Raw genomic sequence first — 230,686 nt, 5'->3', positions numbered from 1 at the left:
ACAAATTCAATGTCATGCAAGAACAGGATGTCGATATAATCGGTATGCAGTCGATCTAGACTCTCTTGTACACTCTCATGTATCCGCTTACGTGAAAAATCAAATGCATTCTCCCCATAACGTCCAGCCTTGGTCGACAACGTAAACGAGCTGCGTGGCAAACTACGGATGGCTTCTCCAAGCACCATTTCAGCTTTTGTTAATCCATAATAGGGCGAAACATCTATATAGTTCATCCCTGCATCTACAGCGGCGTGAACCGTACGAACACCCTCACCTCGGTCAATATCACGAAATACGGAACCTAGAGAGGATGCTCCAAAGCTCAGTACAGGTACTTCCAGTTCCGTCTTCCCAAGTCTTCTTGTTTTCATCGGCCTGCCCCTTCCCAGCATGTCTGGTTACTCCCGTGTCCTTTCATTGTAACAGTTGAATTTCAATATAAAATATCGTCAAATGCGTAATATGTACTGTTTGATGATCTGTGAATAATCGCTTGGTGTGAAGTGAAATTAAAAAGTCCGCCGATTCCCCTTATAAAGAGTAATCAACGGACTTCTTATCCAAACTGACTGAATGAACTTAACCATTCAATTCATCAGCTTAATGTACTTTAAAATATATATTAGTTCTGCATTACAAAATCTTGTTGAATGGCATTATTCTCATCAAACGTCCGCAGGATGTCATATCTTGTGTTACGCTGTGCTGGAATATAACCGGACTCCCGAATCAGTTGCGTAATGGAACCAATGTTGACTTTGTATGTTGCGCCTGCAGCAGATACCACGTTCTCTTCAATCATGGTGCTACCGAAGTCGTTGCAGCCAAATTCAAGTGATTTTTTGCCGACTTCAGGTCCCATCGTTACCCACGAGGATTGAATGTTTTTGATGTTGTCCAATACCAGTCGACTGATCGCTACCGTCTTCAGGTACTCTTCTGGCGTCTGACGCTCCAGCTTCAGGTTTGTATTATCCGGTTGGAATGTCCAAGGAATGAACGCCAAGAATCCTTCGGAATCATACTTGTTCGCAATGCACTCATCCTGAGCTTCACGTACCCGAAGCAGATGCAGTGCGCGCTCTTCCATCGTTTCACCAAGGCCAATAACCATCGTTGCCGTTGTGTTCATACCGATACGGTGAGCTGTCTGCATAACGTCCATCCAGTCGCGCCATGAACCTTTCAAACGGCTGATTTTGCGGCGTGTACGGTCATCCAGGATTTCGGCACCACCACCAGGCAGGGAATCGAGTCCCGCTTCGTGAATTGCACGTACAACCTCTTCCAAAGTAAGACCGTCGGACACCTCAACCATTTTCATAATTTCGGCTGGTGAGAAGGAGTGCATCGTAATATTAGGGAAACGCTCCTTGATCGCTTTGAGCAGATCGGTGTAATAACTAAACGGCAGATTTGGATTCGTTCCGCCTTGCATCAGAATCTCGGTACCATTCACGTCTTCGGTTTCTTGGATCTTCTGGAAGATGACTTCATCGGGAAGTACATATCCTTCGTCAGAGCCAGGTCTGCGGTAGAAAGCACAAAAACGGCAGTACACATCACACACGTTCGTGTAGTTGACGTTACGCCCAATTACAAATGTTCTGTATGGTTCGGGGTGCATGCGTTTTACAATCACATTGGCGGCTGCCCCGATTTTGTCTACTTCATTTGATTCAAACAGCTGAATCGTGTCTTCCAAGTCCAAACGTTCGCCCCGAAGGGCTTTATCTAAGATACGGTCTACCGTACTCATCGTAAAAAAGCCTCCCTCATGAAGAGAAAATATAATCACGATCCGTCCCAACTTGCTCATATAGATGAAAGTTTTGGTGGCAACATCGCATTTCTGTACTCCACATATCGTAACACAGGTTACATGTGAAAAAAAGCACCTTATGAGAAGGTGCTTTAAAAATTAATAAAAATGTTTACATATGCCATCTATTTCAATTCTTTTTCAGCAGACTCTAACACCCATGTTTCAATACTATTGACTCTACGAGTCCTGAAGTGCCTGATCCAAATCTGCAATCAGGTCATCGATGTCTTCCAGACCAACCGAGAAGCGCAATAATCCGTCAGTTATACCTCGATCACGGCGAACCTCAGCCGGCATAGCCGCATGAGACATCATCGCAGGATAAGACAGGATACTTTCAACCGCACCCAAACTCACAGCAACAATTGGCAATTTCACACGGTTGAGTACAGCCTTGGCCCGATCTCCCGAACCTACGTCAAACGACACGACAGCGCCGTATCCGCTTGACTGACGTTCATGAGCTTCACGCCCAGGATGATCCAGCAGCCCCGGATAAAATACAGCCGTAATATCACTGCGTCCACTAAGCCAAGCAGCCAGCTTCGCTGTGCTTTGTTCACTATGTGCCATGCGCGCACCCAAGGTTTTCATACCACGCATCAGCAGCCAGGATTCCTGGGCACCAAGGACGGTTCCAAGTCCATTCTGCAATTGTTTTAGCTGTCTGCCCAATGAATCCGTACGAGCAACGGCTAAACCTGCCAGCACATCACTGTGTCCGCCAAGAAACTTGGTCGCACTATGTACGACAATATCCACCCCGAGCTCAATCGGACGCTGGTAATAAGGCGTCATGAAGGTGTTATCAAGAATGGAGATTAACTCATGTTCCTGTGCCCAGGAGGTGACTGCAGCAATATCCGTTATTCGAAGTGTCGGGTTGGATGGTGTTTCCATATAAACTGCCTTCGTATTCGGTTTGAGCGCTGCCTTTACTTCCTCAATATTGGTCATATCCACAAAGGTAGTCTCAATTTGCATCCGGCTCAGAATGGAAGTAAGCAGTCGATACGTTCCTCCATATACATCTTCCGTCACAATCATGTGATCGCCTGCCGAGAACATCATGAACACACTGGAGATGGCAGCCATGCCTGAGGAGTAGGCAAATCCGCGTGCTCCGCCTTCCAATAATGTAATGTAATCCTCCAATGCCTGACGAGTCGGGTTACCGGAACGACTATAATCATGTTGAGGTGGATTAAAAATATCAAAATGATGGAATGTGGATGCCTGGTAAATTGGCACACTGGAAGCCCCGGTGGTTTTATCAATTTCGTCACCGAAATGCAGCAGCTTGGTGTCGAACTTCAGGTCGGAATGAACATTCCGTTCATGATTGTTGGCATTATGGTTTTGCTCACTCACGATGCGTTCCCCCTTCTATCTCCTGCTGTGCAGCTGTAAGTGCATTGCCCAGATCGGCAATCAGATCTTCGGCGTGCTCGATCCCTACAGAGAAGCGCAACAGACGGTCATCTACACCTACAGCGTCACGAATTTCAATCGGAATATCCGCATGGGTCTGTACCGCAGGGTAAGTCATCAACGACTCTACACCCCCGAGGCTTTCCGCAAAAGCAATCAGTTTGATATGACGCAGCAATGGTTCAACATAACGAGCATCCTTTACTTTGAAAGAGAAGATGCCCGTATTCCCACTGGATTGTTTATTCTGTATTTCAAATCCGGGATGATCCGACAAACCAGGATGATACACTTCATTAACGGCTGGGTGCTCCAAAAGGTACTTGGCAATCGTCAAAGCATTATACTCATGCCGCTCCATGCGAAGAGCGAGTGTCTTCATGCCTTTCATCAGCTGATAGGAGTCGCTTGGGGACAACACGGCTCCTATGGAATTGTGCAGAAATGCCATTTCGGCTGACAGTTCTTCCCCTTTGGTAATAATTAATCCCGCAAGTACATCATTATGACCACCCAGATACTTCGTGGCACTATGGATGATGATATCAGCACCGAGTTCAATTGGACGCTGGAAGAACGGAGTCAGTAGTGTATTATCCACAATGGTCAGCAAGTTGTGGCTCTTGGCCCAGGAGCATACCGCTTCCACATCCGTAATCATCATTAGTGGATTGGTTGGTGTCTCAATAAATACCGCTTTTGTATTCGGTTGACGAATACTTTCCAGAGCTGCCAAGTCATTGGTATCGACGTAACTTGCTGTCACACCAAATCGAGACAGGATACGTTCAAGCAAACGATACGTTCCGCCGTACAGATCCAGCGATACAATCAGATGATCCCCTTGTCCGAATAAAGCGAAAATCGTTTGCAAAGCGGCCATGCCGGAGCTACAGGCAAAACCTGCATCACCGGATTCCAACGCTGCCGCTGCTTCTTCCAACACTTTACGGGTTGGATTGGTCGTACGAATATAATCAAATCCCGTGCTTTGTCCAAGCTTTGGGTGGCGAAACGCAGTGGATTGATAGATCGGAAAATTAATGGCACCCGTTACCGGTTCATTGATAGACCCAATTTGGGCCAATCGACTTTCGATTTTCAACTTGTTGTCTTCCATTGCAGCATCCTCCTGTAATGTCGATTAAATTTGTGGACCAATATCGTAAGGTGTCTCTTGATACACATAGTAATTGAGCCAATTAGAGAATAATAAGTTTGCATGTGCCCGCCAAGTGGCTGGGGGAACACGGGAAGGATCGTCATTCGGGAAATAATGTCTAGGCAGCGCAATGTCCATGCCTTTAGCTGCATCACGGTCATATTCCCATTTCAATGAAAGCGGGTCATACTCGGCATGTCCGGTTGCAAAAATCTGTTTGCCGTCTTTGGTAGCAACGAGGAAAATACCCGCTTCCTCGGATTCAGCCAATATTTCAAGGTTATCATTTTTTTCAATATCTTCACGTCGCACTTCCGTATGACGAGAATGCGGGACGTTGAATACTTCATCGAATCCGCGCAGCAGCTGCACATTGGATCTGTTGATCGTATGTGAGAATACGCCAAAACATTTTTCATCCAGCGGAACTTTGGGAACTCCGAAATGGTGGTATAAACCTGCTTGGGAAGCCCAACATATATGCATGGTCGAAGTTACATTCGTTTTGGTCCATTCGAAGATCTCCTGGATTTCTTTCCAATAGTTCACGTCTTCAAAGTCCATTTGCTCTACAGGAGCGCCTGTAATGATCATGCCGTCAAAACGGCGGTGTTCGATCTCATCAAAGGTTTTGTAGAATAAGTCCAAATATTCCTGGGAAGTGTTCTTGGACGTATGAGACTTTGGATGAACCAGAACGATATCTACCTGAATGGGTGTGTTACCCACCAAACGAAGCAATTGAGTTTCTGTCGTTTCCTTTGTGGGCATCAGGTTTAATATAGCGATACGCAGTGGACGAATGTCCTGCTGGTAAGCAGATGTCTCGTCCATGACAAAGATGTTCTCTCCTGCAAGTACTTCTTTGGCAGGCAGTGTGTCTGGAATTTTGATTGGCATGGTGGTTCTAACTCCTCCTTGTGCATAAATAGATGCAGCCACTGCGGACTCGATACGATTCGCATCCGTACAGTTATAGGCTGCCATGAGCTTGCCTGCAGGCGCTGAATTGCAACCACATTGCTGGCGGCAAGCTCAAGTTCCTTAGCGAAAATCACTGCTGAGAAGTCGGTGCATATAACAAAGACCTTCCTCGGATTCCGAGAAAGGTCATATGTAAATAGATATGCGCCTCTCTCATCTCTCAGTTACAACAGTGTCACTTGGACACTTGGTCGCTGCAAGAATTAGCACCGTGCGGTATACCGCCGGTTGCCGGGTTTCATCGGGCCAGTCCCTCCACCTACTCTTGATAAGATTTCGCTTTATTCAATTGTAATAACTAGTGTGGTTCACCTTTTACTTTAAGACATTAATCCCCTCACGTCAAGATGTAGTTCAATGTCTGTTCCTCAGGATCGGAACCGTTCATCATCCGTTGTCATACACTGCTCCAGGGCGCGAAATCGACACATTTTTGCGCTTGAAAGGACCCTGTACCAGCGGTATACTAGACAAGTGTTATAAACCCTTATGTGAGAGGTGACATATTCAATGGATGGCGACCCGAGGCCTGACTGGCAGCCGAATTCCGACAAACTGCATAGAGAATTGATATCAGCATGCCGGCAGCGGGACGTTACTTCCGTTTGACTATAGAGCGAACGCAGTCCTGACTTCCAGGCTCCGCTGCCGACCGGCTGATCTGTTCTTTTTGCGCCCATATTGATGAAATCCGCCCATTTGGCGGGTGCAGAAGGAGTAGATGAATAATGAAAATCCGGTTGGTAAATAACGGTGTATTTATTCCGGTGGACGACATTCAGCAGGCGCTGACTCCACCAGCGGAGGGGTTTTACTGGATTGATGCAGACGTAGACGATTTGGCGGTACTTCAACCGCTGTTCATGATGCATGATCTGGCCGTGGAAGACTGTTTGAGTGACGAAGAACAACGTCCGAAGATTGAAATTTATGAGAGCCATTATTTTATTGTTATTAATAGCATTCGTTTTGATGATGAAGAGATTTTTTTACGTGCGGTCAACTTGTTCCTTGGCAGACACTTTATTATCAGTGTAACCAAACAGAAAGTCAGCGAATTGCGGACATTGAAACCGATCCTGTGGGAACAGGAAATCAGTACGCCGGATAAGCTGCTGTATCTGCTGGTTGACTTGATTGTTGATAATTATTTCACCGTTGGTGACCGAATCGAAGCGCGCATTGAGAAGCTTGAAGAAGACATCCTGATGCATACCAAGAAATCTCATCTGAATGAGATTATCGGGCTTCGCAGTGAGATTTTATGGCTGAAGAAAGTGCTGGGACCTCAGAAAGAGGTCATTAACACACTCAATAAAAAAGATTTGCGTCTTATTGATGATCAACTGCAAAAGTATTTCAGCGACATTTATGAGAATGCTGTGAAAATATCTGAAACCTTTGAGACTTATCGGGACTTGATGGGGAACTTGCGAGAAGCTTACCAATCCAGTATCGCCAACCGGGCGAATGAAATCATGCGTGTGTTCACCGCCATTACCACGGTGTTCATGCCGCTGACCGTTATCACGGGCATCTATGGGATGAACTTTACGAACATGCCTGAGCTGGACTGGAAGTATGGTTATTTTGTGGTTATTGGCCTGATGGTTACACTGGGCCTGAGCATGTTCTTTATTTTCCGCAAAAAAGATTGGGTTTGAAATAGCAAAAAGACGAAGTGCTCCACATTTGGAGACGCTTCGTCTTTTTTTATTATCCGCTTATAAGTATGACAACTAACGTCCTATTTCCAATCTAGCCTGCATTCTGCTCCGTCTCTGTGTGACGACGAAACCGGATGCGAATCATGCGCAGTCTTTCGTAGACCTGCTCCAGGTTGCTACCGCCAGGCTTTTCTTCTCCATACACCTTATGTAATACAGGCTTCAGAAACGTATCTCCCAGCTCCTCGTAGGCACTCCATACCGCCTCTTGCTCCTCTTCGGGCATGACAGCAAGCTCCGCATCAAGCAGACAATCTGTGTCATATCCCTCCAAATCCAGTGTCTCCAATAACTCAATCAGCTCCCTACGGGACAATCCGGAACGATTTACGATTTCCTCCAACGTATATCCTTCCTTCATACCTTCAAGTACCTGCTTACGTGTGGTGAATCTGTCAAGTTCCTGCTTGTACTTCTGCTCTCTCTGTTTGTACAGCCAGCTCTCATATTCTTGTTCCTTCAGATCCGAGTACACCCAATCTAGCGGGAAAGATGTGGAACGTTCCAGTCCATTCGTAATCTCCAGCCATTCCTCTCCATACTCGGAAGCCTTGCTCTCCCCTACGCCAGGTAATTGCATCAATTCATCGATGGTTTGTGGAACAAATGCACTGATCAAACGCAACAACCGGTTCGTTGCAATAAAATAAGGGGCCTTCCGGTCAGACGCTGCTCTCTTCCTGCGCCATATGCACAGATCCATATACAGCCCCTCATTGCCGTATAATTCACTGTAACAATGAAGACGCTGACCGCCATAACTGCGCGACTTCAAATCATCATTTTCGTGAAACAAACCCTGCAGCAACGGACGATATCCTTCGCTCATCTGTATGGCTAACTGATGACGATACACATGTAACAGCTCGTCCCACGAACTGCCAGCATACCAGTTGTCATCCGTTCGATCTCCTTCCTCATATCGGCTCCACCCCAGATGCCACGCTCCTTCTTCTTCACCGATCCACAGCTGTGCATGCTCTTCATTCTGATCTAACATTCTGGATAATCTGTTCATGAAAATGACTTCCATATCTTGTCCCTCCTTCAATAGTTCAGCTCGACACAGCCTGTATGTGCTAAATTAAGCAGCACAAAAAAACACCTCTCCTGCAAAATCCATGCAAGAGAGGTGCTTCCTCATTTAACCGTGCTATGCTGTTGCTCATATATTACCACAATGGAAAAATTCGTCAACTACTTGTTTGTAAAGCTATTACTTGTTCAAAGCCAATTTCGCCAGTGCAAGCGAACCACACAGTCCCGCATTATCGCCAAGTCCCGGTGAAACGACATACTGGTCAATTTCGGATTGAAGTGCAGGGTGCTGAACGTATCCAGCGAGCAATTCCTGCAATTTGCTGCGAACCATTGGGAACAGATGCTCCTGCTTCATCACACCGCCACCCATTACAATTTTCTGAGGTGTGAGGATCAATACATAATTCATCAGGGCATGCGCCAGGTAATGTGCTTCAATCTCCCAGGCCTTGTGATCGGCTGGCAGTTCGTAAGCCGGTTGATTCCAACGTTTATTGATGGCAGGACCTGCGGCAAGGCCTTCCAGACAGTCCCCATGATACGGACAGAACCCTTCATATGTATCTTCGGGATGTCTGCGGACAATGATGTGTCCCATCTCTGGATGCGACAATCCATGGACCATTTTGCCACCTACAACTGCGCCTGCACCAATTCCCGTTCCGACAGTAATATACAGACAGCTATCCAGGCCTTGTGCAGCCCCCCAGGTTGCTTCCCCAAGTGCAGCACCGTTTACATCCGTGTCGAACGTCATCGGTACATCAAAGTGCTCTTTGAGCTTACCAATCAGGTTGTACTGCCCCCAATGCGGTTTTGGTGTTGTTGTGATGTAACCATAAGTTGGGCTTCCTTCAATCGGATCAATTGGACCAAATGAACCTACACCCAAAGCTTCAATACCTTTACCTTCAAAAAAAGCGATTACTTGAGCCATCGTCTCTTCCGGTGTCGTCGTTGGAAAGCTTACGCGTTCAAGAACTTCTCCTTCTTCCGTACCGATACCACATACAAATTTGGTTCCTCCAGCTTCAATTGCGCCTAAAATCGTCATGTTAGTCACACTCCCAAGTAGTTTAAAATTAAATGGATCTTCGAATCTGTTTTCTAAAAGACGGAACAACAGCATGATTAGTCCTGTTCAGCAGTTTCGAGCTTGGCCAATCGCTTCAATAAGGTCTGTTTCCAGCTGTCGGATAACGTTGGAATGGCCAGCAGAGCACGCATAGCAACGGCATCCTGCTTCCCCTGATGGATAATTCGATTGGCTTCCAGAATGGTCATTGATGCAGGATCTGTGCTTATACGTCTGAATATTGCAGAAGGAGTTACCTCTCCCTCTTGCAAGACCCGAAAATAAAATCCGGTATGCCCGCTATCCTGAAAATAAACAGGCAGCTCTTTGTAATCATACCGTGCACCAAGCTTGAAGCAAGGCTGTCTTGGCTGGCTGACCTGTACCGTGGCTTCCCCCAATTGATACACATCACCAATGCGGACTTCTTCCTCCATACAGCCTTCAACTGTCAGATTTTCTCCACAAGCTCCCCAGTCCAGCTTGCGATCCATCAGTTGTTCAAGCGCCGGATAACGACTGTAATCGTATACACAAACCGCCTTGTCAGGTCCACCATGATGCTCCAGATCAGCCTGGGCATCCCCTGTCATTCCGGTGAATGACAGGAAGACCGGGCTGGATATGGGATGTTTCACAATGCCGCTCATCACTTCGCGCTTCTGGCCAGGCAAGGCCTGAAGTTGCCCTACGTTTACAGCTAATACCGCCGTTTTGTTTTCATCTGGCTTCCGGTTATGAGTGAGTGTCATCTGATCCTACCTCCCATATTAGCTTTCTTTTAACGAACAGAGCCACCAAAAACAAGTGTATTACTTAACAAGCGGCCCGGGGAAGTAAGCATTTTGCCGCCAGCATACATGCCAGAAGATGCACCTCCATCCAGGTTCATTGCCTGCTTGGCACCAAGCTTCTGCATGACAGCAGCCCATTCCTTAATCGTCGCTCCTGACACGGTAGCCAACATCACCGATCCGTCGGCCATAATGGCAATACCACTTCTTGCGCCGGAGGCATTGAGAATTTTGGTATCCTTGAAGCCCTCACTCGCTGGATTTACGGCAATTTTGCCGTCTTTCACCAGACGTGGACCTGCGCCCACAGCGGTGACTACATCTTGCCAAGGGATCTCTTTGCCTGCTGCATTGGTGTATTTATAATTCATCTCTACAGTTGATCCAACGGTAAAGCGGTCCGACGAAGATTTCTGATTACCCGTGAAGACCAGTACCGATCCATTCTTCGGAATGGCTACATTGGTATTCGGTACTTTCTTGGTGACAATCCCTTTCTCCATCACAACCGCCGTACCTCCTTTGAACCCGACTGTAGATCCCCGCTCTGGCGTGTATAACATCGTAATACTCGCATTCGCGGAAGGTGTTCGGTTAATAAAGGTCGCATACCAACTGCGTGACTTTCCTTCTGTATCTGTTACTTTACCCGTCAGACTCACTTGAAGCGAATCCATGATGGCTGAGCCATCTTCCTTAAACCCAATCGTTGTTCCGTATCTTCCAATATGTATAACTTTGCCGTTTGCTATTAACATGCCGTATGGATCTGGAGCTCCGTTATATGCTTCAAAAAATGCTCCGTTAATGGCCGCTTGCGCGCCATATGCCTTAACAATTGAAGGTAATGTTGCCGTCTGACCGACCTGCTTCTTCGCTAATCCTACGGTAACTGGTGTACCCTTGGGAATACTAACCGTCTGCACGGTAAAACTGCGTCCTGCTGCTTTTACTTTCTGTACTTTGGTGCTAATTGCCGCTTTGGCATCTACTGTCTGTGGAGCACTCACCGCTCCTGAAAGGATTACAGGCAAAGCAAGGACGAGGGCCATAGCCCCTGTCCACCACTTTTTGCCCGTCCGTTTTGTCTGCATGCTACTCACCCTATTGCCACTCCCATCCAAGAGCCCAGGCTCTTCATCTCAAGTTGTTCGAACTTGTCCATCACCATATCCGGATCAAGACGCAATTCACATACATCCAGTGCACAAGCTACCGGAACTGCACAGTGAATCTCTGCCAGTTTGCGGGACAGATGAAGCATGTCGAGATCATTCTCAATCTTGTTGCGTACCGAAGGGGTAAGTTTATCCATATTGTCCAAAATACCTTCAATGGAGCCAAACTCCTGCACAAGTTTCAAAGCCGTCTTCTCCCCAATGCCCCGTACTCCAGGATAATTGTCACTGGCATCGCCCATCAGACCTTTCATGTCAATCACTTGACGAGGTGTCAGTTGTTTCTCCGTCATTAGGGATTCAGGCGTATACACCATATAATTGCCATGACCTTTTTTCATAATAATAATGCTTGTACGATCATCAATCAGTTGCAGCATATCATGGTCACCCGTAAGTACCATCACGTTCATATCCGTCTGCTCGGTGTAATACTTGGCAAGTGTACCGATGCAATCATCAGCCTCATATCCTTGAGCGCCAATATTCGGAATGTTTAAACTATCCATCACTTCACGAATCAGAGCAAACTGAGGAATCAGATCATCCGGAGCTTCCGGACGGTTCCCCTTATACGCTGCATACTCTTCACCGCGAAACGTCTTGCCTCCCATATCCCAACAGCATACGACATGACTTGGCCCAAAGGTCTGAACCGCATCCCAGAAATAACGGATAAATCCGTATACTGCGTTGGTTGGCACGCCTGCCTTTGTACGTCTGATATATCCGCTTGCAGATGTTGCATAGAACGCACGGAACAACACCGCCATACCATCTACCAGCAACAAAGTAGGTTCATTACGTTGATTCACTTGAATTTGTTCTCTCCTGTCCTGATTCCATAGAAAATTGAACTAAAAATAATTACACTTGCCACTCCGATGACAGAACAACCTTCTGATCGCTGTTATCCCCAGATTTTTTTGATTCCCTTCTTCAAAAGGGAAAATCCGGTGGTAAAGGCGAAGTGTATGCTTCCGATGGAGCTTTCTTTTAGAAAGCTTTTAGCTCCGCTTCTTCAGGTTATTTCTGTCCTCTCCATTCTCGTGTAAATCTTTAGCTAAGTTCCTATAGCAAATAAAATATCGAACTAATTCTATCATTATAGCATAGTTCCGCCAAGGATCGACCAGCCAAAAAAGCCCTGAAATTTGAACATTCAGAGCCTTTTTTACCTTGGTTCATTTAACAATCAATGAAATCATTAATCAATAAATTACGCGTTGTTCCATTCCTGTTCATACGTATCTTCCTTGAATCCTACGGTCACTTTGTGACCATCCGTAACGATTGGGCGTTTAATCAGGCGCCCATTGGAAGCCAGCAAACGAATCTGCTCTTCTGTGGACAGCCCCGGCAGCTTGTCCTTCAATTGCTGCTCCTTGTACACTTCCCCACTCGTATTGAAAAACTTTTTCACTTCAAGTCCGCTCTTCTGAATCAACTCCGTTAATTCTTCTTCGGTTGGGGGGGTGTCGAAAATAGGAAATAATTCCAGCTCATGCCCCTGAGCTTCCAGCCATTTTACCGCTTTACGGCACGTGCCACATTTAGCGTATTGATATACTTTTAGATTACTCATCGTTACTTGTCCTCCTATGTGTGCTCCGGTTTCGATTTCTCGCTTCCCTTGGTTTGCTTCGCAAATCCAAAAGTCGCTCCAAACCGATACCATCGCACTGTATTTTTAAACCTCTTCTCGAATGAGAAAATGTCCATTCGGCTTTAGGATCAAAAGCCTAAAACATAAAACCTTACAACCTTACAACCTTACAACCTTACAACCTTACAACCTTAGCCTGCGGCATTTTGTTCGGGTGCAGTTGCATCCCTCACACGGGTTAAGCTAACTAACATTGATTGACAGCAGGGCACCGTGCATTGAGATTCTTCACCAGCGCGAATCAAAGGCCGTTTAACAGGCTTTACAACAATTCTCTCGGGGATGCCTCAGCATCCAGGCGAGCCTCCAGGGCTGCCATATCTGCGGGTAAAGGTGCTTGGAACGTCATCCTTTTTTGCAAAATGGGATGTTCAAACGCCAGCTCACATGCGTGCAATGCCTGACGGGCAATCCAAGTGTCTCGTTCCTCCCGAACAGCCAGGGTCTGCTCATCGAACTCATGCATAGGAAGGGTCTTGTACATCCGATCCCCAATTAAAGGGCAGCCAATCGATGTCATGTGTACCCTAATTTGATGGGTTCTGCCGCTCTCCAGCTTCAGGCTCACCGCACTAGCGCTTCCGCCCGCCCACCTTGCAACGGTCGTGTATAACGTTCTTGCCGCATACCCGTCAGGTGTAACGATTCGACGATGCGGCTCTTCGGGATCACGATCAATCGGGCCATCGATGGCCCCCTCTTCTTGGGCAGGACTACCGTGCACAAAGGTAATATATTTTTTATCTACCGTTCCTGCGATCATCTGCTCAGACACATGCTGGTGCACATATGGATTTTTCGCGATTGCCAGCACACCAGATGTTTCCTGATCCAATCGATGAATCGGTCTGAAACGGAAACGATCGCCTTTAGTCTTCCAATAATGGACAACCCCGTTTGCCAATGTACCTGTGTAATGCCCATGTGTTGGATGTACGATGACACCGGAATCCTTGTTCACAATAAGCAAGTGCTCATCTTCATACAGTATCGTAAAGGGAATCGGCTCAGGTAAAATATCATCCGACTCTTCCTGTTCCATCCGGACTTCCAGGACGTCACCTGTGCTAACTTTGACGCTGATGTATACCCGCTCGCCATTCAACATAATTCCCCGCTCTGTAAGTTTGATTCTCGACAGGAGCTTACGCGAAACCTGTAGACGCCGCTGAAGCACAGTCTTCAGCAACCAGCCATCTTCATTTTCGGAAACCGTGTAAGTAAGTGGTGAATAATAATCGCTCATTCTTTGTCTTTGCGGCGGAATACTTTTTTGCTCCGCACATACTCAATGTCAGCTACCTGTTGTCTCGCATTGGCAGTCCGAGCTACAACGAAGAAATAATCAGACAGACGGTTCAAATAACGTCGTACAGAAGGGTTGATATCGGTATGCTGTCCGAGCGTCACGGCGCGACGTTCAGCGCGGCGACATACTGTGCGACAGACATGTAATGTGGAAGAGAGTAGACTGCCCCCAGGCAAAATAAACCGCTCCACCTTCGGATTCTCCGCATCATACTGATCAATCCATTGCTCAAGCCGGGTGACCATCTCATCCCGCACTTTATATTTGGTTTCGCTAATTTTTACAAAGGCGAGATCGGATCCGCAATCAAACAATTCTTGCTGAATTTCGAGCAAGTGTTCACGCAAATCCTCAAATTTTCCGTTTGCTTGATCAATAAAACTGATGGCCTGCCCAACAAAACAATTCAGCTCATCAATTGTCCCGTAAGCTTCAACTCGGTCATCGTCCTTGATGACCCGTCCACCAATGACTGAGGTCTGTCCCTCGTCACCTGTTCGTGTATATATGCCCATTGTAATCCCTCCTATTGTTAATATCATTCGCATGGTAGAACGCTGGGGTTAAATATAAATGCATGCCCTTTTAGAGTGTAACTTAATTAGTATACTTGACCTACTATGAATACGGGAATGCTATTATTTTCAGAAACCAGTGAGATCCTTCACACGTATATATGAGTTGGTGTACTCTGCCGAGTATACGCCAAATCCTTGCAAACCAAAAGTAGAGGAGACGATTATGCAAAACTGGATAACCGATTTCATGGAACAATACGGCTACATAGGCATTGCACTCATTATTGCGCTCGAAAACGTATTTCCCCCCATCCCCTCGGAAATCATATTACCTTTTGGCGGTTTCATGACCACCTACACCAGCCTGACCCTTCCCGGTGTCATTATTGCGGCTACCATTGGTTCTGTGCTTGGGGCTGTCATTCTTTATGGGATCGGACTGCTGATTGATGTCAATCGGCTGGAGAAGATTGTAGAACGTTGGGGTCATATTCTGCGGATCAAAAAAGAAGATATACACCGTGTCGATGCATGGTTTGACAAATATGGAATGTGGACCGTACTATTCTGTCGCATGGTACCCCTTGTTCGCAGCCTGATCTCGATTCCTGCCGGCATGTCCAACATGAAATTTGGTTTATTCCTGCTCTTCACAACCATTGGAACACTGGCCTGGAATATTATTCTCGTCTCGGTTGGTGCGGCCCTCGGTGCGTCATGGGACAGTATCCTGCACTTTATGGACGTGTACTCCCTGGTCGTATATGTACTTCTGGCGATTATTGTTGTGGGCTGTATAATCTGGTGGATCAGACGAAATAAAACTCGGAAATAAAGAAATATACACGCATCACTTGTCAAAAAATAAAGCCTCCGCACCACCATTTGTGGTGACGGAGGCTTCTTTACGCTCGTCCATCGTTTAACAAAATGAAATGCTAATCTTCATATCGCAACCCTCGATCTTTGAGATCAACGGGCAATCCAGATATTAAGAGATACATCTGTTCCGAATGCGCCTGCAACGCCCGGTTAACTGACGCCATTCTTGCTGCAAAAATTCGTTCTTCCTCTGAAGGATACAAAGAGCCGTGCATTTCATTGGTAATCACGAGCAGCTTTCCCTGGTAAGACAGAAGGGCGTCCAACAGCAGCTGTGTCTCTGAACGCTGCTGATCCAGATCATCACTTGCCCTGAAACCGGCTGCCATCCATGCGGTCAGACTATCCACAATGACAATCCGCTGATCTGCCAGGAAGAGATTGGATTCCCGATTAATCTGGTGAAGCACCTCCGTCAGGTGCTGGCCGTTCCCAGCCTGGATGGCACGATAATGAGCGGATGGCAATTCGGGAATCACGGGATCATGATCACCAGTGGATAAATAGATGCCCTCCCGGCTAATCCGGGCTGCGTATCCAAGCGCAAATCGGGTTTTACCACTGCCTATGCCGCCTGTGACCGTAATTAGCAATCCGCTCCCCTCCTTCAGTAGCCATACTAGATTGCATTTACTCTGTCAGCGCCTTCAGCACTTTCTTGGATTCTTCGACATTAGAAGCCGACACCGGAATGGTAGCAAACAGATTTTGCGCAGCATAATCTACATCTTTGAACATTTGCATATCTTCCAGCGGAATGCCATAGAGATGTGATTCTGTCTTGATATCTGAACCGTCATCTCCTTCGCCCCTCTCAACCAAGACACCGCCTTCAAATACACCGCGCTTATACTTCTCCGCATCAAATGTATCATCCAGCGGGATATTGGAGCCGTTACTTCCGTACTGCTTCATATCAGCTTCAGGCAAAATGAAAATATCATGACCACCCGCCGCATACTCTACCATAATTTTCTGAACATCATACATCGCACTTGTGATAACTTCCACTTTGGGCTCCTCACCCAGCTTTTGCTGCAAATTAGCTTGCAACTGCTCCGAGATCACGGATGGATTTCCTTGGTTATCAATGATAAAAATCGTAAAACCGTCCTTACCGCCACAGCCAGCAAGCAGAAAAATCATAGAAATAATTGCGGTAAGCCCCCAAAATCTTTTCATTCCAGTTCCCCCTTTAGTCTCCTATGTACAATATATCACAATTGTTCCACGCAAAAAAATACCCCTGCCAATCCGAAGCAATCTGATCATATATCAAAAAAAAGACCCCCCCGGGGTCTTCGTTTAACTGCATATGCGTAACGTTTCGATACAACGAAAAATTACTTTCCCTTAATCGGATTAGCCTTCATGTATTCATTAATCTTCAAATCTAGCAAACTGCTAATTTCAATTACAATATCGGATGTGAATGATTTCTCTTCAAGGAATATCTGTTCCATCTTGCGGCGTAGCATATGGATCTCATCTTCCAAGGAAACGTTATGCAAAGATGCGTGATCCGGTTTCACCGACCATCGGTCGCCATGATCGCCTTCTGCCAAATAATGCCCACGATTAGTCGGTAAATCATATTCAACACAAAACAAAGCCAACCCCTCCTTGGAAAAATTAGTTTCCAAATACAAGAAAAACATATTTCAAATTGAAATTATATCACAATATTTTGTAAAAGAAAGTTATTTTTTTCTAGTTTGAAAAATGTTCATATCTTTCAAAGGCTTCTAATCCCTATTAAACCTCTTTTTGCAGTTTGTAAACAAAGTTTCCGATTCGTTCCAACGCTTCATTCAATTGGGTCACCGATGTTGCATAGGAACAACGAAGAAATCCTTCACCTTGTGGACCAAATACATTACCCGGAACAGCTGCCACTTTATTTTCCGTTAGCAAACGCTCAGCAAAAAGATCCGAACTCAGCCCCGTCTTCTGGATACTTGGAAATGCATAAAATGCTCCCTGGGGTTCATGACAGTCCAGCCCGATATCTCTAAAACCCTGCACAATAAGGCGTCTGCGCTGATTATAGGATTCAACCATTCTATCCTTCTCACCCAAACCATTTGTCAATGCCTCAAGCGCGGCCACCTGTCCCATGGCAGGTGCACACATCACCGTATATTGATGAATTTTGAGCATGGCTGCAATTAGTTCAGGATGTCCGCACATATACCCGATCCGCCAGCCTGTCATTGCAAAAGCCTTGGAAAACCCACTAACCAAAATCGTTCGTTCCTTCATATCCGGAATCGAAGCGAAACTAACATGTTTTTGCGTATATGTCAGCTCAGCATAAATCTCATCCGCAATGACGATCAGATCATGCTTTTTGATCACTTCAGCAATAGGCAGCCATTCTTCATAAGTCATGATGGCACCTGTAGGATTGCTAGGATAACATAGAATAAGAACCTTGGACTTCGGAGTAATTCCCGCTTCCAGCGCCTCGGCTGTCAGTTTAAACTGATCCTTCGCATACGTTTCTACACCAACCGGTATGCCTCCACCAATCGAAGCGATCGGTGAATATGCCACATACGAAGGTTCTGGAATCAGAATTTCGTCACCGGGTACGATCAATGCACGCAACGCCAGATCAATGGCTTCACTCCCACCAACGGTAACGATAATTTCGTCCTTTGGATCATACTTGGTATCAAACTGAGTATCCAGATACTCACTAATGGCTTCCCTCAGTTTCGGCATACCTGCATTGGAAGTGTAACTGGTCATTCCTCTTTCGAGTGAGTACACACAAGCTTCACGCATATGCCATGGTGTTACAAAGTCCGGTTCTCCTACACCCAGTGTGATGATATCTTTGTTATCGCCAACCAGATCAAAAAATTTGCGTATGCCTGATGGCGGTATCTGTTGAACCAATGGTGCCAGGTACGAAGTCATTTTCTTGTTGTTTCCTGTTGTCTGTTCATTCACTATCATGACGCATCTTCCTTTACGGCGAGATCATGAGACGGTTGTCTTCCTGATGGTCTTCAAAAATAATCCCGTCCTGTTTATATTTTTTTAGAATAAAATTCGTTTTGGTTGAAAGTACAGAGTCAATCGGAGACAATTTCTCCGATACAAAATTAGCGACTTCACGCAGGTTGCCACCTTCTACTTCCACGAGCAGATCATATGCACCTGACATGAGATATACCGATTTCACTTGCGGATACAGATAAATGCGTTCAGCGATTCCTTCGAAGCCACGACCACGCTCAGGCGTAATCTGTACTTCAATCAAGGCTGTTACTTTCTCATCATCAATCTTGCTCCAGTTCACAACGGTTGCGTATTTCACAATCACGTGGTCCTGTTCAAGCTGGGCCACGGCGTTCTTGATCTTATCTTCCGACTCCCCCAGCAGCGTCGACAGCAGTGCGGGAGTCCTTCTCGCGTCTTCCTTCAACAAATCCAGAACTTTTAATTGCAGATCGTTCAGATCCTTCATGTCTTTCCCTCCAGCGTCATCCAGGTTCCTGAAAATGAATTAATACTTATATTACATGAATTCAACGATCATGCAAAGACAAAAACCGCCCGCCCTGAATTCGGGCAAGCGGTGGTATGGTCTGCAACAGTACCTGCTTCAAACCATAATGACAAAGGTTACATGTAATAAGGGTTACCGTAATTCGGTTGATGCTGGGGTACATTAGGCGCTTGGCTATAAGCACTCGTCTGTGTATTCTTTTCCTGAATGAACTGTTGACATTTCTGTTGGGTCTGGTGGGCCGATTGAATCTGCTTGTCCACATCCTGGCGCAGAGCCTTCGAACCTACCGAATACATGTTGTTCTGCTGCATCACATTGAACAGCTCACCTTGTAAACGGAGTGTATCATTGGTCAAGTCTGTAAACATCCGACGTGTAATAGGACAGGAAGCTTCGGTAGTTGCTGTCGTATATTCGCGCGCGGTTCGTCTTAAATCCGCAAGAATCGACTTCAACAAATCCTGCTCCTGCATAAATGATCCATTAGATGATAAAGATTGAGAATACACAAAGTTTCCTCCTATACGGTTAGATTCGGGTTCAATTACTGTGCTTGTGTTGGAGCAATAGATTGATGTTGTTGCAAAGCATTGACAAGCGTGTTCAGATGCTGTTCATGGGAACGAACATAGTGATTTAATGCCTGCTGAATTTGCGGATTATGTGAGATGGAAGCTGTGGCAGCACACTGTTTGATCAGCAGTTCTTCATTGGTTATTGAATCCGCAATATAATTCAATTCCTTGGGACTCAGCGCTTGCATGGATTGATTCTGCATGTTTCGTTGACCTCCTTGGCATAAAGTTTATGCGCAATTATTGTTAACCCGGTCACTCAAAAGTATACAAACGTAATCACGAAGGAGATGTTTCTAATGGATCTGGTCTATGGTACACCTTTCTGGCCTTCCACTTTTAATCCAAAATCCACCTATCCCTCGCTACAAACCGACATTTTCTGTGACTGCTTGATCATAGGCGGAGGTATGGGGGGCGCACTGACTTCCGAATTGCTTACGGAGCGTGGAGTTAATACGGTTGTTATAGATAAGAGAAAGATCGCGCACGGTAGCAGTTCAGCCAACACAGGTCTTTTACAGTACACAAATGACAAAACTTTGACCTCCTGTATCCATACCTTTGGCGAAAAGACAGGCGTGCGTTTCTATGAACTATGTCGTGAAGCCATGCAGAAGCTCACACAAATTGCGGACAGGCTGGATACCGATCCCTGGTTTATTCCTCGGACCAGTCTCTGTTTTGCCAGTAGCATTGATGATGTAGCCATGCTGGAGGAAGAATATCAAACGTTGAAGCATTATGGCTTTGAAGCTGAACTGTGGAATTCCAATCAAATCGGAAGCCATTTCCCCTTCAACAAACCTGGCGCACTATACACGTTGGGGGATGCTGAAGTGAACCCGTATCGCTTTGTTCATGCCTTATTTGAATCAGCAAGTAAACGAGGAGCACGAATCTATGGACAAACTGAGATGATACATTGTGAATTCGATGATGATGGTGTACTCTGTCATACTTCAGGTGGAAAAATCCGGGCCAGCAAGGTTATTTTTGCTGCCGGTTATGAGACGCAGACCATCAAAAAGGATAAAGGAGCCTACCTGCAAACCACGTATGCTATTGCTACTAAGCCGTTGCCGGACCTAAAGGAATGGTATGAGCACAGCCTAATCTGGGAGACAGCACGCCCTTACCTGTATATGAGAACCACACCAGACGGAAGGATCATTGCTGGGGGTCTGGATGAAGAGACACCACGGGAAGATCAGCGTGAGATTCGGGTAAAGCACCGCGGAGATACACTCCTTGAAGAAGTACGATCTTATTTCCCACTGGAGAATCTTGAAGTTGATTATGCCTGGGGTGCCGTGTTTGGAAATACAAATGACGGTCTTCCGTTTATCGGACCACATCCTGAATACCCGCATTCTTATTTTCTCGAGGGTTATGGCGGTAACGGGACAGTGTACAGCATGTTCGCTGCTTCTATTCTGGCCGATGCTGTTACAGGAGTTGAGAATGGCGATATGGAACTTTTTTCATTAACGAGAACGAGTAAACCGTCTCCTGTGTAAGCAACATTTCAAATAAATAAGGGTACAGCTCAGGATTCAGATCCTGGACTGTACCCTTTTCCCTATACAGAGGATTCTTGCTGATCCGGATGCACTAGCAATTTGCGCATAAATATCCATCCGATGAGCGGGAAAGCTCCAAGCGTCACAATAAGCCAGGTTAACATTTGTAACGAAGGACCGTTCATGACCGTGAGAATAAATACGGCAAGGCCAAATAAACGACCGACCATTAAACAAAGCTCCCTTAATACGACAAGTTCAACTCTTTTCTCTACATTTTCGCCGCTCGTACCCATCAGGTCGAATCCTGCCGAAATCATCGGCAAAATATACAACGGCATCGACAAGGCAGACCCAATCCCCATAATTAAAAGCGTACCATAGCTGACCTTCCATAATAGCGGAATCAACACGATGAATAACAATATCGCTCCGGCTAACATTCCCTTGGACCTGTATTGCGGCTTAAACCATTTTCCTGCGGCCCAGTAACTCACCAGTGCTACGGCAGAAGTAATTAGTGAGAACTGCCCTAGCTTATATTCCTGCTTAGTTGCCACATAGACGAGCAATGCAATGAGAAAGGCAAATACCCCTTCCCGCACGCCTTGTGCAAACAGTCCCATACCAAGCGGCCTCCATGCGCTATCTTTAGCAGATAGCTGTCGCCAAGGTTCAGACCAGCGGTATGTGCCGCTGACCTCCCTTTTTTTCAGAAAAAAACTGAACACAACGGCAATCACATATATGACCAATGACACTGTGAAAATAAGGCGATAACCCGAATTATCAACCATTCGTGAAATAATCAGACCTGAGAACCAAGGGCCGATAATACCTGTCATCGAACCCAGTAAACCCACCCAACCATTGAACAGGTCCCGATTCTCCCGGTCAGTCACCTCAAAATAAACCACATTGAACGCAATCCAGAACAATCCCAGTGCACACCCAAACAAAATCCCCAGAGGCCATATCCAGTCAACCGCTTTTGGCCCGGCCCATAACACAAGCATGTAAAAAATACCTGACAAGGCCGTTCCCAATCGCAACGCACTCATTTTGTTATGTTCCTTGACCCACTTTCCCGCTAGCCAAAATGTGAGTCCCAGTGCAATTTGCTGGCTTATCGTGAACCATCCAAGCATGGCGTAGTCCGGACGGCTTTTCCATAGATACACATTCAGAAACGTCCCCGACAAAGCTCCGGCTAACACAAACAATCCATTCACGCCTAGTAGCAGAATGGATTGTCGGCCCAGAGAAATCTTCATCTGCTCCCTCCTTATTCCACCTGAAGTCAGCACTTCACAGGCAAGGTCTCAGGGTTAACGTACCCCAAGCAGAAGGAAAACATGATGAATTTCCGGAATATTATATTTTCAGAGCGATATGCTCCCTTATTTCCGCGCACTCAAATTCTGGATCAGACGCAGACGATCATCCTCGGACAGGTTATATTGAACCTGGAAGCAGCCTGAGCATACATACATTTGTACAGAGAACGGTGCATCAAGCAACGAATCCGTACCAGTAACGGCATTAGCAACTGGATTGAACGTATCCTTGCTTGCCTTCTGTGTACCCGTGAGGATCATGAATTCACGGCAGTGTGGGCATTCCGGAACCTCTTCCTGCAAATCAAGCTGCTTCTCCACGCCTTCTTCGTATTGAATCAGATCATTGCCCTCATCCGCATACTTCGTCAATGTACGAAGCTCCGGCAATTTCAGCTCTACTTCATCTCCCCATAGATTGGCCAGATCCGTAGTTTGTTCATCGTCCTCAACATCATCCATATCATAGATGTCTTCCTCGGCTTCATTGTTCTCTTCATCACCGATATTGATGTTTAGTGTACGATATCCCTTTAACTCATTGTGACAGTAAGGGCATTCTTCTTCAGGACCTAGCTCCTCATCCCATACAATCTCGGTGTGGCACCATGGACATACTGTTGGTTCCATATTGAATCAACCTTTCTCTTTCAAATAATCATGTATTTAACACATAAATGACGCCGATGGCAAAAAATACAATCGATGCAGCAAACAGAATCCGTATCAATATTTTCATGAAAGGTCCCCCTACATGATGCTCGCGCCAATAACAAATGACAACGAGACGGAAATAATCATGGATATCAATCCAACGGCCCGGTTATCCGCTTCAATCTCCTTGTCAATGGAGAAAACCGGTGTCAGAAACTCGAATAGAAAATAGGCAATGAGCAGAAGGACAAACCCTACAAATGACCATGTCATAGCTTCATACACCGATGATTTGGCCTGAATGCAAAAATGAAGCACGTTGCAGATTCCAAAGATTTTTCCTCCTGTAGCCATCGCAACCGCCACATTGCCCTTCTTGATTTCATGCCAGCATTTGTACTTGGTCACCAGTTCAAAGCAAGCCAGAAATACAAGCAGCTCCATAATCGCTACGGAGAAAAATCCGAGCACCATCCCCAAGGGATGAGACAGCAATTCGTCAATCGTCCCTTTCACTCACCGTTCCCCTTCCCCATTCTGCTGCCTGAACTCAGTCAGGCGGCAGAACTTCTTTGATTCCTGGTCGGGCTATTCCAATTCTGCGACGGTCACACCGTTTCCGCCTTCTCCGTAATTGCCCAGCCGGTAACTTTTTATATGTCTATGCTTACGCAGGTAATCCTGAATACCGGAACGCAAAATTCCTGTTCCTTTTCCGTGGATAATATAAACCTGACCCAGATTAGCAAGGAAAGCTTCATCAATAAAACGATCTGTCTCCATCAGGGCTTCTTCCAGATTCGTCCCCCGCAGATCCAGTTCACTTTTCACATTGTCATCGCGAGTTCGTTTCACACCAGTTACCGGTTTCTGCTTCGGTTTGGATTCTGATGGGGCAGACTGCTGTAATTCAAGGTCATTCAGGGATACTTTCATTTTCATGATTCCCAATTGAACCATGGCATCCTTGGTGCCTGACATCTCCACCACATGACCTTTTTGATTCAAACTGTAGACAAGAACTTCATCGCCCGGTCCGATGGCCCGAGACTTCGTTGCCGTTGGAGTACGTTTAACTGTCTTCTTGCGTTTCTCAGGTTCAGCTTCATCCAGTTGTTTGCGAGCAGCAATAAGTTTGTGCTCCTTCACGGATGCGCCTTCTTCCATGGCGAGCTGGCGAAGATCGGCTATAATCTTCTCAGCTTCCGCTCTTGCCTTGTCTACAATGTTGCGGGCATCTTCTTCCGCTTTTTCAATGCGTCGGTCACGCTGCTGTTCCAACTTCTCCAGTTCGGCTTGATGACGGCTGCGCAATTTCTCCATATCTTGGCGCAAACGCTCTGCACTCTCACGTTCTTGCTCCGCAGTAAGCCGGTTTTCTTCCAGGGAAGCAATCATATGCTCTACGCGCTGATCTTCCTCTTTCACTTCGCCACGGGCGTAATCCAGAATGTATCCTGGCAGGCCCAGCCGCTCCGCAATTGCGAACGCGTTACTCCGTCCCGGCACACCAACGAGCAGTCGGTAGGTAGGGCTCAGTGTGTTAACGTCGAATTCCATGCTGGCATTAATAACACCTTTGCGCTCATAAGCGTAAGCTTTCAGCTCACTGTAATGCGTTGTTGCTACCATGCGGCATCCGGTCTGATGCATATGCTCCAGAATGGAGATCGCCAGCGCAGAACCTTCTGCAGGGTCGGTACCTGCCCCAAGTTCGTCGAGCAGCACCAGACTTTTGGTCGTCATGTTCTTCAATATCCGAATGATATTCGTCATATGACTGGAGAACGTACTCAAGTTTTGTTCAATACTTTGTTCGTCACCGATATCCGCATAAATCGCATCAAATACGCATAGCTGGCTGCCGTCTTCGGCCGGAACGAACAAACCTGACATCGCCATAAGGCTGAGTAACCCAATCGTTTTGAGCGTTACTGTCTTACCACCTGTGTTTGGACCCGTTACGATAATGGACGTATAATCGTTGCCGAGTTCAATGTCAGTTGGCACCACATTTTCAATCGAGATCAGCGGATGGCGTCCCTTTTTGAGCTTGATGAATCCGCGATCGTTCATACGTGGCAATGTGGCTTTCAATTCACGGGCAAGACGTGCTTTGGCAAATATGAAATCGAGCGATCCCAGCAGGTCAACATCATACAATAACCACTCTGCCTGTTCACTGACAAGTGCCGTTAATTTCTGCAAAATCACTTCAATTTCGCGTTCTTCCCGGATTCGGGTCTCGCGCAATTTGTTATTCATCGCAACGATGGACTCTGGCTCAATAAACAGCGTTGCCCCCGAACCGGATTGATCATGTACAATCCCACCAAAGTACGAGCGATATTCCGATTTCACGGGAATCACGAAACGGTCCCCCCGAATTGTAATCAGCTGGTCCTGCAGCATTTTGGATACCGTAGAAGAACGGATCATTGAATCCAGTTTTTCACGGATGCGTGCTTCACCGCCGCGCAGCTCACGACGAATCTGCGCCAGTGTTACACTCGCGCTGTCTGAAACTTCAGCATTGTCGTCAATACAGATACGAATCGCATCTTCAAGCGTTTTTTGCTCAGATAACTGATCACTGATATAGAAAATGGATTCCACTTTTTCATCATCGTGGAGTGCAGCGATCTGACGTTTCAATCGACGGGCTGCCAAAGTGGTGTTCGAAATTCCCAGTAATTCATGCGGGTTCAACGTGCCCCCTATTTCGGCACGTTTGATCGAAGCGGTAATATCCACAATGCCCCCAAAAGATGGAGAGCCTTTCAGACGATCAAACGTAAAAGCTTCATCGGTTTGCTGGAGCAGTCTCTTCACTTCTTCCAGTTCACTGATCGGTTCCAATTGTTCCGCTTTCTTTTTTCCCATCGTAGTCTGGGCAAAGCTTTGCAATGTATTTAAAATTTTGCGATATTCCAATGTTTGTAAAATTTTCGTGTCCAAGTGTACAACTCCTTCCAAACTATAACTGTATTATAACGAAAGAAACTTTCTAGCGCTATTTAACGAATCCTTCCACACATAACTTGGGACATAGCGCCGCAAACTACAGGTGTCAGGATTGTGCAACCTCACCATTGAACAGGATGTACAATACTCAATCTGCTCTGAATAAAGGAGGTATAACACCATGAATTTTCTGGGACATGTCGTGCGATTTATTATCGCCGCAATTGTATTGATGGTCGTCAGCTGGATCGTACCCGGATTCGCCGTAGGTGGTTTCTGGAGCGCACTGATGCTTGCTCTAGTTATCGCTCTGCTTGGCTGGGTTGTTGAAGGCATCTTCGGTAAAAGGGTTAATCCTTTTGGCCGCGGTATAGTCGGCTTCATCGTCAGCGCACTGGTGATCTGGATTGGTCAATATGTCGTAGATCATGTGCACGTAAGTCTGCTTGGTGCCGTTCTGGCTGCATTGGTCATTGGGATCATCGATCTGTTCATCCCGGTTTCCACCCCTTTTGATGCCGGAAGAAGATCCAAAGATCACGCATAGGCTCCAACGTAACGTACCTACTCCCCATAGGTCTCCCCTAAACCTCTGATGGCTTAACGCCTGAAGAGGTTTATTTTTTAGGTTTTAAGCATGCTGATGTTCAAAAAAACGACATAGGCAGCATGTACAGGCATCGCTGATTTGCGGTATGATGACTTGAGAAATCATTCAAATTTTATCCATATCACGCTGATTAAGGAGGCATATGATGAAGAAAGGCATTGCATGGCTTGTAGCCTGTATGTTGATTCTGGTCCTTGCTGCCTGTGGTGGAACCGGACAATCCGCAGAATCAAACGGCGAGTCCGATTCGAGTGCAACTGCAAGCGAAGAACTGGTAATCAAAGCAAGCAACTATGAATTTGATCAACCTGAATACCATTTGAAAAAAGGTGTCCCTGTTAAGATTGTTTATGAAAATACAAACGGAAACCATGGCGTTCTCGTGCCCGAGCTGAACCTTCGGCTGGATACCCAGAACAATTCCAAAGTGATCACTCCTGACAAAGCAGGGGAATTCGAAATGTCCTGTTCTGTGTTTTGCGGAAGCGGTCACAGCAGCATGATCTCCAAAATTATTGTTGAAGAATAGTGTTCAAGACAAGGAGCCCCCGTAGCGACGGGAGCTCCTTCTTCATTATAACAAATTGTACAAGAGTGCGCTGTCCAGGATTCCAGTTATGACGTAATCATCTGCTAGGTCTGATCCTGTTCAATCAATTCAATCCATTCGTTATATTCCGTCTGCAATTTCGTATATTCATCCCGCAATTGGCGGTAATCTGTATTCAGCTGCTCCGCCTTTTCCTGCTCCATCTCACGTTCAACCTGCAGTAAACGCAACTGATTGGCCGCAAGTTCATACCGCTCACCGATATCCAGCAGTTCATTTTCCATCGTTTGCTTTTCTTCAATTGCTTCTGCACGCTGCTGGGCAAGCTGCTGCCGCTCGTGTTCCAGCTCTTCTACCTTCTCCACACTGGCAGCACTTTCTTTCTGCCAGAGATTCAATTCATTCTCCAGCGCAGTCCATCGATCTTGCCAGGACTGTTCCTGAGCCGCCCATTCATCTGCACGACGTTGCCAAACCTGATCTTGTTGTTCCGCTTGTTGCTCTGCTTGTTCTACTCGTGAGCTTAGCTCAACTTCCCGATCAGTCAGTTCTTTCAGGCGAGAGGAGAGCTCTTCCTGTTTGGCAGACAATTCTTCATGCTTAATCTGCCACTCAAGCGCTTCTTCTTCTGTCTGAGTCAGTAAGCTGCCTTGTTCATCGATCCGCGCAGATAGCTGATTGGCATGCTGCCTGGATTCTTCAAGCGCACGCACGATTTCTTTCTTCTCTTCGCTCATCTCATTCAGCTTGCGAGTATAGTCTTCTTCGCGCTGCAATGCATCACCATAATCCTTGCGGATTTGTTTATAATTTTCCTGCAGCTTGTTCAATTCTTCACGTGCTTCATTCAATTCACCATCAAGCTCTTTATGTTGTAGCTCCAGACGACCAGCTTGTGCAATGTAACGTTCTGCTTCTTCGCTGGCGTGACGAGCTTCTTCTTTAACAACGGATAATTCATCATGAAGGGACTGTACACCTGACTCCAACGTTTCATTCTGTTCTGCAGCTTCAAGTACCTGTGTCTCCAATTCGCCGATCTCGATCAGACGTTGTTCAGCCTGCTCTTTCCAGGACTGCTCGCTCTGCGTCAGTGCACCAAGTTCATGTTGCAATGTGCGTACTGCCGCATGGGCCTGTTCGAGCACTTTTTGCAGCCTGCGCTGCTCATCCTCGGATTTCACTTCGGCTTCACGGAGTTTCTTAATTTCCTGTTCAAGTTGACCGTGCTGATCCTGTACTTTTCGCAGCTGTGCTGTCAGAGAAGATTCACGTTCAACGGTCTCGTTATACTGCTGTTTCCATTGCTGTTCCGCTTCCCGGAAATGTTCTGCCTCAGCTTCTGTGCTGCGGAGTTGTTCAGTCATCTGAGCACTATCAACTTTTAATTGTTCCAGCTGCTGCTCCAATTCCGTAATTCGACGAAGCTGAACATCCTGCTCCTGTTTGTACACGGCTTGTTCATCGCGCAGCGTTTCAGTTTGATTACGCTCGTGTTGGAGCTGTTGCTCCTGATCCACGACAACTTCTTGAGCATTCTTGAGCTGCTTACGCACCTCGGCCAATTGGCCTTCAACACCGGCGAAGCGCGATTTAGCCTGTTTACGTTCTTCTTCCAACTGCTGATTCAGCTTGCCTTGTTCTTCTTGCAGCAAAGCTTCAGCAGTTGCCGCAGCTTCGTTCGCCTGAGTCTGGGCTGCTTCATGGATTTGCTTAAGCTGTTCTTCATAAGCCGCTTCTTTTTCCATCCATTCCAATTCCGCCAGTTCAGACGACTCCTTGAACGTTGCATTCAGCTGTTCAATCTCAGCCAGTCGCTTCTGCTCTGCTCGTTGCTGCAGTGCGGCTTGTTCCTCTTTTGCCTTTTCAGTCAGTTCTTGAGCTTGATTGATGGCAGCTTGCTCTGCCTCCTGTATACGCTGCTCCATCTCAGACTGGAGTTCACGGTATTCACGCTGGGCTTCTGCCTGAACCTTTTGCAACTGAGACTCGGCTTGTTCCAATTCAGACAAAATTGCTGCTTCAGCTTGTTCCTTCGCCGATTGTACTTGCTGTGCAGCCTGAACCTCGATTTTTTGACGTTCTGCCACGGCCCGAGCTTCCGCTTCTTTCAGTTGAGCTGCCGTCTTATCCTGCAGCTCCTTGTATTGTGCAGCCGCTTTGGCCTGGGCTTGCTGCAACTCATTTGCTGAACGTGTCTGTGCTTCCTTCAGCTGAGCTGCCGCCTGAGTCTGTGCATTCCTGAGTTGATTCGCTGCTTTTTCTTCCGCTTCTTTAAGACGAGCCTGTGCCTTCTCCTCAGCTGCTTTCAGTTGCGCCACAGTTTGAGCCTGAAGCTTTTGCTCTCGACCTGCTGCCTGAGCGCGTTCCTGTTCCAGTAATGTATTCAGCTTGGCTACTTCTGCCTGCTGATCCTTCTGGAGTTTTACGATGGCCTGTTCCGCCTCAGCCTTAAGTTTCATTGCTTCAGCGAGTTCTTGGTCCCTGCGTTCCAGTTCCTGCTGATGTTCATTTTGTATGGCATTCAGCCGATTGAGTTCATTTCTCATTTCGGTACGTTCACCGGTCAGCATTTTCAGCTCATTCCGAATTTCCTGAGTCTGAAGAGACTGCTCAGCCATATGTACAGCTGCCAGAACTGCAATACGCGGGGTATCCAGTCGGGAATTATGTTTGGAGATGGCGCTCATTCGCTCATCCACCAGGTTAGCTACTTGTTTCATATAGTCGGCACTGCTGCCAACCAGTTTATAGGAAGTCCCGTAGATCTCTACGGTGACGCGTGTACGATCAGGTATAGTCACAGTTGTGCCCTCCTTAAAGTCTGTATGTTGATTCTAAGCTGTAAAACAAAAAAAGTCACATCGATCCTCTAATGCTAAGGATTCGATGTGACTTCAAGCAATTCCTGCTAATCATTGTTCAAAAAATTGACTTATGTTCTATTTACGCAATTCGGCTCCAAATTGCTCCTCCAGACGAGCAACAACACGAGCATGAACCTCGGTAATTTCCTCATCCGTCAATGTGCGTTCACGGTTGCGATAAACGAGAGCCATCGCTACGCTCTTCTTGTCTTCACCCAACTTGCTGCCTGTGAATACGTCGAATACCTGTACGGTTTGCAACAGTTCGCCAGCAGATTCACGAATCGAACGCAGCATATCCCCAGCTTCGATATCTTTACTCACAACAACCGCGATATCCCGTTCAACTGCTGGGAATCGTGGAAGCTCACGATAACGGATATCCGCATCCGCTTCACTATAGATCGCTTCAAGCCCGATCTCGGCAAGATATACATCGTTCAAATCATATTGCTGCTGCAGTTCAGGATGCAATTGACCCATCGTACCAATCAGTTTGTCCTCTCCGCCATCTTTTGCTTCAAGGTATACCGATGCGGAACGACCAGGGTGGAAGCCTTCTGGACTGTTTGCTACCAGGCGAATGCGCTGCTCCAGACCCACATAGGCGAACAGGTTCTCAAGTGCACCTTTCAAGTCGAAGAAGTCCACTTTCTCTGCTCCCACATTCCACTGCTGGGATGCACGATTTCCGGTGAGCAACAAGCTCAGGACCGGAATTTCATGCGGTTGCTTCGTCAGTTTTTCTTCTTCAGTGAAGAACACACTACCTACTTCAAATACAGCCAGTGAATCATGCTTGCGGTTCATGTTATACACCGTTGCATCCAGCATTTGTGGCAAGATGCTCTTACGAAGCACGCTGCGGTCCTCACTCATTGGCATAGCCAACTTCACGGCTTTACTACCTTCTGTTAGAGCAGGGAACAATGATACTTTATCTGGATGTACGAATGAATAGCTGATCATTTCCTGCCAGCCACTACCTGCAAACAGGCCACGAATAGTGCGGCGCATTGCTTGCGAACGCGTATAAGCACCTGGTGTTGTTGGTCCTTCAATCAATGTGGTTGGAATATTGTCGTATCCGTACAGACGGGCAATCTCTTCAAACAGATCCACATCAAGTGTAATATCCCCTCTGCGGCTAGGCACTTCAACATCAAGCAGACCCTGCTGCGCATCACCACATGCAAAGTGCAAACGAGCGAAAATGGTTTTCACTTCAAGCAGGGACAATTCAGTTCCCAGATAACGATTCAGTTTATCCAGCGACAGCTGCACAACATGTTTATCCGCTGCGGCTGTTCCCGCTTCCACGATCCCCTGATGAACTTCGCCTTCCGCATAACGCTGGATCAATTCAGCCGCACGGTTCAATGCCGTAATGACAGCAGCCGGATCGACTTCTTTCTCAAAACGCATGCTTGCTTCGGAACGCAGCCCCAGTTGGCGTGACGTTTTTCGAACGGTTCCGCCGTCGAACTTGGCGGATTCCAGCAACAGATTCACTGTGGTTTCCGTTACCTCGGAATTCTCTCCACCCATAACACCCGCGATGGCTACCGGTTTCACGCCATCCGTAATGAGTAGCATATGCGGCTCAAGCTTGCGCTCTTGACTATCCAACGTCACGATCGTTTCGCCTTCTTTGGCCATCCGCACTTCAATGTGGCCCTTTTCCAGCTTATCTGCATCAAAAGCATGCAGCGGCTGTCCGTATTCCAGCATGACATAATTCGTGATGTCAACGATATTATTGATCGGACGGATGCCAGCGGCCATCAAACGGTTTTGCATCCACTGCGGGGAAGCTCCCAGCTTGATCCCCGTTATATAGCGTGCTGCATAATGACTGCATTGTTCACCAGCCGTAATCTCAACCGAGATATGATTCGCAGCCGCATCACCGATTTCCACCAAATTTTGAGTTGGATCAGGCAGTTTCACTTCACGACCGAGAATTGCACCAACTTCATAGGCTGCACCCAGCATGCTCAGACAGTCAGAGCGGTTCGGTGTCAGGTCCAGTTCAAGAACATGATCGTCGAGACCAAGCACTTGGCTGATTGGTGTACCAATCTCCGTTTGTGAAGGCAATACGAGAATACCCTCCTGTTGGTCTTTCGGCAGCAACTTGTCGTTCATGCCCAGTTCTTTCGCAGAGCAGATCATGCCAAGGGATACTACACCGCGCAGCTTGGCTTTTTTGATATCGAGTCCGCCAGGGAGCTTCGCTCCTACCAGGGCAACGACTACCTTTTGACCGGCATCCACATTTTTCGCACCACATACGATCTGCAGATCTTCTTCCTGTCCGGCATCAATCACACATACATTCAGCTTATCAGCGTCAGGGTGCTTCTCCTTGCTCTTCACGTAACCGACAACCACGTTGTTCACGCCCTGGTTCCGGTTCTCCACTACATCAATCTCAACGCCCGCACGGGTGAATTTCTCTGCCAACTCCTGCGGTGCCACGCCTTCCAGCGCGATATAATCAGACAGCCAATCTGTCGATACTCTCATGGACGTTCACTTCCTAATCTATGAATTGGTGTTGCAAATGAAGGGCGTTCGCCCTGTATGCTATTTCAGTAATTACAGTCGTCCGAATTGTTTCAGGAACGCCATATCACTGTTGTAGAAATGACGAATATCATCAATGCCGTATTTCAGCATGGCGATACGCTCTACACCCATTCCGAATGCAAACCCACTATATTTCTCCGGATCATAACCGCCCATCTCGAGCACTTTCGGGTGAACCATACCGCCGCCCAAAATCTCAAGCCAACCTGTCTGTTTACATACACGGCAGCCACTGCCACCACATTGCACACAAGTGACATCCACTTCAGCACTTGGCTCTGTGAACGGGAAGAAACTTGGACGGAGACGAATTTCGGTGTGTGAACCGAACATTTCGCGCACGAATTGCAGCAAGGTACCTTTCAGGTCACTCATGCGAATGTTCTCGCTAATAACCAAACCTTCAACCTGATTGAACTGGAACGAATGCGTCGCATCGTCATCGTCACGACGGTATACTTTACCCGGACAGATAACTTTAACAGGCACTTCACCTTTCATGCTTTGCATCGTGCGAACCTGAACCGGGGAGGTATGCGTACGCATCAACAGATCTTCCGTTACATAGAAAGAATCCTGCATATCACGCGCCGGGTGGTTCTTCGGCAAGTTCAGTGCTTCGAAGTTGTAATAATCCATTTCAACCTCAGGACCTTCTGCTACGCGATATCCCATACCGATGAAAATATCTTCGATTTCCTGTACCACTTTGGTCAGTGGATGCAGTCCGCCCTGACGTCCGCGACGCCCTGGCAGGGTCACATCAATTTTCTCGGATTGCAGACGTTTCGCCGTCTCTTCCTTCTGGAACTGCTCCTGCTTGCTGTCAATGACTTCTTCAATCGCGCCGCGAACATCATTGGCAACCTGACCAATCACCGGACGTTCCTCTGCACTAAGCGCACCCATACCTCGCAAAATCTCGGTCAATGCACCCTTTTTACCCAAATACTTTACACGCAGATCACTCAGCGTCTGTGGATCGTTCACGCCAGACAGTTGCTCCAGCGCTTCAATCTTTAATGCCTCCAAACGTTCTTTCATGTGTAAATGCCCCCTTTATGTGGTTTAATGCAACAAAAAAAGGCCTTCTCTCCCCTGAAGGGACGAAAAGACCGTGGTACCACCCTTGTTAGACATTCAGTGCTGCCCGGCCCTTCCGGCCTGCAACATGTTTGCCTCACTCTATACGGAATAACGACCGTTAACCGTTACCCCCTACTGAATCCTGCGATGAGTCGCAAGATATGGTTCAGGGAACCGCTCCGGAGTGAATTTCAGCAGCCTTGTTCTACAGAAACGCTCTCAATCTACGGCGCTTCCTCCCTGTCCAGAGGCACTGCTTACTTGTCTCCATCATCACGTTTGCATGTCAGATAAACCTTCAAATTTACTGATGATCGTCCATTATTATATGCAAAATCGCTCGAAATAGCAAGCCGTAACGCCATATGTTCAAACGTTAAGACAAAAAGTAAATCGGCATAAGCTTCGTCAATCCATTACTTCTGTTTTCGCAGCTCGTGCAACTGTTTCAAACGACGCTGAATTTCGCGAACCTCGGCAACTTCTGCCGCCCGTTCAATTACATCATCAGGCCTAGTCAACACATCATTGCCCGCACTGTTCATGGGAGATAACAACTCGGACAACCGCATTTCAAGCCGCAGCCGTTCATCATCTGACTCGCGTATCTCAAGCGCGGACTCTCGCAATTTGATGGATTGCTCCCAGTCCTCCACGCCACCTTCGAACAGTGTAGCCTTTCCATCGGGCTTCAGATCAAGCAAGCGGCTGGCGAGTACTTTGGTCAGCATACGGTCATGGGATACGAGCACAAGTGCTCCGGATGCCTGCTTCAATATATTCTCCATCACTTCCTGTGTGTCAATATCCAGATAATTGGTCGGTTCATCCAGCACCAACACGTTGGCTCCGCCGAAATACAACCGCAGGAATGCAACTCTGCACTTCTCCCCCATACTCAAATCCCCAATACGCTTGAACACATCATCTCTTGAGAATAAAAAGCATCCCAGAATGGTACGTGCAGCACTTTGTGTCATGGATGGAAGACTGAGCAAACTATCCAGAAGTGTCTCACTTTCAGGTAACCCCTCAAGCTCTTGCGAAAAATAACCGATTTTCAGTTGTGGATGACGTGTCACTTTGCCCCGGGAAGGTTCCAGCTCTCCAATCATCAGTTTGAGCAGTGTCGTCTTGCCTGTGCCATTCGGTCCACGTACAGCAAGACGATCTCCACGTTCGACCGCAATCCGGATATGGTGAAGCAATGTCGGGCTTCCCGGATAAGCAAAACTAACGTCTTCCAACGAAAGGAGCTGGCGGGCAGCCAGCGTGTTCACTTGCAGCTCCATGTTCAATTTTGCAGCTTCGCGGGGTTTATCCACCCGTTCTTTCTCCAGGCGCTCCAGTTGTTTTTGCTTGGCATGGTAGCGGGAAATGTTCTTGTTGGCTTTCGCTTTGTAGAAGCTCTGAGTTATTTTCACTTCCACATCGCCTGCTGAATTATGAGCCTGATGAAACCACTGCTGATAATTGCGGATTGTCTCTTCTAGCGCTTTCCGTTCCAGCTCCTGCTTGCGATACGTTGCTTCCTGCTCACGTAATTCGCGTTCCTTATGGCCTTTATAATCCGTGTAGCCTCCTTTATATTTGGTCAGTGCATCCGGGCTAAACTCAATGACACCCGTTGCGACCTGATCAATAAAGGTCCGGTCGTGAGAAACAAACAACAATGTTCCAGCATAGGCCGAAAGCCATTCTTCAAGCCAGCGCATGCTCTCTTCATCCAGATGATTCGTCGGTTCATCCAGAATCAGAAATTTGGGTTTACTGACCAGCAATCCTGCGAGACGGGCCTTCGTTTTTTGCCCACCACTCAAAGAATGATACGGCCGATTCCAATGTTCCGACGATAACCCCAGACGAGTCAGTACCTTCTCTACCTCAGTCTCCCACATATACCCGTTCAATTGCTCATAATGCTCCATCGCTATCGTATAAGCTTCGAGCAGCCGCTGCTCATCTGCCGCTCCACTGTTGCTCATCCGTTGTTCCAGTAATTCCAGGTCACGCTTCACCTCGTAGATCCGCCCACTTTCCTGTCGGACAGCATCAAGCACATTTATCTCAGGCTTGATCAATGAGCGCTGGCGCATGAAACCCCACTCCTGCTGCGGAATGTGACGTTCGATGCGTCCACCGCCCTCTTCTTCTCCAAGAATGATGCTTAATAAGGTGGTCTTGCCACAGCCGTTGCGACCTAGAATGGCGAGCCGCTCACCTTCATTTATTTCGAGATTTAATCCTGCAAACAACTCATTTCCGTTCCACTCTTTCGATACTTCATGTAGGCGTACCATTGTCATCATGAGGCCTCATCCTTCCTGCAATTCAAAATAAAAAAACCGCTAGCATCAGCCGGCGGTCTGGCAATTCAGGATTGGATAAAGCGTCAAAAAACAAGCATAAGATACCCCACGGTATGAACAAAGAACCCTTAAAAGGGTATACACAAGCTAAGCCAGTACAGCCTGCCTGTTTCCATACCTGATCCCATAGCTGAATTTGGACACACGAATCCCCTCATTGCTCAGCCGCTTTTTGGCTGACTGCGTCATAAACTCTCTGCAGTTACTGGGGTTGAATTCATGTGTTTTACTTCATGGGATGTATGGTTACCTCTCATTCATGTGTAGTATCGATTTCTTCGTTATTGTACCAGATGATGGGGAAAAATCAAAGGTTTTGAATTAAGCTCAATGACATTCTCCATTTAAACATGACTTAAAATATATTAACTTCGAAAAATAAGAAAAAACCCTTGTTTTCACAAGGGTTTCAGGTTTTGCATTAGTTAAGCGGGTGATGGGAATCGAACCCACGCTATTAGCTTGGAAGGCTAAAGTTCTACCATTGAACTACACCCGCACGAATGACGATCGGGACGACACGATTTGAACATGCGACCCCCTGGTCCCAAACCAGGTGCTCTACCAAGCTGAGCTACGTCCCGTCAAGTTCCGAGGAACATTAACATGAATTTCACAAAATTAATATACCATGATCATCCAACGCTTGCAACTTCTTTTTACCATTTCCCCTCTGACCTTTCGAAACAAAACAAGACAGAAGCGTGTCCACGCCCCTGTCTTTCCTTACCCCGTGGGTTTATCCACATCTCTCAAAAACTTTTTTTCAAAATCAGCTGCCAGAATGGGTTTGCTGAAAAAGAACCCTTGAGCCTCATGACAATGCTGATCACGAAGAAACGAAAGCTGGTCCTCATTTTCAACGCCCTCCGCCGTCACTTTCAACTGCAGGTGATGAGCCATTGACGTAATAGTCGACACAATTGCCGCATTATTGCTGTCCTCCATCACTTCATTGACAAAGGAACGGTCAATCTTGAGGCGGTCAATCGGCAGATCTTTCAAATAATGCAGTGAACTGTACCCTGTACCAAAATCATCAATACTGATGTGCACACCAATTTCCTTAATTTTGCGCAACTGCTCAAACGCACGATCCTTGTCAAAAGTCATGCTCTCCGTAATTTCGAGTTCAAGCCACACAGGTTCCAAGCCTGTCTCCTTGAGAATGCCGCTGATGTTGTCCAGCAGATGAGAATGCCTGAATTGTCTCATGGAAAGGTTAACCGAGACACATAGCTTGCGGTAACCCGCTTCTTGCCAGCGCTTGTTCTGTGCACACGCCTCACGCAATACCCATTCTCCAAGCGGTACGATCAGCCCGCTCTCCTCAGCAAGAGGAATGAATTCCCCAGGGGATACTGAGCCTCTCAGCGGATGCTGCCAACGCACCAAAGCCTCCATACCGACAATCAACCCACTTGCCAGATTAACCTGCGGCTGATACACAAGATAGAACTGCCCACGATCCAACGCTTTGCGCAAATCATTCTCAAGCTGCAAACGTTCCTGGGCTTTCATCTGCATCGCATGGGCATATCGGTTTAGCTCTATTCCCTGCTCTTTGGCATTATGCAGCGCCGTATCCGCATTCTGGATGATCTCTTCCGGTGAGTCACCGTCATGCGGGAATATCGCCATACCAATGCCCAACGTGAGATGATACTCGTTCCCATCCACCGTTACAGGTTTTTCAAACAGTTGCAGGATCGATCTTGTCCGCCGCAACGCCGTATCTGTTGTGCAGAAGTCTGTCATTGTCAATACGAACTCATCTCTTCCCAGTCCGAACACTTCCTCTCCCGGGAGCGAAGAATGTTTCAGACGCTGTCCTACCTGACGAAGTACACGGTTAGCCGCTTGTTGGCCTAACGAATCATTAATCGTTTTGAATCGGTTGATATTTAATACCAAGACACCGACAAGCTGCTCCTCTACCATAGCTGCATTCATCATCACTTTTAGTCGCTGAGAAAGACGACGGCGATTCGGCAGTCCTGTCACATCATCGTGGTGAGCAATGAAGTTCATTTTTGCTTCCGCCACCTGTTGTTTCAGGAAAGGTGTATCTACCACAGACGAATACAGACCCTTCTGGATAAAGAAATAGCCCAAACAATCGCTTAACAGACCTAGCAGCAGATTGAGATCATTAATTTTCGTAGCAGAGACAAAGTAACATTCCCCAAAGAAAAAACAGAGGATTGCACAAAGAATGGTAGGCAGATCGCCATCTTTGCCTTTTTTCCATTGAACGAATAACACGACCGCAGTCACGCCATACAGGATTCCGATCAGAAAATGAATTCGGGTAAACATGCCGCCAAGCACATTCCCCTCCAGCAAGTTCGGCAGTATAGCCCATTCCTGAATTGCCACTGTATACAAAACAACAAAAATACCGAGTGTTCCACTGAAAATTAGAAATTTGCGTGGTAACGCAATTTCCCTCTCGTTGACTGCATATATGAACAGCAAACCTGCCGCACAAACAAGAGATCCAAGCGAAATCATCTTCAGCGAGAATTCCGACTCCACCATCGCGCCATTTGGCATTTCTTCGGCAAAGGAAACGATGTGAACCAACTCAAACAAACCAATCAATAAAAATAGCGTAGTCATAAGGACCCTACGGAGGGTCAGTCTTTGAGTCTGAAATAACCAGCTTTGATTATAAATGCCGATACAGGCCGCTGCCGCAGCGAAGCCACCCAAGAGCGTCAAAACCGGGTAACCCGATATGATCAGATCAGAGCTTGCGGAGGAACGAAACCATTGACTTGCGAGGAAACACAATAAGCCGCCTATCGCGACCCAACCTATTTTTCTCTGATCTTGCTGATTAGCCTTCATGCCGTGTTTTTTCCTTCCCGGGATCGCCTATCCTGAAATAACCTTAACGATATAAATCTAATTTGTTACAATATTCGACATTTTTATATCTATCAACGTTCAATTCACATGTGAAAACATGCTATCTGGTACATAATAACATTTATTTCCGCAGACGTGAACAAAAAAAATGAGCATTTCTAGGAATATTTATTCATAGATATGTAGAAAAACAAGGCAATAAGAACTAAAAAAACATGAACTCCCCCTTGGAGTCCATGTTTTTTTAATTTACAACTGCATTTTAGACTAATTTTCGCCACATGTGCACTATTCGACTTAAAACGCTAATGCGCTAAAGTTATAGACGTATTAGATCCCTTCTCTTGTTGACTTGAAGTCAATTTTCAAGAATTATGCAATAAGCTTATTTATCAAAATTCACTTCTGGTGTTGTCAATTTATCATAGAAATCAACAACCTTATCTTTGTCTTCCGACGAACGCAGTGCCATCGCCGAACGAGGATGCTCGTCCAATGTACCTGTAATCATATAAGGCAAAATGTAACCCCACTCTTCTTTTTCACGGAGAGGGACCATCAATTGCTCCAATACACCAAGTACTGGACGCAGGTTGTATTTTGTTCCTTTCAAATGAGCAACGAGCAGTTCAGTGGGACAGTTTCCTGCCGCACGTCCCATACCGTATACGGAAGCATCCAGTAGTTCAACACCAAGCTCAGCTGCTACCAATGAGTTCGAGAACGCCAGTTGCATGTTATTGTGTGTGTGAACGCCAAGACGTTTGTTCGGCAAATGAGTCTTGAACTTCTCCACCAGATATTTCACATCGTTATGATCCAGGCTTCCATAGGAGTCTACTATGTATACAACATCCACAGAACTTTCCTTGATCAGTTCAAATGCTTCCAGCAGTTCATTTTCCATAACATTAGACAATGCCATAATGTTCAGCGTTGTTTCATATCCGCGATCGTGGAATGTTTGGACCAGAGCAAGTGCCTTGTCTACATCTTTGCTGTAACAAGCTACACGGATCAGATCCAGCATGCTTTCGCTGCGTGGCAGAATGTCATTCTCGTCCACACGTCCAACGTCAACAAGTGCAGACAATTTGGTATTTCCTTTTTGCGGAATTACTTTGCGCAGGAAATCATCATTCAGAAAACGCCATGGTCCTGCTTCTTCTGCACCTTTTAAGAGCTTAGGTGAGTTTTTGTATCCAATTTCCATATAATCAACGCCAGCTTCATTCAATCCAGCATAGAGCTGTTGAACAAAGTCCACGCTAAAGTCCCAGTTATTTACCAATCCACCATCACGGATTGTACAATCTACTATTTTGCAATGATTTGTCTTCATTAATGTCTGCTCCTTTTCTGACCAACTTGTGTATTCCTCTCATGATACTTGAACGTAACAAGAAAAGTAAAGGGATTCCCGACTTATTTACTTCGATAAGATTTCCATATCCGATCAATCTCACTCATCTCGGAATCGTCTGGAGATTTCTTCCCATAGCGCACAGCGTTATAGGTATCTGGTAGCATTGCAGAGAGCTTCTGATCATCTTCTCTGGCTCCATGCTGAACAATTGTCTCCGCAGCCTCCAGTGGCGTGTGTGCACCCTGTATATGTACGCCCCGGTGTGCAGCTCTGTCGATCCACTTCCGATAATAAAACCGAACACGTTCAGCTTCCTGTGAGGGGAGCGACTCCTTCTTGCGGAACCAGGATTTGCGCGTTTTTGCAGGCGCCTCTAGTGTTTCGCTAATGTCCACATACTCCGTCCGGGGTTCTACCTTCTTCTGACCGGGCTGCAGCAGCCCTTTGAAACGCTCCATAAGTTTGTTTATCGCCTTCTGCCCCAAACGTAAGATTAGCCACAAGATCACAACTGCGACAGCCCCCATGACGACCCAACCCAGGATATCCCAGAAAACAGAGGGCTCCCCAGTTGATTCCATCCCTTCAGGTATCATAGGCGGTTCATTTGGAGCTGTAGGCGTAATAGGTGGCTCCTGATTGGAACTCGAGCCTATTAAACCTCTGATCCAAGCAAGCAGACGGTCACGCAGTGGTCCTAGCCAAGCAACAAGACTGGGAAAAGCACCAATTCCAGCGATCACAATCAGCATCCATAACAGACGCTGGTGATTCGCCCGGGCAAACTCACGTAATACGATCCTTCTTGAGCCATCATTTAATATCGCACGATCCAGCTGCACACTGTACTGGCCTACCAACCAGCCAACAAAACTGATTACCCCCGCTGCATATATGGTTCCGGTGTAAGCCCGAAGAGGTTGCATAAATTCAATTCCATTGGCAGCCCCACTAAGCACAATTGCACTAACTACACCCCAAATCTGCAAGCGCCAAATCAAAATGGAACGGAAGACAGGTTGAAAATTCAACCCAATATAGGCTGATATAACTCCCCATACCACTGCCGTCAGCAACTCAGGTAAAGGAAATGCCCATATAAGTGCGATAACCAATGAGACCAACAGCCCCATAAGCAACGTTGCACCCCATCGAATAACCGTGTTCTTTTCGCTGATGGTTGGTAACCTATGCTGTACCCATTGACCTAACCAGCCAGCAACAACAAAGATAGCCATTAATGTGTATGGAAAATGTCCCGTTGCATAGAGGGAAGTAAGCGTTAATAGCGGATAAAAATATACCCCAATCAACAGAACGGCCGACATGGATAGAAGTACTTTTTCCTTGGTATTGTTGCTGTTGGATTCATTCATGCACTCACCGCCTTGGAATTGCTTTTCCCACCCTCTACGGGGAGTATGGTCACACGGTGACCTTGCTCATGCAAACGCGCAATTTCATGTTCCATAGCTGGAGATACATAGGACGTAATTAAGAGATAACTGCGAACCTGCTGAGCCTCTTCATTCCGTTCTACTTCGTCACTCAGGAACTGCTCCATGGGAACCATGCATTTCAGCTCCGTCTCTGCCATAGCTTCCAGTAACATTTCCAGATGAGGACTGCCGTAATCCGGCTCAATACGCAATGGATCACGTCCTCCGCTCACACGGTACCCATTATGAGCAAATCCCGCGGGCAACCCTCTTCCAATCGCATCTACCGCTGCCGTTGCCGCATAACGTAGTGCCCGTTCGATCATCTCCGGGCGGGTAACGACACTCCACATGTCCGCCGACTCCTGAATGTTAACCACAATCCAGGATTGAGGGTCCGCAGTCCATCCCTGCTTATAAACCTGCAATTCTCCAGTGCGTGCACTCGCTTTCCAATGAATACGGTTCATCGGATCACCCGCACCATACGGTCGTACCCCGAGAATCAGAAAGGGATCTTCAACAATCCAACGGGATACCTCAACCTCACCCTGCCATACCTGATAGATCGCAGGTAGATCCTCCGCATGAACAAGTGAAGGATATACGACCATGGACAGATGGACGGGGATAGGTTTCGAGGTACGCCAGAGGCCGAACAGGTCCCCTCCGGTCATGGTTACAGTGTTTAACGTGTAGATCCCGCGTCTGCTGCATACAAAAGGATGCTTGCGCGTAATACGAGTAAACGGTTTCAAAGTAAAGATACTTTTATGATTCTGATAAATATCTCCTTGACTGATATCCATGCCCGAGCCAGAACGGAATATAAATGAAACTGGCATCATAGCTTCAAGTCTGAGCCATGGAACCGATATCCGTTTTTCGTTCGCAATCGTCTCAACCATCTCCAGCTCATCCCCGGCGTAACAACGCATTTTGCTGAACTGTCTGGTGTACTTCAGCTTGCGTAAAGCCGGACGGCCGAACCATATGCCGTGTACTCCAATAACAATGCCTCCAACAACGACAAGCCATAGTAATGCCATACGTTATCGCCCGCTGCCTGTAGCAAGATTCTCCGTCGGCACTTCAGTCTGGCTCAGAAGTTCCTGAATAATACGCTCCGCCAAGCCCTCTTGTTGTCTCACCCGGTTGCGGAATACAAGCCGATGGGCTAACACGGGCTCCGCCAATACTTTTATATCATCAGGGAGAACGAAGTCTCTGCCATGTAGAGCAGCCCAGGCCTGACTTGCCTTGAGCAACGCCTGAGCTCCTCGTGGACTTACGCCTAGTGAAAGCTCAGGATGCTGCCTAGTCGCTTCTGTCAGACGGATAATATATCGCAATAGATCTTCGTCGATTTGGACTGATGTATAAGTGCTCTGTGCCTCAAGCAGCTGCTCGCGACTAATGATAGAGGACAGATCGGCAACAGATCGGCTCGCTACCGTACGTCTCAGAATTTCTACACTTTCTTCACTGCTCGGATAGCCCATTCGGATCTTCATCATGAAACGATCCATCTGTGCCTCGGGTAACGGAAAAGTTCCCTGGTTATCTACCGGGTTTTGTGTGGCAATGACGATAAATGGTCGTTCCAGCTGTCTGGTTGAACCATCAATACTGATCTGCCGTTCCTCCATACACTCCAGCAAACTGGACTGGGTACGCGGTGTAGCCCGATTAATCTCATCCGCCAGCACCAGGTTGGCAAACAGGGGGCCAGGTCTGAATTCAAAGTCACCTTCTTTTTGGTTGAAAAAATGAATACCCGTCAAATCAGATGGCAACAGATCCGGTGTGAACTGAATACGCTGGAAGGTACAATCCAGTGAAGAGGCTACTGATTTGGCCAACATGGTTTTCCCCGTACCAGGTACGTCCTCCAGAAGGACATGCCCCGAGGCAATGATTGCTGTCATCACAAGCTCAATCGTATGGTCTTTGCCCACAATGATCTTCCCTACATGGTCCATTAGCAGTTTGTTCATTTGTTCCATTCCCTGGATATTCATAATTGGTTCTTCCTCCCGTATATTGAGCTATGTATTCGCATTCATTCTAACTATAACCCTAATCGTCCCAACAAAAAACAACAGGAATCGGCGGGTTGGCCAATTCCTGTTCGCATAACTCTTGTCTTTACACCAAAGGAAGCATAATGATGAACCGGGTGCCTTCCCCTTTTTTGCTATCCACAGAGATGTTGCCTCCGTGATTTTTGATAATGCGATAACTCACGGATAGCCCCAATCCTGTTCCGCTCTCTTTGGTGGTGAAAAACGGGTCAAACAGGCGCACAAGAGTGTTGTGGTCCATCCCCTGTCCATTATCAGCAATGGAGATCTGCACATACTTGTTCTCGGTTCCCGTAGAGATCTGAATCAAGCCAGTATGCTCTTCTCCCACATCCTCGATGGCATCCATTGCGTTTTTAACCATATTCAAAATGACCTGCTTAATCTGTTTGACATCAATGGACACATTTAACGGGACTTCTGCTTCATCCAGGGTAATCTCGCACCCCTTCATTAATCCTTCGCTTTCTGTCAGCAAGACCACCTCTTTGAGCAAAGAGTTAACAGACATAATGGTCTTCTGAGGAGCTGACGGTTTCGAGGAATTTAGAAATTCGTAGATAATGTCGTTCGCTCTGTCAATCTCCGTTAGAATGATTCGAGCGTACTCGTCTTTCCCCAATTGTAGCAAATGAGGACGAAGCAACTGGATAAATCCGCGGATAGCCGTCAAAGGATTGCGAATTTCATGGGCAATCGATGCCGAAATCCGCCCCAACATTGCAAGTTTGTCATTTTGATAAGCGGTCTGCTCAATCTGTTTATAATCGGAAACATCCTTCACACTGAAGAGGAAGTCCCCATCCATCTGATCCCCATACGTTACTGTAACCAGCCAATGCCTGCCATACTCGTCAATCAGTTCATGATAGCGCTTACGATGAAAGATAGTTTCCCGATAGATGCGTAAAATTTTCTTTTTCTTGAATCGGCTCATCTGTGGATGATGCAGCATTTGCATCAGGGTGCAGCCGCTCAATAGACTCCTAGGAAGCTCCAACAATTTTGCCATCTGAACGTTAATAAACGTCAATACACCATTACTGTCAAACAACATTATTCCGCTATCCAGATGCTCCAGGACATTCTCATATTTGTTGTTATCCAGATGTACAGGCGGGAATCCATCCGTTGGTCGAGGCACTGTATCCTGAAATTCACTAATCATGTCAGGTTCCTCCTTTTCACGTAAATGATAAACTTGCCATTCGGACATCATATCATCACAGAAACAGGAAGGGCCGATTTTATTTTTCATTACCGGTGCCCTTTCATTAGGGGGCTGAGCCGAAAATATGGATGGCATGTCCGGAACCCAAGCTGGTCTATTCCGGGTAACCAAGAGTCGATCCGGAAAACAATATACGTCTGTTCCATTCTAACCTTCTCCTATTCCCAAACACGAACATTTTTTGCTCCGCCTCTTTTGCAAGTCTGTTTTTATCATAGACAAGTTTATAGAAGGGAGTCAATCGGAGAAAGTGTCGAATGGAAATTATTTTAAGAAAAACCGTGAATTAGTTTCTATATACAACAAAAACGGAGCTTTTTCGCTCGATTAGCGAGTAAGCTCCGTTTGTATAGTTTAAATTTTAAATAATTAAATTCAATCTATAGTCCACTCTTATTATGCTGAATTTTGAGTCTGCGCTGACTCATGACGGCTAAGCGACGCTTGAGTTCACTCTCCCATTTCTCATCCTTCATTTCCTTGGCAAGACGAAGCAGATCCAGAGACATGTCGATCTGACGCTGCACAATGACCATAGCATCCTCGCTTTCACGATTCACGCAATTTTCAAAAATCGCATCTTCATCTTCTGTCACGTAATCTTGAAAATCAATCTCCGACGCACCATCTCCATGCGCATATTCAGCCAAAATTTCATATTCATTTTCCACTTTATAATGCACTTCTACCCGGTGACACACCGGACAAAACAGCAGGGGAACATTATGAACCTGGGTGCGGTAATGCTTCAGCGTGCCCTTTGTTCCCACCATACTTGCCCCACAACAGTAACTCATTTTTGTTCACCCTCCTTATAACGTGCCGAGACTTTTTGTTGGATAGCAGTCCCGTACACTTCAAGCACTTCCGAAAAAGGAATAGTTCCATCAGTGTATCACATTCATGTACAAATTATAAATGCAGAGCACCGGAATATTTACCGGGTTTCCATACCCTATTCGCCTTGAGGCCCTTCGATTCCTCTTTCCAGAGATAAAATGAAGGCTTTCTTCTATTACATCATTACCACGTTTACGTCTTTGTTTAAACACTTTTCTTCTTTTAGGACCTAGATTCTCGCAAAAGGGTGCAAAAAGCCCTCAATCCCATAAGGGATGAGGGCTTGAACAATAAACGTTCAAGTTCAGTCAGGCTTACAGATTGCTGTCGCCTGGCTTCCAGTTCATTGCACACAATCCACCGGATTGCAGAGCTTGCAGTACACGAAGTGTTTCTTCAACACTACGGCCTACATCATTGTGGTTAACGACTTGGTATTTCAATTCGCCTTCTGGATCGATGATGAACAAGCCGCGCAGTGCAACGCCTTCTTCTTCGATCAGAATGCCATAATCTTTAGCAACTTGTTTCGTGATATCGGAAGCAAGTGGGAAGTTCAATTGACCAAGACCATTGCTGTCTTTAGGTGTGTTGATCCAAGCTTTGTGGCTGTGTACGGAGTCAACGCTCACGCCAAGAACTTCAGTATCCAAAGCTTTGAATTGCTCAGCAGCATCACTCAAAGCTGTAATTTCAGTTGGGCACACAAAAGTGAAATCCAAAGGATAAAAGAAAAATACGAGCCATTTGCCACGATAATCGGACAGTTTTACGGAACCAAAGTCTTGTCCATCTCCCGATACTGTTTCCATTGCAAAATCCGGTGCGGGTCTACCAACCAAACGTTCTGCCATAACTAACAATTCCTCCTTTGGGATTATGTAAGCACTCAAGTTGAATGCTCATCATCAAGAAAAACGAGAACGCTTTTCCTGTAATTAAAATGGGTTTGTTACTTGATAACAAGTACAAGTAAAATGTTATCATCCGGACTTCTCAAAGTCAAGATTATAATCGTTGTTTTATTATAATAATTATAAATAAGGATTTTTCGTGGCAAAAATCATAAAGGAACAGCCCTCTGCAATTCCGGAACGGAGCAAAGGGCTGTACTGTTCTTACTATTATTAAGCCTGTTTCTGAATTGCCGCGACGATCAGATCGCCCATTTCTGTCGTACTGATCGCTTTGCTCTTGTCTACAGCGATGTCGCTTGTACGATGCCCCGCATTCAGCACATCAGACACGGCTGCTTCAATTGCGTCAGCACCTTCTGCATAACCAAAGGTTGTACGGAACATCAATGCCAGAGAAAGGATCGTTGCGATCGGGTTCGCCAGTCCTTGACCTGCGATATCCGGTGCTGAACCGTGTACTGGCTCATAGAGTCCGAAGCTGCCTTCTCCCAGTGATGCAGATGCAAGCATACCGATGGACCCAGTCAGCATCGCTGCTTCATCACTCAAGATATCTCCGAACATGTTTTCCGTTACAATAACATCGAAGCTGGCTGGACGACGCAGCAATTGCATCGCGCAGTTGTCTACAAGCACATGCTCCAGTTCAACATCCGGATAATCGGGTGCTACCCGATTCACGACTTCACGCCAGAGACGGGAAGTTTCCAATACGTTGGCTTTGTCTACAGAAGCCAGCTTTTTGCGACGTCCTTGCGCAATTTCGAATGCCTGACGAACGATCCGCTCCACTTCCGTTACATTATATGCACATGTATCCACAGCCTCTTCGCCCTGTGCACTTTCACGTCTGAACTTCTCACCGAAGTAGATACCACCTGTCAACTCACGTACCACCATCAGATCTGTACCTTCAAGTACTTCCGGCTTCAGAGTAGAAGCATCCTTCAGACAATCAAATACGACAGCCGGACGCAGGTTGGAGAACAATCCGAGTGCTTTGCGAATACCCAGCAGGCCTGTTTCCGGGCGAAGCTCCTTGCTGTTGTTATCCCATTTTGGACCGCCAACCGCTCCAAGCAGGACTGCATCTGCACTCTTACATACTGTCAGTGTTTCTTCAGGAAGAGGTGTACCCTTTTCATCAATCGCGATTCCACCAAACAGCGCATGCTCTGTCTCAAAACGGTATCCGAACACTTCCTCCGTACGTTTGAGAACTTTCTCTGCCTCCGCTACAACTTCAGGACCAATTCCGTCACCTGCGATAACTGCAATTTTTTTCACGTCTGCCATGGGTTGTCCACTCCTTATATCCATTCATTCGGTTATTCACTTCAACGATTAACGTGTCATTTTTAACTCTCTCCTTTGTATCATATTCAGAGGTCATTTGACCAAGATATACAATCTATGACTTTAATAGTTTTTACCTATAAGCAGTTTAAGATTGGTTGTTCTGTACCTCTGACTGAGTTAAAATAAATCCTGAAGACAAAATCAGGTAACTCAGGAGGGATTGCAATCATGCAATACACGTACTTGGGAAAATCAGGTCTTAAAGTCAGCCGGATCTGCCTCGGCACGATGAACTTTGGTCCTGCTACAGACGAAAAAGAGGCATTCCGTATCATGGATGCGGCACTCGATGCGGGTGTGAACTTTTTTGATACCGCTAACATTTACGGCTGGGGCGAAAATTCGGGTCTCACCGAGGAGATCATTGGACGCTGGTTTAAACAGGGGGGCGGCAGACGTGAAAAAGTCGTTCTTGCAACCAAAGTTTATGGCTCTATGCATGATGATACAGACGGTCCAAACAACGATGCAGGTCTCTCCGCCTACAAAATCAGACGGCATCTGGAGGGGTCCCTCCGTCGCTTGCAAACCGATCATGTTGAACTGTACCAGATGCACCATGTTGATCCCGCCATCTCGTGGGACGAGCTTTGGGGCGCGTTTGAAAACGCTGTTCATCAAGGCAAAATTGGTTATGTAGGTTCAAGTAACTTTGCTGGTTGGCAGATTGCCGTTGCCCAAAGCGAAGCCAAAAATCGCCATTTCCTCGGTCTTGTATCCGAGCAGCATAAATACAGTCTTAACTGCCGTTTGCCTGAGCTCGAAGTGCTGCCTGCAGCGAAAGAACTGGGCCTTGGCGTTATTCCATGGAGTCCTCTTGACGGTGGGTTACTTGGACGCAATGCGCTCCAGAAGCTGGAAGGTACACGCAGTGGTAGCATTGCTGAACGAATTGAGTCCCATCAAACTCAGTTGGAACAATTCGCAGCACTCTGCCGCGAACTCGGCGAACCGCAGGATACCATCGCTTTGGCTTGGGTTGCCGCCAATCCGGCAGTTACCGCACCCATTATTGGGCCGCGTACACTGGAGCAGTTTGAAACTGCGCTCAAATGTTTGGATGTACCTTTGGATGAAACGGTCCTCAAACGTTTGGATGAAATCTTCCCAGGTCCGGGAGGGCAAGCTCCGAACGCATACGCTTGGTAAAAGTTTATCGGCTTAACTGAGTACGTCTTTTCAATGGAAATACTCTAATAAAATGCAATTATCCTATACGTAACAACAAAAAAGTCTGACCCTCAAATCTTGAGGGTCAGACTTTTTATGTACCTCACTGAACTACAATACATAGGGCTGGGAACTACATCCCAGCTTCCCCAGCCAGGCGAATTCCAGTCCAATGAAGAGCTTTGCTTGCTGCAAATGATGTGTTATAGGTTCACGTTAACGCGATCCGTATAGGTCTTGCGTTTCTCAATCAATTTGTTCAATCCATCGACATAAGCACGTGCACTGGCACCCAGAATATCAGTACTTACACCGCGTCCTTGTACAGATATTTGGTTTTGAGTAAGTACGACGTGTACCTCTCCCAATGCGTCCTTACCATGCGTAACAGATTTGATTGAGTAGTCGGATAACGTTACTTCTTCTCCGCTCACTTGATCAATCGCATTATATATGGCATCTACCGATCCATTTCCTTCTGCTTGTTGTTCCACCGTATCACCATCAAGTGTAGCAATACGAACTTTAGCCGTTGGAGTGGATTCATCACCATACGTCACAAAGATCGATTCCAGTTTAAACACCTCAGGTGCATCCTGCAATTTCTCTTCAATGACCGCCAGCAAATCCTCATCAGTTACTTCTTTTTTCTTATCAGCCAGATCTTTGAATTGGGCAAAAGCACGGTTCAATGCTTCATCTTCCAGTTCATAACCCAACTCAATCAGGCGCTCACGGAATGCATGACGCCCCGAGTGTTTACCCAATACGAGCTTGCTTTCCTTCAGACCAATAGTCTCTGGCGTCATAATTTCGTAGGTTGTTTTCTCCTTCAGCATGCCATCCTGGTGAATTCCGGATTCGTGTGCAAATGCATTCGCACCAACAATCGCTTTATTTCCAGGCACAACCATACCCGTCAAACGACTCACTAGACGACTGGTCCGAGCAATTTCAGAAAGTTGCAGCGAAGTTTTCGCCTGGAAAAATTCCTGACGTGTCTCGAGTGCCATGGCGATCTCTTCAATCGCAGTATTACCTGCACGTTCACCAATTCCGTTAATGGTGCCCTCAATTTGATCGGCTCCATTCAGAATGGCTGCAAGCGTGTTGGCAGTTGCCATCCCCAGATCGTTATGACAGTGTGCACTCAGCTGCACTTTATCAATGTTGTGTACATTCTCCTTGAGATGTTTGAAAATATTACCGTACTCATATGGGCTCAGATATCCCACCGTATCCGGGATGTTTACAACAGCTGCTCCTTCTTCCACAGCCATATTCACCATCTCAACGAGGAAATCATACTCAGTACGACCTGCATCCTCCAACGAGAATTCGAGCTTCGAAAAAGTTTTTTTCGCATAACGAATTGCGGAACGAGCTGTATCAAGAACCTGGGCTCGATCCATGCGCAATTTGTGCTGACGATGAATGGGGGAAGTTGCCAAAAAGATATGAATACACGGGTCTTGAGCGCCCTTCAACGCTTCTTTCACCGCATCGATATCCTGCTCTCTGGATCGGGACAAGCCAATGACGGTAACATTTTTGACCGCTTTGGCTACTGCATTAACTGCCGCCAAATCGCCTGGAGAGGCTGCGGGGAAACCGGCTTCCATCCGGTCAATACCAAGCCGCTCGAGCTGGTGCGCAATTTCCACCTTTTCACGAGTATTCAGATTGACCCCCGGGGATTGTTCTCCATCACGCAGCGTTGTGTCAAATACATAGATTTTACGCACGCCTCGCACCTCCTAGACTTGTATTTTATGTTCCTCTAAACCAGTAATAGCGGCACACGCATATGCACGGCCGCTATTCCCGGTTAAAGCTGTAAGTTTACTAGATTACCTTAAAAGTGCATGCTTACTTCTTGATCCAGTGCATCATCTCACGCAATTGTCCGCCAACCACTTCGATTGGGTGTTCAGCTTCGTTGCGACGAGTTGCTGTCAGGAACGCACGGCCGGATTGGTTTTCCAGGATGAAGTCACGTGCAAATTTACCTTGTTGGATATCTGTCAGGACTGCTTTCATTGCTTTCTTCGTATCTTCAGTTACTACGCGTGGTCCAGTTACATAGTCACCGTACTCCGCAGTGTTACTGATGGAATCACGCATGCTAGCAAGTCCACCTTCATACATCAGGTCAACGATCAATTTCAATTCGTGCAGACACTCAAAGTATGCCATTTCAGGAGCGTAACCCGCTTCTGTCAATGTTTCGAATCCTGCTTTTACCAGGGCACTTACACCGCCACACAGAACAGCTTGCTCACCGAACAGGTCTGTTTCTGTTTCTTCACGGAAGGAAGTTTCGATAACCCCTGCACGAGTGCAACCGATACCTTTGGCATAAGCCAAACCGATATCTTTTGCTTTACCTGTTGCATCTTGCTCAATTGCGATTAGGCCCGGTACACCGAATCCTTCCACGTAGGTACGACGTACCATGTGACCAGGGGACTTAGGAGCTACCAGCAATACATCGCTGTCTTTTGGAGCAACGATTTGACCGAAATGAACGTTGAAACCGTGGGAGAAGAGCAATGCAGCGCCTTTTTTCAGGTTTGGTTCGATTTCGTTTTTGTATACAGAAGCTTGTGTTTCGTCAGGCAGCAAAATTTGAACTACGTCTGCACGGCTAGTTGCTTCAGCCGGGGACAGAACTTCAAATCCGTCATTTTTTGCAGTGTCAAAAGATTTACCTTCACGAAGTCCGATGACTACGTTCAATCCACTGTCACGCAGGTTTTGAGCTTGGGCATGGCCCTGGCTACCGTAACCGATGACCGCAATCGTTTTTCCTTTCAATACGCTAAGCTCTGCATCCTGTTCATAATAAGTAGTTACTGGCATGTTTATAAGTCCTCCTTTGTATTGTAAAGAACCCTTCATTAATGAGCGGGTGTCTCAAGGGACCGGCACGCTTTTCCTGCTTTAGCGTCTCTGGTCTGATCCGATCCGTTCAGACACCCGCCCGTTAATGCGGGTGTGTGGCTATATTGTCAAGCGTTACATCACTAAAATGTTAAATTGCAACTTGTATGGGACTGGCACTCATCTAAGATTAACGGTATTTCTCAGCTTAATGCTGCTAACACACCTTTGTCGTTCCGTTGATAGCATCAGACCATGTTTTTTTCAATAGATTGTTTAAACGTTCCCTCGTACCAATGCAGTTACACCTGTGCGTGACAGTTCGCGAATGCCGTATGGCTTAAGCAATTCAATCATCGCATCAATTTTATCCGTATCTCCGACCACCTGTACAATCAAGCTGCCTGGACCAACATCTACAACAGATGCGCGGAATGTCTCCACCACACCCAGAATTTCTGGACGTTCGGATGGCTCTGCCTTCACCTTAATCAAAGCAAGTTCACGGGCAACCATCGGTTTCAGACTGAAATCAACCACTTTGATGACATCGATGATTTTGTAGAGTTGCTTTTCAATCTGTTCCAACGTCTTGTCATCACCGATCGTCACAATGACCATCCGGGACAAACCCGGTTCCTCGGATTGACCTACCGTGATACTCTCAATGTTGAATCCCCGTCGACCGAATAACCCTGATACCCGCTGCAGGACGCCTGGCTGATCGTTGACCAATATCGAAATTGTATGTCTTATCATTCCTCAGCATCCCCCATCAGCATTTGATCGATTGTTGCTCCTTGCGGAACCATTGGATATACGTTTTCTTCCTTGCGTACTACGAATTCAACAACGACTGGTCCTGGTGTATCCAGGGCTTCTTGCCAAGCACGCTCGGCTTCTTCCTTGTTGGTTGCACGCAATCCTTTTACACCATAAGCTTCAGCAAGTTTTACAAAATCAGGGCTTCCTGCCAGATCGATATGACTATATCGGTTCTCATAGATGATCTCTTGCCACTGACGTACCATTCCAAGTACCTGATTGTTGATAATAACAATTTTCACCGGGATGTTGTTAATGGCACAAATCGCGAGTTCTTGAGAACACATCTGCATGCCACCGTCACCGTTGATGGAAATAACGAGTCTGTCCGGGTTGGCCATTTGAGCACCAATTGCAGAAGGGAATCCAAAACCCATCGTTCCCAGTCCACCCGAGGTTACCCATGAACGCGGTTGGTTGAATTTGTAATACTGAGCTGCCCACATTTGATGCTGTCCAACGTCCGTAGTGACGATTGCCTCACCTTTGGTTGTATCATTCAGCATTTCCACAACCCACTGTGGTTTCAATACTTCGTCTGAATCTGTGTAACTGTAAGGTTTCTCTTGTTTCCATTGTTTGATCTGATCTCTCCATGCATCCGCACGTTCAGCACGTTGAACCTCTTTGTTCGCTATTTCGAGAACCGTCTTCACATCACCAACGATTGGAATGTCGGTTGCGATGTTTTTGCCAATTTCAGCCGGATCAATATCAATGTGCACAATTTTGGCATGTGGAGCAAATCCGTCCAGCTTGCCTGTTACCCTGTCATCGAAGCGAGCGCCGATATTAATCAGCAAATCCGATTGTTGAATCGCCTGATTGGAGGTGTATGTTCCGTGCATCCCCGGCATCCCGGTCCACAATTCGTGGCCACTTGGGAATGCTCCAAGTCCGAGAAGTGTTGTGGTAATTGGAATGCCTGTCTTCTCCACAAATTCGAACAGCGCTTCGTGTCCACCGGAGTAAACTACACCGCCACCTGCCAGAATCATCGGACGTTCAGCTTCCTGAATCGCCTGAGCCAGACGATCAACCTGAAGTTTGTTCGGCACTGTCCGTGGATTGTACCCTCTCAATATAACAGGTTCAGTCATCGGTTCAAACAACGTTTTGTTTGCTGATACATCCTTCGGAATGTCGATCAATACGGGACCTTTACGACCTGTATTCGCAATATGGAATGCCTCATGAATGACACGTGGCAGATCTTCTACGTCTTTTACCAGGTAACTGTGTTTGGTGATTGGCATTGTGATTCCGGTAATGTCCGCTTCCTGGAAAGCATCTGAGCCGATCAGGCTGGAAATTACATTCCCTGTAATGACTACGAGTGGTACGGAATCCATATACGCTGTTGCAATACCCGTAACCAGATTCGTTGCTCCAGGTCCGGAGGTAGCGATACAGACACCCACTTTTCCGCTCGCCCGTGCATATCCGTCAGCTGCATGAATGGCGCCTTGTTCGTGACGGGTTAACACGTGCTTGAAATCCTCGAAACCATACATCGCATCGTAAATGTACAACACTGCGCCGCCCGGGTAACCAAAAACGCACTCTACACCTTCCAGCAACAAGCTTCTCAGCAGAATTTCGGAACCGCTAATGACCTCCGGCTTCATCCATTTTTCACGTAATTCATCTGTCGATCGTACTTCTGGAATTTGAGCTCCCATCAGTCATCCTCCTCTCGGAATTTACATCATTCTGACATTTAAAGTTACAAAAAAAACCTTCCATCCCTGCAAACAAGTTTATGCTTGCGAGGGACGAAAGGTTGTTGCTTCCGTGGTACCACCCAACTTTGTCCGAAATTTCGCAATAACGGACCTTACCAGGTACAAAAAACGATAGATCAAACGGACATACCCGTTCTCCATACCTGTTGTCTGTAACGCAGACATACGATTTTCCCTAATACGCGAGTGGAGTGACATCCAATGCTTTTCAGGAAAACAGCTCCGAGGTGAGCTCGTATATAAGGGGTAATGGTGGTGGTTTCAGCAATTCCAGCCACTCTCTGAGCAAAAGAGCCCTTAAAACTTCGTCCTCTTCATAGCCGATGAAATATTCTCGTTAAATGTTAGGAACATTATATGATTCCTCCAACCGATAAGTCAATACCCCTTTTGTATAAAAATTCAGAACGCCCCTAATCCTTCATTCTCCATCTTTAACGTTACCCCAATCCCAATGCTTCATTCAGTCACCTTTCAACTTCCCTCAGGCATAGGATATACGAGCAGCACGACTGGTCCTGAAAGGAGGCTTCCGATGGTGATTCGGCAACGCAAATCCAAGCTGGATGATGCCGCCATAATGAGGCTGATTGACTCTCAACTTGTTCCTCTATCTCATATGAGTGAAAGTGAAATCAATAAAATACGCAAAGAAATACCCCTGCGAATGAACAGGGGCATGACCTTTGTTGTCTCATCGAATCCTGACAACGAAGCCGTCGCATTCATCCATTTTCTCATGCACGGTGAACTGCTGTATGTGGATATGATGGCTGTTGCCACAAAAGAACAGCGAAAGAAATACGGTCAGACCTTGCTGCTCAAAGCGGAAAATTTTGCGGCATCTCGTGGTTGCAAAAGATCCAAAGTGATGGTGGACGAAGGCAATACCAAAGGTCTTCGATTTTACCAGAAAAATGGATACAGCACCATTCGATACATTATGTTAAGCCGCTGTTACGAATTGGAAAAAACGCTATAAATCGGTCTAGAAAATGCCCGGTGGTCTTGGTCCATAGGGGCCAAATCCAGGACCTGGTCCATATCCGGGACCAAATCCCGGGCCATACCCTGGGCCTGGTTTTGGTCCCGGGCCATATCCCGGGCCAACACCTGGACCAAAACCGAATCCAGGGCCAGGGCCGTAAGCATAAGGAAGCGTAGCGATGGCAAGTAAATCAAATAATACCAATGGCAAAATGGCTTTGGTGTGTACTTTTTTGCCAACTGCACGTTTCAGCACCAATTTATTACCCGATACTTTCAACAATCTTCCGGTTACCCGAGTACCGTCTTTTTTGATCGCGACAATATTTTTGCCTATTAGTTTCATCGCTTCATCACGCGTAACATGTTGTTTCATACTTTCCCCTCCTCCTCGGATCGTTCAAAACAGTGTATTCGTCCAGAGCTGGCTTCGCCTGTTTCTTTGTCCCTAAATGAAAATATGGGTGTCTTCTCTATGACAGTTAAGAAAGCTAGTAATCTGATATTTTTCTTGTGAAACAAAAAAAAAGATTCGCACGAGGCGAACCTTTTTAGGTAAAACATTATGTGGGAAAACATAATTCTGTCGTTATCTTTTCCCCGGATCATACGGTTCCCCGAGTGCGGACGGAGCAGAAGAACGTCCAACAGCCGCAACGAGCACGATGATGGTGAGCAGGTAAGGCAGCATATAAATAATTTCCTGGGGAATACTTTGAGACCATTCGAACAGCTGCACATAGTTTCGGATAGCTTGTGAGAAACCAAAGAACACAGCCGCACCAAAGGCACCAATCGGATTCCACTTACCAAAGATCATCGCAGCGATCGCAATGTAACCTTGACCGGAAACGGTATTATGAGAGAATGTGCCTGTCGTAGTCAGCGTGATTGCAGCTCCACCAATAGCAGCCAGCGCACCACTAATCATCACCCCAACATAACGGTAACGACGCACTTTAACACCTACGGTATCCGCAGCACTTGGATGTTCACCAACCGAGCGAAGACGAAGACCGAACGGGGTTTTGTACATAATGTAATACGTCAGAAAGACGAATAGAATAGCCAGATATGTTGTCGGGTACACATTCTTGAAGAAAGCTTCCCCAAGCAAAGGAATATCCTTTAACAGTGGCACATCAAACTTGCTGAATCCTTGTACCAATGGTGAATCGCCTGATCCTTCAAACAGTAACTTTACCAGATAGAGTGTGCTTCCTGCTGCCAGAAAGTTAATGACGATACCACTAATAATTTGGTCAGCCTTAAACGTAATGGAGGCAACCGCGTGGATCAGTGAAACCACTACACCCAGCACAACCGCGAACAAAATCCCCATCCAGGCAGACGTCGTCCCGCCCATGCCAGCTTCTTGTGCATAATGCGCAGCAATTCCCGCTGCAAACGCACCAAATACCATGAAACCTTCAAGTCCAAGGTTGGTCACACCGGATTTTTCCGAGAAAATCCCGCCCAGGGATGCAAAAATCAATGCCGTGGCAAAGACAAGCGTCGTATTGATAATTTGCCCAATTGTCAACAAGTCCATCTACAACACCTTCTCTTTCTTGCGCTTGGAATAGAACGGTTTAAGTACCCAGCGCACGATGCCTTGTGCCGCAATGAAGAAGATAATCGAACCGATAACAATCCGAATAATCTCGGGCGGTACATCCGCAGCAAAGCTCATTCCCGCAGATCCATAAGTGAGCGTACCGAATAACAAAGCACCCAGCAACACACCAAACGGATGATTCAAACCAATCAGTGCAACCGCGATGCCGTCAAAACCTGTTCCCGGCGAGCCCGACATAACGGTCTGATATTGGAACACCCCGAGTACCTGGAATGCACCACCAAGACCTGCAAGCATACCGCTGATAAACATTGCTTTAACGATATTGCGATTGACATGCATACCCGCATACTCTGCCGCATTCGGGTTATATCCTACAGCACGAATCTCGTACCCTTGTTTGGTTTTCCACATGTAAATATAAAAGAGCACAGCCATGACAAGAGCAATCAATGTTCCCATGTGAACACGAGAGTTACCCATCAGCTCCGAAAGCCATGTCAGACTAATCGAAGCGGTATCACTGATATCCACCGAACGATTTTCACCTTTTAACAGCAGGAATTGGCGCACGATCAGGTTGGCCAGATACAGACCAATCCAGTTCAGCATGATACTACTGATAACTTCGTTAACCCCACGTGCTGCTTTCAGGTAACCGGCAATCGCTGCCCACAGACCACCAAATACCGCACCGGCAATCAAAGCCAGCGGAGCATGAATATAGATTGGCAGACCTGTAAACTTTACGCCTACAAAAGTCGCCGCAGTCATACCGACGAGAAATTGTCCTTCTCCCCCGATATTAAACAGTCCTGCGCGTGCTGCAAATGCAAATGCAAGTCCTGTCATAATCAATGGTGTCATTTCCCGGACTGCTTCACCAAAGTTGTACATGTCTCCGAAAACCTTCGTAAACAATGCACTGTATGCTTCGATCGGGTTGTATCCGCCGATCAGCATGACAATACCACCGAGGATCAGACCCATAATGATGGCTACAATAGGTAATATAAATGAATCACGGGTAAACCATTTTAATACGTTATTCATGCACAGTACCTCTCTTTTGGGTGCTGCCCGCCATCATCAAGCCGAGCTCCCTGTCATTGGTTTCTTCCGGCAGCACCTCGCCCACGATCTGTCCTTCATAGATGACAGCAATTCGGTCGGATACGTTGATAATTTCATCCAGCTCGAATGAGATCAGCAATACCGCTTTGCCCTGATCACGTTGTGCAATCAATTGTTTTTGAACAAACTCAATAGCACCTACATCCAGACCACGAGTTGGCTGCGCAGCAATAAGCAACTCAGGGTTCTTATCAACTTCACGTGCGATAATGGCCTTTTGTTGGTTCCCTCCCGATAAGGAGCGGGCCTTCGTTTCAATGCTTGGTGTACGCACATCAAATGCCTCGACAAGACGCTTCGCTTGCTTCTTGATCGCATCGAAGTTAAGGAACCCTTTACGTGTATAAGGAGCTTTATAATATGATTCCAGGACGATATTTTCACTCACAGAAAAATCTAGGACAAGTCCATGTTTGTGCCTGTCTTCCGGAATATGCGCTACACCTGACTCCGAAATATGGCGCGGAGAATGATTAGACAGTTCTTTACCCTCGAGGCGAATCGAACCGCTATCTACTTTACGCAGTCCGGTAAGAGCCTCAATCAGTTCGCTCTGTCCATTACCATCAACACCTGCGATTCCTACAATCTCTCCTGCACGTACATTCAGGTTGAGTTCGTTCAGAACCGAGATACCTTCTTTATTTTTGGCGGTCAATTTGCTAACTTCAAGCACATTGTTTCCTGGAGTAGCTGGCTTTTTGTCCACTTTAAACGTGACATTGCGGCCAACCATTTTTTCTGCCAACTCATTCGGATTCGTTTCTGATGTTATAACTGAATCAATCACTTTACCACGACGAATAATCGTCACCGTATCGGAGATTTCCATGATTTCTTTCAGTTTGTGTGTAATCAGAATAATGGACTTGCCTTCGGCCACCAATTTTTTCATGATTACCATCAGTTCTTTGATTTCCTGAGGTGTTAATACAGCAGTAGGCTCGTCAAAAATAAGAATGTCTGCACCACGATACAACGTTTTTACAATTTCAACACGTTGCTGCATTCCGACGGAAATGTCATGAATTTTGGCATGCGGATTTACTTTGAGTCCATACTGTTCAGACAGACGCTGCACTTCAGCAGCAGCTTTTTTATAATTAATGTTGAGACCTTTCCTTGGTTCAGATCCCAAAATAATGTTCTCTGTTACCGTGAACGGCTGTACTAGCTTAAAGTGCTGATGCACCATGCCGATGCCAAGATCGATTGCTTTGTTAGGGCTGTCGATGATGACAGGCTTGCCATTCACTTCAATGGAACCTTCATCCGGCTGATAGAGACCAAAGACAATATTCATCAACGTTGATTTACCAGCGCCGTTTTCGCCCAGTAGAGCATGGATCTCGCCTTTACGAAGCTGAAGGCTGATGGCGTCGTTGGCAACAATGCCTGGGAAACGCTTCGTGATTTGTTTCAACTCAACGACGGGGGTTGCTGCACCCATGTAATCACCCTTATACCTGATATAGTGTGGTTCCGCAAACGTAAGAAAAACGTCTATCGACGTTTATTCAAGGAAGATGACCGCATTTTAGCGGTACTTTTTTCTTAGGATCATCGAATCCTTCAGTTTCACCGAAACTTCTGCATTCCATAATCTTAAGAAAAACTCCTACCGGAGCGTTGATACGAAGTCTTCTCGCTTTTACCATGGGCTAATGCCCAAGCACATAATGCAAAGCTTGTACAATTGTTATGATGACCTGAGCAAATTTTCCTGCTCTGACAATCATAAGGCCGGTCAAGACCGGCCTCGATGATTATTCATTTTTACAGCAGAATCAGATTACTCTGTAGGAACTTTGATTTCGCCGTTGATGATTTTTTCTTTGTATTCGTCCACTTTTGCAAGGATATCAGCAGAAACATTTTTCGTAGAAGTATCAGCGACACCTACACCGTTTTCTTTCAAAGTCAGGTTCTCAGCTCCGCCTTTGAATGTACCATCGATGATTTCTTGGTTTACGCGCTTAACAGCTTCGTCTACTTTTTTGATCATGGAAGTCAGTGTTACATCATCACCAAACTCCAAGGATTGGTCTTTATCTACACCGATAACCCAAACGTCTTGACCTTGTTTCTTACGAGCGATTGCTTCGTTGAACACACCATTACCAGTAGCACCGGAAGCGTGGAAAATGATATCTACGCCTTTGTTGTAAAGTGTAGCTGCTGCTGCTTTACCAAGGTCAGGCTTATCAAATGCACCTGTGTAGTTGGAGATGAACTCAGCATTAGGATTAACAGCTTTAACGCCTTCTCTGAAACCTACTTCAAACTTTTTGATCAGTGGGCTTTCCATACCGCCAACAAAACCAATTTTGTTTGATTTAGTTGTCAGACCAGCTACAACACCTACCAAGTAAGAACCTTCTTCTTCAGCAAATGTTACCGATTTAACGTTAGGAGCATCAACAACACTGTCGATGATCGCGAGTTTGGAATCAGGATTTTGTTCAGCTACAGTCTTGATCGCATCAGCCAATTGGAAGCCGATACCCCAAGTCAGATCATATCCACCTTTAACGAACTCGTTCAGGTTTGGAATGTACTCTTCATCGGATTTACTTTGCAGGTATTTAACAGCTACACCTGTTTCAGTTTCAGTTGCTTGCAGAGCTTCCCAAGCGGATTGGTTAAACGATTTGTCGTTAACTCCACCTACGTCAGTAACCATACCGATTTTCAAATCGGATTTAGCTTCAGTGTTTTCGCCACCTGTAGTTCCTCCGGCATTTGTTTCCTCTTTCGGTTTGCTACCGCAACCTGCGAGCATAACCGATACTGCCAGCAACATGACCAAAGACAAGCTGAGCATCTTCTTCATTTCTCTTGTTCCCCCTTAATGATATATACCTAATTCCTGTCCAGGCCAAAATGGATCGGATCAACAGATCGATAATATGGCTTTTATGCAGAATGTATGGTTTATTCGACATTATAAGCGCATTCTTACCCTTAATGATTGTGTCACCTGTCGAAAAACCGAACATTATGACTTGAAGAGAAATTTTAGGACTAGCCTACTAGAGGTGATTATACATTCAACCCGTGGTAAAATCCAGATGTTTCATCACCAAATCTCACTTATTTTTGCTCTTTTTTTATTGAAAGCGCTTAATAATTTAACGATTTAACACGCTAACGTTACAACGATGTGATGTTATATAACAAAAACATATCACACTTCCTAGAAAGATGTGGAATTCATCTGTTTTCATTTGCATTATTTCAACGTTCGTATTTTATGTATTATCACAGCCTGTTATTCACCCGTTACATGCTTTCATTGTGTCCCTATAGGCTGCAGCATATTCGCCTCGCACAACCTGACTCTTTGGAGTAGAACACTCTTTAAGCCGTAAAAAAAGCCGCCATAGGTACGGCGGCTTGCATAAACCATTTTAAGCGTTGATTTTGCCTTTAGCTACAGTAGCCAAAGAGTTGAACGCATTGATGTCGTTAACGGCCAGATCAGCCAACATTTTGCGGTTCATGTCTACTCCAGCAAGTTTCAATCCATGGATCAGTTTGTTGTAAGACAAACCATTCATACGTGCTGCAGCATTGATACGAACGATCCACAGTCTGCGGAAGTTACGTTTTGTGTTGCGACGGTCACGGTATGCGTAAACCAGGGATTTCATTACTTGCTCGTTAGCTGTTTTAAAAATACGGTGTTTGGAACCGAAATAACCTCTTGCCAGTTTCAAAACCTTTTTATGACGACGACGTACTACAAAACCGCCTTTTACTCTTGCCATATTAAAGAACCTCCCAAATAAATATAAATGTATCCGTGGTATGTGTACGGCCGTAGCCGATCCCCCATACGGAATGTACTAATTAGAATTAGCCTTTCAAGTTAGCCAAACCTTGTTTCAAACGTCTAACATCCCCGGCAGCCATAACTGGGTTACCGTTCAGAACGCGCTTAGCACGTTTGGATTTGTGGGAAAGCAAGTGGTTTTTGTGAGCTTTGTAACGCAGGACTTTACCGGAACCGGTAATTTTGAAGCGTCCTTTCAAACTGCTGTGTGTTTTCATTTTAGGCATTTTGTGTTTCCTCCTCCAATGTTATCAGGCTTTAGGAGCCAGAATCATGATCATACTGCGGCCTTCCAATTTTGGCTGACGTTCGATGGTGCAGAGTTCTGCAACTTCCACCTTAACGCGTTCCAAAATCCGTTGACCAATGGCGGCATGCGCAATTTCACGTCCGCGGTAACGAACGGAACATTTTACCTTGTCGCCTTCTTTCAAGAACTTAACTACATTACGAAGCTTCGTTTGATAATCATGCTCCTCAATATTGGAACGGAACCATACTTCTTTAATGTCAACAATTTTCTGGTTCTTACGGGCTTCTTTGTCTTTCTTTTGTTGCTCATAGCGGAATTTGCCATAGTCCATGATGCGGCATACCGGCGGTTTAGCCTGTGGTGCCACATTGACCAGGTCCAAGTTCAGGTCAATCGCCATTTGCAGTGCTTCCCGAATCGGCGTGATCCCAATTTGTTCTCCTTCAGCTCCGACAAGGCGTACTTCCTTCGCCCGAATCTCATCATTAATCATGTGATCTTTACTAATAACCGTCCACCTCCAGGTCATTTTGAATATCCTGTTACACAAAAATAAAAGGGATGCCGGTTAAGCTACCGACATCCCTGTAATCAACACAATTCTTCATGAGTAAACACTTCATAAATTATTGGGATCGTTGACCAGCCAACATGTTTGTTGATCAGGTGAGAAGTCGGACTTCTACTTGTGATTCCATAGCTATTCATTTAACGCACTTGAATACTATAACATCCCGCAAAATCATTGTCAACGTTTCTACAATGTTTTTTTCAAAAATGCTTTTATCCAAGTCAATCATTCATTATCCCTGCTTACTCTGCACCTCATCCAAACGTACAACACGTGTATGTTGGGTATGGCTCCATTGTTTGTTGTTCTGCGTAAAGAACGCGTAGAACGTAATTGGATACCATGAAAGAAGGTAAATCGGGAACAAGATTAGGTACAGATACACTTTGGCAAAAGTAACCTTTTCTAGCGCCATCGACAACAAGAATGTCAGGACATTCAGACCAATCGCTACGAATCCTACCCAAAGCGGGAAGTACCCGTATATGTTTGCGATATGTGGACCACTGAATATCGCAGTATCCACCCACAGGACAGCAGTCATCAGGAACGTAAGCAAAACAACGTACACGTTTGCTCCATACACAGCAAGGTCAAATTTCACCAAGCTTCTTTCCTTGATACTCTGCCACAGCAGCGGGAAGAAATATCTACGTGCAACTGTAAAGTGACCTTGCATCCAGCGAAGACGTTGTCTTGCTGAAGCTTTAAAGGTTAACGGCTTTTCATCAAACACTTTGGCATCATAGTTAAAGACAGGATATACATTACGCTGAACACTGCGCATCGTAAACTCCAAATCCTCAACAAGACTTGTAGCGCCCCAACCAATTTCCTTCAGCAGGTTGGTCTCGAAGCACATTCCAGTACCTCCCAGGAAATTCGCCATATTCAAATTATGACGAGACAACTGCCACAGACGGTTGATGTACCAGTAAGATACGCCATAAGCTGCAGTGATCCAGGAATCCTCAGGATTTTTCGTATCGATGTATCCTTGAATTACACGCGAACCATTGCACAAATCATCATTCATCTCGAGCAAGAAGTTACGGTCAACCAAGTTATCCGCGTCAAACATGACAACTGCGTCATACTGGCGTGGCAATTTCCACAGGTATTTAAGCATCCATTCGATGGCATACCCTTTACCTCTGAGATCAGCATTTGTACGTACACAAGCATTCAATCCATGCTGTCTTACAATTTGAGCCGTTCCATCCGTACAGTTGTCACAAATGACAAACACATCATACAGATCTTCCGGGTAATCCAGCTGTTTCAAGTTCTCCATCAAAGCACCAATAACTTGTTCCTCATTGTGCGCTGCGACGAGTACAGCGAAAGACTTTGTCGCCGGATAGTGTTTCTTTTTCTTTTTCTTAATCAGACCGAACAGCGAAAACGTGAATTGGTACACGGCTAGCAGTGCCAGAATGACCTGCATCGTGACGAATATAGCGTCCAACATCGTTCTCTGTTACCCCCTTTTTTTCAAAACCAGATTACTTTAAGTCGTTTCTCTTCCTGGATTCTGCACTTTTTATTTTTTTGTGATGCGCAGAATATGACCCTGTTCTTTTGTTTACTACGCAAATATTTCAGACAATGTTTCAAGCATGGTTGATGCCAGTTGGCTGCTTTATCGATTTTGTATTCTTTTCAGCCATTTGTCAAAACCGCAATTCCACTTCCTGAAGCAGAAATGTGAACTTTAAACGCTGAATAGGCACCTCGTGATACTCCAACCTCGCATTCATGCCTGTTATATCTTATTTTCAGCCGTTTACTTGATTTTTATTTCTAAAGTCCCTGCTTTTTTCATCAGGCTGATACATATCGACAGAGGCTCTATATCAAATAACGTAAACAGACCTCAAAAAGTTCAGTCTTAAACTCACATTTTTTTAACCACATTTCAGCCATGTTGAATCATTGTATCTTTTTTAGATCGTCCGAGTCAAAAAGTTAAGTTGGGTGCATATCCACTCTTTAACATGAATTTTACCTTCTTCACATGTGTTCTTCTTGAAAAGGACAACATTTAAAAATATGATAAACATATACCTGAAATAACCTCAAGTTCACGAAAAAACGGTTATATACTAATCAGGACGAAACCGGACACAGAAATTTACCGGAAATACTGCCGCCAACATGGGGCCTGACTGGCAGGAGGCCAATATGAGCCGTTTATTCGTAAAGTTCCAAGAGTATGATCGAAATGTATTTATGTGGATTAATGGTCGACTTCATAATCGATTTATGAACTTTTGGCTGTATTATTTCACCCATCTGGGAGGAGCAACTTCTTCTATTGCAGTATCCTTACTAATTTGGCTGCTGGCTCCCGCTCCTTGGAGTACAACAGGACTTCAGGCATGCATCGCTCTAGCGGTTAGCCACATTCCCGTAGCAATCGCCAAAAAACTGTATCCGCGCATTCGGCCTTATTTGGCCCTACCGGATACGATTACGTTTCGCAATCCCCTGACGGACCATTCGTTCCCTTCAGGGCATACTACTGCCGTATTCTCAGTTACTGTTCCTTTTATGACGATGGAGCCGTTCCTGTTGCTGTTGTTACTCCCTGTTGCATTAATTGTCGGATTTTCACGAATTTACCTGGGATTACACTATCCCTCAGATGTGCTCGCAGGTGCTACGATCGGTACTTTAGTCGCACTTGCAACAGTTGCTTTATGGACATAATGTGAATATGTTAGACTAAGGAAAACCTAGCAGGAACAGGTGAAGCAAGCGTGGAGAAAAAAAGAGTATTACTATTATCTGAAGGCTTTGGCGCTGGTCATACTCAAGCGGCATATGCGCTGTCCAGCAGTTTGCGAAAACTTTCGCCGAATGTGCAAACCAAAGTGCTTGAGTTGGGGAGTTTTCTGAACCCCAGAGTAGCACCACTCATCATTACAGCGTACAAAAAAACGGTCATTAACCAGCCCAAGCTCATCGGGTATGTATACAAGCACCAATATAAAAAATCCTTGAACCGGCTGACTACACTCGCGTTGCACAAACTGTTTTATACCCATACACGCAGTATTGTCCGTCAGCTTCGTCCGAATGTCATTGTATGCACCCACCCTATTCCCAGTGCCGTCATATCCAGATTGAAACGTCTGGGTGTGCAGGTTCCACTTTGTACAGTCATCACCGATTATGACGCGCACGGGACATGGATTAGCCCAGAAGTGGATTTGTATCTTGTTTCTACAGATGAGGTAAAGTCCAAATTAATGCTGCGGGGTGTATCTTTAGACAAAATTCGGGTTACCGGCATTCCGATCCACCCCAACTTTTGGGAACATCCAGGGCGGGATGAGATCCGAGGCAAATTCAATTTGAAGAACATGCCTACTGTGCTTGTCATGGGCGGTGGTTGGGGAATGCTTAGTGATGAAGTGGTTAACCAATTATTGACACGCTGGCATGAGGATGTTCAGATTATTTTCTGTCTTGGCCGCAATGACAAAAGCCGTATCAGCATGGAACAGAATCCGTTGTATCAAAAAGATAATATTCATATCATCGGTTACACCAATGAAGTGGACAAATTAATGGAAGTATCTGATCTCCTGATCACCAAGCCTGGCGGAATGACATGCAGTGAGGGATTGGCAAAAGGAATCCCCATGCTGTTCCATAATCCGATACCGGGTCAGGAAGAAGAAAATGTTCAGTATTTCACCGCACGAGGTTTGGGGGAGGCCATTACTTCCCTTGACGTTGTTGTAAAATGGATGAATAAACTGCTTCATAACTACCCTGACATTGTTCGCAAACGCAAACGCCACATGGCGCAGATTGCCAAGTATCACCCCATGCAGAGCGCACAAAGTATTATCGACCTACTGGACCTGCGTCCCTACTCGGCAGACCAAGCCGGACTGTAACGACTTCAAACAAGCCTGCATATACACAGTAAAGGTGCCTTCGAATCGAAGGCACCTTTTTTTAATATGAAGAAAAGTACAAACTATTGAATACCAGCTGACTTCAAGTAATCCTGCCACTGCTTGGTGTACTCAGTCTGGATCTTCTCAAGGCCTGCCTGTTTGGCTTTTTCCATAAATGTATTCAGACCCGCTTCTACATCATCCACCAATCCCACATTCAACGGATAGAGATACTGCTTTTCAACCTGCTCCAGTGCAGCTTTCTCAGCTTGGTATGGCGTCCAATCCTCAGCAAAACCAGTAAAGATATCCGGCTTTTTCATTTTGTCCAGCTCTTTGAAAATAGCCAGCACATCATCAAAGCTCTTATCATAGAGCATGAATTCCGGGTTACGCCAAGCCCAACCATTCATGCCTTCGCGCGGGAATCCATTGGTCTGGGCATCGCCCACCATTTTATAATAACCGTCTTGAACTTCAAAGTTCTTGCCTTCCACACCATATTCGGTAAGCCAGTTATAACGTTTGTCGGTAACTAGTTTCTCGTAGAATGCGAGTGCTTTCTCCGGGTTTTTGCTGCTGCGCGGAATTGCAAAACCATTGTGGATCGGGTGAACTGGTTGCGCAAACCCTTTGGCATTCGGGTAAGGGAAATAACCGAGTTTCCAATCCGGGTGAGTAGACTGAACCTTGATCACATCCGCATTAAATTTGTTCGGGTTCTCACCCGACAGTACAACAGCCGATTTCCCATTTTGCAGCAATGAGTTGGACGTATCTTTTACATTCAGCACGTTTTTCGGGAAAAAGCCTTTGTCCATCCAGCGTTTGTACGTTTTCAGGTCTTCCAGATGCTGTGCAGACCCCCAATAGGAAGTGATATTGGATGGTGTGTCATACATGATATCCAAACCATAAGGCAGCTGACCTGCCGTATTCACCAGCTTGGATGTCAATTGTCGAATGCCATGGGTATGGTTCGCATTGCTATCTGCAATTGGAATCATATTGGGTTCATTCTCTTTGATTCCCTCCAGATAGGCTTCGAGTGTCTCCAGAGATTCCGGTTTGGGCAGATTGTACTTCTCACGCAAATCCTCACGGTACGCAATACCCTCAGTAACATATTCAGTCCATGTCGATGGTACAGTGTAAATCTTGTCGTTGACTTTTACCGCGTTCCACATGTCATCAGGTACATAAGCTTTGAGTGCAGGTGCTGCCTTAGGCAATAGTTCATCTAGAGGCAGGAATGCTCCTTTTTTCGCATAGGACTGATAGAACGTCCAGTCCGCGGTAAATATCAAATCAATCGGTTGACCGGAGGATAGCAGCAATTTGTATTTTTGATCCCAGTCTGTCCACGAGGTATAGTTGAATTTTACATTGACGTTCAGGTCGGCCTCAGCCAGTTTGTTGATTTCCGACTCAATCACTGGCAGATCCTTCGGTGCATCTCCAAGCATGTAGAATTGCAGTGTAACCTTCTCCCCTTTGTTTTCAGAAGAACCTCCCTGCTCACTTCCTTGCGCAGATCCCCCCGAACCGTTATTACATGCGGCAAGCACCCCGGCAAACAACATCAGGGCAAGTACCATAGACAGGTGCCGAATTGTTTTGTTACGCATACGCATCCTCCCTTTTTGTGGTCAACCTTATATGTTAGCGCAGACTCGCCATGGTTCAGACGCAGACGGACAGACAGCTATCCCACATCTGCACCCACAGCGCGTGCCACGTTCTAACCTTTCACCGCACCAATCGTAAGACCCTTGACAAAGTAACGCTGTACAAATGGATACAGGAACAAGATCGGGCCAGTAACTACAATAGCCATCGCCATTTTGGTTGATTCGGTAGGTACATCCTGGCTAAGTGTTATGCCGGTACCAATCGCCATCTGGTCAATGAAGGTAATCGTGTTCATGGTGTTATATAGATAGAACTGCAGTTGGTACATATCAGGGTTGTTAATGAACAAGGATGAGGTGAACCAGTCATTCCAGTACCCCAGTGCCAGAAATAACCCTACAGTGGCAATGCCGGGCATCGCCAGTTTCAGTACTACGCTAAAATAAATACGGAAGTCATTCGCTCCATCGATTTTGGCGGACTCAATCAGCTCATCCGGAACGGCTGAACGAATGAAGTTTTTCATCAGGATAATAAGAAATGGCGTCATCAGTCCCGGAAAAATCAATACCGTATACGTGTCCGTAAGATTGAAATAATTTGCCAACATGATGTACCAAGGAACCAATCCCCCGCCAAAGAGGGTTGTAAAGTAGATGAAAAATGAGAAAGCGTTCCGATACTTGAAATCTTTGCGTTGCAGTACAAATCCCGCCATCGTAATAAGAAATAGTCCAAGGGCCGTACCTACAACGGTTGTAAATACCGTCACGCCGTAAGCTTTGAGCACCTGGGTCGGAAATTTGAACACCATCTTATAACCTTCCACAGAAAAATCGGTGGGAAAGAGGTGATACCCATCTCTTACAATAGATTCGTTACTGCTAAATGAGCCTGATAAAATCAAAAGAAAAGGAATGATACAGATTAAGGAAAGAATCAGGATCATGCTGTAAGCGATGATTTGAAACAACAAGGTGAATTCCGTATCTCGGGCACGAGTATGCATAGTAGGTCTCCCTTCTGCCTATAGGCGTTTTAGAACAATGCGTAATCCTCATTCACTTTACGGATGATATAATTGACGGTCATGATCAGGATAAAACCGAACAGCGATTGATACAGACCAGCCGCAGTAGCCATTCCGATATCAAACGTCACTTTCAGAGAACGATACACATACGTATCGATAATATCTGTAGCGTTATATAAGACACCGTTGTTTCCAATGAGTTGGTAAAAGAGATCAAACTGTCCCTTCATAATGCTCCCGAGCGAGAATAACAACAGGATGACAAAAGTCGGTTTTAGCATCGGGACGGTGATGTACCAAATACGCTGAAAGATATTGGCCCCGTCAATCCGGGCGGCCTCGTAGTACTCATCGCTGATCCCTGTAATGGCTGCAAGGTAGATGACCATGCTGTACCCGAGATTTTTCCACAGATAAAAAATAATGATCAGGAACACCCATATCCAGGGTGTGTTGTAAATATCGATTGGACCTGCCTCAAAACGTTTGAGTACGGTGTTCACAAAACCTGATTCATAGTTGAACATGTTGTAAGCGATTACACTTAATAGAACAAACGAGATGAAATACGGTAAAAACATAACGGACTGCGTAATTTTCTTAAACATTTTCCCCCGAATTTCACTGAGCAAAATCGCACAGAAGATCGCTAGCCCGTTTCCTAATATAATGAAGGCCAGATTGTACCCCACCGTGTTGGTTGTCAGCTTCAGCAGCATTCCGGATTGCCACAGGAACTTGAAGTTCTCCAGTCCAACAAATGGGCTGCCGAACAAACCACCTTCAAAATCATAACGGGTAAACGCATAATAAATGCCGACCATCGGAAAATACGAGTTAATCAGAAAAAAGATCAGTGTAGGCAGCAGCATCAGAAACATGATTTTGTTTTTGTTCAATTCTTTGAGCATGGCTCGATCCCTCCCGAATTTCTTACGGCGCGGCGCGCAGTGGAGCTCTGTTTTTATTGTAGATGCCCTAAGCGCTACCGGATACTGAATCATTCGGCCAGATCATGAACGATTATGCGAAACGGAATATGAACAATATGAACGAACACTGAAATGATGCCTGAGCGTTCACAAAAGTTGATATCGTGCATAGGTTGAACGGAGTGAACAATAAAGCGAAAGTTGAACTTTAGCTAAGGAAATCGGGCATAGCATGCCGTTCTCCGTTGATGTAAACGCATACATAATATATAATTCAAGATACATCCGTGATTCACTACGCCCATATATGAAGTCTTATTCTTCGCTATGAAGTGTAACTTTGTTCATCCAAAACAGGAGGTCCACGGGAGGAAAGGTCATGCGCAAACGTTCAGAGGACAGCCAGAAGGTGTTTGCACGGATTCTCATCGGCATTATTGTTAGCACCGTTGCCACCTTGCTTGTGGCTTCTACCATTTTGTACGTCAACTATAATCGTATTGCCCTTCGCCAGGTCTACCGAACAGATATGAATGGTCTTACCCAGACCAGTCGGGAAGTCTCCAAGATGACCGAGACCGCCAAATCACTGTCTTATCAGATTTATCAGGATTACACTATCTCTGCCTTGCTGCTCTATTCGAATCCGAGTATCTATGAAATTACGTCTGCGATGGAACAACTCGACAACTATCGCATGTCCCTCCCTTTTATCGAATCCATCTATGTATATAACTCCAAAAATGATGAGTTCTTTATCAGTTCAAATGAAGTTCGCAATGGACAACAGTCCATCTCGGAAATTGACGATCAGGGGATTACAAGCATCCTCGACCGATTCCATGACTACAAACCTTTTGTCCCCATTCCGCGTACATACCAGGTTGGCTCCACCGAAGAAACCCAGGTCAGCAGTTATACGTACCTCTGTTACGACACGATCAATGACAATGCTACACTGAATTATGCTGTTGTCGTAAATATTAAGGACGACTGGCTCAGTCCCAATATGAACTCAGCCGATCAGCCAGGGAAAACGTTTATTATCAATGAACAGGGACAGTTATTGTCCGATTTCAGCAATCGAGCGTTGATGAAAGATTTGTCCAATGAAACGTTTATGCAGCCAATTCTGGAAAACAAGGAGCAGTCCGCCTACTTTACCGCAGAGGTTGATGAAAAAAAGTCACTGATTACCTACACCGCTCCTGATAACCTCGGGTGGCGCTATGTACGAATCACGCCTTATGACCTAATCACCTCAGATATTCGTAATATGCGGACACACACCGTTCTGTTTTGTCTTGGGCTGTTAATTGCGGGAGTGCTCTTATCCTACCTCGTTTCCCGGAAGCTATATCATCCCATTGATAAAGTGCTTGTCCGTATGCGTGTGATGGAAGCAGAGCGTCGTGGCAGTCTGCACCTTTTGCGACAGGATTTTCTGCGTGGGGCTTTGCAAGGACGGGAAACGGTAACAGGAGGTATGCTGGAGGACCGAATGAAGTTTTATGGCTCTTCTGTTAATGTTCATTGTCTAACCAGGCTCGTACTGCTTCGTATTGATCATTTTACCGATTTCAGTGATACCTACCGGGATGAAGTCCAACTTATAAAATACGCGATGATGAACATTTGTACGGAGACGGCTGATCTCTACTACCACACCGAAGCTGTGGATATGGGCGGCGATCTGATCACACTTATCTTTAATGATAAAGTTCAGGATGAAGCTGATTATGAGCATAGCTCCATTGAGGACCTGCTGCGCATGATGCAGGCTGCCGTGATGACACATCTAAAATGTTCCATTTCATTTACTATCGGACCAGCGGAAGATTCACTGGAAAACAGCATTGCTTCTTATACCCGATCAGCAGAAGCTTCTCTTCATCGTTTGTTCATGGGCTCTGGATGCCTAATTTATACCTCGGATATCATGGCGTACCATGCAAAAGAATATGCTTTCCCTGTTGGAAAAGAGAGACAGTTGATTGATTGCCTGATGACAGGCAAGACAGGCGAAGCCAAACAGGTCTATGCAGACATCGTGAGTGAAACGGCAACCTATCCATTTACCGTATTTCAACTGGCTCTGTCCCATCTGACCATGACTCTGAATCATGTAAGAAACACACTCAAAAAGAACAACCAGCTTACACTTGAATCCATCTCCGATCGTTCAATGCTCCCGATCCATGATGCCGAGGATCTCAGTGAAGTTCACGCTCACTTCTATCGCATGTTCGACGAGCTTGGATCCAAAGTTGAGGAAAAAAGAACGCTTAAACATGAAGAACTCATTCGCAAAATTAACTGCATTATTGAACGAGATTATGCAAACACCAATCTTTGTCTGACCTCAATTGCAGATGAACTAGCCATGTCACCCATCTATGTCAGCAGACTCTATAAACAACTAACGTTAAAAGGTCTAACTGATGTTATTAACGAGACTCGCATAGCCAAAGCGCAATTTCTGCTCATTGAGACGGAAAACTCTGTAGCTGATATTGCTGAGCAAACCGGATTCACCAACAGTTCTTATTTCTATCGAATGTTTAAGAAATTTAACGGGGTTACTCCCAACGATTATCGACGTAAGGAGCTTCATTCGGAACTTTAGCAGAAATAAAACGGTCATCCACAAGTAACTGCATGAGGTTTAGTTCATCCAAAATAGCAAAAAAAGCGTGATATGAGCGTCTGGTAGCCAGATGCATATCACGCTTTTTTATAATATTACTCTTGATCTTCGCCAGACTCGTCCGCAGCTTCCCGAACTTTATACTTGTCCAAGCGGATCTGTTGATACTCGCGCAAGGCCTCTTCACCAACGATGACTTCAACCCGGTGAATGTTCATGCCTTTGCCCATGAATTTCTGCTCATACTCTGTCATGACATGCTCTTCATTCAATCCATCACGGTGCAGGTTCAGGGACAAATTAGTCATTTGCAGACCAAAGTCGGCAATCGCATTGAGAGAGAAATCAAACAATGTTTCCGAATCTGTTTTGAAATGAATCTGTCCTTTAGTGTTAAGCAATTCCGTATATTTCTTCAGGAAACGTGGATGTGTCAAACGACGACGTGCATGCTTGGCTTTCGGCCAAGGATCACTGAAGTTCAGATAAATCCGTTCCAGTTCTTCCGGTTCAAATACATCTTCAATCTGTTCGATATTAGCTAGCGCCAGTTTCAAGTTGGGCGGTGTCTCCACTTCTGCCTGACTCCATGCTTTCCGGGCCTTCTCGCTGGCACGACGTACCAATTCATCATACATATCAATACCGATAAAATTAAATTCCGGATATTTATAACTCATTTGGCTGATAAATTGACCTTTACCCATGCCAAATTCCACAAAGATCGGATGGTCATTGCCAAACAGTTCAGACCATTTTCCTTTGTACTGTTTGGGATCAAGAACAACGAGGTCAACTTGTTGCTCCAGATTTTCACGAATCCCTTTTCTGCCACGTAAACGCATCTTATTCCTCCGTTTATCCATACTTGTCTCAGAATCATTTTGCCGAAGAACTGGCTAATTGTAAAGAGCAATGAAAAAGGAATCTTCGGATCTGCCACTTTGGGGCAAATCTCAAAGATTCCCTCTTCGATTTATTTGGAATTGGGGTCCAACTACTTTAATAGTTCATAGTCTACCTTATCTTGGTGTGAAAAATCAAATGTCTTTTCGAAAGCATCACGAACTTTTTGTCTTGCAGCCGCTTTCACTTTCGGATTGCCATTGAAACGAACACCTGTCAAAGCCAGAGCTTCTTCTGCCGTCAGTTCTACAGAAACATGATGAAGATCATTATTTTTAACTTGGGAATTCATTCATATCACCTCACGGTATAGTATGGTCCATGACGTCAACATTGATTCAAATGCTATGATGAATAGTACCCATTAGATGGTGTCTGACGCTGGTTTAAATATAACATAATGTGTAAACTATAGCAAGGATAAAACCTCGTTTCTACGGCCTATTTTTGCGACTAGATTCCCCTTTTTTTGAGTTTTTTGATACAATGGTAAAAGTTCAAAAAGAGTCGAATTCGGTAATATAATTAGCAAGCCATTAGGTAAGCCAAAGGAGTACCCTGAAGATGAATGCACCTTCAATACAATCTCCTCTTCTGTGGGGAGATAAACGATTCCATACCTGGAATTACGAAATGAGAGACGAATTTAACAATAAGGTTTTCAAAGTGATGCTGGATGCGGGTTTCACCTGCCCGAACCGAGATGGCTCTATTGCCAAAGGGGGCTGTACATTTTGCAGCGCTCGTGGATCGGGTGATTTTGCCGGTAGCAGACGCGATGATTTGGTCACCCAATTTAATACCATTCGGGATAAACAGCATCTGAAATGGCCTACAGCTCACTACATTGGCTATTTCCAAGCCTATACCAACACATACGCACCCGTTGAAGAACTGCGTGAATACTTTGAAGAAATCTTGAAGCAGCCCGGTGTCGTGGGTCTGTCCATCGCCACTCGGCCTGACTGTTTACCGGATGACGTCGTTGATTACTTGGCTGAATTGAATGAACGCACTTACCTATGGGTTGAAATGGGTCTGCAAACCATTCACGAATCCACGTCAACCCTAATTAACCGTGCGCATGATACGCAGTGTTATGAGGAAGCCGTTGCGAAGCTGCGCAAACGGAATATTCGCGTGTGTACACATATTATTTACGGACTGCCGCAGGAAACCCATGAAATGATGCTGGATACCGGACGGGCTGTTGCCAACATGGATGTGCAGGGAATCAAAATTCACCTACTTCATCTGATGCGCAAAACGCCAATGGTGAAGCAGTATGAGGCCGGACTTCTTCGTTTCCTGGAACAAGACGAGTACATTAAACTGATCGTCGATACGCTGGAGATGCTTCCACCCGAAATGATCGTACACCGTCTTACAGGTGATGCACCGCGTGATTTGCTGATTGGGCCGATGTGGTCCATGAACAAATGGGAAGTGTTGAATTCCATTGATCGTGAGCTGCGTGAGCGGGATTCCTGGCAAGGTAAATACTGGAGGGGTGCTTAAGATGGGTTTTCTTTCGGTTTTAAGCTGTGCCCATCAGTGGATTTCTTCCCGTCTACAGCCTGGAGATCTAGCTATTGATGCAACGGTAGGCACGGGGGCGGATACTCTGTTTCTGGCACAAAAAGTTGGTAAACGCGGGCAAGTCATTGGTTTCGATATTCAAAGCGAGGCACTTACCTTGGCACAAGCCCGTATTCGCAAACAAGAGGACACCGCCAAATTGGGCTCCATCTCCATGCTTCAATTAAGCCATGATCGAATGGCTGAGGCCGTTCCTGAAACATGGCAGGGTCATGTCGGTGCTGTAATGTTCAACTTGGGATACCTGCCTTCGGAAGATGCAGACTCCAGCATTATCACAGAAATGGACAGTACCATTGCTGCACTTCAAGCTGCACTGACATTACTCAAACCGCGGGGCATTATTACCGTTGTGCTGTATCCAGGTCATGATGGAGGATCACAGGAAGCGGATGCGGTATTGAAGTGGTCCTCTGCTCTGCCTGTAGAGCAGGCACAAGTGGTGATCTATCGCCAATTGCAGCGCGAGACCTCCCCTTTTCTGATTGGCATCGAGAAAAAATAATTTCCTTTGTCCCACAAATGCAATAAACTAGACACAATCGCAACAAAGCACTCTTTGGGTTCAATTTATGCGATTTGTGTACTACATAAAGACGTGCAACCGTATTCACTGTATCATTCATGCCAATACTACGCGGTCATGATTGATTAAAGCGATCCACCATTTCATATACTAGAGGAGAGATTAGAAATGCCTACGCCATACCCACTGCAATTTCAACCAGAGTTCAAAGAACGTGTATGGGGAGGTCGCGCGCTGGAACAATTCGGCCTGACGCCACCTGAAGGACATATAGGAGAAGGCTGGATGATCGCAGATCATCCCAATGGTACAACTAAGGTATTAAATGGAGCACTTGCTGGAAAAGGCCTGGACGAAGTTCGCGAACAGCTGGGCACAGCATGGCTTGGAACCAAAGGAGTTTCGGAAAAGGGCGGACGATTCCCCCTTCTGATCAAACTGCTTGACTGTAACGATGATCTGTCGGTACAAGTTCATCCAACAGATGATTACGAAGCGCTCCCTCCCGGCGAGCTTGGCAAAACGGAAATGTGGTATGTGCTGGATGCCAAACCAGGAGCGCATATCATCTACGGCTTGAATGAAGGCGTTGATCGTGAAGTACTGAAGGAAGCGCTGGAAAATGGTACAGTCATGGATACCCTTCGTCAAGTACCTGTAGAGGCTGGAGATACGTTCTTTATTCCTGCAGGAACGGTACACGCTTTATGTGCAGGTGTCGTTGTTGCCGAGATCCAGCAAAACTCGGATACAACATACCGGATTTACGATTATAATCGTCCGGGCCTGGATGGTAAACCACGTGAGCTGCATGTTGAGGATTCATTGAATGTAACGGCTTATGAGGGCGCTGGCGCCACGACGATGAAAACCAACAACGCAACTCCAGGTGAGTGGCTGAAGCTTGCGGAATGCCCTTATTTTGTAGTGGAAAAAGGGATTGTTACAGGACGTTGGGAGCTCTCTACAAGTGCTGAAAGCTTCACTATTCTTGTGGTCTGTGAAGGTAGCGGAACGCTGGAGTGGGATAATGCGGAATCGGATAACATTGAATTGAAAGCTGGGCAATGTTACTTACTTCCTGCCAACCTGGGCTCCTATACGCTGGATGGTAACACTACTGTTCTTCGCTCTTATTTGCCTTAATCCAATAAATAATGATCTATGCAAGTAATTTACCTTAGCTTATTTGGCTCTAATGTGACCTGTGAAGGAGGATTTACACGAGATGCAGGAATCTACCTTTAGCCTGGTTGGCAATGAAGGTACCCGTATTCATGTGTACCGCTGGCTTCCCGATCCGGAGTGCAACATCAAAGGTTTGGTCCAGATTGCACATGGCATGAGCGAAACCGCTGCCCGATATGCTGAATTTGCTCAACTTCTCACCACGCATGGCTATGCGGTCTACGCGAATGACCATCGTGGTCATGGCAAAACAGTAGAAAACTCGAATTTGTTGGGCAATGCCGGCGTCGATGCTTTCCGCTGGATGGCGAGTGACATGATGAATCTGGGCGAAGTTGCCGCCAAAGAAAACCCTAATGTGCCCCTCTTTCTGATGGGGCATAGCATGGGGTCGTTTTTGGTGCAGCATCTGATGTATGCTGGCCACGAGCGTTACCATGCATTTATTTTGTCCGGCACCAATGGCAAACGTGGTCTTCTTCGGATTGGAGAGAAACTGGCTTTCTTGCAGTGTGGCATTCAGGGGACGGGTCATCCAAGTATGCTGCTCAATGCGCTCGTATTTGGCGGATTCAACCGTTCTTTCCGTCCGGCGTCAACGCCGTTTGATTGGTTGTCTCGGGACCCCGAAGAGGTCAAGCGATTTATCGATGACCCTTTGTGTGGAGCCGTCTGCTCCGCAGGTTTTTTCCGTGACTTTTTCAAACTTTTGTTGGACATTCACTTGCCACGCAACATGAAACGTATTCCCAAGGATAAATCGGTATATCTCTTCTCGGGTGAACAAGATCCGGTGGGACTTCATGGCAAAGGAGTGCTGAACCTGGTCTCCCAATATCGGGAGCTTCAGCTTGAGGATATTGAATACCGTCTCTATCCGGGGGGACGTCACGAAATGTTGCATGAGATAAATCGGACTGAGGTTGCTCGGCATGTCATGGAGTGGCTGGAGAGGCATACCCCCGACAACAGTGCCCATCATTCCACAGCACATGCAGAAACAGCCGAATCCATATAATGCGGCATAAATCACTTATACAATCACGAAAGCCCCTGAACGGGAGCCAGCATACACTATGCTCTCCGCGTTCAGGGGCTTTCTTTTTTTATTTGTAAAATGGCAATTTAATGTTAATTGTTACGGATTACCCTTCGATCAGCAAAGACTCTGGATCTTCAAGCAATTCTTTTACCGTCACGAGGAAACGTACAGCTTCGCTACCATCAATAATACGGTGATCGTACGACAGGGCGATATACATCATCGGACGGTTCTCCATCCGCTCTGCATCAATCGCTACTGGACGAAGCTGGATTTTGTGCATACCCAGAATACCTACTTGAGGTGTATTCAAAATTGGTGTGGACAACAGGGAGCCAAACGTTCCGCCATTGGTAATGGTGAAGGTTCCTCCTTGCAGATCAGACAACGCCAGCGTGTTGGAACGCGCTTTGGATGCAAGGTCAGCAATGCTTTTCTCGATCTCAGCGAAGCCAAGACGATCTGCATCACGTACAACTGGTACAACTAGACCTTCTTTGGCAGATACCGCAATACCGATATCATAGTACTTTTTGAGTACTACATCTTCACCATCAATTTCCGCATTAATGGTTGGGAACTTTTTCAGAGCGCCTACAACCGCTTTGGTAAAGAAGGACATGAAGCCGAGATTGATTTCATGTTTCTCTTTGAACTTGTCCTTACGACGTTTACGAACATCCATGATTGCCGTCATATCCACTTCGTTAAACGTAGTCAACATCGCTGCAGTCTGCTGTGCTTCTACCAGGCGTTTCGCAATGGTAGCACGACGGCGGGACATACGTTGACGCTCTACTGGTTTGGTATATGTGGAACCACCTGCTGCCGGCGCACTAGGTGCTGCAGTGGGAGCTTTAGCAGGAGGCGCTGTAGGAGCGGCAGCCTGCGTGTTGTGAGTTTTCACATCTTCCTGATACACACGGCCAATCGGATCTTTGCTCTGTACCTGATCCAGCTCAATACCACGTTCACGTGCAAGTTTACGAGCAGATGGTGAAGCTGTCTTCGAGCTGCTATCTGAAGATTCCGGTGCTGCAGCAACAGGTGCTGGTGGCGGAGTTGGAGCTTCCGGTGCAGGAGCTGATTGTTTCTGTTCCGTCGCTACTGGTTGGGAAGCGGATGCGCCGCTTCCTCCTCCAGTTCCAGCTGAAAGTGTTCCAATCGTTTCACCAATTTCTACAGTCTCGCCTTCCTGGCGAACAATTTTCTCAAGAACACCGCTCTCTTCAGCACTGATCTCAATATTTACTTTATCCGTTTCCAGTTCCAGAAGAACATCACCCTGATTAACGGTTTCGCCTTCTTTGACCAGCCATCTGGATACAGTTCCTTCCGTTATCGACTCACCCATTGCAGGTACTTTAATTTCACTCACAGCTGTTACCTCCCCAGTGGAATATTATTCTTCGTCGTTTGCTTCAATGCGGATGTAATGATCTGTTGCTGTTCCATGCCATGCACAAGTTGATAACCGCTGGAAGGACTGGCATGTTCCGGACGGCCTTCGTATTTAACGGTTGTTCCTTCTGGTGCGATTTCACGAAGACGAGGCTCCATGTATGTCCAGGCACCCATGTTTTTGTTTTCTTCCTGTACCCACACCAGCTCTTTCAACTTGCTGAAACGTGCAAGCACACGCTTGATTTCTTCCGCCGGGAACGGATACAGCTGTTCGACACGAATAATGTGAAGCCAAGACCAATCTGCTTTATCCTTTTCAAAAGCATCTTCCAGATCGATGGCGATTTTACCACTGCACAGAATGATGCGCTCTACGCGATCCGGTTTGGTGCCCAACCCTGCTTGCTCCAGCACAGGCTCAAACTTGCCCTCGCTGAACTCTGTTGCAGGTGAAGCGACACGCGGATTACGAATGAGACTTTTCGGCGACATCATAACCAGCGGACGAGCATCTTCCGTTTCAGTCAACGAAGCTTGACGACGCAACAGATGGAAATATTGCGATGCACTTGTCAAATTCGCAACGGTCATATTGTCTTCAGCACAAAGCTGCAAGAAACGTTCCAAACGAGCACTTGTATGCTCAGGTCCCTGACCTTCGTTCGCATGCGGAAGCAGCATGACCAGACTGGATTTTTGTGACCATTTGGCACGACCGGCAGATACGAATTGGTCAAAAATAACCTGTGCACAGTTGGCAAAATCTCCGAATTGCGCTTCCCAGATTACAAGCGTATCTGGTGAATAGACGTTATATCCGTATTCGAAACCAACAACGGACTCTTCAGACAACGGACTGTTGTAGATAGCAAAGGATGCTCTCGCCTGTGGCAGATGATGCAGTGGGCAGAATTTCGCACCGTTCTCGGAGTCATGCAACACCAAGTTCCGATGGGCAAACGTTGCACGTTCTGCATCCTGTCCACTGATCCGGATCGGTTTGCCATCCGCAAGAATGGTAGCAAAAGCAAGCGTCTCTGCAAGGCTCCAGTCTACTTTCTCACCTTCGTTCAGAGATGTGCTTCTGCGCTGCAAAATGCGCTGCAACTTCGGATATACGTTAAAGTTCTCTGGCCATTTCAGCAAATCTGCATTGATTGCGCGCAGATTTTCCAATGGTACGGCAGTTGGAATAATCGAAACGGCTTCTGGCTCGCTAATTTGACGTTGGTAATATTCATGTACTTCATTGTTCTTCATCTGCTCGTAAGCTTCTTTTAAGCGATTCGTTACAGCTTCACGAATACTGTTGATGGAAGCATCGTCGATTACCGATTCCTCTTTCAGATGATCCTGGTACAAGTGACTAACCGTTGGATGAGCTTTTACTTTGTCATACACTGTCGGCTGTGTTGTTTCCGGATCATCCGTTTCGTTATGACCATAACGACGATAACCAATCAGGTCAATCAGGAAGTCCTTTTTGAACAGGTTACGGTATTCTGCTGCCATTCGAATAGCTGCGATACATGCATCCGGATTGTCTGCATTGACATGCACAATCGGAATTTCATATCCTTTGGCAAGGTCACTCGCATAGTACGTTGAGCGTGAATCACCGCTGTCTGTTGTGAAACCAAGACGGTTGTTCACGATAATATGAATTGTTCCGCCATTTTGGTAACCAGGCAATGCTTTGAAATTGAGCGTTTCTGCTACAATACCTTCCCCAGGGAAAGCCGCATCGCCATGCATCAGAATAGTTGCCGCTTTGGTTACATCCTGCTTCGGATATCCCGGATCACGGCGGTCATCCTGTGCTGCACGTGCAAAACCCTGTACAACCGGATTTACATATTCCAAGTGACTCGGGTTATTGGCAAGCGTAAGACGCGCTTGTACTGTCTCGCCGTCTTTTACATAACGGTTTGCGCCCAGATGGTATTTGACATCCCCCGTCCAACCGTAATTGATTCCTGTTGACCCTTCGGAAGGAACCAAATCTTTGTTCGGAGAATGATGGAATTCAGAGAAAATTTTGCTATACGGCTTGCCCAGTACATGAGCAAGTACGTTCAATCGACCACGGTGAGCCATCCCCATCAGAATATGGCTTGAACCTGCGTGTGCCATAATTCGGACTGCTTCATCCAGCATAGGGACTAACACATCGTTTCCTTCAATGGAAAAACGTTTTTGCCCAACAAATGTTTTGTGGAGGAAATCTTCAAATTGCTCCACTTCAACCAAACGTTCCAGCAAAGCTTTACGCTCCTCTGGATTAAGCGGTGCCGGCGAAGTACGAGATTCTGCACGGCGGTTCAGCCACTCCCGCTCATGAACTTCATGCACATGGCTGAATTCATAAGCGATAGGACCTGTATATATTTGCCGCAGGCGCTGGATGGCATCCAGTCCTGTTACCGTCTGTCCATCTGCACCTTCCCAGATCAGGGAAGCTGGCAGAGCTTTCAAATCTTCTTCATTCAATTCAAAATGCTTCGGTTCAAGCAAAGAAGTATCTGAATCTTCACTGATTCCAAGAGGATCAATATCGGCCGCAAGGTGACCATAGGTACGAATATTCATTACCAGTTTCCCTGCTGTAACCGCTTTCTGTAATAGTTGAATATCCACGCTTCCGGAAGCCTTTTGGGCGTTGCCAGAATACGAGGCTGTATGTGCATCCCTGCCAGACATCGGCGGTGCACCCCATTGTTCAAATAATTCCCGATAAGCCGGTGTAACTGCACCCGGGTCTTGGGAGTATAATTCATATTGTTCCTGTACGTATCCCATATTCGGGCCATAGTAACTTTCCCAGGGTTTCTTGTTGCCTTCCTCGATCGTCATCGACGTTCCCTCCGTCTTGATTTAGTCATAAGTTTTTGACGGAAATCATTGACTAAGCCGTAATTTGCGTTCGTTCAACATTTTAAGCTAAATTTTTCATGAAGTCCAATAATCGTGCTGTTGGTGGTAGTAACGTTGTTCCGACGCTCCCGTCAAGGTTTGTCTGCGTTTTCAAAATCATAGTAAACTGATGATTGTATATACCGTCGCACAGATGTCGAATACTGTCCTGATCCGTTCGAGGGTTACACCTTCCTCAACTTTTGCAAGTGAAGTCCGTGTTCTAATATCTATTCTATAAACTTTTACGCTCAGGAGCATTTCCTATTTTTAGTTCAATTGATGCATAAATTAGATGAATCGAATAATTGGAACATTTCCGACCCACAAATGTGCTCTGATTGTATGGCGTTTTGTTGTTAATCGCTTATCCTGCGATGGTTTCTACGCATTTTCAGATTTCGCCCGATTCGTAGCCTCCTTATTTAGAATTGTGGTCCATAATGTTCAAAAGCAAACCGTCAAGATAAATATTAACCATTTGGCTTGGTATTCAACAAAAAAATGGGTGTTTCTTGCAATACAGTGTTATAAACCAAAAGCCGCCTGTAATGCGTAAAAGCATCCTGGCGGCTTCTTTTGACTTGATTTATTTAGGCTGAGGGACTTTTTATTTTCTAATGTGGCACCTGAGACTGAAAATCGCCCCGGCTGGACTGATCTGCATGGTAAAAGACCACATCGCCATCCTTCAGGGGCCAAGTTCTACCTTGACTGTCTGCTGGGCGATTATTGAAACCTTCCATCTGCCACTGATTCATCAGTGGAGCATAAATGTATTGCAGGTGTGGAGCTTCTGTATCACCATCTCGAAGTGTCTCGATATTGAAGTTGACTACGATATACCCATCCTTCAGAAATACAGAAGCCTTTTCATCCAGTTGATTTTGTCTAGCGAGCGTTTCGAGATTGGTTCCCTTTGGTACGGCGTATACATCCGCAGGCAGGCTGTATTCACCGTACCAACGCTGGACCGCCGCATTCGCTCTGTCTACACTAACACCCGAAGGAATGTCTGTCTTTGGTCCAATCAGTGTACGAATGGAAGCGGGCAAGATCATCCAATCATAGCGGCCTACCCACGTTTTCTGGTGAGAGATTTGATCTACAAGCTTGACCATATAATCAGCGAGTGAACTCTGATTGCGTTCATCGGCAGTCAGTTCATACGTATACTGATAACGCGCCGTATCCCCCAATTCCGTACCGGGTACGTTACGCAACCTCGAGTTCAGAACAACAAACCGTTTCTCCAAATCCTGCGCCGAACCTATCCGAATAAGTCGCTCTTGACCGCGGTGGTAGTATAGATCGACTTCTTGTCTGGAAGAGCCGTCTTTGCTGACAAAGTAGAATGTTGGAGTAATTCGAACAGCATCCTGTTTGCCAAACATATTGCCTTTCGTTTTCAGGTCGAATTTGATATGATAACCCGTTTTCACCGCAACATTACCGAAACCCTGCACAGGGTGACTTCCTGGGCGAACAGGTAACACGAATGGTGCCAGATTCCCTCGCGGATCACCATCAATACTGTTAAGTCCTGTCCAGTAGCTCATCCCTGTGGGCTCTGAACTCCCGAGCTGCTTGCGGAACACGTTCTCCCAATTATAATCGGCGATATCCGTAACGTGAAAATCATACAATCGCCCAATAACCTCCACCGGAACCGTATCTGCCGCAACATGATGGGTTAGATTCGTGTTGGCATCCTGCTGTTCGGAGAAAGTCGAAGGAGCATTTTCGGCAATATTGCGAAATTCAATTCGGTAATGTCCCTCATCCACCCACACTGGAAGATAGAAAACCGTATCCAGTTGGTTGACCGGGATGTCCACCCAGGTCTTGGCCGGAATGAACTGACTTCTATCGACGTTATAGACATCAAAGGGGAAACGAACCTGCTTGATGCGAAAATATTTGGCATAGTCCCTGTTGCCATAACCCGGGTAACTGGTTACGTCCAGATGCTGCCCCGAGGTCGGGATGCGTACAATAAACGGTCGTTCCAGAATAAGTGCCGAACTGGTCGGATCAGGCACTGTTTTCTGGTTATGCGGCTGATCATCAGATACCCATGCGTAGTTAACGACAGGCGTGTGCACTGTGACAGAATTGATCCCTTGAATAGGAAACTTCTGATCCTGCCCCCCTTTAATGTTGCCAGGAATCAAGCCATATGCGATCTCGCCCGTTGTCGGTTGGTCCTCCTTGTTGACCAGTGTATTCTGAATAGTTAAACGATTTTGGTACAGCACGTTGTCATCGATCATACTAGGCTGAGGGATTGTTCCAGGTCGCGGAGCAGTCTTATCCATCGGAGCAGGATCCATCACAGTGGCACCATTAAACACCACCTTGTCATTATTTACAGAGTTCTCTTTAACCTCGGCCTCTGCTTTGGATTGAAATAATGACGTCTCATCAGGTGTAGACGGCTCGCTGTCACCGCCTGACTTTGTTTCAGTGCCCAGGTCGATTTCCTTGCAAGGTGCAGGTTTCACATGTGCGGTAACGGCGTCATCATTAGCCGATTGCAAGGTCGGCGGTGTATATCCGTTTGGAGTCAACGTTACTGTACCACCGTAGCCACCAAGCGCATAATTGGATACCGTAGCTTGATTTAGCTGATAGACTTCCAAATTATCAATCTGCCAATAACTATATTGCCGGATGACCTGCATTGATTTTTCCACAGGAACATCTAGTTCCTTAGGTTGTGGAGGTGTGCCTGGATCATTCGGTCCTGTCGAGGCTCTGCCCGGAATCGTCCAAGTTTTGTGATACTTCTTTTTTACGTTAACCGTATAAGTCACTGTTCCCGTCATGTTCACCCAACGGTGCTGGAACAAGTATCCTCTAGCCATGACATTTGCATAAAGATCTTCAGAAGTCGGGATGCCACGGGTGACATCAAACTTTTCAGATCCCCGATCATCAGCTTTCAACACGCCCCGGACGGATGGGTCCATGACAGCCGATTCGATTAACGCTCCTTTATTAGGTGGACTGATGGTCACGGGGCAACCCACAACACCGCCGTTACCTGGATCAGTTCCCCCATCTCCTCCGTTACCTGTGCAATCCTTTACATCTAAAACCTGAGTTCCTTCCTCATCCAACTGCTGGGCTGTATCCAAGAATCGCGCAGTGATGGTGGTGCTGCCGACGATACCTTTGATCGTCATCTTTCCATCTGCACCTATGGTCGCTACTGCTGGATTGGAGCTTTGCCAGGTCAATTTGGGATGAGCGGTAAGCTCATGAACAGAGAGATCTGACTTGGTCAGGATAGCTTTAGCTTGCAGCGGTGTAGCTGTGTCTGCTTTACAAGCGTTTGGCAGGTTCACAATAAGTCCTGGTTCGGACGTTACCGTAATATCAGCCGTATCCGAGATGAGGTATGTACCGTTGTTCCAGATTGCACGTACAAAAGCAGTTCCCGGCTTTTCAGCCTTCACCATTCCGGTTTTGGGTTCAATACTCACAATACTCGGATCGGATGACCACCAGGTGGTCTCAGCCTCGCGCCGACTTACGTCGATGCCTTCACTAAATTGGGTAGCTCCGTAGTTTTTCGTTTTAACTTTGGCTACCATCTGTTTGGTTTCTCCAACCGTTAGGGTGGAATCTGGGGTTACGTCAATTTCCTTTTCTTCATGGATTTTCCCTTCCCAGAAAATACTAACTGGAGTATGATATACCATCTTGAATTTTGGTTTATCACCAGGTCTGGTCCCATAACGTTCTCTTTCAAAGAAATCAAAACCTTTTCCCGTGTATGTTCTTAAGTCAGCATTTTTTTCACTTGTAACTCTCGGAGTCCCTATTCCTTCATAACTGTTAACCTGCTTATATTTTACACCTTCAGGGTTATCTTTTAGTTTGATATCAGTAACAACTGAATTATTAACTGCTGTCCCTTTGTATGGTTTCCAGCTTAGTGGCGGCCACCTACTCATATCAACATTATCCGGTATTTCCGTTTTTACTGGATATGCGTCATCATCGGAACCTCCATTATCTACAATTTTGTAGGTTCCTTGAAAGTCGGCTCTAAATTCTCCTGAATCAAGTTGGTACCAGTATACTCCGGGAGTTCCTTCCGTTGCATTAGCATCTACAGTCACTGAAGGTCCTTTCATAGATTTAGGCCCATAAGGCTGTTCTACAGCACTAACTGTAGAAAGGGCATGAGGGGTAATGTTATAGATTATTGTGACTATTAATAAAACCATTACCGCTCTGAATGAAGTTCGGAAATAACCACGTCCAACAAATTTAATATTGAAATTAAACACCACCAAAAATTCTATTGATAGATCTGAATCTCTTTTCCAGCATCATTTTTCAACATATAACCCCCTTTTACAGGGTCCAAAGTATGTGATGTCCAAAACTTTACTTGCCTTTCCTTTTTAAGCATTCCATTTGAATCGTCTGGTAAAGTAATAAACCCTTTAGCCTTCAAATAATCTACGTTAAATAGTCGTTGAATTGGAATAGCAATGTTATCATTCGCTCTAGCAAAAGTTAAGAGATTTGACTTTTCAAGCTTTGATGTGAACGTAATCTCAGCATAGGTAGAAAATTGTCCCTTTTGCGCACGGGTTAAGTTGTTTTCATCTATAAACAACGAGGCGTAAAGACCCTTCGGCTCACTTCCTCTTGTATCCACCACAATAAATCTATGGTACTTTACAACACCAACATTATTTTTCAATGTGTAGTCGGTGTTAACGATATCTGCAAAGCTACCTTTGATATACTTATAATTACTAATCGTCGTTAAATTCGTTCCCGTTGTACCTACCTCGCGCATTTCATTCAGATCACTGTACTTCCCTGCTTCCGTACCCTCGACATCCATATAACGCAGCAAAATGGCAGACACTTCGGCTCGCGTTGTTGGATCAGCAGGCTTCAATGAACCATCCTCAAATCCACCGACAATGCCTGTCCCGCGAACAAGTGCAAGATAAGGAATTTGCTCTGCACGAATCGTCCCCCGATTCACTTCAGGGGTAGGTAGAAGTGTATTTTTGGTATCGTCAAAAGCATCCTGGAAACTGGTTCCGGACTTGATCAGTCCGTTCGCAATCCATTTCATCATCTCATAGCGTGTCAGCTCGGCATTGGGATTAAATCCTTTGGGATAATCATTAGCGTTAATGAAGCCTTGGCCCACCAACTGTGTCACAGCTGATTCAGACCAATGTCCCTTGAGATCAGCAAAAGGATTCTCTCCTTGTACCTTTTCCAAGCTGGTTGCACGGCTGAGAAGTGTGGCATACTCACCACGGGTGATTTTGGCATTGGGGCGGAACGTACCATCCTGGTAGCCGGAAATTAGATTTTTATCATAGGCTTTGACAATGGTAACTTGTGCCCAGTGCCCTTTGATATCTTTGAACTTCGTAAGCGCAGAAGCCGTTGTGCCCGCTCCATTCGTGCTTGTAGCAGCATCCGCAGTAGACACCAGACCCACAGATCCATTAGTCAGCAGCGTTCCCGCCAGCAAAGCCGACGTCAACAATCCGACTATCAACACATTCCTTTTTGACTTACTACCCGCTAATCTCATCTGTTTCTTCAATCTACTCACTCTCCTATGTACCTTAGTATGGGGCAAACTTCCTGCTTCTTCAGCACTCGTACTACTCTTCAATCAAAAACCTAAATTTGTCATAATCATCAATATTCTACCATGCATTTTTAGGCTATTGGTATTATTTTTCAGCGATCCCCATCACCACAAGGCATGCAACCTCCCCTTCCAAAGACCCAATTCACCCCTAAAAACACAAAAAAAGGCCACGAATCCGCAGATTCATAGCCTTATGCTTTAAGGTGTCAGTCCTATTCAGTTAAAAAAATTGTAATCTATCTATCACAGAATAAACGATTCTGTTCCATTTGACCAGTCCTAAAATTCAAATCCAAGTAGGTTTCTATTAAAATTGCTAATCATATGCTCTGCAAATGGCGTCAACGATAACGCTCTGACCTCTTCCATAGTAAACCATTTTGCGCCCAGTGAATCCTCGCCATCCGGTTCCCTTTTGATCTCATAAGGCCGACTTTCGCTTGTCAAATATACATCGTATAGAATTCCAATATGGTGTAGCTCTTCCGGCTCGCCTTTGTACACCCACTCCAAAACATTCGATTCCGCAGAACGAATCACCAATTGTAGATCGGAAAGTCCCGTCTCCTCTTCAATCTCACGATGAAGGGCGGTCTCCGGTTGCTCACCAAATTCCAACCTTCCTCCAGGCAAATCCCATCTCCCCATATAGGCTCCTCTTGCTTTATGAACTAACAGGAATTTTTGCTCCCAAGTGACTAAACCGTATACTCCCATGTGTGTGTACCGATCCACTTAAAGGTTCTTCCTCTCGTCTGAAAGATGCCTAACTTGCTCTTCCAATCTACGAATACGCTTATTCATCTGATAGAACGATGGAGTAAATATCACTCCAACTATAATAATAATGACCCAGACACTCAAATCATCAGCCCCTATCTAAGAATCTCCTGACTCTAGCGATAACCGCACAATCAGTTCTTCACCCTCAATCAACAATGCGGTTAGTCCTTTGTTCGATCCAGATTGGTGATTCTCTCCGTTGGTCCAATATGCGGCTTCTCCCGCTCGCACAGCTACCCGTTCGCCTGTCTCACCTTCCACCCAACCTTCCCCTTCAAGCACCAGAAACACCTGCTCACCCACTGCTGGATGCAAACCTACACTTCCTCCTGCAGACAGTTTCAGTTGTGCTACGTGGCAATCTGTTGTGCTGCGGAGTATCGGTGTAATCTCTGCTCCCTCACTGCCATAAGCGGTGATGCCGCGACGGTCCTCTGGTTTGAGCCGATATATTTTCACTTCTTGTTCTCCTCTGCCACGGTATCCAGATCCAGAGCCAGACGGATCATATCGACGCAGCGAATACCATCTTCTATAATCTCTTCTTCATAATGTTTCACAAAGAAATCCCGATCGACCCCGATAATGCGAAAACCACAGCGTTGATATAGCTTCAATTGATGAAAACTTGAGTTGCCTGTCCCAATTTCTACCGTTCGACCACCGAGCCTGCGTGCTGCCTCTATTGCTTCTTTGATCATGTGTTTGCCAACACCCTGTCCCTGTAATTCTTCCTGAACGGCAATATTAACAATCTCAACCGTTTCTGGACGCGTCTTCAGCAAAACAAACTCTCCTACCATTTCTCCTTCATATTCAGCGATAAAGCAAACACCGCGACTTAAATATTCGTCAACTATAGCTTTGGACGGATCAGCCATTAATAAAAGTTCATAAGGTTTTTCTTCTTCCCAGTCCAAAATCCGGAACGACAATTTCACACCAATCTCCACCTTTTCCTCGTACATATTCATTTACGTCCCGTTTGCAGAAGCCTATGTATGGCTAGTCACCAAATATATAACAACCTTCCGTATATAAATGTTTTAGTCTGAATTCATATTTTTCTCTTTTTATATCTTCGGGTTACGCCGGAACGATTTTTATATTTTATTTCAACCATCTAGTTCACCAAATCTATTAGCTATTTACCGCTCCAGCCTGATTTTGATAATGACGAATCACCATGCCAGATGCTTTGTTCATGCCCTGTTTTTCATAGAACTCCTGGAGTTCGTTATCGCACAAAAGATCAATCATATAGAGATCACCCAGACGATTAAACATACGCTTGATGAGATCTGTTCCGATCCCGTTACCCTGATACTCTGGAAGCACTTCCAATAAGGGAATATATGCACTAAGAACTCCATCTGAAATCGCTTGAATAAAGCCCACCACATTTCCGGTTTCTTCATCAATAGCCAGTTCGACAGCATAGGATTTTTCCAGCAATTTCAGGAAAGTAGCCGTAGATGGAGGGTTTGGCCAACCTTCAAAAAAATTCCCGCTAAGTTGGTCGATACCTATTCCCTCAAGCGATTCACGAAATGTAATATCCATAATAGCAAGTCCACTCCTTTTAAAAAGTAAACTTCATTATATCATTAGCTTCATTCAAGTAGACTGTTATAAAAAAGCAACGTTCTATTCCTCACGTTATTCACCCGCACTTAAATGTTCATGGATTAATTTCCATTCTCCGTTGATGCCTGCAACAAATACATTGGTAGCCCGACCTTTTCCGGAAGCTGGTTCCCCTTGATACATTCCTTTCCAGTGATAGGTGTAAATACAGACCGCCTGCTCTTCGCCAGTCGTAATCCACATGACATCCTCTGCACGATATACCTCATCCTTGACTGTATCCCAAGCGTTTTCGAAATAAGCCCGAATTGCGTTAAGGGTAGTACAAGACGTTCCGGTAAACCAATATACGGCATCCGGTGATAACCATTTGCTTACCTCATCAAAATCATGTGTATTGGTCGCTGCAATGTATCCTTCAAGCGCATGCTGGTATCCCATCATTTCTTCCTCCTCATGAGCGTCTTAAATTATTTAACTTCACTCTGTTCAAGAACCGAATCGCTATACAACATAAACGTCTCTTTCAGTGTACGTCCAGTTGACTTCTCCCAGATCACACTACGCTCAAATGTACCTGCTTGAAAAAATCTCGGAAAACGTTCCGCAAACCAATCCTGCATAGGCAGTTCAAGCGCTTGACCTAAAGACACCCACAACAGTTCACCTTCAGGCGGCTCGCTCAAAAGCTTCCCCTCATAAGAAGTAGCCACATAGTTGAAAACCATATAACGCAATCCTTGCTCCGGATCACAAAATTCATCAAGACCTTTATATGTAATTTCTTTCACCACAAGTCCTGTTTCCTCTTTAACTTCTCGCATGGCACCATCCACAATACTTTCCGGAAAATCAACTTTCCCTCCAGGAGCAATATATCCGGGAAATCCTTTTTGATTGGGTCGATTCATTAATAGTACCTGGTCATTTTGTTTGTCCCATACCATACACATCGTTAAAATCTCAGTTCTAGTGTCCATGTTTTTCCTCCTAGTTGCCTTATACAAAACCTAATTCCTTGCAATTCACACATAGAATTATGCTTATATACTTCGTTGTACACTAACACTTCTGGTACATAGATAGATTCTCCTGCTTCAATCTCTATTCCGAATCTCTCTAAACTTTCCTGATTATCTGTAATGTCAATTTTGATATAAACGCATACGAAAGACGGACACCGGAAATTTCGGGGGCCCGCCTCTTTATGATGAATGCAATACTTTGCTTTTGAACTGAGTATCGAGTATGCGACAGTCAGCTCATGCCTGTAATTAACACCCGGCGCTCTTTCCACTCGGCACGGCGATAAGCCTGCAACAGACCAAATTTGCGAATACTTGCTTTCGGCACCGATTTGTAAGGCATAACAACTGTAAAGTCCTCATCAAACGGCACAAAAGACAATCCTACTTTCTCATTGGAAAGCCACTCGGCCATAATGGGCTGCCTTGAACAGGCATCGAAGGTAGAGCCCAGTCCATCCGCAAAAAAATCATAACGTGCAGCAGGTGTTCCGGGTTCCTCCATACAAAGAAAAAGGCTGAGCTGATCACAAAAAAGCATAATTTCCAAATCATGTTTCAGCCTAAGCTTCAACGCTTCACCACCACCAAGCTGCTGTTCCCAGTGTAACTGATGCTCCCGTTCATCGTTCAGATATTCCCTAATATCTTCATCATCATTTGCGTTAGCACCCAGGTTGTTTTGAAACAAATCTGTATACATCATACTGCACAACAACCCGGCGTACAGGTTTTTCTCCCGAACTTCTTCAATACCTTTACGGTAAAATACAAATCGTGGACGCAATGGAAAATCACGAAACGAATACGGTATCTGACTATAATCATTCCAGAATGGAGCAGAATCCAACTCAATCCATCCCCGATCATGCTCTTTTGCGGCAAAAATCAGATCTTCTCGATGCGCTTCATCAGTTAACAATTCCGTTTTCCAATGGGAAGCCATTTCTCCGGCTACTAGTCCATGCTCATGCTGTGCGGTCAAAACAAAATCATGCTCTCTCTCATATACGATCATTTGCTGTCACCCTTCCGCATGGTATACGTTGACTTTAACATAATTTGGTTTACAATTTCCTATAAGTTGCTTTTCATTCAACTTTCAGGGAATATACTAAGGAGTCAACAATGTAAAGGTGTTGTCAGTTCCCTGAAATTTGGTACACTATTGATTGTGCCAACATAACATTACATACAGAAAGCGGGATCTCATGAATTTATACTCTCCTTACACCGAGTTTAACCGCAAGGAATGGGCTGACTTAAAGAAATATCAGACCACTCTTCCACTAACGAAAGCAGAATTTGAACAGCTAAAGGGATTAAATGAAGAGGTATCCATTCAAGAAGTTGAGGATATTTATTTACCTCTTACCCACTTTATTGACTTATATGCAGGAGCTTCACGAGAACTGAATCGCTTAACGGCATCTTTTCTAAAAAAAGAAGCACATCACGCTCCCTACATTATCGGTATTGGGGGCAGTGTTGCCGTAGGCAAAAGTACAACTGCCCGCCTGCTTCAGGCTATGCTTGCAAGAGGGAAAGGAAATCCCAAGGTGGATCTGGTCACGACGGATGGTTTCCTGTATCCCAATGCCGTGCTGCAAGAGAAAGGCATCATGAACCGGAAGGGATTCCCGGAAAGCTACGATATCAAGTCACTGATTCAGTTCATGGGTGATGTCAAATCAGGCAAACCCGAAGTGATGGCTCCCGTATACTCCCATCTTGCCTACGACGTCATTGCAGGTGAAGAGAATGCCATATGTCAGCCGGATATCCTCATTATTGAAGGAATTAACGTGCTTCAGGTTAAAAAGGAAACCCCTCTGTTGGTCAGTGATTTTTTTGACTTCTCCATCTATATCGATGCGGAAGAGGAGCATATCCGTCACTGGTACATTGAGCGTTTCAAGCTGCTACGCAATACAGCGTTTCAGAATGAGAATTCCTTTTTCCACAGTCGTTTTGCCAATCTGGAAGAAGATGAAGCTGTTCATACAGCAAGTCAGATCTGGAAAGATATCAATGCCAAAAATCTGCACGAAAACATCCTTCCAACCAAAGGACGAGCCAGACTGATTCTGAAAAAGGAAGCGGACCATTCGATTCAGCGCATTCAATTGCGTAAGCTATAAGCGTCATAATGAGCAGAAACATTCTGCTTTATACTCATTAGAAAAGGAGACAAGATTACATGCAGACCTTGATTATACTTGGAAGTATCATGATGTTTCTTGCCGTTGCCCTTGGAGCATTCGGTGCACATGCGCTCAAACGCAGGTTGTCTGCTGACATGATCAAAATATACGAGACTGGCGTTCAGTATCACCTTGTTCACGGAATCGGAATCATCCTGCTCGGACTTCTCGCTGATCGACTGGAGCAGCCTTCTCTTGTGTTGCTCGCTGGATGGCTGCTATTCGCCGGCATCCTCTTGTTCTCGGGCAGTCTATATGCCCTAAGCGTAACTGGCGTTCGGAAACTGGGGGCAATCACACCCCTAGGCGGAGTAGCATTTTTGGTCGGTTGGATAATGTTATTAGTTGCCGCTTTGTAAAACCAATATCGTAAACTGAAAAGAGTGTTCTAGCTGATCTTAAAAATCGCTGGAGCACTCTCTTTATGTTTAACTTCGCCATATACGGCGAATGCTGTGTGTGACTTCAACCCCCTGCTGTTTTTCCAGGATATATACATCAGGATTAGATAGATTTTTCCACTCCTCGAATCCAAAGGATGCATCATGGCTACGAATGAGCAGTGATAACAGATTACCATGTGTAATCACTGCTCCGCTATGTTCAGGCCGGCTCCACAGCTCGTCCAACACCTCAAGGCCCCTGGCTGTCGCGAAACGAGAAGATTCACCACCTTCTTCCGTCCAGTCTTCGTCCGTGTATGTACGTTCAAGCACATCCATCCAGTTATCCAGATGAAGGGAACTTAGCACCCTTTCTTGAAGACGTTCATCCGTATGTATATGTTGCAGGACGGTTTTGCCCAGTGGCGCTGCGGTTTGAAGTGCCCTTTTCCACGGACTCGACACAATGTATTGTATAGGGTGCTCCGCCAACATCTCAGCGAGTTCTTCCGCCTGACGTAGTCCTTCATCCGTAAGCTGGGCATCCGGTTCTTGCCCTGTTGCTCTGGCATGACGAATGAGATAAATAGACTGCATCGCCCCTCACCTCCTGTTGATTCAACTTTCATTCAATGCTTCTCCAGATATTTAAGTGCAATTCGCATATTCTCCTGGTCTTCCGAACGACCAGATGAACTAAGAAAAGTAACTTTATCCTCTGTCCACAAGCCCTTTTGGTCTGCTAACCCAAGAAGCTGCTTCAAGCGTTTAACCGTTCCCGCACTGCCATCAATAATCTGAATATGATCAGGCAGAACCGTACGAAGAATGGATGTGTAGAACGGATAATGCGTGCAGCCAAGTACAACTGTACCGTATAAATCCAGATCAAGATCAGCCAGTTTGAGGCGGAAATACGCCGCAATCTTCTGTGGATCAAAGTCCAACTGCTCACACCACTCCACAAGTTCAGGCAATGGAATAGAATCGACACTGTGATGGTCATCCACTCGGGATACCAATTCATGATATTTCGTTTGGCTCAAGGTCAGGGCTGTAGCAAATACAAGCACTCTTTTGCCGCTTCTTCGATTCATTTCCACAGCGGGTTTCACAGCAGGCTCCATTCCGATAACGGGAATATCATACTTGGCACGCAAATCCTTCACGGTCAGACTGGTCGCTGTGTTGCAGGCAATCACAATCGCTTGCACATTTTCCTGAAAAATAGCCTCCACACAATTGAAGATATGTCCTCTAACCTCATCGGCTGACTTGGTCCCATAAGGAACATGCAGTGTATCAGCATAATACAGAAACGCTTCTTCAGGGAATTGACGCAAAGCCTTATGCAAGACGGTTAAACCACCGATTCCCGAGTCAAAAAATGCAATTTTCTTCTTCAAGGGTTTCACCTCTATAACGTATTCTTTCAGGTTCCTGGAACCTCTCATTCCTGCTCATGATGACTGGGAGGTGAGTTATGTTATTCTGGGTCATCACAGACGTTAACGTTTGACGACCTGCGGTGATCGTTTCGGTTACGGATCGTTCTTTCGATCGCTGTTGTCTCCAAATTGTCTTGATATATTTTATAAATGTGCAAATTCGGAGACAAAGGCGAATGCTACCGCTTCTTCAGAATCGATTCCGTTCCCTCCACAACCTTCGCTGTAAGTCATGCTCTAATGATGATGAGCCATTATTCTACCTTTATTTTATACTGCCTGATCCAGTCTTTTCCACTTTGCCAGTGTTCCACCGGATTACGCTCTCCGAGCAGCTCCGTACTTGCCTGAGCCATAAGCCATTCCTTAAGGCCATTATCTGCACTGGAATCCAGATGCTGAATCAGGACGTTCAGTCCCTCTTCACCCGTATCCAGAATCTGAGCATACGCCTCTGTATTAGCAGCAATATAGTCACCTGGATTACTTCTGGTCAGAATCTCAGTTTCATTCACGATTTGCTGAAGATTGCTATCAATCTTCCAGCTCACGTCATGAATTTCCGCCTGATTCGAGCATGCTACCAACATCCACACCGCAGACAGCATCACCGTGCCGCTTGCAATCCGTTTGCGAATCATGGAATCACTCCTGTCCTGTTCCAGAATCATCTCCCATTTTTCTTCCTGCTGTATGCTCATCCAGTTGAGTTAGACCAATGCAGCCAGCCTCGGTCTGAATCACTACGACAAATCTATGATCATAATTATACTCATCCCGATAGATATGGATATGCGCTACAATGACATATTACAAGTCCTTTTGTACAAAAGTCCTAATCACTGCTGCAACCCAACTTTACATTCCGGATTTCAACGCAGCGAATTGACACCCTTGATTTAATATGGTTAAAATCATCCTTTTATGATGTGGTCGTGATACTGAGATCCACACCAAACTGGATCAGTCCCAGCTTTCGGGCAACAGTCTGCGAAGCCATATTATCCCATGATGCACTATAGATTGGAATGCGCCCGCTCTCTTTAACATGATACTGCCAGCACTTTACAGCCTCTGCTGCATAACCCTGTCCTCTGAAATTAGGCGATGTATACAGACTCGCCTCAGCACCCTGTTTGGATATACGGGCTGAACAACATACAGCGATAGCCGATTCCTCAATAACATAAGCGGTAACGGGCATTTTTTCATGCACACGCTCTATTAAATCAGGAAAATGCTCTTCCAGCAAAAAAGAACGATGACTCTCTATAAGCTGAACATTTGGATGCCATTCGCCGCACTTCTCGGGAAATGCATAAGCCGGGCCCATCCATACACTCTTCACTGGCTTAAACGTCTCCACTCTCCGAATCAACTTCGCAATATCGAGCGAAAGATTAGCATCACAGCCTAGTTCCTCAATCAGAGTGAACGGCAACAGCTCATGATAGTAGGAACATTGCCCAACAGAAGTTATTCCAATAAATAAGGCTGGAGCCTGACCACCATCCGGTTCGTTAATACTTAACAGACGCTTCTGATTGTCCATCGTATACAATGTATTTGCCTGAATTTTCATCATATCCATGGGTGAAAGGTTTGAATTGGGATCCATAACTACGGTATGAACCTCTGTAATAATGGTTCGCCTACACTTCTTTTTCGAGTGTCATGCTGCTTTGGAAAAACAGTTATTGATCCTGACATCGTATACTTCCACATTGGCTATACCCCCTCATTAATTTCCATTATACGGTATATTTCGTGCAGATACGAATCCAATGTGCACAATTGCGTATGTGTAAATATACGAGAGGATTTTAAGATCCAGACAATGATACAATATCGCTTATTTATCCTGCAGCACGGCTTTTTTCCATGCATCTCCCAAATCAGCAACTGAAGCATAGCGACTCTCCCGCTCAGGGTCTACTGCTCGAATAACCACCTGGTACAACGCTTCTCCCGCATCCCATCTGGCATATGAACGATCCAACTCTCCACCCAGCAGCGAGAAAGCCATCGCTCCCATGTTGAACACATTCGTGACTCCATCAATTGGCGCACCCAACTCAAATTCCTCAGGAGACATAAACCGGGATGATCCCCACATCCGTCCCATCGTATTCGTGAAAGAGCCCTTTCGATACAAATCAATATCGCATATTTTCATCGTTTGTTTGTCAAAATCATAGATCAGACTGCCATCGTAAAAATCAACAGCCACATACCCTCTCCGCTGCACTTCGATGTGAAAATCCAAAATACGCTCCATCGCCTGAATGCGCATCTTTACCGGAAGCTGTCTGAATCGATAATAAGGGGAACGAGGGTCCTCATACTTGGCTGGTGGTGGAAAATCCCAATGGGCATGCAGACATTCTCCCTCCACCCAATCGAATACACAGGCGTAGCCATGTTCCGTTGCAAAATGGTCTTTTAAATGAATCAATGTGTCATGTGCCAAATCTTCGTATATGGAAACGGATGATTTCAAATAATGAATCGCTTCGTCAGGTGCACTTAAACTGTTCGCATGTATCGTGCGTGCTCCAGCATATTTCACGAATTTCCGCTTTCCGTCCTGACCCAGAACACCAAAGGACAAATTGCCGGAATCCTGCTGATCAAACACACGGAATACAGTACCCAGGCGCGCGATCCACTCGAATGAATGAGGTTCTTTTAACTCAAAAGAAATGCCGTCAAGTTCAAGCTGAACCGTGTCCGTCATAAGTAACCACCTTTATCAACATCCACAACGCTCTCATTCAAAAAATCAGTATAAAAGTAAGTCATATGCGCTTCATCGTAGCCTTTTCCCTGAACGACCAGCGCATTACGCTCAATGCCATAGGTTTCAAATCCATACTGCTCATACAATCGCCTTGCTGACTCGTTTGTGGTAACCACACTGAGATTGATTTGCTCTATGCCTTCCAATTCCCTGCCCCGATCCAACACTTCGCGGAGCAATCGGGAAGCAAGTCCACATCCACGATAAGACGGTGAAACATAGACTCCCCAGATGTAACCTTTGTGCCTCAGCTTTAGTCCATGTTCTCTTTTGAACCCCATTGTTCCTGTGAGAATGCCTTCTTCTGTATATGCACCCAGAATGTAATCATCGGGTTCGGTATGTATGCGTTCCTGCACTTCACTCATGGGAAGCTGAATCGACATTTCAAATGAAGCCCCGAAGGCTTCCGGATGATTTTTCAGCGCTTCCAGCCGCAAAGGCCAATACTGCTCTGCCTCATCTCTGCGTATATTGCGAAGGATGAACACGTTCTCCTTCCGACCTTCATTCATGCTTCCACCACTCCCTGCAAGTCATAAGGATAATCGATCTGGAGCTTCACATTATCTGCGGCTTCCTGGCCTGCAAGCAAACCTACAACATATACCCCAAGATCAATGGACGTCGCTACCCCGCCGGCTGTAATCACATTTCCGTCTTTCACAATCCGGGTTTGAATCACCTCGGCAACGTATGGCTCAAGCAGTTCATAGACATTGGGATGCGTCGTTGCTTTTTTACCTGTTAAAAACCCAGCTGCCCCCATCAGCAGAGAGCCTGTGCACACAGATACCTTCAGTGGAACATTCTCGGCCTGTCTCAGCCAGCCCACAAAAGCCTCATCGAATCGAAGCTTGCGCGTTCCCATGCCACCAGGCACAAAAACGAGATCATATTCCGCCAAATCAGGCTTCACCCGGTCCACCTTCAACGTTAGGCCTGATTCGTCCGTAACCTGATCTGTCATCGCACATGTTTCCCACGTCGTGCCTTTGGTTTGTTCAAAGAAATTCAACCGATTGATCACATCATAAAATCCTGCAAAATCAAGGAAAGTCAAACCATCAAACAAAACAAAAGCGATTTTCATATAAAAGCCCTCCATTATTTTTTATTTCGACGTATCCCGCTCCATGGCTTCTTTCACCCAATCACGTTCCGGTAGTTTACTATTGCCCTATTTCAGTCCACGCGCAATAATCCACTCCAGCCATTTCCAGGGAAGCAGCAGCTTACCGATGATAAGCAAACGCGAACCTTTACCCAGCGCATAACGGAGCCTTGGTGCACGCATCCGTGCAATGCGAGCAATCAGATCGGCCACTTCCTGCGGATCAGGTGCAGTATTCCCAGCATGCTGGGAATATCGAAGAACCGCGTCCAGCTTATCTTTATATGGAGAATGTTCGCTCCTGTGAATTTCACCCAAACCTTTACTCCATATGGGTGTACGATAAGCACCCGGCTCTACGAGCACAACCCGGACGCCGAACGAAGACATCTCATGACGCAAACTTTCCGTGAAACCTTCCACGGCGAATTTGGATGCAGCATACGGCGCATAACCTGGAAAACCGGACAATCCACTGACGCTGGACAAGTTGATGATCAATCCCTGCTTTTGCTCACGCATGACTGGCAGGACCGCACGTGTAACGGCAATCAAGCCGAACAGATTCGTTTCCATTTGCCGACGCCAATCATCCATGGATACTTCCTCAATAAATCCGCCAAGTGCAAATCCTGCATTGTTCACCAGCATATCGATCCGCCCATAGTTTTGAAGTACCGTCTGAACAGCCTCCTGCACCGAATCAGCATCCGTCACATCCAGCCGAATAACCTGTAACCGATCCGAGATGCCCGCCTGCTCCGCCAGCCTTACCAATTCCGCATTCCGACTCAAATCTCGCATCGTTGCAATAACACGATATCCTTGTTTAGCCAGCGTAACCGCCGTAAGCATACCGAACCCACTCGATGTACCCGTAATTAACGCAATAGGGACGCTTGAGTCGAACTCTTTCGATTTCCCCACGGTTAAACCTGTTTCGCCCTGTATAGGATCGTCCTCTGTCTGTATCTTCTGTTCTGTCATCTGCTTCACCTCTTCCCTCGATGGATTTAATGGATTTATCTTCGTTACCACTAACATCTCTACGCTTCACTCAAGTGTATTGTCTCTCCACTCGGCGCAGCTTCGTTATTCCCGGTTCAAACGTATAAGGAACGAATCGGATATCAGGTATTCTGCATTCCATCCGCTCTCCCAGCTTCGTCAGCTCCCGCTTCACACCAACTTCCACCTGCTGCATCCCTTCCCCTTCTCCAAGCCGAAGTGATACTTCCAACACCCCGTTACCTCGCTGTACGACCCGATAATGCTCAATAGCGGGAGAGGATGCAATCACCGCACGCGTAACAAAATCCGGAAATACAGGTACGGCTTTGCCCGATTGCCGATGTGGAAAATAAAGCGTGTCATCACAGCGGCCTTCGATCCGCTCTATGGCAGTGAATGGAGACCCACAGGCACAAGGAACGGCTGCCTCCGTCAGAATGTCGTTCAACCGATACCGGATAATAGGCTGTGTAGTTCTGGAGAAATCCGTGATTACAGGCACGAACCTCCGGGTCGCGGGATCAATGAACTCTTTTTCAATATGAACGATATCTTCATTCAAATGCAACGTGCCGAAGCGGCAGGTTGCGCCCAGAAATCCTTCCGTACACTGGTACACCTGATGAATCGTTTGCCCAAAAACACTCTCCAGCACCTTGCGATCCAGCGGGTCAAGTACTTCGGCAACCGAAATGATTTTGTCCGGTACAGTGGTCAATGCGCCTGACGTATAAGCGTCAGCCAACATTCTCAGCATGGAAGGCGGCGCTACCCATACGGTGGGTCGGTATGTTTCCATACGTTCAACCAAGGTATCGACACGCTCCAGCAGATCAAAATATTGAAATTGCAGATTACCCCGCTGCACCGATTCATACAAATTGCTGTTGGCCCGCAGGAAAAAGGCGATCTTGGCAGGCTTCCACAGTCCGCCAGGCAGGAGCTTAGCCAGCACCGTCCCTGTCCACGCATCTTGCTCCTGATCACTCACCAGAAACAGCCCCCGGTTGCCCGATGTGCCTGAGGACAAGCCTACCGTCACACCCTGAACGGATGGCTTGAAATCACGCGTTTCCTCGCTCTCCCCGGCGAGAGCCATCGCTTCGCCCTTGGAAATGCCCACCGTGTTGAGCCGATCGAAATGCTGCATCATGATCGTTTTGTCAATTAGGGGAAAGCTTCTCCAGTTGGATGCATCAACATCACCCCACCACTCCCGGTAAAAAGGCGACTTTTTACGAACCCGCTCCACTTGCCGAATGATCTGGCGTTCCTGCCAGCGTTCAAGCTGCGCTCGTGTTTTCCATTTTCTGAATCCCCGTGCAAGTGCATAATGATAGACAATACGCAGTGTGTTGCTCATATGTCCTCACCCACTGTACCCCAAGCATTCAGCGCTTCACGGCAATGACTGGGCACAATCCGAATCGCCGGAAACTGCTGATGCAACTGAACCAGTCTGTCAAAGTTTCTTCGATACGCCTGACGATCCGACATAATGATTCCAGCGAGTACATGAGGTCTGCGTTGTTCCTGAAAAGCACGACTCGACCACACTACGTCCGCACACAGAAAATAGTCATACAACTCCGTACTGAGCAAAATTCCCATCATGCCTTCCGCATGACCCGATACGTCAACACCCAGCAGACTGCCATCACCGAAAATATCGTATACCTCGGGAAAAGGAAAATCTTCACCCGCTCTCACCCATCGCTCTGGCTGCTTCGTAACAGGCATTGATCGCGCATCAAAGTCCTCTGGCAGCAGCCCGGACAGAAATCCTGCCTTTACAGCCGCAATGGGTCCAAGCGAACGCACAGCGTCATAGGCTCTTGGCAGATAGATCAATTGCGCCTGTGGAAAATCCCGCACACCTGCAATATGATCCCCATGAAAGTGTGAGAGGATGATGTACCGAATATCTGAAGCTTTCAGCCCTATACGAGCCAGAAAATGTACTGCACTGTCTTCTTCACGATATACCACAGGTGTAATATGACGATACAGCGCGTTTGGCAAGTGAGCGGTTTCCTTGAAAAAACGGGAGCTATATCCCGTGTCCAGCAGAATCGGACCATGTATAGGATGAATGATACACGCAAAGCCGGCTGGAAAGGCCACCGAACGCACACTTCCACCACGCAGCGTCAGAAACTCCGGATGTGTGCAGTAACCCGCTGCGCCCAGATGAAGTTTTACTGAAGTTGTTGTCAGCATGATTCAGCCCTCCACCAGTCTGCAAATTGTTGTAACCCCTCATCAATGGACAATCGAGGCACATACCCCAGCTTCTCACGGGCATCCGTAATATCCAGCGTCTGCGGGATAGATAACGAACCAACCGTATACCGCGTCAATTGAGGTTCACCTAACGCAGGAATCAAGCGATGTACACGTTCCAGCACTGCGGCTGCTCCGTATGCTGCTCGGTAGGGAATATTTCGACGGCGTAAAGGCATCTCCAGCTTTCCAAACAACGTGCTCACCAAATCCCGGAACGGTCTCGGATCTCCATTGGAAATATTGTAGGCACGACCCAGCACTTCTTTCTTGGCATCCCTGCATAACAACAGCGCATCCACCACGTTATCCACACAAGTCAGGTCAATGAGTGCCTGTCCGCCTCCGATCATAGGTACACCCGATTTGGCATTTGCTGCTACGATTCTGGGAAAAAGGGTCTGGTCATACGGACCAAAAATAGCTCTTGGACGAATCATGATCGATGGAAGACCCTTGGCATGAGCCTGTAAAACCACCTGCTCAGCGAGCCGTTTGGTCGCTGCATAATGATTAGCTGGTTTGGATGGCAAGGGGTCGTTCTCATGTATGTCATATCGCGGACTGTAGTTAAAATATATGCTCGGGGTTGATACGTGAATGAAGCGCTGTACGCCACCTTTCATACTACGGTCCACCAAATGCTGTGTCCCCTCCACATTGCTGCTGTAAAAATCCCGATATTTGCCCCATGGCGACGATAACGCTGCACAGTGAAACACAACATCCTGACCCGAACAGACCTCATTCACCGCAGCCTGATCCCGTATATCTCCGTTATAAAATCGAATGCCTTCTGCCTCAAGCTGTGCCCCGTGCTTTGGCTGGCGTCCCATACCCGTAACTTCCCAGCCTTGCTCCGCAAGCCGTATCGCCAGATGTCTGCCCAGACATCCGGTTGCTCCTGTAACCAAAGCTCTATTCATCGTTGTTCACCGTTCCATTCTATGTCGTGAGTCAAAGCTTCAGTCAGCGAAAACTTATGTTTCCTTGCCAGCCGCCAGGCGGAGAGTACAACCGCAAATTGCTCAAACAAAGGTTTTACATCGTGTCTCATATACACCACATCCCTCGTTCCTCGCCAGGCTGTCATCCATGTCCGCAGGCTGCCCTTCCCAAAGAGCTGCTGCAATCCACTTCCCAGCATCGGAAGCATCAACATCGCTTTACTTCCTTGCTGGGGGATGATCACTTTTGCCGCTTCCACCAGTTCATCAGGTGCAATTAAAGCACGTACCAAGCCATCACCAGGGTAAAACAAATGGATGCCACTGGTCGCCCTCGGATTACACTCAATGGCATACACTTGTCCGTCCTCTGTTTCGATAAAATCAAACCCAACCTGCCCGCTAAACCCTGTCGCCTGTACAAATTGCCTTACCCACTCGTAAATCTCTTCATGCTCCACATGTTCAAAAAAAACACTCGCTCCTACGCTGCCCGTTCGATAGCGACTGTCGTAGGTCGTATGTGCAACGATTGTCCCTTCATAAGCTACGCTGTATGTACATAACATTTGCCCGGCAACATAAGCCTGTGCAACCCAAGGGGAAGCTGAGGATATTTCCGTGTCACCAGGAGGATCATTCTGTAAACGGTGCTGCTTCATTTTACCTTCGTATATCTTCTGATCAGGTTCAAGTGCGCCTTCATCCAAATTTGCTGTAGAGGATATCGGCATACGAACTCTGGCAGCAAAGCGGGAGTATACGGGCTTCCATACCCATTTCCCCTCTATTTCCAGAACAGCCTGCGCTTTCATCCATTCCTGCCGACTGTTGATCAGACAGGTATCCGGAACCGAAAGACCAAGCGAATTTGCAAGCTGGATAAAATGATATTTATGATGCAATTCATGCAGCTGCTCTATAGGCGAAACAAGTACACGGCAGTGATTACGCAGCCTCTCTGCTCCTTGAGCGATATAAAAAACTTCTTCACACATTGGAATCAACAAGTCGATCTGCCAGGTTTGAACCAGACTCTCCATCTCTAACAAGTAATTCTCTGTTTCATGACGTGGAGATGGAACCATGAAGCACTGCTCCACCGCACTGGACAATCTGCATAAATGACTCCTCACGCTCTCCGCGACGTAAACCCGGTGACCCGCATGATGAAACATACGCGCCAGCTCGAGGGTTACCGGGGCCCGACCGCCTGTGAGTAACACATTTAAGGATTCTGATGTTTGATGTCCATTCTTCGTGAATCTAGTAGTCAAAAATGAGTCCTCCCAGTGACAATCCGGCGGCTGTTCCGATCATCAGCACCCGATCTCCCCGCTGAATACGCTGCTGCTTGATCGCTTCATGCAGCCCCATCGGAATGGAAGCGGCAATGGTATTGCCGTGATTTCGTGTAATGTCCATAAAACGTTCCTCTTCGATTCCCAGCTTTTTGCGGATCAGCCTCATCGCCATGGCACTTCCCTGATGTGGAATCACCAATTGGAAATCCTTCATCTGATCACCGGTGGCCTGCAACATATCGTCAATAAATGCTGGCAACAATCTGGATGCCATACGGAAGATAGCCTGTCCATCCATTTGAAAAAGATAGGGTTCAGGCTGCTCTGCCACATAATTCGAGGCATGCAGACGAGTGCCCCCACCGGCAATTTCCGAAAACCGCGCGCCTCGGCTATACGTTTTTAGTGAGGCATGTACAATCTGCGAAGATTCTCCTTCAGCGGAGCGTTCAATAATGACAGCAGCAGCTCCATCACCGAACAGGGCAGCACTTTCCTTGTTTGACCAATTCAATCCCTTCGAAGCGATCTCCGTAGCTACAAGCAGCACCCTTTTATAACGCCCGGCATCCACCATATAGGAGATAACATCCAACCCGTTCAGAAAACTCAAGCAGGTCGCATCCATGTCAAAGGCCGGCACACCCGAATCCTGCTGCCCCATCGCCTGTTGAATGAATACCGCCGTACTGGGTAAAGGTTGTTCCTTCGTACCGCTTGTACACACCAGACAGTCTATATCTGCGAACGTCAATCCCGCATCCGCAAGTGCGGCTTCGGCAGCCCTCGCCCCCATGAAGGAAGAGGTCTCTACACCCGTAGCGTAATGACGCACACCTACACCTGTTGCTTTGCTGACCCATCCCGCAGGCACCTGCAAACGGCGATCCAACTCTTCGTCGGTTACTTCCTGTTCAGGCAAATACTTGCCTGTCCCAACAATTCTCACTCTTCTAAGCTGCATATGACCTACCTCTTTCTCTTCTTCTGACTGAATATAAGTTCAACTAATAAATAATTACACTAACACTCGGATGACAGAACAACCTTTCGCTCGCTGTTATCGTGTAGATGTTTAGTCGATATATCTAATTGAAATTACACTTCACCCCGCCTGGCTAAACGCATGACGAAGTGAAGAAAATACAGCAGAAGGGCAGATATCTCTGCCCCTCCCGTTGTGCTATCTTTTTTATTCAGTCATGTTGATTCATTTCCTTACTTCAAAATCTCGGCCAGTGCAAGATCAAGCGTATCATATCTGAATGTAAATCCTTCTCTCTCCAGCCTTTCGGGAATAACCCAGCGACTTTTGAGAACCAGTTCTGTTTCGGTCCGGATGAATCGTGCTCCCAGTTCCAGCATCCAGCGAGGTGAAGGAAGTCCAATCCGAACTCCCATCTGCCGCCGTAGACTCTCCATAAGCTGGCGGTTCGTGACAGGATGCGGAGAGGAAGCATTAAATACCCCTTCCAGATGCGGGTGCCGCTGAACATAGATCACCATGCGGAACAAATCTTCTATATGAATCCAGCTAAACTGCTGGCTTCCAGGTCCTTGTGATCCACCCAGCCCAAAGCGGACCAGATTGGTCAGTGGCTCCATGACGCCACCTTCTCCCAGCACAATAGCAATCCGTAATGCAATCTGACGTGTAGACGGCAGACTGAATTCAAAAAAAGCCTTTTCCCACGCCTTGGCGACATCCACCGAGAACCCGGAGCCAATCTCGCCCTCTTTCTCCGTCATGGGGCGATCTTCTGCATGTCTATATATCGTGGCCGTGCTCGAATTAATCCATAATTCGGGAGGAATGCTACAAGCCAGAACAGACTCGCCCAAAATGCGGGTTGTGCGTGTTCTGGATTCCAGAATGACTTTGCGGTTCTCGTCCGTGTAACGGCAGTTTACGGATTTTCCGGCCAGGTTAATCAGCAATTCTGCACCTTCAAGTGCCTGTATAATTCCAGCCTGGTTATCCCAGGCAATATGACCGGGCTGGCGTGAGATAATGATCACCTCATAACCAAGTTCCTTGAATCTGTGGGCAAAATCCTGACCAACAAACCCTGTTCCACCCGCCAACACAACCTTTTTCACGGTATCCCCTCATTTCCCCATACTGGGTAAAGCAAGTACGCTATATATGAACTAACACCGTCTGTGACCGTTTTGTTTAATTTTAATTTACGCCCAATGCTGCGTATAAGCGATTGCGTTCTTCGATCGCCCATGCGTTCGTTGAATTTTGCTCCAACTGATACATGAGCTCATCATGGAAATCATGAATCATGAACCCTTCAGGCAAATTCCCCAGCATGGCTGTAAAATTGTATTCAGGCAGTTTTCTTTGTCCTTTACCGATCTGCTTCAACCATTCCATCCATTCGGCAAGCGTCAGCACTTCTGCCTGCCATAGTTCGGCCTGTAATCCAAGTGCATCCTGAAGCTGCTCATAAGCAGATGAATCGGTGAAGGGGCGACAAGCTTGCACAGCCAGTTCATACAACTCGATCACTGCGCGCCGCACTTCATGCTCAAGCTCAATCTCCAACCCTTCCATGAAATCCTGGACTTGAATTGTCAGCCCGTCATCGTATAGTAATGGTGCGTGTGCCAACAGACGCACAATCTCTTCCATGTCATGCGCTGAAACTTTCTTTTGCTCATAAAGAGCAGGTAACATATATGCTGTAATGATCATTCACTCCTACATCGTTCTTCTATTATTGACGTATATTATATCATGATTTGGCGTTGAAATATTTGAACACTTGAATCGTCTCTTCCAGATCTTCAGGACCTGAATAGATATTCATAACTTTACCAATTTCGATTCCAAAATCCACATAAGCACTCGCCTTAGCTGTAATGATATATCCATCAACAACAACACCTTCATTTACATATTCCCCTTGAGCTGTGACTGCTCTCATCTCGGATTCAGCATTAGTCGTAAATGATCTGCTCTCCAATATTTGTGCCTGACCGAACAACAATGTTCCTGCACAGATGGCTGCAATGGGCGTCTTGCGCTCATTAAGTGCTTTGATGAAGTACATCAAGTCTGGCCGTTGCAGCATTCCCGTAACATCTCCTCCGGGAATTATGAAAAGGTCCACTTCGGACGGATCAATCTCATTTAATAGAACAGAGGGATTAACTGAAAATTCCTCATATGACTGTAACGGTCCTTTTTCCAACGCCACCGTTATGATGTCTCCTTGCGTTTTCATAAAATAGCTGGCTAACATAATCTCAAATGATACGTATCCTTCAAATAATAATATGTATGTTTTCAAATCAGCTGTCCCCTTCTTTTTATCCTTCTACCCTCGATACATATCAGTCCGCAAAAGTTTTATAGCAACTGATGATTATTTCTGATCAGATGATCATGGGCCATTCTCATAAATTAGTTGTGGGTATCATTTGAATCCCGCAGCTGGATAAAATGCTTTTTAATCCTGCACTTCTATTTCACATCATCAAATGATCTTAATTAGTAACTAATGCATCCCCTCATGTTTATCCCCCCATTTATGTTTCAATTTTCCAACTACCTCATTGTACAAGATTCTTTCGTTTGATGGCGTGTTCCAACAAAAATAACAGCCCCATATAGGCCGCTTTGGCGTACGGAAGCTATAATAACATTCAGAAACTAATTAAATTACCATTCAGGAGAACCCATAAACTGCATGAAATAGCTATGGCTCTCAGTGTGATCACTGAAATTTTCAAAACGTACGATAAGAAATAACAAAAAGGCAACGTTCACTCGATTAGGAGTTGATCGTTGCCTTTTTTTGGATCTGATATCTTGAGGATTGTAATCCATTTCTAAATTCGCACATTATCCATTAGATAAATGCTTTAACCGATGCAAAATACTCCCGTATCATATTGATCGGTTTCAGATAACCCGGTGAAGGAGCGGAGATGCCGTATTCGGCAGCGTAACCGTTCTTGGCGGCCAGATACTTGGATCTGAACATATGGTAGTCACTTGTGACTATCATGATCTTGGGATGCTCCAGCCCGGATGCATCAATGATTTTTTTGGAAAATGCCATATTCTCCTGGGTGCTCGTCGATCGATCTTCCATAATGACTTGTGTGGGGCTGATCCCCTGATCAACAAGGTAGTTTTTCATAGCGAGTGCTTCAGGAATCGATTCCCCCGGCCCCTGACCGCCGGATACAATCACAGGCGTCTGAGGATGACTGCGGATATAGTTCAGACTGGCATCCAGCCTTTGTTTCAAGGTCAATGACAATTCTGTTCCTTTGATGCCCGAGCCGAGAATAATGACATAGTCCGCTTCTTCCGGATCATTCGCGTTAAGTTGAGTAAATACAAGGGCTTCGATAATAACAAATGAAACAGCAGCAATACCAAACCCGGTAAGCAGAATGCGTTTCAGCAGGATATGTTTTTGATAATCAATTCGCCTCAACACGATAAAGGCTACAGTGATCATGGCAAAAAACTTCACTGCGAAGTTCCAGCCCCAGAAAACAAGGAAGAACACAAAACATGCAATGAATATAAGATCAAGGATCAAACCTTTTTCTCGTATAAACTTTTTCATAGATCCAGTAACACTCCTTCTTGGGCCCTCACTTCTGTCATATGCCCTTGATTCAGGATCTTACGATCGTAAGCTTGGGCCACTGTTGCTGCCAGCATTTCTTCTCTACGCGATGATTATAGTAGTCTGCATCCGAGAAAAACGGACTTTGGCGTACGATTAACCCATACAGATCCTCCAGCCCATGAGGGGCACAAATACGCACCTGACCCTGTTCATCTAAACGCACACCTATGGCCGTGACGATTTCTGGCCAATATCGAAGAGCATCTTCTGTAGATTGATATGGCTCGTATCCATTGCGTAGATGCATCCTCGCCTGATTTTTCACCGACCACTTGGAATTGCCTGTCTGCTCGCGAAGCTGTTGTTCCAGCAGCAGATCCCGTTCATCACGCATATCTTCCCTATCGTAGAAAACAACATCAATATCGCTGTGCAGTTCGCGTAGAGGATAACCATGAAGCACATCCCAGATATAATTGCGAATATACCCCGCACCTATGTAACATTGAGGCAGACCAAGACTACGAACCCGCCGCAGATCGTGCATTAATTGTTCATGCTCGGTAATCGCCTGAATCAACTTTTCCTCATGCAGCATATAACGTCTCTCCCCGTCACTCTGTCCATTTCATTATAGAGCTATCATTGCTCGCTTTTACATTACCGACACGCTGCTCCTTCCAATATATCATGTTTGAGTACCTGCGATAAAATAAACAAATCCCCTCAGGCAGTCATCCTAGGCTCATCTGAACAGATGTTCCTTAAGATCATTTACCCTGAGGGGATCAATTAAAGAAGATTAAATAAGCGATTAGGCCAGTGCCTTTTCCGAATACGTGATCTGCATTTTCTGCATTTTACGTTACGTTGGGTTAACCATAAGCGTCAGTTGTCCATGATTCTCCTGCATGCGGAAAATAACAGGTCGTTCATTCGGATGATTGTTCGGAGCATGAATGGTGAGACACAATTGTCCTTCAAACGTTCGAAACAGCATCCCATGTCCTCCATTATTGGCGAACAACGGCTTGTGATCTTGCTTCCATGGACCTTGCGGTTTGCCGGACACCGAGCGGGCTAGTCCCAGTGTATAACCGTCTTGACCGGATGTGGACCACATCATGACGAGTTCATCATTTTGCATCCGATACAGAAACGGACCATCCGTGACATAACGGTTTCGCTGTTCTCCACCTCCGACAGACCATGAGGCTTCGGAAGCTTTGAATAACAGATCAGGCTTGCCTATCGTTCCTTTCAGATCCGGTTTCAGACGTACGGCGTACATCTCACCATCCTCCACCTGCACCCATTCCTTGCAAAAGATCATCCATGGATCACCCTGATCATCCACATACAATGTACCGTCCAGGCATTCCCAATCGGGAGGCGTCAAGGAGCGACACCACAATTCAAAAGGTCCTTCCGGCTGATCAGCAACCAATACACCTGTTACTCTCGGAATGCCTTCCGCCTTGAAGCTGGCAAACATATAGAAGCGTCCTTCCCATTCATAGACTTCCGGGGCCCAATAGTGGTGATCGGACCAGAAGTCCGTAGGTGCACGGAAGCATGGGGAAGGACCGCTCCAATGGATCAGGTCTTCGCTCTCATAGACATCAAAACCGATAGCTGGGCCGTTCCACACATTTTGCCCGATAGAGCCATATAAATAATATTTCTTGCGCGATGGTATAGCCAGTATGTAAGGATCACGAAAATGAATATCTTCCAAACGGTGCACGTTCAATGGTTTATCCTCCTCATGAAAGCGGTTCAATAACCATAAGTATACACCATATACCCAAATACTGGAATTCCACTAACCCCACATGCCAATCAGCAATATGCCGCCAAAAATAACGATGGAACAGAGAATACGCTTTTTCCCCTGCTGTTCTTTCAGTAACAAAATACCGAGGAAGGCTGCGAATACCGTTCCCACTTCCCGAAGCGGACCCAGTCTCGCCATTGGCGCCTGCTGCAATGCAAACAGAAACAACAAGTACGAACCCGGATTCAGCAGCGCTCCCAGCATAATCGTTGATCGGTTCTTCTTCCATTCCTGACGCAGTTGGCGGGAAGCGAGCAGCGCCGGAGTTAATCCTGCAACAAAACCAATGTTCGTCACTTCAAGTAACGACAGGGGTGAAATATGCTCTAGATTCAATTTGTCCACGAACACATAACTGGTTGTACATAACCCGACACATAAGGCCATCAGCACCGGCTTTGATCCTGTTACTCTTGATCCAGATTTGCCGTCTTTGCTTCCCACACCACTCAGCACCGTAAATCCTACAATCATGCAGGCAATACCAAACCAGCCGAACATGGACAACGTTTCCCCCAGAAAAGAAACACCGATCAATGGCACCAGCAAGGTGCTCGTTCCCCGCATAATCGGATAAATCTGCGACAAGTCGCCCAATTCATACGTCTGCGATAGCAGCCAGGAATACACGGCTTGCAGCGCCATTGATAACACGAGTAGTGCATAGGCTGGGATGGATAAAGGTTCCCGTATCAACTCCATGATAAGCACAGGCAGCAGTATGATGGTCGGAATCATCATGATGGACCATAAAAACACGCTTTTGTTTAAACTGCGTTTGGTGAACATACTCCAGACAGCATGAGACATCCCGGAAGCGAGCACCAGAACTATAGGTAAAATCATAATCAAAACGTTCCTCTCTAATTCCTTGCTCTTCTATGTTCCCTAATGTGCGGAAGTGTTCTCAGGTTGATGTGCTGGCTGTTCCTTCACGACCGATCCGTCTTCCAGACGAATCCAGGTATCAAAGCTACGTTGTCCCGCCTGCAATTGAATGACCCGTCCTCCACGCAGCATGCCTTCCCTTCCATATGTACTGTGACCGCTCGAACGCCCGTAGCAGAGACGAATTCCGTGGTATGTTCCCTGAAAATCATTCACATGATCATGTCCGCAAAAGGTCCCCATCACATCGCCCATCTCCAGCAGTGCAGAGAACAGACCCGAGTTCACTTGGGCAGAGCAGACAGGCTCGTACTTGCTGCCGTAACAGATCTGTGAGTCCCACATGGACTGATATTCAGGAATCGGGATATGGAAAAACGCCAAGGCTGGCAGCTTATCCCCGCGGCTGCGGCCGGGATTGACGCGTGTGGATTCAGACATCAGCCACTGGATCTGATTGGGCTGAATCCAGCCATAACCGGGAATCGACTCGAACTGGGAATAGTTCCCCGAATCGAGTAAATACAACACTGCTGCCGGAAGGCCATCCGCTCCGGCAATCTCCAATGTGTAATTGCCTAGTCCCGCAATCTCACGCGGACCAGGTTCCGTCACGGTATGCGCATGCTCCTGAATCACCTCCATTAATCCATCAGGGGTAATTCGATTCTCTGTATCATGGTTGCCATACACAAAAGCCCACGGAATACCACGCTCTTCCACTACCGACACGGCATCACGGAATGCCTGCTCCGGGTGTTCACATTCCTTATTGCCAGGATCAACCGGTCCCGTGTAAATGACGTCGCCTGTAAATACAACCAGATCGGGTTGTTCCGCTTCAATGACCGTTTTCATTAATTGCCCGGTCCGAAGATCTTCAGGACGCCCATCCTTCCAGTGTAGATCTGTAAACTGCACGATTTTGAATGTTCCATTTTTTTGAAAAGCAAGCTGACGTTTCACCCTTTTTCCTCCCTGATGATCCATGTACTATGGACTAAAGTTTAAAATGTTGTTTGTTGTGGTTTCTCGTTGTTTTATATGATCTTATCGTCACATCATATTACTGTCAATACATATTAATTACAGGAATATACTCCTCATATCATTTCAAAATTGACAAGGGTCTTCTCTCCAACTTAAACTATTAAAACAACAACAATCCACACTATCTCACAACTCTAAAATAAAAGAACTTAGAATTGAAACTTCAGGAGGCATAACCATGTCTTTAACGTATGAAGAACGCAGACACACCATTCTGATCCAGCTCGCTACCCAGGGCAAGGTTCAGGTACAGGTTCTGGCAGATCTGTTCCAGGTATCCACGGAGACGATTCGGCGGGATCTGGACCGACTTGAAAAGGAAGGCGAATTGCGCAAAGTATACGGAGGCGCTGTACGTGTACGCTCAGGCATGATCGAAGCCCCCTTTCAAAAGCGTGCGCAGCTTCAACTGAGTGAAAAGCAAGCCATTGGCGTGGCAGCCGCCTCTCTGATTGAGGATGGAGAGACCGTCATGTTGGACAACGGCACAACAACGCTGGAGATCATGCGGCAGCTGCGACATCGGTCTCAGGTGACCGTCATTACCAACTCCGTCCCCATTCTTACCTGTGCACTGGAGGAGTTTGCAGGCAAAATCATTTTCGCAGGAGGAGAAGTCACCCCGGTCGTACAAGCCTCTACTGGACCCATTGCTCATGAATTGCTCAGTCAATTCAAAGTCAACAAGGCGTTCATCTCAGCAGGCGGCGTGTCGTTAACGGATGGGATCACAGATTATGTGCTGGAAGAGGCGCTCATCTCCCGCAAAATGATGGAGCGCGCGGAGGAAGCCATTTTGGTAGCTGATCATACCAAGTTTGGCCGTTCCACCTTCGCCCAGATTGCACCTATAAATCAAATATCGATGGTGATCACAGATTCTGGATGTCCCACAGAATGGGTAGAGGCTCTTTACCAAATGGAAATCGAAATGGTTCACAGCATTTGACAATGTGAGCCATTTTCTATATTTTAGAAGTATAATGATCGTTCTATCTTATTTTGAAAGGAGCGTATTAATCCTTATGAGCAGCAAAAAGGAAATGCTGTTGAACGTGGCTGAGGAATTGTTCTATCTGCACGGCTTTCATTCCATCGGCTTGAAGCGAATCATCACAGATGCCGGGATCGCCATCATGACGTTATATAATCACTTCAACTCCAAGGATGATCTCATTGTTGAAGTACTTCGGCGGCGCGAACAGCGCTATATGGAGCAGCTGCGGCAGTACGCCGACAACAAAGCGCAGCCCGTATTCGTCAATCTGGCGGAAGGCCATGCACATTGGTTGATGGAGCATGAATCGAGAGGATGTTTGTTTTTACGTGCCAAGGAGGAGTTTGGCGGAGATCCAGACAACGTCATTGTACAAACTGTCAACGCACATAAGAAACATGTGATGACATTGATCAAAAACCTTGATCCTGCCGCAAGTGATCGTGCAGCGTTGCAATTTAACCTGCTGCTTGAGGGTTCTACCGCACTTGCTGAGACAGAAAATGTAAATAGCGTGTGTCGCGAACTCATTGACATGACGCAAAATAGTTTCAAGTAGTCCCACACCGGGTGAGTTAGTAGTTCAACTCACTTTTTTATTTCAAATAAAATATAATGATCGTTCTATCTAAAAGGCGGTGGATTTGATGAAAAAAATTATTTTCCCAGGGATCGCCCTTATCGCTGTATGTTATGCATTCGGGAGATTCAGCTATGGTCTGTTTATGCCCGAAATCTCGGAAGCACTCCAACTGGACGATGCTCAATCAGGAGCAATCAATTCCGCAACCTACATTGCTTATTGCCTGTCTCTACTTAGTGCCCCACTGTTAATTAATCGCATTGGGCACTATCATGTCATTCAAATAGCTGGTGTTAGCGCTGTCCTCGGTTTATTGGGCATTGGCTTATCTCCAAACGTGTTTGTTCTCACACTCGGCGTATTTCTTGCCGGATTAAGTACAGGCTTGGCCTCTCCTGCATTGGGTAACACCGTCTATGCTGAGCTTGCGCCTGATCAGCAAGCCAGAGGGAATAGCTGGATTAACACAGGTACCAGCTTTGGCATTATCGTATCCGGTCCGATCTACTGGCTGTTCACTGAATATTGGCGTTTGACCTACGTCTTCTTCGCTGTTATCGGCGTTGTGGTGGTGCTGTGGAATAGACGCGTTCTCTCCACGCGCAAAACAGAGCCTTGTACCAAGTCCCTCTGGGCATGCATGAAGCCGACGAGACCGGGTGCGGCTCTGCTCATGGCTTCCCTTCTGACAGGAATCAGTTCTGCGATCTATTGGACCTTTGCCCGAAACTTCCTTACGGACGAAAAAGGGGCCTCCGATTCGGAAGCCGTACTGTTCTGGATTGTGATGGGAGTTATGGGGATTCTCGGCGGGTGTGCTGGCCGTATTATTGAACGTATCGGAATTGGATGGTCCTATCGAACAGGCCTTCTGCTCTTGTCTGTTTCACTTGGCGTTATTCTTCTTCCATCGATGACAGCCAGCCTGGTCTCAGCCGTTACGTTTGGCAGTACCTATATCTTCCTGACCAGTGTATTTATTGTGTGGGCGACCAGACTATTTCGTCCAAATACGTCCATCGGGATCAGCCTTGCTTTTCTCGCACTAGGTGCGGGGCAGTTCATAGGTTCATCGATAGCGGGTTACACCATTGAGATGTTCTCCAACACTACAGCATTTCTGGCCTTTGCTGTACTCGGTCTGTTTGGATTACTTATTCGGGTGAAATAGCCCGAGCCTTATTCTACAAACAAGCAGACCACAGACTATACATCCGATGCGCATCTGAAACCAATATGCCCGGTAGATGTATCAGGCGTATTGGGGATTCTCGCCGCTACTCTATAACGATTGCAGTAGGAACGGTGGCATAGGTAGGAACCGCCTTTTAGCACCTTGCGATCTTCATGAGGAGATAATTCCGTGTCAGCAGCAGCAGCCTTCTCATGATCCGTAACGTAGTTGTCTGCGCACCATTCCCATACATTGCCCGACATATTATAAAGTCCGTATGCATTGGTAGGGAACGATTGGGATGGAGCGGTGCCTGCATAACCGTCGGCTGCATTATTTTTCGTTGGAAATACCCCCTGCCAGATGTTGCAATAGTGCTGTCCGTCTGGCCTTAACGTATCGCCCCAGGGATATTTTTTCTGTATCAGGCCACCCCGGGCTGCGTACTCCCATTCGGCTTCTGTGGGCAGACGTTTACCTGCCCAGCGGCAATAGGCATTGGCATCATTCCATGAGATATGAAGAACCGGATGATCAGAGCGATCATTCACATGAGAATCGGGTCCTTCGGGATGAGCCCAATCCGCACCTTCAACAACCCACCACCAGGGTGTCTGTTGTACCACGTTTCGAACTTGAGTCGCCGTTTGCGGAGAAACGAACAGATGGAAAACAAAAGACCAGCCAAACCGCTCCGCCTCAGTCCGATACCCCGTCTCACGAACAAAATGTGCAAATTCAGTATTGGTTACCGTACAGGCATCCAGATAAAAGGTGTTCACCTGAACTTCTCTGACGGGGCCTTCCCCATCTGCGGCAAAAGCTTCGGGGTCATTTGTACCCATCAGGAAACGTCCACCTTCAATACGAATGCTTTCTTTCTTCTCTGCTCTATTGGTTAGAGCTATCTTGAAATCAGCTGTATGACCGGTATGACTAGATGGCTTGTCCTCAACAGCTTCTACCGATGCAGCCGTTTCCTCTGGCAGACTCTTTTCCTCCAACTTACCGTCTCGGCTTGCAGCGCAGCAGCAAGAAGAAGATTTCTTTGGCAGCTGATCATGCAACTCAAGCATCCCCTTCCATTGGTAGGTTTAAGACTCGTTCTCCCTATTGTACACGGCAGGGCGAATATTCGGATACGGTGGTGTTGTCATTTCTGCTCCTACCTTTTTTGAACAGTTCATTCATCTGAATTTCTTCATCGATTTCGCATATCAATCAAGATGACGATATGGTCTGATAATGCCCTCGTTCCACACCTGTACTTCGATATAACGTTCCGGGGCGAGCTCACCCTGTCGATTCCATTCCTGAGGCCAACCATAGGATTGAATAACGTCCAAAATTTCATCTTTCGTGTAGACCTGCTTACGGTAAGGCTTATCATCCATATAACGCATCGTTGGAAACAAATCGCCGTAGGTAAAACTTACGGAATCAGCAGGGAGACTCTCCCATGAGATCATGACCCAATCCGGTTCGGTATACCATGATTCCAACCACGCGCATGCACCCAGGGTCATATAGTGAGGATAACGATTGGTCGGTTTTCCACCTTTGGAGATAAACTGCTCGTACGCTTTTCGCTCAATTTCTCTTCGAATCATCATGTAATCTGAAGATCGCTGACTGGCAAAATTCCGGCCTTGATGACGGATTCGTTGGGTAACTGTTTCCGCTTCTTTGTCAGACAGACTGGATAGATTGCGAAAAGGGCCCAGACTTTTTTCAAAATAATGATATGCGTTCAGGTCTGTCATATGGCACCTCCTCCATCTACATCTCTTCGTCTCCCGTTTTCGTTAGAAATAGTGTACATCATGCCAATATTTATGGAAATTACTGTAGCAAACATTCCACATGGATAAAGTTACACTTTGGCACTTCAATTGCAGCACCACCTTCCCCTCGCTGTTATCCCCTTCCTCTTTTACGGAGAAAATCCTGTGATAAAGCGACACTTCGTTTCCCCAGAAAGACTTAGTGCTCTCCGTCCATAAGTGATAAACTAATAACACAGAGCATTTATCTTCAACAGGCTTAAAGGGAGGTTGTGTGTATGTTAGGTATTAAAGTACAGCAAGTAGAGAATCAACTCATCATTCGTTGGCAGCTTTCCAAAATAGAAATTCCAATCTCAGATATTAAAACAGTTACCCTTGATGATACATATGGTGGAAGTGAGCCTTCAGCCGTTCGAATCGGCGCAGCGTATGGCGCTTCCGAAACAATTCTAATCCATACAACCAATCAATCCTACATCCTGTTTACTTCCAGTGAGACGTTATTTCCAAAAATCAGTGCCATGCTATCCAATAATTCAGGTGAGCGGAATGCGTCAAACTAGCAACGTGCTAACGAATCTAGCGCACCTTAAACGTCCGATTTTCAAGGCATGCCAACTTTAACGAACTTCAGTGACGTTATTTCGGTGCAAACACAGCGTCAGAGCCTAAAAAGCGACCTCATTGATAAAATAACGTCTCTGGGATTCGTTACAGTTCAGAACAGTGTAAACACGAGCGAATAACATGTGTCAGGTGTTCGTTAGGCCAAATTAACGCGAAAAAAGGGTGTCCACCGTCATGTTCATGACTTATGGGACACCCCCTTTTTAACGTTAGTAGCAGTCCAAATGATAGCCCTATCTCCAACTCCATTTCGGTAATTGATCCAACGTAATTACATCTTCACTATTATATACTTCCTTCAAATACGCCACGGTATTGTGATTACCACCCTTTAGGAATTCACCCGTCCAGGTACAGAACCAGCTCCAGTACACGCCCTGCGCCTTCATTTGCTTTGGATCAGGAATGGAGCCATTCTCGGCTAAGGCAATGATTTTGCTGTCATTCACCAGTTCACGCAGATTTTCATAACGTTTAGCTAGTGGGCTGTGATCTCCTGCTTCTGGATACACATCCACACTCACAATATCCACCACATCGTCACCCGGATACCACTCCGGCTTTTCCGAGTTCCACACCCATATCAGATTACCCAGCTCATACTTGTTGACCAATTGATCGTACAGCAGGCGATATAACTGTTTGGCAGGTTCAGGTCCCTTGGCTCCCCACCAGAACCAACCTCCTTCCGCTTCATGAAGCGGCCGGAATAACACAGGCACCCCAGCATCCTTGAGTTCTTGCAGATGTACTGCAATGGCATCGATATCCCGGATCAATAAGGTATACTCTTGCGATTCAGGATGTGCCAATGCTGAAGCGAGATCGTAGGTAGTAGCATCCGTATAGAAACCGCGCCACCATTCCTTGCCTGGTTCATCTATTAGATGAATAGGTGCATTCCAATGCCAACACAATGTCACAATTCCGCCCTGCCGGTGCCATGCAATCGCATCCCTAATCTCTTGAGAGATCGCGCCGCGTTCTGTCCTTGATGGAGAATAATCCATAAGATCGAATCCGATCACCGCCGGCTTGCGGCCTGTATTCTCATTAATCCAGTTCAGATTGCCGTAATCCTGCTGACCTGACAGTACTCCTTTTCCATAACGCTCCGCCAAGTACTTCATCAGTTCTCTAGCCTCGGAAGTCGCATCTTTATTCACTAAATTACTGCTTATCTTTTGCTCCATCATTGATAATCCCCCATTCCAAGGCAGGGTACATAGCGACCCCAATATCAAAAGCACCCGAATTACGCATCCTATACGACTACTCCAAGCCCGGTTAACCAACTACACCTGAACGTTCAATACTCTCCACGAAATAGCGCTGTACAAACAAATACAAAATAATGAGCGGTGCAATCGCCAGCAGAATGCCTGTATCCACGATCATGGCAACATAATTGGGGTCTGCCTTCATGCCCGAGTTCGAGCCAAAACCCATCAACTGGGGAATTAGCTGGTTCGCCTGGGCAGGCAATGAAGCCACCTTCAGCGAGATGAGCGGGCTTTCACTCATGAATAGCGCGGAATAGAACGTATCGTTGTACTGCCAGACAAAGGAGAACAGAATGACCGTGATCAGCGGTGAAATGGCGTTAGGCAGCATGATTCGGGCAAATGTCCGAAACCCGCCTGCTCCATCAATCAGCGCAGCTTCTTCAATTTCCTTGGGCATGCCCTTGAAGAACTGGCGGAAAATATAAATGAACAGCCCTGCCTTCAGTCCACCAGCCGTAGCCGCAGTAATCATGGACGGCCAGTATGTATTCAGCAGGTTAATCCCCTCTCGTCCCGTGAACAGCCGAATCATGCCGAGGAAGTCAAAGTTGCGGAAATGCAGATACATCGGCACCATCAGGGTGCTGGTCGGCACCAGAATGGTGAGGATGACCAACACAAACAGCACATTGCTGCCGGGAAAAGAAAAACGGGCGAAGCCGTACCCGGCTAATGCACAGGATATCGCTGTGAGCAGCGTTGTAATCGTGACGAACAGCAGCGTATTCGCCAGCAAAGGCAAATAATCCATCACCTGCGCCGCAAGCTTGATATTATCCAGCGTAAAATGCTGAGGAATCATATAGATGGTCGGATTATAAATATCCTGTTTATCCTTGAATGCAACCGAGATTTTAAGAAACAACGGATACAAAATAATAAATGAAATACCAATAACCAGTGCATATCTGAATATGGAATACAGGAGGTCCGATGTCTTGTTTCGTACCTTCTGCATACGGTAGTTCTCTTTCGGAACCACCACCATGCGATCCGTTCCCGACACAGCCATAGTCTCATGCCTCCTTCAACGTTCGTTAGTTTTCAGTTGTAATGAACTCGTCGTGACAGTACCCATCCAACAACAACTAATACCAGGCCGATGACCAGCGTGTACAGCCAGGACATGGCTGAGCTCAGACCAAAGTTCTGTGTTTTGAACGCCGTCTGATAAATGGCCTCCGTCACCGGGCTGCCCGCAAAAGAATCAATAATCGTATAGATGACATTCGTCAGGATCAATGGACTCACCATCGGAAACGTAATTTTCCAAAATGATTCATATGCCGTTGCACCTTCAATTTTGGCCACTTCATACATCGAGCCGGGTACCGATTGCAGCGCAGCGAGGAAGATCAGAATCTGTACGCCGGAGCTGCTGACAATATCGTAAATGCGCATAATGGCTTCCACGATGTAATCGACATATGCCATGGGCAATCCCACATCATTTAACATTCGCACAATGGAAATGACGTTGAACGAGGCTCCCCCTTCGGTAGACGATTCAACCGCACTGGCGTCCCCCATCAGATTGATCAACCCTGCGGACTCGGCTGCTGCCACCGCACTGGAGGCCAGTATGACTGGAAGGAAGAAGATCGCACGCGCCATCGTTCTGCCTTTGAATTTCTGGTTAAGCAGTGTCGCCGTAAATAAACTGAAGAATAAAATCATCGGCACATTCAGCAGCATCGCTCCGACCGAATCCACCAAGATCCGGTTAAATGTGGCATCGACCAGGATGGCATCCTTGAAATTTTTGAGCCCGACAAAATCCAGTACATATCCTCCCGGGGCAACCGACAGATTGCTCAAACTGAATCGGATCGATTGCAGCAGCGGCGTGGCGAACAGGAAGATGAAACCAATCAGCCATGGCGAAATAAATGCAAGTCCAAGCAGCGCTCTCCGTGATTTCAGCGATAAACGAAGGGTTCTCATCGGTTCACTCCTTCCACGGCATAGTTCGCCCCGCCAACGGTAATTCCATCAATCGTTACAGGATCATCCGTGTAATTCACCAAAATCGTTGCACCGCCACTATATGTGACACGCACAACTCCATCCTGAATTCGTTCATGCCCGGTTATTGGATGGTTCCTCAATTGACCTAATACTTCATTCGCTTCCTTGTATAATGCGGCTGCCTCATCTACCCAATATGCAAAGTCAGTGGCATAAGCCGAATCATAATTGGTCAGCTTCAGCTTGGATGATGGTTCATACGTCCATTGAAACTGCGGAGCGGAGCCCAGCTCCAGACTGCGGAGCAGCTGTTTGCGCAGATCCTGATTCCCTGACGTATTCATTGCGGAAGCAGCGTAGTCCATATATCCATGAATGACCATTTCATAAAAAGGAACTTCCTCATCGGTAATGTTGAACCGGCTGGAGCCTGAGGGAGCATTAACAATATGCTGCGTATATCCCCACGCATAAGCATTAGCGGATGATAGCATCATGTTTGGATATTCCTGCTGCAGTTTGCCCAGCTGCTCCTTCACGATGTTCTTCGCGGTTTCTCGGTGGATAACACGACTATCCCGATAATCCGAGCTCAATACCTGCCCGAGATCACGCAGCGATAATGCGCTGAGTTCCAGTCTGTTGATTTTCCCTGCAAACTCGCTCACCACATACGGCAGCTTGGCGGCTGACAACAGATAATAACTGTCTTTGCTCAGATCCATCCGGTTGAGGGCAGGACTGTATGGATACAGTTCAGCGGTTTCCTTGGTGACAAAACGCGCCGCATCAGAGGATGGCGCAAAGTTCCAATCGTCGTGGTATATGCGCTGAAACGCCACATCAGGGAACAATGCTCCACCGGAATGCTTCAGTTGTTCAGACAGATCATGCAACTCGGAACGACTGCCCACTTCACTGTCCAGTTTAACCTGTGTGGGTGTATGGTGACTGAAACCTCCGCCAAACCATCCCTGATACCGCATTTGCACACGGTTCACACCCTCCTGCTGCAGCTTCGCAGCCATTTCAGCCGCTTGTTCATATGTCGTCATAGCCAATGTGGTCCGATAAGGTACACCCAGGAATGAAGCTTTTTTGTCCACTGCACCTAACACATCCACGTAAAAAGGTAAGACCGACTCGTCTTCCAGCGGTTTCAGTACGTTCTGCCCAACCAATTGCTGCTGATACAAGCGGGCCATACCGGAATAGCTGGCATCCTTGCCGTTGAGAAAATGGTATCGCACCTGAATATCCCCGCGGAATGGTTCCTCGCTTAGTAGCTGAATCTCCTGCATCTTTTGCGAGGTATACATCTCCAGCTCATCCTCACCCCGCAGGGAGAACGTACCGTAGACGTGGTTGTAGCTATTTTGCCTTCCTCCAATATCCGCAGAGATACTGGCCATGCCATCCCCTTTTTCAATCACGGCAAACCAGGCATGTTCACCGTTCTTCAGACCAAAGACAGGCATATGGACAGATTCACTGACCTGCGGGCGACTGAGTGAATTGTCATTCGGATCTGCACCGTACACACGCTGTACGTACTGCTCCTCTTTGACCTTTCCGTTATTCAAATGGATCAGACTGCCTGAACCGTCAGGTACAAACATATAACCTTCACCTTTCGTATCCGCGGCACCAAAATAAGCGAGCAGATCGATATTACGAATACGGTATTGACCGCTCTCTTTCACCTGACTTAGCGGTACAGTTACAACCAGCGATCCTTGATCCAACCGATATTCCACTGGAATGACAAAGCTTGGTTTATCTGATGTACCTCCGCCTTCGACTCCATTCTCCTCATTGTCAAAAGCAAGATCGTCAGCGGTGTAACCCGCCGTCTCAAAGGCATCCAGCATCTTGTTCAGCACAAGCTGCTTTGATATCTGTCCATCCAACCGTTCCAGCACATCAGGATTGTTTTGGGTTGGATAATATCGAGCCGATGTATATCTTGCTACTGTGGCATCTAATTTCGAAAGGACCTTCTCCTCCAGACGCTGTTTGCTGATCATTTTGGGCAGAGCATCAATGCCGAGCGAGGTATCCCCAAGCGTGTATGTAACGCGAATGCCCTGATCCACATTGGCAGCTGTGAACTGTTTGTTGCTGATACTGGAACTAAAGTTCGGAAAGTTCTCCAGTGTACCGATCGCATCCCGAAATGACACGTTGAGTTGGGAAGACAGAACCTCCTTTTCATAACCGGAAGCCAGGCTATCCTGATTACGTTCGTTCGGATTGCTGTACCAGATCTGTCCACTCGCTCCATCACGAACGGCAATTTCCGTCGTTTCCTCGTTGTAATACAGCGCCAGTCCTTGGTCTTCGGCGACCAGTCGCATACCCGTCACACCCTCTGAAGAATCGGTGAGAAATTGCAATAACTCCGTCTCGGTTGGTACAGCCTCTGTTGTTGCTTCAAGATAAGCCGTTGCCTCCACGGCTGGAACTCCCCTGTTATTGATATACAGCAGTCCGGCTGTAAGCAGGATCACAGCAGCACCACTGGCCAGCACCGTATATATTCGTTGCCTTTTGTTCACGGATGCCGCCTCCTTTAGGTCCGAAAAATCAACTCACGGTAGATGTTGTAACCGAATTCATATAACTGCTGCAACATGCTGAACACCAATGCTCCGAGGAACACGATTATGCCCATGACAATTACCGTCAGCAGCATCGTCAGGATCGTTTTGATCACGGTGTACTGGTGTACCGTCATCGTGCCAATGAAGAGCAGCAGCAGGAACCAGAAGAACGCGATGCTATTAAACAAATAATAAAAAGCCGTCTCTTCCTGTACCATAAACCGGCTGATGATAATCATCGGGACATAGATCAAAATAATTGGAATAAGCGAGTATCCTGTTGCCAGAAAAATCTCCCTGAACTTTCCTTCACCTTCCATCAGGGTGGTTACCGCCCAATTGGCTATGCACCAAAGAAAGAATGGCACTGCAACCGTTGCTATCTCCCCTATGCTGTTGATTGTGCGAGGGTCGATGTAATTGACGAGAAACCCCGCGTATTGTTTTTGCAAAATCATCATGATAATGGTAAGCGCCAGTGCTCCAAAAGCAACGGTCAACCTTCCCCGCTGATCCGACTTGATATCCCAGAATGCATCAATGGGGTGAAAAATGAGATGCAGCGGAAACTTAATGTAATCCTGCTTCACGGTCAATCTGCCTCCTCCGTCTCCATTTAACCGCCACTCGGACCAGGATCAGAATGAAAATCAGTGCGATGGCAAGCGTCAGAAAGGTGCCGAAATGTTCCTTCATCATCTCTCGCCGATATCTTTTGAACGCGACAGAATAACTTTTGCGATCCATGCCCAGTTCGAAGTAACCCAGAGCTTCCTCGTTTTTCTTCTCCATCAGTAAGGACTTGCCGATACCGATATAGGCGATATCATAATTGGCGTTAAGCTTCAGCACTTCTTTCCAGATATGAACAGCCTCTGTATCCTCACCCTGATAATGAAGGGCAACCGCCTCATTCACGCTGGCTCCAAACCGTGTTGGCTCATAGATAACCAGATTGCTTTTCCCCCGATCCAGCACTAATTGATGTTCCCCGGACTGTTCCATGGCGACTGGTGTTTTGAGCGTTCCCACCTGATTTCCTTTGCCTCCATATACGTAGAGCAGATGACCTTCATCATCGTAAGTAAACACCCGGTTCTGCGTCGCATCCAGCACACTGTACATACCGTTGCCAAGTACCTTCACATCAATCAGCTTGGACGGACCCGGGTTATTACGGAATCGGATATCTCCTTTGACTTCAAAATAACCAAATCTCTTCAGCACATCCTCACCGGATGGATTGAGACGTTTAATCGGTTCGCTGGAACCCGGGTCGATATTGGTCGCATATACGAACCCTTTGGCGTCGATATCGACATTGGAAAACTCGGTCGGTACAAACAAAACCATTTGCGCCCGCTGGGCTTTGGTTGAGAGCATACGCCAGATATATTCGCCGTAGTCGCGTTCCACCTTGTTCGTACCAACGTATCCAATGAACTGACCGTGCTCGTCAAACTGCATAATTCCTTCGTAGACACCCTGAGCCACCACATACACCCGGCCTACCCGATCCACAGTCAATTTCAGCGGTTGGAACTGAAAATTGGTCGCGAGGATATCAGACTCTGGCTTCGTAATGGTATGGACAAGCTGACCTTCCGCATCCAGCACAACGACTCGGCTGTTCCCCGTATCAGCGATATATACTCGCTCCTCTTCATCCACGAATAATCCACCTGGCGTATTAAAACTCTCCTTGCTGCCGTCATTCTCAAATCCTTCAATCACCCGCAGCAGCTTATAATCCGCGTCCAGCACAACAATTCGGCTGTTGCCGCTATCCAAAATATAAATCTGTCCGGAGGGAGAGACGTTTACATCACCGGGGTCTTTGAATTCGCCAATGCCCAGGTCGCTGCCCGAGATGGTTCGCATGGGCAGATAGGCATCCGGTGAAGGAACAGCCTCTTTCCAGTAGTTGTAGTTATAGCTCTCATACGGCGCCGGGGAGGCCGCCGCAGGCACGGCATTCACCAGCAGCAGCGATACTGCCGCCAGGAGAACAAGCCATCTTTTCACTGTGCGTGCCATATCGTTCCCCCTTATTCCTTCATGCCCGAGCTAGCCATCGTCTCAATGATGCGGCTCTGGGAGAAAATGAACAGCGTAATGGGCACACTCATCAAAATAAGTGCTACCGCAGCACCTGCCCCGGCCCGGGATATCCCGCCCTGAATGATCTGCCCCGCCGCATAGTGCAAGGTCTTGAGCTGTTCACTGTAAATGTATCCATTGCCATCACTGCCCCACAGCATCTGGAACAGCAGAATGATCAATGTGAGCCAGGCTGGCTTTACATTGGGCATGACAATGGACCAGAAAATCCGGTATTCACTGGCACCGTCAATTTTGGCTGCTTCCAGCAATGCATCCGGGATCTGCTCCATGAACTGTTTCATCAGATACAGACCCAATGAATAGGCAAAAGCCGGAATAATGACGGCCCAATACGTATCAATCCAGCCCAGCCATGACATGATCATATAGTTGGGAATGGCTGTCACGGCAGGCGTGAACATCAGGGAAAGCACAACAACCTGGAACATAAACACTTTGCCCGGAAATTTGTGCTTGGCGAGTGGGTACGCCGCTGCCGAAGCGAGCAGCACATGGCCCACGATGCCAATGCCTGTAATAAATACCGTGTTGAATATATATCTCGAGAACGGAACCCATGAGTCACTCAGCAGATTTAACAGATCCGTGAAATTGCTGAACGTTGGATTTTTGACAAATAGTGTTGGTGGAAAAGTAAAAATCTCATCCAGCGGTTTGAACGCATTGTTGATCGCATAGATCAGCGGCAGCACCATGAAAGCACCAAATACGAGCAGAAGGGCAAACAGGGAGATGCTGCCCGATAAAGAGCGGTTTACCCGCTTTTTGCCTGTTGCAATTGCAGCCATAGCTATTCCCCCACCCTTCGAAGCAGTTTCTGCACCAGCAGGTTGGTGCCCACCATAATCATGAACAGCACGGTTGCAATCGCCGAGGCGTATCCCATCTCAAACCGCGTTGTACCAAAGTCGATCAAATGGGTCACCACCGTCTCCGCCGCATAGTTCACACTTGGGAACCCCGCCAGTGCAATGGATACATCAGCCACCGCAAATGAGGTCGTAAGTTGAATGACCGCACCGAACATCAATTGCGGACGCATTGAAGGCAGCGTAATAAACCAGAGCTCCTGCCAGCGATTCTTGATTCCGTCCACCGCACCTGCCTCATATAACGTCCGGTCTACGGTCTGCAAACCGGCGATAAACGCCAGAAAGCCGGTGCCAAGACTCAGCCACAATTGCACCAGAATAAGGATGGGCATAATGTAGGCTTCTGTCTTCAACCACTGGATTGGCTCCAACAGAAATCCCCATTTGATCAGCAGTCCATTGGCTATACCGTAGCGATCCCCCGAGAATATCATCAGCCAGATAAAGTAGACATTCCCCGAAATGGATGGCGCATAGAAGATCAGCGTCATGAATGCTCTCCATTTGGGTGTTAATTCATTAATGATCCACGCAAATACGAAACAGGCAATATAGCTGATAGGTCCGGTAATAATGGCAAACAGCAACGTATTTTTGATGGCAATCAGAAATACGTCATCCTCCAGAAACAGTCGGGTATAGTTCTGCCAGCCAATAAAACGCGGAAACTCCAGCATGTTGAAATAGGTGAAGCTGAGTATGATGGAGATGACCACAGGAATCACAGTGAACATGATGAATAGGATCATATAAGGAGCTAGCAGTACATAGGAATGTTTGCTGGCCTTCATTTCCTTGAGCTTCCAGGACCACCATGATTTCATGCCCATGCCTGGTGTTTTCTCAGGAGGACTGTTTTGTCCGTCTCGGAGTGATATTTGTGACACTGTTAACCCTCCCTCTGCTTACGGAAGACCAAATTCATTACGCTTGACTCGAATCTCGTCCTGAATATACTGGGTGTAATCCATGATGGATTCCCTGGCTTCTACTTGGCCAACAACCGTCTTGTAAAATGCATTGAACAGATGGCGTCCGGTAAAATAACCACCAGGTACTTCGGGAATTCCCTTTACCGTCTCGAATTGTGCTTTCAGATTCGCATAATCCTCAGCAGGCCACGGAAGTGAATCCAGCGCCTTGATGTTGGCCGTCGGATAACGCGCAGCTGCGCCCATTAACCCTTCCATTTCGCGGCCAAACTCAGCCTGAACCGGTGTACTGGTCCACCATTTCATAAACTCCCACGCGGCGTCCTGATCCTTGGCACTCTCCAGCATCATGACCGCACTGCCGCCACCCGGAACGTCCCGATTCAATGTTCCATCCGGCTGCACCGTCCCCGGAACCGGTACAAAACCCCATAATCCACGGATCTCCGGTGCAAATACGGACAACTGGTTATACATCGTGTAATCCGTCAGACCAATCGGCATCTGTCCTGTCCGGAAACGGTTGGCAAAGTCATACTCCCGCTCCAGCTTGTAATCGGTATAAAACTCTGTCCACTTCTTAAATGTCTCAATCCCGATGCGCGAATCCAGATCCGATTCCTTACCGTCATTGCGATAGAAGGAGCCTCCATTCTGGAGCAGCATCGTGGCATACTGCGAGTTAGGCGGAATGTTCACACCCTGCATGTTGGCCTGGGCCACCACCGGCATGCCAAATTCCATATGGTTTTTGCTCAGAATCGCCAGCAGGCTCTCAACATCATCCCACGTTTGAGGAACTTCTAGCCCCAACTCTGCAAGTACATCTTTTCGGTAAAACAACATATTAAAGGTCTGTGTCTCCGGCAAAGCGTACACGCCTGAATCATAGGCGTACGGTACGATGGCACTGTCTCTAAACTCCTGTTCTACCGTGGTATAGTCACTGAACTGGGTGAGATCCACCGCCGAGTTCCGCATCGCAAAATTCACAGGCAGATCATTGCCGATCTGCATCGCTACATCCGGTCCTTCACCCGATAAAGTGGCTGGCAACAGCGTACCCATGTTAACCAGCTTCAGATTGACGTTAATGCCGCTCTCCGGTGTGAATGTCTCATCAATCATCGCTTTCATCGTGTTCGCCTGATCACGACCACTGCCGATCCAGACCGTCACCGTGCGCTGATCCTCTGATGTGGCTACGTTCCCGATCTGGTTATAATCAATGAAGAACGAATGATAGAATGTCTTCGCTTCATGACCAAGCTTCGCCAATGGACCCATACCCGTTCCGGGAATGCTGCTGTCTAATGAAGCTACATAGAGTGCATCAATCTCAAGAGGTTGCTCACGAGCCTGCTGTACCCAAGTTCCCAGCCCGCCTGTGTTCGTTTTGTATGCGGCAAGTCTTCTTGGAATGGTATCCGGCTTGTCGATCATCTCATCCAGCTGTTGGGCCATCGTTTTGATCAATGCTTCCTGATCGCTGGACTGGCCTGACAGAAGACGAAGTTGCCCTGCCACTTCCTTCAGACGCTTGCTTTCTCCGCTAAATACCTCCAGCAGATTCGGAATCTGCTTCTCCACCCGATAATCCCGAAATTCATCCGGTTTGGTGCCTGTAATCATCAGAATTCTCCGGTACATGGAGTTCAGGTTGTACAAGCTGTCCTCCACATTGCGAATAAGTGGCGCGAAATCTCCTAGACTGTTCTCCAGCCGAATGACATGTTTGCCTTTATCCAACTGAAACTTGTAAGCTTCCTCACCGCCCAGCACATCAATGCGATAGTCGCTTTGGTAACGGAATGGCACCTTCGTCATCTCCGCAAAAGGAATCTCGCCATCGATGGTCAGCTTGCGCGTGGAATAGATGCCTTTTACAAAATTTTGCTGAGTGGTAAAACCGATATGATAAAGTCCACTCTCCGGCACATCCACTTCCCATTCGATCCACTGTCCTGGCAGACGCCAGTTAAAACCACCAATCGTATTAATACGCACCTGGGAAGCGCTGTACGGAGCTACAGCTGAACTTGATCTTTCACTGGTTGGATATAACGTAGGTGAAGATTTGGCAACAGCCGCTTCCCCTTCAATTCGGATAAGCACATCCTTAGGCTGACCGGAAGAATCCGTCTGCCTGGAACCTGCGGTTTCCGCATAAGGAACGGCTGGCTTCTCATTGAATAGCCGTATGGATCGAATGACCATGGGTTCGCGAGAGGATTTTAGCGTTAACGTGTGCCTCCCCTTTTCCAGATAGAACTTAAATGGAGCCTGTTCATACCCGTCCGAGTCCTGAAATGTTTCCTCCATCCAGCGGGGCTTCTCCACTTGTTTCGGACGAAGATCATTGCCCTGATTATCCTGTTCAACAGCTTGTTTCTCATTGCCCCATACGCGGTCAAACTGCAAATAGGCGGCTTCCGCAAACGGAAGTTCACCGTCAATGTACAATGCACGCTCAATGGCCGAACTCTTGCCTTCTACGGGAAAATAGACAGCAGAGAGGTTGTAAATCCCGGTTTCCGGCACGTCAACTATCCAGTCGATCCCGCCTGTCTCCCCGGTATGCAGCGATACACCCGGCTTGCCCTCATAATCATTCAGCTTGCGTACCTCTTCACCCTCTGCCCGTATGTAGTCTCCTGCTTCGATGGTCATATCCACATTCGGTCTTGAGGCCTCACCTGCTTGGGACAGATATTGTTCATATCCATTCTTCTGCCTCGTCTGCTGCAAGATGGCATCCACCTCAATGGCAGGCAAACTGCCAGAAGGCACAACTGCACTCTTTACCCCTGCACCGGAAGTAAGCAAAAGTATGACGCAGGCTGCCGCTGCTGCAATGACTATGGGCAGGATCCATTTCTTTCGTTGTAGAATTCCAGCCATCCTACGAGCCCTCCTCATCAAGGCTGATGCCAGTAATGCCTAATTGGTAATACAGGAAAAGAGGTACCCGTGCATGAGCCCGGACACGAGGCACCCCTGTCTGAATCATGCTGGTATTATGGTTTGCCAAGCTTATCAACTGCCGCTTGTGCCTGCGCTTTATACTTCTCGGCTGTTGCTGTAACGGAAGCGTTGTTTTTGATAATGTCGTTTACATAGTCACCGATTGGATAGCCTGCGTAGGCATCATCCAGCAGGATGCGACCCGTTCCCGCGATATGCTCGCGTATCATGGCGATGTCCTTCTCATCGGTATAACGGCTTTCCAGGTAATCCTGACCTGGGTACTCTTCAATCTGCGGAATGTCGAAGGTTTCTTCGTAGATTTGGTATACGATTTTAGGATCTTCCACACCTTTTGGAATGAATTTTGCTGAGGCAGCGTTGTTGGCATATGTTACATCCTTGTTGCCCTGAGGGCCGTTCGGAATTGGTACAACTCCAGCAGCAAAGGTGATATCACCCAACTGCCATTCGGCAGCAGTGAACAAGGCCACATCTCCATCCTTGAATGTGTTGCTTTCCTCCCAGTTTGTTTTGTCACCTGTTTTGACTTTCACAACATTCTCCACGTTATACAGGCGTTTGACGAATTCGGCAGCTTCAATCGTTTTCGGATCGGATAATCCTTCTTTTGAGTGTTCGTCATCTACGATCGTGCCGCCATTGGCTGCAGTAAAGTGACGAAGCACGTCAATAGCCCAGCCGGAGAACCCGTATACGTCAATTTTCCCGTCGTTATCCGTATCTTTTGTCGCCTGTTTCGCGAGTTCCATGAATTTATCCCAATCCCATTCGCCTTTGTTATAAAGCTCCTGAGGATCAGGTAACGACAGCTTCTTGAACAAGTCACGGTTATAGTGAAGTCCCAGACCGATGCTGGTTGGAGATTCAAATGCGTAGTAGTTGCCTGCGATGGCAGGGTATTTTGCAATCAGGTTTGCCTCTTGGTTGATGTTATTCTCAGCTGTGGTGAATTCGGAGATCGGAAGCAGTTGCCCTTTGAGGATAGCGGGTAATGCGGATTTATACTCCATCTGAACGATGTCTGCGAACGGTTCGCCAGCCAGCGCTGTCGTGGTAAATTTGTTCATGTATTCTTCGAATGGCACGTTTACAAACTCAATTTTCACGTTGTATTTCTTCTCGACTTCAGCGATTTTATCCAGTCTAGCCTTATCCGATGCGGTCTCCCCCGCTGGCTTCAGATCCCACCAGGCCGCAACCTTGATGACACGTCCACCCAAATCAGGTACATCAACTGCCACTTCTTCTGTTCCGCCTTCTTTATCTGTCTCGACGGTTCCCGTGCTATTGCCCGAGTTCGCTGGTGCATCATCAGTCGGCTGAGCCGTCCCCCCACCACTGCAAGCGGATACAAAAAGCATTACGACCAATAACATGAGCGGCAAAACGTTCCATTTTCTAGTCACGATTTTAACAACCTCCCCGAATGTGTATACAAATCATGGCCCGGCATAACTCCCTGACTTCCATATTCCTAATGAAATTCGATGACCACCACCATTTGTTATTTCACCGTTTGGTTTTAACAAACAAAATTTAACATAGCATAATGTAAGCGTCAACATTTTTATTGTTAACATTTTCTAATTATTCTGATAAAATGCTGGTATATCGCTTCAAATCCTTATTTTAAAGCATATTATTCGAATACCATTCTGAGTGCTGTGATATCTAAAACGAAAACATTTTTGATTATTTGTTATTTTTAAAAATAACAAAATGATAATAAAAAATTCAAAATTCACCTTTTTCTTCTGCAACATGTTCATCACTATGGTCTATTTTCGTCGATGTATGTATGTGACTTAACATTTTCACTTCTGCAACCGTTATTAGATTAAGAGAAATACATCATGATATACTAGAAGCAGATTTATTGCGCAATTAAGGAATACGGCAGAACTACGAGTGTAAGGATGGTATGATGAAGACGAAGGTAACAATTCAGGAAATTGCACATTTTACAGGTCTGTCGAAATTTGCGGTCTCACGAGCACTGTCCGGAAAATCAGGTGTTAGTGAGCAGACACGGGACGTTATTCTTAAGGCCGCTGGCAAACTTGGATATTTCAAAGATAACAGCATGTTGTCTGCTGATATGTATAGCAGCAATGAACTTCAGGACCCACAAAACACGCGGTGGAGCGGCACCATTTTGATTTTGTTTCCTAATGTTCGTTATCAAAATCAGGAATCCGTATATTGGGGGCCTGTCTTTAACGGGATATCATCCAGACTGAATCAGAAAGGCATCAATATTCTTACTCTGACAGAGCCTTCTGCGGATCAACTATTCACATTGCTGAATCCGGATGCCATTCGGGGCATTATTACGGTTGGTTCCATCTCGACACCTATCCTGCTTGAAATTAAGCGTCTGGGCATTCCCGTCGTCATGGTGGATCATCTGGACCCCGTCTTTCACAGTGACAGTATTTTCACAGACAACTTTGCTTCCATGCGTGACATAATGCTCTACCTTCTACGCAAGGGATATAAACGGTTTCAGTTTGTTGGAAATACCAGTGATGCTCACAGCTTCTATGAACGATGGATCGCCTATACTTCGGTGTTGATGGGTCATGGATTGGAGATGAATCAGATTCCCGAACTAAGCAGCCCGGATATGGATGATTTTCACAAGACGTTCACTTCGGTCATTCATGAGGGGAATTTGCCTGAGGTTTTTGTCTGTGCCAATGACTTCTATGCGTTATACACTATCGAGGCTCTGGAGAGCATAGGGATTAGTGTACCCGATCAATGTGTAGTCACCGGTTTCGACAATGTGTATGATAATATCCCTGTACTCGCCACAGTTAATGTGAACAAGGAACTGCTTGGTGCGCGTGCGGTCGACCAGATGTTATGGCGAATTGTGAACCCGGAGAGTAACGTAGAGAAAAAGCTGATTCTCGCTGATGTGATGATTCGGGAACAGTACGGTAGACATAGCGGATAAAAGATAAGGTACCCATAGACAGCAAAACACCCCCATAACCAGTATTCGACTGGCTTGGGGGTATTTGAATTTGAATACCATATAAAAAATGTTGATGTCAAAAGTCCATTCTACGTATCTGTCCGGACATCATCCCAATCTTGATCCAGATAACAGATCAGCCAGTTCAGCGCACGGTGACGTTCGTAGGCCACTCCGCCATTCAGACCTCCGGGAGGTGTTTGTTCCTTCACATGACTGTCTACACACACCCAGTTGTATCGGTAGATTAGATCCGCTGCATCCAAAATCTCGCTTTTGGAGCGAAGCTGTGCTCCGGCTACAAAGGCTTCAACATCGTCACATTGCTGCAAATATCCTACATCTTGTCCTACGTTACAAAGATTTACCGGAGCTCCAAATTCCTTGACATAGCCTAACGCCCATAACATCACATGATAAGCCTCGTATCCCCATGAAAAGGAGATAACCTCTTGATGCTCTGCCCCATGCTGTTCCACAAATCTTCTCTCTACAGGTGAGAAAAATGAAGTTGCATCATACTTGTCGATCACTTCCTGGACCAGCGCTGCTGTATCTTCTGCGCTCTCCCCCGCTCCCAGACACTCGCCCTTGAGTGCTGCAATACAGAGGGATACCGCGCGCTCTGCGACTTGTTCCACACTGCGGATCGTAGTATGCTCATCTCCCGCTCTTGCGGGCAAATGGACGTTGAATGGGATTCCTTGCTCTTTTAGAATTTGCTCCGAACGCTCTTTGCGCAGCATTGCAGATTCCGACGGAGGTCTGACATCATCCAGAAAACTGGTATGTGCTGTCACTTGGTAATCCTCTACTTCGGATTCTCCATTGACATCCAGCAGCAGCTGACCTTGCGCATTCAGCAAGGAGCCACTTCCCCAGAAGATGACTGCATCCAGGGCATCGGCCAAATGCAATAATTCATTAAAGAATTCTTCGGAAATGTCCTCATCTGTTTCGATCCCAACAACCATATTTAGTGTAGAGCATTTAATCAGTACCTTTTCCTGTAGCGAAGCATTCTTTCCCTCAATCTGACTCAGAAACCCCAGCATCCCCTGAATCATTGCCGTAAATTCTTCAGGGTGGGTCTGGCTCGTCATGATATTGAAGCCCTTTGTCTTCTTACTAAATAACTTCTTTCGTGTAACTTGAATATGGGTTTTGTCTTCCTTACGCTCAATTGTATCCTGAGGGTATATGGATTGAATCATTTCAAACAGCTGGTCCAGGTCAAACTGGGAGCTGTATATCGCACAATTTCTCATGAGGTTCACCTTCTACTTTTCAATTAGTCCTTATACGGGTCGAATTCATTACCTCCGGCCATCGCGACACCTACGGGACGCAGAATATGGTTTATTTTCAAGGTATGAGCATGCGCATTCAGCACATCCTGCAGTTTCTTGTAAACAAAAGGACTTTCATCCGTTCCTGCACCCCGAAGCTCCACACCATAGGCACGAATCGCCGCTTGCATCTGTTCCTCACTGATCTCGCCACCCATGCGTATACGCCGCTTATAATTCATTTTGCCTGCCGCTTGGGTTCGGCTCATAATCCGACCTGCACCATGTACGGTACTGCGGAAAGACTCGGTATTCTCTTCGCTGTGGATTCCTTCCACGATCACCGATATATCTCCCATGCTTCCGCCCACAAAACCGAGCTGTCCCGGTGCCAGCGGCGTTGCTCCTTTACGGACCACCACCACGTCTTCGCCAATATGCTGTTCTTTCCAGGCAAAGTTATGATGGTTATGAACCGAATACTCTGCGCTCGCCCCTAGAATGCCGAGCACCTGCTCAATCACATAATCGCGCCCTGCATACGCATAACGGCCTGCCAAAGTCATCCCGTCCCAATACATATCACCCATTTCACTCTTGAGGTCAAACAGTGTTGGTGGTTGGTCCATCGATTCTCCCGGCGCTTTGCCACTAAATGTACGTCCGGCAGCCAGATTCAGAAAACCACTGGCGACCTTATGCCCAAATCCGCGGCTGCCAAAGTGGTTCGCAATCCATACTTTACCCGTGGCCTGTTCCACAAAAATGTCGACAAAGTGATTGCCACTACCTACTGTCCCGAGCTGGTTGCGCGCGAGTGTCTTCAACTTGTGCTGTAATCCAGGCTCAATCGAATCAAACAGCCTCCAGCTGGCATCGTCGAACAACTCATGTTCAACAGGTGTTGGATTGATACGCCCTATGCCGAAGGATATGGTTGAATTAATCTCATCCATAATGACAGCAATCTGATCCCGGATATCATCCCACATCAGGTTGGTGCGCACAGCCTTGTTTCCACAGGCAATATCATATCCAACTCCTGACGGACTGATCATGTTCCGGTAGGCAACTACGCCCCCGATAGGCTGTGAATATCCTTTGTGATGGTCCGCCATTAGAGCCACGCCCAGTACATCTCCATACTGCGAGCAAGTCACCGCCTGACTTACCGCATTCTCCAGCGGCTCCCCCCAGACTTTAATGTTATCTATGATACGCATGATTTGGTTAACCTCCTATTGTCTTCATTAAAACTTCTAATAAAATATATACGTCCCTGCCCATAACTTTCTTTATTTTACCAAAGAGAGACCCTTCCCGAAACTATACATTCCTTCAGTTCAAAGTTATCCGTATAAAGTAAAAAAAAAGAGAGCCAGGCCCTCTTTTACATGATCAGTTCCTATTTTATTTCTTACTGATCTTAAACTTGAACTCCCACGTTGCTGTGTTACCCGAATAACGGCCTCTGTTCTCCGTCACGACAACCGATAGCGTCTTGTTGATTGATTTGGAAATGGAAGAAACCTTAACGTTCATACTTTTGCTTCCCAGATCAGGGATTTTGTCCTGCTCTTCAGCATTTGCTTGCAATTTCAGCGTATCTGTAGGTTTCAGGTTCAACGTAACCGACGAACCTTCCTCCAGGCTCTTGCCGTTCACACTTGCCCCAATGGCCCATTCATTACCAACCGAATTGTTCTCCACCAGTTCTGTACTGACAAGCGTCACGGTCACTTTAACCGTCTTGGCAGCGGCATAGGATGTTGGGGAACATACAGCGAATACCAAACTCAGAATCATCAAGACATTAGCCCATTTTTTGAACACGAGAGTGCCTCCCTCATATCAGTTCATTTATTTCGAGACTATGCCTTATTCGCCCTGCTCCTCAAGTAGTCCTCCTACCGATTAGACATTTCCCGTACTATATTGATTAATTAAAATGCTTCCGATAACCCTGAACTTTCTCATCTTTAAAGCCCAGCTTTTCATAAAAAATATGAGCCTCTTTACGCTGATCACCAGACACCAGAATCATGTATTCACATCCAAGATCTCTCGCAATGTGCTCAATCTGAAGCATAAGCTTCTGACCAATTCCCTGTCTGCGTACCTGATCGGATACAATCACATTCTCCACAACCATGAAGGGATTGCACTGACCCGCCAGATCCATACATTCAATACCCATAACTGATCCGGCCAGTTCGCCATTGTAAAATGCACCGAGTACATGGTAGTGTCCATTTTGCTGGATATAGTGAAACATCTTCTGCATCTGTTGTTCATTAGTCGGTGTACCCATCAATTCGTTGTATAACTGACTTAGCGCCGGTAGATCCTCAAGTTCGATTGCTTTAATGGTAACCATAATAATCCTCCTGATTTGTCCTATTTCGCATACATTGCTTAAGTTAGGTCCTTCTTAAAATAATAATGACTGTGTCCGGTCGGTGCATTGTCGATCGTTGTGATCAATTGGTAGCCATGCTTCTTGTAAAATTCCGGTGCTTGATATGAGAATGTATTCAACATGACAAAATCACAAGATTTCTCTCGCGCAATTCGCTCAACTTCAAGCAACAACTGAGAACCATATCCCCGATGCCGTTGTTCTGAATCCACCCAGAGAATATCAACCTCCAGCCAGTTCCAGCAAAGTGTACTAAGCACACCTGCAACAATCTCGCCTGCCTCATTTTTGATATTATAATTCAATTCTTCATAACGATGCCTTAACTCCTCGCTCACATGCGCAGCATTAAATACAATGAGTTGCTGGCGAACATATTCTGAATCCTCTGGACTACTTGGATTGATATTGATTTGGGTCATCATCTTCTCCCCTTCTCGTCATTATTTCGTATTAAATATCTGAATAGGACCTTCCCAGTCAGGCTCCCTAACCTCTTGGTATTTATTATCGGTATAGCGTGCAATGACCTTACGCCAGAAAACCTGAGCAGGCTCATTCGTCTCCATCTCCGCTACTTTCCATGTTCCGGGAAAAAGATTGAACACATGAATGGCGGCTTGCGCACCCACTCCCAGCTTTCTGTATTTTTTCATTACAAAAAACTCTGCCATTTCGTATATGTTCGTTCCCTGTTCACTCTCGATTTCACGAATCAGTGCAAATCCGGCCAATTGTCCTTCTACCCGAAACAAAAAAGGATGTCTGCCCGCTTCTGTCCAATAATGGTCCAGGTACACATACTCATATAACCCATTTTCGTTAACATCTTCCGGGTCAAACTCACTAAAATCATATTTGTACAATTCCATCAGATTGCGCAAAGTTGATTTTTGTTGGTACTCTGCTTTATGAATTGATAACATGAGTGTACTTCCTCTTTCCGTTAGATTTCGCAGGGGTTCTTTACTTCGGTAGTCTATAAACCCTGCTCCGTACCTTCATCAACACTTCTCCACCCTTACGCCATCCTCCTTTTTTCACAAAAAAAGAAAGGGCAGACTGTATATCATACAGTTACCCCTTCTTCGGAATTCTTTACTGTATTCCTCTGTTGCTCATCCTCTGATCTACAATGACTCCTTGATCACTCGCTTGTAATACCATATGGACAACAGGCCGAAGATTGAATACAACAGCGTATACACAATCATGACAATTATAGTTGGTGTGGCAAGTTCCGTTCCAAAGAAGAACCAGCCTGATTTTACGGCAAAATAACTATGGCTTAGTCCCACGACAAGGGGAATGCCGAAATTAAACAACTGCTTGAACTGAATTCCGCGTAACAGATTACCTTGCGTGAAGCCAAGTTTGCGCAGAATTGTATAGTTTGATTTCTCTTCTTCGCTCTCATTCATTTGTTTGAAATAGAGGATACATCCGGATGTAATCAGGAAAGTCAGTCCCAGAAAACCAACAATGAACATGATTAGGCCCATACTGGTACGTTGATTATTTCTGAATTCAATTTGGGAGAAGCTCGGGGCTTTCAATTTCAGATCTGCAAAAATGGCATATGCATTCTCTTCTTGCCCGGAATCTGTAATGTGCACACCGTAATAATCGGTCACTCCCCCTTTTTGAAGTTTCGGATCAAGATCCTTCGCAAGCTCCGCATAAACCGATTCATCCACAACCGCCACCGGCGTACCCTGGGTATAGTATACGGGAAGCACGCCCTTTTTCGTGGTTCCGATCAATTGCTGGTCAATGGCTTGCTTCAACCCATGCAGAACAATGGGGCCTTTCTCCTGAATTGAAATTAACTGTTGGATCACATTTCCATACCCCATGAAAATCACTTCACCTGGTTTCAGGTCGATGTTATCTACCATGCTGTCACTTAACACACTGCTGAACAATCGATCCTCCGACAGGGAATCATTCATCACCTTGGTTGCATCAATTTCAATATACAAAGGTTGTCTGTGCTTTTCTTCATATGGAATCTGTTTGTGATCCAGCTCGGCTACAAAACGATTTTTCACATTAGCCTGGGCAAATGAAAAATCTTCTGGCAGACTTTCCTTGGCTTGCGCCTCTGCCGAATAATAGGAAATGTAACTGAGCGATAACATGCCTATGGCGAGTGCCGATACGGTAGTAATAATGGTCAGCAGCAAAGCATTCGACTTCATGCGAAACATGATAGAGGATAACGATAATACCTCGTTAATGGAGAGATAGCCTTTTTTACTTTTGCGAATCAGATTAAAGAGAAAACTGACGGAACCTTTATAGAACAGATACGTCCCCAGAATGACCGAGAACAGAATCAGAATCATCGTGTACATCAACTTCTGCATATCCATTTCCTCACCACTGAACAATCGTGCAGACAAAGCGTACCCAAAACCGATCAGAGCAATACCCAGGATACCCATCAGAATCTGCCCCACAGATAACTTATGTACCTGCTGCTCCGTTGTGGAAGACACTCGAAAGAGCGAAAGGATGCTCTGAGCTCGGATAAACGTGTAATTCATCAGCATGATGAGCAAGTACATAACGGCAAAAACAATCACGGTCTGCAGCAAGGCCATTGGTGAAAAGTACAGCTCTGCGATGGCCTCAACGCCAATAATTTTGAACAAAATCATCAATATCAGCTTGGAACCCAGAAACCCGATAACAATACCTATTGCCATGGAACCAAAGTAGAGAATGCAATTTTCCGCACTCAAGATGCCAAATATTCTCCCCTTCGTCAGTCCGATTAGCTGAAACAAACCAATCTCCTTACTGCGCCGCTTGATAAAGATTGTATTGGCGTAGAGCAGAAAAATGCCCACAATGACAATCAGTAACACCGATGATGCGCCGATCGCAGCAGCCCCTTTCGTTGAATCAGCAACCTCATTCATGGAGGGATCATACTGCAATGTCACAAAGGAAAAATAAAGCGCCACACTAAAGATCAGGGCAAAGACGTAAAGATAATAATTCTTCAGGTTTTTCTTCAGATTGCGAAAAATGATGTAATTCAGACTCATGGCTGCACACCACCCAGTACGCCCTGAGTTTTGATAATATCGTTGAAGAAGGATTGCCGGGACTCGTCTCCTTTATTTAATTGAGTGTAAATCTGACCGTCCCGAATGAAAATCACCCTGCTGCAATAACTCGCGGCAAACGGATCATGCGTAACCATAATAATCGTAGCTTGATGTTTGCTGTTCATATCACTTAATTTGCCAAGCAGGTCCGAAGCCGATTTGGAATCGAGCGCACCTGTCGGCTCATCAGCGAAAATAATGCTCGGATCATGCACAAACGCACGCGCAGCCGACGTCCGCTGCTTCTGTCCACCCGAAATCTCGGACGGATATTTATCTTTCAACTCATATATGCCCAGTTCACGGGCGATTTGTTCGAACTTCAGGTGTGCCTCATGCTTCGGAATACTCGTAATCGAGAGCGGCAGCAATACATTTTCCTTCACCGTGAGGGTATCCAGCAGATTATAATCCTGAAAAATAAAGCCGAGATGATGTTTGCGGAATTCAGCAAGCTGTTTCTCCTTCATGCCGGTGAACTCCTGCCCCTCAATGTCGATCGTGCCCTGGCTGACCCGATCAATCGAAGAAAGAACATTCAGCAGTGTCGTTTTCCCCGAACCCGAGGGCCCCATAATACCTACAAATTCGCCTTTACTTACCCCGAGATCAATCCCCTTAAGGACTTCCTGTTTATTTAGTTTGTTGCCATAGACTTTATGAATTTTTTTGGCTTCCAGTATCCACATATCCCACTCACTCCTCTTTGGTATATCTCTATCATAAGCGGGATGCTCCAATTTATCGTGCGATTCACCGAACAAAACCAAAAAGCATGTGACAATGTTGTCACACGCCTGCAAGGTGGATCATGTCATTTTTTCGCGGGAAAGTTAGCTTGACACTAGTGCCCTCTCCGGGAGCAGACTGTACCTGAATGTCTATACGAAGTGCTTGTGCCACCTGTCGGGTCAAATACAAGCCCATTCCCGTTGCCGTTCCTTCCAATCTCCCCTGAGTTGAAGTGAAGCCTTTATCAAAGATACGCGGTAAATCCTGCGCTTCGATCCCTCGTCCATAATCCTGAATGATCAGTATGATGTGCCCATCCTGTTCCTTGCTTTCAATGACAATGTCAGAGGAATGACTATATTTTACGGCATTACTGAGCAACTGCCGTATGATAAAACCTAACCATTTGCTGTCGGTCAGCACCGTAGTCACATCTAATGACACGTCGAAGCCAATCCGTTTGGATATACACCACGACTTCAAAGCTCTAATCTCGCCATTCAAAATCGGTTCAAGCTCTGTTTCTTCCACAAACAAATCATTATGCATAAATGGAATACGCTTCTGGTGAAGCTGCTGATCGAGCAGTTGGTGAATTCGCAGCCATTCATACGTCATCTGGCCCTGCAGCTTGTCATCCGGCATTCGCTCGATCATCAATTGCAGCGCGGTTAAGGGCGTCTTCACCTCGTGAATCCAGGCCAACATCTCATCCTTCTCCTGCTCCAGCAAAATAAAATGAGCTGAGGACTCCTTCCGATAACGTTCGGTCTGGGAAGTCACGGCATCGTGCACAATCCGTTCATATGGGCTTTCAGCGATATCCAAATCCCCTGGATCATAGGTGTGATCCCAGGTGGTTAATTTTTTGTAGAAGCGGGTCTCTCTTGGATATCTCGCCCAGATAAACACGATGCATACGACTACATTCAGCATGACGATGTACGCTACAGATCGGAATGGAATGGACGTGTCGATATAGGCTACAAATAAAATGATGAGCTGCATGCTTATAAGCAACACTAACCAACTCAGCTTTTCCCGTATGTATTTGCCAATCATGTTTCTGCCTCTTCTGTTGCCATGTAGCCCTGACCCACCTTGGTTTCGATATAGCCATCCAGATTTAGCGGCTCCAACTTCTTGCGAAGGCGATTCACGTTGACCGTGAGTGTGTTGTCACTGACAAAATGTTCATGATCCCACAGACTGCGAATAAGGTCTTCCCGGGTCACAATCTGATTTTTGTGCTCTACCAGCACTTTGAGAATGAACATTTCATTTTTGGTCAAAAGAACAGATTCATTGTCATGGGTAAGGGTGTTTTTCACATATTCAATGGCAGCCCCACGCCATGTACGCAGCTCAATCCGCTCTGTATTGTAGTTATACACCCTACGCAGGGTCGCCTGGATCTTGGCAATCAGAACATCAAAATGGAAGGGCTTCTGGATAAAATCATCTGCGCCCAGATGCATTGACATCACCATATCCGTAGGATGATCCCGTGAGGACAAAAAGATAATCGGCACATTGGAATGAGCTCGGATCATGCGACACCAATGAAATCCGTCATACTGGGGAAGCTGAATATCAATAATGACCAGCTGTGGCTGAATGGCACTGTATTCCTGCATGACTTTGCCAAAATTCTGTACGCCATACACGTCATATGACCACTGGGATAACCGTTCTTTGATTTCACTGAATAACGATTCATCGTCTTCAATGAGCATAATTTTAAACATATACCTTCACCACGTTTCTGTTCTTCTTGGGCATTGCCCGAAGCATATTGTTTGACAATCTACGGGGGACCATTCCAGATACGGATCGTTCTTCCGATCGCAGTTGTCCCCAAATTTCCTTTATTAAATTTATTAAATGTAGAAATTAGGTGACAAAGGCGAACGCTACCGCTTCTTCAGAATCGATTCCGTCTCTTCCACTCCTGCCGCTATTAATAGAACAATACAAGTTTCGAGGCAACGTAAAACCCATAATCTCTTATCAATTTAGATGAATCTAAACGTATATAACTGTTAATCTGTTATCCCTCCATAGTATGGAGGACCTTGCTTGGATCACTGATTTCTTCCATCCGTTCGATCAATTTCTGAGCGACATCCTGTGGCGATCTTAATTGGCCTGCTTCATAGACCTGACCGAATACCTCGGACAATGCAAATTCATCTGCACTTTTGCCTCTTGCCACAGCCTGTAGCTCAGTATCTACCATCCCCGGATCGAATGCAATCACTTCAACGGGATTGGGATGCCCAGATTGTTCCATCGCTACACACTGGGTGAACATGTTTATTCCAGCTTTGGAAGTACAATAAGATGCCATTGAAGGTGCCGGATAACTGCCTGACCCGGACGATACATTGACTATTTTTCTGCGTGTGGTCAGGTGGTTGGTATGTTGCATAAAAGATGAAGTCAGAGTCATAGGCGCTGCCAAACTGATGTTCAGATTAAGACGGATCTCCTCGGCACTGCACTGATCTATCGGCTTCAACGGCTCAAGCATGGCAGCATTGTTAATGAGTCCGATGAATTCAACTTCTTGAGGAGGAATCTGATTCAATATGCCTGAGACAAGATCGTCGATGCTATGAATATCTGCCAGATCAAACTGAACATGTTGGTAACGCTCGTAGGCTTCCTCCAAGTCAGACGTTCCGCGTGCAACACCGTAGACGTGATCTCCCTTTTTCAATAACAATTCCGCAAGCTGTTTACCAATTCCTCTGGAAGTACCTGTAATGATAAAATACCTTTGTCCCATATTCTCCCCGCCTTTCTCTCGCTCTGTGCAATATTGGTTAAACGTCAAATTTATGACCCTTCATCTATGACTACACATTTGGTTTTCTCCACAACGTCACCCATAGGATGGGCAAGCCAAAACACATATCATCCTGCCCCATCGCCTTCATCGGGCGCAGCTCCACGCATTCAAATGGATCTTCAAGCAAATAGTGAAGCTTTGCCTCCGTAAAAGCCAGACCACCTTTCATCGACTTCTCACGGTATACCTCCCAATCGTCCATAACGCTCTCCGGTCCACCCTGACCGCCAAATCCTGGAGCAAAACAGGTCATTCCAAAATACCCTCTAGGTTTAAGTGCATTGTGAATCATCTGTATGTAGGGAATTCGCTGATGTGGCAGCAGATGGTGAAGACAGCCCGAATCATAGACCAGATCGTACTCTTCATATGGCGTGAGTTCAAATGCTGATTTGCATTCGAAATTCACTTCAAGCTTTTCTTCCGTTGCTCTTTCCTTGGCCCAGGCAATGGCTTGCTCCGAGAGATCATAAGCATCTACCTTATAACCCTGACGTGTTAGATATAATGCATTTCTTCCCGGGCCACAACCGAGCTCCAATGCTTTGCCCCCAGATAATATTCCTGAGTTCACATGTGCTACCAGATTTTCATCCGGTTTGTTTGAAAAAAAGGGGATTGGCCGGTCCCGATCTTCATAGAACGGCTCCCAAAATTGCTTCGCTGATCTGAATTCTGCGTCAAGCATGTCATATAGATCCTGGACATTTTTAATCGTCTTCTCCATAACCACATTCCTCCTCGAATTCATACAAAACATCCTGCACATTCCCTCTTATGTATCGATCTCTTTGTCTTTATGTCGCCCGCGCCATCACGGTTTCTGCGCTAAATCAACTACCCTCTATTATAACATTTTCACCCAATCCAACTCTATTTTCTTGTATGATTCCTAGCCAAAAATAGCCTGTTTAGATGTAAAAAACGCTGTTTAGAAGAAAGTAATTTCCTGTCTTCTCAACAGCGTTTTAATCCTTTTTTTCATGACTCGATCAGCTTAACTTCTTCGTTAGATACAGCACCACATCGTCATCGATAATTGTTTCATCGCCCCACTTTAGATAACGATCATGCTTGTGAATACCCCGTCCATCTGGTATATATCCACGACGCGCATACAGAATTTGAGCTTTGCCATAATCGGAGAATACCCCGACACCTATCCCGGCAGTATCGGTTCGCTCATGAATAACTTCTTCTGCCCGGTCCATCAAACGTGATCCAATTCCCTGACGCTGATACTTGATCAGCACATTGAAATCATTAATTTCCGGAATACCCTGTTCCCTGAACGAAGGGTAATACGAATTCCACAATACATTCGCGTAACCGGCAAAAGCTCCATCGAGCTCCGCTACCAGAGTCACCCGCTCACCATCCTGCTGTTCTGCAAGATATTGAATATACTGCTCCGCCGATTTCGCCCAACCCTGTTCCTGAAACGCCTGTGAAATTACGACCGGATCGCTCTCATCCAGAAGTCTGATATGTATATTCATCGACGTAATCTCCTTAATATTATTATTTAAATGTTATTTCCTCAAAAAGTAAGATCCACAAAGTGTTCATGTGTCCCTTTAGCAGAATATATCGACCATCGGTGCAAAAAAGAATAAAACATGTCGCCAAAATTCATGCCCTCTGGTAGTGTATCTACCATTTTCATTGCACCTATTTCGGTGTTAGGTTCCAGCGATAAAGCACGGAATTTAGTAATATTCGTATAATAAACCATGCCGAATCTTCCATTCATTTGATAGATTCCGAAGGGTTCCAAGGTGAACTTCAGTGCCCCTGTCTCTTCGTACAGTTCTCTTTCTGCAGCCCTAAGAACTGACTCGTCAGATTCACGATTACCTCCGGGGAATTCCCAGCCTCTACGTTTAAGGTTATGAATAATGACGTATTTTCCCTGAAACTGAGTAACCATGATGACATACTGAATCTCTTGTTCCAATTCATGAAATTCACTTAGATCCAGCCACTGTTTCTCTATCATCAGAAATCACACCTCACATATTTCACTGCTAGATTCCCAACCTGCTTCTAAGCGACGTTATATGTGCAACGTGGTGTCTGCCATGCCACGCATATACACCCAAATTGTAGTCCAGTCTGGTCGTTTCTTTGGATGCGGGATGATAAAAGGTTTTGGCATAGTCTGCTTCCGTTAATGTATTCAGTAGCGCTACCCAACGACGATGCAGCGCATCCAGGATTTGCAGAGAAAACTCGACATCCAGTTCCCGCGAATCACTCAGTTCAGCCCATCGTTCCTCGTAATATGGTCTTATCGTGGGGTTATCCTCCGTCAGTGCCAGCTTGAAACGAACCATGCTATTCATATGGCTATCTGCCATATGGTGTATAACCTGTTTGAGCATCCATCCACCTTCCCGGTAGGGCAGCCTCAATTGTTCTTCGCTCAATCCTTTGACCGCTTCGCGGGCGCGCTCCGGCAACTCCGCAATATCCTGAATCCACTGCTTCCGCTGCTCTGATGTAACCTCGCCTGTATGTTCAAATGTTCCAATCGGGTACCTCAAATCCATCGATCATTCCTCCTTGGTTAAATATACACAGTGCACTCCTATGTGGCATACTCCATCAGCCAACAGTCTCTCATCTGTCCTTCGTGCAGTTCGTGTTTCGGTAACAGTCTGACCTTCCTGAAACCACACTTCTCGTAACAGGATATGGCTCGTTCGTTCCAGGATTGCGGGTCCATGACCACTTTACGGGCTTGCTTTTCGTTGACCAGATAGGCCAACATGGATTGTACCAGTTGTGTGCCAATACCGCGGTTCCAGTAATCAGCTTCTCCAATAAACTGATCTGTTCCATAAATGATTTCATCGGTGTCTCCATAACCATACTCATTACGTTCAGCCTCCTCCAGTTCATAGAACTGGATATAGCCGATCGGTTTACCTTCGTGTTCAACCATACAACGATATGCCGTATCCTCTTGTCTATAAAAGTGCTCTCTGACCAAATTCAGATCATGCGGCCGATCACGGCCTTCGTAATACTGAAGTACTACGGGGTCAGACAACCAATGAACAAGAAGCTGCTCATCCTTGTCATCCAATAAACCTACCGTAATCTCATTCCATTGATAGATTAGCATCACTCTGCATACTCCTTAATGATTTCCAGAGGCTCTCCTGAAACCCAGCTCAGGTTTTTGCCCAGTAATTTTTCCTGATGAACATAATAGATCATCGGTTGCCGAATCAGTTCTGCTTCTTCACTCAAAGGATGAATGGTAAAACGCATCTTGTACGTGCCAGTAGCATCAGGTATGGAGAACCCAGCAAATTCAATAATCGCTGTTGATGACTGCCTCTGTAAGGCTTGACGAAGAATCTCTTCCATTGCACCTGTGCTGCCGACGGAAGTAGGTCGAATAAATCGGTTATCCTGTTTGTCATCAAAAGATATTGAACCCCAGCCAGGTACAACAGGATATACGATGTGCTGACCCTTATCTTCTTTTTTGCGTGTAATGTTTAACTGCACCTCGTATTCATCCGTAGCTGACTGCCGAATCGTGCCCCTCATGTTAACATCCTGCGCTGTAACGCTTGGAGCCAAATTATTATATACAATGAAAGCTGCTACAATAATAATCCCAATGCCTGTAAGCCAAAATATCGTACTTTTTCGCATGTATTTAACCCCCAAGCTGATTAACCGTAAGTCTGAAGTAATTCACTCTCCATTAGTGTCTGTGTTACGCTGTCCAGTTCCGGAGAAGCAGACCAATCACTATGTGTATTCAAACCATATTTAATCGTATGGATAACGCTATTGGCTGACATATATAAATTATGGTGTACTCCTCGTTGCACAATGATGTGACTTCCTTCGCCCATAACTCTGATTTCAAGCGTATGATCATTCGTAAAATTTGCATAAGCGATCCAACCAGACTGCACTACATAGAACTCGGTTATATGGTTATGAAAATGGCTATTTTGCCACGCTCCCTGAGATGAAGCTACCGTTCTACAATAATAACTGCCATCCTCTGAAACCATTTTGTATTTCCGTTCCCCGTTAGACATCTGCTCGAAGCTGGTATTCACATGATCTGGTCCTAAATTCCATTCTAAAGTTTCTCTACCCAAACCATTACACCTCCTGATCTGAAATACGAAGGTAGCATTCAAACTTTATAATCTTCCTTTAACGCCTTACGGCCTTCCAGATATATTTGTGCTCTCGCACAGCAAGTCTCCCATCAATCTGATTTTCCTTCAGCTTAACTTGAAGCTGTTCATGGTACTCAGGCAGTGTGTAATCCGGGTTGCCAGGGATATCGGAAAGAAAGATAGCGAACTCTTTTTCATCAGGGAAAAACATCAGGGCCTCGTTGAATTCCTCAATTTCAATGTTTTCATACTGATTTGTATGCAGCCTTTCTCGTACCTTGCTTACATCGGTATGAATGCCAAAGATCACGCCACCCTTTCGCAGCAATCTCCTATGTTCAATTATCGACGTAGGTCCTCTGCGGTCATAGATCAGGTCGAACTGTTCGTCTTCGAAGGGCAACTCTGTCTTGGTTGTAGCGTAGACAAATTCAACATTGCCCACGTCACTGGCCTCAAGCCCAGCCTGAGCGATACGCAGTAGCTCCTGCGAGTTGTCAAAACCCGTAATATGATCGGTATAAGTCGACATTCTTAATGTGAATTCACCATGACCACAACCCGCATCGAGCACGGATTTATGATGAGGCAGCAACTGTATCAAGCGCGCTTCAAATACATCTTCTGCTGAATTGCCCTCCCAGGTAAATACCGATCTGCCTTTATATCCTCCGTTACGTCGTGCAATCATGTCATACCATTCCATGCCCAATAGATATCCCCCCAGAAGAAAATCCCATATTAAACAACATTCGACACAGACAAGTCGATTTTCCTGTCCATAGGTTAACTTTTTTCTCACTTAAAGAGCTTCATCTATCCTCATCTTGTGCTTGTTAAAATTTGAAACGCTTCTCTCGTAGGCACCGTATTAAGCTCGAAGTCGTATTTTTCCACTTGGATAAACCAATAGGATGTGGAGGTTGAATAAATGTCTTTTTTCAAGAAAATGTTAGCCAGTGTAGGTGTTGGAGCAGCCAAAGTAAACACAGAATTACATACACCTCATGTTACGCCTGGAGGGGTCATCTCTGGGATCGTGTACATCGAGGGTGGGGACGTGGAACAGAATGTAGACCGAATCTACCTTACGATCAAAACCCATTACATACGGGAGCACAATGATCGAAAAGTAAATGAAACTGCCGTTGTAGCAAAATACTTGCTTACCGAAGATTTTATACTACAACCTGGAGCCAAACTGGAAAAATCCTTCTCATTTGATCTGCCAGAAAACCTTCCAATTACACTGCATCGTGCAGAGGTTTGGGTTGAAACTGGCCTCGATATCTCAAGCGCAATGGATCCCTCAGACCGGGACAGACTCCATGTAGTTCCTACAAAAGATATGAACACTGTGCTTGATGCGATTGATCTCCTTGGTTTCAAGCTGCGTGAAGTGACCAACGACTATGCTCCAAAGCTTGGTGGTAATCTTCCATTTGTGCAGGAATTTGAATTCGTGCCAACGAGTGAATTCCGCGGCTATTTGGATGAGCTGGAAGTACTGTTCTACCCGATGGGAGATTCTCTGGAACTGTTGCTTCAGATCGACCGCCGTGCACGTGGACTCGGTGGCATTTTCTCGGAGGCGATGGGTACAGATGAGAGCTTTGTCCGACTGCATCTCTACGAAAGACATCTTGCACGTGGTGCGCAGTCGGTTGCTCAAGGTCTGGAAGAAGTCATCTCCAAGCATCTATAATCTATTAAAAATAGACCCAAAAACAAAAAAAACAGTTCTCCTACCAACTTCATTGGTATAGAACTGTTTTTTTGGCTATGCTTTTCTTTTATTAATAAACAATCAGGAACGCTGTGTCCAGCGCTGCATCCCCGATCGAAGTCCATAGTATGCAGAAGCAAGCAAGAGAAATCCAACAGCAGCGATCAAAATCGAAGTAGTATCCCAACGGGCAATAGTGCCAAAAGCAACCTTCGACTGCAACAATGTGACGGATGAAGCGTTGTTCATCATTTCAGGTGTATGATTCAGCGTCATTAACATTCCTTGAACAACATTCCAAGCCATAAAACCCAGTATGAATAGCAAAGTTACCAACAGGGATTCCACACCTAATCGTTTGTTGATACGCATTATTTTGCCTCCTCATTTACGATTTGACAACACTTTGGAGAATATAACATTCACCACATCATCTCTTGTTTGGCCGTCCGTTTGAATGTACTCTTCAAAGCGCGCTCCATGGAATGCTTCAACACACTTAACCGCTTGTTGAAAAGTCCATCCATCAAGCTCATCCCCGCGCTTCAACAATCTCTCATGTAATGTTTCCATAGATGTCATCAGGGTAAAATGAAAAAGGTTGGGGTCGAGCTCCTTCAGACCTCGATGGATGTAACTGAACTGCTCTGACTTGTAGATGGTCATTGGAACAATCAGATGTTTATCATACTTCTGCCTGATTTCACGGGCGACTTTCACGGTAAGGACTTTCCACAGCTCCATATCCTGAAAATCGTCCGTTTTCTCCACTTCCATTCGGACGTCATCCGCAATCACGTTTTTTAACATGTATCCAATCTCTTCAGGATCGTAGATCATGCTGTTCGGAATTAACGGCTGCAGCTTGGTTGCAGCAGAGGTTTTACCCGAGCCAAATGCCCCATTAATCATCACAATCATAGTGACGTCCTCCTGCGTGTCAGATTCAATTAGATAAGAGGTGCTCCAACTCCTGTTTCAGTCGATCTTTGTTCGTATCCACATATTGATAAAGGAGTTCAAATACCTCTTTATTATCCGATTGCATGCTTAAATTACCCGCTTCCAGCTCCACCTGTTGCAAAACCTCATGGATCTCTTGTCCATGCGTATTCAGGGTCGTCGTTACATCCTGTTCGGAGAGGGCATTCACATTCTCTCTTAACTGCTCAGGCGTTACACCACTTTCGGATAACATCTGCTGGATATTCTTCAGAATTTCTGCATCTGCATCATTGCCTATTCGCTGCATTGCTTCCTTTGTTTCACCCAGAAACTGCCCACTCGCATTTTCAAGAAAACCAGTAATGCCACTCATGGACAGCTCTGTATCAAGGTCTACGATCAGGATGGTATCTCGCAATACCTGCGGAAGTTCAGGTCCGCACTCCCGAATGGTCGGAAATTCCACACGATACAGATCCATGGCAACACTCCCCACCACTTCCTCACCCGACATGCTTTCAAGCTGATCCAAGGGTAATAATTGCTGCAATTCTTCCTGTAATTTGTTCATCTCTCTGCCTCCTGTATCTCTCTATATATAAGTTCAACTAATGAAAATTTGCACTATGACTCCGATGACAGAACAACCTTCTGATCGCTGTTATCCCCAGATTTTTTTGACGCCTATACATCATAGCAGAATATGTTAGATAAGTTTATCCGATGTAAGTTTGCATCAATTCACTTCCCCGCACACTTTACACGGAATATGGATAAAGTTAACCTGCACTTGATCTTTGGAAAATGATCCGCTGTTATGATCTTGTCATCAAGAGTCTTGGGAGGGGTTATGATGCGCCTGGCCTTGTTCACCGACACCTATGTTCCGGAAACCAATGGTGTTGCCGGTACGCTGCACCGCTTGAGTAATCACTTGAACCGCAAAGGAATTGAGCATCTGCTATTCACACCGCAGTCTGTTATTGAAGGCAACGATGCCGCTCCAGTCCGTTCGGTTACCAACATCCCCTTTTTCCTCTACCCGGAATGTCGTATTGCCTTACCTAATCGAGCATCCATCCATCGGGAGCTAAAGACTTTTCAGCCAGATCTGCTGCATATCGCCACTCCGTTCAATATGGGTCTTTTCGGTCTCAGATATGCGCTCAAACATCAGCTTCCACATGTCATCTCCTACCACACTCACTTCGATCGGTACCTCGAATACTACAAGTTGAAAAGTGTCATTCCTCTTTACTGGAAGTATATCCAATGGTTCCACCGGGCCTGTGATGCAACATTGACACCGTCTCAGGAAACCTTAAACGCATTGCAATCAAAAGGTATTCAACGTCTGAAGTTATGGTCCCGCGGAATCGATTGCAGCCTGTATTCTCCGAATAAACGAAGCTCCGATATCCGTACTCGCTACAATATAGCTGCTCCTCTTATTTTACTCTACGTTGGACGAATTGCCCCGGAAAAAGATATCGCTACCCTCACCCTTGCCATGCACCAATTGCCAGAACATATGCAATCCCGTGTACACTGGATCATTGTAGGCGATGGGCCATTGCTCCCCAAAATGCGTATGCAATCCCCACCCAATGTCACCTTTACGGGGTATCTGCATGGTGAAGAGCTTGCTGCTATGTATGCTTCGGCAGATCTCTTTGTGTTTCCTTCCTCAACAGAAACATTTGGCAATGTAGTGCTGGAAGCAATGGCATCAGGATTGCCGGTGCTCGCTGCGAATGGTGGCGGTGTAAAAGATTTGGTCACACATCATCGAAGCGGTGTTCTGTTCGATCCGGGTAATGCGGGGGCATTGATTCGAGAGATATGCCTCTGGGGAGATCATATGGATCAACTAAGGAATATGGGCCTTGAAGGCCGAAAACTTGCTGAGCAGCGTTCGTGGGATCACATTTTTGACAGGTTAATCGGAGATTATGAGGAAGCGATTGAGAATCGGAGAAGACGCACGAAAGATCGAATCATCACGGCTTGATTTTCATTGAATAACGGATGATCACTGCTGCTCGAAGACCCCCTATTGAAATTTGGATAAGTCATCTCCTTCCTGCTTCCAATGAGAAGATTTATATTTAATACGAGGTATTAAAAAGAGCGGGGATGGCTAATATCCTCGCTCTTTATAACGCCGTCTGGTTAAACGTATGGCTTTTCCGATCAGAAATATGCCCAATCCCGGTCAAGACGTCTAACATTACACAACGGGTTCAAAAGATATCGTGTCTTGCATAATACTCCATTCTACCCTCGGTCTAGCCGCTGCCCCTTCCCCATTTAGGACATTACCAATCCATATCTCGTCGGTCTCCTGATTCTGCAAAAAGTGCCGCATTGCAGCTTCGATCAGAATGGATGTATGTAAATCCAGCAGCTCATCCTTGGGTATCCAGAACAAATCCCCTTCATCTGATGGAATAAAGGCTCGATGTGTCGTCTCACCAAAATATACAAACTGCTGCCGCACTTCACCACCATTAAGCTCTAGCAATATATATCGAAGCCGAAAATGATTCACGTCTTCTGGCTTGAACCCCGTCTCTTCTTCAATCTCCCGATAGCTGGCAGTCATTGGTGAGTTAAGTTCGCCATGCTCCAGATGCCCGCCAATACCACCCCAGAACTCAAAATCAAACATCCTGCTGCCTGCCTTCTTCATCATCAACATGTCGTTTCCATTACTCAAAAATGCCGTAGCCATTTGTCTGATCTCCATGTACACCTTCCTCACTATTTTGTTATGGGCGTAGTTTGAAACTAATCTGACGATATTTTCTAGAATAGGCCTTTTAATTCACCAAGATGCTCAATAGCATGCAATGGTTTGGTTGTAATGCTGTCCTGCCAAGGCTGATTGACCTTCATCCAGATCGTACTCATGCCTACTTTTGCCGCTCCTTCAACATCATTGACGGGATGATCTCCAATGTAGATACACTGCTCGGGAGAGAGGTTGAAATGCTCCAATGCCAATTGAAAAATACGAGGATCGGGCTTTTTGACCCCAGCCTCTTCCGAAACGATAATATGGTCAAAATCATCCCGAATGCCAAGTTGATCGATTTTGCCGTACTGAATCTCGGTTTTACCATTGGTGATTAAACCTGTTTTATATTTTCCCCTTAGATGCTGAACCACTTCTCTCGCCTGCTCCATCAGAACAGCGCTTTTCACATACTCTCTGCCATAGAACTCCATAAGCTCGGCGTGAGGCGGATTCTCAGCCCAAGGTAATTCATGGAGCAGCTCATTGAATAACACGCCTTTGTCCTTGTAACCGTCCTCATCCAGCTCAATAATTCGTTTAAGAATATCATCCGTAGTTTGAAGATGGGCAAAATAAGTGTTGATCAAGCTCTGGCTGAAGCTTTCAAAGGTACTTGTTCTGTTGAGAATCGTATTGTCCAGATCAAAAATAATCGCTTTAATATGATCCATTGTCATGCTCCTCCCATCTGTCTGTATAACGTTATTTCCTCAATAGTTGCTCCAGTTTCCGATTGGTTTCGGCCTGCTCTTGAATTAACCGTTTCGTTTTACTTTCTATGCTGATGAGTGTGACCGTCATAATAATTACACAAATGATCCCTATAAACCCCATAATACTACTCACCTCTAACGTAATGTTTATTATATTCTGTTAGCTGCGACTACCATGAATTATAAACATGCAAACCCAACCATAGATTAGACCAGGGCTGGGTTTACCTTGTAAAACTCATTTTCATTTCTTCTTTTTGTGATAATGGTAGCCTGTGCATAGGCCCTTTTGTTTGGATTTCGCGGAACAATTATGTCCACCATTTTTGTCCAGTCTGCCTGGATGGGCATAAGCTGAAGAAGATACTCCAATAAGTACGACAAGAGACAAGATTACAATGACAACCTTTTTCATAAGTCACCCTTCGATCACACCCTATGCTTTAGGGGTTAATTCATCCTCCATCATTCTACATGAAAACCCATAATTAGGATATCCTTATTACTCCAAAATTTGCTTATTCTATGATTTTAAACTTCCTCAACGCATGTGTAATGCCATCCTCACTTGCTCGCAGCGTGACATAGTCGGCACTTTGTTTGACGCGCGCTCCTCCGTTTCCCATCGCTATGCCAAGACCCACGTACTCTAGCAAATCAATATCATTTTCACCATCGCCAAAAGCCATTGCTTCCTCTTTCGATATATTCAGGTGGGCGAGCACTTTTCCTGCCGCTATCGATTTGGATACTTCGCTCTCTTCCAGTACGTTAGACACGTAAGGATGAAACCTGACGAATTTTAATGCAGGGAATCTGGATTGGAATTTCTCCGCTTCGGCTTGATCGGCATATAAACAAATGCAATACACTTCCTGTTCCAAAGAACTGATTCTCAGGGGGTACTCCATCAGACCGAGCGTATCTCTCAATGCATCGGTGACACGCACATCCGTTGTACATAACCCATTCATCTCGAATGACTCTGTAAAATAAGAAATACTGCTGCCGTTCATCTCGGCATATTCACTGAATTCTCTAACCATTCGTGCTGAAAGCACCGATTTATGTATCACTTCTTCACCGCTCTTAATCAATGCCCCGTTAGCCGAAATCAGGGTATCAATCCCGAGTTTCCTGAAATCTCCGCATAAATTGTACGGTCTGCCAGTGACCAGGACGACCTGTATGCCCCTACGAACCAATTTTCGAATGGAATCCTCTGTACTTGGGGAGAGACTTCGATCCTTCTCACTGAGTAATGTACCGTCCACATCCATAAATACGATTTTAATCAATGGAACACCTCCTACTCACGGTCATTCGTTGGTTCAACATGTTTCAGATCCGATTTGGTTTTGCCTCTCCTTTGTGCTTCTTCGGATATACGATGAGCAAATTGAAGAACTTCGTTATGTGCAAAATATATATATTCTACATCTGGTTCATCTTTAAATGTAACCTCAGCAGAGAAAGGCGGGAGCTTAACATTCCATATGCCTTCCACTGATTCAATTTCCTCTTGAGTATATTTCTTTTCCTCTATTAAGTACTCGGTAACTCTATGTGCATAGATCAGCTTATTTACTTGCACATATATTATTGGGGTCAATACTAACATAACCGTAATGATCAGAACCGCTGGCAGCACGTATTTTTTCTTCTTTTTCATCAGATACCTCCAAGCTATTAGAAATCCACCTTCAATATTAAAGGCAAGTGCACAGTAAACTTAGTAGTCTTCCTGCACTTGCCTTTACATTATCGGGTCTGGACGTTCTGGCTCCGCTCCATATACCACAACTGAAATGCCTCCACGGCTTCAAGCGGAATATCATTTAGCGTATGATGCAGAACAGGTTTGGCACGATTCACGGTTTGAATTGAAGCAATTCCAAACCAGCGTTGCAGCAGATTCCGGGTGATCTGTACCTCAATGACTTTCTCCCGCTTGGAGATGTATAGTGTTGAGGTTAATGCACCCGTTCGCAATTGGATAAAGTTCTGATTCAGGACGTATCGTGTATGGAGAAAATCAGTTATTCTGCATATGCCAATCCACAGTAACAGAATAGCGGAAATCATCCACCAGGCCTGACTCTGTCCCAGAATCACTGGTTTGAAATAAATCAGTAACCCTGTTGCAATGATCCATACCCAGCTTGGGGTGAGCAAGCGCAGCCATAATGATTTGCGTGGAAGCTTCTGCATCTCCTGCGTAACCTGATAAGATGGCAAAATCTCCGAGATCATATCGTAAGCTTGCTTCACAGGCAGAAAAGGATAGAGCGAGTTAACTTCCTGTTCAGATTCTCCCACACCACCTGCTGTCGTCAGTTCCACTTCTGCCAATCCTAGCAGTCTTTTCATTGGAGACTGTGTGATTTTCACCGCCTGAACTCGTTCTTTCAGGATCGAAAATGCGGTCTGTTCCAACATGCCCTTCGTAATGTAGATACGTTTGCGATCAGAAGAGATTTGGAAATCGCCATACTTCACAAAGGTTCTGACAATACCTAGCATAATGGAAACAGCAATAAGTCCTGTGATGATCAATGCGGTAATCCACCAGGTATCCAGCCATGTTAAAAGGATGCTTTCCGTCACTTTTTCATCGGGAAAGAAATCCTTCACCGACGAATAGAGCGATCCCAGAATCGGAATAAGTACCAGAAAGCTGAGCGAGGTAAATGAAGCTTTGAATATATCTTTTCGGGTGGACCTATAATGGACATTCCGTTCAAGCTCTTCTTTTACAGTCGAAGGGATATCTTCTTCCAGTGTTACGTGTTCAGGTCGCGTCACTGGTTCTTCATTTGGTTCTACAGCTTCACTGGCGACATTCGTTTCAGACATATACCCTGCTACAACCTTTTCAAGCCGATCCGATTCCGAAAGTGAAACGACTTGCAGCTGAAAAGTAGCATCGTCTCCCTTGATGCCCGTCTCAAAACGAATGGATGTGACTCGGAACAAACGATGAAACAGCGACGTATGCCGGTTTACGTTCTGAATTTTGGTATAGGGTATTATTCTTCTTGTCCGATTGAACACCCCACTGTAGATCTGAAAAGCCTTATCATCTGCGGTATAACGTAGTGTAAACCAACTCCAGATAATGCTTATCACACTAAGCGCGATAGCTACATAAAAGACGATTCTGCCATACATAATCCATGTGGACACCGAGCCATGACGGAGAATAAATAAAAAAACGATAAATGCAAAAGAATTTTTCACCAGTTTCCACAAACTCCAGAGCATGGCTAACGGGTGTTGTCTTTTCATCTCGCTCATTCATCCACCTCGTTAATCCTTGCATAGGATGCAATCTGATTACGCAGTTCAAGCGCCACTTCCTCTGGCAACGCCGGAATCGTATGAGATGAACCCATCGTGCCAACCGATACAGAAAATAGGGCATATTTTCTCAAAAGGGGACCTTGATTCGTCGTAACGGATTGTACTTTGGCCATGGGAATGATCTGATGTACCTTTTTCAAAGCCCCGTGCTTCAATTGCAAGAACTCTTCATTCGCATCGTAATACCAATGCTTGTATAACAATGAAGGCCGGATAAAAATCTCCCACACCGCATACAGCACTGAGATGGCAAACACTCCCCACAGCAACCAACCAATCCACGCCTTCCATCCATAGATGGAATCCAGAACCAGCAGTGCTGCAAGCACAATCAATACTATTCCGTTCGATATAACCGCACTGATTCTCCATATGGTTATGGCATCCGGCGATAAACGTTGCTCGGGTGTACTCTGTATGTACTGCATATCTTCACTCCTTTTTCTTACTGTACGAAGAATAGTCCTCTATCGATGCAGAAAGATTGACTTAGTAAAAGAGATGACCCCTGTTCAATACAGGTCGTCATCTCTTAGTCATTTTATATTTTCAGCAAAATCCCTCACATCACATAACCACACCATATGGTCCGTGCCTTCACCCCAATAATTCTTTGCCACGGCATAGGGTTCTCCAAACTTCCGCTGCCATTTCTTCTGCGCTGTCCGGTATCCACTATCCAGGCAAAATTGCGTAATCTCACGCCTCTGAAGTTCAGTAGCCAAAGCCTGAATGAGAGCAGAGCCAATTCCCTGACCCTGAACCTCTGGCAAAACGTAGAGACTACCCAGTTCCCCTACGTGGTTCAGTTGGTGGTCCGTGCATTCTTGAATTTCCTCGCCGCAAGGTCCATACGAAATGGTGCCCACGATAGTATCTTCCCTTTTGGCCAGCAGAAAGAAAACACTCGATTTCTTGTTGTTGTAAGGATTTAAAGCTAAGTGAAGCACCGCTTTTTTGTGTTCAATTTCATCGCGTATGTCTTCGTGCAGGGAACCCAGCCCTTCCTGTGTAAATGCATTCGCAATGGATGTCTCGAATACCCGGTAGGCACCCTCCATATCCGAAGATGTTAAAGGTTGAATGGTAATCAGGTGACTCATATGACCGTCTCTCCGTTTCAATAGATATATAAATTAAACCAAAGAATATTTACACTTGCCACTCCGATGACAGAACAACCTTCCGATCGCTGTTATCCCCAGATTTTTTTGATTCCTATTTTCAAAGGGGAAAATCCGGGGATAAAGGCGAACGCTTCGCTTCTTTAGGTTTTTTCTGTCCTCTCCGTTATCGTGTAATTTTTTGTTGAACCTATATAGTAAACTGACTTACCGATGGTAATCTGTAATCTTCTGTGTCAGTCCGTATGACTTTGAATCAGTTTCCTCACTCGGTTTGCATCCTCTATGGGTATGCTGTATCCCACGTGGGTATCCTCATGGTTGACCAGAAGGGCTGACTGCTTGGGATCTTTGCCTATGGAAAAATCATACTTGGTTAAGGCGCCATCCGCATCTGTTAAGTTCATTTTATACTCCACGCTATAATCAAGACTTCCTGATATACGCTCCGCTTTGTTTATAGCCTCGATTACGATTCCGATCTCAACAGGATTCCCGATTTTCACATCCTCACACGCTTCAATCGTGAAGTTGGGGTTGCAGGTTAATGTAATGAGCGAAGGCAGAGCTTCTTTCGGAATAGAATTAGTTCCATTTGGAGGATTGCAGCCTGCAAGGAGCACCATGAAGAGACCTAAGAGAATCCCTGCTTTTTTCATTAGCATATGAACCTCCCGATTCTTACTTAGAACATGAGCGTAAACGCTCTACGTAATCATCTGTATTTAGCTCTAAATGCTTATGCTCGCAAGCTGCAGCTCGGTGTCCCATCCTTGGAGCAACACTTTTAAACCCTGGGCGGTATCAGCCACAAAGGGACTTATCTTTACGTCCGTAATGTTTTGGGAACTATACCCGGTGTTCAAGCCTGCACTCGCTCTGTTTGTACCCTCACAAATAACTGCTCCAAATCTGCATGAAGATCCGGCTGTTCGTTAACGAGCAGGCTTATGTATTCCGACCCGCATTCATAGAAAACAAGACGATTAAACGGAGCTGAATCCCCCATATGATTGATTTCCAGTCCCAATTTCTCCCGTATTCGATTCTCCAGATAGCGCGCGTAACCTTCGTTCCATTCCAGCCAGTTGAAGTACTCCCCTTGTTCTTCACTCAAAGAGCTGAACAGGGCCACTCTCGCCTCTTTCACTTGCAAGAGATCCTTACTCTTCAAGGCTGACAGCAACGAAGTGATCCGCTGGACAACCATCTCATTGTCATAAGGAAACTCATAATCCAGTTCCCATGTTACACGCTTGATTTGCTCCATCTTACGTTTGATCTCAAGACGGTCACCCATGTCGGTGTACTGCTCATTTACGTAACAATGAACAAATTCATGAAAGAGATAGACTTTCTGCTCAAAATTTTGGAACGCCGCATCCGTCACCACTGCGCACATCCGCCCACCCATGTGATGCACCGGAAATGCTGCAAGGCATCCTTCGGGAATATTCAGGTCATCCGGAACGGTTTTCACCCATTCATATTGCTGTGTCTTGGACGAATAATCATAGATATATAATAAAGTTTCAAATGCCACAACCACGGGATAATAGTCTGCGAATAAAGGATGTATACTGACCAAATCTTTTTGAAGCTCCTGCAATTCGTTGATTTGCTCTAAAAAAGTATCCATGTCATTTACCCTCTCTTTAGTTGAATGATGAGTTAATCATATCAATAGAGCAACAATAAAACACTGAGAGAAAAATGATAATTCTATTGACGGGTGATATTCTACAGCTTAGAACCGTTCTCCTCGTTTCTCATTTATATAGATGTCCAGCGCCTTGATCCCCCGATGAGCAAGTTTGATAAATAAAATAAGGATATACACTCCCAATCCCAGTAACACCAAATTAAATAAAACTGCAAATGTTGAAAAGAATGAAAAACTCATCACACTTCCTCCTTTTTTATCACCGTACTGAATTCATAATTCATATGATCATCATGATTTATAAATAGTTCAATTTATTAATTCACTAACCTATTTTAGCATATTTTACCTCTCTTTACTTTCTCCAATCAAATCCCTCATTCTTGATTAGGCTGAAATCTAATCATTAAGATCAAAAAATCTTCCCCCGGACATCCGGCAGGAAGATTTTACGTAAGACTTATTTTATTGGATGCGTTCACCACTTACCACATGCCAGTGTTGATGCTTCGAATCCTGGTAAGTACCAAGGTTAGTTACGATTTTGGAAGAACCCGTCTGAACTACCATATCCGCAGCAACCTTTTTGATAACGCGCATGATCTCCAGTAATAGTTCATCATTATTAGCTTCTTCCTGTGAAATGAATGATTGGATATGGATCTTTGGAATAACAACAATATGATGTTTGTAGTATGGGCGGGTATGATGATAAGCCAGCACCTTGTCTGTTTCCATGACGATATTTACTTTGGTATTACCACTAAGCACTTCATCACAATAAAAATCCTGTGTCATGTACGATCCCCTTTCATTACTTAGTTAATATATCCCGCTTTTTTCAGCACATATTCCGTGAACGGATTAATCTCTGGGATGGGCATACTCAGATCAAAATAGCGCAGTTCCAATCCTTCATCATCCATGACGGTTGGCTTGCCCTGAATATCAGTAGCTTCATAGACAGCCATGACATTATACACTTCATCTCCATGAGGATACTTGTAATACATGTCCTGACCTGAGAAAACGGTAATGAGTTTATATGCACCCGCTCTCAGTCCAGCCTCCTCATACAATTCACGGGCAGCAGCTTCCTCCAAAGATTCTCCCGGTTCCAATGATCCGCCAAGGGTTCCCCAATCCAGACTATCTGTACGTCTTTGCAACAGCAGATGGCCCTGCTCATTAAAGACCAACACACATGAACCAGCCATGATTAGAGGACGCGAACCCACCAGCTTTCTCAACTCCATGATATATCCCATAAAGATTTTCCCCCGTCTGTAATCAGATAAGTTCAGCAATGTGCTCTACGACTTGGATTTAGTCAAGATTCCCTTGTCTACGGAATTTTGGATAATCTGCTGTGCGTACGTCCACAGTGTTTCGGAACCGTTCTCAATCTCACGATTTCTGTTTAACACCTGTTCACTCGTAATATTGTATTTCTGCCACGTATCTCCCTCATTCTGATGATTGTGGATTAACGGCTGCAACCGATCCATGGACGAGGCAAACTGCGCTTCATGAGTCTCCTTTGCCTCAAACTCCAGCCACAGGTTCAACAGTTCTTGGGCTTGTTCCTCAGGTAAAATCCCAAATAGTCGGTGCGCAGCCTTGATCTCTCGGTCATATTTATCCGCATGCCCTACCGTATCGTAGGCAAATGTATCTCCGGCATCAATCTCAACGAGGTCATGAACGAGAAGCATCTTAATGACTTTGAGAATATCCACCTCTTTGTTGGAATGGCTCTGCAAAATCAAGGCCATCATCGCCAGATGCCAGGAATGCTCCGCATCATTTTCAAGTCTATCACCATGGATGATTCTCGTTTTTCGTTCAATCGTTTTCAGTTTATCAATCTCAATTAGAAATTGAATCTGCTCCTGCAATGATTCGTTCATCAGTTAATCCCCTCCCGAACAACACTCAGGAAATACTCACGATGATCCGGATGACAGGCAATTAAATATGGCTCTGAATTCATACCATCAAAGGGAGTACCTTCAAAATCCATAACAATGGCACCTGCTTCTTTCGCCATTAATATGCCTGAATACAAATCGTCTCCTTCCGAATTGTAGAGCACAATACCGTCAATATCCCCCTTAGCTAACATGCACCACTGTATGGTTGGAGCCCATAATCGCATCATTCGTTTGAAACGAACATCCAGATGTTGACGTAGCCGTACAGCCTTCTCCTCATTTTGCACCTGATGCCCCTGGATCCATCCAATGGTCCCTTTATGAATATGCTCTTTCTTTTGGACTTTCATGGGGTTCAGATTACAACTTGCTCCATTCCCACGTGATGCCACAAACAAACGATCCACCAGAGGTTCGTAAATAACCCCGAGAACGGGTGTTGAACGATACATTAATGTAATCGAGACGGAAAATATCGGTAGACCAATGGCAAAGTTATTTGTTCCGTCTAACGGATCAATCATCCACAGCCAATCACTCTTCTGTCCGTTATGCCCCCGCTCTTCACTATGGATTTCATGATCGGGAAAACGAATGCTAATTTCATCACATATTATCCGCTCTGCTTCATGATCTACTTCAGTAACGACGTCCCCAAAGATACCCTTCTCCTCTGCACAGATGATCTGATCAAAATGCTCTTTGGCAACTTTTCCGGCTCTTCGAATGACACTCTCCGCAATCTCTTGGGCTAAACGAATGGTTTGTTCGATGACCATCACTCCGTTCGTGTTATTAAAGCGCTCATTTTATGCAAATTTCATAGATCCGAGTCTCTTCATCATCGAGCAAATATCCTTTACCGATATACACCCAGTTATTTTTTTCATAATAGTCCGTCAAATCCGTACATAAATAAAGCTTGTCGTAGCCCTTCGTCTTCACCTCATTAATCGCATGATTCTGTAGTTGCCCACCAAGGTTCTGGCCTCGATATTCTGGATCAACATGAAGGCACGCAAACCAAGGGAACAAATCCTGCCGGCTATTCAAATCACTTCGTAACAGAGCATATCCTCCAACAATCCTGTCGCCATCCAACAGTACATAAAACCGGGGCACATCACTGTCGGTTTCCACGGAACGCTCAATGCAATCCCGGTAAAAATGATAACTTGATTCCGAGCCCCACTGCTTCCAAAAGTATTGTACAGCTGTCTGCAGCATGTCCGGCTTTTGCCGAATATCAACTATCTCAAACATCACAGTCTACCTTCCTTATTATGTTCTTGTATATTTTTGTGGTAATAGCTGCCCAATCGTTGTTTTAGAATAACCCTCTTCTCCCTGCAAAATGACCTGTGTGTCCTTCCCATAATCACTAATCAGCTCTCTGCAAATACCACAAGGAGATACCACATCTAACTGGATTTCCGCTCCGTTCGTTGCATCATTGGGATCAACTTCTGGGTGTCTTACGGCTACAATCGTTTCAAATTCATGTTCCCCTTCGGAAACGGCTTTACCTATGGCAATCGCTTCCGCGCATACCGAGACACGACCGATATAAGCTTCCAGATGTACCGCCGTAAATACTTTTCCAGAGCGAGTTCGTACTGCTGCCCCAACGTGATGCTTGCCCTCCTGATACAAACGCGAAATTACTTTCTTTGCTGCTTCAATCAGTTCCAAATCCTCTGTCGTTATGGTCATCATGATGTCTCCTTTTTATTTCATCCAACATGTACTTCGCATAATCCAGAAGTAAATCATCACTTAGATTAACGCTTTCCAGCTCTCCGTTATATTTTGCGAGACATTGTGAGATGACTTCTTTGTACTTCGGTAAAATATGAATGTGTGCCCACTCGCCTGCTTCTCGCTTGGAGTATATGACCGACTCTTTCGCATACAATAGAACCCGTGATAGGTTCAAAACATAGTAGACAGGATTCTCCGTTATTTCTTCCAGAGCTGAACCAACGTCAGATGTAATAGAGGCCAACATATATTCACGTTTTACGGGCTGGAATAACTCCTTAATCGGTTTGCCAACAAGCACAATTCCACGGTCAACAATAACGGCCAGGTGTGCTACCAGATCAGGATCTTCGTATCCACCACAAAGATATTGATCATCAGTTCTATACTTTTCACGGTGATACGCGGAATAATGAAATTCAAATGGAGTTGGAAACGTCAGTTTAGCAACCGTAGACTCCAAAACAATACTTAGTTCAAATCCTGTGATAATGTGCATTTCATCTTCAATGAGCATCAATCTGTTCGCAATCCTTCCATAGGTATCAGCCGACAGCTGCTCCCGGCATACCACCAGAATATCGATATCGCTTTGATTAGGAAGGAAGCACCCCATAGCCATGGACCCGTGCAAGTAAATTCCTACCAAGGAATCCAAGCATTCTTCTTCAAGCAAATGAGTAACTCTATGTAATACCGCCTGTTCATCCATCTAACTCCACTCCTTCATTTACGTTGTTACGTATCCAACTCCACTTTCATTTCTTCCACAAAAATAGCCGTTCCTCGTATCCTCACATCCATGTCCTTTCCATCCCTCACCACGCTAACATAAACTTTCCCATCTCTTCCAACCTCGTGTCCTTGCTCCACAACAAAATGAGCCTGATCCGTCTCAGAATTCATATACTCCAAATAATAGGCACCCATCACACCGGATCCAGTTCCCGTAACCGGATCCTCCGTAGTTCCCGAAAAGGGCGAGGAAAAATGTCTGGCATGCATTAGCGCATCTGAATCGCGGGTTTCCTGAGTAAAGGGATGCAAAGAAGCTTTCGGATTTTCAACTAATATCTCAGGGAATAGAGAAGAATCCGGTTTCATTTGTTGGAAAGAAGTCAGTTTACGAATCGGTATCAACAAAGTCCAGGCGCCTGTACTTCCATAGACGATGGGTGTGGATAGATCAATATCATCCATGGTTAGATTTATGGAATTTGCCAGCTTCTCTATGTCACCTTGGAATGGCATGAAACGGGGTTGATCCTGCTTCATCTCGATGTTGATCGTATCGCCATCCTGCTGGAACTGAATCGGCAATATGCCTACATTAGTTTCAATAGTGATCGACTGTTTATCCTCCAGTAGCCCTCTAGTCTTTAACCCATACATGGATGCCATCGTGGCATGCCCACATAGATTAATCTCATGACCTGGTGTGAAATATCGTAATCTAACATCTGCTACCTCGGAACTCATCACGAAGACCGTTTCATTAAAGCCAACTTTATGCGCAATCTGCTGCATCGCTTCCTCACTGAGCGAATCGGCATGAAAGACGACCCCGGCCGGATTTCCTTTACCAGGAACTGTCGAAAAAGCATCATAATGATATACAGTGATTACACTCATTAGAGACCCACCTTTTTTCAATTTATACGCCGTGCATCGCCATATGACTCTACCACTTCACCATCAATAACAATCCCGCTACCATCTTTGCAAGCATAGATTGTTGTAGAGTTGGCACGCGCGTAATCTCTTAATGATTCCAGAGCTTCTTCCGATCCATCCCAATGTGGTGAAAATTCAAAATCAACGAGTGCCAGAGCCTGCTTGTCCAATAATCCAACATTATTCTCGTCTGCATCTTTACCATATCCGGCCACTTCAATCGTTGGTGTAGTTAGAATACTGCCTGCGCTAACCCCAATCAGAATGCCACCTTTAAGCACATAGGAACGCAACAATCCCATTGTATTTCTCTTCTGCAATAAACTTAGAAAATAAAATGTATTACCTCCAGATAAATGAATCGCTTCAGTTTCAAATATGGTATTAAATCTGTTTTCCTCGTATTCTAGATCGAGATCATAATAATCGATTGTTTGGATTCCCAGTTGATTATAGTAACGTCTTGTATGCTCGAAATATTTCCGTCCCGGGTCGGAACACGAAGGCACATAACCGATGGAAGGCTGGTCAGAGTTGAACAAGCTCAAAATTTTCTGATTTAGTTCGTGGTTAGATTCGAAATATAAATCACTTAACAAGACCAACTTGGTCATCTGAATTTCTCCCTCTTTGTTCACTAAATTCTTTTTCTAAAATGGAGAAGAAATATTGATCCGTCCATTGATTGTTCCACCAAAGTTCTTCCTTGAACACAGCTTCCCTTGTCATACCTACATTCTGCATCAGCGCAGCCGATCGGACATTCTGAGCATTGCACATTCCTATCACTTTATGGGCGTGTAACCCGTTGAATGCAAATTCTAATAAAAGATTCGTAGCCTCACTTCCGTAGCCCTCCCCTACATAATTCGGAAGCAGCGCGAATCCGAGTTCCCAGCTTTTTCTATGATCCACATAGCTCCACATTTGGATAAGACCAATTGGTTCACCTTCTAGATCTTCCAAACGACGAATAATGAAATCATAGGCATACGGCTTTTCCTCCACAGTGAAAAAATGACTACGATATTTATCGCGAACTGTCTTAGTATCCATTTCAACAGTTTCCTCAAAACTCCATATACTCGCATCACACTCAAGTTTGCTTATAAAGTCGAGGTCCTGTTCTGTGACAGGTGTTATTCTGATCTTCTGTCCCGCGAACTCCATTTCAAATTCTCTCCTTTGTTTGTCTAAGCCCTCGTTCCCATAGGACTATTGCATCTGCCCATTCATATATCTTCTATGACACTGGCTAGTAAAATGGAGATCGGCATGGATTTCATTGTTTGGCAGTTTCCCACTCTGTATTAAGCATACCTCTACCAATATTCCATTGGGCAAGCAATGCCCGTTGTCTATTTTCCAAATCAAGATATGGAGCTGCAACATAGGATAGTGTGTCGAACAAATGGATAAAATGAGGGCCTTCCTTAAAACGTCTAAGCCCGCCATACCCTTCATCATCCGCCGCCCATACGATCTTTTTGATCCCCGACATTAATATGGTGCATGAACACATGGGACAAGGTTCACAGGTAGTGTAGAGGGTCAGGTCATTCTTCGTGTATCGCTTCTTACTTACATCCAGCAAATGTTGCCCTGCCTGACGAATAGCATCGACTTCAGCGTGTGCGGTCGGATCACATTCGGAGAAGACTCGGTTTCTTCCTTTACTCACGACAGTCCCATCCACATCCACAATTATCGCACCAATCGGATATGTCCCCTCTATTAACGCCTGATCTGCCTCTTCCAGAGCCAAAACTAAATATTCATAGTCCGATAATCTCACGAAAAATCCCCCTTAGTGTAGATATTGACCTTCTAAATTAGAGATCTCTAATCGTGTAATGACCCGCTTCGCCTAAAAAGTCACTTCGGGTTAACCCCTGCTCTCCAAGAAAAGCTCTAAAACTCGTTATCGTACCATCATGTGAAATGATAAAAGTACTCCCGCCCTGCTCCCTGCACCATTGAATTAGCTGTCCAGCATAAACCTCAAATTGATGTTCTTCCGTTCGATTAATCCCATCCAACCAGCAATCAAGTTCAAAATCAAGAATTCGCAGCCCTGTATACTGAGCAATCAATTCATCTTTCGAATAAATATGATCACAGCGCAGAACGGAGAAATCCGGATTTTGAGGGAACATTCTCGGGCCAACGAGTGGACAGACTGTCAGTTTATCGCTTGATGTTAAGAGGAATGCCGTTTCTATCGTTCGTTTCGTAGGACTCACCAAAATTATGTCTTCAGGTAAGATTTTAATCTGCTTTCGCAATGCAGTCGCCTGCCTCTTTCCTTGTTCAGTAAGTCCCGGATGCAACTGGTTTAGCTGATGAGGATAATGAAGCAAATGTTCAGCATGACCATGACGAATAAATGTGAGATCCATGAGCTCCTCCTATTTCTGTACGTAATGCTTAAGGCTATCTATGTCACGCTGACTACTCCAGATCCTTTTTTTAAAACACCAGATCAACCTCCATACCTTTTGAATGCATCCAGGTTTACTTTGCCGACCAGCCAGAAGATAACCCCTCCACAAACCCATTAACAAACGATGGAATAAAAAGTACAATTAACAAAGTTAAACTCCCTATACCCCATCTAATCCATGTTTTGCGTTTGCTCCTTACACCTATGATGAACAATAAAGCGGTAATGACGATCAGTGTTGCCTCCAAAAATAACATGAAAATAAACCTCCATTATGTATTTTATTACCGCACAAAGAAATCTCGTACTTGTACTTTAGTATCTCAAAGTGAAATTTTCAAAATCTTCTCCAATCCCCCCTGGCAAGCAGCCCGGTTATATTCCGAATTGTCCAGCCAGTGTTTGTCTATCTTCAATAACTGATAAATCTCAGTCTCCAGCTCCTTTCTTGCCTGAAGAACCTTCACCGTGCCTTCAACACCATGGTATCCTTCCGCGAGTCCCCATCCCTGATTTGTGTAATATTGTATGAATCCATTTGACCATTCCTTGGATCTTTCCTGGATTGCTTTGTCAAAGGTGTGTGCAACATCCTGCTGATGAATGTAGATTAGTAACGGATTCAATAGTTGAACGATGCGCTCCAATTCCAAAACATATTGCACGTTTTCTTCTTTGGATTGATTGTATTTCACCAAACCCATGGTCAATGGATTTTGGATGAAACAACATTCGAATATGGTGATGGAATCACCATCCGCGCTTATCACGCTTTCAGTAAAATTCCGCCATTTTTCGGTGATCAGCTTCACATTTTGTTCAAAAGGTAGTTCGTAAATATCGTTACTAAATATCTCCTGCACCACATGATCAGGGAAATCCACTCCAAATTCCTCTTTCATTTTGCGATACGGAATCAGGAAACCATCCTGGTAGGTTGTAGCTCCTCTCTCCAATATATGTTTACATGCCTCGTGAGCATCCACCAAAGAACTGAACTCTTCCGCAGAATAAAAGGCCACACCATCATAATCAGCAGGATGATCCAGGTTCCCTTCCTGGACTAGTCGCACCTTTTTGCCATGCTCAATCAGAATCTCGGATACCATCTTGGCAATCGTCGACTTTCCTGAACCCGGTAATCCCTCAATAAGTATCAATTGTCTTGTCATGATTTCATCACCCTTAACTTCATTTCCTTCAGCTGTAGTTAATCGATGTCTGCAAAAATCCATTTCGCAGCATCGTCATCCGCTTTCTTTTTCCAAAACACCATGCTAGGGCCGAACTCTTCCCCGTTCTCTCTTAATTCAGTAACCATCACAAGTGCTTCATAAAGCTTCTTTTGCTCTCGAATCTTGATCTTGCTCATTGAGATCACCTTGCGAACTTTTGAGATTGGCATGCCTGAGACTGGCGATTGTGGATCAAAAAGGCTCATATAGCCCTTCTCATCCTCTTCCCATATATAACGCATGCGAACGTTCATCAGTTTGACGATTTCCAGTTCATCGCCTGTATACTTCGTTTCATCAAGGTAAACAGGAGGAGTGCCTTTGTCTTTTTTGGGTGCTTCTTCATCGTCCTTCTGCTCAATCGCTTCATCAGTAACGCTTTCCGTCACTGAAATCGTTGGTTTCTGCACAGCTTCATGGGTTGTTTTATCTTGGCAGGCAATTAAGAACAGAAATAATAACGACATCACGATTAACTTTCTCATACCCAAGTCTCCAACATATGCACAACTTCGCCAAGATCTTTGCACTCAAAATCCGGTGTAATCTGTTGCGGTTTGGGTTTTCCTTTTCGATTCAACCAGATAGCCTTAATTCCCGCATTTTGCGCGCCTTGTACATCACTGACCAGAGAATCCCCTATATGGATCACCTCATCTCGCTGCAAACCATACCTCTTGATCGCTTCATCAAACATCTCTGACCTTGGCTTATAAGATCGAACCTCCTCGCTGGTAATCACTCCGGCTACTTCAATCTTATGTGCCTTCATTGCGGCTTTCACGTCATCCGTATCGATATTGGACAGAATATATACCGGGACTTCAAAAGAATGAAGAAAGGGAATTGAATCAACAAATATGCCGGGGTTACGCCAATGTGCCAACTGTTCCTGATTAAGCGACTCAGCTTGTAGATCCGATTTGAAATGGAGTAGCGTTTCTGCCAGAGATTGCACATTCAGCATTCTTTGCGTTGTAAACTGACTGCCGTGGCTTGCATAAAACAACGTTGAAAAAGCCTTCCACCAATATGCGCCAATCTCATCCGTCGTACAATCAACCTGCGCAGATGCTTGGACCTTTTTATAAATCACTGGAAGAATATCATCATCTTCATGAACAACTGTCCCATAAAAATCAAGAAAAATGGCTTTCATTCTATCCCTCCAACTGGAATGCGCTAATCCAAAAAACTTCCTATGTATGTTAAATTTTCTCTGTAGGTACATCATAACCCATAATGTGGAATTTGCGAATGAACCAAATAACGTAATCCTCCCCCCTTACGTATTCTGCTCAACACAAAAACCACGCTGCTCTGCATGTTTGCATCATACAAAAGCGTGGTATGTAATAACCCCTTTCCAACATCTGAACAGCAACCAACTATCTTTTAAAAAACATGTTCATTACACCAGTGGCTTTAATGTTGATCTCATTACCCTCAACATCCATAAAAGTCTCATTATACGTAGTAAAGATTCCCACATGCTGTATATGCCCGCTTCTGAAATTAAGACTTTTTTCCTGGCCGTTCGTGATCTGTGTATACGTCGTTTCATTGATGTCGTAGGAGACATGTAAACCATACTCGCTTTCCAGCCATGTATAGAAATCGGTTCTGGTTGGATTGGTAATAATCATAATGACAACTAAAATGACAAGACTCATAACAACTGGTAATTTACGGAACATATTCGGGTCATAGCTAAAACTACTCTTCATCTTGTTCATTCCGCCATCTTTGTTATCATTTCAACCTTTTTAGCCAATACCCAGCCACTTAATCCATACGATGATGTAATGACCAGATACAGATATTTCCCTTCGATCAACTTGGTTTCCAGCTCTTCATCCGTTTCATACATGATAGGCCAGCCCTGACCTTTCCCGTTTTCCAACAACTCGCGGTTGTAGTTGATAAAATGTTCTAAACCAACATCGTTAATATCGAAGATAATGCTGCCTTGCATCGGTGTATCAAACGAATGTGCCAATACATCCGAGAAAAGGATATCCGTATCTTCAGACAAATCAGAGTGATACGAACGGGTACGCATCCTTATACGTTCATTCTCCAAATCGACTTCGTAACTTAATATGATGTTATCATGCACACTTGCCATTGTATGACTCCTTTCAAAGTTCCATTTTAACTCATTACTTGCTCTGCTTACGCTCTGTTAAGCAACTGTTCGTCAAACCATACATCCTCATAATCTTCTGCAATTACAAACCGCCATCCCGGCGCAAGTCCAAGGTACTTCTTGATTTTCGGGTCCCAGTCATCGATGTGTGTGACATGTAAAGGTACAAAAAAATCATCTGCCTCCGAGTATTCATCCGCCCAAATATACCATCCGGTTGTATCTCCCTCGGGCTGAATACGCATGCCGTGAATCGGTTCCAACTTTTCCTTGACGTTCCAGGCGATTCCGATCTTACGGTGCAGTTCGCTGGGCACATAGTCGGCGTTATATTTCTGACACATCTGCATCTGTTCCTGGATGGAAGCAGCATTTATCATCAGTTAATCATCTCATTTCTCACATGTTGGATATGACTAAGGTAGTTCATAGTACTGTTTATAATTAGAGACCCATTCCTCTTTGGAAAAATCAACAAAATCATACGGCTCACACTGTCTAAGATAGCTCAACTGCTCTGCCGCTGAGTCCTCGAGATTCTGCTCCAGATAAGTCACTGTCTTCTCATAACCGGCACCACACAGAAGCTGCACATCAACATAACTGCCCGTATCCTGATTCTTGCATTTTGCCTGCCAGATCAGCCCAGTGTCCTCTACATTTCCGATGCAGAATAACATAATACATAAGGTTTTAAGGTAGTCATGATCCACTGTTTCTTGATTCTCAATCTCTTGGTGCAACAACTCCTTAATATGCTCCCTATGTTTGGTATCTGGATCTAAACCGTACAACTCCAAGATCTCTTCTTCGTTCATATTCGTTCCCCTTGCTTACTTCAGAATATTATTTAATTCTTCCGCTTTTTTCCTGCTATCTATTCTAGCATAGAAATAAAAACCAATAATGTGCAGTACGATGGATAAGATCCACATTCCAGGGAACCAGGGAGCAATCAATAGGAACATCTCTGTAGAAAACAACCATACAATCGCCATTCCTCCTGCAATATTAAATGTGGAAGAAATGATGATATTCCACACGGGTTTCATCGTAAAGTAGTTCCAAAGTGCATTGTACATTACGCCAAACAGTATAGCGGCAATAGCTGAAATCCCGGCAATATTCCACAGGTAACCCATTTCAAAGGACTGACTATTAGAGAATAGTGTCAATAACAAGGTGACCCACAACGAAGTTACTGTAAAAACCTGAAAAAATGAATGCTTCAACTGACTAATCATGATAATTTCCCCCTAAAGTTTTTAATGTAAAATCGGCTGACAAAGTAACTGGAACCATCGTTCAGATCAACCTTGATCCTGGCATGGTCTGTTGATAAAAATTCGCTAATAAAACGCGTGTTGATGATCGTTTGATTGTTGATTTTTACAAAGTGGGAAGACCCCAAATCCTGTTCCACAAACTTCAGACGTTTGTTGAGCAAATACATTTCGCCTGTGATGACACGTACACCGCACAACCGATCCTCTGATTCAATCGCGACCACAGAACTCAACTCGATCTGCACATTGCGATTGTTCTTGGCATTGATGACAACAAGTTTTGTTTCCGATTGGCAGATCGCTTCTTGGATACTATCCCAATGGGACTTCTCATCAGGATGGGTTATGACCTTCGCCATGCTTTTTTCCATTAATAGTTCTTCTTCAAAAACGACTTTCATTTGCTGTTCCTCCTCTCAAAACTCATATTACAAGCAAAGCTGCGATAAACCCACAGTATTGCGTTTTGTTGCATGAAATTGCAGGTTTGTTACATCGGTACTGATTTTTCAGCGTATAGACACGATAAAAAGGACTACTCATTGAAGAGTAGCCCTCCATGTCTCTCTTTCAGACGGTCGTTCTGGAATCAGGTTACCGCACTGTTCTCCAGATACATCTCCTGATTTTGCCGAATGATTTCATTCATGTGTAAAATAGCTTCCTGAGCCGCGGCTCGATATTTAACGTATAGTTCTTCCGTTCTTTGCAGCAGAATCGGGTCTTTCTCCAAGTCCGTGGGCAGGACCTCACGCCACGTGTCTTCAACTTTATTTTTTTCTGTAATCAAACGCTCGATGTCGTCCAACAGGCTTACCATTTCATTTTGGTTAAAATAGCGCATCCCGTTCTTAATTCCATTCCAGCTCTTCATGTCGATAATGTTGTACGCCGAAAACCAATAAAACTCCGCCAAGCTCTTGGTATGGTTATGATAGGAATAGAACAAAAATATCGCTTGTTGTCCTTCATGTAATTGCCGATATATCTCTACTTTTGCTGCAACATCTTTACCACGAACGGAGACCAACATCGGTTGGACGCACAGCCAGCTAAGCTGCTCAGAACCCAAATCTTCTGGTTTGACTTTAACCTTCAATAACATGCTCCTCTCTACTTACGCTGCTGAATGTAGATTCGAACTTCATTAGTCATATGTTAAGGATTCTCTGGTGTTTCTACTGCCGGTTCATTCTCTCCACCCATTCTCCGTCTGGACGTTTCTTTCCTGCCTGTCGCTGGAACATGGTTGGACACTTTAGCCAATCCGAATTTGGGCATATTCGCATAGATGGTCTCATATGAACCGGATTGAGCTTTGTACGTTTCATGATAAATCCCCACGCTTCCATCCGATCCAATGGATTGGTTAAATCGTTTCCATGCCTCCAAGTGCAGGCCAGCGCGTGCGTATTTCTCCAACTCATCATAAGATCTCCAATATTGCAGCAGAGTCACTCCACGCCAGCTCATAAAAAATTCCGTCCCCAGAAACCCGGTATCCGGGTTCATGTACAGTTCTTTGATCATCGGGCCCATGGATTTAAAAACAGGTAACCACTTATGTATGGCCCATAGGCGATTAACTCTCATGCCAATAATAAACACAACAAACTCGCCATCGATCTCAGCTGAATATCTTCCCTTGTGTATGTTCGCCACACTACTCCTCCTTTTTGTCAAATATATACCATAGCGCCCGTTCGGAGTGGATTGTGCTTGACGATATTGGAAATCCCCCTATTCCCGGGCCCTATCCTATTCTATATTGCAGAATTAGCTGAAGACCATTGATACCCATTCTCCGTTCTCCCATATCCAGAAAACCTGCTTTTAAATACAGCTTTTGTGCGGCAATATTCCCCTCATTCACGGCTAAAATAATCTCATCGACCTTCGGATCAAGCTGCTTAACCAGTGTAGGCAGTTCCCTCATCGCAGCCCATGCATACCCGTTCCCCTGATGTTCTAACGTAATGGATAATGCACGTACCAGTATTGTACGGGAAGTATCTCTTTCCGCTACGTATTCAGAATTTTTATGTAATATGAAGAAACCCACTGGAGTCTCTTCATTTAAAATCACTACCGGATATTTGTTCAGATTTTGGAAGGCCTCCTCCATCACTTCCGCAGGCATTGCAGTAAATTGTACCTGTTCATCACTTAGTACAAAATTAGCCAAGTCTTGATTGTACTTTTCATTATATGGGGCAAGGCTAATCCGTTTTTCCATTTAGAATACCTCCCACTTTGCAAACAATTGTCTGAGTCTCTCGGCTGTTGTGTGAATAAACTCTTCTATAGCTTCCATAGATAAAATGCTCAAATCACCTGAGGGCTCATTTTCAAGGTTATTTAAAAAGTCTACTTTTTCTTTTCTATATTGATACACCTCTTGCTCCAGCAATCCACCCAAGTCAAAAGCTTTACCTGCTTCCAGCTTATTCAATAAATCATGGTCATGGCCATTAGACCCTTTTCTCAAAATCATAAATTCCAACTTTGTAACATCCTCCGTATAAATACTTCGTCCATTAGGGTTTTCCTCATATGGGGGATAAATCTCGAAAGTCCAGATCCGATCCGTATATATATGAGCGATGTACCCGCACAAATATTGCATGAACTTAGGATCATTATGCGCGCGTTCCTTGTTGGAATTAAAAAATGCCCCGAGCTCTTCGTCTGTTGCAAATCGTCCTGCTTCTGGCATGAGATGAGTTTTTGCCTTTTCGGCTCTTTCATTCGTTCTCACATGAATGGAGTCAGGAGCAAGACTGCCCACTATAAATTCAGGGGTTGGATTAGATAATAATTCAGATGCGATTGCAAAATGAACCATGGGCCAAGGCATAATAATGCTCCTCTCTCTATTAAAATCAGGGATTTTAATGTACTCACAAACTATATTTTCCCTATTCCCTCTCTGGATCTTCTTTCTGTTAAATCCCTTAGGGCTTAACGCAGAATTGTGAGTTCCCCTTGCATCAAATCTACCAATACAGGCTTCTGTACCTTGTTGATTGTGGAAATATCAATTTCACCTAAACTTTTAAAAACAAGTTCTAGCGATTCATTCTGTTCATCTTTAAATAAAAGGGTTGTTTGATTATCATCAAGTTTCCCACCCAACTCCGCGGTGACGTTGAACAGGAACATAACAAATACAACCTCGTTGCCATCCGGATATGTATATTTCATTTTCTCACCTGTGTAGATGTATGCCAGTTCATATGAACTCACGTCAAGCCCCGTTTCTTCTTTTACTTCTCTAATCATAGTTTCTTCAATACTCTCACCGGGCTCCATACCACCACCAGGTAATCCCCAATCGCCATAATCTGACCGTTTTTGCAGCAGTATTCTACCCATATGATCACGAATAATAGCTCCGCCCGTAACCACAATGCGGCTTGTCATTCATCATTCTCCTCTCTAATAGCTCGCTTCCCCTCCAGTAATCCTTTTCATTCATCATAACCCATGTATTGGTAAATGGGAAAATCTAGTCCGTTCTTGCACGTACAAAGGTTTGAGACAAAATCCGATGGCTGCCAGCGATGTTTTCAATTTCAATGCTATACTCAGACTCTACATATTCAATGTGATGTTGTTCATAGTATTTTTTCCAGAATGAAACAGCTGATCGGTTATTAGCCAGTTGCTCCACTTTGAATCTGCCCTGAAATTGTGCAAACACCAGATCAACCGCCTGAGCCGCTAATCCTTGTCCACGATACTTTTTGACCAGAAACAGCTCTTGTACCGTATAATCGACATCATCATCTACATAAGGAGGAGAGCAAACCAGCACAAATCCGATTACCTTTCCATCATATTGGATAAAAAACGGATGTAATTCCACCCGTTCCAGATAGAGATAGGTATTCGTTGGATCGAATTTCCCCTCTTCTAGCAAATCCTCACCTGAGAATTCGGAAAGATCATATAAATACAAGTTGTACAGGTTAAGAAATAATTCCTTCTTTTCTGCCAAAATACTCGTGATTTGTACATTCATCATCATTGCATATCTCCCTTATCATGTGATTTACGCTCATCCTTATCGATATACACAGTGTGCTTGTTGTGTCCTGCTCTCAATATATCGTTTCAACCACAGCGGATATAGGCAAAGTTTGATTTAAATCGTGAAGTCTCCAGTCTTGAAGAAATACTTATGTATAAAAAAATAGACCCTTTAGAGAGTCTGTTTAAGCATATTTGTCGTTTGCCTTTTCTTCCCTAGGTATGCAATAGCAAGTGCAACGGGATTAACAAAAGGTAAAAAAGTCAGCCAACCTATAAACGTAAGTATGGGAGCCAGGATCGATATCACACCGAAAAACAGCATAAGTGGAGATCCTTTCTTCAACCCCTGAACGAAAAGTACTAACCCTACTGCAATCCACATGACCAATGCAATGCTAAGCATATTTATAACCATCACCTCCATTTTTACAGTAATCAACGATATCTATAATTAACCGACTGACACTTATTGGATTAGATAATTAACTACAGGATAAGAAATCACATTCCGGTCTCTATAGGTTGAAATCACCGCTTCGGAATGCGTACTTAAAATCCCATTTTGCAACATGACAGGTCTAAATCCTCGCTCCATCGCGCCATTATAGGTAAACAGAACACATTCCTCGGCAGCAAATCCCGAAATGATCAACAGCTCAACATTGTTACTCTTCAGAAGCTGTTCCAGGTCTGTCTGCCAAAATGCATTGGAGCTCTCCTTCGTCACCTTCAGATCCTTCTCATTCACATCAACCTCAGAAATAATACGATACGCCTCAGAATCTGAATCCTCCATGCCTTCCACGTCTTGTACATGAACGACCACATGTCCGCTCGAACGAAGCACGTCTGCAACATGATTGATATATTCACAAGCGCGGTCTATAGCTTTTTGATCTAACTTATCTCGTACAATACTCTCTTGCATATCCACGATCAGAAAACCTATTTTCATATCATCTCTCCTCTTACTTTCTTTCTCAGCATCATGATCTGTCCAATATGATACGCATTATGAATACACAGATTGGATATGACATTCCACCATGGGGCATTGAAGTACGATGGAATGGTCATCCCTAATTTTGCATCATCACTTTCCTCTACAGCCTGTATCCAGCGACTAAATGTTGCACCAATCTGTGCAATGCTTTTCTGCCAATCTTCTTCACCTACCTGGGATGGGTTAACAATGAATGTCTCGTCATTATTTATGCTATTGTCCGAAACCACTTCACCCTTGATAAACCTCTCCAACCAAGTTTCATTCCAGAAAGTCAGATGATTCACCAACTTCCAGATCGATTGCCCCTCATCATTCAGCCATAAGGCCTGCGCAGCGGTTACATCACGTAACATCTCATCCAGCGGCACAAACCAGCTCTTGTCATGATGACAGGCAGCGAGTTGGTCCAACAGCACCAATTTGATACTCATGTTCGGCTCCTGTCTCCTTTCAAAATAAAAAAAATTAGTCCTTGAACAACTCATTCAGCATCCGGTTGCGATTTTCCAGGAAACTGCGGGTGATCTGATAATGTTCTGTATCTTCATACTCTACGTCCTGAATACCACCATCGTCAAAACTCAAAATGCGTGCACCCGGATAACCCAATAGAATCGGCGAATGCGTCGCGATAATGAATTGGGAAGTGTCTGATAGATCATGAAGAATGCGCAATAAGGAGAGTTGACGGGCTGGCGATAAGGCGGCTTCGGGCTCATCGAGCAGATAAATGCCTTTGGAATTGAATCGGTTCACGAACAGATTGAGAAAAGACTCCCCGTGGGATTGTTCATGCAACGAACGCCCACCATAATACTTGAGCGACTCCGGCCCCAATTCATCTACATGCGATGCAAATTGATAAAAGGACTCCGAGCGCATGAAGAAACCATTCGTGATTTTGGGCAACCAGGATAGACGCAAATAGTCACCTAATGATGATTCAGCAGCATCAATCTCAAATGCATTATTTTTCCCGCCCCCTGCTGTGTTAAATCCACATTGATGAGCGATGCCCTCCAGCAGCGTGGACTTACCCGATCCATTCCCACCAACAAAGAACGTAATGTTATTGTTAAATTCCAATCGCTCCAGAGACTGTATGGACGGTATGTGAAACGGATACTGATCCGGATTCTCGACTTTAGCAGACAGTAACTCCACACTTCGAAGATACATAGACACACTCCTATTTTATAAAGTTCGACTCCTGCTGGTTTCAGTCCTGTTTATTGATCCACGGATGGATGATTTCTTTGCGGGTGATGATCTCAATGGTCCTGATAAAAAACCAGGTGAAGCCGGCATAAAAACCGATATGCGGATATCGGAATGCTGCCGGTTTGTTGCCTTCGAAATAGAAGTGCCCAATCCAGGAAAGGGCGTAATGGATAAGTGCCAGAACCAGCATGACTTTAAAATTAATAAACAAGAAAATCCAAGCCGCAAACGCCGATAAAAATGCGAAATAATGCAAGATGAGGTTGTTCCGATCCTGATGTTCCTGAAGATAATAACGCAAATCTTTGCGAACACGATTCAACATCCGGTCACACTCATTTCACCCTAAAATGTGATCATGGCTCCTTTTTCATCAAATACGGCGGTTGGATTCCAAGTGACTTCCCAGCAGTTATTCTCCGGGTCCAGGAAATAAGCGATTCTCCCGCCCCAGGCAGCGTCATATGGCTCTCTGATTACATTGCCTCCGGCAGCGCGGATATTCACAATGGTATCGTCAACGTCTTCCGCTTGATCCACATTGATGGCCAGCAGCGTTCCTTTCAACCCATCAGATGCACTGAATATCATCCCAGTATCTTTCTCCAGCTCCTGAATGGGATATAACGATAGCAATACACCTGTTGTTTCAAAAACACTGTATTGATCTGAACTGATTGCGTTCTCACTCCACCCAAGCTTCTGATAGAACGAACGCAGCTCAGGCAGATGCATTGCACCAATGGTGACCAGACTCACTCGTTGTGGAACCATAAATTATTCCTCCCATATCTTTTTAACATGAATTCGGAATGTGGATGAGTTCTCCCGTTCCTGCCACACCTTGTACGAAGGACGACCTTGATAGCGGGGATTGAGGCCGTTCGTCACGTGCTTTCGTCCGGGAATCGCTCGAATTCTTTGACCATCTGATAGCCTGGATCGGATTGCAAAGCGTTCATATGCAGAAAGTGGGTGTGCCCGAGAAGCGCGCAGTCCGTCAGATAATCCATGAGAATCGAAGCCGAATAGACGCAGTTGCTTCCCCGCATCAGTCTTTCATGGCGAAGGTACCTTTTCATTTAACATCCCCTATATTAAACGACGAACAGACGGATGACAAAATTATGGTTGACGGCGGCAGATCAGCTTCTATATTATGTAGGAAGAACGTACTGCATAAAAACATAAAATGAATTGGCGTGTTACCATTCCAGAGGGCATGAGCCAAGAAGCGAACATGAGACTATACTCGCTTCTTGGCTCTTTTTGCCGTTTCCGGGACCTGGAAGCGCTAACTTTAGAGACGAGGAGGCGGTGAACCGTGAGTAAAGGAATGCTGCTGCAGGTGGAGCGGGTCGTCGGCAGCAATATTGTCCTGGCCCGGTCGCACCAGAGTACCAAGGAGTACGTGCTAATCGGCAAAGGCTTGGGATTTGCGTTCAAAGGGGAAAGCACCATTCAGGCCGATGATCCGCGGATTGAGAAAAGGTTCCGGCTGGAGGACCGGGAGGAGTGGGGGCAGGCGCAGGAGCTGATGAAGGACTTGGACCCCAATGTCATCGAAATCTCTGACCAGATTATCCGTCTCATCGCTGATCAGTTTCCCGGCAAGCTGAATGACAAGATCTACCTTGCTCTTCCAAGTCATATTCAGTTCACCTTATATCGGCTCCGCAACGGCATGGAGATTCTGAATCCTTTCCTTACGGAGACAAAGCTCAGTTTTCCGAAAGAATTCAAAATCGCTTCGGAAGCGGCGGCCATGATCGGGGAGGCCTTTGCTGTAGAGGTTCCGGAGGATGAGGCGGGGTTCCTGACATACCATGTGTACTCCTCCGTAAATCACGTCCCTGTCGGACAGCTGGTTAAGGTATCCAATGTAATCAGGAAGCTTCAGTCCATTATTGAAGAGCAGGGTGGCATTCGCTTTGGGCAGGGCAGCCTTGGCCAGGCAAGACTCCTGATACACCTGCGCTTTTCCATGGAACGCCTGTATCAGGAGCCGATAACGTCCCCCACCTTCGCACAATATGTGCAAAATGGTTATCCATCCGAATACCAGCTGGCCAGAAAGCTAAGTGCTGTCATGGCCGAAGATTTGGGTACAGAGGTACCCGAGGAAGAAACGGCTTTTCTCGCCATGCATTTATACCGGCTTTTTCAAACCCATGCCAAAACCAACAACAGAGAGGACAACACACAATGATCTGGAAATGGAAAAACAACAAATCTGCTAAAAATTCTGAGACAATATCCATCGTCTCCCCGCTCACCGGAACCTGCGTCAGTTTGGAAGAAGTGCCTGACGAAGCGTTCGCACAAGGACTAATGGGGCCAGGAGTTGCAGTGATTCCCCAGGAGGGTAGGCTGGTCGCCCCTATCAACGGCACTGTGGTGCACCTGATTAAATCGCATCATGCCGTCATGATTGAGCATGCTTCCGGGCTGCAGCTGCTGCTGCATATCGGTATGAATACTGTCAGTCTGAAAGGACAGGGCTTCACCCCCCAAGTGCAGATCGGGGATCAGGTCGCTGTCGGTCAGACCCTGATCGAATTTGACCTGAATGCTATCGCTTCGGCTGGTTATCCGGTCATCACCCCTGTCATCGTTGCGAATGCGTCAGAACAGCCGTGGGAGTCACACCCGACGTATGGCAACGTAGAAGCAGGCTTGGGAACTATCATGAAAGTCAGCTTGCCCAAATAACATGAATCTAAAAAAGAAAGGAAGAACAATATGCTGAAAGCATTGCAAAAGCTAGGGAAATCCCTGATGCTTCCTGTAGCAACCCTGCCTGCAGCAGGTATTCTTCAAGGCTTGGGTCTTCTTAATTATGAAAAGGACATTCCGCTTGGACCCGTGATAGGGGGATTTCTCAATCAGTATGTAGTTCCATTCATGAATGAGGGAGCGGGGGCGATCTTTGGCAACCTTGCGCTCATCTTCGCCATCGGGGTGGCTATCGGACTGGCGGGGGATGCGGTCGCCGCTCTTTCCGCCCTGATCGCTTATATGGTGCTGATCCGAATTCTGGGAGCCGTCCCAGGTGTATTCGGTTATATTCCTGACGATGTCAAGCTGGATACGGGCGTTTTGGGCGGGATATTTGCCGGACTGCTTGCAGCCTATATGTATAATAAATACCACAATATCAAGCTTCCTGACTGGCTCGGCTTCTTCTCCGGCAAACGCTTTGTGCCGATGGTCACAGCCGGCTCCATGCTGGTGTTGGCCATCCTGATCGGCATGATCTGGAGCCCGATTCAGGATGCCATCGGCGCTTTCGGCGCCTGGATTGTAGGCTTTGGCGGCTTTGGCTCCATGGTGTTCATGATCGCCAACCGCCTGCTCATCCCGCTCGGTCTGCATCATGTCCTCAACTCCATCGCCTGGTTCCAGATCGGGGATTATACCAATGCAGCCGGGGAAGTCGTGCACGGGGACCTAACCCGCTTCTTCAACGGAGACCCTACGGCAGGCATGTTCATGTCTGGATTCTTCCCGATTATGATGTTCGCTCTTCCGGCGGCGGCGCTTGCCTTGATTCATACAGCCAGACCTGAAAAGCGCAAAATGGTCGCTTCCATCTTTATCGGCGCAGCGGTGGCTTCGTTCTTAACGGGTATTACCGAACCGCTCGAGTTCTCCTTCATGTTCGCAGCGCCTCTGCTGTATGTGATGCACGCTATTCTTACCGGTGCAGCGGCCCTGATCATGTATCTGCTGAATGTTAAGCTTGGTTTCGCCTTCTCGGCAGGTCTGATTGATTACCTCGTGAACATGAAGCTATCGACCAATCCACTGCTCATGATTCCAGTCGGACTCGCATTTGCAGTCGTCTATTATTTCCTGTTCCGGTTCATGATTCTCAAGTTCAACCTGAAAACGCCGGGTCGCGAGGATGACGCTTATGATACCGATGTGGCCACTAATGCTTCCGCCGTGGCAGCGGCGTCTGCCGACACCAAGGCTGGCAAAGTGCTCGCCCAGATCGGTGGAACAGATAATATCGAGAGCATCGATGCCTGCATCACTCGCCTCCGACTTGTTGTTAGGGACGACAAAGCCGTCAACGACCAGGCGCTCAAACAGCTTGGCGCTTCCGGCATCATGAGGCTTGGTGGCGGAGCTGTGCAGGTCATCTTCGGCACCCAGTCCGAAATTCTGAAGGATGAGATTAAGAAACTGATGTAATGCTCGTCCTCCTTTGAGTTTAAAAGGTCGAGAACAGGGGTATGCTTTACCCTGTTCTCGACCTTTTTTATTACCAAGAAGCGCATGATATTCTTTTGAGTGGCCGTGTCTTCTTTTGGTCTATGAGTTTTAATATACAAAGTTAATATACAAATCTGCGCTGCGCCCAATAGCTGAACACAAAGATCGACACCTCTGTTAACAGCTTGGCTGCAATCAGTGGGATAATCAGTTTTTCATTGTAGAAGTACAACAATCCGTAATTTAATAGCAGCACCAGAATGACCAATGAGAAGTATTTTGGTAAAGATTGACGGACCCTGGTCGTTTTCCCGGCTGAAAATACATACTTCCGATTGATCGTATAGTTGAAGATGGAGCTGCAAAGTCTCGCTGCAACGACCGATAGGAACAGATTATGCGTGAAGTACTGGATCACGAACAGTAAGCCAAAATCGATCAAGGCCGATAACACCGAAGACGTACTGAACATCAGAATTGGCATATAAATACGGAATGAATCTATCAATGGGCGAAAATGAGAGGATTTGTTATGATCCAGATAGACCGTATCTATAAACTCCTCTGTGATCTCATACCCTTCTTTATGCGCTGTTAGCAGCATGTTCATCTCGTATTCAAATCGTTCTCCAGGGATCTGGCACAGCCAGTCCAGCATCGAGAATGGAAAACCTCGCAGGCCTGTCTGGGTATCATATACTTTCGTACCTGTCGTGAGAGAAAAGACGCCTCGTGTGACCGTGTTGCCAAAACGACTGCGCGCTGGAATGGTTCCACTGAACCGACGGCTTCCCAGTACAATCCCCGGGGTCATTTGCTCCAATAGTACATCAAAGATGCGTTTGATATCATGCGGCAGATGCTGTCCGTCACTGTCTGCGCATACAATACCGCCCTGTGGGCCATGTTCCTTGATATGTTGGAATCCTGTCTTGAGCGCACGTCCCTTGCCCAGATTGACCGTATGTGTCAGGACTGTACACCCATATGCTTCTGCCGTCTCGAAAATCCCCCTGTAACCTGAACCGCTGCCATCATCTACAATGACAATGGGTCCTAACTGAAACGTCTGCAACTGTAACACGAGATTTAATAAACGAACATCCGGTTCGTATGATGGAATTAATATGGTCATGATCATTGTCCCTCTTTCAGATAAAGGATGTCACTTACGCCGCGTTCCTGGTTTCTCCCCAGCGGATTATTAACAACCCGACCCATGAAATACATTGTGGATGAACCGCCGCCGTCCAGATTGTAGGCTTCCGTTGCTCCAAGACCTTTCATGACATCAGCGAGTTCTGCGAGCGTCATGCCACGGCTGTCATCCTGCCGGCCGTCCACTACAACGAATACATAGTGATTCGGGGCGATCATGCCGATTGCTGTTCTCGGATTGGCATCCTGGATCGACCGGTTACCAAAGTTGTTATCGATTTTCACACTGCTGAAGTCACTTACAATCTCACCGTCCTGAATCAGGATTGGTCCAAAAGATAACGTATTTGTCGCGCCTTCCGCCAGCAGTTCCGATGAGGATTCTTCCGTCTCGTTATAAGTCTTCATCGTGCCATCACTGAACAATGCCATCGCATCACGCACCGGATCATCCCGATATACCGTACCATTGCGGATAATTACGCCATCATCGCGGAAGCCGTAGTAGTCACCATTGATCGCAAAGATGGCATTGTTGGCCGCTGCAATCTCTGAAGTGTTTTCGGTAATATTCGTGCCAAAGCTGTTATCTGCCAGAGCCGAGCGCAGGCTGCTCGCATCTGTCAGCTGTACATCTGCGACGTAATACGTAATCTGATCTGAACCTGAGCCCGTCTGAACCTTGTCGATCTTGACCTGCATATCATCGCTGGAATAGTTCCAGTCATCTGACGTTGCATTCACTTCAGTCGTCGGGGTTGAAGTATCCTTGGAGGTGCTGGTTGCTGATGTATTATCATCCGCTACTACAACCTGTACATGCCGGATTAAGTAGCGATCTGCCAGGCTGTATATCACGGTACCAAGGCCCAGAACAATAACAAGGGTAATCATCAGCCATTTGCGCCTTGGTTTTGCATTTTTATATGGGTCGTTCTCGTTGGTTTTTGGATAGATCTTCATCATGTGAAGTTCACCTCTTCATCTAAGTTCTTAAGGCTCATCATAGGCGGGCTAGCTTAAATGAATCTGAAACAGGCTGAACGCAAAGAAAGAAGGTCATCCTTTCCCCCATGAGGAGATAAGACAACCTTCCATATAAGTGATAATGATGGATCTCAATCCAAATATGTACCCCAAATAGGGACAAGTACGATGCTAAACAACTTTTTTATACATGTGACTGTTCACTTGCAAAAAGAGCATCGTATGCAGGGCAGGGCTGCTTTTCTAGATAATCCGTTAACGCTTGAGGCTGCTTGGTATAAATATCCTTCAAAGACGTGCCCTCGTAGATATTACCGATCACGACTGGGTGGCATAACTCACAGATGAGAATATCCCCATTGCCGTGCAAATGCAGCTGTTTGGTCCCATCCACACAATTGGAGAAATACACACCCGGTTGTTCTCGTAACCCCAATTGCTCCGCGAAACGATCCATACAGGTAAAATATAATGTCGTATCTTCTTTCTTGTGATTGATCAGATCATTTACGGACTGGATGAGGGACTCCTTGGAGGCAATCTTGCTCCATTTACTGTGTGGCATCACGATGCTGTTCTGAATCTCATGGATGCGCACACCCAGTTCATAGACTTTATCGCTAATAGCTTGCATGTTCGCTTGGGTTCCTTCGAATAACAGCGTTTCAAGCACAGTTTCCAGCCCCGCTTCAGTACAAAGACGAATGTTATGCTCCAATCGCTCATACATGCGCGGATGTACACGGTAATAGTCTGCATAAGCCTCCCGGTCTGTATAGTTAAAAGATATATGAATATTGGACAAGCCTGCATCCCGCAAAGCATGAATTCGTTCTTCCGTTAGCAGGCTGGCATTGGTATTTAATTGCGTGTCGATGCCATGTTCCCCACAATACGTAACAATTTCCAGGCAATCCTGATATTTCAGAGTCACCTCTCCCCCTGACAAACGCACCCGCTTGATCCGCGGAAGCTCACTAATGATCCGAATCACCTCCTGACCGCTAATGCATTGCCCATCGTCTCGATTGTAGGCGCAGCAATAGTCGCATTTGTAATTGCAATTGGAGGTCACGCCGACCTCCAGTCCTTCCAGTTCATATACGCCGGGTGTTTCAAGCTCAAGTGATTTATATCTGTTTTTCGCTGTCAATTCGATGTACCTCCCGATTCCTTATCCATGTTTTTTCAACTTGGAGATTATAGCGGATCTCGGTAGATGCACGATATGACATTATGTACGTTGGGGGAGTTTTAAAATTTATACTTGTAATACAGCTCTCAATGATTCAACTGCTTTTCCCATCAATAAGGGTTCTGTTATCCATCTTCGCGGATGCGAATAACGGCCCTTATCGTCAATAGCACATACACGGCGCTCTTTAATATACTCAGACCAATTCATCACCCGTCTCATCTTCTCTTCAAACACTTTATCTACAAATCCCATAATTACAAAGCGAGACTTGTTGCATTCTTCCAAAAATGATTTCTGAGAGTGAGTTATAGGATCTTCAAGTAATGTGAGTGCTTCGTTGGAAATAGCTTGTTTGGCTCGATAATGATAGATCTCTGCTTTTGAACCAAGTGGTTGACGAATATTGGAAAGATTATAGATACGCAGAATACCACTTGGCTCAGAATGACCTTCAAAACTTAATTTGATTAGCTTAATTATATTTCTCATTGTCAAGTCTGCGTAATCATTAACTTCAAAAGTATTGCCTTCACTAGTACCATTTTTATAAGAAATCCATTCTGCTGTCTTCTTCAATTCAAAACTTCCGGGATTTGTCATGATTACCATACCCATTTGTTCAGTAGATTCTCCGAAATGTATTGAAGTATTATGTCTTAATAGTAAGGCCTCATTATCATGGTACACTCTAAACATAGACGCTGTAACACGTTCTGGATATTTTCTCATCATATACCCTCACCTCACTTAAAAAGTTGAAGTTGTGTTTGAATCAAAATCTTCTCTGGTCATCGCATACATTTTCAAATCCTGCATTTCGTTTTTAATTTTCATATAATTCCGTAAAACTCCTTCGAATTTCATGCCTGTCTTTTCCATGACCTTTGCGGAACCGATGTTACCCACCAGACATTTAGCCTGAATGCGTTCCAATCCGATGTCTTCAAATCCAAATTGAATGATTCGGCTAACCACTTCCGTCATGATTCCTTGGCCCCAATACTCGTTGGATAACACATAACCCAATTCCACCCTCATACTGTTACTGTCACACCCCAAATAATTGCAGCTGCCAATCAACTTCTTTGTTTGTTTATCCTCGATTCCCCATGGCCCCAGCTTATCCAGCTCATATCGACTCATGACAAAATCAATAAAGCCTTTCGTATCGTCCTTGCTCTGATGAGCATCCCAGGTCGTGTACTCCGATACAGCAGGAACCGCGCAATAACGGTACATCTCATCCAGATCACCATAGGTAATGGGCCTAAGCAGCGTTCGTTCAGTTTCCAATACCGGAAATGGGTCAAAATAACTTTCAATGGACTTCATATGTATGCCTCCCCGGCTTATTCAAATTAGGATAACAACAGTTATTGATAAGAAATCACACTATCCAGTTATTCTGTTTTGTTCTGGCTTTTCGCTTCTTGATCTACAGTTTCGTAACTCACAAAACGCTTGAGACTTTCTTTGGTTTTGGAGCTGGTTGCTTCATATTCCGCCCATACTAAATAGAATAGGCCCAGGATTAAAGCAGCTATACTCCAACTTTGCGGAGCGGTTCCAACATATTTCAGCATCTTCTGAAACAATTCCGAACTCCACGAAGCCACACCAGAACCAAAAATGGCAGCACTCAAATATCGAACACTGTACAGAAATGCCGCTATGACCAGCAGCAGTGTCCCTGTAGTTCTACGACTCACACATATTCCCCCTTAATAAAATCACGGCCATAACCTCTGGTGCTTCCATTGCCCTTGATGCAAAATATATTGAATTCGCATATGCTTTCGCTCCGAGTCTCCCTGCCAGAACTCAACTTCCTTTGCATTCACGGCGTACAGTCTCCAATTCGGTGTAATGACATCAGGATCTCGGCTGATCCGCTCTTTCTGAGCGGCAATGGCGCGTTCCAATTCTTCCTCGCTCTCCAGCTCCTGACTCTGTCGTCCTGTCATCGCAACTGCGCGTGCCCCTGCCGATCTTTTCCGAAAATCCGCTGTACCTGCTTCCTCGCCCATATCCACGGCTTCTCCCCTTATGCGGATCTGTCTGCCCAATGCAGGCCAGTAAAAGGTCAGTGCCACATGCGGATTGTTCCCCAGTTGCTGTCCTTTTCGACTCTCCGAGCCAGATGCAAAATAAAAAACTTCGTCAACTACGTCTTTCAAAATCAATACTCGTGCATCTGGAAAACCATTCGAATCCACTGTCGAAATTGTCATCGCATGAGGTTCTTTCACCCCATAATCAATGGCTAGTCTCAGCCATTCCAGAAAAAGATTTCCTGGTCGAACCGGTAACTGTTCGGTATCCCAAGTCGGAAAGGGTCCAGACAAGGACTTCACACCACGCAGCAAATCACTCGGTTTATCACTCATATCGGCAATCCCCTTAGACTTCCATTTCATTCCATTGTAGCGTAGTAGGCCATTTTCTCAACTATTTGTTTTGAAATGATTGATATGTTCAATCTATTTTCACTGATAAAAGAAGGATATATTAAACAAAAGAGCAAATAAGATACATTAGGTTTTTTTCATTTCGAAAGGAGTGATGTGGTATGAAGAATAACCATGTTGCACTGGTTTTTAGGAAGGATACGAAGTAACCACAGAGGATTAATTCCTCTGTGAAGTAAAATTTGGGAGGAATTTTGTATGGTAGTTGTATTAAAGCCAGTGTCTAATGAAAATTGGTATGAATGTACCCAGCTTAAAGTTAAGCCAGAACAGCTTAATATCTTTCCTGCACCTGTCGTTTATTGGATTGCAACCTTTTCTAACCTAGATGACTCATCATATTCATGCTGCTAAACTTCCAACCATTTAGTCCTTTTTCAACCGTATGAACACTGGTATTTCCTATAGAATAAAACTCCGATGTATTGGTCCAATCCTGGTTTCCTAAGAGATAATAAAGGATGTTGATTACTCCGCCGAGCGTGACCAGTAGAGCATTCGATTCTATCTTCTGCTCCTCTATACCTCTGCATAAATCCCGAAAGGATGTACATATTCTGTAATAAAAATTCCGAGGACTCTCTCCTCCTGGAAACGGGGTATCCATGCCAAGAGTGTTAAAATAAACTCCTGCATATTTCACTTCTGCTTCCTTATTTGGCATTCCAGCCAAATCTCCGTTGTTCATTTCTCTCCAGTCCTTCAGATAAAGCCCCTTTATGTACAGTCTTTTTCAAGCTCTTTGGCAGTCTGGACTGCACGCGGTAGATCACTGCTAATCACCGTGTTTATCTTATAGTTTTCTGAATGATGGTACAGGTAATCTCCGAGTCTCTCCGATTGAGTAACACCTTCTTCAATGAGCCCTCGTTGACTCCAGCCACCTCTGTAGCCTTCCTCATCCATCCCGTGTCTTACTAAGAAAATCTTCAAGATATCCCTCCTCTATTTGAATCCTCTTTTAACAAACCCCGGCCTTAGATCTTACATCTTAGGTCGGGGCTTATGTTTTCATCTGACAAACGTATTGTGAACTCGAACTGATTTTATAAAATAAGGAATCCATATGGCACAGGTGAGTATCGTCCTACCTGGTTACTCTTTAAAAGATAACCCCTCTTCTTCAAGTGCTTGTCGAAGTTTTGGCATTGCAGAAGGCCCGATCCCGTGCAGCTTCAAAATCTCTTTTCCGGTGTATTGCGAGAGTAGCTGCAACGACGTAATTCCCTGATTCTCCAGCGCACGTCTGGCGGGTGCTGACAGCAATGAAAGAAATCCTTCTTTCGGTTTCCGTTCCTTCTCACAAACCGGACAAGTTGGACAATCGCTACTTTTGTAATAGGAATGCCCTTGTTCGCATGTTCTTAGTGTTCCTTTAGTGTTTGCCATGCAGTTCACACCTTTCCGTTCTACTATTCAAATGAAAATCAAAATCAAACAATCTTAATTGACAATTTCCACTTTTAAATTCCCCTGGTACTATTTTACTATAATAATTTCTATCTCCGACCATTTAACTCCTCCTTTATAACTAAATTGTATTTTTATGTATATTTAAGAAGGTATATTTCATTTTTTGTAGAATATATACTTTTATACTAAATTATATATTGGTATAAATATCAAAATCGGATGGTGAGTATACAAAATGAGAAAAAAACTATCAATCTTCAGCTCGTCTTTATTATTAGGTTCATCCCTATTGTTACCTGCTTCAGTTTTTGCAGATACTGTAGATACAACTAGTACCAATGTTTTGCCTAGCAATGTGGACAACAATCAAAGTAATGTACAAGCAGCAGCATTTGTTAGCCACTGGATAGATATCGTGACTGCTGATGTAGCTGATGCTGGTACAGATTCGATTATATGGATCAAGGTTATTGGAGAAAATGGAACTTCAGGTGAAATTTTGCTCGCAAATACTAGCTCTAACCCATTCGAACGCGGTCAAACTGATCAATTTAACTTTAGATGCGAAGATGTCGGAAAAGTCAAAGCCATTGCTTTAAGAACAGATGGTAGTGGATGGAAAGCGGGTTGGAAAGTTAGCTCAATTACCTTTGATGGTAAAGCATATAATGTACCCTCAGGTTTCTTTGGAGAAACTGGTCCCGAAAGCACGGTTCTATACCCTAAATAATTTATTTAAAGTAAAAAGCTTATATCGAAAAATTTCGATATAAGCTTTTACTTCACAATAATGTTATCGATTTTTTTTAGGTTTTTTATTCCTGAATGGCACCTAAATACATACACCTCACTTCTTTATCTAAATGCATTGACTCTCCCCCCCGCCATGGAAGTAATTTACAAAAAAAATTAGAATAACTTACACACGGCTCTGTACAAAAAACATTTAAACTTCTTCAAATGTTCGTTAAAATCTTACGCATCAGGTGGCTCCTCTGGCAGATTATTCGTTTGTTAAAAAAGCTGAATCCAAACTCCTCACTAACTTGTTATTCCTTACTAATCCTTGTTACTTCAATTTATAAAAATACGGTCCGCATCTGGATTCATGGGTATGTACATACGTCCACGTGAATTCTTGGTCAAAAATATAAATGTCCTGTGCCGAATCAAAATCTTCTGCGATGACCTTATTCGCATTCTGAAATACCTGTATGAATGGTGTATGTTGATACATGACATACAATTCGTTTTTATTTTCGGCATTGAAAGCATCTCGTGCAGCATTGTCTGTTAGGCAATCCTGTTTCTCATAACTGAACATATGCCACTTGTACTGGCTATAATAGATAGCCTCTTTTACCTCTTCACTGATGCTCTTGGCAAATGTGTTATCCCATTTCTGTATAATTTCTTCGGATTCCTCGCACAATTCAGTCACAAGGACCCCCTTGTCCTCCAAATTTTTGTTATACATATATTTGCGGTGCACTAGCTCGATTCGCGAGTAAATCACGTTCAGTTCATGCTCCGGTAGAGCATCCAACAACTCATTAATTTCATCTCTAATCATCATAACCTCCGAAGTTTATTGGATTTAAGATTTAAGATTTAAGATTTAAGATTTAGAATAAACTAGTATTCCAGCTACTTACCGTTTGCTTCTTCTCGAAGCAAATAGGCCAATCGGTACATTTCTGCAATGTCATATCTATTCTGTTCTTCAAATCTCCTGATCGCTTCACCAATCTCCACAACCTCTACAGCAATTACCTGTTCCCCATCCACCGGATTCAGCGGTTGGCCAACGAGTTCAACCTCTCCATAGCCAATAAGTCTTACAAAATGAGGATGAGGAATATGTGGTCTATACGGCTTAGGCGCACTCGACATGCAATGAAATTGCCCAAACACCTGATACGTGACCAACTTGGCTCCGAGCTCCTCCATCACTTCACGTTGCAATCCATCCATATACTTCTCTCCTGCCTCCAACGTTCCTCCGGGCAGCTCCCATTTTCCGTTATCGATCTGAAAAACAACCACTCGTTTCCCGACAAACGGGATGATACTCACATTGCTTACCAACGTTTCATCCACGATGGCATTCAGTCTAAACTCCGCTTTAACAATTCCCCAATGAATCGATGTGCTAAGCGCCGGGAACTGTTCCCGATCCAAAGTCTTCATTTTTCTATCCGATCCTCTCTATGTAAAATAAATCTTCCATTATAAGTTCTATCTCTCATTATAGATCAAAAAAGAAAAAAGAAGGCCACTTTTCCCATCGGGAATCCATGGACCTTCTAATGTTATTTCAGTTGAACTAAAGAATGTTTACACGATCCACTCTGAGCGCTAATGGTGTACCAATTTCCCGTTTTCCAAAAAGAGAACCCGATCACATAGCGGCAAAATCCGCTCATCATGCGTAACCATCACCGCACTCTTGCCCTGCTCCTTCACGAGCCGTGCAATCATGCCCACAATATCCAGTCCGCGTTCCGCATCCAGACTGGCTGTCGGTTCGTCCGCAAGCAGGACGGCTGGATCATTCATCAAAGCTCTGGCAATGGCAACCCGCTGGCGTTCTCCGCCGGAAAGCTTCTCGGCATATGCCTTACGACGATGCGATAAACCTACCGTATCCAGTAGCTCATCGACCCGCTTCTCAGCCTTGTTTTTGTCCGTTCCAGCAAGCTTGGCGACCACCATTAGCTGTTCTTCCACTTTCAGGTACGGAATGAGGTTGGCACTTTGAAAAATAAACCCGAGCTGCTGGAGCCGCACATCGGATATGTCCTGTTTGTTTTTGCCCATAATCGATGCGCCATCCAGCAGAACCTGTCCCTCTGTTGGTTCAAGCAGTGCACCTGCGATGGACAGAAATGTACTTTTGCCTGAGCCGGAAGGTCCCATGACCGCGACGAGTTCTCCTTCGGCCACCTTAAGATCCAACTTATCCAATATCGTCCGTTTGACCCCGCCATCTTCAAAAGACTGTGTAATTCCCTGCAATACCAATCGGTTTCTCATGCTGCTGTCCTCCCAATCGCATCAAGCGCATCAATTTTGGTAACCTTCCACACCGAGAATAACGAACCTGCCATAGACATCACCACGAATAACACGCAGGTTAGTGCCAGGGTGGACAAGCCTAATTGAAACGGCATCGAAGCTGGCAAGATCGATTCAAACAGCTGAACCAACAGCACACTGATCACCAGACTGCCGATGGACAGAAGCAATACTTGCAACGAAACACTGCCCGCCAAATATGAATTTCGCGTCCCAATGGCTTTCAAAATACCAAATTGACTCGTTTTCTGAATCGTGATGACGTAGAAGAATACCGCAAGCACAAACGCCGAGATGACAAATAAAAAGGCAATCATCATGAGCAGCGAACCCTGCTCTTCCTTGTAACCAGGAATAGCCGATACCGCATCGGACTTCGTAATTACTTCCGTATTCGGCAGAGCGGCACTAAGGCTATCTACCTTCTCGCCTGCATCCTTAACGGCAATCGCATTGTATACCGGAGCATTAGAGTTTGCTTTTCCTAGCGAAGTACGGGAACCTTCCTGAATAGCGAGCCATTCCTGCTCGTTCAAGAACACAACTGGTGAGTGACTGAAGGACTCATTTTCCACAAATCCACCCACGGTCCACTCCGTTCCCGAGGCTTGATCGACCAGAACCGTTCCAATCGTCACGCCAGATTCAGACAGCTTTTGATCCACTACAACCTGCCCGTCTTTCAGATCCGTGATTGGAGAGCCATCCGTTACGGTTGGAGCCAGCCAACCTTCCGGGTTCACCATGAATAGCGTTACATCAATCTTCTTTATATCGCCAGCTGAACTGACTGTTGTCATTTTTACACCCAGCGGTTCAGCATTCTCTTGCCCCACAACGGAGCGTGTCTGCTCCAGCTCGTCCTGATTCACCTGGGAGCGGGTAAACCGATGATTCGAATCCTGCTCCAGAACAAAATGGGTTGCTGCCATATTTTTGATGGATGCCGCGTTATCATACGCAAGCCCCTGTGCCAGGCCTGTAACAAACAAAACCAGAAATGATACAAGCACCATAATTGTAGCAATTAATGCATACCGCCCTTTGGCAAATCTCATCTCTCTAATAGCCAAGTACATATTCTCTGACCTCCTCTTGATAACCCAAGTATAGGAGGCGAAAATGAACGGCAAATGAATAACAGATTACAACTGCGGAAGCGTCACGGTAAAGACCGTTCCTTCTGACGAACTGGAGACCTCAATCGTACCGTCATGAATGCGGATAATTTTCTGCACAATGGCAAGTCCAAGTCCAGTTCGGCCGGAAGAGCGCTCTCTCGCACGGTCAACCCGGTAGAATCGATCAAACAGGAAAGGTAAATGCTCCGCTGCAATCCCGTCTCCTGTATCCCGAATATGGATTACACACTGGGCATTGGTCTCTTCTGCACGAATCTCAATGCTTCTCCCCTGTGGAAGATGATTCACGGCATTCCCCAGCAGATTCATCCAGACTTGCATGAGCAGCACTTCATTGCCATAAAGTTGGATGGATTTGGGTACCGAGATCCTTAGTAACAGTTCTTTTTCTTCCAACTGCCATTGAAGCACCTGAACCGCTTGGCGGAATTGATCTCGCAGAGAGAATCTCACTTTGGTCAAATCCTCATGGCCTTGCTCAAGGGAGGACAACAGCAGTAATTGTTTACTGAGCAACGAGAGATGGCGACTCTCTTCCTCTATAATGGAGGCATAGTGCTCCCGTTCCTGTTCAGGCAGATCCCGATCCGCTACCAGTTGGGCAAAACCCTGAATCGAGGTCAGCGGCGATTGAATCTCATGAGATACGTTCGATACAAACTGTTGACGCGCCTGATCCACCCGCTCCAATTCACGACTCATGGTCATGAAATGCTGGGCCAGCTGTCCAATCTCATCACGCCTAGTCGTGGACAATTTCAAATTATAGTTTCCTTGGGCAATGCGTTTGGTCGCCTCGGACAGACGTTCAATCGGATTCACCAGATAGCGGGTACTGATTATAAAGAGCAGAATACTAATGCCCACCGTAAACGCTCCAATCAACGCAAAAAAGATACGCAACTCACCGAATTGCAAAATAACATCCGGGCGCATAAACAACGCATAACTTGCATTGCCCATCTGTAGATGAACACCAACGGTATTGCTTAATTGATTATCGAAGAAACCGGTAATGAAAGGTTTGCTGGGAAACTCGGCAACGCCGTGGTATATCTCACCACCTAATACCCGATCTACAGCCTGCTTGTCCAGATCCTTCTGGCGAAATTCACGGCCATAGAATTGGTCATTCCCTTTTCCATCCGTCACATAAATTTCGTAACCGAGCGCTGCGGCATTGTTCAGGTAATGCTCTACCGTCGCGGGCTCCTGTTCCACAAACTGCTTCATTTGCGTCGCGATGCCCACCAACTTCTCGTCATTGAAAGACTTCAGCTTCGCATGATAATAAATATTGGATAAAAGAAAACCCAGCATGGCGCTGACCAGAATCACCGCGATCGTAATCATGAACACCCGAAAGTACAGTGATCTCAATGCGCTTTCACCTCAATCTTATAACCAATCCCCCGTACCGTCTGAATGACAAAGTCATCCGCATAATCGGCAAAACGATCACGCAGCCGCTTAATATGTACATCCACGGTGCGATCATCTCCTTCATAGTCCGCTCCCCAGACTAACCGAATCAGTTCATCACGCGAGAATAAGCGCCCCGGAAACTGAGCAAGTTGAGAGAGTAGCTCGAACTCCTTCATTGGTAAAAAGAGAATCGATTGCCCATCGGAGACCTCGACATTGTTCCGGTCAATCACGATGCGATTCATGCGAATGATATCACTGGACGTACGATGGTAACGGCGAAATAACGCCTTAACCCGGTAGACCAGTTCCTCGGGTTCAAATGGCTTCGTCACATATTCATCTGTACCTCTCAAGTACCCATCCCTCTTGTCGGATAGCTGATCCCGTGCTGTCAGCAGCATGATTGGAATGTCGTACTGTTGCCGAATGAAATCACATAACTCCAGTCCGTCCATACCTGGCATCATCACATCCAGAATCGCCAGATCGATCGGCGTTGCTTGCATAACCTTGACCGCTTCCACTCCATCCTGTGCTTCATGCACCCGATACCCTTCCTTGGTCATGACATGCCGGAGGAGTGCTCTAATATTGGCATCGTCGTCCGCCAGAAGCAGATTCTTCATATCGTTGTCCGCCCCTTTTCTGTAAGCTGAAATAATATAGCTCCGCGATATTGATCCTGCACAGATGTTAGCACAAAAGCACCGTAAATCGCCAGCGTACATGCAATGAGGTCCCGCGTCCATGTTTATATTTTCTCCAATCTGGTTGACACTATTATTAGGCGCACCTATAATAAAACCATAACATATGAATAACCGCTCATATATTCATGTATTAGCACTTTATCATTTTCGAAGATCACTTGTAGTCACAAAAGAAATCAATTACATACCGGAGCACGGCTCCAAAGGAGAGGATCTCATATGTCCGGACATCATCACAACCACGACCATGGACACAATCATGGTAGTACCAATAACAAGAAAGTACTGTTATTTTCCTTCATTATTATTACCGTTTATATGATTGTTGAAGCCGTTGGCGGATTCATGACGAACAGCTTGGCCCTCATCTCCGATGCAGGTCATATGTTGTCTGATTCCATAGCTTTGGGGATTGCCTTGCTGGCGTTCACCTTTGGCGAAAAAGCGGTGAATACAGGCAAAACGTACGGGTACAGACGCTTTGAGATTTTGGCAGCCACGTTAAATGGGGTCACCTTAATCGCCATCTCTCTTTACATCTTCTACGAAGCGATTGGTCGCTTCATCAACCCACCAGAAGTCGCAACAGTCGGTATGTTGATCATCAGTATCATCGGCTTGCTCATTAATATCCTGGTGGCATGGATCATGATGCGCGGTAGTGATACGGAGAAAAATCTGAATATGCGCGGGGCTTATCTCCATGTCATCAGTGATATGCTGGGATCCGTTGGCGCCATTGCTGCCGCTCTGCTCATGATGTTCTTCGGATGGGGCTGGGCCGATCCACTCGCAAGTGTCATAGTTGCTGTACTGGTCCTGCGCAGCGGATTCTTCGTCACCAAATCATCCTTGCATATCTTGATGGAGGGTACACCAGCGAATGTCGATGTGAATGACCTTGTTCAAACCATTCAGAAAGTAGATGGTGTCAAAGGCGTACACGACGTACATGTCTGGTCCATCACCAGCAACCTGAATGCATTGACCGCTCATATTGTGGTAGACGGAACGATGGATGTATACGCATCAGAAGTGCTTGTTCAGAAGATTGAGCATCTGTTGGAGCATAAAGAAATCAAGCATGTGACCTTGCAGGTCGAGTCTGAGAAGCATCTTCACGACACCTCGGTATTATGTACCGTCAAAGGCGACGCACCGGATGCTCATGCGCATCATCATCATTGAGATTAATAGTTGTTAATGGAAACAGGACTTATTCCCGTTAGAGGAATAGTCCTGTTTTTCATTTGCACGTAACTTTAATTCCTTTCGGGTGTTATGTAATACAAGATGGCATTATCAAATTAATTTGTTGTACACTATGATTTATTTAATATAACGAGGAGGTTAAATCTACCATGGGAAACTTCCAAAAGTTCATGTCAGTGATCCTTGTACTGATAACACTTCTTCTATTTCTTAACTACCTGGAGCTAAGAGAAAACAACAGACTACAAAATATCATCATCAATGGTATATATAATTAGCTTATCCATTTAAGTGGATAGCCTGGATATGTTCTCGATCAAAATCAATAATCATAATGTGACCTTGTAATACATTGTCTCCACAGGCAATCGTTCCTCCGTAGTCCTCTTTGCTATTAAATGTGATATCTACTTGATAAACTTCAATTTCATTAAACCAATCCTTATGTACTTGTTCACAAAGTTCACTCTCATAATAATTTCGAAATACGGCCTCACACTCCGTAAACCAATGCAAATATGAATCTATTACATCAGCAATTGCATCTAACTGAATAGTCGTCGATATAAAGATGCGGACATCATTTAAATCCTCATCCTTAATGGATTGCTTAAATATTTGCACTGTATTTTTCAATACATAACATTTGTACCTCTCATCACTTTCTTCCGAGAGCTCAATGAAATCACTTTGCATCTTAACCCTCCTTCCATAAAACGAATTGCATGATGCAAGGTATGGCTTCTTGAGTAAGCATCCTATACTTTCTCGTCAATAATATATTTATTATCGCCTTGTTTATTGTTATTTTGTTTTTTAATTTCAGTTCTCAAATAGTGTACTTCTTTTATTAGATCCTCAAGTCTTTTCGATGTTTTTGATGAATCTATCGCATAACGTATAACTGCAGCAACGATAAGAAACACAATAAAACATAGGATCAAAGCTATAAGAGCTCCAAAGAATTCCATCCTGATTTACAACTCCTTACTTATATTAAACTGTAATTGATTAACTGTTATGTTTACATGCATATAACGTATTGTCAAACCAAGTGCGACGGAATTACGCTGGAGGATTAGTGAATACCGATATATAGAAAGAGGTAATAATCATGACAAATAGAGCATATTTACCGTTGCTTCTGCTCCTCTTCCTTCTTCTCACAGCCTGTGCCTCAGAAGTTCCTGCTGAAAATCATGACACTGAAGTTATGCTAAGAAATGAAGCTCTCCCCATAATTACGAATGTTAAGACTAACTTTCCCAAAAAAGAAGGTTGGATTATAGTTCCTACAGATAGCACAGAGTTAAATGTCACAGTTGAGGCGACCAACGCGGAAACACTTCTGTTCTGGGCCGTTCCAACAGGAACTGAGACTTGGGGAGAACGAGAACTTATTGGGTATGATACTAACGAGGACGATGGCTGGAAGATAACGTGGGATATTGCGGGTAAGTCTGTGCATCACCATGTGATTGTTCAGGCATTGGGGAGTGATGGTAAGACCATTACCGATGAAACGTTAAATATTACGAACGAGTAAGGTCGATTTAGATCATTTAATTAACGAAGATATTTATTAATAATAAGACCCACCCGGATAACTATTATCTTAGGCGGGCCTCCATTATGGTATGTAGTTGTCTCTGAACTACTTGATTTTAGAGAACAGCTTCTCTTTCTTCTGTTCAAACTCAAACTCAGTAATGATATTTTTTTCTCTCAACTCACCTAATTGCAGAAGCTGTTCGTGAACATTTGCACGTGGCTTTCTTAATTTATTAGCTCTAACCAAAACTACAATTGAAAAAGGTATGGCGTACAGCATACTGAAAAGTCCAAAAATTGCTGCGCCATCAGGATCTTCTGGCCCTAATCCGAATATCATAAAAAACGTTAGTGTAAATAACACAATACCAATGATCGACAATGCTTTCAATTATAATTCCTCCTAAACATCAACCTCGTCCCATTCATAATGACATATGCAAGTTGAAATAAAAGCATAACTAGATAACTTATATTTACAACGAAACTGAATTTATGATTTTTGGCTAATTTCATATACTCTTCTTTACCTATCCCCCCAGTGTCCAATCCGGATTTAAGTTTCTTATTCGAATTCAATATTAAATACAACTCAATAGTCCCAAATAATCCCCATACTAAAGTGAAAACTAATGAGACGGCATTGGCAACCGATAATAGCATAAGGGAACCTTCATCCAATCTCCTTCCATATTTAAAAATAAGATTTATGACCAGTCCTGATAATTAACCCAAAACCAATAAAACTTAAATATGGTGTAAACCTGGAGCTTCTCATGAGCCCTCCTCCTTTTAATGATTGAGACTATATAATAAAATGCGCTCGTTCCTCTTGATTAGAACTAAAAATATAGTCCGGATACTTATTTGCAATAGGTGGAAGCTCATGCTCGGGGAAAAATTGCAGATCTTTCATCTCTTCATTATCGGATGCCAGTTGTCCAGACTTGATACTGCATTCAAATACGATTGTTAAATATTCAACCTGGTGACCATTACTGTATGTAAACCGCTGCTCTTCACCACCATAGATCCCTATCACTTTCTCCGGTTCTATGATAAGTCCTGTCTCTTCCCATGCTTCTCTTATCATCGCTTGAGCAGGTGTCTCACCGAGCTCGATTGCCCCAGCAATTAAGCCCAGTTGGTTTCATTATGTCTACGACCGAACAATATCTCTCCATGGTCATTTCGGATAACCCCAGCCACACCCGGCATAAAAATCAGCTCGTTTCCGATCTTTCCCCTAAGGTTCTTATAATAATCAGACATGCCCATGTAGAGTATACCTCCTTCTTTCAGCTACTGAATTCCCGCTGTTCCGTAGGTAGCTTCAATGGCTTGTTTATAATTTTCCCAATGAAAATAAAATGGGCCCACATCTATTTTATTGTCGTTCAATAAGAAATCACTCCAGATCACAACATCATCTTCTCTATCAATCTTTACTGAGATAAATCCACATTCTTCATCTCCACACCAAGGGCAAACTAAAATCGGATATCTATAATACATGGATTCATGTGGCTTATTAAGTAGAAAATAGTCAATAAGAAGTCGTTGATACTCGTCGCTTCCCCATCCTAGACAAGGTACCAAATCATGTTTTTTCAGTATCTGATAGAGCGATCTACCATCAATAATGATGTCTGCAAATTTCGTGTTTTTATTTCCGTCTTGTTCGGGATCGAACTCATCGTATCTTGAAGAACATTTGGTTTCTATTGTATTGATGTTCACTACATTCCCTCCATACTCAGCCTCTTGGGCTCTGCCTCACTCTTCTTCTGCGAGAATATCTTCACAGCGAACAATAAGTTCAGGCATATCTTCTCCATAAAATAGAACATGAAGCTCATATCCGTTATCAATCTGGTACAGCTCTTGATACAGCCAGTAACTGCCTACAATCTCTCCCTCTTGCCTGATGATTTCGGGTGCAATCAGCGTAAGTTTATTCATATTAGTGAAGCCTCCACTGGTATCAAAACGAATGACAGCTTCCTCTCCCGTCAGTAGTTCCGTCACTGTACAATCATGAAACTGAACCCGGCTACGAATTTCATCCGAAATATCCTGCGCTAAAATGGCCTCCCTGTATTCTTTCGATACGCGGTCCATCTCTCTCGTATTTTCCGCACTCTGTTTCTTTAACTGAAGCAATATTTCTCTTGTGCAATAACCGAGCGTAAACACACGGATATCTGCAATTTGCTCAACGATGTTTTGGGGTAAACGCTCTTTCTGGCTTTGGACAATCCATTCCATCGTTTCTTTATACTCTTCTTTGCATTTTTTCTCGTCAAAAGGTGGGCGGACATCATGTTCTGCAATGAGTTTCTCGATATGTGCTCTTTGTTCTGGTGGCATATGATAAATCATCTGATCCTCTTCAGCCACCGCTTCCTCACTAAAAAACTGATCAGCATGTACAAGAACCGTACCATCATGCTTCAGCATAGAACGAGGATCGATGTTATATATCTCACGTTCCACATTTACATGCGCTTTTTCTTTTCTTTTGTACAGCCTCAGAAAAAGAGCTTCGTCCAATTCGTTAGTTCCCCTATGTACCCTCATCCCAAAATGAAGTCCAGTACGCTGACACATCTCATACCATTCTTTCGTTAGATATTTCATGGGCATCTCTCCTGTTGATCTTTAGAATCTACTTTGCTATTGAGGCGTAGAGCTTTTTAATTTGTGTTGAGAATTTAGCTGCACCTGGAATACGTGTACGTTTGTAATATGCAGTTAACTGTTTTGGATGATTTTTGACCATATCATATTCAATGATCGTGTTAGCGATAACTGATCTCGTAAATCCTAACACCTCGACCACTTCAGATCTATCTCCTGAATCAGGCTCTTCGCCTTCTGGGAATTCTCCGTCCGGATCATCGTCTAATTGCTCACTGAACGTTAATCGAGCCGCCACATAAGACATAATCTTGTCCTTGTCTTCGGCGATCTGCTCCATGATCCACTGAACACATTCTTCCTCTATTGGAGACGAGACCCCAAAGCCCTCCAGAACATATTTCCGCTCTCTAAAAGAATCCATTAATAGCTCTGCTTCATAGTTGGCATGCTCGACAAACTTGACGTGGGGTTTTAGCTGAACGAGCTCGGCAATGACGTTTTTATACCAATCACTTGTTAGTAATTGTTCTATTGTTTTCAACGTGTACACCTCCAGAACTTTCAAATTTTATTCGGCAAAAGGAACAATATTACGCTCTCATCATCCTCATGACATACGGTCTCAATACAATAAACTACGATTCTACGCCAAGGTTTGAAAGAACTTGTGTTTCATATCTTTATGATTCCGTGCCGCCCATGCATGTAACTCCTCTAATCCTTCGGACTCCTGATTTCTTTGGAAATAAAAGCATAAATCCATCGGAACTAACCGTTTTCCATAGAGTTTAATACCAATCCGTCTGTAATTCACATAAATACACTCAATCTGGGATGCATCGTATTTCCGATGTTTTGTAGAGATCACATGATCGCTTTCCAGCGTAATGCTCGGTTTGGTAAATAACAAACGCCGGATCAAAAAAATGATATAACCCAGAATAAAAGTCAATATAACGATACCGAAATACTTCAGAATGCCATTTTCGTCGAATATAACATTACTGAGAATAATAACTTCAATGGCCAGCATGCATATTAAATTCAGAACAGCTCTGGGGTAAGTCGTCGAATATGTGATAAGATATTCCTCCTATTCTTTCTCTCCATTGGTACTTGCTATATTATGTTCAAGATTTAATCGGAAAGACTGGATCTCATTTACATATCTATGGGAAATCCCTGATTAAAGTCGTCTACGTTTAGTTTACCTACTGGTCCCTCTCTATTCGACTAATTTGGTTGACAGATCACCAACATATGGATTAGCGTTATCATCCATCACCGAACTGGACCAGGTTCGCCTCTTCAACACTCTGGAGAGTCTAACTCCTCCAACACCTTAAACTTATCCCCGTGAACCTTTTCGAGGTGCTCCTCTCCCCAGTAACACAAATGGTCCAAAGCGGGTTTGAGTCCCCAACCGTAGCTCGTTAACTCATATTCCACTTTTGGAGGAACCTCCGAATACACCTTTCGCTGCACAATCTCGTCCTTTTCCAAACCTCTGAGCTGCGTTGTCAGTACTTTCTGCGTGATGTCCGGTATCAACCGACGCAGCTCCGATGTACGTTTCCGTCCTGTCATCAAATGATAAATAATCAAAGGCTTCCACTTCCCGCCCATTACTTCCAAGGCCGCCTCCACGCCGACTTTATATTTCTTTGGAGTGCTCGTTTTTCCATGTTCCGTCAACTTTTATCCCTCCTTCATCAAGCTGTTACCGAGGTATAATCATAACCCTCTTATTTCTCTTCGTTTCGTTATTTGAACTCCATTTCGAGGTAGTGATTCAGGGTACTTTGATGTTCCTATGGCACTTCATTCTTCCTATAGAACATCAAAGTGCGTACTTCCAGATGTTTTCATACCTGTTTATAATAGCATCAGCCAGCGATTCATGGCTACAAGACAGCAATGCAGAAAGGTAGTGAAAGATAAGATGAATGTATTAGTCGTTGTGTCCCATTCGAGAAAAGATTCCCTGACCTTCCAGGTTACCGATCATTTCGTGCAGGGCCTTGCCGAGGCTGGTCACGATTTTGAGATATTGGATTTGCATGGCAGTGGCTTCGACCCTGTCCTCCAAGGCATAGATGAACCTGACTTTACCAAGGAACATCAGGTATTCTCCCCTGAGATAGAAGCGGAGATAGAGCGATTGAAGAAGCACGATGCTGTCGCTTTTGTGTTTCCCCTCTGGTGGTGGCATCTGCCAGCCATGCTGAAAGGGTATGTGGATCGTGTCATGAACAACGGGTTTGCCTACGGCTCGAACAAGCTTCATCATCAGCAGATGTTATGGATTACTCTTGCGGGCGTGACGGAAGAACAAATGCAAAAGCGAAACTATGATGAATCGATCAAGAATCTGCTCAATGTGGGTATCGCCAATTACTGCGGGGTGCCCCGGTCGAGCGTTGAATTTTTATATGAAACGCTGGATGCGAAGCCTGAGCATTATGACGCACTTCTGAAACAGGCGTATCAGTTGGGACTAAATTACGGCAAGGACAGCACAACTCAACATGAAGTAAGAACGATATGATTTAAGTTCTATTGATGGGCACTTTTTTTGCGAAAATGAATCAACCCTACTAACACGTTATCATTAGTAAGATGATCACAACAAAAAGGTCGCTCCTAAGAGCGACCTTGCTTAATGCATTATTTTGCCGCGAGAGAAGATGCTTTTCCAGCATGGTGACATCGGGAATCCTATCATTGCAGGAAAGAGAAAAAGAGATAATCTCTTCTCTCCATTCTTTTAACATCTGCATCCATTGTATTCTTTAGTTAATTTCCACAAAAAAAGAAGCCGCCTCCCTGGCCTTCCCCAGTTCAGTGACTCCTTTTTCAACCCCTATTCTAACCCCTACATTTAACTACTCCTTCACCGCCCCAACCACAATCCCAGTCACGAAATAACGTTGCAGGAACGGGTACACGAGCAGGATCGGCAGCGCACTGATAAAGATCTGTGAAGCCCGAATGGTCCGCTGGGACAGGTTCGCTACCGCTTCCGGATCAAGTTTCGACATGTCGGCCTGCACGATGATCGTCTGCATGAATGTCGCCAGTGGCAGCTTTTCTGCATCACGGATGTAGATGATCCCGTCAAAGTACGAGTTCCAATGTCCGACCATCATGAAGAGTGAAACCGTTGCAATAACGGGTACGGAGACAGGCAGATAGATTTTGATAAATGTCTGCAAGTGCCCTGCCCCATCGATAAATGCAGCTTCCTCCAGATCTTTGGGAACGGTACGGAAGAAATTCAGCAGCAGAATAATGTTGAACACCGCAACCAATCCCGGCAGGATCAAGGCCAGCAATGTATTCATTAGTCCCAGCTTCAGAATCAGGATGTACCCCGGAATGAGACCACCGCTGAACAGCATCGTGATGACAAAATACCACAGATAGATGTTGCGTGCACGGAACACCCGCGTCTCTTTGGAGAGCGCGTAGGCTGCAATCGTATTGACGATTAACGCGAGCCCTGTTCCCAGCAACGTCCGCTCTACGGACACCCACAGGGAGGAAAGGAAATTGCTGTTAGCAAACGTTTTGGCATACGCCTCCAGTGTAAAACCAATCGGCCAGAACGTCACCAGTCCAGCATTGGCAGGAGCAGATGCGCTCAGTGATACCATGAGTAAGTGATACAAAGGCAGCAAGCAGAGCAGCGAAAGGATGGTCAGTAACACATTGTTGATTATGCTGAATATGCGGTAAGGCATCGTTTTATGATACATGAGTTCGTCATCCTTTCTAGAAAATTCGGTATCCGGCGAATCGGTAAGCCAGTCGGTAGGAGATCACAATCAGGATCAAACTAATGACCGATTTGAATAGATTCACGGCGGTAGCGAAACTGAACTGCCCACTTAGCAGACCTTCTCTATACACAAACGTATCGATAATATCTCCTTGCTGGTAAATCAATGGACTATATAAGTTAAAGATCTGGTCAAAGTTGGCGTTAAGCACATTACCCAGTGCCAGGGTTGCGATTACGATCCCAATCGGAATAAGTGCCGGGATGGTAATATACATCGTTTGCTTCCAGCGTCCTGCCCCATCCACTTCAGCCGCTTCATAGAGTGCCGGGTTAATGCCAGACAGTGCCGCGAGGAAGATGATCGTGTTGAATCCAAACTCTTTCCAGACATCACTCGCAATAATCGTGAATCGGAACCAGCTGCCATCCCCCAGGAAGAAGATTGGCTTAATGCCGAATACGGAGACCAGGAACTGATTGACAATACCCGTCTGCGCCAGAATATCGATCAGAATGCCTGACAGCGTAACCCAAGACAAAAAGTGCGGAAGATATACGAGCGTTTGAATGGTTCTTTTCAGCGCCATCTTCCGTACCTCATTAAGTAATAAGGCGAAGACAAACGGAATAATTAGGTTCATAATGATCTTGGAACAGGCAAAAAACAGCGTATTCCACGTAATTTGCAGGAAATAATCATTTTCCCACATGTATCTGAAATGCTTCAGTCCGACCCATTCGGAATCGAAAAAACCCAGTGCAGGTTTATAGTCTTGAAATGCCATCAAAATCCCGGACATCGGAATGTATGAAAAAATAAAGACCATAATGGCCGCCGGCAACACCATCAAGTGCAGAATCCATGGTTGTTTGTAGCGTTTTTTTGTTTTTCTGTTCGGCTTGCTCCCAATGTCCGCCTGAGGTACTCGGTTAGCTTCCATATTAGCCTCCATAGCGCGCTCCTGTTCCCAAAAAAAAGTTTTTGTGTGTAATGGGGATCTCTGCTATAAATAGTATCAGGCATTTCTCAGGTCTGACTATATAACATTGTTAGGCTTGATAGTGTTTTGTTAGGGATATCATTGAAAGAGGTTATTTACACGAATTTGAAGGAGACTTTTTATGAATACATGGAAGCGCTTTATAACTTTGGGAAGAACGTCCAGATCCCGGTTTAGTCTGTTTGCCAAAATAAACTGTTTAATTGTGGTCCTGTTCATCCCCATTATTATCATGTATACCTACTCGAACAACGTCACTTATGATGTTGTAAGCAAAGAGCTACAGGTCTCCAATACGAAGCAGCTCACGTTTTTATCCAGTCAGATCGATTCCCGTATTAACCAGATGATGGACTTCAGTCTTATTCTCTCCAGAGATCCCAATGTCAGAGCATTTAATGGCTTGAACATATGGAATGATCGTTATGACAAGATGCAGACCCGATATGTTATTCAGGAAAAACTGATGCTTCAATCGGGTGTTACCGATATATGGCCTACCCGATACGCTGTGTATTCACAACAGAATCAAGATGTGATTGCCAACTATAATAGAACTTCCGGGTATGATGAGGATTACCTGAAAAGAAATATGAGCGGACAATGGACCTACGGTGATCAAAGTGCTGAATCAAAAGAGGATATGAAATCCTTTTACTGGTTCTTGACGGATTCCTTGGCCCAGCCGGGCATGTTGACGGGAAGTAATCTGGTGATTGAAGCCAGCTTCAGTTATGAGAATATTCAGAACATGCTGGATACGTATAAAGCAGGTGGACAAGGTGATCCCTTCTTTTATCACAAAGGAAATTCACCCATTCTGAATCGCAGTGCAGACAAGCAGCTATCCGAGGAACTTATTCGTTATCTGGATGAGAACTCGCCAGAGGATACCACACAGGATGTCGTTAAGCTGAACGGGAAAAAGTATCTCGTTAGCTCGGTGAAATCCTCCTATCTGGATTGGCATTTGGTCGATGTGGTTCCACTCTATCAGATTCTGCAGCCGATCTCGCTCAGTCGGAACTTGTTCTATCTCTTTATGATTCTGCTGTTTGTGGTAGGCATTTCCGCCTCCATTCTGTTATATCGAAACATCCAATATCCGATCAAAAAGCTGATCCAGGGCTTACGGCGCGTGCAGCGCGGAGATTATTCCGTACGTCTGCATAGCAAGGATCAGAATGAGTTCTCGTTTTTGTTCCATCGATTCAATGATATGTCACATCAGATTCAAGACCTGATCGAGAACGTGTTCCAGGAAAAAATCAGGGCCAAGGAAGCTACGCTGAAACAGCTACAGGCGCAGATCAATCCTCATTTTCTGTATAACTGTCTTGGCTATATCATCAACATGGCCCAGATGAAGGACGAGCAAGCCGTCGTGTCCATGGCGCATAACCTAAGTGCCTACTATCGTTATACGACACGAGTGGAGCGAGAGACATCTTCTCTAAAAGAAGAAATCAATCTGCTCGTCAACTATTTGGATATCCAGAAGCTGCGTAATGGCAGAATTGAATACCACATCGACATCCCTGAGGATATGCTTGCACAGTCCGTACCACGATTAATGCTGCAACCGATTGTGGAGAATTCCGTCATTCACGGTGTAGCGAAGTCTTATTCATCAGGTGAAATTCGAATTACTGGCGAGAGCTCGAACGGGTTCTGCAAAATTTACATCGATGACGATGGACCCGGCTTAAGCCCGGATCAGTTGGAGGCGTTGAATCTGAAAATGCAGCAGCCGCTGCAGGAGGAAATGGGCTGTGGCCTCTGGAACACGAATCAGCGAATCATGCATCTATTCGGCAATCAATCCTACCTTCTATTCGGCCCATCCCCTCTCGGCGGATTCCGAACCGAGATGATCTGGGAGATCCCGAAAGAGGATACTGATTCCGATAAAGGAAATATCGATACAAACAATAAATTGACGAATTGATTTTGAACAAGCCATGTACATGGAAACGCAGAGGACAGAAAAAACCTGAAGAAACGGAGTGCTCGCCTTTATCCCCAGATTTACACATTATAAAATTCATTCAATAAATCCGGGGGTAACAGCGATCGGAAGGTTGTTCTGTCATCGGAGTGGCAAGTGTACAGATGTCTGCGTTCAACCACTAAGGAGACAATACAACATGCAAATGATCATCGTAGACGATGAAGCACATTGGGTAGATAACCTGTCCATGACCAAGCCGTGGCATACGCTGGGGATCGAACAGGTGCATAAAGCATATTCGGCACACGAAGCACTTCAACTGATCGATACCCACCCTATAGATATTGTGATCTCGGATATTCAAATGCCCGAAATGACAGGTATTGAACTGATCGAACGGATCAGAGTCCGTGACAAAAAAATAAAGTGTATTCTTTTATCGGGGCATTCCGAATTCGATTACGCCAAAAAAGCGATCCAGTTCGAAGCCGTCGATTACTTGCTGAAGCCGCCGACGGATGATGAATTAATGGGTGCCGTTCAGAAAGCCATTGATCAATTAAATACCGAATGGGAAATCGTCAGTTCACTAAAACGAACCCAGTTTACCCTGCGGGAGAATCTGCCGCATTTGCGGGGTCGACTGCTCCTTGAAGCTTTGCAGGGACATCGAATTGCCTCCAGCGAATGGGCACGGAAACTTGCCAATTACGATCTGCCCTTCCACGCCGGGGATTGCGCATTAATGCTTGTACGTATGGAAGAAGAATTCGGGCAATACGACAACAACGACCAAACCTTGCTTGAATATGCCGTCATCAATATGGCGGAAGAGATTATGGGAGAGTTTATGGAAGTGTGGGGCGTGAAGGAGGAGCATGGATATCTAGTCTTTTTGCTTCAACTGAAAGTGAACAACTCCGATATTGGCAAAGAAACCATACTGGAGAAGCTTTCGGTACAACTTCAGTCCAAAGTTAAGCAGTTTCTGAAGGGTTCCCTCTCTATCGTCATCACCGAATGGTTCGCGTTTCCCGATCAGCTATATGATCGTTTTCGGCAGGCCTCCGCTTATTTCCGACAAATTGTCGGCGACGAGCGTGAATTCGTGATGCGGGTCAGTGACGTGGAGACTCCGGCAGCGCAAGGCCCGCTGGATGTCCTATATACTCCACCCACGTTCATTCACCTGTTAGAGAGTGGTCAATGGGATGCGGCAGAAGAAAAAATACTGGCCGTCTGTGCGGAGCTGGATGAAAAATGGTCGGAATCGTGGGAGCATTGCATGGAGGCTGGTTTTTTAATTACGGCTTCGTTCACCAATCTCGCACACCGAAACAAGCTAACTTTGGCCAATTTAATGGGTGACGATATCGAGTGGTTGCAGAGCGGAGAAGCGTTCACCACCATCAGTAAACTGCGCAAATGGTCGCTTAGTGTACTCAGCAAACTCAAGGAAGGCACGTCCAACGAGATCAAGGACATCCGTTCCGAGTATGTGAAGAAGATTCAGGATTTTACGGATAAAAACCTGCATCTGGATGTTTCTTTGCGTGTACTCGCCGATCATGTTAATCTGCATCCGACCCATTTGTCCAAGATTTATAAGATTGAAACGGGTGAAGGCATCAGTGATTATATCTCGCGTCTTCGTATGGATCGGGCCTGCCACAAGCTGGTTACGACCACCAAAAAGGTGTATGAAATCAGCATGGAGATTGGTTATATGGACCCGGCTTATTTTATCAAAGTGTTCAAGCGTCAATTCGGTGTCACGCCGCAGGAGTACCGAGACCAGCATTAAATAACATGACTGAAAACCGAATTTTTTGAACTTTCACTAATAGAGTCCTATCGAAACTAACAAACTCATATAGATGCCCTCCCGTCCAAATTGGTACAGTTACACTTGTAAAGATCATACATCGTAGGGGGATTGAACAATGATCAAATTCAAAACATGGTGGTCACTGCTCATGGTTATCGCGCTCATCACGATCACTGCGTGCGGCAGTGGCGATACAGCCAGTGACAATGGTACCAAAGATGATACACCGGCGACCGTCGGTTCAGCTGAAGCAGAAGCTGCTTTTGCCAAAGGAAAATACGACCCACCCATCGAATTCAGTTCGGTATTGATGCCGAAAAAATACGTGCAAGGGGACACCAAAGAAAATAACGTACACGATCGCTGGATGCTGGAAACGCTGGGTATGAAGCATAAAGATACCTGGTATCCGGCCAATGACGATCAATACAGACAAAAGCTGCAACTGGCTATCGCCTCTGGTGAGAAGCTGCCGGATTTCGTGTCCGTACCGACCAACGCGGTATTGACCAATCAGTTGATCGACTCCGGTCAATTCATCGCCATCGATGAGTTGTTCGACAGGTACGCGAGTCAGACCCTGAAAGATCACGCAGCAGCACATCCTGAACTGTGGTATCCGTTCACCAAGGACGGCAAGAAATACAATATGCCGATCATGGAGTATACGGATAACGATGACACATTGCTGTGGCTTAGAGAAGACTGGATGGAGAAGCTGAACCTGGAAGCTCCGAAAACTATTGCAGACCTTGAGAACATCATGGACAAATTCAAAAACGAGAACCCGGACGGTCTGTCTCCAGACAAAGTATTCCCGCTGGCGATTTCGCTGAAAAATAACACCAACACCTGGATGGGGCAGCTCGACTGGTTGTTCGGTGCATATGGCACAATCGAGGAGCAATGGAACAAAGACGCAAACGGCAATCTGGAGTACGGCTCCGTTAACCCGGGTGCGAAACAAGCCCTTGCCAAGCTGGCTGAATGGATGAACAAAGGTTATATCCATACCGACTCCGCTCTGTGGGACGAAGGTAAATCCGCTGAAAGCTGGACGGCTGGCAAAGCGGGCATTCTGCCTGGTGCAAACTGGGTACCCGACTGGCCTGCACCTGACCTGCTGAAGAACGTACCTGGCTCAAAATATAAAGCTTACCCTGTTCCGGCTGGCCCAGACGGCAAGATCGGTACGAAGTGGCAGAACTCTGGTGTCAACGCAAGTATCATGATTAACAAGGATGCGAAGCATCCAGAAGCCATCTTCCTGTACTACAACTACCTGCTCGATAACCTGGCTAACCCGGCTGCGGGCAGTGAGTATGAATATGGCTTCGCCAAAGGTTACGACTGGGATATCGTAGACGGACAACCGACCAGTGACAAAGAGAAGATCAAAGACTTCTCCAACGAGTTCCCGTTCCTGACTGGCCCGGCTCGTATTCCGGATCTGTACATGAAAACACTCGTGAAGCTGGCAAACGGCGAGAAGCCTGAAACACCTTACGAGAAACAAATGGCCGAATTCCGTAAACCGGAAAACTGGTATGCTGGTAAAGTCGTTATGTCCCAGATCGACATCCGTAAACAAAACTATTTCACTGGCGCAGCCACACCAACCATGGTATCCAAATGGAACCTGCTCCGCCAGTCCGAGATGGAAACCTTCAACAAAATCATCTACGGCCAACTGCCGGTTGATGCCTTTGACCAATTCGTCGCCAACTGGAAATCCAATGGCGGTGATCAGATCACGCAAGAAGTGAATGATTGGTTTAAATCGGTAAGTGCGAAGTAAGAATTGAAAAAGTAACATGGGTCAAAATAAAAGAATAAAAAAACAAGCCGAAGCGGACATTGCCATCGCTTCGGCTTGTTTTCTATATCTAGTTAACCCAGCACTTTAAAATACAGAAACTTCAACAGAATCCGTGCCCATAACTCTTTTTCCATCTTTCTCTTCTGATCCGACCTCAATACCAATTTTCAACGACTTAGATGGGGGCATCCCCTTTTGATCCGGACTTAAATCGATCACAATCGTTCCAGTACCCCCGCCATTTGCTATGTAATTTCGTTCTCTCCCAATTTCAATCATCGTGCGCCAAGAAGAGTCATCAGAAGAATTCATCCAGGTGGATACATACTCAGCTGGCTTTAACTTCGATTGATGTTCAGGATAACTGCTGGTGATACTGGAGACACTCCATTGATCAGTGATATAAAATGCAACACCACCCCAGTCAGCGGGGTCAATCTCTACATGTGCTACTATTTTGATATGCTCAATATGCTCCTTCTCACCCTCAACAAATATCGATCCTTCTGTCATTGTCTTTAAATTCGTTGATTTGGCATCCAGATCAAAGTTTTCAACTTGAATAATATTTCCATTAACCACTGGCTCATTAGCTTCCTTTTTGTTGAAATTCAAAAATAACAGAATAGATACAATCACAATAAACATAAAAAGCAAGATTAAGTATTTAGATCTTTTTTTCATATAACCATACCTCACTTCTGTCTTTGTTTCTTTAAGCTTAATACATAATTAACACCCTCCTTTCCTTATCAAGCTCCTCCCAAGCCTTCGCAGAATTAAATTCATGGTGTACAGGTGTATACATATATAACGTCACAATCTGCATGGAAGTAATAATTTCGAATTTGGAAATTTGGAAATTTGGAAAAGTAGAGCATTAAAACCGGAGCCGAAGCGATAGATTCACGCTTCGGCTCCGGTTTTCAAGTTAAGATCGAGGTAGCTTCCCCCTGACTTATGGGTTCGCCTTAGTGGATCAAGCCTCTGTCTCGGTCTCCTCTGGCATCGACTGACCCAGCAAGGATACTGTGAGCTGAATGCCATCTCGTAGTCCCTGCATATACAACCGCTCATTTTCTATGCCCTTGCTGACAATATAACGATTCTCCCACTCGATATATTCAGGTGTCTGCTCCACATCCTTACCTGCAAACAAAACTCCAAACGCTTTGTCTGTTTCCCCACGTACTCGACTCAGTTCAGGATCATGTTCAAGCCGGGCAGTCACCTCATCCAGCCTTGCTTGAATCGCTCGTTGCATCCACGGTGGAAAATTCATTGCTTCTCCTCCCCTATATGTACCGTACTCATCACCGTACCACTCGACTATGCTTCGCCCTCAGTTCACTAACTCGTGCCACCAGTTCGTCCACCCTTCGGCTCTGTTCCTGAACCTCAGGGTTCTCCCACAACGGAATCGCTTGCTTCAAGGATGCCTCACCAAGCTGATTAAGCTTGCGCCGTTCATCTTCCAATAAGTCAAGCAACCGGCTCATACATCCACCTCTCTGATAGGTCTAAACTACTTCATGTCTTGGTAAGACTAGACTTGAGCAGTCATTTTAATGCGATTATCGGTTTATTTTATTTTAATTCGATATACGCATTAAAACAACCATTATTTCTCATACAATTTGGTTGAAATGAGGGGTGTACATAATGAAGCATAGACAAGAACCACCTGGCAACAAAAATATTATCGGTTCCCGAGTCGTAGCTATCCGTAAAAGTAAAGGAATCAAACAAAGAGAATTCCTCGCCAGATTGCAAACACTGGGGTTGGATATCAGTCAGACCAGTCTTTCACGTTTGGAGGGTCAGTATCGTCTTGTTCAGGATTATGAAGTAGTAATGATTGCGAGAGCTTTGGATGTTTCTGTGGGGTATTTGCTTGGGGAAGAATAATTGATTATCTAAATTACTGTATATAAACCTTAATTCCCCTGTGAACGAATGCATTTGATTATACACACGAAAGCATCCACTCTTTTACCATCTTTCCGATTGTTATATGCATTAAAAAAGCCTGCCAAAAACTCGACAGGCAACTTAATACTGATTGTCTTATTCCCAGGCCATTGCTTTTGGGACGGATATATACGAAGATTTCTCAATGATATGAGGCATTCTCTAGAAGCTCTCTATTTTCCTCAAGAAAGTAAATTGTTGAACCGACTAAAGAAAAGTTTAAATACTACCTTTCAATTGTTGAATGAGTCTATTAGTTAATTTCCACTTTGTACTAATCATTTGAGAACAAAGAGCTAAATCTACCAAAGCATTTAAATATCTATTTAGCTTCTCTTCTTGATAACATATCTTCTATACAAAAATCATCATTTATTTTTATCACAAACAAAATCAATAATCTTAGGAAGATCATATAGTTATACTCGTGCGTTTTATCATTCTCAGTACTTTTAGGTTGAGTATGGCTATATCTATTCCTTAAATCCAATCCGTTGTTAAACTGTGACTTATTAAGCGTATAATTGATATACTCTTGCTCAGGTTTTGATAGCAAGGAACTTTCAAAAACTACTACATTCTTTGTTTCAAGTTTATCCAAAGCATTTCTCATTATTAGTGGAGCTCGCCAAAAGTTAACTACTTCATTAGCAAATAAATCTTTCATTACCAAAACCACAGACTCATCTTCAAAAACAATGAATCCTTCTTCATCATTCTTGAGATAGTTCTTTTCAATTAACCATTCAATTTTGTTATGAGAGTATTCTGGATAATCAGCTAACTTGAGAGGTTGATTGCATAGTAATTCAAAGTAGTTATTGTAGCTACTCTGATTTTTTTTACTATAGCCAAGTCCACTTTGATCAGAAAAAAAGAGAAAAGATGCGTAGTCAAACTCCTCGCCTTTACCATAAGCATACTTTTTATTTACTAGTGAAGGAATATTGCTATATATAAGATGTTCAGAGCGTATTTCAAGTAAATCGAAATCAACTATACCTTCTTCAACGTATAAAATAAATTGTTTTAGAACAGACTCTACCGCTGGCATTATATTAGTGCACTTCTCGAGTAATGTAGAGTGAGTTGATGGCATATTAATATCAAAATTTGATACTAAGAACTCATTCGGCAAGTATTCTTTAAAAAACCATTCAATCACTAACTCAATACGCACTCCTAGGCTAGACAGTTCATTATAATATCCGTTTATTTGTAATAAAGATAATGAATCCTTTTGATTAAATACCATTCCTGTCAAATAAGCATTTCGAGAACGAGAATCAAGAATTTTTTCCATTACCCCCATTTGATTAGATTTGTTTACAAAGTTACATCTCATTTGATAATCAACAAATTCGAATAAATATATAAAGTTATTTAATAGTGTTCCATAATCGGTATTGTTTTCAAACCATTTTGTACTGTACATAGTCTTTATTGAAAGCCCATCTATATTAGAAATAACAACTTCTTCCTGATTTTTAGAAAAACCTACGGTAGTTTCGACTAGCATCCCCGAGTCTTCAGGAAAAAGTCTTTCTTCTTCTTTTTCTACTCTTTTTTTCGCGGTTAATATAGTTCTCGGTGAGAGCAGAAGTTTGTCTTTATTACTTTGTACATTCACAATAAGCCGCAAATAATTCAAATTAGGACTTCCGCTATTAATGTAATTAATAATGATTCTTTCTTTATCCAAAAATGTTAGCTCTTTTGGGAAATTCAACTTTTCTTTATCTGTTGTATGTTGCATTTCATATTCATCTAACAGTAGTTCTGCTACTGAATGATCACTCAACATATATTCCTTAATAACATTACCAAAGTGTTGAACTAACGTTTTGTGCCTTAATAGTTGATATAGCCAAATATTATTTTCGGTTAAAAATTGATTAAAACTTAAATCAGTAATTCTTTCGTATACTTTGAATTTTTCAAAAAGTGCCCAAAAATCCTCTCTGTATTCTATTTCCAATTCATTATAAAAATCTGCTAGGTTTTCACTGTTAATGGAATGAAAAAAACGTCCAATCTTTTTGAAATAAATATTAACTTGCTTCTCATATTTTTCTATCTCATTCGAAGTCCAAGTAAGGAGGTATAGCTTATGCTCAAAATATTGTTTTATATTATATATTTCAATCAGATCATTAATATTTAATTCTTCTTTTTCTGCTCTACCCTCTATTAGATAATTTTCGATTTCTTTTAAGACAAACCCGCTTGCCAAGTCATTTCTTGAATAGAATTTAATCTCTCTCATAATCTAGCCCCTTAAATTCTATGATTTCGAATATTTTTATAAATAATATAAAACTATATTAATTTAAAATGTAATTCTCGCAAGTCATTAGCTATAGTCTTATATCTCTGATAATCTCCATTAATAAAATCATCGTAAATAAATCTAAACAAAGTAGCATAAATAAATATACATAAAATAACTATTAAAAGTATTGAAAATATTATTAGAACAGTAGTTAAATCATCAGTATATTTATTTAATATATTTGTATAAGTAGCAGAAATAATAGGCAAAAGAACAGTCAATAGGATTCCTCTCCCTACAAAGAATGAGACTTTCTGTTCTTCAGCTTGTTTTTCTACTAGCTTTATTAGCAATTCTATCTTTTTAGGATCTGTGTCAATACTCTCATTTCTCAAAAATTTCCTTAATCCTTCAATTCTAACCTGGTAATAGTTTTTTCCGTTATTATCAGATTCAATTATCCGATCTCTTTCTAATGTCAAATCTCTCAAAGAGACCAAAAAACACATAATTAAAGAAATAAAAGAAATATTACTCCATTCTGATTTGAAGTTATATTTTATTAATATGATTAAAATAATGCATGACACCAAAAAAATAATAGATCTTTTAAATCCTTGCCACTTCATTTTTTTAAACATGATGTGAAGTAAGCTTAAATCCTTTTTATAGAGTTTTAGAAGTTTGTCTGCCATCGTTTTCTCCTTTTAATCTTTCATATAACGTTACTTTGTTCACGTTTCACCCTATATTGGGTTCCGGCGATTGCCGGTTGTGTCCACAGCAACTACTTCACTGAATCCGCTTCTGGGATCAAAATCGAATGTTCGATATGTGCATATTATGTTAGGTGGAATATTCCCTACCTTGGTTACTTTAGCTGCTCACAAGTTATCATATCATTCACAATCCTCTATCTATAGGTAGAAGCAGAGGACTTAATTTCCAAATTATAATATCCATTTTTCTCCAAAAAAAGTGTTAAATCACGGTCATTCAATTTTGAATTAGAGCCAATATATATTTCTTTTACCACTTCTTTTTTGAATTCAGAAAAATTGATATCATAATAGGAAATCAACTTTTCATTATCGTTTCTGAATTGAATATCACTTACTATTAGTTGACTTTGTTCTTGATTAAACGGAGAATATTTTTCAGGGTTGTATACTAATCTTACTTCTTTTTCCTCGGAAAATGCAGGGTTTTTACAGTATATTGACTTATCTAAGATATGTTCTATTGCAATAGTAGCTGCTGTGAAAACGTGTTTCATTCTATCAAAGTTTAAATTAGTTGGATCTTCTAAACCGAAATCTATCAATGCTTGTAACAATAACTCTTTTTGTTGCTTAAGATCATAGTTTATATTAATGATTTCGATCAATTGGTGTTTTTTGAATTCTTCTAACGAGAATCCGATAGCCACTCCCCTTGAATTATCTGCATAAGAACGCCATTGGCTCAATATATCACCTTCTTCCGAAAAACAAGCGATATATGGATTTACTTGTTCAGAGTAATAACCTTCATATATTTCAGTTAAAGTCTCTATGTAAAAATATTTATATTGCTCTTTTTGTTTTTCATCTGTTAGTACCGATACATAACTTTCAATTACTTCTGGAATGAATTTAAATAACCATTTAAACTCTTGTGTATCATTCATTTTGAAAGGATTTGATGCACGAATAGTAGAATTTTCAATGATTTTTACAAATGTATTTACAGAACAATAATGATAGTATAACTTTTCTTCATGTTCTCTTATCTTCATAACTTGCTCCTCTTAAACAATTTTTTAAACAATTTGTACTACTTCACCTAACGTTTGTGTATCTACAAACCCGAGAGGCCTAGGGCGCATCGCGCTAGGTCCGATGGACTTGGCCTCGCAGGGCTGTCTGCTGATTCACCGCTGTTTCTAATCCATTTTATATCTTGAGTCCTTATTAAAACTAAAATGTTTGGGGATTGCTTATGTGTAATCTGATTCTTATAATTAATAGCATTTCTAAGTTCTGTATCATTCATTAATTCATTAAGTTTAAAATACATATGTTATCTATCTTTTCCAAAGAACTTAAACGTCTCTAAAATACACTTTTTTCGTTATGCCCTTGTTTTCCCCAACAAGAGAAAATTTTAAAGTAAAATATACATCAATGTAGTTATCAAATCTTGCTTTTATTTGATAATGATGTTCTTCAAAATCATTAAATATATCTTTATTATTTCTACTCCTTGCAGTTCATTTTTTGAGCTTGTTCCTCTAAATTGATAGGCACTTCTGAGTCAATTCTATATCTCCAATTCACAAAATCTTTTGCTAGTTCCGAAGACAATTTTTGAATATGTTCTAAAGTGATGTAAGCTCCTTCGTATCCATCAAAAACTTCATTTATTGCTTGGCGAATAATTCTATCTTGTTCTTCCTTCCTCGCTCTTTCTAAATAAATTCCCAGAATTTTATTTAATCCAGCTCTCATCCCCTCAATATTCGCCTCAAAGTAACATTTTTTATCTCTAATTACATCTGGGTTAAATTTTTGATTTTTGAGTTCGAGAAATATCTCCTCGCGTTTACTATCGATAGGTTGTCTAACTCCATAATTAAAATCAACTCCTTCATATTTGCTATGAATTATAGCTGAAAAAGATATATGCCCGAACACTATAACATGTCCATAAATAAGTTTTTGTTGCTTTGATCCTGAGATAAAAACATAGTTTGCTAAATCTCCTTCGGGAATTGAGTAAGGGATAGGATTCACATAATCAATTCCAGTATCATTATTGTCTAAATCCTTGTTGTATCTCAAATAATTTTGAATACTGCTCCAGTTAATGCTGGGCAGAGTAACTATTGACTCTCTATCTAAATAATGAATGAAGTTATACAATATTTTAGCAACAGCTTTAGTATTCTCTTCTCCTCCTAAACTCAATTCGAATTTAATAGGCTTATTAATATATGTTTTCCTTAATACTGCATCAATAGAAGAAAAACCTTTTCCATATTGCTTTTTTATATGCTCTAGTTGCTCTTTCATCTTTTCTAAATTTGGAGTTGATATTTTGACTTGAATATTACCTTCCTCATCGGTTACTTCTTGCCTTTTAGATTTTTGATGAGTAAACTTCCCACCCGGCTCTAGTAATATTGCACTACCCTCATGTTCTAGCCTTTTTATCACAGGAGGCATTTTCCCTCGATCACTTTTTATATTTAATAGATTTCTTATGATTGCAAACTGCTCAACAAATTTATTGTCCATATACCCCGACTCTTTTGTTGAAAAGTGATTATTGCACCCTTTACAGATAATCTTATTTGACTGCAAACTAGATCCTAGAGCAGAATGAATGATATGTTCATTAGACTTTTCTATTATCTCAGCATTACAATATATACATTTATCCATAAGCTTCTCCCTCGAAATAAATATATTAAGATAATAAAAACTTTACCTATCTTTCTAGTTTTTTTGAATTTCGTATAACGTTCCTGTATTACGAACCAACGAATGTTGGGTGTCTGGCGACTACCAGACCAAGAACGGATCTCCGCTGCGTGTATACTTTGTTATCTAATGTATTTGCCTTTTGAGCTACCCTAATCTATATACGGAATTTCTTTAAGGCTATTATTTCGCAGCGAAAATTCATTTAATTCTTCTCTACTTAGTTGTCTTCGAGGATCCATCTTTAATTGATTACTTCTGTATTCAAGATAATCAAACTGAGATTTTGAGGGGTCAAACCAGTATTTATTTTTGTTGCTTTCTATTACACTTGCACCAGTTAGAGAAATAAACGATTCAAGCTGTTTTTGGCGTTCAAATATATTTGTATTTTCTCCCCAACCCATAATGATAAACATGTATGAACGAATATACACCATTCTAAATAATTCAGGGCTTCTCGCACCATATAACGGAAACAAATATGTAGCAGCGAATATGTTTGGAGGAAATTGTTCTCCTTTGTGCACTGATACCTTCATAACATTACCTAATAATAAGGTGTATAATTTAGGATTATTTCCTTCACCCAAAATGTATGGTATGTAACTTTCAAACTCAGCTGTAGACGTTTTATATGCTCGAGCTGCGTTGTAAGATATTTTTAGTATCCATCTTAAAAGCAAATCGTAGTCGTACTCAAACTCAATAGGTTGAGCACGAATAAAACTATCAAAATACTTGTCACATAAATCCTTTGCATAGGTATCTAATCCAGATAAAATTACGTTATTACAATATTGGCAAACATCTTTAATTTGATCGGCTGACAATGTATATTTTCCTATTCCACCATTATAGCCAAATTTATAGTCTGGGTTTTTTTTGAATAAAAAGTCTGGAAAAACATGTTCTTTAGTTAATGGTTCGTGTTTGTGTGACTTACAATAACTACAAATTTTCATAATTGCTCTCCTTTTCATTTACTTAATGCAAATATTAGACAACGTTCCTGTATTCACGACATCGCTCCCCCTTAGTAAGCTCTTATCTTAGGGAGATCGATGTGTACGTTGAATTAGCCTCTCTGCCAATAGCCTCTAGCGGACCAAGTAGCAGCAATAGCCGATCCACAGCGTGAATATAATGTTATAAGATGTTGCGCCTTCCCCCAATTACTCATCATACTTGATTAAAATGATTTTCTTATCTTTTATAATGATTATCGATTTTTTCAAGGAGTTTAAAGTACAATTTCATTAGTTTTTCATTATGTTCTTTCTGAACCTCTTCATAAAAGTTACAGAGAGCAATAATACCATCAATTTCTCTAACTATGACTTTGATATCTTGATCTAATAAATGATATTCTTCGAATAATAGGGGTCTTACTTTCTCATGATAATTATTAAAATCAAATTCCTCTGGATATGAAGTAACAATCATAACTTCTCCATCTACTTTAAGAACTTTATTATAAATTTTCAGCTTATCTATATACTCTTTTCTGTTAATTTCCTTTTCTAGCTTTTCCCTTTCCCATTCAATTTGTTTTTGAAACTTACTATTATCATTTTTTTGATTGTTTTTACTAATCATATACGCACCATAAAAAGTCAGTGCTGAAGCAGAAATTGTTGCTAAAGCCGTAATTGCATTTCCTAGCCACTGTGCATCTGCCATGGTATCTCCTTTTAATTCAATATATCTTTTGCGCAATTTCTTATATCGTTCCTATATTCACGACTCGACGTATGTCGAGTGTCCGGCGAATGCCGGGCCAAGGACATATGCCCACAGCGTGAATATTATGTTATACGAAGCACTTCACATCATTGAACAGAATTCAAATCTCAATGACTAAGATAGCTTCTTCTCTATACCCCTCAAGGTCTTTCAATTTAATCCACTCAGACTCGTCATTAAATTGGTAGAATCGAATGACAACATCTTCACCTGTGATTGTAGAACTTAAAATCACAATAAATTCTCGCTCAGGATATTTCAATATTAAATGCTCTTCCCAATTAGCAATAAGTTTCAACCCTATCTTTAAGCTTTATATATGATAATGATTAACTGACGCTTCTAGATCTGTTCGATCTTGATATATGGTTTCTTCAATAGAATGTGTATTTCTTTAACTTGAAGCCTCTAGCAAAATACAATTATTCCATTCATAAAAATTGGGGTTGAGTAGATTTGAATTTATTGGTGGGCTTGAATCAGTTAAGTCATTTAATAAATTTCTCATTGGACGATTGGTTTTCATGTTTTTCCTGCTTTCGAAGTGTTTCGTATAACGCTTCAGTATCTATGAACCCTACAAGCTTAAGGGGGCGCATGCGACTGGGTCCAACGGTCTTAGCCTCGCAGGGTTGTGAGCTGATTGCACTCCCTTGCTTACCACTTCTTGCGAACCAAGGGCCGAATAGCCCGAAGGCGTAGATACTATGTTATGTGTTGTATGGTTCTTCTTTGATTATCTAACAATCTTATATTTAAGATATCGCTCACCGGAACGGACAATTCATCTTTAAGCCGTATGATTGGATTATCATCCTCATCCCAGTCAGAATACCTAAGTATACTCAAATAATATAAGCAATACTTAATCAACAATTTTTTCTTTTGTTTATTGTTTAGAGTATGTTTCCTATCCTCATCAAATATGATGTTTGTAACATCAGCTTTAAAAGTTATTACGTAGGGTTTAGCACTAATAGTCCACTTTGAAATGGCTGATGCGCAGCCTAGAATGCGTAAGATATTTTCGAGAATCTCAGGTAATCGTGCAATGTGCGAGACATTTCTGTGTTTATGGATATCACTATTAAATAAGAATCCATTTACACATTTATCAGTAACACCTTTAGAATTGCCCTCGAGTCTATTATTAACCATTCTAGCAGTAGGTCCCCAATCCCCATCAAAATATATTGCCCAATCAACGAGTTTCCCATTATAAATGGTTTTCAGTTTCTTACCAACTAATTCAAAAACTATACCTTCATTTTTTAAAAATTCTTTTAATTCAGTATCTTGAATCAGTGCATTAAATAAATTGAAAAGTTGTTGATTATGAATGATTGATGTTCTAGTAGTCAAATGTGATAGAGTTATTCCATCGAAATCAAGGGTACGGTCAAGGTCTTTATTGTATCGGGAGAGAAAATTTAAGAACTCCGATAAGTCTATTGAGTCTGCTGTGCTTTCCTTTATGATTTCTATCCCATATTTCACAATGTAGTGTTTTATGTATTCTTTGTTCATACCTACTATTTCAGCCAATGAATTATAAATACTCTCTTCACTCGCTGTATTTAGAAGTTTCTTCATCGATAAGCACTCCCTTAATAACCGTATTTCACATAACGTTCCTGTATTCACGACCCGACGCATGTCGGGTGTCTGGCGAATGCCGGGCCAAGGGTGTATGCCCGCAGCGTGAATATTATGTTATGTGCTGTTGCCTTCTTCTTGAATATGCCACATGAATTCTTATTTTATTAGTTCGTCAGCTATAAGTTCTACTTCTCTCATCATTGCATGTAATTCATCAAAATCTAAAAAGGTTTGATTAGATTTAATTCCTTGGTTTGTTATCCATATAGGTATAGTATTTAATTCTTCTAAGTCGCCATTACTTATGGAGCTATCATAATGTTTGGCTACATTATAAAGCTTGTTTAGTCTTTGAATAGAAGAACCATCATTCTTTTCAAATAACTTGTTGTCCTCACCAGCCATTTTATTACCTAACATGTAAGCTTGGTACAAGTGAGAAATCGAAGTCTCGATACAAACAACTGCTTCTAGATACTTAGATATATTTACTTTATCGTGCTTCAAGAAATCGCCTAACAGAATACCCCCAGTATTATACTGATAAAATGTAGACTCTATTCTTCTTAAGATATTCATTAAATATATTCTTTGTTTTTCTTCATAGTTATATCTAAGTGTAGAATTTAGTATAAATGCCCCTACCCAGTGCTTTTCTTTATCAAATAGAATAGTATTGTTTTCAGTTAGACTAGATAAATCAGCAGAAATGAAACGATCTAATAAGTAATTCGAAGATCTGAACTCCATTACTATCATCCCTCTTTTCAGTTTGGCAATTGCACATAACGTTGTCGTATTCATGAACTCCGAAGGGGTTGTCTGCTGTAATCCCTCTCCGAAATCCACCCCGCAGACCAAGACTCCGAAGGAGACGCTGCTTGAATATTATGTTATGTGGAGTACCGGGCTTCTTGAATCTACTTATACATGATCGTTTCTATATTTTCTTATGTGCTCTTCTAATGTCCCTCTTGCTTCTTCATATGTTTTAATCACTTCATCCACTTCGTTCTTTAATTCTTTATGTTCTTTCCAATATTCTTTCTCTACCTTGAGTACTGAACAAAATAAATCGCCTGTATACAAATCCCCTGATCTTAATGGGTTCTCTATTAATTTCTCCAAGGCTAACGGTAAAAGAACAGTTAGACTCATTTGTTGCCCGATCAATATTCTTAAATCTTCATTGTTCAATTCGCACAGAGGTCTCTTTCTTAATTTATGTACTTGAATCACTAATGAAGAAGCGAAATTCGGTTCGTCCCAACATTCATCTTCAAGCTCTTCAAGGGTTTTGGTTAAATCTATTTGATGCATGGTTTCACCCTCTTTAATAAATAGTTTCCGGTATTTCACATAACGTTCCTGTATTCACGACCCAGCGTATGCTGGGTGTCCGGCGAATGCCGGACCCAGGACGAATGTCCGCAGTGTGAATATATTGTTATGTGATGGATCAGTCGTCTTCGAATCAGCCTTCAACTCTAATTCTTTGCTTTATCTAAATACTCCTACTTTTTGAGCCCTGAAATCATTAAAAGCATCAGTATGTTGCTGATTAAATAAATCAGGCATTTCATCGGGATTAAAGAATTTAAGTTCTATACTTTCTTCATTACTACTAATCAGTTCACCATTGGAAATGCAACCCTGATAAAAAAATGAAATCGTTTGTGCCCGATCTCCATTTGAATACTTGTCAAAATATTTGGTATACACACCTATGAGCTTTTCAATAAAGATTGTTAATCCCGTTTCTTCTTTCACTTCACGAATAGCCGTCTCTTCAGCAGATTCGCCCAATTCCATAGCTCCTCCTGGAAAGCCCCAAGCATTTTTATCTCTTCTACGTTGCAGCAATATTTGTCCCGCTTCGTTCACAATAATTGCTCCTGCAAAGTTAAGAATGATCATTTCACTACCTACCTTACTTCTTATCCATTTGATATAATCCATCAGTTTCTCCTTTTTACGAGCATGTAAAGCACTGTATGTAATTTGAAAGCCCCATTTACTTTGCATTTCTGATCTTTCACATAACGTTGTTGTATCTACGAACCCGAAAGGCTTAAAGGAGCGTAGCGACTGGGTCCGCAGGACTTAGCCTTGCAGGGTTGTCTGCTGAATCACATCCCTGTAAATACCTCTGGCAGACCAAGGGAGCTTGACTCCCGCAGTGTAGATACGTTGTTAACTGATGCCTGCTCTCCCTTGATCATACCCTAAAATATGTAATTCTTCTTCTCTGCCGAAAGCATTCAACAACTATCATTTATCTACTTCCGTGTAATGCATTCAAACAACAGACTTTAAATCATCTTCCATGCAATTACGTTCAAAACAACTGTCTTTAAACTATCTTCCATGCAATTGCGATCAAAACAACTATCTTTAAACTATCTCCCATGCAATTACGTTCAAAACAACTATCTTTAAACTATCTCCCATGCAATTACGTTCAATACAACTCTCTTTAAACCATCTTCCATGCAATTGCGTTCAAACATCCGTCTTTAAACTATCTTCCATGCAATTGCATTCAAACAACCGTCTTTAAACTATCTTCTGTGCATTCACTTTCAAACAACCATCTTTCATCAACTTTCCAAATATTATTCTTAATAGCCCTAGCAGGTTTCAGTTAACATCTAATTTATGTACTTCGTAAATACCACACATCCTGTATGATATGTGAACTACGTATATGATAACCTATGGTGTAGTATTTGCGAAGAAGAATTTGGTGAAAAAGGGAGATTTATTGAAGCATTCAATATCACAAATCCATCCGATCCAGTGGGCTTTGAATACGTTCAATATTTTTCGTACTAACATGCGTATATCGCTGAGTTGTTTGTGCACTCGTATGACTAAGTAGCTCCTGAATGTAGCGGAGGTCTGTCCCGTTTTCTAGCAAATGAATGGCAAAGGAATACCTTAACACATGAATACTAACCTTCTTCAAAATTCCTGCGCGTTGTCTAGCTTCTTAAAAACCTTCTGCACCATATCCCAGGCGAGACTTGAAAGAAGCGTCCTCCGATCCTTTTGACCCTTCCCCTGTTTCACAATAAGTGTCTGCCTTTCAATATCGAGATCGCTGCAACGCAGACGCACAACTCACGAAGCCCGGAAGAATAGGTCAGGAACTGAATTGCTTTATGTTTAGGGTTGGAAACGGATTTGAGTAATTGAGCAACTTCCTTTTTGCGGCTGTACCCTCTTAACTTTAATATTTTCTCTAACGGTTCTTAGGTCCATTCGTATTTTCCTTACTAGCTTTCCATTGCTGTTGATCTTCGCTCTCAACCCACAACTCCAGGATAATCTGAACTTCATCTCAATCAAACTGGTTCGTAAACTTCTGGATAGTCATAATAGTGTAGGGGAGAATCACACTTATAGTATTTTTAATTTCTAATATTGAATCCGCTTCCATATGCATTTATAATATATTAGTTCCCTAAATTGGAATATTTATATAAAAGGAGGATATAAAATCTATACATACAATTTTGGGACATATTCACTACTATAGGAAGGTGCCATTATTGATGAGAACATCTAAAACGTTTAAAAAAATTATTATTCTAAGTCTCGCCATTCTTCCTTTAAGTCTCGGTCTGCTTCAAACAGATGCTGACGCTGTTAGATTCTCAGGTGGTAGAACAAGTGCTACGTATAATGTATGGTACTCTGATTCTGTTTCATCGTACGGTTATGTGTCAGCAATAGATGAAGCTCGTTTCAAATGGAATGATACATCAACAAAAGTTAATTTGACTAGAGTTCTCTCCTCAACCGGAACGCCAGACAAGTATTATGTAGGTACAACTGCTCATCCAACATGGATTGGTTTGCAGGAGGGATATAAATTATCAAATTCAGGCGGTTATGTTATTGCAACTGGCAGTGAAACGTGGAGCTTCAGCAATATAAGACTTTTTCATAACAATATGTACAGATTTAACATGACAACTTCACAGATCATTTCTAACGCTACTCACGAATATGGCCACGCATTAGGATTAGATCACACACCGGACTCTGGTTCTAGCTCTGTAATGAAATCTGGAATTCAAGACATAGGACCCACAACATATGATATCCAAGAGATTAGACTTAAATGGGGAAATTGAAATATAACTGAGAGGGTGAGATCATGTCTTTATCAAAAAAGAAATATATAGTAATCCCTGTATTGTTATTATTGATTATCTTTGTTGGTTCAATTGCATATTTAAATGAAGATTCGGAACCAGATCCACAAATCAATAAAGTTGTGAATCTTTCTGCAAATTCAATAACATTTAATGAAATTAATAAACTAGATGAATTTGCTGAATTGGTTGTCATTGGATATGCTACAGATGAATTTATAGATAGAGAACATGTGGTAACTGCTTTCGATGATGGAACAATGCAATCATTCCACACGAATACCAATATAAAAATTGAAAAGATATTGAAAAAGCCAGATGATTTCCCTTCAGATCAAAAAGAGTTAACAATCATTGAACCAGTCAGTCTTGATGGTGATGTCAAATATACAGCTGATCATTATGTTGAATTACAGAAGGATGATAAAAGTGTGATTTTCTTAATGAAGAACACTTTTGGTAATTATGGACTAATTAATGATAACTTAGGGAAGTTCAGCCTAGAACAGACTAATCAAAGTAAGTTGTCTCAATCCTTCACTTCTAAAGAGTTATCAGAATACGAATTATTTCGTGACTCAGTAATGGAGAGTTACAATATAAATTAATGTTCGTAGCCCGATGGTGTATAGCTTCCATTAGCCCATAAGAGTTTTATTATCTAGCGCTTGGTAAAGGCGAATTGGAAGTCTGCCGACCGCGCTTTATTTCAACCGACCTCTCTAAGGGGCTCTTTTATTTACCTGTTTACTGAATTCCTCGTAAACGAGTTAGTCAGTCGTTCGTTTAGCCCGAGTTGTTCGAAATTCTTATCACTAAGTAATGTTATAAATAATGATTAATTATTCTTTAATACTCCAGAGATAAACTCATGGCGCCTTTGCTTTCATCATTCATCAAAGGAGGAAGGCTTTATTGGATGTTGTCGGAACCTTCTACGTGACTTTGAAGAAGAAAAAAAGGAAGGCCCTTCTCATCCCATAGGGACTCAGACGACCTTCCGATGCTTTCGGAATCATATATGATATTTAGAAGTAGAAATGAGGAAAGCAAATCAATAACAAACCGCTGCTCCATAGCATCTTTACCCCAACCTGTACTACTGATCAATTTGTCCTCATGAATTAAAGTAGACGATTGAACCCGCAGGTATATCGTCTGGGGAGATCCCTTTTCCCAAACATATACCGATGTTCTTCTTGCCGGCTATAGAATGATTAATTTGAATCGAGATAACTCCAAACACTTGCTCTTCCCCGTCCGTTTTTTTGATGATAATCTGTTCACCGATCATCTCTTTGATTGTTGACGGAAGCAGTCCA

The 230,686-nt window shown here is 44.8% G+C and carries 242 protein-coding genes, 2 tRNA genes, 3 pseudogenes and 1 riboswitch (2 of these 248 cut by a window edge); of the genes and pseudogenes, 36 read left to right on the top strand and 211 right to left on the bottom strand.

Annotated features, from left to right (window positions below; translation table 11 throughout):
• The 5 genes from DC345_RS01810 to metA all read right to left on the bottom strand — a co-directional run.
• On the bottom strand, nucleotides 1-374 hold the 5' portion of the coding sequence (locus DC345_RS01810) for an aldo/keto reductase (protein ID WP_113051739.1). It extends 604 nt beyond the left edge of the window; 374 of the gene's 978 nt are visible here — the first part of the coding sequence; the start codon lies at nucleotides 372-374; its stop codon lies beyond the left edge, outside the window.
• A gap of 251 nt (nucleotides 375-625) precedes the next feature.
• A complete protein-coding gene (gene mqnC, locus DC345_RS01805) occupies nucleotides 626-1,762 on the bottom strand; it encodes a cyclic dehypoxanthinyl futalosine synthase (protein WP_063564227.1) in 1,137 nt (378 codons plus the stop codon).
• A gap of 243 nt (nucleotides 1,763-2,005) precedes the next feature.
• A complete protein-coding gene (locus DC345_RS01800; RefSeq protein WP_397333616.1) occupies nucleotides 2,006-3,202 on the bottom strand; it encodes a trans-sulfuration enzyme family protein in 1,197 nt (398 codons plus the stop codon).
• Nucleotides 3,192-4,379, bottom strand: a complete 1,188-nt coding sequence (locus tag DC345_RS01795) for an aminotransferase class I/II-fold pyridoxal phosphate-dependent enzyme (RefSeq protein ID WP_113051639.1) — start codon at nucleotides 4,377-4,379, stop codon at nucleotides 3,192-3,194. Before DC345_RS01795 ends, DC345_RS01800 begins: the two co-directional genes overlap by 11 nt.
• 24 nt (nucleotides 4,380-4,403) lie before the next feature.
• Nucleotides 4,404-5,321: a homoserine O-acetyltransferase MetA gene (gene metA / locus DC345_RS01790; RefSeq protein WP_113051738.1), complete on the bottom strand. Its 918-nt coding sequence runs from the start codon at nucleotides 5,319-5,321 to the stop codon at nucleotides 4,404-4,406.
• A gap of 234 nt (nucleotides 5,322-5,555) precedes the next feature.
• A riboswitch (SAM riboswitch) is annotated at nucleotides 5,556-5,680 on the bottom strand.
• Nucleotides 5,681-6,133: 453 nt separating this feature from the next.
• Here metA and corA point away from each other — a divergent pair.
• Nucleotides 6,134-7,069, top strand: coding sequence for a magnesium/cobalt transporter CorA (gene corA / locus DC345_RS01785; protein WP_053780458.1), 936 nt, complete (start codon nucleotides 6,134-6,136; stop codon nucleotides 7,067-7,069).
• A 94-nt stretch (nucleotides 7,070-7,163) separates the two neighbouring features.
• Here the strand turns inward: corA and DC345_RS01780 are convergent, their stop codons facing one another.
• The 8 genes from DC345_RS01780 to DC345_RS01745 form a co-directional block, all read right to left on the bottom strand.
• Nucleotides 7,164-8,165 (bottom strand): HRDC domain-containing protein, encoded by a 1,002-nt coding sequence (locus DC345_RS01780; RefSeq protein WP_113051638.1) that lies wholly within the window; start codon nucleotides 8,163-8,165, stop codon nucleotides 7,164-7,166.
• Between the two features lie 183 nt (nucleotides 8,166-8,348).
• On the bottom strand, nucleotides 8,349-9,227 hold the full coding sequence (locus DC345_RS01775) for an ROK family protein (protein ID WP_113051637.1): 879 nt from the start codon (nucleotides 9,225-9,227) through the stop codon (nucleotides 8,349-8,351).
• A gap of 77 nt (nucleotides 9,228-9,304) precedes the next feature.
• Nucleotides 9,305-10,000: an MOSC domain-containing protein gene (locus tag DC345_RS01770; RefSeq protein WP_113051636.1), complete on the bottom strand. Its 696-nt coding sequence runs from the start codon at nucleotides 9,998-10,000 to the stop codon at nucleotides 9,305-9,307.
• 29 nt (nucleotides 10,001-10,029) lie between these two features.
• Nucleotides 10,030-11,136, bottom strand: a complete 1,107-nt coding sequence (locus DC345_RS01765) for a phosphodiester glycosidase family protein (protein ID WP_258530454.1) — start codon at nucleotides 11,134-11,136, stop codon at nucleotides 10,030-10,032.
• Between the two features lie 5 nt (nucleotides 11,137-11,141).
• Nucleotides 11,142-12,035: a 5'-3' exonuclease gene (locus DC345_RS01760; RefSeq protein ID WP_072734037.1), complete on the bottom strand. Its 894-nt coding sequence runs from the start codon at nucleotides 12,033-12,035 to the stop codon at nucleotides 11,142-11,144.
• Nucleotides 12,036-12,439: 404 nt separating this feature from the next.
• On the bottom strand, nucleotides 12,440-12,805 hold the full coding sequence (locus DC345_RS01755) for an arsenate reductase family protein (RefSeq protein ID WP_113051634.1): 366 nt from the start codon (nucleotides 12,803-12,805) through the stop codon (nucleotides 12,440-12,442).
• Between the two features lie 343 nt (nucleotides 12,806-13,148).
• The gene (locus DC345_RS01750; RefSeq protein ID WP_113051633.1) at nucleotides 13,149-14,132 is read right to left on the bottom strand and encodes an RluA family pseudouridine synthase; all 984 of its coding nucleotides are present in this window, start codon (nucleotides 14,130-14,132) and stop codon (nucleotides 13,149-13,151) included.
• A complete protein-coding gene (locus DC345_RS01745; protein WP_113051632.1) occupies nucleotides 14,129-14,710 on the bottom strand; it encodes a cob(I)yrinic acid a,c-diamide adenosyltransferase in 582 nt (193 codons plus the stop codon). The genes DC345_RS01750 and DC345_RS01745 overlap by 4 nt, the downstream gene beginning before the upstream one ends.
• Before the next feature lie 226 nt (nucleotides 14,711-14,936).
• Between DC345_RS01745 and DC345_RS01740 the strand changes: the two genes are divergently transcribed.
• The gene (locus DC345_RS01740) at nucleotides 14,937-15,548 is read left to right on the top strand and encodes a DedA family protein (protein WP_113051631.1); all 612 of its coding nucleotides are present in this window, start codon (nucleotides 14,937-14,939) and stop codon (nucleotides 15,546-15,548) included.
• A gap of 103 nt (nucleotides 15,549-15,651) precedes the next feature.
• Here the strand turns inward: DC345_RS01740 and DC345_RS01735 are convergent, their stop codons facing one another.
• From DC345_RS01735 to DC345_RS01705, 7 genes are all read right to left on the bottom strand, one after another.
• The gene (locus DC345_RS01735) at nucleotides 15,652-16,188 is read right to left on the bottom strand and encodes a bifunctional adenosylcobinamide kinase/adenosylcobinamide-phosphate guanylyltransferase (protein WP_072734039.1); all 537 of its coding nucleotides are present in this window, start codon (nucleotides 16,186-16,188) and stop codon (nucleotides 15,652-15,654) included.
• A 37-nt stretch (nucleotides 16,189-16,225) separates the two neighbouring features.
• On the bottom strand, nucleotides 16,226-16,777 hold the full coding sequence (locus DC345_RS01730) for a type 2 periplasmic-binding domain-containing protein (protein WP_113051630.1): 552 nt from the start codon (nucleotides 16,775-16,777) through the stop codon (nucleotides 16,226-16,228).
• Between the two features lie 161 nt (nucleotides 16,778-16,938).
• Nucleotides 16,939-17,205: an aspartyl-phosphate phosphatase Spo0E family protein gene (locus tag DC345_RS01725; RefSeq protein WP_053780449.1), complete on the bottom strand. Its 267-nt coding sequence runs from the start codon at nucleotides 17,203-17,205 to the stop codon at nucleotides 16,939-16,941.
• Nucleotides 17,206-17,350: 145 nt separating this feature from the next.
• A complete protein-coding gene (locus DC345_RS01720) occupies nucleotides 17,351-18,559 on the bottom strand; it encodes an aminotransferase class I/II-fold pyridoxal phosphate-dependent enzyme (RefSeq protein ID WP_113051629.1) in 1,209 nt (402 codons plus the stop codon).
• A 13-nt stretch (nucleotides 18,560-18,572) separates the two neighbouring features.
• Nucleotides 18,573-19,073, bottom strand: coding sequence for an Lrp/AsnC family transcriptional regulator (locus tag DC345_RS01715; protein ID WP_024628343.1), 501 nt, complete (start codon nucleotides 19,071-19,073; stop codon nucleotides 18,573-18,575).
• Between the two features lie 158 nt (nucleotides 19,074-19,231).
• Nucleotides 19,232-19,627 (bottom strand): spore coat protein, encoded by a 396-nt coding sequence (locus tag DC345_RS01710; protein ID WP_076289917.1) that lies wholly within the window; start codon nucleotides 19,625-19,627, stop codon nucleotides 19,232-19,234.
• A gap of 35 nt (nucleotides 19,628-19,662) precedes the next feature.
• The gene (locus tag DC345_RS01705; RefSeq protein WP_063564215.1) at nucleotides 19,663-19,896 is read right to left on the bottom strand and encodes a hypothetical protein; all 234 of its coding nucleotides are present in this window, start codon (nucleotides 19,894-19,896) and stop codon (nucleotides 19,663-19,665) included.
• 96 nt (nucleotides 19,897-19,992) lie between these two features.
• Between DC345_RS01705 and DC345_RS01700 the strand changes: the two genes are divergently transcribed.
• Entirely contained in the window at nucleotides 19,993-21,213 is a 1,221-nt protein-coding gene (locus tag DC345_RS01700; RefSeq protein ID WP_113051628.1) for an NAD(P)/FAD-dependent oxidoreductase, read from the top strand.
• 62 nt (nucleotides 21,214-21,275) lie between these two features.
• Here the strand turns inward: DC345_RS01700 and DC345_RS01695 are convergent, their stop codons facing one another.
• The 4 genes from DC345_RS01695 to DC345_RS01680 all read right to left on the bottom strand — a co-directional run bounded on the left by DC345_RS01695 (nucleotide 21,276) and on the right by DC345_RS01680 (nucleotide 26,165).
• A complete protein-coding gene (locus DC345_RS01695) occupies nucleotides 21,276-22,490 on the bottom strand; it encodes an MFS transporter (RefSeq protein ID WP_113051627.1) in 1,215 nt (404 codons plus the stop codon).
• 126 nt (nucleotides 22,491-22,616) lie between these two features.
• The gene (locus tag DC345_RS01690; protein WP_113051626.1) at nucleotides 22,617-23,183 is read right to left on the bottom strand and encodes a hypothetical protein; all 567 of its coding nucleotides are present in this window, start codon (nucleotides 23,181-23,183) and stop codon (nucleotides 22,617-22,619) included.
• A gap of 120 nt (nucleotides 23,184-23,303) precedes the next feature.
• Nucleotides 23,304-23,723 (bottom strand): DUF350 domain-containing protein, encoded by a 420-nt coding sequence (locus DC345_RS01685; protein WP_162842430.1) that lies wholly within the window; start codon nucleotides 23,721-23,723, stop codon nucleotides 23,304-23,306.
• Nucleotides 23,724-23,795: 72 nt separating this feature from the next.
• Complete coding sequence (locus DC345_RS01680; protein ID WP_113051625.1) at nucleotides 23,796-26,165, bottom strand: endonuclease MutS2; 2,370 nt, start codon at nucleotides 26,163-26,165, stop codon at nucleotides 23,796-23,798.
• A 187-nt stretch (nucleotides 26,166-26,352) separates the two neighbouring features.
• Between DC345_RS01680 and DC345_RS01675 the strand changes: the two genes are divergently transcribed.
• The gene (locus DC345_RS01675; RefSeq protein ID WP_053780442.1) at nucleotides 26,353-26,718 is read left to right on the top strand and encodes a phage holin family protein; all 366 of its coding nucleotides are present in this window, start codon (nucleotides 26,353-26,355) and stop codon (nucleotides 26,716-26,718) included.
• Nucleotides 26,719-26,926: 208 nt separating this feature from the next.
• Complete coding sequence (locus tag DC345_RS01670; RefSeq protein WP_113051624.1) at nucleotides 26,927-27,310, top strand: cytochrome C oxidase subunit II; 384 nt, start codon at nucleotides 26,927-26,929, stop codon at nucleotides 27,308-27,310.
• 104 nt (nucleotides 27,311-27,414) lie between these two features.
• Here the strand turns inward: DC345_RS01670 and zapA are convergent, their stop codons facing one another.
• From zapA to leuB, 15 genes are all read right to left on the bottom strand, one after another.
• Nucleotides 27,415-30,135, bottom strand: coding sequence for a cell division protein ZapA (gene zapA, locus DC345_RS01665; protein ID WP_113051623.1), 2,721 nt, complete (start codon nucleotides 30,133-30,135; stop codon nucleotides 27,415-27,417).
• Nucleotides 30,136-30,273: 138 nt separating this feature from the next.
• Nucleotides 30,274-32,727: a phenylalanine--tRNA ligase subunit beta gene (gene pheT / locus DC345_RS01660; protein ID WP_113051622.1), complete on the bottom strand. Its 2,454-nt coding sequence runs from the start codon at nucleotides 32,725-32,727 to the stop codon at nucleotides 30,274-30,276.
• A gap of 72 nt (nucleotides 32,728-32,799) precedes the next feature.
• Complete coding sequence (gene pheS / locus DC345_RS01655) at nucleotides 32,800-33,834, bottom strand: phenylalanine--tRNA ligase subunit alpha (RefSeq protein ID WP_024628331.1); 1,035 nt, start codon at nucleotides 33,832-33,834, stop codon at nucleotides 32,800-32,802.
• A 458-nt stretch (nucleotides 33,835-34,292) separates the two neighbouring features.
• On the bottom strand, nucleotides 34,293-36,185 hold the full coding sequence (abc-f, locus tag DC345_RS01650) for a ribosomal protection-like ABC-F family protein (RefSeq protein WP_113051621.1): 1,893 nt from the start codon (nucleotides 36,183-36,185) through the stop codon (nucleotides 34,293-34,295).
• 488 nt (nucleotides 36,186-36,673) lie between these two features.
• Nucleotides 36,674-36,744 (bottom strand) — tRNA-Gly (locus DC345_RS01645).
• An 11-nt stretch (nucleotides 36,745-36,755) separates the two neighbouring features.
• Nucleotides 36,756-36,829 (bottom strand) — tRNA-Pro (locus DC345_RS01640).
• Between the two features lie 142 nt (nucleotides 36,830-36,971).
• On the bottom strand, nucleotides 36,972-39,098 hold the full coding sequence (locus DC345_RS01635) for a bifunctional diguanylate cyclase/phosphodiesterase (protein WP_113051620.1): 2,127 nt from the start codon (nucleotides 39,096-39,098) through the stop codon (nucleotides 36,972-36,974).
• A 406-nt stretch (nucleotides 39,099-39,504) separates the two neighbouring features.
• Nucleotides 39,505-40,461: an aldolase catalytic domain-containing protein gene (locus DC345_RS01630; RefSeq protein WP_063564204.1), complete on the bottom strand. Its 957-nt coding sequence runs from the start codon at nucleotides 40,459-40,461 to the stop codon at nucleotides 39,505-39,507.
• An 83-nt stretch (nucleotides 40,462-40,544) separates the two neighbouring features.
• Nucleotides 40,545-41,861: a DUF4129 domain-containing protein gene (locus DC345_RS01625; protein WP_113051619.1), complete on the bottom strand. Its 1,317-nt coding sequence runs from the start codon at nucleotides 41,859-41,861 to the stop codon at nucleotides 40,545-40,547.
• Nucleotides 41,858-42,973, bottom strand: a complete 1,116-nt coding sequence (locus DC345_RS01620; protein WP_113051618.1) for a DUF58 domain-containing protein — start codon at nucleotides 42,971-42,973, stop codon at nucleotides 41,858-41,860. The genes DC345_RS01625 and DC345_RS01620 overlap by 4 nt, the downstream gene beginning before the upstream one ends.
• Nucleotides 42,974-42,976: 3 nt before the next feature.
• The gene (locus DC345_RS01615) at nucleotides 42,977-43,945 is read right to left on the bottom strand and encodes an AAA family ATPase (protein ID WP_113051617.1); all 969 of its coding nucleotides are present in this window, start codon (nucleotides 43,943-43,945) and stop codon (nucleotides 42,977-42,979) included.
• A 127-nt stretch (nucleotides 43,946-44,072) separates the two neighbouring features.
• Complete coding sequence (locus DC345_RS01610) at nucleotides 44,073-45,176, bottom strand: ATP-binding protein (protein ID WP_113051616.1); 1,104 nt, start codon at nucleotides 45,174-45,176, stop codon at nucleotides 44,073-44,075.
• 443 nt (nucleotides 45,177-45,619) lie between these two features.
• The gene (locus DC345_RS01605) at nucleotides 45,620-46,036 is read right to left on the bottom strand and encodes a hypothetical protein (protein WP_024628323.1); all 417 of its coding nucleotides are present in this window, start codon (nucleotides 46,034-46,036) and stop codon (nucleotides 45,620-45,622) included.
• Nucleotides 46,037-46,393: 357 nt separating this feature from the next.
• Nucleotides 46,394-46,933, bottom strand: a complete 540-nt coding sequence (locus tag DC345_RS01600) for a peroxiredoxin (RefSeq protein WP_091001071.1) — start codon at nucleotides 46,931-46,933, stop codon at nucleotides 46,394-46,396.
• 273 nt (nucleotides 46,934-47,206) lie between these two features.
• Nucleotides 47,207-48,292 carry a 3-isopropylmalate dehydrogenase gene (gene leuB / locus DC345_RS01595; protein ID WP_113051615.1) on the bottom strand — a complete coding sequence of 362 codons (1,086 nt, stop codon included), beginning with the start codon at nucleotides 48,290-48,292 and terminating at the stop codon, nucleotides 47,207-47,209.
• Between the two features lie 231 nt (nucleotides 48,293-48,523).
• Here leuB and DC345_RS01590 point away from each other — a divergent pair, with 231 nt between their 5' ends.
• Complete coding sequence (locus DC345_RS01590) at nucleotides 48,524-49,504, top strand: aldo/keto reductase (RefSeq protein WP_113051614.1); 981 nt, start codon at nucleotides 48,524-48,526, stop codon at nucleotides 49,502-49,504.
• 224 nt (nucleotides 49,505-49,728) lie between these two features.
• Here DC345_RS01590 and DC345_RS01585 read toward each other — a convergent pair whose 3' ends face one another.
• The 4 genes from DC345_RS01585 to ilvB all read right to left on the bottom strand — a co-directional run bounded on the left by DC345_RS01585 (nucleotide 49,729) and on the right by ilvB (nucleotide 54,915).
• Entirely contained in the window at nucleotides 49,729-51,270 is a 1,542-nt protein-coding gene (locus tag DC345_RS01585; RefSeq protein WP_113051613.1) for a 2-isopropylmalate synthase, read from the bottom strand.
• A gap of 124 nt (nucleotides 51,271-51,394) precedes the next feature.
• The gene (ilvC, locus tag DC345_RS01580) at nucleotides 51,395-52,387 is read right to left on the bottom strand and encodes a ketol-acid reductoisomerase (protein WP_113051612.1); all 993 of its coding nucleotides are present in this window, start codon (nucleotides 52,385-52,387) and stop codon (nucleotides 51,395-51,397) included.
• 297 nt (nucleotides 52,388-52,684) lie between these two features.
• Entirely contained in the window at nucleotides 52,685-53,167 is a 483-nt protein-coding gene (gene ilvN / locus DC345_RS01575; protein ID WP_076289931.1) for an acetolactate synthase small subunit, read from the bottom strand.
• Nucleotides 53,164-54,915 (bottom strand): biosynthetic-type acetolactate synthase large subunit, encoded by a 1,752-nt coding sequence (ilvB, locus tag DC345_RS01570; RefSeq protein ID WP_113051611.1) that lies wholly within the window; start codon nucleotides 54,913-54,915, stop codon nucleotides 53,164-53,166. Before ilvB ends, ilvN begins: the two co-directional genes overlap by 4 nt.
• A 601-nt stretch (nucleotides 54,916-55,516) precedes the next feature.
• Here ilvB and DC345_RS01565 point away from each other — a divergent pair.
• The gene (locus tag DC345_RS01565; protein ID WP_113051737.1) at nucleotides 55,517-55,960 is read left to right on the top strand and encodes a GNAT family N-acetyltransferase; all 444 of its coding nucleotides are present in this window, start codon (nucleotides 55,517-55,519) and stop codon (nucleotides 55,958-55,960) included.
• Nucleotides 55,961-55,966: 6 nt separating this feature from the next.
• Here DC345_RS01565 and DC345_RS01560 read toward each other — a convergent pair whose 3' ends face one another.
• The 9 genes from DC345_RS01560 to DC345_RS01515 all read right to left on the bottom strand — a co-directional run bounded on the left by DC345_RS01560 (nucleotide 55,967) and on the right by DC345_RS01515 (nucleotide 64,808).
• On the bottom strand, nucleotides 55,967-56,341 hold the full coding sequence (locus tag DC345_RS01560; protein WP_113051610.1) for a hypothetical protein: 375 nt from the start codon (nucleotides 56,339-56,341) through the stop codon (nucleotides 55,967-55,969).
• Nucleotides 56,342-56,554: 213 nt separating this feature from the next.
• A complete protein-coding gene (locus tag DC345_RS01550; RefSeq protein WP_113051608.1) occupies nucleotides 56,555-57,517 on the bottom strand; it encodes an ABC transporter permease in 963 nt (320 codons plus the stop codon).
• The gene (locus DC345_RS01545; RefSeq protein WP_091001078.1) at nucleotides 57,518-58,597 is read right to left on the bottom strand and encodes an ABC transporter permease; all 1,080 of its coding nucleotides are present in this window, start codon (nucleotides 58,595-58,597) and stop codon (nucleotides 57,518-57,520) included. It lies immediately after the preceding gene.
• Nucleotides 58,590-60,128, bottom strand: a complete 1,539-nt coding sequence (locus DC345_RS01540; protein ID WP_064639494.1) for an ABC transporter ATP-binding protein — start codon at nucleotides 60,126-60,128, stop codon at nucleotides 58,590-58,592. The genes DC345_RS01545 and DC345_RS01540 overlap by 8 nt, the downstream gene beginning before the upstream one ends.
• Nucleotides 60,129-60,470: 342 nt before the next feature.
• Complete coding sequence (locus tag DC345_RS01535; RefSeq protein WP_090895113.1) at nucleotides 60,471-61,511, bottom strand: BMP family lipoprotein; 1,041 nt, start codon at nucleotides 61,509-61,511, stop codon at nucleotides 60,471-60,473.
• Between the two features lie 577 nt (nucleotides 61,512-62,088).
• The gene (gene rplT / locus DC345_RS01530) at nucleotides 62,089-62,448 is read right to left on the bottom strand and encodes a 50S ribosomal protein L20 (RefSeq protein ID WP_017689664.1); all 360 of its coding nucleotides are present in this window, start codon (nucleotides 62,446-62,448) and stop codon (nucleotides 62,089-62,091) included.
• Nucleotides 62,449-62,536: 88 nt separating this feature from the next.
• On the bottom strand, nucleotides 62,537-62,740 hold the full coding sequence (rpmI, locus tag DC345_RS01525) for a 50S ribosomal protein L35 (RefSeq protein WP_017689665.1): 204 nt from the start codon (nucleotides 62,738-62,740) through the stop codon (nucleotides 62,537-62,539).
• A 24-nt stretch (nucleotides 62,741-62,764) separates the two neighbouring features.
• The gene (gene infC, locus DC345_RS01520; RefSeq protein ID WP_024628309.1) at nucleotides 62,765-63,259 is read right to left on the bottom strand and encodes a translation initiation factor IF-3; all 495 of its coding nucleotides are present in this window, start codon (nucleotides 63,257-63,259) and stop codon (nucleotides 62,765-62,767) included.
• Between the two features lie 310 nt (nucleotides 63,260-63,569).
• Nucleotides 63,570-64,808 (bottom strand): glycosyltransferase family 2 protein, encoded by a 1,239-nt coding sequence (locus DC345_RS01515; protein ID WP_099854876.1) that lies wholly within the window; start codon nucleotides 64,806-64,808, stop codon nucleotides 63,570-63,572.
• 713 nt (nucleotides 64,809-65,521) lie between these two features.
• Between DC345_RS01515 and DC345_RS01510 the strand changes: the two genes are divergently transcribed.
• Together DC345_RS01510 and DC345_RS01505 are read left to right on the top strand one after the other, a co-directional pair.
• Nucleotides 65,522-66,049: a phosphatase PAP2 family protein gene (locus tag DC345_RS01510; RefSeq protein WP_063564190.1), complete on the top strand. Its 528-nt coding sequence runs from the start codon at nucleotides 65,522-65,524 to the stop codon at nucleotides 66,047-66,049.
• Between the two features lie 50 nt (nucleotides 66,050-66,099).
• Nucleotides 66,100-67,248, top strand: coding sequence for an MGDG synthase family glycosyltransferase (locus tag DC345_RS01505; RefSeq protein ID WP_113051607.1), 1,149 nt, complete (start codon nucleotides 66,100-66,102; stop codon nucleotides 67,246-67,248).
• 83 nt (nucleotides 67,249-67,331) lie between these two features.
• Here the strand turns inward: DC345_RS01505 and DC345_RS01500 are convergent, their stop codons facing one another.
• From DC345_RS01500 to DC345_RS01490, 3 genes are all read right to left on the bottom strand, one after another.
• Complete coding sequence (locus DC345_RS01500) at nucleotides 67,332-68,885, bottom strand: ABC transporter substrate-binding protein (RefSeq protein WP_397333602.1); 1,554 nt, start codon at nucleotides 68,883-68,885, stop codon at nucleotides 67,332-67,334.
• Between the two features lie 107 nt (nucleotides 68,886-68,992).
• Nucleotides 68,993-69,832, bottom strand: coding sequence for a carbohydrate ABC transporter permease (locus tag DC345_RS01495; protein ID WP_397333615.1), 840 nt, complete (start codon nucleotides 69,830-69,832; stop codon nucleotides 68,993-68,995).
• 89 nt (nucleotides 69,833-69,921) lie between these two features.
• Nucleotides 69,922-70,827, bottom strand: a complete 906-nt coding sequence (locus DC345_RS01490; RefSeq protein ID WP_113051604.1) for an ABC transporter permease — start codon at nucleotides 70,825-70,827, stop codon at nucleotides 69,922-69,924.
• A gap of 400 nt (nucleotides 70,828-71,227) precedes the next feature.
• Between DC345_RS01490 and DC345_RS01485 the strand changes: the two genes are divergently transcribed.
• Entirely contained in the window at nucleotides 71,228-73,474 is a 2,247-nt protein-coding gene (locus tag DC345_RS01485; protein WP_113051603.1) for an AraC family transcriptional regulator, read from the top strand.
• Nucleotides 73,475-73,590: 116 nt separating this feature from the next.
• On the opposite strand, the gene trmB is transcribed toward DC345_RS01485, so the two are convergent.
• On the bottom strand, nucleotides 73,591-74,340 hold the full coding sequence (gene trmB / locus DC345_RS01480; RefSeq protein WP_113051602.1) for a tRNA (guanosine(46)-N7)-methyltransferase TrmB: 750 nt from the start codon (nucleotides 74,338-74,340) through the stop codon (nucleotides 73,591-73,593).
• 152 nt (nucleotides 74,341-74,492) lie between these two features.
• On the bottom strand, nucleotides 74,493-74,693 hold the full coding sequence (locus DC345_RS01475) for a hypothetical protein (protein WP_062320234.1): 201 nt from the start codon (nucleotides 74,691-74,693) through the stop codon (nucleotides 74,493-74,495).
• 272 nt (nucleotides 74,694-74,965) lie between these two features.
• Between DC345_RS01475 and mnmL the strand changes: the two genes are divergently transcribed.
• The 4 genes from mnmL to DC345_RS01455 all read left to right on the top strand — a co-directional run bounded on the left by mnmL (nucleotide 74,966) and on the right by DC345_RS01455 (nucleotide 78,732).
• Nucleotides 74,966-75,919 (top strand): tRNA modification radical SAM protein MnmL/YtqA, encoded by a 954-nt coding sequence (gene mnmL / locus DC345_RS01470; RefSeq protein WP_113051601.1) that lies wholly within the window; start codon nucleotides 74,966-74,968, stop codon nucleotides 75,917-75,919.
• Between the two features lies 1 nt (nucleotide 75,920).
• Nucleotides 75,921-76,505, top strand: coding sequence for a tRNA 5-(aminomethyl)-2-thiouridylate-methyltransferase MnmM (gene mnmM, locus DC345_RS01465; protein ID WP_113051600.1), 585 nt, complete (start codon nucleotides 75,921-75,923; stop codon nucleotides 76,503-76,505).
• A gap of 189 nt (nucleotides 76,506-76,694) precedes the next feature.
• On the top strand, nucleotides 76,695-77,672 hold the full coding sequence (locus tag DC345_RS01460; RefSeq protein WP_113051599.1) for a type I phosphomannose isomerase catalytic subunit: 978 nt from the start codon (nucleotides 76,695-76,697) through the stop codon (nucleotides 77,670-77,672).
• Between the two features lie 82 nt (nucleotides 77,673-77,754).
• A complete protein-coding gene (locus tag DC345_RS01455) occupies nucleotides 77,755-78,732 on the top strand; it encodes an alpha/beta fold hydrolase (RefSeq protein ID WP_113051598.1) in 978 nt (325 codons plus the stop codon).
• A gap of 127 nt (nucleotides 78,733-78,859) precedes the next feature.
• Here DC345_RS01455 and odhB read toward each other — a convergent pair whose 3' ends face one another.
• The 11 genes from odhB to DC345_RS01400 all read right to left on the bottom strand — a co-directional run bounded on the left by odhB (nucleotide 78,860) and on the right by DC345_RS01400 (nucleotide 93,133).
• A complete protein-coding gene (gene odhB / locus DC345_RS01450; protein WP_113051597.1) occupies nucleotides 78,860-80,134 on the bottom strand; it encodes a 2-oxoglutarate dehydrogenase complex dihydrolipoyllysine-residue succinyltransferase in 1,275 nt (424 codons plus the stop codon).
• 5 nt (nucleotides 80,135-80,139) lie between these two features.
• Nucleotides 80,140-83,013: a 2-oxoglutarate dehydrogenase E1 component gene (locus DC345_RS01445; protein WP_113051596.1), complete on the bottom strand. Its 2,874-nt coding sequence runs from the start codon at nucleotides 83,011-83,013 to the stop codon at nucleotides 80,140-80,142.
• A gap of 677 nt (nucleotides 83,014-83,690) precedes the next feature.
• Nucleotides 83,691-87,218, bottom strand: a complete 3,528-nt coding sequence (locus DC345_RS01440; RefSeq protein ID WP_258530429.1) for a DUF5704 domain-containing protein — start codon at nucleotides 87,216-87,218, stop codon at nucleotides 83,691-83,693.
• A gap of 167 nt (nucleotides 87,219-87,385) precedes the next feature.
• Nucleotides 87,386-88,669, bottom strand: coding sequence for an S-layer homology domain-containing protein (locus tag DC345_RS01435; RefSeq protein ID WP_113051595.1), 1,284 nt, complete (start codon nucleotides 88,667-88,669; stop codon nucleotides 87,386-87,388).
• A 330-nt stretch (nucleotides 88,670-88,999) separates the two neighbouring features.
• A complete protein-coding gene (locus tag DC345_RS01430; RefSeq protein ID WP_258530452.1) occupies nucleotides 89,000-89,437 on the bottom strand; it encodes an NUDIX domain-containing protein in 438 nt (145 codons plus the stop codon).
• 162 nt (nucleotides 89,438-89,599) lie between these two features.
• Nucleotides 89,600-89,962, bottom strand: a complete 363-nt coding sequence (locus DC345_RS01425; protein ID WP_181586436.1) for a cupin domain-containing protein — start codon at nucleotides 89,960-89,962, stop codon at nucleotides 89,600-89,602.
• Nucleotides 89,959-90,477, bottom strand: coding sequence for a GNAT family N-acetyltransferase (locus DC345_RS01420; RefSeq protein ID WP_062320254.1), 519 nt, complete (start codon nucleotides 90,475-90,477; stop codon nucleotides 89,959-89,961). Before DC345_RS01420 ends, DC345_RS01425 begins: the two co-directional genes overlap by 4 nt.
• A gap of 166 nt (nucleotides 90,478-90,643) precedes the next feature.
• Complete coding sequence (locus DC345_RS01415) at nucleotides 90,644-91,066, bottom strand: GNAT family N-acetyltransferase (RefSeq protein ID WP_309304305.1); 423 nt, start codon at nucleotides 91,064-91,066, stop codon at nucleotides 90,644-90,646.
• Between the two features lie 96 nt (nucleotides 91,067-91,162).
• Nucleotides 91,163-91,531, bottom strand: a complete 369-nt coding sequence (locus DC345_RS01410) for a YybH family protein (protein WP_113051592.1) — start codon at nucleotides 91,529-91,531, stop codon at nucleotides 91,163-91,165.
• 29 nt (nucleotides 91,532-91,560) lie between these two features.
• A complete protein-coding gene (locus tag DC345_RS01405; protein ID WP_113051591.1) occupies nucleotides 91,561-92,070 on the bottom strand; it encodes an 8-oxo-dGTP diphosphatase in 510 nt (169 codons plus the stop codon).
• Nucleotides 92,071-92,347: 277 nt separating this feature from the next.
• Nucleotides 92,348-93,133 (bottom strand): DUF3891 family protein, encoded by a 786-nt coding sequence (locus DC345_RS01400; RefSeq protein ID WP_113051590.1) that lies wholly within the window; start codon nucleotides 93,131-93,133, stop codon nucleotides 92,348-92,350.
• A 193-nt stretch (nucleotides 93,134-93,326) separates the two neighbouring features.
• On the opposite strand from DC345_RS01400, the gene coaA reads away from it, so the two are divergent.
• Together coaA and DC345_RS01390 are read left to right on the top strand one after the other, a co-directional pair.
• Nucleotides 93,327-94,256 carry a type I pantothenate kinase gene (coaA, locus tag DC345_RS01395; RefSeq protein ID WP_113051589.1) on the top strand — a complete coding sequence of 310 codons (930 nt, stop codon included), beginning with the start codon at nucleotides 93,327-93,329 and terminating at the stop codon, nucleotides 94,254-94,256.
• Between the two features lie 59 nt (nucleotides 94,257-94,315).
• Nucleotides 94,316-94,678, top strand: coding sequence for a DUF423 domain-containing protein (locus DC345_RS01390; protein ID WP_113051588.1), 363 nt, complete (start codon nucleotides 94,316-94,318; stop codon nucleotides 94,676-94,678).
• Nucleotides 94,679-94,747: 69 nt separating this feature from the next.
• On the opposite strand, the gene DC345_RS01385 is transcribed toward DC345_RS01390, so the two are convergent.
• From DC345_RS01385 to DC345_RS01285, 21 genes are all read right to left on the bottom strand, one after another.
• Entirely contained in the window at nucleotides 94,748-95,299 is a 552-nt protein-coding gene (locus DC345_RS01385; RefSeq protein WP_113051587.1) for a histidine phosphatase family protein, read from the bottom strand.
• 32 nt (nucleotides 95,300-95,331) lie between these two features.
• Nucleotides 95,332-96,156: a glutamate racemase gene (murI, locus tag DC345_RS01380; RefSeq protein ID WP_113051586.1), complete on the bottom strand. Its 825-nt coding sequence runs from the start codon at nucleotides 96,154-96,156 to the stop codon at nucleotides 95,332-95,334.
• A 248-nt stretch (nucleotides 96,157-96,404) separates the two neighbouring features.
• Nucleotides 96,405-96,851, bottom strand: a complete 447-nt coding sequence (locus DC345_RS01375) for a hypothetical protein (protein WP_146752092.1) — start codon at nucleotides 96,849-96,851, stop codon at nucleotides 96,405-96,407.
• A 221-nt stretch (nucleotides 96,852-97,072) separates the two neighbouring features.
• Nucleotides 97,073-97,741 carry a GNAT family N-acetyltransferase gene (locus DC345_RS01370; protein WP_181586435.1) on the bottom strand — a complete coding sequence of 223 codons (669 nt, stop codon included), beginning with the start codon at nucleotides 97,739-97,741 and terminating at the stop codon, nucleotides 97,073-97,075.
• A 261-nt stretch (nucleotides 97,742-98,002) separates the two neighbouring features.
• A complete protein-coding gene (locus tag DC345_RS01365; protein ID WP_113051583.1) occupies nucleotides 98,003-98,887 on the bottom strand; it encodes a serine/threonine-protein kinase in 885 nt (294 codons plus the stop codon).
• Nucleotides 98,884-99,465: a GNAT family N-acetyltransferase gene (locus DC345_RS01360; protein ID WP_113051582.1), complete on the bottom strand. Its 582-nt coding sequence runs from the start codon at nucleotides 99,463-99,465 to the stop codon at nucleotides 98,884-98,886. The genes DC345_RS01365 and DC345_RS01360 overlap by 4 nt, the downstream gene beginning before the upstream one ends.
• Entirely contained in the window at nucleotides 99,462-100,043 is a 582-nt protein-coding gene (locus tag DC345_RS01355) for a DJ-1/PfpI family protein (protein WP_113051581.1), read from the bottom strand. Before DC345_RS01355 ends, DC345_RS01360 begins: the two co-directional genes overlap by 4 nt.
• Before the next feature lie 87 nt (nucleotides 100,044-100,130).
• Nucleotides 100,131-101,051: an SDR family oxidoreductase gene (locus DC345_RS01350; protein ID WP_113051580.1), complete on the bottom strand. Its 921-nt coding sequence runs from the start codon at nucleotides 101,049-101,051 to the stop codon at nucleotides 100,131-100,133.
• Between the two features lie 70 nt (nucleotides 101,052-101,121).
• Nucleotides 101,122-102,438 (bottom strand): F390 synthetase-related protein, encoded by a 1,317-nt coding sequence (locus DC345_RS01345; protein WP_113051579.1) that lies wholly within the window; start codon nucleotides 102,436-102,438, stop codon nucleotides 101,122-101,124.
• Entirely contained in the window at nucleotides 102,435-103,295 is an 861-nt protein-coding gene (locus DC345_RS01340; protein ID WP_113051578.1) for an MBL fold metallo-hydrolase, read from the bottom strand. Before DC345_RS01340 ends, DC345_RS01345 begins: the two co-directional genes overlap by 4 nt.
• Complete coding sequence (locus DC345_RS01335; protein ID WP_113051577.1) at nucleotides 103,289-104,284, bottom strand: NAD-dependent epimerase/dehydratase family protein; 996 nt, start codon at nucleotides 104,282-104,284, stop codon at nucleotides 103,289-103,291. The genes DC345_RS01340 and DC345_RS01335 overlap by 7 nt, the downstream gene beginning before the upstream one ends.
• A complete protein-coding gene (locus DC345_RS01330) occupies nucleotides 104,281-105,582 on the bottom strand; it encodes an ATP-grasp domain-containing protein (protein WP_258530427.1) in 1,302 nt (433 codons plus the stop codon). The genes DC345_RS01335 and DC345_RS01330 overlap by 4 nt, the downstream gene beginning before the upstream one ends.
• The gene (locus DC345_RS01325; RefSeq protein ID WP_113051576.1) at nucleotides 105,572-106,573 is read right to left on the bottom strand and encodes a beta-ketoacyl-ACP synthase III; all 1,002 of its coding nucleotides are present in this window, start codon (nucleotides 106,571-106,573) and stop codon (nucleotides 105,572-105,574) included. The genes DC345_RS01330 and DC345_RS01325 overlap by 11 nt, the downstream gene beginning before the upstream one ends.
• Before the next feature lie 254 nt (nucleotides 106,574-106,827).
• A complete protein-coding gene (locus tag DC345_RS01320) occupies nucleotides 106,828-107,709 on the bottom strand; it encodes a TIGR01777 family oxidoreductase (RefSeq protein ID WP_113051575.1) in 882 nt (293 codons plus the stop codon).
• Between the two features lie 82 nt (nucleotides 107,710-107,791).
• Nucleotides 107,792-108,313, bottom strand: coding sequence for a hypothetical protein (locus DC345_RS01315; protein WP_113051574.1), 522 nt, complete (start codon nucleotides 108,311-108,313; stop codon nucleotides 107,792-107,794).
• A gap of 40 nt (nucleotides 108,314-108,353) precedes the next feature.
• Complete coding sequence (locus DC345_RS01310; RefSeq protein ID WP_113051573.1) at nucleotides 108,354-108,911, bottom strand: DJ-1/PfpI family protein; 558 nt, start codon at nucleotides 108,909-108,911, stop codon at nucleotides 108,354-108,356.
• Between the two features lie 561 nt (nucleotides 108,912-109,472).
• The gene (locus DC345_RS01305; RefSeq protein WP_113051572.1) at nucleotides 109,473-110,204 is read right to left on the bottom strand and encodes a YdcF family protein; all 732 of its coding nucleotides are present in this window, start codon (nucleotides 110,202-110,204) and stop codon (nucleotides 109,473-109,475) included.
• 52 nt (nucleotides 110,205-110,256) lie between these two features.
• Nucleotides 110,257-110,808, bottom strand: a complete 552-nt coding sequence (locus tag DC345_RS01300; RefSeq protein ID WP_309304304.1) for a nucleotidyltransferase family protein — start codon at nucleotides 110,806-110,808, stop codon at nucleotides 110,257-110,259.
• 267 nt (nucleotides 110,809-111,075) lie between these two features.
• Complete coding sequence (locus DC345_RS01295; protein WP_113051731.1) at nucleotides 111,076-111,957, bottom strand: glycoside hydrolase family 43 protein; 882 nt, start codon at nucleotides 111,955-111,957, stop codon at nucleotides 111,076-111,078.
• 78 nt (nucleotides 111,958-112,035) lie between these two features.
• On the bottom strand, nucleotides 112,036-112,893 hold the full coding sequence (locus DC345_RS01290; RefSeq protein ID WP_258530426.1) for a DMT family transporter: 858 nt from the start codon (nucleotides 112,891-112,893) through the stop codon (nucleotides 112,036-112,038).
• Between the two features lie 42 nt (nucleotides 112,894-112,935).
• Nucleotides 112,936-113,901, bottom strand: coding sequence for a metallophosphoesterase family protein (locus tag DC345_RS01285; protein ID WP_258530425.1), 966 nt, complete (start codon nucleotides 113,899-113,901; stop codon nucleotides 112,936-112,938).
• A 262-nt stretch (nucleotides 113,902-114,163) separates the two neighbouring features.
• On the opposite strand from DC345_RS01285, the gene DC345_RS01280 reads away from it, so the two are divergent.
• The 3 genes from DC345_RS01280 (at nucleotide 114,164) to DC345_RS01270 (ending at nucleotide 116,736) form a co-directional block, all read left to right on the top strand.
• Complete coding sequence (locus DC345_RS01280) at nucleotides 114,164-114,934, top strand: DeoR/GlpR family DNA-binding transcription regulator (protein ID WP_113051570.1); 771 nt, start codon at nucleotides 114,164-114,166, stop codon at nucleotides 114,932-114,934.
• Between the two features lie 76 nt (nucleotides 114,935-115,010).
• Complete coding sequence (locus DC345_RS01275) at nucleotides 115,011-115,541, top strand: TetR/AcrR family transcriptional regulator (RefSeq protein WP_113051569.1); 531 nt, start codon at nucleotides 115,011-115,013, stop codon at nucleotides 115,539-115,541.
• An 88-nt stretch (nucleotides 115,542-115,629) separates the two neighbouring features.
• Nucleotides 115,630-116,736: an MFS transporter gene (locus tag DC345_RS01270; RefSeq protein WP_113051568.1), complete on the top strand. Its 1,107-nt coding sequence runs from the start codon at nucleotides 115,630-115,632 to the stop codon at nucleotides 116,734-116,736.
• A gap of 35 nt (nucleotides 116,737-116,771) precedes the next feature.
• Here the strand turns inward: DC345_RS01270 and DC345_RS01265 are convergent.
• Both DC345_RS01265 and DC345_RS01260 read right to left on the bottom strand, forming a co-directional pair.
• A pseudogene (locus DC345_RS01265) lies at nucleotides 116,772-117,605 on the bottom strand (formylglycine-generating enzyme family protein); the annotation flags it as partial.
• Between the two features lie 351 nt (nucleotides 117,606-117,956).
• Nucleotides 117,957-118,502 carry a hypothetical protein gene (locus tag DC345_RS01260; protein WP_113051566.1) on the bottom strand — a complete coding sequence of 182 codons (546 nt, stop codon included), beginning with the start codon at nucleotides 118,500-118,502 and terminating at the stop codon, nucleotides 117,957-117,959.
• A gap of 299 nt (nucleotides 118,503-118,801) precedes the next feature.
• On the opposite strand from DC345_RS01260, the gene DC345_RS01255 reads away from it, so the two are divergent.
• Nucleotides 118,802-119,089, top strand: a complete 288-nt coding sequence (locus DC345_RS01255) for a SunI/YnzG family protein (RefSeq protein WP_113051565.1) — start codon at nucleotides 118,802-118,804, stop codon at nucleotides 119,087-119,089.
• Nucleotides 119,090-119,386: 297 nt separating this feature from the next.
• Here DC345_RS01255 and DC345_RS01250 read toward each other — a convergent pair whose 3' ends face one another.
• The 10 genes from DC345_RS01250 to DC345_RS01205 all read right to left on the bottom strand — a co-directional run bounded on the left by DC345_RS01250 (nucleotide 119,387) and on the right by DC345_RS01205 (nucleotide 133,332).
• Entirely contained in the window at nucleotides 119,387-120,346 is a 960-nt protein-coding gene (locus tag DC345_RS01250; protein WP_258530424.1) for a glycosyl hydrolase, read from the bottom strand.
• A 94-nt stretch (nucleotides 120,347-120,440) separates the two neighbouring features.
• The gene (locus DC345_RS01245; RefSeq protein WP_397333613.1) at nucleotides 120,441-121,397 is read right to left on the bottom strand and encodes a carbohydrate ABC transporter permease; all 957 of its coding nucleotides are present in this window, start codon (nucleotides 121,395-121,397) and stop codon (nucleotides 120,441-120,443) included.
• Nucleotides 121,398-121,483: 86 nt separating this feature from the next.
• Nucleotides 121,484-122,383: a carbohydrate ABC transporter permease gene (locus tag DC345_RS01240; protein WP_113051562.1), complete on the bottom strand. Its 900-nt coding sequence runs from the start codon at nucleotides 122,381-122,383 to the stop codon at nucleotides 121,484-121,486.
• Entirely contained in the window at nucleotides 122,380-124,965 is a 2,586-nt protein-coding gene (locus tag DC345_RS01235) for a DUF5696 domain-containing protein (RefSeq protein WP_113051561.1), read from the bottom strand. The genes DC345_RS01240 and DC345_RS01235 overlap by 4 nt, the downstream gene beginning before the upstream one ends.
• A 14-nt stretch (nucleotides 124,966-124,979) precedes the next feature.
• Nucleotides 124,980-125,600: a YIP1 family protein gene (locus DC345_RS01230; RefSeq protein ID WP_113051560.1), complete on the bottom strand. Its 621-nt coding sequence runs from the start codon at nucleotides 125,598-125,600 to the stop codon at nucleotides 124,980-124,982.
• On the bottom strand, nucleotides 125,581-127,047 hold the full coding sequence (locus DC345_RS01225; RefSeq protein ID WP_113051559.1) for an NHL repeat-containing protein: 1,467 nt from the start codon (nucleotides 127,045-127,047) through the stop codon (nucleotides 125,581-125,583). Before DC345_RS01225 ends, DC345_RS01230 begins: the two co-directional genes overlap by 20 nt.
• An 11-nt stretch (nucleotides 127,048-127,058) precedes the next feature.
• Nucleotides 127,059-127,922 (bottom strand): carbohydrate ABC transporter permease, encoded by an 864-nt coding sequence (locus tag DC345_RS01220; protein WP_064639582.1) that lies wholly within the window; start codon nucleotides 127,920-127,922, stop codon nucleotides 127,059-127,061.
• A 2-nt stretch (nucleotides 127,923-127,924) separates the two neighbouring features.
• Nucleotides 127,925-128,836 carry a carbohydrate ABC transporter permease gene (locus tag DC345_RS01215; RefSeq protein WP_113051729.1) on the bottom strand — a complete coding sequence of 304 codons (912 nt, stop codon included), beginning with the start codon at nucleotides 128,834-128,836 and terminating at the stop codon, nucleotides 127,925-127,927.
• 75 nt (nucleotides 128,837-128,911) lie between these two features.
• Nucleotides 128,912-131,839, bottom strand: coding sequence for an extracellular solute-binding protein (locus tag DC345_RS01210; protein WP_113051558.1), 2,928 nt, complete (start codon nucleotides 131,837-131,839; stop codon nucleotides 128,912-128,914).
• Nucleotides 131,840-131,955: 116 nt separating this feature from the next.
• Nucleotides 131,956-133,332 (bottom strand): ABC transporter substrate-binding protein, encoded by a 1,377-nt coding sequence (locus DC345_RS01205; protein WP_258530423.1) that lies wholly within the window; start codon nucleotides 133,330-133,332, stop codon nucleotides 131,956-131,958.
• A gap of 518 nt (nucleotides 133,333-133,850) precedes the next feature.
• On the opposite strand from DC345_RS01205, the gene DC345_RS01200 reads away from it, so the two are divergent.
• Entirely contained in the window at nucleotides 133,851-134,888 is a 1,038-nt protein-coding gene (locus DC345_RS01200; protein ID WP_113051557.1) for a LacI family DNA-binding transcriptional regulator, read from the top strand.
• Nucleotides 134,889-134,998: 110 nt separating this feature from the next.
• Here DC345_RS01200 and DC345_RS01195 read toward each other — a convergent pair whose 3' ends face one another.
• From DC345_RS01195 to DC345_RS01105, 19 genes are all read right to left on the bottom strand, one after another.
• Nucleotides 134,999-136,177, bottom strand: coding sequence for a DUF4272 domain-containing protein (locus tag DC345_RS01195; protein ID WP_113051556.1), 1,179 nt, complete (start codon nucleotides 136,175-136,177; stop codon nucleotides 134,999-135,001).
• Nucleotides 136,178-136,200: 23 nt separating this feature from the next.
• Nucleotides 136,201-137,421, bottom strand: a complete 1,221-nt coding sequence (locus DC345_RS01190) for an RtcB family protein (protein ID WP_113051555.1) — start codon at nucleotides 137,419-137,421, stop codon at nucleotides 136,201-136,203.
• A gap of 187 nt (nucleotides 137,422-137,608) precedes the next feature.
• Nucleotides 137,609-138,031 (bottom strand): hypothetical protein, encoded by a 423-nt coding sequence (locus DC345_RS01185; protein WP_258530422.1) that lies wholly within the window; start codon nucleotides 138,029-138,031, stop codon nucleotides 137,609-137,611.
• Between the two features lie 106 nt (nucleotides 138,032-138,137).
• Nucleotides 138,138-138,575 (bottom strand): GNAT family N-acetyltransferase, encoded by a 438-nt coding sequence (locus DC345_RS01180; RefSeq protein WP_076289992.1) that lies wholly within the window; start codon nucleotides 138,573-138,575, stop codon nucleotides 138,138-138,140.
• Between the two features lie 38 nt (nucleotides 138,576-138,613).
• Nucleotides 138,614-139,039 carry a GNAT family N-acetyltransferase gene (locus DC345_RS01175; protein WP_113051554.1) on the bottom strand — a complete coding sequence of 142 codons (426 nt, stop codon included), beginning with the start codon at nucleotides 139,037-139,039 and terminating at the stop codon, nucleotides 138,614-138,616.
• A 21-nt stretch (nucleotides 139,040-139,060) separates the two neighbouring features.
• On the bottom strand, nucleotides 139,061-139,543 hold the full coding sequence (locus tag DC345_RS01170; protein WP_113051553.1) for a GNAT family N-acetyltransferase: 483 nt from the start codon (nucleotides 139,541-139,543) through the stop codon (nucleotides 139,061-139,063).
• 204 nt (nucleotides 139,544-139,747) lie between these two features.
• The gene (locus DC345_RS01165) at nucleotides 139,748-141,673 is read right to left on the bottom strand and encodes an ABC transporter permease (protein WP_113051552.1); all 1,926 of its coding nucleotides are present in this window, start codon (nucleotides 141,671-141,673) and stop codon (nucleotides 139,748-139,750) included.
• Entirely contained in the window at nucleotides 141,670-142,425 is a 756-nt protein-coding gene (locus DC345_RS01160; protein WP_113051551.1) for an ABC transporter ATP-binding protein, read from the bottom strand. Before DC345_RS01160 ends, DC345_RS01165 begins: the two co-directional genes overlap by 4 nt.
• Nucleotides 142,426-142,525: 100 nt before the next feature.
• Complete coding sequence (locus DC345_RS01155) at nucleotides 142,526-143,530, bottom strand: sensor histidine kinase (RefSeq protein ID WP_113051550.1); 1,005 nt, start codon at nucleotides 143,528-143,530, stop codon at nucleotides 142,526-142,528.
• Nucleotides 143,527-144,216, bottom strand: coding sequence for a response regulator transcription factor (locus tag DC345_RS01150; RefSeq protein WP_113051549.1), 690 nt, complete (start codon nucleotides 144,214-144,216; stop codon nucleotides 143,527-143,529). Before DC345_RS01150 ends, DC345_RS01155 begins: the two co-directional genes overlap by 4 nt.
• A gap of 302 nt (nucleotides 144,217-144,518) precedes the next feature.
• Complete coding sequence (locus DC345_RS01145) at nucleotides 144,519-145,259, bottom strand: SDR family NAD(P)-dependent oxidoreductase (protein ID WP_113051548.1); 741 nt, start codon at nucleotides 145,257-145,259, stop codon at nucleotides 144,519-144,521.
• Between the two features lie 70 nt (nucleotides 145,260-145,329).
• The gene (locus DC345_RS01140) at nucleotides 145,330-146,049 is read right to left on the bottom strand and encodes a class I SAM-dependent methyltransferase (protein WP_113051547.1); all 720 of its coding nucleotides are present in this window, start codon (nucleotides 146,047-146,049) and stop codon (nucleotides 145,330-145,332) included.
• A gap of 265 nt (nucleotides 146,050-146,314) precedes the next feature.
• On the bottom strand, nucleotides 146,315-146,821 hold the full coding sequence (locus DC345_RS01135; RefSeq protein ID WP_113051546.1) for a GNAT family N-acetyltransferase: 507 nt from the start codon (nucleotides 146,819-146,821) through the stop codon (nucleotides 146,315-146,317).
• 41 nt (nucleotides 146,822-146,862) lie between these two features.
• Nucleotides 146,863-147,321, bottom strand: coding sequence for an NUDIX domain-containing protein (locus tag DC345_RS01130; protein ID WP_113051545.1), 459 nt, complete (start codon nucleotides 147,319-147,321; stop codon nucleotides 146,863-146,865).
• Nucleotides 147,322-147,349: 28 nt separating this feature from the next.
• Complete coding sequence (locus tag DC345_RS01125) at nucleotides 147,350-147,874, bottom strand: YfiT family bacillithiol transferase (RefSeq protein ID WP_113051544.1); 525 nt, start codon at nucleotides 147,872-147,874, stop codon at nucleotides 147,350-147,352.
• 38 nt (nucleotides 147,875-147,912) lie between these two features.
• Complete coding sequence (locus DC345_RS01120) at nucleotides 147,913-148,452, bottom strand: GNAT family N-acetyltransferase (protein WP_113051543.1); 540 nt, start codon at nucleotides 148,450-148,452, stop codon at nucleotides 147,913-147,915.
• Nucleotides 148,452-148,994 (bottom strand): hypothetical protein, encoded by a 543-nt coding sequence (locus DC345_RS01115; RefSeq protein WP_113051542.1) that lies wholly within the window; start codon nucleotides 148,992-148,994, stop codon nucleotides 148,452-148,454. Before DC345_RS01115 ends, DC345_RS01120 begins: the two co-directional genes overlap by 1 nt.
• 20 nt (nucleotides 148,995-149,014) lie before the next feature.
• Complete coding sequence (locus tag DC345_RS01110) at nucleotides 149,015-149,455, bottom strand: hypothetical protein (RefSeq protein ID WP_113051541.1); 441 nt, start codon at nucleotides 149,453-149,455, stop codon at nucleotides 149,015-149,017.
• Nucleotides 149,456-149,513: 58 nt separating this feature from the next.
• The gene (locus DC345_RS01105; protein WP_258530450.1) at nucleotides 149,514-150,185 is read right to left on the bottom strand and encodes a class I SAM-dependent methyltransferase; all 672 of its coding nucleotides are present in this window, start codon (nucleotides 150,183-150,185) and stop codon (nucleotides 149,514-149,516) included.
• A 225-nt stretch (nucleotides 150,186-150,410) separates the two neighbouring features.
• Between DC345_RS01105 and DC345_RS01100 the strand changes: the two genes are divergently transcribed.
• Nucleotides 150,411-151,184 (top strand): sporulation protein, encoded by a 774-nt coding sequence (locus tag DC345_RS01100; protein WP_113051539.1) that lies wholly within the window; start codon nucleotides 150,411-150,413, stop codon nucleotides 151,182-151,184.
• A gap of 102 nt (nucleotides 151,185-151,286) precedes the next feature.
• On the opposite strand, the gene DC345_RS01095 is transcribed toward DC345_RS01100, so the two are convergent.
• The 3 genes from DC345_RS01095 to DC345_RS01085 are packed head-to-tail and all read right to left on the bottom strand — an operon-like array spanning nucleotide 151,287 to nucleotide 152,721.
• A complete protein-coding gene (locus tag DC345_RS01095) occupies nucleotides 151,287-151,577 on the bottom strand; it encodes a hypothetical protein (RefSeq protein WP_113051538.1) in 291 nt (96 codons plus the stop codon).
• Between the two features lie 12 nt (nucleotides 151,578-151,589).
• A complete protein-coding gene (locus DC345_RS01090) occupies nucleotides 151,590-152,126 on the bottom strand; it encodes an AAA family ATPase (protein ID WP_113051537.1) in 537 nt (178 codons plus the stop codon).
• A gap of 25 nt (nucleotides 152,127-152,151) precedes the next feature.
• Nucleotides 152,152-152,721, bottom strand: coding sequence for a DMP19 family protein (locus tag DC345_RS01085; RefSeq protein ID WP_113051536.1), 570 nt, complete (start codon nucleotides 152,719-152,721; stop codon nucleotides 152,152-152,154).
• A gap of 282 nt (nucleotides 152,722-153,003) precedes the next feature.
• On the opposite strand from DC345_RS01085, the gene DC345_RS01080 reads away from it, so the two are divergent.
• Nucleotides 153,004-154,161, top strand: coding sequence for a glycosyltransferase family 4 protein (locus tag DC345_RS01080; protein ID WP_113051535.1), 1,158 nt, complete (start codon nucleotides 153,004-153,006; stop codon nucleotides 154,159-154,161).
• Nucleotides 154,162-154,380: 219 nt separating this feature from the next.
• Here DC345_RS01080 and DC345_RS01075 read toward each other — a convergent pair whose 3' ends face one another.
• The 44 genes and pseudogenes from DC345_RS01075 to DC345_RS32400 all read right to left on the bottom strand — a co-directional run.
• On the bottom strand, nucleotides 154,381-154,899 hold the full coding sequence (locus tag DC345_RS01075) for an NUDIX domain-containing protein (RefSeq protein WP_258530421.1): 519 nt from the start codon (nucleotides 154,897-154,899) through the stop codon (nucleotides 154,381-154,383).
• Nucleotides 154,900-154,958: 59 nt separating this feature from the next.
• A complete protein-coding gene (locus DC345_RS01070; protein WP_113051534.1) occupies nucleotides 154,959-155,621 on the bottom strand; it encodes an HAD family hydrolase in 663 nt (220 codons plus the stop codon).
• Nucleotides 155,622-155,907: 286 nt separating this feature from the next.
• The gene (locus tag DC345_RS01065; RefSeq protein ID WP_094030689.1) at nucleotides 155,908-156,078 is read right to left on the bottom strand and encodes a YHYH domain-containing protein; all 171 of its coding nucleotides are present in this window, start codon (nucleotides 156,076-156,078) and stop codon (nucleotides 155,908-155,910) included.
• A gap of 103 nt (nucleotides 156,079-156,181) precedes the next feature.
• The gene (locus DC345_RS01060; protein WP_113051533.1) at nucleotides 156,182-156,961 is read right to left on the bottom strand and encodes a Cof-type HAD-IIB family hydrolase; all 780 of its coding nucleotides are present in this window, start codon (nucleotides 156,959-156,961) and stop codon (nucleotides 156,182-156,184) included.
• Nucleotides 156,962-156,972: 11 nt separating this feature from the next.
• The gene (locus tag DC345_RS01055) at nucleotides 156,973-157,335 is read right to left on the bottom strand and encodes a DUF3139 domain-containing protein (protein ID WP_113051532.1); all 363 of its coding nucleotides are present in this window, start codon (nucleotides 157,333-157,335) and stop codon (nucleotides 156,973-156,975) included.
• Nucleotides 157,336-157,424: 89 nt separating this feature from the next.
• The gene (locus tag DC345_RS01050) at nucleotides 157,425-158,960 is read right to left on the bottom strand and encodes a PH domain-containing protein (protein ID WP_113051531.1); all 1,536 of its coding nucleotides are present in this window, start codon (nucleotides 158,958-158,960) and stop codon (nucleotides 157,425-157,427) included.
• Nucleotides 158,957-159,454, bottom strand: a complete 498-nt coding sequence (locus DC345_RS01045) for a PH domain-containing protein (protein WP_113051530.1) — start codon at nucleotides 159,452-159,454, stop codon at nucleotides 158,957-158,959. The genes DC345_RS01050 and DC345_RS01045 overlap by 4 nt, the downstream gene beginning before the upstream one ends.
• 108 nt (nucleotides 159,455-159,562) lie before the next feature.
• Entirely contained in the window at nucleotides 159,563-160,129 is a 567-nt protein-coding gene (locus DC345_RS01040; RefSeq protein ID WP_113051529.1) for a GNAT family N-acetyltransferase, read from the bottom strand.
• Nucleotides 160,130-160,386: 257 nt separating this feature from the next.
• The gene (locus DC345_RS01035; protein WP_113051528.1) at nucleotides 160,387-160,809 is read right to left on the bottom strand and encodes a hypothetical protein; all 423 of its coding nucleotides are present in this window, start codon (nucleotides 160,807-160,809) and stop codon (nucleotides 160,387-160,389) included.
• Between the two features lie 203 nt (nucleotides 160,810-161,012).
• Nucleotides 161,013-161,789, bottom strand: coding sequence for a hypothetical protein (locus DC345_RS01030; protein WP_113051527.1), 777 nt, complete (start codon nucleotides 161,787-161,789; stop codon nucleotides 161,013-161,015).
• A gap of 108 nt (nucleotides 161,790-161,897) precedes the next feature.
• Nucleotides 161,898-162,053 (bottom strand): hypothetical protein, encoded by a 156-nt coding sequence (locus DC345_RS31570; protein ID WP_181586433.1) that lies wholly within the window; start codon nucleotides 162,051-162,053, stop codon nucleotides 161,898-161,900.
• A gap of 225 nt (nucleotides 162,054-162,278) precedes the next feature.
• A complete protein-coding gene (locus DC345_RS01025) occupies nucleotides 162,279-162,611 on the bottom strand; it encodes an HIT domain-containing protein (protein ID WP_072734123.1) in 333 nt (110 codons plus the stop codon).
• Between the two features lie 20 nt (nucleotides 162,612-162,631).
• Nucleotides 162,632-163,081: an NUDIX hydrolase gene (locus tag DC345_RS01020; protein ID WP_113051526.1), complete on the bottom strand. Its 450-nt coding sequence runs from the start codon at nucleotides 163,079-163,081 to the stop codon at nucleotides 162,632-162,634.
• A 45-nt stretch (nucleotides 163,082-163,126) separates the two neighbouring features.
• A complete protein-coding gene (locus tag DC345_RS01015) occupies nucleotides 163,127-163,723 on the bottom strand; it encodes an HD domain-containing protein (RefSeq protein WP_113051525.1) in 597 nt (198 codons plus the stop codon).
• On the bottom strand, nucleotides 163,723-164,520 hold the full coding sequence (locus tag DC345_RS01010) for an inositol monophosphatase family protein (RefSeq protein ID WP_113051725.1): 798 nt from the start codon (nucleotides 164,518-164,520) through the stop codon (nucleotides 163,723-163,725). The genes DC345_RS01015 and DC345_RS01010 overlap by 1 nt, the downstream gene beginning before the upstream one ends.
• 31 nt (nucleotides 164,521-164,551) lie before the next feature.
• Nucleotides 164,552-165,010: a GNAT family N-acetyltransferase gene (locus DC345_RS01005; protein WP_113051524.1), complete on the bottom strand. Its 459-nt coding sequence runs from the start codon at nucleotides 165,008-165,010 to the stop codon at nucleotides 164,552-164,554.
• An 18-nt stretch (nucleotides 165,011-165,028) separates the two neighbouring features.
• Nucleotides 165,029-165,463 (bottom strand): cytidine deaminase, encoded by a 435-nt coding sequence (locus DC345_RS01000; protein WP_113051523.1) that lies wholly within the window; start codon nucleotides 165,461-165,463, stop codon nucleotides 165,029-165,031.
• The gene (locus DC345_RS00995) at nucleotides 165,426-166,220 is read right to left on the bottom strand and encodes an aminoglycoside adenylyltransferase domain-containing protein (RefSeq protein ID WP_113051522.1); all 795 of its coding nucleotides are present in this window, start codon (nucleotides 166,218-166,220) and stop codon (nucleotides 165,426-165,428) included. Before DC345_RS00995 ends, DC345_RS01000 begins: the two co-directional genes overlap by 38 nt.
• A 26-nt stretch (nucleotides 166,221-166,246) precedes the next feature.
• Nucleotides 166,247-167,140: a PhzF family phenazine biosynthesis protein gene (locus DC345_RS00990; protein WP_113051521.1), complete on the bottom strand. Its 894-nt coding sequence runs from the start codon at nucleotides 167,138-167,140 to the stop codon at nucleotides 166,247-166,249.
• A 17-nt stretch (nucleotides 167,141-167,157) separates the two neighbouring features.
• Entirely contained in the window at nucleotides 167,158-167,796 is a 639-nt protein-coding gene (locus DC345_RS00985) for a Type 1 glutamine amidotransferase-like domain-containing protein (RefSeq protein ID WP_113051520.1), read from the bottom strand.
• On the bottom strand, nucleotides 167,771-168,352 hold the full coding sequence (locus tag DC345_RS00980; RefSeq protein ID WP_113051519.1) for a GNAT family N-acetyltransferase: 582 nt from the start codon (nucleotides 168,350-168,352) through the stop codon (nucleotides 167,771-167,773). Before DC345_RS00980 ends, DC345_RS00985 begins: the two co-directional genes overlap by 26 nt.
• 112 nt (nucleotides 168,353-168,464) lie before the next feature.
• The gene (locus DC345_RS00975) at nucleotides 168,465-168,977 is read right to left on the bottom strand and encodes a nucleoside deaminase (protein ID WP_113051518.1); all 513 of its coding nucleotides are present in this window, start codon (nucleotides 168,975-168,977) and stop codon (nucleotides 168,465-168,467) included.
• 37 nt (nucleotides 168,978-169,014) lie between these two features.
• On the bottom strand, nucleotides 169,015-169,581 hold the full coding sequence (locus DC345_RS00970) for a histidine phosphatase family protein (protein ID WP_113051517.1): 567 nt from the start codon (nucleotides 169,579-169,581) through the stop codon (nucleotides 169,015-169,017).
• A 367-nt stretch (nucleotides 169,582-169,948) separates the two neighbouring features.
• Nucleotides 169,949-170,797: an adenylyl-sulfate kinase gene (locus tag DC345_RS00960; protein ID WP_113051515.1), complete on the bottom strand. Its 849-nt coding sequence runs from the start codon at nucleotides 170,795-170,797 to the stop codon at nucleotides 169,949-169,951.
• A gap of 38 nt (nucleotides 170,798-170,835) precedes the next feature.
• On the bottom strand, nucleotides 170,836-171,345 hold the full coding sequence (locus DC345_RS00955) for a hypothetical protein (protein ID WP_113051514.1): 510 nt from the start codon (nucleotides 171,343-171,345) through the stop codon (nucleotides 170,836-170,838).
• A complete protein-coding gene (locus tag DC345_RS00950) occupies nucleotides 171,342-172,019 on the bottom strand; it encodes an HAD family hydrolase (protein WP_113051513.1) in 678 nt (225 codons plus the stop codon). The genes DC345_RS00955 and DC345_RS00950 overlap by 4 nt, the downstream gene beginning before the upstream one ends.
• A gap of 229 nt (nucleotides 172,020-172,248) precedes the next feature.
• A complete protein-coding gene (locus DC345_RS00945; protein WP_146752090.1) occupies nucleotides 172,249-172,587 on the bottom strand; it encodes a hypothetical protein in 339 nt (112 codons plus the stop codon).
• A gap of 5 nt (nucleotides 172,588-172,592) precedes the next feature.
• Nucleotides 172,593-172,988 carry a hypothetical protein gene (locus DC345_RS00940; protein ID WP_113051511.1) on the bottom strand — a complete coding sequence of 132 codons (396 nt, stop codon included), beginning with the start codon at nucleotides 172,986-172,988 and terminating at the stop codon, nucleotides 172,593-172,595.
• Between the two features lie 47 nt (nucleotides 172,989-173,035).
• On the bottom strand, nucleotides 173,036-173,389 hold the full coding sequence (locus tag DC345_RS00935) for an immunity protein Imm33 domain-containing protein (protein WP_113051510.1): 354 nt from the start codon (nucleotides 173,387-173,389) through the stop codon (nucleotides 173,036-173,038).
• 36 nt (nucleotides 173,390-173,425) lie between these two features.
• Nucleotides 173,426-173,827: a hypothetical protein gene (locus DC345_RS00930; protein ID WP_113051509.1), complete on the bottom strand. Its 402-nt coding sequence runs from the start codon at nucleotides 173,825-173,827 to the stop codon at nucleotides 173,426-173,428.
• A gap of 15 nt (nucleotides 173,828-173,842) precedes the next feature.
• The gene (locus tag DC345_RS00925; RefSeq protein ID WP_113051508.1) at nucleotides 173,843-174,253 is read right to left on the bottom strand and encodes a hypothetical protein; all 411 of its coding nucleotides are present in this window, start codon (nucleotides 174,251-174,253) and stop codon (nucleotides 173,843-173,845) included.
• Complete coding sequence (locus tag DC345_RS00920) at nucleotides 174,250-174,696, bottom strand: LytTR family DNA-binding domain-containing protein (RefSeq protein ID WP_113051507.1); 447 nt, start codon at nucleotides 174,694-174,696, stop codon at nucleotides 174,250-174,252. Before DC345_RS00920 ends, DC345_RS00925 begins: the two co-directional genes overlap by 4 nt.
• A 188-nt stretch (nucleotides 174,697-174,884) precedes the next feature.
• Nucleotides 174,885-175,394: a hypothetical protein gene (locus tag DC345_RS00915; RefSeq protein WP_113051506.1), complete on the bottom strand. Its 510-nt coding sequence runs from the start codon at nucleotides 175,392-175,394 to the stop codon at nucleotides 174,885-174,887.
• A gap of 59 nt (nucleotides 175,395-175,453) precedes the next feature.
• The gene (locus DC345_RS00910) at nucleotides 175,454-175,957 is read right to left on the bottom strand and encodes a DUF4188 domain-containing protein (protein WP_113051505.1); all 504 of its coding nucleotides are present in this window, start codon (nucleotides 175,955-175,957) and stop codon (nucleotides 175,454-175,456) included.
• Between the two features lie 91 nt (nucleotides 175,958-176,048).
• The gene (locus tag DC345_RS00905; RefSeq protein ID WP_113051504.1) at nucleotides 176,049-176,531 is read right to left on the bottom strand and encodes a GNAT family N-acetyltransferase; all 483 of its coding nucleotides are present in this window, start codon (nucleotides 176,529-176,531) and stop codon (nucleotides 176,049-176,051) included.
• Nucleotides 176,532-177,152: a zinc dependent phospholipase C family protein gene (locus DC345_RS00900; protein ID WP_113051503.1), complete on the bottom strand. Its 621-nt coding sequence runs from the start codon at nucleotides 177,150-177,152 to the stop codon at nucleotides 176,532-176,534.
• Between the two features lie 104 nt (nucleotides 177,153-177,256).
• The gene (locus DC345_RS00895) at nucleotides 177,257-177,718 is read right to left on the bottom strand and encodes an NUDIX domain-containing protein (protein WP_113051502.1); all 462 of its coding nucleotides are present in this window, start codon (nucleotides 177,716-177,718) and stop codon (nucleotides 177,257-177,259) included.
• An 85-nt stretch (nucleotides 177,719-177,803) separates the two neighbouring features.
• The gene (locus DC345_RS00890; protein ID WP_258530420.1) at nucleotides 177,804-178,322 is read right to left on the bottom strand and encodes a GNAT family N-acetyltransferase; all 519 of its coding nucleotides are present in this window, start codon (nucleotides 178,320-178,322) and stop codon (nucleotides 177,804-177,806) included.
• A 474-nt stretch (nucleotides 178,323-178,796) separates the two neighbouring features.
• Nucleotides 178,797-179,285 carry a cysteine hydrolase family protein gene (locus DC345_RS00880; protein WP_113051501.1) on the bottom strand — a complete coding sequence of 163 codons (489 nt, stop codon included), beginning with the start codon at nucleotides 179,283-179,285 and terminating at the stop codon, nucleotides 178,797-178,799.
• Nucleotides 179,282-179,767 (bottom strand): DinB family protein, encoded by a 486-nt coding sequence (locus DC345_RS00875; protein WP_113051500.1) that lies wholly within the window; start codon nucleotides 179,765-179,767, stop codon nucleotides 179,282-179,284. The genes DC345_RS00880 and DC345_RS00875 overlap by 4 nt, the downstream gene beginning before the upstream one ends.
• Before the next feature lie 34 nt (nucleotides 179,768-179,801).
• Nucleotides 179,802-180,515: an AAA family ATPase gene (locus DC345_RS00870; RefSeq protein WP_113051499.1), complete on the bottom strand. Its 714-nt coding sequence runs from the start codon at nucleotides 180,513-180,515 to the stop codon at nucleotides 179,802-179,804.
• A gap of 40 nt (nucleotides 180,516-180,555) precedes the next feature.
• Nucleotides 180,556-180,882, bottom strand: coding sequence for a DUF962 domain-containing protein (locus DC345_RS00865; RefSeq protein ID WP_063564077.1), 327 nt, complete (start codon nucleotides 180,880-180,882; stop codon nucleotides 180,556-180,558).
• A 20-nt stretch (nucleotides 180,883-180,902) separates the two neighbouring features.
• Entirely contained in the window at nucleotides 180,903-181,331 is a 429-nt protein-coding gene (locus DC345_RS00860; RefSeq protein ID WP_064639720.1) for a VOC family protein, read from the bottom strand.
• Nucleotides 181,332-181,447: 116 nt separating this feature from the next.
• A pseudogene (locus DC345_RS32400) lies at nucleotides 181,448-181,603 on the bottom strand (IS1380 family transposase); the annotation flags it as partial.
• A 278-nt stretch (nucleotides 181,604-181,881) separates the two neighbouring features.
• Here DC345_RS32400 and DC345_RS00850 point away from each other — a divergent pair.
• The 3 genes from DC345_RS00850 to DC345_RS00840 are packed head-to-tail and all read left to right on the top strand — an operon-like array spanning nucleotide 181,882 to nucleotide 184,757.
• Nucleotides 181,882-182,766 carry a BglG family transcription antiterminator gene (locus DC345_RS00850; protein ID WP_231952627.1) on the top strand — a complete coding sequence of 295 codons (885 nt, stop codon included), beginning with the start codon at nucleotides 181,882-181,884 and terminating at the stop codon, nucleotides 182,764-182,766.
• Entirely contained in the window at nucleotides 182,763-183,269 is a 507-nt protein-coding gene (locus tag DC345_RS00845; RefSeq protein WP_113051498.1) for a PTS sugar transporter subunit IIA, read from the top strand. The genes DC345_RS00850 and DC345_RS00845 overlap by 4 nt, the downstream gene beginning before the upstream one ends.
• 30 nt (nucleotides 183,270-183,299) lie before the next feature.
• Nucleotides 183,300-184,757, top strand: coding sequence for a PTS transporter subunit EIIC (locus tag DC345_RS00840; RefSeq protein ID WP_113051497.1), 1,458 nt, complete (start codon nucleotides 183,300-183,302; stop codon nucleotides 184,755-184,757).
• 142 nt (nucleotides 184,758-184,899) lie between these two features.
• Here the strand turns inward: DC345_RS00840 and DC345_RS00835 are convergent, their stop codons facing one another.
• The 11 genes from DC345_RS00835 to DC345_RS00785 form a co-directional block, all read right to left on the bottom strand.
• Nucleotides 184,900-185,913 carry a bifunctional glycosyltransferase family 2/GtrA family protein gene (locus tag DC345_RS00835; protein WP_113051496.1) on the bottom strand — a complete coding sequence of 338 codons (1,014 nt, stop codon included), beginning with the start codon at nucleotides 185,911-185,913 and terminating at the stop codon, nucleotides 184,900-184,902.
• A gap of 2 nt (nucleotides 185,914-185,915) precedes the next feature.
• Nucleotides 185,916-186,902 carry a phosphodiester glycosidase family protein gene (locus DC345_RS00830; RefSeq protein ID WP_113051495.1) on the bottom strand — a complete coding sequence of 329 codons (987 nt, stop codon included), beginning with the start codon at nucleotides 186,900-186,902 and terminating at the stop codon, nucleotides 185,916-185,918.
• A gap of 205 nt (nucleotides 186,903-187,107) precedes the next feature.
• A complete protein-coding gene (locus tag DC345_RS00825; RefSeq protein ID WP_113051494.1) occupies nucleotides 187,108-188,076 on the bottom strand; it encodes a radical SAM protein in 969 nt (322 codons plus the stop codon).
• 108 nt (nucleotides 188,077-188,184) lie between these two features.
• Complete coding sequence (locus DC345_RS00820; RefSeq protein ID WP_146752088.1) at nucleotides 188,185-188,850, bottom strand: hypothetical protein; 666 nt, start codon at nucleotides 188,848-188,850, stop codon at nucleotides 188,185-188,187.
• Between the two features lie 18 nt (nucleotides 188,851-188,868).
• On the bottom strand, nucleotides 188,869-189,453 hold the full coding sequence (locus DC345_RS00815) for a GNAT family N-acetyltransferase (protein WP_113051492.1): 585 nt from the start codon (nucleotides 189,451-189,453) through the stop codon (nucleotides 188,869-188,871).
• Between the two features lie 68 nt (nucleotides 189,454-189,521).
• The gene (locus DC345_RS00810) at nucleotides 189,522-189,830 is read right to left on the bottom strand and encodes a hypothetical protein (RefSeq protein WP_181586431.1); all 309 of its coding nucleotides are present in this window, start codon (nucleotides 189,828-189,830) and stop codon (nucleotides 189,522-189,524) included.
• A 21-nt stretch (nucleotides 189,831-189,851) separates the two neighbouring features.
• Nucleotides 189,852-190,538, bottom strand: a complete 687-nt coding sequence (locus tag DC345_RS00805) for a pyridoxine/pyridoxamine 5'-phosphate oxidase (protein ID WP_258530419.1) — start codon at nucleotides 190,536-190,538, stop codon at nucleotides 189,852-189,854.
• Nucleotides 190,539-190,908: 370 nt separating this feature from the next.
• Nucleotides 190,909-191,277 carry a histidine phosphatase family protein gene (locus tag DC345_RS32040; RefSeq protein WP_258530418.1) on the bottom strand — a complete coding sequence of 123 codons (369 nt, stop codon included), beginning with the start codon at nucleotides 191,275-191,277 and terminating at the stop codon, nucleotides 190,909-190,911.
• Nucleotides 191,278-191,306: 29 nt separating this feature from the next.
• Nucleotides 191,307-191,522 (bottom strand): phosphoglycerate mutase family protein, encoded by a 216-nt coding sequence (locus tag DC345_RS32035; protein ID WP_258530417.1) that lies wholly within the window; start codon nucleotides 191,520-191,522, stop codon nucleotides 191,307-191,309.
• Nucleotides 191,523-191,600: 78 nt separating this feature from the next.
• Nucleotides 191,601-191,672, bottom strand: coding sequence for a DUF2569 family protein (locus DC345_RS32395; protein WP_113051723.1), 72 nt, complete (start codon nucleotides 191,670-191,672; stop codon nucleotides 191,601-191,603).
• Nucleotides 191,673-191,684: 12 nt separating this feature from the next.
• Nucleotides 191,685-191,978: an RNA polymerase alpha subunit C-terminal domain-containing protein gene (locus DC345_RS00785; RefSeq protein WP_113051490.1), complete on the bottom strand. Its 294-nt coding sequence runs from the start codon at nucleotides 191,976-191,978 to the stop codon at nucleotides 191,685-191,687.
• A 259-nt stretch (nucleotides 191,979-192,237) separates the two neighbouring features.
• On the opposite strand from DC345_RS00785, the gene DC345_RS00780 reads away from it, so the two are divergent.
• A complete protein-coding gene (locus DC345_RS00780; RefSeq protein ID WP_113051489.1) occupies nucleotides 192,238-192,732 on the top strand; it encodes a PLAT/LH2 domain-containing protein in 495 nt (164 codons plus the stop codon).
• Between the two features lie 339 nt (nucleotides 192,733-193,071).
• On the opposite strand, the gene DC345_RS00775 is transcribed toward DC345_RS00780, so the two are convergent.
• From DC345_RS00775 to DC345_RS00750, 6 genes are all read right to left on the bottom strand, one after another.
• Nucleotides 193,072-193,575 (bottom strand): DUF4275 family protein, encoded by a 504-nt coding sequence (locus DC345_RS00775; protein WP_113051488.1) that lies wholly within the window; start codon nucleotides 193,573-193,575, stop codon nucleotides 193,072-193,074.
• 74 nt (nucleotides 193,576-193,649) lie between these two features.
• On the bottom strand, nucleotides 193,650-194,192 hold the full coding sequence (locus DC345_RS00770) for an NUDIX hydrolase (RefSeq protein ID WP_113051487.1): 543 nt from the start codon (nucleotides 194,190-194,192) through the stop codon (nucleotides 193,650-193,652).
• 168 nt (nucleotides 194,193-194,360) lie between these two features.
• Complete coding sequence (locus DC345_RS00765) at nucleotides 194,361-195,038, bottom strand: ABC transporter ATP-binding protein (protein WP_113051486.1); 678 nt, start codon at nucleotides 195,036-195,038, stop codon at nucleotides 194,361-194,363.
• Nucleotides 195,035-196,159, bottom strand: coding sequence for an ABC transporter permease (locus DC345_RS00760; RefSeq protein WP_113051485.1), 1,125 nt, complete (start codon nucleotides 196,157-196,159; stop codon nucleotides 195,035-195,037). Before DC345_RS00760 ends, DC345_RS00765 begins: the two co-directional genes overlap by 4 nt.
• Nucleotides 196,160-196,225: 66 nt before the next feature.
• A complete protein-coding gene (locus tag DC345_RS00755; protein ID WP_113051484.1) occupies nucleotides 196,226-197,602 on the bottom strand; it encodes a sensor histidine kinase in 1,377 nt (458 codons plus the stop codon).
• A complete protein-coding gene (locus DC345_RS00750; protein WP_113051483.1) occupies nucleotides 197,599-198,276 on the bottom strand; it encodes a response regulator transcription factor in 678 nt (225 codons plus the stop codon). The genes DC345_RS00755 and DC345_RS00750 overlap by 4 nt, the downstream gene beginning before the upstream one ends.
• A 303-nt stretch (nucleotides 198,277-198,579) precedes the next feature.
• On the opposite strand from DC345_RS00750, the gene DC345_RS00745 reads away from it, so the two are divergent.
• On the top strand, nucleotides 198,580-199,548 hold the full coding sequence (locus tag DC345_RS00745) for a cation diffusion facilitator family transporter (protein WP_113051482.1): 969 nt from the start codon (nucleotides 198,580-198,582) through the stop codon (nucleotides 199,546-199,548).
• A 303-nt stretch (nucleotides 199,549-199,851) separates the two neighbouring features.
• Here DC345_RS00745 and DC345_RS00740 read toward each other — a convergent pair whose 3' ends face one another.
• Entirely contained in the window at nucleotides 199,852-200,268 is a 417-nt protein-coding gene (locus tag DC345_RS00740; RefSeq protein ID WP_113051481.1) for a hypothetical protein, read from the bottom strand.
• A 62-nt stretch (nucleotides 200,269-200,330) separates the two neighbouring features.
• Nucleotides 200,331-200,543 carry a hypothetical protein gene (locus tag DC345_RS00735; protein ID WP_090894809.1) on the bottom strand — a complete coding sequence of 71 codons (213 nt, stop codon included), beginning with the start codon at nucleotides 200,541-200,543 and terminating at the stop codon, nucleotides 200,331-200,333.
• Between the two features lie 143 nt (nucleotides 200,544-200,686).
• On the opposite strand from DC345_RS00735, the gene DC345_RS00730 reads away from it, so the two are divergent.
• Complete coding sequence (locus tag DC345_RS00730; RefSeq protein WP_113051480.1) at nucleotides 200,687-201,118, top strand: hypothetical protein; 432 nt, start codon at nucleotides 200,687-200,689, stop codon at nucleotides 201,116-201,118.
• Between the two features lie 108 nt (nucleotides 201,119-201,226).
• Here the strand turns inward: DC345_RS00730 and DC345_RS00725 are convergent, their stop codons facing one another.
• The 7 genes and pseudogenes from DC345_RS00725 to DC345_RS00690 all read right to left on the bottom strand — a co-directional run bounded on the left by DC345_RS00725 (nucleotide 201,227) and on the right by DC345_RS00690 (nucleotide 205,392).
• Complete coding sequence (locus DC345_RS00725) at nucleotides 201,227-201,514, bottom strand: SHOCT domain-containing protein (RefSeq protein WP_113051479.1); 288 nt, start codon at nucleotides 201,512-201,514, stop codon at nucleotides 201,227-201,229.
• Nucleotides 201,515-201,928: 414 nt separating this feature from the next.
• Nucleotides 201,929-202,401 (bottom strand): annotated as a pseudogene (locus DC345_RS00715) (NUDIX domain-containing protein).
• Nucleotides 202,402-202,425: 24 nt separating this feature from the next.
• On the bottom strand, nucleotides 202,426-202,863 hold the full coding sequence (locus DC345_RS00710; RefSeq protein ID WP_113051477.1) for an oxidoreductase: 438 nt from the start codon (nucleotides 202,861-202,863) through the stop codon (nucleotides 202,426-202,428).
• Between the two features lie 36 nt (nucleotides 202,864-202,899).
• Nucleotides 202,900-203,763 carry a DUF4085 family protein gene (locus tag DC345_RS00705; protein ID WP_113051476.1) on the bottom strand — a complete coding sequence of 288 codons (864 nt, stop codon included), beginning with the start codon at nucleotides 203,761-203,763 and terminating at the stop codon, nucleotides 202,900-202,902.
• Nucleotides 203,764-203,791: 28 nt separating this feature from the next.
• A complete protein-coding gene (locus DC345_RS00700) occupies nucleotides 203,792-204,307 on the bottom strand; it encodes a hypothetical protein (protein WP_113051475.1) in 516 nt (171 codons plus the stop codon).
• 102 nt (nucleotides 204,308-204,409) lie between these two features.
• On the bottom strand, nucleotides 204,410-204,799 hold the full coding sequence (locus DC345_RS31565; protein ID WP_113051474.1) for a hypothetical protein: 390 nt from the start codon (nucleotides 204,797-204,799) through the stop codon (nucleotides 204,410-204,412).
• Between the two features lie 275 nt (nucleotides 204,800-205,074).
• Nucleotides 205,075-205,392, bottom strand: a complete 318-nt coding sequence (locus DC345_RS00690) for a winged helix-turn-helix transcriptional regulator (protein WP_181586440.1) — start codon at nucleotides 205,390-205,392, stop codon at nucleotides 205,075-205,077.
• 316 nt (nucleotides 205,393-205,708) lie between these two features.
• Here DC345_RS00690 and DC345_RS00685 point away from each other — a divergent pair, with 316 nt between their 5' ends.
• Entirely contained in the window at nucleotides 205,709-206,314 is a 606-nt protein-coding gene (locus DC345_RS00685; protein WP_113051472.1) for an NAD(P)H oxidoreductase, read from the top strand.
• Between the two features lie 337 nt (nucleotides 206,315-206,651).
• Here the strand turns inward: DC345_RS00685 and DC345_RS00680 are convergent, their stop codons facing one another.
• Together DC345_RS00680 and DC345_RS00675 are read right to left on the bottom strand one after the other, a co-directional pair.
• The gene (locus DC345_RS00680) at nucleotides 206,652-207,524 is read right to left on the bottom strand and encodes a carbohydrate ABC transporter permease (RefSeq protein ID WP_113051471.1); all 873 of its coding nucleotides are present in this window, start codon (nucleotides 207,522-207,524) and stop codon (nucleotides 206,652-206,654) included.
• Between the two features lie 16 nt (nucleotides 207,525-207,540).
• The gene (locus tag DC345_RS00675) at nucleotides 207,541-208,491 is read right to left on the bottom strand and encodes an ABC transporter permease (protein WP_053780273.1); all 951 of its coding nucleotides are present in this window, start codon (nucleotides 208,489-208,491) and stop codon (nucleotides 207,541-207,543) included.
• Between the two features lie 181 nt (nucleotides 208,492-208,672).
• On the opposite strand from DC345_RS00675, the gene DC345_RS00670 reads away from it, so the two are divergent.
• The 3 genes from DC345_RS00670 to DC345_RS00660 all read left to right on the top strand — a co-directional run bounded on the left by DC345_RS00670 (nucleotide 208,673) and on the right by DC345_RS00660 (nucleotide 214,128).
• The gene (locus tag DC345_RS00670) at nucleotides 208,673-210,499 is read left to right on the top strand and encodes a sensor histidine kinase (protein ID WP_113051470.1); all 1,827 of its coding nucleotides are present in this window, start codon (nucleotides 208,673-208,675) and stop codon (nucleotides 210,497-210,499) included.
• Nucleotides 210,500-210,698: 199 nt separating this feature from the next.
• Nucleotides 210,699-212,306 (top strand): response regulator transcription factor, encoded by a 1,608-nt coding sequence (locus DC345_RS00665; RefSeq protein ID WP_113051469.1) that lies wholly within the window; start codon nucleotides 210,699-210,701, stop codon nucleotides 212,304-212,306.
• Between the two features lie 139 nt (nucleotides 212,307-212,445).
• Nucleotides 212,446-214,128, top strand: a complete 1,683-nt coding sequence (locus DC345_RS00660) for a type 2 periplasmic-binding domain-containing protein (RefSeq protein WP_113051468.1) — start codon at nucleotides 212,446-212,448, stop codon at nucleotides 214,126-214,128.
• A gap of 105 nt (nucleotides 214,129-214,233) precedes the next feature.
• On the opposite strand, the gene DC345_RS00655 is transcribed toward DC345_RS00660, so the two are convergent.
• From DC345_RS00655 to DC345_RS00645, 3 genes are all read right to left on the bottom strand, one after another.
• Nucleotides 214,234-214,833 (bottom strand): hypothetical protein, encoded by a 600-nt coding sequence (locus tag DC345_RS00655; RefSeq protein ID WP_113051467.1) that lies wholly within the window; start codon nucleotides 214,831-214,833, stop codon nucleotides 214,234-214,236.
• A gap of 295 nt (nucleotides 214,834-215,128) precedes the next feature.
• Nucleotides 215,129-215,431 carry a hypothetical protein gene (locus tag DC345_RS00650; RefSeq protein ID WP_113051466.1) on the bottom strand — a complete coding sequence of 101 codons (303 nt, stop codon included), beginning with the start codon at nucleotides 215,429-215,431 and terminating at the stop codon, nucleotides 215,129-215,131.
• 31 nt (nucleotides 215,432-215,462) lie between these two features.
• Complete coding sequence (locus DC345_RS00645; protein WP_113051465.1) at nucleotides 215,463-215,648, bottom strand: aspartyl-phosphate phosphatase Spo0E family protein; 186 nt, start codon at nucleotides 215,646-215,648, stop codon at nucleotides 215,463-215,465.
• Between the two features lie 163 nt (nucleotides 215,649-215,811).
• Here DC345_RS00645 and DC345_RS00640 point away from each other — a divergent pair, with 163 nt between their 5' ends.
• Nucleotides 215,812-216,057: a helix-turn-helix domain-containing protein gene (locus DC345_RS00640; protein WP_113051464.1), complete on the top strand. Its 246-nt coding sequence runs from the start codon at nucleotides 215,812-215,814 to the stop codon at nucleotides 216,055-216,057.
• A 385-nt stretch (nucleotides 216,058-216,442) separates the two neighbouring features.
• Here the strand turns inward: DC345_RS00640 and DC345_RS00635 are convergent, their stop codons facing one another.
• The 12 genes from DC345_RS00635 to DC345_RS32030 form a co-directional block, all read right to left on the bottom strand.
• Complete coding sequence (locus tag DC345_RS00635; RefSeq protein ID WP_258530416.1) at nucleotides 216,443-218,386, bottom strand: hypothetical protein; 1,944 nt, start codon at nucleotides 218,384-218,386, stop codon at nucleotides 216,443-216,445.
• A gap of 53 nt (nucleotides 218,387-218,439) precedes the next feature.
• On the bottom strand, nucleotides 218,440-219,087 hold the full coding sequence (locus tag DC345_RS00630) for a hypothetical protein (protein ID WP_113051463.1): 648 nt from the start codon (nucleotides 219,085-219,087) through the stop codon (nucleotides 218,440-218,442).
• A gap of 218 nt (nucleotides 219,088-219,305) precedes the next feature.
• Nucleotides 219,306-220,169, bottom strand: a complete 864-nt coding sequence (locus tag DC345_RS00625; protein WP_113051462.1) for a DUF2971 domain-containing protein — start codon at nucleotides 220,167-220,169, stop codon at nucleotides 219,306-219,308.
• 460 nt (nucleotides 220,170-220,629) lie between these two features.
• On the bottom strand, nucleotides 220,630-221,817 hold the full coding sequence (locus tag DC345_RS00620; protein ID WP_113051461.1) for an HNH endonuclease: 1,188 nt from the start codon (nucleotides 221,815-221,817) through the stop codon (nucleotides 220,630-220,632).
• A gap of 191 nt (nucleotides 221,818-222,008) precedes the next feature.
• The gene (locus DC345_RS00615; protein ID WP_113051460.1) at nucleotides 222,009-222,821 is read right to left on the bottom strand and encodes a hypothetical protein; all 813 of its coding nucleotides are present in this window, start codon (nucleotides 222,819-222,821) and stop codon (nucleotides 222,009-222,011) included.
• A 241-nt stretch (nucleotides 222,822-223,062) separates the two neighbouring features.
• Complete coding sequence (locus DC345_RS00610; RefSeq protein WP_113051459.1) at nucleotides 223,063-223,539, bottom strand: hypothetical protein; 477 nt, start codon at nucleotides 223,537-223,539, stop codon at nucleotides 223,063-223,065.
• Between the two features lie 163 nt (nucleotides 223,540-223,702).
• Entirely contained in the window at nucleotides 223,703-223,900 is a 198-nt protein-coding gene (locus DC345_RS31425) for a hypothetical protein (RefSeq protein ID WP_146752087.1), read from the bottom strand.
• A 407-nt stretch (nucleotides 223,901-224,307) separates the two neighbouring features.
• Complete coding sequence (locus tag DC345_RS00605) at nucleotides 224,308-225,195, bottom strand: hypothetical protein (RefSeq protein ID WP_113051458.1); 888 nt, start codon at nucleotides 225,193-225,195, stop codon at nucleotides 224,308-224,310.
• A gap of 162 nt (nucleotides 225,196-225,357) precedes the next feature.
• Nucleotides 225,358-226,005, bottom strand: coding sequence for a hypothetical protein (locus DC345_RS00600; protein WP_146752086.1), 648 nt, complete (start codon nucleotides 226,003-226,005; stop codon nucleotides 225,358-225,360).
• Nucleotides 226,006-226,125: 120 nt separating this feature from the next.
• A complete protein-coding gene (locus tag DC345_RS00595; RefSeq protein WP_181586430.1) occupies nucleotides 226,126-226,521 on the bottom strand; it encodes a contact-dependent growth inhibition system immunity protein in 396 nt (131 codons plus the stop codon).
• A gap of 180 nt (nucleotides 226,522-226,701) precedes the next feature.
• Nucleotides 226,702-227,163 carry an NUDIX hydrolase gene (locus DC345_RS00590; protein WP_113051721.1) on the bottom strand — a complete coding sequence of 154 codons (462 nt, stop codon included), beginning with the start codon at nucleotides 227,161-227,163 and terminating at the stop codon, nucleotides 226,702-226,704.
• An 817-nt stretch (nucleotides 227,164-227,980) separates the two neighbouring features.
• On the bottom strand, nucleotides 227,981-228,148 hold the full coding sequence (locus tag DC345_RS32030; protein WP_258530449.1) for a tyrosine-type recombinase/integrase: 168 nt from the start codon (nucleotides 228,146-228,148) through the stop codon (nucleotides 227,981-227,983).
• Nucleotides 228,149-228,758: 610 nt separating this feature from the next.
• Between DC345_RS32030 and DC345_RS00575 the strand changes: the two genes are divergently transcribed.
• Together DC345_RS00575 and DC345_RS00570 are read left to right on the top strand one after the other, a co-directional pair.
• Nucleotides 228,759-229,343 (top strand): matrixin family metalloprotease, encoded by a 585-nt coding sequence (locus DC345_RS00575; protein WP_113051455.1) that lies wholly within the window; start codon nucleotides 228,759-228,761, stop codon nucleotides 229,341-229,343.
• Nucleotides 229,344-229,366: 23 nt separating this feature from the next.
• Nucleotides 229,367-229,972, top strand: coding sequence for a hypothetical protein (locus DC345_RS00570; RefSeq protein WP_113051454.1), 606 nt, complete (start codon nucleotides 229,367-229,369; stop codon nucleotides 229,970-229,972).
• A 509-nt stretch (nucleotides 229,973-230,481) separates the two neighbouring features.
• Here DC345_RS00570 and DC345_RS00560 read toward each other — a convergent pair.
• Nucleotides 230,482-230,686: the 3' portion of a hypothetical protein gene (locus DC345_RS00560; protein WP_258530415.1), read on the bottom strand. 89 nt of this gene lie beyond the right edge of the window; only the last 205 of its 294 coding nucleotides appear in the window; its start codon lies off the right edge, out of view — the gene reads right to left on this strand; it ends in the stop codon at nucleotides 230,482-230,484.

The organism is Paenibacillus taichungensis (genome assembly GCF_003287275.1).
GTDB classification, from domain to species: Bacteria; Bacillota; Bacilli; order Paenibacillales; family Paenibacillaceae; genus Paenibacillus; species Paenibacillus taichungensis_A.
Note: the sequence above shows the minus strand (reverse complement) of the source record. Positions and strands in the feature narration are given on the sequence as shown.

What these genes read in the sequence shown, in the direction of transcription:
- DC345_RS01080 (WP_113051535.1), top strand. Translation starts at nt 153,004, where the DNA reads ATGCGCCTGGCCTTGTTCACCGACACCTATGTTCCGGAAACCAATGGT.
- DC345_RS00870 (WP_113051499.1), bottom strand. Translation starts at nt 180,515, where the DNA reads ATGTATCTTCGAAGTGTGGAGTTACTGTCTGCTAAAGTCGAGAATCCG.
- DC345_RS01075 (WP_258530421.1), bottom strand. Translation starts at nt 154,899, where the DNA reads ATGGAGATCAGACAAATGGCTACGGCATTTTTGAGTAATGGAAACGAC.
- DC345_RS00690 (WP_181586440.1), bottom strand. Translation starts at nt 205,392, where the DNA reads ATGGGCGGGAAGTGGAAGCCTTTGATTATTTATCATTTGATGACAGGA.
- DC345_RS01545 (WP_091001078.1), bottom strand. Translation starts at nt 58,597, where the DNA reads ATGAATAACGTATTAAAATGGTTTACCCGTGATTCATTTATATTACCT.
- metA (WP_113051738.1), bottom strand. Translation starts at nt 5,321, where the DNA reads ATGCCAATCAAAATTCCAGACACACTGCCTGCCAAAGAAGTACTTGCA.
- DC345_RS01180 (WP_076289992.1), bottom strand. Translation starts at nt 138,575, where the DNA reads ATGGTTACCATTAAAGCAATCGAACTTGAGGATCTACCGGCGCTAAGT.
- DC345_RS00740 (WP_113051481.1), bottom strand. Translation starts at nt 200,268, where the DNA reads ATGCAAAGTGATTTCATTGAGCTCTCGGAAGAAAGTGATGAGAGGTAC.
- DC345_RS01630 (WP_063564204.1), bottom strand. Translation starts at nt 40,461, where the DNA reads ATGAAGACAAATCATTGCAAAATAGTAGATTGTACAATCCGTGATGGT.
- DC345_RS01590 (WP_113051614.1), top strand. Translation starts at nt 48,524, where the DNA reads ATGCAATACACGTACTTGGGAAAATCAGGTCTTAAAGTCAGCCGGATC.
- DC345_RS00995 (WP_113051522.1), bottom strand. Translation starts at nt 166,220, where the DNA reads ATGGATGAACAGGCGGTATTACATAGAGTTACTCATTTGCTTGAAGAA.
- rplT (WP_017689664.1), bottom strand. Translation starts at nt 62,448, where the DNA reads ATGGCAAGAGTAAAAGGCGGTTTTGTAGTACGTCGTCGTCATAAAAAG.
- DC345_RS00845 (WP_113051498.1), top strand. Translation starts at nt 182,763, where the DNA reads ATGATCTGGAAATGGAAAAACAACAAATCTGCTAAAAATTCTGAGACA.
- DC345_RS01270 (WP_113051568.1), top strand. Translation starts at nt 115,630, where the DNA reads ATGAAAAAAATTATTTTCCCAGGGATCGCCCTTATCGCTGTATGTTAT.
- DC345_RS01055 (WP_113051532.1), bottom strand. Translation starts at nt 157,335, where the DNA reads ATGAAAAAGAAGAAAAAATACGTGCTGCCAGCGGTTCTGATCATTACG.
- DC345_RS01540 (WP_064639494.1), bottom strand. Translation starts at nt 60,128, where the DNA reads ATGGGTGCAGCAACCCCCGTCGTTGAGTTGAAACAAATCACGAAGCGT.
- DC345_RS31570 (WP_181586433.1), bottom strand. Translation starts at nt 162,053, where the DNA reads ATGAGTTTTTCATTCTTTTCAACATTTGCAGTTTTATTTAATTTGGTG.
- DC345_RS00630 (WP_113051463.1), bottom strand. Translation starts at nt 219,087, where the DNA reads ATGGCAGACAAACTTCTAAAACTCTATAAAAAGGATTTAAGCTTACTT.
- DC345_RS01215 (WP_113051729.1), bottom strand. Translation starts at nt 128,836, where the DNA reads ATGGGCATGAAATCATGGTGGTCCTGGAAGCTCAAGGAAATGAAGGCC.
- pheS (WP_024628331.1), bottom strand. Translation starts at nt 33,834, where the DNA reads ATGAAAGAACGTTTGGAGGCATTAAAGATTGAAGCGCTGGAGCAACTG.
- DC345_RS01015 (WP_113051525.1), bottom strand. Translation starts at nt 163,723, where the DNA reads ATGAACGAATCATTGCAGGAGCAGATTCAATTTCTAATTGAGATTGAT.
- DC345_RS00645 (WP_113051465.1), bottom strand. Translation starts at nt 215,648, where the DNA reads ATGAGCCGGTTGCTTGACTTATTGGAAGATGAACGGCGCAAGCTTAAT.
- DC345_RS00820 (WP_146752088.1), bottom strand. Translation starts at nt 188,850, where the DNA reads ATGAGAAAATATCCAGAACGTGTTACAGCGTCTATGTTTAGAGTGTAC.
- DC345_RS00620 (WP_113051461.1), bottom strand. Translation starts at nt 221,817, where the DNA reads ATGGATAAATGTATATATTGTAATGCTGAGATAATAGAAAAGTCTAAT.
- DC345_RS00735 (WP_090894809.1), bottom strand. Translation starts at nt 200,543, where the DNA reads ATGGAATTCTTTGGAGCTCTTATAGCTTTGATCCTATGTTTTATTGTG.
- DC345_RS00775 (WP_113051488.1), bottom strand. Translation starts at nt 193,575, where the DNA reads ATGATTAGAGATGAAATTAATGAGTTGTTGGATGCTCTACCGGAGCAT.
- DC345_RS01690 (WP_113051626.1), bottom strand. Translation starts at nt 23,183, where the DNA reads ATGGAACCAACAGTATGTCCATGGTGCCACACCGAGATTGTATGGGAT.
- DC345_RS01065 (WP_094030689.1), bottom strand. Translation starts at nt 156,078, where the DNA reads ATGAAAAAGGTTGTCATTGTAATCTTGTCTCTTGTCGTACTTATTGGA.
- abc-f (WP_113051621.1), bottom strand. Translation starts at nt 36,185, where the DNA reads ATGATGACAATGGTACGCCTACATGAAGTATCGAAAGAGTGGAACGGA.
- pheT (WP_113051622.1), bottom strand. Translation starts at nt 32,727, where the DNA reads ATGAGAGTATCGACAGATTGGCTGTCTGATTATATCGCGCTGGAAGGC.
- DC345_RS00895 (WP_113051502.1), bottom strand. Translation starts at nt 177,718, where the DNA reads ATGACAAGCCGCATTGTGGTTACGGGCGGAGCTATTATTCGTGATCAT.
- DC345_RS00970 (WP_113051517.1), bottom strand. Translation starts at nt 169,581, where the DNA reads ATGGATCTCACATTTATTCGTCATGGTCATGCTGAACATTTGCTTCAT.
- DC345_RS00570 (WP_113051454.1), top strand. Translation starts at nt 229,367, where the DNA reads ATGTCTTTATCAAAAAAGAAATATATAGTAATCCCTGTATTGTTATTA.
- DC345_RS00980 (WP_113051519.1), bottom strand. Translation starts at nt 168,352, where the DNA reads ATGGAGTTCGCGGGACAGAAGATCAGAATAACACCTGTCACAGAACAG.
- DC345_RS01390 (WP_113051588.1), top strand. Translation starts at nt 94,316, where the DNA reads ATGCAGACCTTGATTATACTTGGAAGTATCATGATGTTTCTTGCCGTT.
- DC345_RS01170 (WP_113051553.1), bottom strand. Translation starts at nt 139,543, where the DNA reads ATGTTATCAATTCATAAAGCAGAGTACCAACAAAAATCAACTTTGCGC.
- DC345_RS00605 (WP_113051458.1), bottom strand. Translation starts at nt 225,195, where the DNA reads ATGAAGAAACTTCTAAATACAGCGAGTGAAGAGAGTATTTATAATTCA.
- DC345_RS00805 (WP_258530419.1), bottom strand. Translation starts at nt 190,538, where the DNA reads ATGAAATGGAAGTCTAAGGGGATTGCCGATATGAGTGATAAACCGAGT.
- DC345_RS00665 (WP_113051469.1), top strand. Translation starts at nt 210,699, where the DNA reads ATGCAAATGATCATCGTAGACGATGAAGCACATTGGGTAGATAACCTG.
- DC345_RS01720 (WP_113051629.1), bottom strand. Translation starts at nt 18,559, where the DNA reads ATGATAGTGAATGAACAGACAACAGGAAACAACAAGAAAATGACTTCG.
- DC345_RS01105 (WP_258530450.1), bottom strand. Translation starts at nt 150,185, where the DNA reads ATGGAATGGTATGACATGATTGCACGACGTAACGGAGGATATAAAGGC.
- DC345_RS01455 (WP_113051598.1), top strand. Translation starts at nt 77,755, where the DNA reads ATGCAGGAATCTACCTTTAGCCTGGTTGGCAATGAAGGTACCCGTATT.
- DC345_RS00785 (WP_113051490.1), bottom strand. Translation starts at nt 191,978, where the DNA reads ATGGCAAACACTAAAGGAACACTAAGAACATGCGAACAAGGGCATTCC.
- corA (WP_053780458.1), top strand. Translation starts at nt 6,134, where the DNA reads ATGAAAATCCGGTTGGTAAATAACGGTGTATTTATTCCGGTGGACGAC.
- DC345_RS01150 (WP_113051549.1), bottom strand. Translation starts at nt 144,216, where the DNA reads ATGTTTAAAATTATGCTCATTGAAGACGATGAATCGTTATTCAGTGAA.
- ilvB (WP_113051611.1), bottom strand. Translation starts at nt 54,915, where the DNA reads ATGGGAGCTCAAATTCCAGAAGTACGATCGACAGATGAATTACGTGAA.
- DC345_RS01535 (WP_090895113.1), bottom strand. Translation starts at nt 61,511, where the DNA reads ATGAAGAAGATGCTCAGCTTGTCTTTGGTCATGTTGCTGGCAGTATCG.
- DC345_RS01005 (WP_113051524.1), bottom strand. Translation starts at nt 165,010, where the DNA reads ATGTTTGAGATAGTTGATATTCGGCAAAAGCCGGACATGCTGCAGACA.
- mnmL (WP_113051601.1), top strand. Translation starts at nt 74,966, where the DNA reads ATGAATGCACCTTCAATACAATCTCCTCTTCTGTGGGGAGATAAACGA.
- DC345_RS01620 (WP_113051618.1), bottom strand. Translation starts at nt 42,973, where the DNA reads ATGGCATTACTATGGCTTGTCGTTGTTGGAGGCATTGTTATTGGAGTA.
- DC345_RS01615 (WP_113051617.1), bottom strand. Translation starts at nt 43,945, where the DNA reads ATGAATATCCAGGGAATGGAACAAATGAACAAACTGCTAATGGACCAT.
- mqnC (WP_063564227.1), bottom strand. Translation starts at nt 1,762, where the DNA reads ATGAGTACGGTAGACCGTATCTTAGATAAAGCCCTTCGGGGCGAACGT.
- DC345_RS31565 (WP_113051474.1), bottom strand. Translation starts at nt 204,799, where the DNA reads ATGCTGGCCATTGAAGTTATTATTCTCAGTAATGTTATATTCGACGAA.
- DC345_RS01090 (WP_113051537.1), bottom strand. Translation starts at nt 152,126, where the DNA reads ATGATTGTGATGATTAATGGGGCATTTGGCTCGGGTAAAACCTCTGCT.
- DC345_RS01410 (WP_113051592.1), bottom strand. Translation starts at nt 91,531, where the DNA reads ATGGGATACCAGCATGCGCTTGAAGGATACATTGCAGCGACCAATACA.
- DC345_RS00730 (WP_113051480.1), top strand. Translation starts at nt 200,687, where the DNA reads ATGACAAATAGAGCATATTTACCGTTGCTTCTGCTCCTCTTCCTTCTT.
- DC345_RS01165 (WP_113051552.1), bottom strand. Translation starts at nt 141,673, where the DNA reads ATGAGTCTGAATTACATCATTTTTCGCAATCTGAAGAAAAACCTGAAG.
- DC345_RS01375 (WP_146752092.1), bottom strand. Translation starts at nt 96,851, where the DNA reads ATGAGCATACAGCAGGAAGAAAAATGGGAGATGATTCTGGAACAGGAC.
- DC345_RS01145 (WP_113051548.1), bottom strand. Translation starts at nt 145,259, where the DNA reads ATGGGACAAAGGTATTTTATCATTACAGGTACTTCCAGAGGAATTGGT.
- coaA (WP_113051589.1), top strand. Translation starts at nt 93,327, where the DNA reads ATGAATTTATACTCTCCTTACACCGAGTTTAACCGCAAGGAATGGGCT.
- DC345_RS01475 (WP_062320234.1), bottom strand. Translation starts at nt 74,693, where the DNA reads ATGAATTCCCAAGTTAAAAATAATGATCTTCATCATGTTTCTGTAGAA.
- DC345_RS01000 (WP_113051523.1), bottom strand. Translation starts at nt 165,463, where the DNA reads ATGATGACCATAACGACAGAGGATTTGGAACTGATTGAAGCAGCAAAG.
- DC345_RS01175 (WP_113051554.1), bottom strand. Translation starts at nt 139,039, where the DNA reads ATGACCCAAATCAATATCAATCCAAGTAGTCCAGAGGATTCAGAATAT.
- ilvC (WP_113051612.1), bottom strand. Translation starts at nt 52,387, where the DNA reads ATGCCAGTAACTACTTATTATGAACAGGATGCAGAGCTTAGCGTATTG.
- DC345_RS01605 (WP_024628323.1), bottom strand. Translation starts at nt 46,036, where the DNA reads ATGAGTTACTGTTGTGGGGCAAGTATGGTGGGAACAAAGGGCACGCTG.
- DC345_RS00905 (WP_113051504.1), bottom strand. Translation starts at nt 176,531, where the DNA reads ATGGAAAAACGGATTAGCCTTGCCCCATATAATGAAAAGTACAATCAA.
- DC345_RS01515 (WP_099854876.1), bottom strand. Translation starts at nt 64,808, where the DNA reads ATGTTGGACGCTATATTCGTCACGATGCAGGTCATTCTGGCACTGCTA.
- DC345_RS01070 (WP_113051534.1), bottom strand. Translation starts at nt 155,621, where the DNA reads ATGGATCATATTAAAGCGATTATTTTTGATCTGGACAATACGATTCTC.
- DC345_RS01405 (WP_113051591.1), bottom strand. Translation starts at nt 92,070, where the DNA reads ATGGACACTAGAACTGAGATTTTAACGATGTGTATGGTATGGGACAAA.
- DC345_RS00680 (WP_113051471.1), bottom strand. Translation starts at nt 207,524, where the DNA reads ATGTATCATAAAACGATGCCTTACCGCATATTCAGCATAATCAACAAT.
- DC345_RS01030 (WP_113051527.1), bottom strand. Translation starts at nt 161,789, where the DNA reads ATGGATACTTTTTTAGAGCAAATCAACGAATTGCAGGAGCTTCAAAAA.
- DC345_RS01035 (WP_113051528.1), bottom strand. Translation starts at nt 160,809, where the DNA reads ATGAAAAAAGCAGGGATTCTCTTAGGTCTCTTCATGGTGCTCCTTGCA.
- DC345_RS01305 (WP_113051572.1), bottom strand. Translation starts at nt 110,204, where the DNA reads ATGAAAAAGTTTATACGAGAAAAAGGTTTGATCCTTGATCTTATATTC.
- DC345_RS01245 (WP_397333613.1), bottom strand. Translation starts at nt 121,397, where the DNA reads ATGCAGAAGGTACGAAACAAGACATCGGACCTCCTGTATTCCATATTC.
- DC345_RS00930 (WP_113051509.1), bottom strand. Translation starts at nt 173,827, where the DNA reads ATGAACGAAGAAGAGATCTTGGAGTTGTACGGTTTAGATCCAGATACC.
- DC345_RS01500 (WP_397333602.1), bottom strand. Translation starts at nt 68,885, where the DNA reads ATGCGTATGCGTAACAAAACAATTCGGCACCTGTCTATGGTACTTGCC.
- DC345_RS00760 (WP_113051485.1), bottom strand. Translation starts at nt 196,159, where the DNA reads ATGTACTTGGCTATTAGAGAGATGAGATTTGCCAAAGGGCGGTATGCA.
- DC345_RS01695 (WP_113051627.1), bottom strand. Translation starts at nt 22,490, where the DNA reads ATGAAGATTTCTCTGGGCCGACAATCCATTCTGCTACTAGGCGTGAAT.
- DC345_RS01190 (WP_113051555.1), bottom strand. Translation starts at nt 137,421, where the DNA reads ATGCGTATCATAGATAACATTAAAGTCTGGGGGGAGCCGCTGGAGAAT.
- DC345_RS01420 (WP_062320254.1), bottom strand. Translation starts at nt 90,477, where the DNA reads ATGAATATGTACGAGGAAAAGGTGGAGATTGGTGTGAAATTGTCGTTC.
- DC345_RS01260 (WP_113051566.1), bottom strand. Translation starts at nt 118,502, where the DNA reads ATGACAGACCTGAACGCATATCATTATTTTGAAAAAAGTCTGGGCCCT.
- DC345_RS00920 (WP_113051507.1), bottom strand. Translation starts at nt 174,696, where the DNA reads ATGAAAGTCGTTTTTGAAGAAGAACTATTAATGGAAAAAAGCATGGCG.
- DC345_RS01460 (WP_113051599.1), top strand. Translation starts at nt 76,695, where the DNA reads ATGCCTACGCCATACCCACTGCAATTTCAACCAGAGTTCAAAGAACGT.
- DC345_RS01210 (WP_113051558.1), bottom strand. Translation starts at nt 131,839, where the DNA reads ATGGCTGGAATTCTACAACGAAAGAAATGGATCCTGCCCATAGTCATT.
- DC345_RS01155 (WP_113051550.1), bottom strand. Translation starts at nt 143,530, where the DNA reads ATGATTGGCAAATACATACGGGAAAAGCTGAGTTGGTTAGTGTTGCTT.
- DC345_RS00635 (WP_258530416.1), bottom strand. Translation starts at nt 218,386, where the DNA reads ATGAGAGAGATTAAATTCTATTCAAGAAATGACTTGGCAAGCGGGTTT.
- trmB (WP_113051602.1), bottom strand. Translation starts at nt 74,340, where the DNA reads ATGCGTTTACGTGGCAGAAAAGGGATTCGTGAAAATCTGGAGCAACAA.
- DC345_RS01510 (WP_063564190.1), top strand. Translation starts at nt 65,522, where the DNA reads ATGAGCCGTTTATTCGTAAAGTTCCAAGAGTATGATCGAAATGTATTT.
- murI (WP_113051586.1), bottom strand. Translation starts at nt 96,156, where the DNA reads ATGAGAGGTTCCAGGAACCTGAAAGAATACGTTATAGAGGTGAAACCC.
- DC345_RS01550 (WP_113051608.1), bottom strand. Translation starts at nt 57,517, where the DNA reads ATGGACTTGTTGACAATTGGGCAAATTATCAATACGACGCTTGTCTTT.
- DC345_RS01200 (WP_113051557.1), top strand. Translation starts at nt 133,851, where the DNA reads ATGAAGACGAAGGTAACAATTCAGGAAATTGCACATTTTACAGGTCTG.
- DC345_RS01115 (WP_113051542.1), bottom strand. Translation starts at nt 148,994, where the DNA reads ATGCGAAAAAGTACGATATTTTGGCTTACAGGCATTGGGATTATTATT.
- DC345_RS01220 (WP_064639582.1), bottom strand. Translation starts at nt 127,922, where the DNA reads ATGGCTGCAATTGCAACAGGCAAAAAGCGGGTAAACCGCTCTTTATCG.
- DC345_RS01350 (WP_113051580.1), bottom strand. Translation starts at nt 101,051, where the DNA reads ATGACAGAACAGAAGATACAGACAGAGGACGATCCTATACAGGGCGAA.
- DC345_RS01020 (WP_113051526.1), bottom strand. Translation starts at nt 163,081, where the DNA reads ATGGGATATATCATGGAGTTGAGAAAGCTGGTGGGTTCGCGTCCTCTA.
- DC345_RS00615 (WP_113051460.1), bottom strand. Translation starts at nt 222,821, where the DNA reads ATGAAAATTTGTAGTTATTGTAAGTCACACAAACACGAACCATTAACT.
- DC345_RS01225 (WP_113051559.1), bottom strand. Translation starts at nt 127,047, where the DNA reads ATGGCACGCACAGTGAAAAGATGGCTTGTTCTCCTGGCGGCAGTATCG.
- DC345_RS01255 (WP_113051565.1), top strand. Translation starts at nt 118,802, where the DNA reads ATGTTAGGTATTAAAGTACAGCAAGTAGAGAATCAACTCATCATTCGT.
- DC345_RS01370 (WP_181586435.1), bottom strand. Translation starts at nt 97,741, where the DNA reads ATGGATATGATGAAAATTCAGGCAAATACATTGTATACGATGGACAAT.
- DC345_RS01275 (WP_113051569.1), top strand. Translation starts at nt 115,011, where the DNA reads ATGAGCAGCAAAAAGGAAATGCTGTTGAACGTGGCTGAGGAATTGTTC.
- DC345_RS01440 (WP_258530429.1), bottom strand. Translation starts at nt 87,218, where the DNA reads ATGAAAGGACCTTCAGTGACTGTAGATGCTAATGCAACGGAAGGAACT.
- DC345_RS00745 (WP_113051482.1), top strand. Translation starts at nt 198,580, where the DNA reads ATGTCCGGACATCATCACAACCACGACCATGGACACAATCATGGTAGT.
- DC345_RS00765 (WP_113051486.1), bottom strand. Translation starts at nt 195,038, where the DNA reads ATGAGAAACCGATTGGTATTGCAGGGAATTACACAGTCTTTTGAAGAT.
- infC (WP_024628309.1), bottom strand. Translation starts at nt 63,259, where the DNA reads ATGATTAATGATGAGATTCGGGCGAAGGAAGTACGCCTTGTCGGAGCT.
- DC345_RS00600 (WP_146752086.1), bottom strand. Translation starts at nt 226,005, where the DNA reads ATGAATACGACAACGTTATGTGCAATTGCCAAACTGAAAAGAGGGATG.
- DC345_RS00780 (WP_113051489.1), top strand. Translation starts at nt 192,238, where the DNA reads ATGAGAAAAAAACTATCAATCTTCAGCTCGTCTTTATTATTAGGTTCA.
- DC345_RS01335 (WP_113051577.1), bottom strand. Translation starts at nt 104,284, where the DNA reads ATGAATAGAGCTTTGGTTACAGGAGCAACCGGATGTCTGGGCAGACAT.
- DC345_RS01670 (WP_113051624.1), top strand. Translation starts at nt 26,927, where the DNA reads ATGAAGAAAGGCATTGCATGGCTTGTAGCCTGTATGTTGATTCTGGTC.
- DC345_RS01125 (WP_113051544.1), bottom strand. Translation starts at nt 147,874, where the DNA reads ATGGATTTGAGGTACCCGATTGGAACATTTGAACATACAGGCGAGGTT.
- DC345_RS01445 (WP_113051596.1), bottom strand. Translation starts at nt 83,013, where the DNA reads ATGACGATCGAGGAAGGCAACAAGAAACCCTGGGAAAGTTACTATGGC.
- DC345_RS01095 (WP_113051538.1), bottom strand. Translation starts at nt 151,577, where the DNA reads ATGCGTATCAACAAACGATTAGGTGTGGAATCCCTGTTGGTAACTTTG.
- DC345_RS01130 (WP_113051545.1), bottom strand. Translation starts at nt 147,321, where the DNA reads ATGATAGAGAAACAGTGGCTGGATCTAAGTGAATTTCATGAATTGGAA.
- DC345_RS00990 (WP_113051521.1), bottom strand. Translation starts at nt 167,140, where the DNA reads ATGAGTGTAATCACTGTATATCATTATGATGCTTTTTCGACAGTTCCT.
- DC345_RS01560 (WP_113051610.1), bottom strand. Translation starts at nt 56,341, where the DNA reads ATGAAACAACATGTTACGCGTGATGAAGCGATGAAACTAATAGGCAAA.
- DC345_RS01385 (WP_113051587.1), bottom strand. Translation starts at nt 95,299, where the DNA reads ATGCAGTCTATTTATCTCATTCGTCATGCCAGAGCAACAGGGCAAGAA.
- DC345_RS01160 (WP_113051551.1), bottom strand. Translation starts at nt 142,425, where the DNA reads ATGTGGATACTGGAAGCCAAAAAAATTCATAAAGTCTATGGCAACAAA.
- DC345_RS01495 (WP_397333615.1), bottom strand. Translation starts at nt 69,832, where the DNA reads ATGATCCTGATTCTTTCCTTAATCTGTATCATTCCTTTTCTTTTGATT.
- DC345_RS01740 (WP_113051631.1), top strand. Translation starts at nt 14,937, where the DNA reads ATGCAAAACTGGATAACCGATTTCATGGAACAATACGGCTACATAGGC.
- DC345_RS00880 (WP_113051501.1), bottom strand. Translation starts at nt 179,285, where the DNA reads ATGAAAATAGGTTTTCTGATCGTGGATATGCAAGAGAGTATTGTACGA.
- DC345_RS00950 (WP_113051513.1), bottom strand. Translation starts at nt 172,019, where the DNA reads ATGAAAGCCATTTTTCTTGATTTTTATGGGACAGTTGTTCATGAAGAT.
- ilvN (WP_076289931.1), bottom strand. Translation starts at nt 53,167, where the DNA reads ATGATAAGACATACAATTTCGATATTGGTCAACGATCAGCCAGGCGTC.
- DC345_RS00770 (WP_113051487.1), bottom strand. Translation starts at nt 194,192, where the DNA reads ATGAAGACTTTGGATCGGGAACAGTTCCCGGCGCTTAGCACATCGATT.
- rpmI (WP_017689665.1), bottom strand. Translation starts at nt 62,740, where the DNA reads ATGCCTAAAATGAAAACACACAGCAGTTTGAAAGGACGCTTCAAAATT.
- DC345_RS01755 (WP_113051634.1), bottom strand. Translation starts at nt 12,805, where the DNA reads ATGAGTAATCTAAAAGTATATCAATACGCTAAATGTGGCACGTGCCGT.
- DC345_RS00640 (WP_113051464.1), top strand. Translation starts at nt 215,812, where the DNA reads ATGAAGCATAGACAAGAACCACCTGGCAACAAAAATATTATCGGTTCC.
- DC345_RS01120 (WP_113051543.1), bottom strand. Translation starts at nt 148,452, where the DNA reads ATGCTAATCTATCAATGGAATGAGATTACGGTAGGTTTATTGGATGAC.
- DC345_RS00960 (WP_113051515.1), bottom strand. Translation starts at nt 170,797, where the DNA reads ATGACAAGACAATTGATACTTATTGAGGGATTACCGGGTTCAGGAAAG.
- DC345_RS01280 (WP_113051570.1), top strand. Translation starts at nt 114,164, where the DNA reads ATGTCTTTAACGTATGAAGAACGCAGACACACCATTCTGATCCAGCTC.
- DC345_RS00940 (WP_113051511.1), bottom strand. Translation starts at nt 172,988, where the DNA reads ATGGCAAGTGTGCATGATAACATCATATTAAGTTACGAAGTCGATTTG.
- DC345_RS00890 (WP_258530420.1), bottom strand. Translation starts at nt 178,322, where the DNA reads ATGATGAATGTACAAATCACGAGTATTTTGGCAGAAAAGAAGGAATTA.
- DC345_RS01700 (WP_113051628.1), top strand. Translation starts at nt 19,993, where the DNA reads ATGGATCTGGTCTATGGTACACCTTTCTGGCCTTCCACTTTTAATCCA.
- DC345_RS01100 (WP_113051539.1), top strand. Translation starts at nt 150,411, where the DNA reads ATGTCTTTTTTCAAGAAAATGTTAGCCAGTGTAGGTGTTGGAGCAGCC.
- DC345_RS00830 (WP_113051495.1), bottom strand. Translation starts at nt 186,902, where the DNA reads ATGATGAAGATCTATCCAAAAACCAACGAGAACGACCCATATAAAAAT.
- DC345_RS01360 (WP_113051582.1), bottom strand. Translation starts at nt 99,465, where the DNA reads ATGAATGAAGGTCGGAAGGAGAACGTGTTCATCCTTCGCAATATACGC.
- DC345_RS00625 (WP_113051462.1), bottom strand. Translation starts at nt 220,169, where the DNA reads ATGAAGATAAGAGAACATGAAGAAAAGTTATACTATCATTATTGTTCT.
- DC345_RS01315 (WP_113051574.1), bottom strand. Translation starts at nt 108,313, where the DNA reads ATGATCATTACAGCATATATGTTACCTGCTCTTTATGAGCAAAAGAAA.
- DC345_RS01715 (WP_024628343.1), bottom strand. Translation starts at nt 19,073, where the DNA reads ATGAAGGATCTGAACGATCTGCAATTAAAAGTTCTGGATTTGTTGAAG.
- DC345_RS00835 (WP_113051496.1), bottom strand. Translation starts at nt 185,913, where the DNA reads ATGACCATATTAATTCCATCATACGAACCGGATGTTCGTTTATTAAAT.
- DC345_RS01415 (WP_309304305.1), bottom strand. Translation starts at nt 91,066, where the DNA reads ATGGATATTACATTTCGTGAATCGCTTGAGGGAATAGGTATCGACCAA.
- DC345_RS00705 (WP_113051476.1), bottom strand. Translation starts at nt 203,763, where the DNA reads ATGAAATATCTAACGAAAGAATGGTATGAGATGTGTCAGCGTACTGGA.
- DC345_RS00685 (WP_113051472.1), top strand. Translation starts at nt 205,709, where the DNA reads ATGAATGTATTAGTCGTTGTGTCCCATTCGAGAAAAGATTCCCTGACC.
- DC345_RS01355 (WP_113051581.1), bottom strand. Translation starts at nt 100,043, where the DNA reads ATGAAAATCGCTTTTGTTTTGTTTGATGGTTTGACTTTCCTTGATTTT.
- DC345_RS01240 (WP_113051562.1), bottom strand. Translation starts at nt 122,383, where the DNA reads ATGAGAACCCTTCGTTTATCGCTGAAATCACGGAGAGCGCTGCTTGGA.
- DC345_RS01345 (WP_113051579.1), bottom strand. Translation starts at nt 102,438, where the DNA reads ATGAGCAACACACTGCGTATTGTCTATCATTATGCACTTGCACGGGGA.
- DC345_RS01600 (WP_091001071.1), bottom strand. Translation starts at nt 46,933, where the DNA reads ATGGCAGAACGTTTGGTTGGTAGACCCGCACCGGATTTTGCAATGGAA.
- DC345_RS01625 (WP_113051619.1), bottom strand. Translation starts at nt 41,861, where the DNA reads ATGAATGAATCCAACAGCAACAATACCAAGGAAAAAGTACTTCTATCC.
- DC345_RS01085 (WP_113051536.1), bottom strand. Translation starts at nt 152,721, where the DNA reads ATGAACAAATTACAGGAAGAATTGCAGCAATTATTACCCTTGGATCAG.
- DC345_RS01635 (WP_113051620.1), bottom strand. Translation starts at nt 39,098, where the DNA reads ATGAAGGCTAATCAGCAAGATCAGAGAAAAATAGGTTGGGTCGCGATA.
- DC345_RS00575 (WP_113051455.1), top strand. Translation starts at nt 228,759, where the DNA reads ATGAGAACATCTAAAACGTTTAAAAAAATTATTATTCTAAGTCTCGCC.
- DC345_RS00660 (WP_113051468.1), top strand. Translation starts at nt 212,446, where the DNA reads ATGATCAAATTCAAAACATGGTGGTCACTGCTCATGGTTATCGCGCTC.
- DC345_RS01775 (WP_113051637.1), bottom strand. Translation starts at nt 9,227, where the DNA reads ATGACGATTTTAGGCGCAATTGAAGCTGGAGGAACCAAATTTGTATGT.
- DC345_RS00900 (WP_113051503.1), bottom strand. Translation starts at nt 177,152, where the DNA reads ATGCCTTGGCCCATGGTTCATTTTGCAATCGCATCTGAATTATTATCT.
- DC345_RS00595 (WP_181586430.1), bottom strand. Translation starts at nt 226,521, where the DNA reads ATGCATCAAATAGATTTAACCAAAACCCTTGAAGAGCTTGAAGATGAA.
- DC345_RS00945 (WP_146752090.1), bottom strand. Translation starts at nt 172,587, where the DNA reads ATGAAGAGTAGTTTTAGCTATGACCCGAATATGTTCCGTAAATTACCA.
- DC345_RS00670 (WP_113051470.1), top strand. Translation starts at nt 208,673, where the DNA reads ATGAATACATGGAAGCGCTTTATAACTTTGGGAAGAACGTCCAGATCC.
- DC345_RS01300 (WP_309304304.1), bottom strand. Translation starts at nt 110,808, where the DNA reads ATGCTGCATGAGGAAAAGTTGATTCAGGCGATTACCGAGCATGAACAA.
- DC345_RS01340 (WP_113051578.1), bottom strand. Translation starts at nt 103,295, where the DNA reads ATGCTGACAACAACTTCAGTAAAACTTCATCTGGGCGCAGCGGGTTAC.
- DC345_RS01250 (WP_258530424.1), bottom strand. Translation starts at nt 120,346, where the DNA reads ATGGAGCAAAAGATAAGCAGTAATTTAGTGAATAAAGATGCGACTTCC.
- DC345_RS00860 (WP_064639720.1), bottom strand. Translation starts at nt 181,331, where the DNA reads ATGGTTCCACAACGAGTGAGTCTGGTCACCATTGGTGCAATGCATCTG.
- DC345_RS00955 (WP_113051514.1), bottom strand. Translation starts at nt 171,345, where the DNA reads ATGAGAAAGTTAATCGTGATGTCGTTATTATTTCTGTTCTTAATTGCC.
- DC345_RS01050 (WP_113051531.1), bottom strand. Translation starts at nt 158,960, where the DNA reads ATGAGCGAGATGAAAAGACAACACCCGTTAGCCATGCTCTGGAGTTTG.
- DC345_RS00865 (WP_063564077.1), bottom strand. Translation starts at nt 180,882, where the DNA reads ATGTTGAATCGTGTTCGCAAAGATTTGCGTTATTATCTTCAGGAACAT.
- mnmM (WP_113051600.1), top strand. Translation starts at nt 75,921, where the DNA reads ATGGGTTTTCTTTCGGTTTTAAGCTGTGCCCATCAGTGGATTTCTTCC.
- DC345_RS01705 (WP_063564215.1), bottom strand. Translation starts at nt 19,896, where the DNA reads ATGCAGAATCAATCCATGCAAGCGCTGAGTCCCAAGGAATTGAATTAT.
- DC345_RS00985 (WP_113051520.1), bottom strand. Translation starts at nt 167,796, where the DNA reads ATGACCAAGTTGGTCTTGTTAAGTGATTTATATTTCGAATCTAACCAC.
- DC345_RS01770 (WP_113051636.1), bottom strand. Translation starts at nt 10,000, where the DNA reads ATGACACTCACTCATAACCGGAAGCCAGATGAAAACAAAACGGCGGTA.
- DC345_RS01195 (WP_113051556.1), bottom strand. Translation starts at nt 136,177, where the DNA reads ATGAGAAATTGTGCGATATACAGCTCCCAGTTTGACCTGGACCAGCTG.
- DC345_RS00925 (WP_113051508.1), bottom strand. Translation starts at nt 174,253, where the DNA reads ATGATTAGTCAGTTGAAGCATTCATTTTTTCAGGTTTTTACAGTAACT.
- DC345_RS00875 (WP_113051500.1), bottom strand. Translation starts at nt 179,767, where the DNA reads ATGAGTATCAAATTGGTGCTGTTGGACCAACTCGCTGCCTGTCATCAT.
- DC345_RS01135 (WP_113051546.1), bottom strand. Translation starts at nt 146,821, where the DNA reads ATGAATATACATATCAGACTTCTGGATGAGAGCGATCCGGTCGTAATT.
- DC345_RS01780 (WP_113051638.1), bottom strand. Translation starts at nt 8,165, where the DNA reads ATGGAAGTCATTTTCATGAACAGATTATCCAGAATGTTAGATCAGAAT.
- DC345_RS01400 (WP_113051590.1), bottom strand. Translation starts at nt 93,133, where the DNA reads ATGATCGTATATGAGAGAGAGCATGATTTTGTTTTGACCGCACAGCAT.
- DC345_RS00650 (WP_113051466.1), bottom strand. Translation starts at nt 215,431, where the DNA reads ATGAATTTTCCACCGTGGATGCAACGAGCGATTCAAGCAAGGCTGGAT.
- DC345_RS01045 (WP_113051530.1), bottom strand. Translation starts at nt 159,454, where the DNA reads ATGCAGTACATACAGAGTACACCCGAGCAACGTTTATCGCCGGATGCC.
- DC345_RS01490 (WP_113051604.1), bottom strand. Translation starts at nt 70,827, where the DNA reads ATGCTCAAAGAATTGAACAAAAACAAAATCATGTTTCTGATGCTGCTG.
- DC345_RS01795 (WP_113051639.1), bottom strand. Translation starts at nt 4,379, where the DNA reads ATGGAAGACAACAAGTTGAAAATCGAAAGTCGATTGGCCCAAATTGGG.
- DC345_RS01745 (WP_113051632.1), bottom strand. Translation starts at nt 14,710, where the DNA reads ATGGGCATATATACACGAACAGGTGACGAGGGACAGACCTCAGTCATT.
- DC345_RS01485 (WP_113051603.1), top strand. Translation starts at nt 71,228, where the DNA reads ATGCGCAAACGTTCAGAGGACAGCCAGAAGGTGTTTGCACGGATTCTC.
- DC345_RS00610 (WP_113051459.1), bottom strand. Translation starts at nt 223,539, where the DNA reads ATGGCAGATGCACAGTGGCTAGGAAATGCAATTACGGCTTTAGCAACA.
- DC345_RS00750 (WP_113051483.1), bottom strand. Translation starts at nt 198,276, where the DNA reads ATGAAGAATCTGCTTCTGGCGGACGACGATGCCAATATTAGAGCACTC.
- DC345_RS00655 (WP_113051467.1), bottom strand. Translation starts at nt 214,833, where the DNA reads ATGAAAAAAAGATCTAAATACTTAATCTTGCTTTTTATGTTTATTGTG.
- DC345_RS00935 (WP_113051510.1), bottom strand. Translation starts at nt 173,389, where the DNA reads ATGATAAATGCTGCTTCCATCCAGGAACAGATGCAGATGTGTCAGAAA.
- DC345_RS01040 (WP_113051529.1), bottom strand. Translation starts at nt 160,129, where the DNA reads ATGAGTCACCTGATTACCATTCAACCTTTAACATCTTCGGATATGGAG.
- DC345_RS01765 (WP_258530454.1), bottom strand. Translation starts at nt 11,136, where the DNA reads ATGCAGACAAAACGGACGGGCAAAAAGTGGTGGACAGGGGCTATGGCC.
- DC345_RS01290 (WP_258530426.1), bottom strand. Translation starts at nt 112,893, where the DNA reads ATGATTTTACCTATAGTTCTGGTGCTCGCTTCCGGGATGTCTCATGCT.
- DC345_RS00815 (WP_113051492.1), bottom strand. Translation starts at nt 189,453, where the DNA reads ATGAAGTCCATTGAAAGTTATTTTGACCCATTTCCGGTATTGGAAACT.
- DC345_RS00675 (WP_053780273.1), bottom strand. Translation starts at nt 208,491, where the DNA reads ATGGAAGCTAACCGAGTACCTCAGGCGGACATTGGGAGCAAGCCGAAC.
- DC345_RS32040 (WP_258530418.1), bottom strand. Translation starts at nt 191,277, where the DNA reads ATGAACAACGGAGATTTGGCTGGAATGCCAAATAAGGAAGCAGAAGTG.
- DC345_RS01430 (WP_258530452.1), bottom strand. Translation starts at nt 89,437, where the DNA reads ATGGGAGTATACGGTTTAGTCACTTGGGAGCAAAAATTCCTGTTAGTT.
- DC345_RS01365 (WP_113051583.1), bottom strand. Translation starts at nt 98,887, where the DNA reads ATGACGGACACGGTTCAGCTTGAACTTGACGGCATTTCTTTTGAGTTA.
- DC345_RS01675 (WP_053780442.1), top strand. Translation starts at nt 26,353, where the DNA reads ATGAATTTTCTGGGACATGTCGTGCGATTTATTATCGCCGCAATTGTA.
- DC345_RS00840 (WP_113051497.1), top strand. Translation starts at nt 183,300, where the DNA reads ATGCTGAAAGCATTGCAAAAGCTAGGGAAATCCCTGATGCTTCCTGTA.
- DC345_RS01750 (WP_113051633.1), bottom strand. Translation starts at nt 14,132, where the DNA reads ATGAGCGATTATTATTCACCACTTACTTACACGGTTTCCGAAAATGAA.
- leuB (WP_113051615.1), bottom strand. Translation starts at nt 48,292, where the DNA reads ATGGCAGACGTGAAAAAAATTGCAGTTATCGCAGGTGACGGAATTGGT.
- DC345_RS01325 (WP_113051576.1), bottom strand. Translation starts at nt 106,573, where the DNA reads ATGCAGCTTAGAAGAGTGAGAATTGTTGGGACAGGCAAGTATTTGCCT.
- DC345_RS01730 (WP_113051630.1), bottom strand. Translation starts at nt 16,777, where the DNA reads ATGAAAAGATTTTGGGGGCTTACCGCAATTATTTCTATGATTTTTCTG.
- DC345_RS01610 (WP_113051616.1), bottom strand. Translation starts at nt 45,176, where the DNA reads ATGATTAGTGAATTTCAGGATACAGTGCCTCGACCAACGGATGGATTC.
- DC345_RS01140 (WP_113051547.1), bottom strand. Translation starts at nt 146,049, where the DNA reads ATGGAGAAGACGATTAAAAATGTCCAGGATCTATATGACATGCTTGAC.
- DC345_RS01025 (WP_072734123.1), bottom strand. Translation starts at nt 162,611, where the DNA reads ATGACACAGGATTTTTATTGTGATGAAGTGCTTAGTGGTAATACCAAA.